236 protein-coding genes, 2 tRNA genes, 7 pseudogenes and 2 riboswitches (2 of these 247 cut by a window edge) are annotated in these 230,686 nt (G+C 28.5%); of the genes and pseudogenes, 129 read left to right on the forward strand and 116 right to left on the reverse strand.

Annotation, left to right across the window (positions count from 1 at the left end; translation table 11 throughout):
* From C1715_RS11715 to C1715_RS11865, 31 genes and pseudogenes are all read left to right on the forward strand, one after another.
* Positions 1–329: pseudogene (locus C1715_RS11715) on the forward strand (IS607 family transposase) (it extends 119 nt beyond the left edge of the window).
* Positions 301–1,180, forward strand: a pseudogene (locus C1715_RS11720) (RNA-guided endonuclease InsQ/TnpB family protein). Before C1715_RS11715 ends, C1715_RS11720 begins: the two co-directional pseudogenes overlap by 29 nt.
* A gap of 161 nt (positions 1,181–1,341) precedes the next feature.
* Entirely contained in the window at positions 1,342–2,391 is a 1,050-nt protein-coding gene (ispG, locus tag C1715_RS11725) for a flavodoxin-dependent (E)-4-hydroxy-3-methylbut-2-enyl-diphosphate synthase (RefSeq protein ID WP_102400672.1), read from the forward strand.
* Between the two features lie 83 nt (positions 2,392–2,474).
* A complete protein-coding gene (locus C1715_RS11730) occupies positions 2,475–6,809 on the forward strand; it encodes a PolC-type DNA polymerase III (RefSeq protein WP_102400673.1) in 4,335 nt (1,444 codons plus the stop codon).
* Positions 6,810–7,015: 206 nt separating this feature from the next.
* The gene (rimP, locus tag C1715_RS11735; protein ID WP_102400674.1) at positions 7,016–7,477 is read left to right on the forward strand and encodes a ribosome maturation factor RimP; all 462 of its coding nucleotides are present in this window, start codon (positions 7,016–7,018) and stop codon (positions 7,475–7,477) included.
* Positions 7,478–7,492: 15 nt separating this feature from the next.
* Positions 7,493–8,560, forward strand: coding sequence for a transcription termination factor NusA (nusA, locus tag C1715_RS11740; protein WP_102400675.1), 1,068 nt, complete (start codon positions 7,493–7,495; stop codon positions 8,558–8,560).
* 10 nt (positions 8,561–8,570) lie between these two features.
* Positions 8,571–8,840: an RNase P modulator RnpM gene (gene rnpM / locus C1715_RS11745; RefSeq protein ID WP_102400676.1), complete on the forward strand. Its 270-nt coding sequence runs from the start codon at positions 8,571–8,573 to the stop codon at positions 8,838–8,840.
* Positions 8,830–9,141 (forward strand): ribosomal L7Ae/L30e/S12e/Gadd45 family protein, encoded by a 312-nt coding sequence (locus C1715_RS11750; protein WP_102400677.1) that lies wholly within the window; start codon positions 8,830–8,832, stop codon positions 9,139–9,141. Before rnpM ends, C1715_RS11750 begins: the two co-directional genes overlap by 11 nt.
* Before the next feature lie 20 nt (positions 9,142–9,161).
* A complete protein-coding gene (infB, locus tag C1715_RS11755; RefSeq protein WP_102400678.1) occupies positions 9,162–11,228 on the forward strand; it encodes a translation initiation factor IF-2 in 2,067 nt (688 codons plus the stop codon).
* A gap of 28 nt (positions 11,229–11,256) precedes the next feature.
* The gene (rbfA, locus tag C1715_RS11760) at positions 11,257–11,622 is read left to right on the forward strand and encodes a 30S ribosome-binding factor RbfA (RefSeq protein WP_102400679.1); all 366 of its coding nucleotides are present in this window, start codon (positions 11,257–11,259) and stop codon (positions 11,620–11,622) included.
* Positions 11,609–12,571 carry a DHH family phosphoesterase gene (locus C1715_RS11765; RefSeq protein ID WP_102400680.1) on the forward strand — a complete coding sequence of 321 codons (963 nt, stop codon included), beginning with the start codon at positions 11,609–11,611 and terminating at the stop codon, positions 12,569–12,571. The genes rbfA and C1715_RS11765 overlap by 14 nt, the downstream gene beginning before the upstream one ends.
* Before the next feature lie 2 nt (positions 12,572–12,573).
* On the forward strand, positions 12,574–13,443 hold the full coding sequence (gene truB / locus C1715_RS11770; protein WP_102400681.1) for a tRNA pseudouridine(55) synthase TruB: 870 nt from the start codon (positions 12,574–12,576) through the stop codon (positions 13,441–13,443).
* Between the two features lie 30 nt (positions 13,444–13,473).
* Positions 13,474–14,385, forward strand: a complete 912-nt coding sequence (locus C1715_RS11775; protein WP_102400682.1) for a bifunctional riboflavin kinase/FAD synthetase — start codon at positions 13,474–13,476, stop codon at positions 14,383–14,385.
* A gap of 141 nt (positions 14,386–14,526) precedes the next feature.
* A complete protein-coding gene (gene rpsO, locus C1715_RS11780; protein WP_035290605.1) occupies positions 14,527–14,790 on the forward strand; it encodes a 30S ribosomal protein S15 in 264 nt (87 codons plus the stop codon).
* A 93-nt stretch (positions 14,791–14,883) separates the two neighbouring features.
* Positions 14,884–16,992 (forward strand): polyribonucleotide nucleotidyltransferase, encoded by a 2,109-nt coding sequence (locus C1715_RS11785; RefSeq protein WP_102400683.1) that lies wholly within the window; start codon positions 14,884–14,886, stop codon positions 16,990–16,992.
* Positions 16,993–17,047: 55 nt separating this feature from the next.
* Entirely contained in the window at positions 17,048–18,307 is a 1,260-nt protein-coding gene (locus C1715_RS11790) for a M16 family metallopeptidase (protein WP_102400684.1), read from the forward strand.
* 57 nt (positions 18,308–18,364) lie between these two features.
* Positions 18,365–18,640: a YlmC/YmxH family sporulation protein gene (locus C1715_RS11795; RefSeq protein ID WP_102400685.1), complete on the forward strand. Its 276-nt coding sequence runs from the start codon at positions 18,365–18,367 to the stop codon at positions 18,638–18,640.
* A gap of 12 nt (positions 18,641–18,652) precedes the next feature.
* Complete coding sequence (gene dapG, locus C1715_RS11800) at positions 18,653–19,843, forward strand: aspartate kinase (protein WP_102400686.1); 1,191 nt, start codon at positions 18,653–18,655, stop codon at positions 19,841–19,843.
* A 54-nt stretch (positions 19,844–19,897) separates the two neighbouring features.
* Complete coding sequence (locus C1715_RS11805) at positions 19,898–20,596, forward strand: ClpP family protease (RefSeq protein WP_102400687.1); 699 nt, start codon at positions 19,898–19,900, stop codon at positions 20,594–20,596.
* A gap of 85 nt (positions 20,597–20,681) precedes the next feature.
* Positions 20,682–22,904: an FtsK/SpoIIIE family DNA translocase gene (locus C1715_RS11810; protein WP_102400688.1), complete on the forward strand. Its 2,223-nt coding sequence runs from the start codon at positions 20,682–20,684 to the stop codon at positions 22,902–22,904.
* A 44-nt stretch (positions 22,905–22,948) separates the two neighbouring features.
* Positions 22,949–24,283 (forward strand): 30S ribosomal protein S12 methylthiotransferase RimO, encoded by a 1,335-nt coding sequence (rimO, locus tag C1715_RS11815; RefSeq protein ID WP_102400689.1) that lies wholly within the window; start codon positions 22,949–22,951, stop codon positions 24,281–24,283.
* The gene (gene pgsA / locus C1715_RS11820) at positions 24,267–24,812 is read left to right on the forward strand and encodes a CDP-diacylglycerol--glycerol-3-phosphate 3-phosphatidyltransferase (protein ID WP_102400690.1); all 546 of its coding nucleotides are present in this window, start codon (positions 24,267–24,269) and stop codon (positions 24,810–24,812) included. The genes rimO and pgsA overlap by 17 nt, the downstream gene beginning before the upstream one ends.
* Before the next feature lie 171 nt (positions 24,813–24,983).
* The gene (recA, locus tag C1715_RS11825; RefSeq protein WP_102400691.1) at positions 24,984–26,039 is read left to right on the forward strand and encodes a recombinase RecA; all 1,056 of its coding nucleotides are present in this window, start codon (positions 24,984–24,986) and stop codon (positions 26,037–26,039) included.
* 192 nt (positions 26,040–26,231) lie between these two features.
* The gene (gene rny, locus C1715_RS11830; protein WP_423240838.1) at positions 26,232–27,752 is read left to right on the forward strand and encodes a ribonuclease Y; all 1,521 of its coding nucleotides are present in this window, start codon (positions 26,232–26,234) and stop codon (positions 27,750–27,752) included.
* Between the two features lie 123 nt (positions 27,753–27,875).
* Positions 27,876–28,136: a stage V sporulation protein S gene (locus C1715_RS11835; RefSeq protein ID WP_102400693.1), complete on the forward strand. Its 261-nt coding sequence runs from the start codon at positions 27,876–27,878 to the stop codon at positions 28,134–28,136.
* Between the two features lie 134 nt (positions 28,137–28,270).
* Positions 28,271–29,140: a decaprenyl-phosphate phosphoribosyltransferase gene (locus C1715_RS11840; RefSeq protein ID WP_423240831.1), complete on the forward strand. Its 870-nt coding sequence runs from the start codon at positions 28,271–28,273 to the stop codon at positions 29,138–29,140.
* 42 nt (positions 29,141–29,182) lie between these two features.
* Positions 29,183–30,442, forward strand: a complete 1,260-nt coding sequence (locus C1715_RS11845; protein WP_102400694.1) for a glycosyltransferase family 39 protein — start codon at positions 29,183–29,185, stop codon at positions 30,440–30,442.
* Positions 30,443–30,455: 13 nt separating this feature from the next.
* Positions 30,456–30,812: an SMR family transporter gene (locus C1715_RS11850; RefSeq protein ID WP_102400695.1), complete on the forward strand. Its 357-nt coding sequence runs from the start codon at positions 30,456–30,458 to the stop codon at positions 30,810–30,812.
* 191 nt (positions 30,813–31,003) lie between these two features.
* Complete coding sequence (locus tag C1715_RS11855; protein WP_102400696.1) at positions 31,004–32,194, forward strand: pyridoxal phosphate-dependent aminotransferase; 1,191 nt, start codon at positions 31,004–31,006, stop codon at positions 32,192–32,194.
* Between the two features lie 80 nt (positions 32,195–32,274).
* Positions 32,275–32,733 carry a PTS sugar transporter subunit IIA gene (locus tag C1715_RS11860; protein WP_102400697.1) on the forward strand — a complete coding sequence of 153 codons (459 nt, stop codon included), beginning with the start codon at positions 32,275–32,277 and terminating at the stop codon, positions 32,731–32,733.
* Positions 32,734–32,892: 159 nt separating this feature from the next.
* Complete coding sequence (locus C1715_RS11865) at positions 32,893–33,153, forward strand: HPr family phosphocarrier protein (RefSeq protein ID WP_102400698.1); 261 nt, start codon at positions 32,893–32,895, stop codon at positions 33,151–33,153.
* Between the two features lie 42 nt (positions 33,154–33,195).
* On the opposite strand, the gene C1715_RS11870 is transcribed toward C1715_RS11865, so the two are convergent.
* Positions 33,196–34,476 carry an alpha-L-fucosidase gene (locus C1715_RS11870; protein WP_102400699.1) on the reverse strand — a complete coding sequence of 427 codons (1,281 nt, stop codon included), beginning with the start codon at positions 34,474–34,476 and terminating at the stop codon, positions 33,196–33,198.
* A 741-nt stretch (positions 34,477–35,217) separates the two neighbouring features.
* Between C1715_RS11870 and C1715_RS20315 the strand changes: the two are divergent.
* The 5 genes and pseudogenes from C1715_RS20315 (at position 35,218) to C1715_RS11895 (ending at position 43,114) form a co-directional block, all read left to right on the forward strand.
* Positions 35,218–36,115, forward strand: a pseudogene (locus C1715_RS20315) (HD domain-containing protein).
* 188 nt (positions 36,116–36,303) lie between these two features.
* The gene (gene purB / locus C1715_RS11880; protein ID WP_102400700.1) at positions 36,304–37,734 is read left to right on the forward strand and encodes an adenylosuccinate lyase; all 1,431 of its coding nucleotides are present in this window, start codon (positions 36,304–36,306) and stop codon (positions 37,732–37,734) included.
* Between the two features lie 184 nt (positions 37,735–37,918).
* Positions 37,919–39,526: an RNA polymerase sigma factor gene (locus C1715_RS11885; RefSeq protein WP_102400701.1), complete on the forward strand. Its 1,608-nt coding sequence runs from the start codon at positions 37,919–37,921 to the stop codon at positions 39,524–39,526.
* A gap of 5 nt (positions 39,527–39,531) precedes the next feature.
* A complete protein-coding gene (locus C1715_RS11890) occupies positions 39,532–41,343 on the forward strand; it encodes an ABC transporter ATP-binding protein (RefSeq protein WP_102400702.1) in 1,812 nt (603 codons plus the stop codon).
* The gene (locus tag C1715_RS11895; protein ID WP_102400703.1) at positions 41,336–43,114 is read left to right on the forward strand and encodes an ABC transporter ATP-binding protein; all 1,779 of its coding nucleotides are present in this window, start codon (positions 41,336–41,338) and stop codon (positions 43,112–43,114) included. The genes C1715_RS11890 and C1715_RS11895 overlap by 8 nt, the downstream gene beginning before the upstream one ends.
* Before the next feature lie 105 nt (positions 43,115–43,219).
* Here C1715_RS11895 and C1715_RS11900 read toward each other — a convergent pair whose 3' ends face one another.
* The 3 genes from C1715_RS11900 to C1715_RS11910 are packed head-to-tail and all read right to left on the reverse strand — an operon-like array spanning position 43,220 to position 44,537.
* Positions 43,220–43,570, reverse strand: a complete 351-nt coding sequence (locus C1715_RS11900; RefSeq protein WP_102400704.1) for a DJ-1/PfpI family protein — start codon at positions 43,568–43,570, stop codon at positions 43,220–43,222.
* 22 nt (positions 43,571–43,592) lie between these two features.
* The gene (locus tag C1715_RS11905) at positions 43,593–44,144 is read right to left on the reverse strand and encodes a DUF2087 domain-containing protein (protein ID WP_102400705.1); all 552 of its coding nucleotides are present in this window, start codon (positions 44,142–44,144) and stop codon (positions 43,593–43,595) included.
* A gap of 12 nt (positions 44,145–44,156) precedes the next feature.
* Positions 44,157–44,537 carry a hypothetical protein gene (locus C1715_RS11910; RefSeq protein WP_102400706.1) on the reverse strand — a complete coding sequence of 127 codons (381 nt, stop codon included), beginning with the start codon at positions 44,535–44,537 and terminating at the stop codon, positions 44,157–44,159.
* 545 nt (positions 44,538–45,082) lie between these two features.
* On the opposite strand from C1715_RS11910, the gene C1715_RS11915 reads away from it, so the two are divergent.
* From C1715_RS11915 to C1715_RS11975, 13 genes are all read left to right on the forward strand, one after another.
* Positions 45,083–45,898: a DUF1835 domain-containing protein gene (locus C1715_RS11915; RefSeq protein WP_102400707.1), complete on the forward strand. Its 816-nt coding sequence runs from the start codon at positions 45,083–45,085 to the stop codon at positions 45,896–45,898.
* A gap of 189 nt (positions 45,899–46,087) precedes the next feature.
* On the forward strand, positions 46,088–46,774 hold the full coding sequence (locus C1715_RS11920; RefSeq protein ID WP_102400708.1) for a response regulator transcription factor: 687 nt from the start codon (positions 46,088–46,090) through the stop codon (positions 46,772–46,774).
* Position 46,775: 1 nt separating this feature from the next.
* Positions 46,776–47,717 (forward strand): sensor histidine kinase, encoded by a 942-nt coding sequence (locus tag C1715_RS11925; RefSeq protein WP_102400709.1) that lies wholly within the window; start codon positions 46,776–46,778, stop codon positions 47,715–47,717.
* A 295-nt stretch (positions 47,718–48,012) separates the two neighbouring features.
* Entirely contained in the window at positions 48,013–48,918 is a 906-nt protein-coding gene (locus C1715_RS11930; RefSeq protein ID WP_102400710.1) for an ABC transporter ATP-binding protein, read from the forward strand.
* A complete protein-coding gene (locus tag C1715_RS11935) occupies positions 48,919–49,668 on the forward strand; it encodes an ABC transporter permease (protein WP_102400711.1) in 750 nt (249 codons plus the stop codon).
* Positions 49,669–49,685: 17 nt separating this feature from the next.
* A complete protein-coding gene (locus C1715_RS11940) occupies positions 49,686–50,411 on the forward strand; it encodes an ABC transporter permease (protein ID WP_102400712.1) in 726 nt (241 codons plus the stop codon).
* Between the two features lie 31 nt (positions 50,412–50,442).
* Positions 50,443–51,717, forward strand: coding sequence for a S41 family peptidase (locus tag C1715_RS11945; protein WP_102400713.1), 1,275 nt, complete (start codon positions 50,443–50,445; stop codon positions 51,715–51,717).
* Between the two features lie 291 nt (positions 51,718–52,008).
* On the forward strand, positions 52,009–54,072 hold the full coding sequence (locus C1715_RS11950; RefSeq protein WP_102400714.1) for a penicillin-binding transpeptidase domain-containing protein: 2,064 nt from the start codon (positions 52,009–52,011) through the stop codon (positions 54,070–54,072).
* 236 nt (positions 54,073–54,308) lie between these two features.
* Entirely contained in the window at positions 54,309–55,142 is an 834-nt protein-coding gene (locus tag C1715_RS11955) for a class I SAM-dependent methyltransferase (RefSeq protein ID WP_102400715.1), read from the forward strand.
* 257 nt (positions 55,143–55,399) lie between these two features.
* Positions 55,400–55,741 carry a PadR family transcriptional regulator gene (locus C1715_RS11960; protein WP_102400716.1) on the forward strand — a complete coding sequence of 114 codons (342 nt, stop codon included), beginning with the start codon at positions 55,400–55,402 and terminating at the stop codon, positions 55,739–55,741.
* Positions 55,734–56,255 (forward strand): DUF2812 domain-containing protein, encoded by a 522-nt coding sequence (locus tag C1715_RS11965; RefSeq protein ID WP_102400717.1) that lies wholly within the window; start codon positions 55,734–55,736, stop codon positions 56,253–56,255. Before C1715_RS11960 ends, C1715_RS11965 begins: the two co-directional genes overlap by 8 nt.
* Positions 56,256–56,344: 89 nt before the next feature.
* On the forward strand, positions 56,345–57,166 hold the full coding sequence (locus tag C1715_RS11970; RefSeq protein WP_102400718.1) for a methyltransferase domain-containing protein: 822 nt from the start codon (positions 56,345–56,347) through the stop codon (positions 57,164–57,166).
* 37 nt (positions 57,167–57,203) lie between these two features.
* Positions 57,204–57,707, forward strand: a complete 504-nt coding sequence (locus C1715_RS11975; protein ID WP_102400719.1) for a GNAT family N-acetyltransferase — start codon at positions 57,204–57,206, stop codon at positions 57,705–57,707.
* A gap of 233 nt (positions 57,708–57,940) precedes the next feature.
* On the opposite strand, the gene C1715_RS11980 is transcribed toward C1715_RS11975, so the two are convergent.
* The gene (locus C1715_RS11980) at positions 57,941–59,185 is read right to left on the reverse strand and encodes a helix-turn-helix transcriptional regulator (RefSeq protein WP_102400720.1); all 1,245 of its coding nucleotides are present in this window, start codon (positions 59,183–59,185) and stop codon (positions 57,941–57,943) included.
* A 473-nt stretch (positions 59,186–59,658) separates the two neighbouring features.
* Here C1715_RS11980 and C1715_RS11985 point away from each other — a divergent pair, with 473 nt between their 5' ends.
* The 11 genes from C1715_RS11985 (at position 59,659) to C1715_RS12040 (ending at position 70,272) form a co-directional block, all read left to right on the forward strand.
* Positions 59,659–60,897, forward strand: coding sequence for an MFS transporter (locus C1715_RS11985; RefSeq protein WP_102400721.1), 1,239 nt, complete (start codon positions 59,659–59,661; stop codon positions 60,895–60,897).
* Between the two features lie 311 nt (positions 60,898–61,208).
* On the forward strand, positions 61,209–61,763 hold the full coding sequence (locus C1715_RS11995) for a WHG domain-containing protein (protein WP_102400722.1): 555 nt from the start codon (positions 61,209–61,211) through the stop codon (positions 61,761–61,763).
* Between the two features lie 19 nt (positions 61,764–61,782).
* Positions 61,783–62,496: a class I SAM-dependent methyltransferase gene (locus C1715_RS12000; protein ID WP_242971947.1), complete on the forward strand. Its 714-nt coding sequence runs from the start codon at positions 61,783–61,785 to the stop codon at positions 62,494–62,496.
* A 226-nt stretch (positions 62,497–62,722) separates the two neighbouring features.
* Positions 62,723–63,229 (forward strand): NUDIX hydrolase, encoded by a 507-nt coding sequence (locus tag C1715_RS12005; protein ID WP_102400723.1) that lies wholly within the window; start codon positions 62,723–62,725, stop codon positions 63,227–63,229.
* A 23-nt stretch (positions 63,230–63,252) separates the two neighbouring features.
* Complete coding sequence (locus tag C1715_RS12010) at positions 63,253–63,510, forward strand: hypothetical protein (protein WP_146005393.1); 258 nt, start codon at positions 63,253–63,255, stop codon at positions 63,508–63,510.
* Positions 63,473–64,042, forward strand: coding sequence for a flavodoxin family protein (locus C1715_RS12015; RefSeq protein ID WP_102400725.1), 570 nt, complete (start codon positions 63,473–63,475; stop codon positions 64,040–64,042). Before C1715_RS12010 ends, C1715_RS12015 begins: the two co-directional genes overlap by 38 nt.
* A 250-nt stretch (positions 64,043–64,292) precedes the next feature.
* A complete protein-coding gene (locus C1715_RS12020) occupies positions 64,293–64,760 on the forward strand; it encodes a DUF6323 family protein (RefSeq protein ID WP_102400726.1) in 468 nt (155 codons plus the stop codon).
* A 6-nt stretch (positions 64,761–64,766) separates the two neighbouring features.
* Positions 64,767–66,122 carry a DUF6179 domain-containing protein gene (locus C1715_RS12025; RefSeq protein ID WP_102400727.1) on the forward strand — a complete coding sequence of 452 codons (1,356 nt, stop codon included), beginning with the start codon at positions 64,767–64,769 and terminating at the stop codon, positions 66,120–66,122.
* 256 nt (positions 66,123–66,378) lie between these two features.
* A complete protein-coding gene (locus tag C1715_RS12030) occupies positions 66,379–68,823 on the forward strand; it encodes a PEP/pyruvate-binding domain-containing protein (protein WP_180964070.1) in 2,445 nt (814 codons plus the stop codon).
* Positions 68,824–69,075: 252 nt separating this feature from the next.
* On the forward strand, positions 69,076–69,639 hold the full coding sequence (locus tag C1715_RS12035) for a YdcF family protein (RefSeq protein WP_102400729.1): 564 nt from the start codon (positions 69,076–69,078) through the stop codon (positions 69,637–69,639).
* A gap of 51 nt (positions 69,640–69,690) precedes the next feature.
* Positions 69,691–70,272 (forward strand): GNAT family N-acetyltransferase, encoded by a 582-nt coding sequence (locus tag C1715_RS12040; protein ID WP_102400730.1) that lies wholly within the window; start codon positions 69,691–69,693, stop codon positions 70,270–70,272.
* Between the two features lie 407 nt (positions 70,273–70,679).
* Here the strand turns inward: C1715_RS12040 and def are convergent, their stop codons facing one another.
* The 3 genes from def to C1715_RS12055 form a co-directional block, all read right to left on the reverse strand.
* Positions 70,680–71,132, reverse strand: coding sequence for a peptide deformylase (gene def, locus C1715_RS12045; RefSeq protein ID WP_102400731.1), 453 nt, complete (start codon positions 71,130–71,132; stop codon positions 70,680–70,682).
* The gene (locus C1715_RS12050) at positions 71,133–71,369 is read right to left on the reverse strand and encodes a helix-turn-helix transcriptional regulator (RefSeq protein WP_102400732.1); all 237 of its coding nucleotides are present in this window, start codon (positions 71,367–71,369) and stop codon (positions 71,133–71,135) included.
* A gap of 231 nt (positions 71,370–71,600) precedes the next feature.
* Positions 71,601–73,034: an ISLre2 family transposase gene (locus C1715_RS12055; protein ID WP_102398661.1), complete on the reverse strand. Its 1,434-nt coding sequence runs from the start codon at positions 73,032–73,034 to the stop codon at positions 71,601–71,603.
* A gap of 347 nt (positions 73,035–73,381) precedes the next feature.
* On the opposite strand from C1715_RS12055, the gene C1715_RS12060 reads away from it, so the two are divergent.
* Positions 73,382–74,290: a DUF2268 domain-containing putative Zn-dependent protease gene (locus tag C1715_RS12060; protein ID WP_102400733.1), complete on the forward strand. Its 909-nt coding sequence runs from the start codon at positions 73,382–73,384 to the stop codon at positions 74,288–74,290.
* Positions 74,281–75,018: a MerR family transcriptional regulator gene (locus tag C1715_RS12065; protein ID WP_341457749.1), complete on the forward strand. Its 738-nt coding sequence runs from the start codon at positions 74,281–74,283 to the stop codon at positions 75,016–75,018. Before C1715_RS12060 ends, C1715_RS12065 begins: the two co-directional genes overlap by 10 nt.
* A 211-nt stretch (positions 75,019–75,229) precedes the next feature.
* Here C1715_RS12065 and C1715_RS12070 read toward each other — a convergent pair whose 3' ends face one another.
* Entirely contained in the window at positions 75,230–75,859 is a 630-nt protein-coding gene (locus C1715_RS12070) for a VanZ family protein (RefSeq protein ID WP_102400735.1), read from the reverse strand.
* Between the two features lie 161 nt (positions 75,860–76,020).
* Between C1715_RS12070 and C1715_RS12075 the strand changes: the two genes are divergently transcribed.
* The 4 genes from C1715_RS12075 (at position 76,021) to C1715_RS12090 (ending at position 79,914) form a co-directional block, all read left to right on the forward strand.
* Complete coding sequence (locus C1715_RS12075) at positions 76,021–77,409, forward strand: IS4 family transposase (protein WP_102398663.1); 1,389 nt, start codon at positions 76,021–76,023, stop codon at positions 77,407–77,409.
* A 294-nt stretch (positions 77,410–77,703) separates the two neighbouring features.
* Positions 77,704–78,387: a hypothetical protein gene (locus C1715_RS12080; protein WP_102400736.1), complete on the forward strand. Its 684-nt coding sequence runs from the start codon at positions 77,704–77,706 to the stop codon at positions 78,385–78,387.
* Positions 78,388–78,615: 228 nt separating this feature from the next.
* Complete coding sequence (locus tag C1715_RS12085; RefSeq protein WP_102400737.1) at positions 78,616–78,915, forward strand: SDR family NAD(P)-dependent oxidoreductase; 300 nt, start codon at positions 78,616–78,618, stop codon at positions 78,913–78,915.
* A 180-nt stretch (positions 78,916–79,095) separates the two neighbouring features.
* Positions 79,096–79,914, forward strand: a complete 819-nt coding sequence (locus C1715_RS12090) for a CPBP family intramembrane glutamic endopeptidase (RefSeq protein ID WP_102400738.1) — start codon at positions 79,096–79,098, stop codon at positions 79,912–79,914.
* Between the two features lie 78 nt (positions 79,915–79,992).
* Here the strand turns inward: C1715_RS12090 and C1715_RS12095 are convergent, their stop codons facing one another.
* Positions 79,993–80,400 (reverse strand): hypothetical protein, encoded by a 408-nt coding sequence (locus C1715_RS12095; protein WP_102400739.1) that lies wholly within the window; start codon positions 80,398–80,400, stop codon positions 79,993–79,995.
* A 643-nt stretch (positions 80,401–81,043) separates the two neighbouring features.
* On the opposite strand from C1715_RS12095, the gene C1715_RS12100 reads away from it, so the two are divergent.
* Both C1715_RS12100 and C1715_RS12105 read left to right on the forward strand, forming a co-directional pair.
* Positions 81,044–81,406 carry a DUF6483 family protein gene (locus C1715_RS12100; RefSeq protein ID WP_102400740.1) on the forward strand — a complete coding sequence of 121 codons (363 nt, stop codon included), beginning with the start codon at positions 81,044–81,046 and terminating at the stop codon, positions 81,404–81,406.
* A 429-nt stretch (positions 81,407–81,835) separates the two neighbouring features.
* Positions 81,836–82,690 (forward strand): GNAT family N-acetyltransferase, encoded by an 855-nt coding sequence (locus C1715_RS12105; RefSeq protein WP_102400741.1) that lies wholly within the window; start codon positions 81,836–81,838, stop codon positions 82,688–82,690.
* Between the two features lie 211 nt (positions 82,691–82,901).
* On the opposite strand, the gene C1715_RS12110 is transcribed toward C1715_RS12105, so the two are convergent.
* Positions 82,902–83,276: a GNAT family N-acetyltransferase gene (locus C1715_RS12110; RefSeq protein WP_102400742.1), complete on the reverse strand. Its 375-nt coding sequence runs from the start codon at positions 83,274–83,276 to the stop codon at positions 82,902–82,904.
* Between the two features lie 318 nt (positions 83,277–83,594).
* Here C1715_RS12110 and murD point away from each other — a divergent pair, with 318 nt between their 5' ends.
* The 4 genes from murD to C1715_RS12140 all read left to right on the forward strand — a co-directional run bounded on the left by murD (position 83,595) and on the right by C1715_RS12140 (position 89,223).
* Positions 83,595–84,947, forward strand: coding sequence for a UDP-N-acetylmuramoyl-L-alanine--D-glutamate ligase (murD, locus tag C1715_RS12115; protein ID WP_102400743.1), 1,353 nt, complete (start codon positions 83,595–83,597; stop codon positions 84,945–84,947).
* Between the two features lie 484 nt (positions 84,948–85,431).
* Complete coding sequence (gene abc-f / locus C1715_RS12120) at positions 85,432–87,078, forward strand: ribosomal protection-like ABC-F family protein (RefSeq protein ID WP_102400744.1); 1,647 nt, start codon at positions 85,432–85,434, stop codon at positions 87,076–87,078.
* Between the two features lie 159 nt (positions 87,079–87,237).
* Positions 87,238–88,038, forward strand: a complete 801-nt coding sequence (locus C1715_RS12125; protein WP_102400745.1) for a class I SAM-dependent methyltransferase — start codon at positions 87,238–87,240, stop codon at positions 88,036–88,038.
* Positions 88,039–88,656: 618 nt separating this feature from the next.
* On the forward strand, positions 88,657–89,223 hold the full coding sequence (locus C1715_RS12140) for a DJ-1 family glyoxalase III (protein WP_102400747.1): 567 nt from the start codon (positions 88,657–88,659) through the stop codon (positions 89,221–89,223).
* A gap of 257 nt (positions 89,224–89,480) precedes the next feature.
* On the opposite strand, the pseudogene C1715_RS12145 reads toward C1715_RS12140, so the two are convergent.
* Both C1715_RS12145 and C1715_RS12150 read right to left on the reverse strand, forming a co-directional pair.
* Positions 89,481–90,424, reverse strand: a pseudogene (locus C1715_RS12145) (IS982 family transposase).
* A 109-nt stretch (positions 90,425–90,533) separates the two neighbouring features.
* Entirely contained in the window at positions 90,534–91,658 is a 1,125-nt protein-coding gene (locus tag C1715_RS12150; protein ID WP_102400748.1) for an alpha/beta hydrolase family protein, read from the reverse strand.
* Between the two features lie 245 nt (positions 91,659–91,903).
* On the opposite strand from C1715_RS12150, the gene C1715_RS12155 reads away from it, so the two are divergent.
* The 14 genes and pseudogenes from C1715_RS12155 (at position 91,904) to C1715_RS12230 (ending at position 103,904) form a co-directional block, all read left to right on the forward strand.
* Positions 91,904–92,803, forward strand: a complete 900-nt coding sequence (locus tag C1715_RS12155) for a 4Fe-4S double cluster binding domain-containing protein (protein WP_102400749.1) — start codon at positions 91,904–91,906, stop codon at positions 92,801–92,803.
* Between the two features lie 37 nt (positions 92,804–92,840).
* The gene (locus C1715_RS12160; protein ID WP_102400750.1) at positions 92,841–93,206 is read left to right on the forward strand and encodes a hypothetical protein; all 366 of its coding nucleotides are present in this window, start codon (positions 92,841–92,843) and stop codon (positions 93,204–93,206) included.
* Between the two features lie 107 nt (positions 93,207–93,313).
* Complete coding sequence (locus C1715_RS12165; protein WP_102400751.1) at positions 93,314–94,189, forward strand: aminoglycoside 6-adenylyltransferase; 876 nt, start codon at positions 93,314–93,316, stop codon at positions 94,187–94,189.
* A 778-nt stretch (positions 94,190–94,967) separates the two neighbouring features.
* Positions 94,968–95,777: a class I SAM-dependent methyltransferase gene (locus C1715_RS12170; RefSeq protein ID WP_102400752.1), complete on the forward strand. Its 810-nt coding sequence runs from the start codon at positions 94,968–94,970 to the stop codon at positions 95,775–95,777.
* A gap of 50 nt (positions 95,778–95,827) precedes the next feature.
* Entirely contained in the window at positions 95,828–96,391 is a 564-nt protein-coding gene (locus C1715_RS12175) for an NUDIX hydrolase (RefSeq protein WP_102400753.1), read from the forward strand.
* Positions 96,392–96,554: 163 nt separating this feature from the next.
* On the forward strand, positions 96,555–96,992 hold the full coding sequence (locus C1715_RS12180) for a GNAT family N-acetyltransferase (RefSeq protein ID WP_102400754.1): 438 nt from the start codon (positions 96,555–96,557) through the stop codon (positions 96,990–96,992).
* Between the two features lie 421 nt (positions 96,993–97,413).
* A complete protein-coding gene (locus C1715_RS12185; protein ID WP_242971948.1) occupies positions 97,414–98,169 on the forward strand; it encodes a phosphotransferase in 756 nt (251 codons plus the stop codon).
* Positions 98,170–98,229: 60 nt separating this feature from the next.
* A pseudogene (locus tag C1715_RS19805) lies at positions 98,230–99,198 on the forward strand (ADP-ribosylglycohydrolase family protein).
* 76 nt (positions 99,199–99,274) lie between these two features.
* Complete coding sequence (locus C1715_RS12200) at positions 99,275–99,793, forward strand: GNAT family N-acetyltransferase (protein ID WP_102400757.1); 519 nt, start codon at positions 99,275–99,277, stop codon at positions 99,791–99,793.
* A gap of 153 nt (positions 99,794–99,946) precedes the next feature.
* Positions 99,947–100,510 carry a nitroreductase family protein gene (locus tag C1715_RS12205; RefSeq protein WP_102400758.1) on the forward strand — a complete coding sequence of 188 codons (564 nt, stop codon included), beginning with the start codon at positions 99,947–99,949 and terminating at the stop codon, positions 100,508–100,510.
* A gap of 60 nt (positions 100,511–100,570) precedes the next feature.
* Positions 100,571–101,365, forward strand: coding sequence for a sugar nucleotide-binding protein (locus tag C1715_RS12210; RefSeq protein WP_180964071.1), 795 nt, complete (start codon positions 100,571–100,573; stop codon positions 101,363–101,365).
* 178 nt (positions 101,366–101,543) lie between these two features.
* Complete coding sequence (locus tag C1715_RS12215) at positions 101,544–102,401, forward strand: GNAT family N-acetyltransferase (protein ID WP_102400760.1); 858 nt, start codon at positions 101,544–101,546, stop codon at positions 102,399–102,401.
* A gap of 507 nt (positions 102,402–102,908) precedes the next feature.
* On the forward strand, positions 102,909–103,424 hold the full coding sequence (locus C1715_RS12220) for a GNAT family N-acetyltransferase (RefSeq protein ID WP_278320137.1): 516 nt from the start codon (positions 102,909–102,911) through the stop codon (positions 103,422–103,424).
* Between the two features lie 246 nt (positions 103,425–103,670).
* Positions 103,671–103,904 (forward strand): zinc dependent phospholipase C family protein, encoded by a 234-nt coding sequence (locus C1715_RS12230; RefSeq protein WP_102400762.1) that lies wholly within the window; start codon positions 103,671–103,673, stop codon positions 103,902–103,904.
* A gap of 171 nt (positions 103,905–104,075) precedes the next feature.
* On the opposite strand, the gene C1715_RS12235 is transcribed toward C1715_RS12230, so the two are convergent.
* On the reverse strand, positions 104,076–104,723 hold the full coding sequence (locus tag C1715_RS12235; RefSeq protein ID WP_102400763.1) for a FusB/FusC family EF-G-binding protein: 648 nt from the start codon (positions 104,721–104,723) through the stop codon (positions 104,076–104,078).
* 470 nt (positions 104,724–105,193) lie between these two features.
* Positions 105,194–105,523: a CD3324 family protein gene (locus tag C1715_RS12240; protein ID WP_278320106.1), complete on the reverse strand. Its 330-nt coding sequence runs from the start codon at positions 105,521–105,523 to the stop codon at positions 105,194–105,196.
* A gap of 497 nt (positions 105,524–106,020) precedes the next feature.
* Here C1715_RS12240 and C1715_RS12245 point away from each other — a divergent pair, with 497 nt between their 5' ends.
* From C1715_RS12245 to C1715_RS12310, 16 genes are all read left to right on the forward strand, one after another.
* The gene (locus C1715_RS12245; RefSeq protein WP_102400765.1) at positions 106,021–106,506 is read left to right on the forward strand and encodes a hypothetical protein; all 486 of its coding nucleotides are present in this window, start codon (positions 106,021–106,023) and stop codon (positions 106,504–106,506) included.
* Positions 106,507–106,738: 232 nt separating this feature from the next.
* The gene (locus C1715_RS20225; protein ID WP_341457750.1) at positions 106,739–106,870 is read left to right on the forward strand and encodes a hypothetical protein; all 132 of its coding nucleotides are present in this window, start codon (positions 106,739–106,741) and stop codon (positions 106,868–106,870) included.
* 9 nt (positions 106,871–106,879) lie between these two features.
* Positions 106,880–107,185, forward strand: coding sequence for an aminoglycoside 6'-N-acetyltransferase (gene aac(6') / locus C1715_RS12250; RefSeq protein ID WP_341457760.1), 306 nt, complete (start codon positions 106,880–106,882; stop codon positions 107,183–107,185).
* A 173-nt stretch (positions 107,186–107,358) separates the two neighbouring features.
* Complete coding sequence (locus tag C1715_RS12255; protein WP_102400767.1) at positions 107,359–107,565, forward strand: hypothetical protein; 207 nt, start codon at positions 107,359–107,361, stop codon at positions 107,563–107,565.
* Positions 107,566–107,941: 376 nt separating this feature from the next.
* Positions 107,942–108,172, forward strand: coding sequence for a Fic family protein (locus C1715_RS19630; RefSeq protein WP_207654974.1), 231 nt, complete (start codon positions 107,942–107,944; stop codon positions 108,170–108,172).
* Positions 108,173–108,716: 544 nt separating this feature from the next.
* Complete coding sequence (locus tag C1715_RS12265) at positions 108,717–108,986, forward strand: hypothetical protein (protein ID WP_102400768.1); 270 nt, start codon at positions 108,717–108,719, stop codon at positions 108,984–108,986.
* Positions 108,961–109,251 carry a GNAT family N-acetyltransferase gene (locus tag C1715_RS12270; RefSeq protein WP_102400769.1) on the forward strand — a complete coding sequence of 97 codons (291 nt, stop codon included), beginning with the start codon at positions 108,961–108,963 and terminating at the stop codon, positions 109,249–109,251. The genes C1715_RS12265 and C1715_RS12270 overlap by 26 nt, the downstream gene beginning before the upstream one ends.
* Before the next feature lie 122 nt (positions 109,252–109,373).
* Positions 109,374–110,270 carry an alpha/beta fold hydrolase gene (locus tag C1715_RS12275; protein WP_102400770.1) on the forward strand — a complete coding sequence of 299 codons (897 nt, stop codon included), beginning with the start codon at positions 109,374–109,376 and terminating at the stop codon, positions 110,268–110,270.
* Positions 110,271–110,274: 4 nt separating this feature from the next.
* A complete protein-coding gene (locus C1715_RS12280; protein ID WP_102400771.1) occupies positions 110,275–110,853 on the forward strand; it encodes a M1 family aminopeptidase in 579 nt (192 codons plus the stop codon).
* Between the two features lie 120 nt (positions 110,854–110,973).
* Positions 110,974–112,782 (forward strand): hypothetical protein, encoded by a 1,809-nt coding sequence (locus C1715_RS12285; protein ID WP_102400772.1) that lies wholly within the window; start codon positions 110,974–110,976, stop codon positions 112,780–112,782.
* Positions 112,783–112,813: 31 nt separating this feature from the next.
* Entirely contained in the window at positions 112,814–112,936 is a 123-nt protein-coding gene (locus C1715_RS20060; RefSeq protein WP_278320107.1) for a hypothetical protein, read from the forward strand.
* A 158-nt stretch (positions 112,937–113,094) separates the two neighbouring features.
* Positions 113,095–113,514, forward strand: coding sequence for a hypothetical protein (locus C1715_RS12290; RefSeq protein WP_207654975.1), 420 nt, complete (start codon positions 113,095–113,097; stop codon positions 113,512–113,514).
* 18 nt (positions 113,515–113,532) lie between these two features.
* Positions 113,533–113,808: a GNAT family N-acetyltransferase gene (locus tag C1715_RS12295; RefSeq protein WP_102400774.1), complete on the forward strand. Its 276-nt coding sequence runs from the start codon at positions 113,533–113,535 to the stop codon at positions 113,806–113,808.
* A 103-nt stretch (positions 113,809–113,911) separates the two neighbouring features.
* Positions 113,912–114,739, forward strand: coding sequence for a response regulator transcription factor (locus C1715_RS12300; RefSeq protein WP_180964074.1), 828 nt, complete (start codon positions 113,912–113,914; stop codon positions 114,737–114,739).
* A gap of 4 nt (positions 114,740–114,743) precedes the next feature.
* On the forward strand, positions 114,744–114,965 hold the full coding sequence (locus tag C1715_RS12305; RefSeq protein WP_102400776.1) for a hypothetical protein: 222 nt from the start codon (positions 114,744–114,746) through the stop codon (positions 114,963–114,965).
* Between the two features lie 32 nt (positions 114,966–114,997).
* Positions 114,998–115,582: a sensor histidine kinase gene (locus tag C1715_RS12310; RefSeq protein ID WP_207654976.1), complete on the forward strand. Its 585-nt coding sequence runs from the start codon at positions 114,998–115,000 to the stop codon at positions 115,580–115,582.
* Positions 115,583–115,763: 181 nt separating this feature from the next.
* Here the strand turns inward: C1715_RS12310 and C1715_RS12315 are convergent, their stop codons facing one another.
* Positions 115,764–117,071 (reverse strand): IS110 family RNA-guided transposase, encoded by a 1,308-nt coding sequence (locus C1715_RS12315; RefSeq protein ID WP_035287686.1) that lies wholly within the window; start codon positions 117,069–117,071, stop codon positions 115,764–115,766.
* A 373-nt stretch (positions 117,072–117,444) separates the two neighbouring features.
* Here C1715_RS12315 and C1715_RS12320 point away from each other — a divergent pair, with 373 nt between their 5' ends.
* The 15 genes from C1715_RS12320 to C1715_RS12390 all read left to right on the forward strand — a co-directional run bounded on the left by C1715_RS12320 (position 117,445) and on the right by C1715_RS12390 (position 132,897).
* Positions 117,445–118,209, forward strand: a complete 765-nt coding sequence (locus tag C1715_RS12320; protein WP_102400778.1) for an ABC transporter ATP-binding protein — start codon at positions 117,445–117,447, stop codon at positions 118,207–118,209.
* Entirely contained in the window at positions 118,199–120,142 is a 1,944-nt protein-coding gene (locus C1715_RS12325) for an ABC transporter permease (RefSeq protein ID WP_102400779.1), read from the forward strand. Before C1715_RS12320 ends, C1715_RS12325 begins: the two co-directional genes overlap by 11 nt.
* 382 nt (positions 120,143–120,524) lie before the next feature.
* Entirely contained in the window at positions 120,525–122,390 is a 1,866-nt protein-coding gene (locus C1715_RS12330) for a BglG family transcription antiterminator (RefSeq protein ID WP_102400780.1), read from the forward strand.
* Between the two features lie 9 nt (positions 122,391–122,399).
* Complete coding sequence (ypdE, locus tag C1715_RS12335) at positions 122,400–123,425, forward strand: aminopeptidase (RefSeq protein ID WP_102400781.1); 1,026 nt, start codon at positions 122,400–122,402, stop codon at positions 123,423–123,425.
* A gap of 11 nt (positions 123,426–123,436) precedes the next feature.
* Positions 123,437–123,757, forward strand: a complete 321-nt coding sequence (locus tag C1715_RS12340; protein ID WP_102400782.1) for a PTS lactose/cellobiose transporter subunit IIA — start codon at positions 123,437–123,439, stop codon at positions 123,755–123,757.
* 2 nt (positions 123,758–123,759) lie between these two features.
* A complete protein-coding gene (locus C1715_RS12345) occupies positions 123,760–124,095 on the forward strand; it encodes a PTS sugar transporter subunit IIB (protein ID WP_102400783.1) in 336 nt (111 codons plus the stop codon).
* Positions 124,096–124,138: 43 nt separating this feature from the next.
* A complete protein-coding gene (locus C1715_RS12350) occupies positions 124,139–125,449 on the forward strand; it encodes a PTS sugar transporter subunit IIC (RefSeq protein WP_102400784.1) in 1,311 nt (436 codons plus the stop codon).
* A gap of 50 nt (positions 125,450–125,499) precedes the next feature.
* The gene (locus tag C1715_RS12355) at positions 125,500–126,585 is read left to right on the forward strand and encodes a M24 family metallopeptidase (protein WP_102400785.1); all 1,086 of its coding nucleotides are present in this window, start codon (positions 125,500–125,502) and stop codon (positions 126,583–126,585) included.
* Positions 126,586–126,587: 2 nt separating this feature from the next.
* On the forward strand, positions 126,588–127,775 hold the full coding sequence (locus C1715_RS12360) for a MalY/PatB family protein (RefSeq protein WP_102400786.1): 1,188 nt from the start codon (positions 126,588–126,590) through the stop codon (positions 127,773–127,775).
* Positions 127,776–128,070: 295 nt separating this feature from the next.
* Positions 128,071–128,592, forward strand: coding sequence for an NUDIX hydrolase (locus C1715_RS12365; protein WP_242971950.1), 522 nt, complete (start codon positions 128,071–128,073; stop codon positions 128,590–128,592).
* A 304-nt stretch (positions 128,593–128,896) separates the two neighbouring features.
* Positions 128,897–129,271, forward strand: coding sequence for a GntR family transcriptional regulator (locus C1715_RS12370; RefSeq protein WP_102400788.1), 375 nt, complete (start codon positions 128,897–128,899; stop codon positions 129,269–129,271).
* Between the two features lie 2 nt (positions 129,272–129,273).
* Positions 129,274–130,128 carry an ABC transporter ATP-binding protein gene (locus C1715_RS12375; protein WP_102400789.1) on the forward strand — a complete coding sequence of 285 codons (855 nt, stop codon included), beginning with the start codon at positions 129,274–129,276 and terminating at the stop codon, positions 130,126–130,128.
* Position 130,129: 1 nt separating this feature from the next.
* On the forward strand, positions 130,130–130,786 hold the full coding sequence (locus C1715_RS12380) for an ABC-2 transporter permease (RefSeq protein ID WP_102400790.1): 657 nt from the start codon (positions 130,130–130,132) through the stop codon (positions 130,784–130,786).
* A gap of 12 nt (positions 130,787–130,798) precedes the next feature.
* On the forward strand, positions 130,799–131,185 hold the full coding sequence (locus C1715_RS12385; protein WP_102400791.1) for a hypothetical protein: 387 nt from the start codon (positions 130,799–130,801) through the stop codon (positions 131,183–131,185).
* Between the two features lie 713 nt (positions 131,186–131,898).
* On the forward strand, positions 131,899–132,897 hold the full coding sequence (locus C1715_RS12390; RefSeq protein ID WP_102400792.1) for a tyrosine recombinase XerC: 999 nt from the start codon (positions 131,899–131,901) through the stop codon (positions 132,895–132,897).
* 206 nt (positions 132,898–133,103) lie between these two features.
* Here the strand turns inward: C1715_RS12390 and C1715_RS12395 are convergent, their stop codons facing one another.
* Together C1715_RS12395 and C1715_RS12400 are read right to left on the reverse strand one after the other, a co-directional pair.
* Positions 133,104–133,505 (reverse strand): hypothetical protein, encoded by a 402-nt coding sequence (locus tag C1715_RS12395; protein WP_102400793.1) that lies wholly within the window; start codon positions 133,503–133,505, stop codon positions 133,104–133,106.
* A gap of 409 nt (positions 133,506–133,914) precedes the next feature.
* On the reverse strand, positions 133,915–134,373 hold the full coding sequence (locus C1715_RS12400) for a hypothetical protein (protein ID WP_102400794.1): 459 nt from the start codon (positions 134,371–134,373) through the stop codon (positions 133,915–133,917).
* Between the two features lie 258 nt (positions 134,374–134,631).
* Here C1715_RS12400 and lexA point away from each other — a divergent pair, with 258 nt between their 5' ends.
* Positions 134,632–135,246, forward strand: a complete 615-nt coding sequence (gene lexA / locus C1715_RS12405; protein ID WP_102400795.1) for a transcriptional repressor LexA — start codon at positions 134,632–134,634, stop codon at positions 135,244–135,246.
* A 260-nt stretch (positions 135,247–135,506) separates the two neighbouring features.
* Here lexA and C1715_RS12410 read toward each other — a convergent pair whose 3' ends face one another.
* From C1715_RS12410 to miaB, 6 genes are all read right to left on the reverse strand, one after another.
* Positions 135,507–136,796 (reverse strand): methionine gamma-lyase family protein, encoded by a 1,290-nt coding sequence (locus tag C1715_RS12410; RefSeq protein ID WP_102400796.1) that lies wholly within the window; start codon positions 136,794–136,796, stop codon positions 135,507–135,509.
* 149 nt (positions 136,797–136,945) lie between these two features.
* Positions 136,946–137,188: an RNA chaperone Hfq gene (hfq, locus tag C1715_RS12415; RefSeq protein WP_102400797.1), complete on the reverse strand. Its 243-nt coding sequence runs from the start codon at positions 137,186–137,188 to the stop codon at positions 136,946–136,948.
* 70 nt (positions 137,189–137,258) lie between these two features.
* Complete coding sequence (miaA, locus tag C1715_RS12420; protein WP_102400798.1) at positions 137,259–138,191, reverse strand: tRNA (adenosine(37)-N6)-dimethylallyltransferase MiaA; 933 nt, start codon at positions 138,189–138,191, stop codon at positions 137,259–137,261.
* 15 nt (positions 138,192–138,206) lie between these two features.
* Positions 138,207–140,183, reverse strand: a complete 1,977-nt coding sequence (gene mutL / locus C1715_RS12425; protein WP_102400799.1) for a DNA mismatch repair endonuclease MutL — start codon at positions 140,181–140,183, stop codon at positions 138,207–138,209.
* A gap of 80 nt (positions 140,184–140,263) precedes the next feature.
* Entirely contained in the window at positions 140,264–143,008 is a 2,745-nt protein-coding gene (gene mutS, locus C1715_RS12430) for a DNA mismatch repair protein MutS (protein WP_102400800.1), read from the reverse strand.
* A gap of 79 nt (positions 143,009–143,087) precedes the next feature.
* Complete coding sequence (gene miaB / locus C1715_RS12435) at positions 143,088–144,422, reverse strand: tRNA (N6-isopentenyl adenosine(37)-C2)-methylthiotransferase MiaB (RefSeq protein ID WP_102400801.1); 1,335 nt, start codon at positions 144,420–144,422, stop codon at positions 143,088–143,090.
* Between the two features lie 287 nt (positions 144,423–144,709).
* On the opposite strand from miaB, the gene C1715_RS12440 reads away from it, so the two are divergent.
* The 3 genes from C1715_RS12440 (at position 144,710) to C1715_RS12445 (ending at position 147,348) form a co-directional block, all read left to right on the forward strand.
* The gene (locus C1715_RS12440; protein WP_102400802.1) at positions 144,710–145,894 is read left to right on the forward strand and encodes an aminotransferase-like domain-containing protein; all 1,185 of its coding nucleotides are present in this window, start codon (positions 144,710–144,712) and stop codon (positions 145,892–145,894) included.
* Positions 145,895–145,960: 66 nt separating this feature from the next.
* Complete coding sequence (locus C1715_RS19475; RefSeq protein WP_180964075.1) at positions 145,961–146,110, forward strand: hypothetical protein; 150 nt, start codon at positions 145,961–145,963, stop codon at positions 146,108–146,110.
* Between the two features lie 41 nt (positions 146,111–146,151).
* Positions 146,152–147,348 (forward strand): pyridoxal phosphate-dependent aminotransferase, encoded by a 1,197-nt coding sequence (locus C1715_RS12445; protein ID WP_102400803.1) that lies wholly within the window; start codon positions 146,152–146,154, stop codon positions 147,346–147,348.
* Between the two features lie 43 nt (positions 147,349–147,391).
* Here C1715_RS12445 and C1715_RS12450 read toward each other — a convergent pair whose 3' ends face one another.
* Positions 147,392–148,273 carry a GNAT family N-acetyltransferase gene (locus tag C1715_RS12450; protein WP_102400804.1) on the reverse strand — a complete coding sequence of 294 codons (882 nt, stop codon included), beginning with the start codon at positions 148,271–148,273 and terminating at the stop codon, positions 147,392–147,394.
* A 50-nt stretch (positions 148,274–148,323) separates the two neighbouring features.
* Complete coding sequence (locus C1715_RS12455) at positions 148,324–149,370, reverse strand: CotS family spore coat protein (RefSeq protein WP_102400805.1); 1,047 nt, start codon at positions 149,368–149,370, stop codon at positions 148,324–148,326.
* A gap of 114 nt (positions 149,371–149,484) precedes the next feature.
* Between C1715_RS12455 and C1715_RS12460 the strand changes: the two genes are divergently transcribed.
* Positions 149,485–149,561 (forward strand) — tRNA-Ile (locus C1715_RS12460).
* A 14-nt stretch (positions 149,562–149,575) separates the two neighbouring features.
* Positions 149,576–149,660: transfer RNA gene (locus C1715_RS12465), tRNA-Tyr, on the forward strand.
* Positions 149,661–149,760: 100 nt separating this feature from the next.
* Here C1715_RS12465 and C1715_RS12470 read toward each other — a convergent pair.
* The 8 genes and pseudogenes from C1715_RS12470 to C1715_RS12505 form a co-directional block, all read right to left on the reverse strand.
* A pseudogene (locus C1715_RS12470) lies at positions 149,761–150,597 on the reverse strand (4-hydroxy-3-methylbut-2-enyl diphosphate reductase); the annotation flags it as partial.
* A gap of 27 nt (positions 150,598–150,624) precedes the next feature.
* Positions 150,625–151,281, reverse strand: coding sequence for a (d)CMP kinase (gene cmk, locus C1715_RS12475; protein WP_423240832.1), 657 nt, complete (start codon positions 151,279–151,281; stop codon positions 150,625–150,627).
* A gap of 41 nt (positions 151,282–151,322) precedes the next feature.
* Complete coding sequence (locus C1715_RS12480; protein ID WP_102400808.1) at positions 151,323–152,546, reverse strand: BaiN/RdsA family NAD(P)/FAD-dependent oxidoreductase; 1,224 nt, start codon at positions 152,544–152,546, stop codon at positions 151,323–151,325.
* 212 nt (positions 152,547–152,758) lie between these two features.
* On the reverse strand, positions 152,759–154,024 hold the full coding sequence (locus tag C1715_RS12485) for a Glu/Leu/Phe/Val family dehydrogenase (RefSeq protein ID WP_102400809.1): 1,266 nt from the start codon (positions 154,022–154,024) through the stop codon (positions 152,759–152,761).
* A gap of 223 nt (positions 154,025–154,247) precedes the next feature.
* Positions 154,248–155,126, reverse strand: coding sequence for a MurR/RpiR family transcriptional regulator (locus C1715_RS12490; RefSeq protein ID WP_102400810.1), 879 nt, complete (start codon positions 155,124–155,126; stop codon positions 154,248–154,250).
* Between the two features lie 287 nt (positions 155,127–155,413).
* The gene (gene mnmM, locus C1715_RS12495; RefSeq protein WP_102400811.1) at positions 155,414–155,956 is read right to left on the reverse strand and encodes a tRNA 5-(aminomethyl)-2-thiouridylate-methyltransferase MnmM; all 543 of its coding nucleotides are present in this window, start codon (positions 155,954–155,956) and stop codon (positions 155,414–155,416) included.
* Positions 155,957–156,011: 55 nt separating this feature from the next.
* On the reverse strand, positions 156,012–156,722 hold the full coding sequence (locus tag C1715_RS12500; protein WP_102400812.1) for a pseudouridine synthase: 711 nt from the start codon (positions 156,720–156,722) through the stop codon (positions 156,012–156,014).
* Positions 156,723–156,940: 218 nt separating this feature from the next.
* A complete protein-coding gene (locus C1715_RS12505) occupies positions 156,941–157,177 on the reverse strand; it encodes a hypothetical protein (protein ID WP_102400813.1) in 237 nt (78 codons plus the stop codon).
* Positions 157,178–157,389: 212 nt separating this feature from the next.
* On the opposite strand from C1715_RS12505, the gene C1715_RS12510 reads away from it, so the two are divergent.
* Positions 157,390–157,584: an alpha/beta-type small acid-soluble spore protein gene (locus C1715_RS12510; RefSeq protein ID WP_035290345.1), complete on the forward strand. Its 195-nt coding sequence runs from the start codon at positions 157,390–157,392 to the stop codon at positions 157,582–157,584.
* An 81-nt stretch (positions 157,585–157,665) separates the two neighbouring features.
* On the opposite strand, the gene C1715_RS12515 is transcribed toward C1715_RS12510, so the two are convergent.
* On the reverse strand, positions 157,666–157,986 hold the full coding sequence (locus C1715_RS12515) for a LapA family protein (protein ID WP_102400814.1): 321 nt from the start codon (positions 157,984–157,986) through the stop codon (positions 157,666–157,668).
* A 280-nt stretch (positions 157,987–158,266) separates the two neighbouring features.
* Here C1715_RS12515 and C1715_RS12520 point away from each other — a divergent pair, with 280 nt between their 5' ends.
* On the forward strand, positions 158,267–159,148 hold the full coding sequence (locus tag C1715_RS12520) for a pyridoxamine kinase (RefSeq protein ID WP_102400815.1): 882 nt from the start codon (positions 158,267–158,269) through the stop codon (positions 159,146–159,148).
* Between the two features lie 249 nt (positions 159,149–159,397).
* Here C1715_RS12520 and C1715_RS12525 read toward each other — a convergent pair whose 3' ends face one another.
* The 10 genes and pseudogenes from C1715_RS12525 to C1715_RS12565 form a co-directional block, all read right to left on the reverse strand.
* Positions 159,398–160,297 (reverse strand): glycosylasparaginase, encoded by a 900-nt coding sequence (locus tag C1715_RS12525; RefSeq protein WP_102400816.1) that lies wholly within the window; start codon positions 160,295–160,297, stop codon positions 159,398–159,400.
* Between the two features lie 36 nt (positions 160,298–160,333).
* Positions 160,334–161,428: an AI-2E family transporter gene (locus tag C1715_RS12530; RefSeq protein WP_102400817.1), complete on the reverse strand. Its 1,095-nt coding sequence runs from the start codon at positions 161,426–161,428 to the stop codon at positions 160,334–160,336.
* Positions 161,429–161,639: 211 nt separating this feature from the next.
* Positions 161,640–161,774 (reverse strand): aspartyl-phosphate phosphatase Spo0E family protein, encoded by a 135-nt coding sequence (locus C1715_RS12535; protein WP_102400818.1) that lies wholly within the window; start codon positions 161,772–161,774, stop codon positions 161,640–161,642.
* Positions 161,775–162,127: 353 nt separating this feature from the next.
* The gene (locus C1715_RS12540; protein WP_102400819.1) at positions 162,128–162,739 is read right to left on the reverse strand and encodes a DUF3793 family protein; all 612 of its coding nucleotides are present in this window, start codon (positions 162,737–162,739) and stop codon (positions 162,128–162,130) included.
* Between the two features lie 15 nt (positions 162,740–162,754).
* Positions 162,755–163,183: a flavodoxin gene (locus tag C1715_RS12545; protein WP_102400820.1), complete on the reverse strand. Its 429-nt coding sequence runs from the start codon at positions 163,181–163,183 to the stop codon at positions 162,755–162,757.
* Positions 163,184–163,712: 529 nt separating this feature from the next.
* Positions 163,713–163,886, reverse strand: coding sequence for a hypothetical protein (locus tag C1715_RS19480; protein ID WP_180964076.1), 174 nt, complete (start codon positions 163,884–163,886; stop codon positions 163,713–163,715).
* Positions 163,887–164,024: 138 nt separating this feature from the next.
* The gene (locus tag C1715_RS12550; RefSeq protein ID WP_102400821.1) at positions 164,025–164,660 is read right to left on the reverse strand and encodes a DUF1048 domain-containing protein; all 636 of its coding nucleotides are present in this window, start codon (positions 164,658–164,660) and stop codon (positions 164,025–164,027) included.
* A gap of 12 nt (positions 164,661–164,672) precedes the next feature.
* Positions 164,673–165,080 carry a PadR family transcriptional regulator gene (locus tag C1715_RS12555; RefSeq protein ID WP_242971951.1) on the reverse strand — a complete coding sequence of 136 codons (408 nt, stop codon included), beginning with the start codon at positions 165,078–165,080 and terminating at the stop codon, positions 164,673–164,675.
* 279 nt (positions 165,081–165,359) lie between these two features.
* Positions 165,360–165,548: pseudogene (locus C1715_RS19810) on the reverse strand (YdbC family protein); the annotation flags it as partial.
* Positions 165,549–165,632: 84 nt separating this feature from the next.
* Positions 165,633–166,115, reverse strand: a complete 483-nt coding sequence (locus tag C1715_RS12565) for a GNAT family N-acetyltransferase (RefSeq protein WP_180964077.1) — start codon at positions 166,113–166,115, stop codon at positions 165,633–165,635.
* 328 nt (positions 166,116–166,443) lie between these two features.
* Here C1715_RS12565 and C1715_RS12570 point away from each other — a divergent pair, with 328 nt between their 5' ends.
* The gene (locus tag C1715_RS12570; RefSeq protein WP_102400824.1) at positions 166,444–166,830 is read left to right on the forward strand and encodes a hypothetical protein; all 387 of its coding nucleotides are present in this window, start codon (positions 166,444–166,446) and stop codon (positions 166,828–166,830) included.
* A gap of 57 nt (positions 166,831–166,887) precedes the next feature.
* Here the strand turns inward: C1715_RS12570 and C1715_RS12575 are convergent, their stop codons facing one another.
* The 14 genes from C1715_RS12575 to C1715_RS12635 form a co-directional block, all read right to left on the reverse strand.
* On the reverse strand, positions 166,888–167,364 hold the full coding sequence (locus C1715_RS12575) for a GNAT family N-acetyltransferase (protein ID WP_102400825.1): 477 nt from the start codon (positions 167,362–167,364) through the stop codon (positions 166,888–166,890).
* A 461-nt stretch (positions 167,365–167,825) separates the two neighbouring features.
* On the reverse strand, positions 167,826–168,131 hold the full coding sequence (locus C1715_RS12580; RefSeq protein WP_102400826.1) for an HIRAN domain-containing protein: 306 nt from the start codon (positions 168,129–168,131) through the stop codon (positions 167,826–167,828).
* 293 nt (positions 168,132–168,424) lie between these two features.
* Positions 168,425–168,700, reverse strand: a complete 276-nt coding sequence (locus tag C1715_RS12585; protein WP_102400827.1) for a DUF1294 domain-containing protein — start codon at positions 168,698–168,700, stop codon at positions 168,425–168,427.
* Between the two features lie 417 nt (positions 168,701–169,117).
* Positions 169,118–170,092: a 2-hydroxyacid dehydrogenase gene (locus C1715_RS12590; protein WP_102400828.1), complete on the reverse strand. Its 975-nt coding sequence runs from the start codon at positions 170,090–170,092 to the stop codon at positions 169,118–169,120.
* Between the two features lie 43 nt (positions 170,093–170,135).
* Positions 170,136–171,494, reverse strand: coding sequence for an MATE family efflux transporter (locus C1715_RS12595; RefSeq protein ID WP_102400829.1), 1,359 nt, complete (start codon positions 171,492–171,494; stop codon positions 170,136–170,138).
* Between the two features lie 343 nt (positions 171,495–171,837).
* Positions 171,838–172,635, reverse strand: a complete 798-nt coding sequence (gene thiM / locus C1715_RS12600) for a hydroxyethylthiazole kinase (RefSeq protein ID WP_102401940.1) — start codon at positions 172,633–172,635, stop codon at positions 171,838–171,840.
* Positions 172,613–173,182 carry an energy coupling factor transporter S component ThiW gene (gene thiW / locus C1715_RS12605; protein WP_102400830.1) on the reverse strand — a complete coding sequence of 190 codons (570 nt, stop codon included), beginning with the start codon at positions 173,180–173,182 and terminating at the stop codon, positions 172,613–172,615. The genes thiM and thiW overlap by 23 nt, the downstream gene beginning before the upstream one ends.
* Positions 173,183–173,491: 309 nt before the next feature.
* A riboswitch (TPP riboswitch) is annotated at positions 173,492–173,597 on the reverse strand.
* Between the two features lie 110 nt (positions 173,598–173,707).
* Positions 173,708–174,067 carry a DUF4064 domain-containing protein gene (locus C1715_RS12610; protein WP_102400831.1) on the reverse strand — a complete coding sequence of 120 codons (360 nt, stop codon included), beginning with the start codon at positions 174,065–174,067 and terminating at the stop codon, positions 173,708–173,710.
* 246 nt (positions 174,068–174,313) lie between these two features.
* A complete protein-coding gene (locus tag C1715_RS12615) occupies positions 174,314–174,964 on the reverse strand; it encodes an ECF transporter S component (protein ID WP_102400832.1) in 651 nt (216 codons plus the stop codon).
* A gap of 129 nt (positions 174,965–175,093) precedes the next feature.
* Positions 175,094–175,233: riboswitch (FMN riboswitch) on the reverse strand.
* A gap of 177 nt (positions 175,234–175,410) precedes the next feature.
* Entirely contained in the window at positions 175,411–175,557 is a 147-nt protein-coding gene (locus tag C1715_RS19485) for a hypothetical protein (RefSeq protein ID WP_180964078.1), read from the reverse strand.
* Positions 175,558–175,815: 258 nt separating this feature from the next.
* Complete coding sequence (locus tag C1715_RS12620; protein ID WP_102400833.1) at positions 175,816–176,562, reverse strand: DUF5694 domain-containing protein; 747 nt, start codon at positions 176,560–176,562, stop codon at positions 175,816–175,818.
* Between the two features lie 481 nt (positions 176,563–177,043).
* The gene (locus tag C1715_RS12625; RefSeq protein WP_102400834.1) at positions 177,044–178,321 is read right to left on the reverse strand and encodes an FAD-dependent oxidoreductase; all 1,278 of its coding nucleotides are present in this window, start codon (positions 178,319–178,321) and stop codon (positions 177,044–177,046) included.
* Positions 178,318–179,304, reverse strand: a complete 987-nt coding sequence (locus tag C1715_RS12630; protein ID WP_102400835.1) for a sulfide/dihydroorotate dehydrogenase-like FAD/NAD-binding protein — start codon at positions 179,302–179,304, stop codon at positions 178,318–178,320. The genes C1715_RS12625 and C1715_RS12630 overlap by 4 nt, the downstream gene beginning before the upstream one ends.
* A 309-nt stretch (positions 179,305–179,613) precedes the next feature.
* Complete coding sequence (locus C1715_RS12635) at positions 179,614–180,705, reverse strand: D-alanyl-D-alanine carboxypeptidase family protein (RefSeq protein ID WP_102401941.1); 1,092 nt, start codon at positions 180,703–180,705, stop codon at positions 179,614–179,616.
* Positions 180,706–181,175: 470 nt separating this feature from the next.
* Here C1715_RS12635 and C1715_RS12640 point away from each other — a divergent pair, with 470 nt between their 5' ends.
* The gene (locus C1715_RS12640; protein ID WP_102400836.1) at positions 181,176–181,781 is read left to right on the forward strand and encodes a DUF2953 domain-containing protein; all 606 of its coding nucleotides are present in this window, start codon (positions 181,176–181,178) and stop codon (positions 181,779–181,781) included.
* On the forward strand, positions 181,782–182,210 hold the full coding sequence (ytfJ, locus tag C1715_RS12645) for a GerW family sporulation protein (RefSeq protein ID WP_102400837.1): 429 nt from the start codon (positions 181,782–181,784) through the stop codon (positions 182,208–182,210).
* 15 nt (positions 182,211–182,225) lie between these two features.
* On the opposite strand, the gene scpB is transcribed toward ytfJ, so the two are convergent.
* From scpB to dapF, 44 genes are all read right to left on the reverse strand, one after another.
* A complete protein-coding gene (gene scpB, locus C1715_RS12650; protein WP_102400838.1) occupies positions 182,226–182,861 on the reverse strand; it encodes an SMC-Scp complex subunit ScpB in 636 nt (211 codons plus the stop codon).
* Entirely contained in the window at positions 182,812–183,603 is a 792-nt protein-coding gene (locus C1715_RS12655; RefSeq protein ID WP_102400839.1) for a segregation/condensation protein A, read from the reverse strand. The genes scpB and C1715_RS12655 overlap by 50 nt, the downstream gene beginning before the upstream one ends.
* Positions 183,578–184,765: a tRNA nucleotidyltransferase/poly(A) polymerase family protein gene (locus C1715_RS12660; protein ID WP_102400840.1), complete on the reverse strand. Its 1,188-nt coding sequence runs from the start codon at positions 184,763–184,765 to the stop codon at positions 183,578–183,580. The genes C1715_RS12655 and C1715_RS12660 overlap by 26 nt, the downstream gene beginning before the upstream one ends.
* Positions 184,766–184,851: 86 nt before the next feature.
* Complete coding sequence (locus tag C1715_RS12665; protein WP_102400841.1) at positions 184,852–186,033, reverse strand: D-alanyl-D-alanine carboxypeptidase family protein; 1,182 nt, start codon at positions 186,031–186,033, stop codon at positions 184,852–184,854.
* Positions 186,034–186,228: 195 nt separating this feature from the next.
* Entirely contained in the window at positions 186,229–187,044 is an 816-nt protein-coding gene (locus C1715_RS12670; RefSeq protein ID WP_102400842.1) for a purine-nucleoside phosphorylase, read from the reverse strand.
* 138 nt (positions 187,045–187,182) lie between these two features.
* The gene (gene xerD / locus C1715_RS12675) at positions 187,183–188,064 is read right to left on the reverse strand and encodes a site-specific tyrosine recombinase XerD (RefSeq protein ID WP_102400843.1); all 882 of its coding nucleotides are present in this window, start codon (positions 188,062–188,064) and stop codon (positions 187,183–187,185) included.
* A 77-nt stretch (positions 188,065–188,141) separates the two neighbouring features.
* Positions 188,142–188,765: a stage II sporulation protein M gene (gene spoIIM, locus C1715_RS12680; RefSeq protein ID WP_102400844.1), complete on the reverse strand. Its 624-nt coding sequence runs from the start codon at positions 188,763–188,765 to the stop codon at positions 188,142–188,144.
* 75 nt (positions 188,766–188,840) lie between these two features.
* Positions 188,841–189,725: an N-acetylmuramoyl-L-alanine amidase gene (locus C1715_RS12685; RefSeq protein ID WP_102400845.1), complete on the reverse strand. Its 885-nt coding sequence runs from the start codon at positions 189,723–189,725 to the stop codon at positions 188,841–188,843.
* A gap of 397 nt (positions 189,726–190,122) precedes the next feature.
* Complete coding sequence (locus tag C1715_RS20065; protein WP_278320110.1) at positions 190,123–190,251, reverse strand: hypothetical protein; 129 nt, start codon at positions 190,249–190,251, stop codon at positions 190,123–190,125.
* Positions 190,252–190,410: 159 nt separating this feature from the next.
* Positions 190,411–191,229: a sporulation transcription factor Spo0A gene (gene spo0A / locus C1715_RS12690; protein ID WP_102400846.1), complete on the reverse strand. Its 819-nt coding sequence runs from the start codon at positions 191,227–191,229 to the stop codon at positions 190,411–190,413.
* 167 nt (positions 191,230–191,396) lie between these two features.
* Positions 191,397–192,473, reverse strand: a complete 1,077-nt coding sequence (gene spoIVB / locus C1715_RS12695) for a SpoIVB peptidase (RefSeq protein WP_102400847.1) — start codon at positions 192,471–192,473, stop codon at positions 191,397–191,399.
* A 226-nt stretch (positions 192,474–192,699) separates the two neighbouring features.
* Positions 192,700–194,403 (reverse strand): DNA repair protein RecN, encoded by a 1,704-nt coding sequence (gene recN / locus C1715_RS12700; protein ID WP_102400848.1) that lies wholly within the window; start codon positions 194,401–194,403, stop codon positions 192,700–192,702.
* 11 nt (positions 194,404–194,414) lie between these two features.
* The gene (locus C1715_RS12705) at positions 194,415–194,867 is read right to left on the reverse strand and encodes an arginine repressor (protein ID WP_102400849.1); all 453 of its coding nucleotides are present in this window, start codon (positions 194,865–194,867) and stop codon (positions 194,415–194,417) included.
* A gap of 13 nt (positions 194,868–194,880) precedes the next feature.
* Positions 194,881–195,705, reverse strand: coding sequence for an NAD(+)/NADH kinase (locus C1715_RS12710; RefSeq protein WP_102400850.1), 825 nt, complete (start codon positions 195,703–195,705; stop codon positions 194,881–194,883).
* Positions 195,706–195,713: 8 nt separating this feature from the next.
* Entirely contained in the window at positions 195,714–196,526 is an 813-nt protein-coding gene (locus C1715_RS12715; protein ID WP_102400851.1) for a TlyA family RNA methyltransferase, read from the reverse strand.
* Between the two features lie 12 nt (positions 196,527–196,538).
* A complete protein-coding gene (dxs, locus tag C1715_RS12720; protein ID WP_180964080.1) occupies positions 196,539–198,404 on the reverse strand; it encodes a 1-deoxy-D-xylulose-5-phosphate synthase in 1,866 nt (621 codons plus the stop codon).
* The gene (locus C1715_RS12725) at positions 198,373–198,969 is read right to left on the reverse strand and encodes a hypothetical protein (protein WP_102400852.1); all 597 of its coding nucleotides are present in this window, start codon (positions 198,967–198,969) and stop codon (positions 198,373–198,375) included. Before C1715_RS12725 ends, dxs begins: the two co-directional genes overlap by 32 nt.
* Positions 198,970–199,956: 987 nt before the next feature.
* Positions 199,957–200,823, reverse strand: a complete 867-nt coding sequence (locus C1715_RS12735; RefSeq protein WP_102400853.1) for a polyprenyl synthetase family protein — start codon at positions 200,821–200,823, stop codon at positions 199,957–199,959.
* A gap of 2 nt (positions 200,824–200,825) precedes the next feature.
* Positions 200,826–201,044, reverse strand: coding sequence for an exodeoxyribonuclease VII small subunit (locus tag C1715_RS12740; protein ID WP_102400854.1), 219 nt, complete (start codon positions 201,042–201,044; stop codon positions 200,826–200,828).
* Positions 201,037–202,248 carry an exodeoxyribonuclease VII large subunit gene (gene xseA / locus C1715_RS12745; RefSeq protein ID WP_102400855.1) on the reverse strand — a complete coding sequence of 404 codons (1,212 nt, stop codon included), beginning with the start codon at positions 202,246–202,248 and terminating at the stop codon, positions 201,037–201,039. Before xseA ends, C1715_RS12740 begins: the two co-directional genes overlap by 8 nt.
* 31 nt (positions 202,249–202,279) lie before the next feature.
* Complete coding sequence (gene nusB, locus C1715_RS12750) at positions 202,280–202,678, reverse strand: transcription antitermination factor NusB (RefSeq protein ID WP_102400856.1); 399 nt, start codon at positions 202,676–202,678, stop codon at positions 202,280–202,282.
* A 126-nt stretch (positions 202,679–202,804) separates the two neighbouring features.
* Positions 202,805–203,203 carry an Asp23/Gls24 family envelope stress response protein gene (locus C1715_RS12755; protein WP_102400857.1) on the reverse strand — a complete coding sequence of 133 codons (399 nt, stop codon included), beginning with the start codon at positions 203,201–203,203 and terminating at the stop codon, positions 202,805–202,807.
* A gap of 81 nt (positions 203,204–203,284) precedes the next feature.
* On the reverse strand, positions 203,285–203,797 hold the full coding sequence (locus C1715_RS12760) for a SpoIIIAH-like family protein (RefSeq protein ID WP_102400858.1): 513 nt from the start codon (positions 203,795–203,797) through the stop codon (positions 203,285–203,287).
* 38 nt (positions 203,798–203,835) lie between these two features.
* Positions 203,836–204,447, reverse strand: coding sequence for a stage III sporulation protein AG (gene spoIIIAG / locus C1715_RS12765; RefSeq protein ID WP_102400859.1), 612 nt, complete (start codon positions 204,445–204,447; stop codon positions 203,836–203,838).
* A gap of 10 nt (positions 204,448–204,457) precedes the next feature.
* Positions 204,458–205,033, reverse strand: coding sequence for a stage III sporulation protein AF (spoIIIAF, locus tag C1715_RS12770; RefSeq protein WP_180964081.1), 576 nt, complete (start codon positions 205,031–205,033; stop codon positions 204,458–204,460).
* A gap of 2 nt (positions 205,034–205,035) precedes the next feature.
* A complete protein-coding gene (gene spoIIIAE, locus C1715_RS12775; protein ID WP_102400861.1) occupies positions 205,036–206,199 on the reverse strand; it encodes a stage III sporulation protein AE in 1,164 nt (387 codons plus the stop codon).
* A 19-nt stretch (positions 206,200–206,218) separates the two neighbouring features.
* Entirely contained in the window at positions 206,219–206,602 is a 384-nt protein-coding gene (gene spoIIIAD, locus C1715_RS12780) for a stage III sporulation protein AD (RefSeq protein WP_102400862.1), read from the reverse strand.
* Positions 206,603–206,767: 165 nt separating this feature from the next.
* Positions 206,768–206,965 carry a stage III sporulation protein AC gene (spoIIIAC, locus tag C1715_RS12785; RefSeq protein WP_102400863.1) on the reverse strand — a complete coding sequence of 66 codons (198 nt, stop codon included), beginning with the start codon at positions 206,963–206,965 and terminating at the stop codon, positions 206,768–206,770.
* A gap of 9 nt (positions 206,966–206,974) precedes the next feature.
* On the reverse strand, positions 206,975–207,490 hold the full coding sequence (gene spoIIIAB / locus C1715_RS12790) for a stage III sporulation protein SpoIIIAB (RefSeq protein ID WP_102400864.1): 516 nt from the start codon (positions 207,488–207,490) through the stop codon (positions 206,975–206,977).
* 11 nt (positions 207,491–207,501) lie between these two features.
* Entirely contained in the window at positions 207,502–208,407 is a 906-nt protein-coding gene (gene spoIIIAA, locus C1715_RS12795) for a stage III sporulation protein AA (protein ID WP_102400865.1), read from the reverse strand.
* Positions 208,408–208,574: 167 nt separating this feature from the next.
* Complete coding sequence (locus C1715_RS12800; RefSeq protein WP_102400866.1) at positions 208,575–208,985, reverse strand: CD1247 N-terminal domain-containing protein; 411 nt, start codon at positions 208,983–208,985, stop codon at positions 208,575–208,577.
* Positions 208,986–209,029: 44 nt separating this feature from the next.
* Positions 209,030–209,587, reverse strand: a complete 558-nt coding sequence (gene efp / locus C1715_RS12805) for an elongation factor P (RefSeq protein WP_102400867.1) — start codon at positions 209,585–209,587, stop codon at positions 209,030–209,032.
* A gap of 200 nt (positions 209,588–209,787) precedes the next feature.
* Positions 209,788–210,201, reverse strand: a complete 414-nt coding sequence (locus C1715_RS12810; RefSeq protein WP_102400868.1) for a hypothetical protein — start codon at positions 210,199–210,201, stop codon at positions 209,788–209,790.
* On the reverse strand, positions 210,201–210,401 hold the full coding sequence (locus C1715_RS19165; protein WP_146005397.1) for a hypothetical protein: 201 nt from the start codon (positions 210,399–210,401) through the stop codon (positions 210,201–210,203). The genes C1715_RS12810 and C1715_RS19165 overlap by 1 nt, the downstream gene beginning before the upstream one ends.
* A gap of 236 nt (positions 210,402–210,637) precedes the next feature.
* Positions 210,638–211,369, reverse strand: a complete 732-nt coding sequence (locus tag C1715_RS12820; protein ID WP_102400870.1) for a type IV pilus biogenesis protein PilM — start codon at positions 211,367–211,369, stop codon at positions 210,638–210,640.
* A 62-nt stretch (positions 211,370–211,431) separates the two neighbouring features.
* Entirely contained in the window at positions 211,432–211,905 is a 474-nt protein-coding gene (locus C1715_RS12825; protein WP_102400871.1) for a hypothetical protein, read from the reverse strand.
* Complete coding sequence (locus C1715_RS12830; protein ID WP_180964082.1) at positions 211,875–212,321, reverse strand: type II secretion system protein; 447 nt, start codon at positions 212,319–212,321, stop codon at positions 211,875–211,877. Before C1715_RS12830 ends, C1715_RS12825 begins: the two co-directional genes overlap by 31 nt.
* Positions 212,318–212,761 carry a hypothetical protein gene (locus tag C1715_RS12835; RefSeq protein ID WP_102400873.1) on the reverse strand — a complete coding sequence of 148 codons (444 nt, stop codon included), beginning with the start codon at positions 212,759–212,761 and terminating at the stop codon, positions 212,318–212,320. Before C1715_RS12835 ends, C1715_RS12830 begins: the two co-directional genes overlap by 4 nt.
* Positions 212,762–212,765: 4 nt before the next feature.
* Positions 212,766–213,203, reverse strand: a complete 438-nt coding sequence (locus C1715_RS12840; protein ID WP_102400874.1) for a pilus assembly FimT family protein — start codon at positions 213,201–213,203, stop codon at positions 212,766–212,768.
* Between the two features lie 16 nt (positions 213,204–213,219).
* The gene (locus C1715_RS12845; RefSeq protein WP_102400875.1) at positions 213,220–213,645 is read right to left on the reverse strand and encodes a prepilin-type N-terminal cleavage/methylation domain-containing protein; all 426 of its coding nucleotides are present in this window, start codon (positions 213,643–213,645) and stop codon (positions 213,220–213,222) included.
* 20 nt (positions 213,646–213,665) lie between these two features.
* Positions 213,666–214,838 (reverse strand): type II secretion system F family protein, encoded by a 1,173-nt coding sequence (locus tag C1715_RS12850; protein WP_102400876.1) that lies wholly within the window; start codon positions 214,836–214,838, stop codon positions 213,666–213,668.
* Positions 214,839–214,914: 76 nt separating this feature from the next.
* Complete coding sequence (locus C1715_RS12855; RefSeq protein WP_207654977.1) at positions 214,915–216,471, reverse strand: GspE/PulE family protein; 1,557 nt, start codon at positions 216,469–216,471, stop codon at positions 214,915–214,917.
* A gap of 163 nt (positions 216,472–216,634) precedes the next feature.
* Positions 216,635–217,738 carry a TolB-like translocation protein gene (locus C1715_RS12860; protein ID WP_102400878.1) on the reverse strand — a complete coding sequence of 368 codons (1,104 nt, stop codon included), beginning with the start codon at positions 217,736–217,738 and terminating at the stop codon, positions 216,635–216,637.
* A complete protein-coding gene (gene dapF, locus C1715_RS12865) occupies positions 217,739–218,557 on the reverse strand; it encodes a diaminopimelate epimerase (RefSeq protein WP_102401943.1) in 819 nt (272 codons plus the stop codon).
* Between the two features lie 186 nt (positions 218,558–218,743).
* Between dapF and C1715_RS12870 the strand changes: the two genes are divergently transcribed.
* Positions 218,744–220,483, forward strand: a complete 1,740-nt coding sequence (locus C1715_RS12870; protein ID WP_102400879.1) for an Rqc2 family fibronectin-binding protein — start codon at positions 218,744–218,746, stop codon at positions 220,481–220,483.
* 1,093 nt (positions 220,484–221,576) lie between these two features.
* Here the strand turns inward: C1715_RS12870 and C1715_RS12875 are convergent.
* From C1715_RS12875 to C1715_RS12935, 13 genes are all read right to left on the reverse strand, one after another.
* Positions 221,577–222,686 carry a THUMP domain-containing class I SAM-dependent RNA methyltransferase gene (locus C1715_RS12875; protein WP_102400880.1) on the reverse strand — a complete coding sequence of 370 codons (1,110 nt, stop codon included), beginning with the start codon at positions 222,684–222,686 and terminating at the stop codon, positions 221,577–221,579.
* 30 nt (positions 222,687–222,716) lie between these two features.
* Positions 222,717–223,250, reverse strand: coding sequence for a bifunctional pyr operon transcriptional regulator/uracil phosphoribosyltransferase PyrR (pyrR, locus tag C1715_RS12880; protein ID WP_102400881.1), 534 nt, complete (start codon positions 223,248–223,250; stop codon positions 222,717–222,719).
* Between the two features lie 79 nt (positions 223,251–223,329).
* Positions 223,330–224,253, reverse strand: coding sequence for an RluA family pseudouridine synthase (locus C1715_RS12885; RefSeq protein ID WP_102400882.1), 924 nt, complete (start codon positions 224,251–224,253; stop codon positions 223,330–223,332).
* The gene (gene lspA, locus C1715_RS12890; RefSeq protein ID WP_102400883.1) at positions 224,237–224,698 is read right to left on the reverse strand and encodes a signal peptidase II; all 462 of its coding nucleotides are present in this window, start codon (positions 224,696–224,698) and stop codon (positions 224,237–224,239) included. Before lspA ends, C1715_RS12885 begins: the two co-directional genes overlap by 17 nt.
* A 70-nt stretch (positions 224,699–224,768) precedes the next feature.
* Positions 224,769–225,401 (reverse strand): TraR/DksA C4-type zinc finger protein, encoded by a 633-nt coding sequence (locus tag C1715_RS12895; protein ID WP_102400884.1) that lies wholly within the window; start codon positions 225,399–225,401, stop codon positions 224,769–224,771.
* A gap of 78 nt (positions 225,402–225,479) precedes the next feature.
* Positions 225,480–226,283, reverse strand: coding sequence for a 3-deoxy-7-phosphoheptulonate synthase (gene aroF / locus C1715_RS12900; protein WP_102400885.1), 804 nt, complete (start codon positions 226,281–226,283; stop codon positions 225,480–225,482).
* A gap of 13 nt (positions 226,284–226,296) precedes the next feature.
* Positions 226,297–226,989 (reverse strand): 5'-methylthioadenosine/adenosylhomocysteine nucleosidase, encoded by a 693-nt coding sequence (locus tag C1715_RS12905; RefSeq protein WP_102400886.1) that lies wholly within the window; start codon positions 226,987–226,989, stop codon positions 226,297–226,299.
* A complete protein-coding gene (aroB, locus tag C1715_RS12910; RefSeq protein WP_102400887.1) occupies positions 226,990–228,081 on the reverse strand; it encodes a 3-dehydroquinate synthase in 1,092 nt (363 codons plus the stop codon). It lies immediately after the preceding gene.
* Between the two features lie 106 nt (positions 228,082–228,187).
* A complete protein-coding gene (locus C1715_RS12915; protein WP_102400888.1) occupies positions 228,188–228,811 on the reverse strand; it encodes a DivIVA domain-containing protein in 624 nt (207 codons plus the stop codon).
* A gap of 9 nt (positions 228,812–228,820) precedes the next feature.
* Positions 228,821–229,561 (reverse strand): YlmH family RNA-binding protein, encoded by a 741-nt coding sequence (locus C1715_RS12920; RefSeq protein WP_102400889.1) that lies wholly within the window; start codon positions 229,559–229,561, stop codon positions 228,821–228,823.
* 10 nt (positions 229,562–229,571) lie between these two features.
* Positions 229,572–229,835, reverse strand: coding sequence for a YggT family protein (locus C1715_RS12925; RefSeq protein WP_242971952.1), 264 nt, complete (start codon positions 229,833–229,835; stop codon positions 229,572–229,574).
* A gap of 34 nt (positions 229,836–229,869) precedes the next feature.
* The gene (locus tag C1715_RS12930) at positions 229,870–230,322 is read right to left on the reverse strand and encodes a cell division protein SepF (protein ID WP_102400891.1); all 453 of its coding nucleotides are present in this window, start codon (positions 230,320–230,322) and stop codon (positions 229,870–229,872) included.
* A gap of 12 nt (positions 230,323–230,334) precedes the next feature.
* Positions 230,335–230,686 carry the 3' portion of a YggS family pyridoxal phosphate-dependent enzyme gene (locus tag C1715_RS12935; RefSeq protein WP_102400892.1) on the reverse strand. Its footprint extends 308 nt past the window's final position, so the window shows 352 of its 660 coding nt (coding positions 309–660); its start codon lies off the right edge, out of view; its stop codon occupies positions 230,335–230,337.

Here is a 230,686-nt window from a genome sequence, read left to right on the forward strand (position 1 = left end):
AAGATATTATACTTACGAACAATATAAAGAGTTTAAAGGAATAGCATCTTCTGAAAAAAGAACAATTATATATACAAGGTTTTCAACTTCTAATGAAAAAGATGATCTAAAAAATCAAGTTGAGTTTCTTAAACAATATGCTAATGCAAAAGGAATTATTGTAGATGAAATTATGGAGGATTATGGAAATTATATCTTGAACTATATTAGTTCAAGATATAATTTCCATACTGCATATTTTTAGTTGCAGAATTTGTGGCTTAAGAAAATATAAGAAAAAGATAAAGGAAGATGAAGAAGTTGAAAAAAGCATACAAAATAGAAATTAAACCAACAGAAGAACAGATAACTAAAATTCATAAAACTATTGGTGTAAGAAGGTTCATATACAATTTTTATATTGCTCATAATAAAAAAGTTTACGAAAAAGAAAAATCAAGATGTTAAAGCTTACATTCCAGTTAACTCTATAGTTAAAAGTGGTACAGTAAGTCAAAAAGCAGATAGATATTTTGTTTCAATTTTAGTTGAAGAAGCTATTAATTTAGACAATAAACCTTATTCAGAAGGAATAGGCGTAGACCTTGGACTAAAGAATTTTGCAATTTGTAATAATGGTTTATCTAAAAAGAATATTAACAAAACTAAAACAGTTAAAAAAGCAGAAAAGAAACTAAAACGTGAGCAAAGAAAGCTTTCAAGAAAATATGAAAGTTTAAAATTAAGAAATAAAAAAGAGAAAGGAGAAGCTACTCGTCAAAATATCCAAAAACAAATAGTCAAGGTACAAAAACTTCATCAAAGACTTACAAATATAAGAACTGATTATATAAATAAAACAGTGAATGAGTTAATAAAACAAAAACCAAGTTTTATAACTATTGAAGATTTAAATGTAAGTGGAATGATGAAGAATAGACATTTAGCTAAAGCGGTTGCTGGGCAAAAGTTTTATGAATTTAGAATTAAACTTATTTCAAAAGCTAAACAAAATGGCATTGAGATAAGAATAGTTGATAGATTCTATCCAAGTAGTAAAATGTGTAGCTGTTGTGGAGCATATAAGAAAGATTTAAAACTATCTGATAGAGTTTACAAATGCAGTTGTGGGCTTTCTATTGATAGAGATTTAAATGCTTCAATCAATTTAGTCAATGCTAAAGAATATAAGATAGCTTAATTAAACAAGCACTTATATGTGTACCCAAGGCTATTTGGGGAATTAACGACTGTGGAGTACTATACAGACTGTAGTAGCTTAGGCAAGACAGAGTACGTTGAAGCAGTAAGAATCTCAATATGGATACATTTGACCATATTTTGAGTAGCAGATGAAATTAAATGATTAGAAGAAATACTAAAAAGATAAAACTTGGAGATATATATGTAGGGGGTGATTCTAAAATCACCGTACAATCAATGACCAATACAGATACAAGGGATGCGAAAAAAACTGTTAAACAAATAATAGCATTAGAAGATGTTGGTTGTGATATAATAAGATGTGCTGTGCCAGATGAAGAAGCTAGTGAAGCTATAAAACATATAGTGTCTGAAATTAAAATTCCGTTGGTAGCAGATATACATTTTGACTATAGATTAGCTCTTAAGTCTATAGAAAATGGAGTTCAAGGCCTTAGAATTAATCCTGGTAATATAGGAAGCATAGATAGAGTTAAATTAGTAGCTAAAGCAGCTAATGAAAAAGGAATTCCTATTAGGATAGGTGTTAATTCTGGATCTTTAGATAAAAAACTATTGGATAAATATAAAAAAGTTTGCCCAGAGGCGCTAGTAGAGAGTGCTTTAGAGCATGTAAATATACTAGAAGGTGTAGGATTTGATAATATAGCTATATCTATAAAGTCGTCAGATGTTATGCAAATGATAGAAAGTTATAAACTTGTATCAAAAGCAGTAGATTATCCGCTTCATTTAGGGGTAACGGAGGCTGGAACAAGTTGGCGAGGCACTATAAAATCCAGTGTTGGTATAGGAGCACTTCTATCTCAGGGTATAGGTGATACCATAAGAGTATCGTTAACTGGTGAGCCAGTAGAAGAAGTAAAAGTAGGTAGAGAAATTTTAAAATCTTTAGGATATTTAAAATCAGGAATAGAATTTGTATCCTGTCCTACTTGTGGAAGAACTCAAATTAACTTAATAAATATTGCAAAGGAAATAGAGGATAAACTTGCTACTTGCCAAAAGGATATTAAGGTGGCTATAATGGGTTGTGTAGTTAATGGCCCTGGAGAAGCTAGAGAAGCTGATATAGGTATAGCAGGAGGAAAGGGTGAAGGTTTAATTTTCAAAAAAGGAGAAATAATAAAGAAAGTAAAAGAAAAAGATTTGGTAGAAGAACTTATTAAAGAAATAGAAAAATTATAGTATAATATAATGCAGGATTTTACATTAACTAAATCCTGCATTATTAATTACAGTACTTTAAATTTTTGCTAGGAGGAATTTAAATGGAAAGCAGCCTAGTAGAGCTATTGAAAGATGATATTGAAAAAGAAGAACTAGCAGTAAAAGATATAAAATTAGTTAGGATACAGTATTTTAAGAAAAGTGGCAAATTAAACGTAATAATAAAAACTCCTAATAATATAAGTGAACAGTGTAAAGAAACCTTGGGTGGAATAATAGGTAAAAGATTGAAATATTTTAATGACATCCACATTATATGTTATAAAGATATTAGTAATATTACTTTAAAAGAGGTATGTGAGAAGCATTGGGAAGAATTGTGTGCTGCAGTAATAAATTACATGCCTATTGCAAAACAATGCTTAAATGATTGCAAAAGAGAAGTAAAAGAAGATTTGCTAAATATTCAATGGGGAAATGAATTCATGTGTTTACTTCTAAAAAACAGAAAAGTAGAAACTTTAATTCAAAATTGTATATTAGATATGTTTTCTCTAAAATGTAGAGTAAAGATTTTATTTAATAAAAATTTAGTTCAAAACAATTATGTTAAAGATAAAGAAAAGGAAGAAGAAAGTTTAATTAAAGAGGTTCTAAAAGAAATAAAAGAAGTAAGAAACAGTAGTAGTGAGAAAAAAGAAAATAGCAAAAATGGTAATTCTAAATATCACTATAATAGTGAATATAGAAAGAATTCTAAGGGGATTGTAGATGAAAATGTAATAATAGGAAAGAAAATTAATAGTGAAGATATTGTTAAAATATCAGAGCTCACGGAAACCTCTGGTTATGTAGCTATTGAAGGTGATATATTTAAACTTAAAGTTACAGAAGCGAGAAATGGAAAGAAAATAGTTCTATTTTATATTACAGATTACACCAGTTCTATTGCCGTAAAAATGTTTTTAAAACCTAAAGAGGCTGAAACTGCACTTGAAGAAATTAAAGAGGGATTGCATTGCAAAGTTTTCGGAGAGGTAATATTTGATACCTATTATAAAGAAGTTTTAGTGTTAGGAAGAAGTGTAAACAAAGCCCTTAAAATAAATAAGATGGATACTTGTGAAGAAAAAAGGGTTGAACTACATTTACATACTGTAATGAGTTCTATGGATGGTATTTCATCTGCATCAAAATTAATACAAAGGGCTGCAAAATGGGGGCATGAAGCTATTGCTATCACTGACCATGGAGTGGTTCAAGCTTATCCAGAAGCTATGGACGCTTCTAAAAAGTACGGCATAAAAGTAATTTATGGGGTGGAAGCTTATCTAGTAGACGATGGTGTGCCTATAGTTATAGGAGCTAAAGGTAATGAAAATATAGAGGATGAATTTGTAGTTTTTGATATTGAAACTACAGGATTTTCTAGTAATAATGACAAGATTATTGAAATAGGTGCTGTTAAAATAAGAAATGGTAAGCTTATTGACTCTTTTAATGAATTTGTAAATCCTCAGATGGATATACCATCCAAAATAATGGAATTAACTGGAATAACTAATGGGGATGTTAAAAATGCAGAAACCATAGAGGTTATTTTGCCTAAATTTATGGAGTTTATTGGAGATTCAATAATAGTAGCCCACAATGCAGGTTTTGATACTAGCTTTATAAAGAAAAATTGCAATGATTTAAATATAAATTTTAATAATGCAGTAATGGATACAATTCCATTATGTAAATACTTATTTCCACAGCTAAAGAGATACAAATTAGATACTGTAGCAAAACATTTGAATATTTCTTTAGAAAATCATCACAGAGCAGTGGATGATGCAAAAGCAACAGGTGATATATTATTAGAGTGCTTTAGAATATTAAAAGATAAAGAAATTTATTCATTAGAAAAATTGAATAAAGAATATATAGGTAACTTTGATATAAAAAAGGCACCTACATATCACTTAATAATTTTAGCTAAAAATCAAATTGGAATTAAAAATCTGTATAAATTAATATCATATTCACACTTAGAGCATTTTCATAGAAGGCCTAGAATGCCTAAAAGTTTAATAGAACAGTACAAAGAGGGATTAATAATAGGCTCTGCATGTGAAGCAGGACAAATATATAAGGCAATACTTCAGGGGAATTCTGATGCAGAACTAGAAGAACTTATAAAGTTCTACGATTATCTAGAGATTCAGCCTGTAGGAAACAATATGTTCATGGTTAGAAATGGAACAGTAAAAAATACAGACGAATTAAAATCTATAAATGAAAAGATATATAATTTAGGTAAAAAATATAATAAACCAGTAGTAGCTACTTGTGATGTGCATTTTATGGATCCTAAGGATGAAGTTTTTAGAAGAATACTTATGGCAGGTCAGGGTTTTGATGATGCGGATGATCAAGCACCACTGTATTTTAGAACTACACAGGATATGTTAGAGGAATTTAGTTATTTAGGGGAAGAAGTGGCTAAAGAAGTTGTCATTTATAATACTAAAAAAGTTGCAAATGAAATTGAACAGGTAAAACCTATACCAGATGAAACTTTTCCTCCTAAAATAGAAGGTTCTGAAGAAGAGATAAGACAAATGACTATTAAAAAGGCTCATGAAATATATGGAGAGTCTCTTCCAGAAGTAGTTGAAGAAAGGCTGCATAAGGAGTTGAGTTCAATAATTAATAATGGATATGCGGTTTTATATCTAATAGCTCAAAAACTTGTAGCTAAATCTCTAAGTGATGGATATTTGGTTGGTTCTAGAGGATCTGTTGGCTCTTCATTTGTTGCAACCATGAGTGGTATAACAGAAGTAAATGGTCTTCCACCACACTATGTATGTCCTAAGTGCAAATATAGTCATTTCTTTAGAGATGGAAGTGTAAGTTCTGGATTTGACTTACCAGATGAGGTATGTCCTAAGTGTGGAGAAAAACTTATAAAAGATGGTCATGACATACCATTTGAAACATTTTTAGGATTTAATGGAGATAAAGAACCGGACATAGATTTAAACTTCTCTGGAGATAATCAAGGAGATATTCATAAATACACAGAAGTATTATTTGGTAAAGGACATACTTTTAAAGCGGGTACCATAGGTACTATAGCTGACAAAACTGCTTATGGATTTGTTAAAAAATATGTAAGTGAAAGAAATATGCGAGTTCCTAATGCAGAAGTAGAAAGACTAACTCAAGGGTGCACTGGAATTAAAAGAACATCAGGGCAGCATCCTGGTGGAATAATGGTTGTGCCGGCAGATAATGAAATATATAATTTTTGTCCTATACAGCACCCAGCAGATGATCCAAATTCAGATATAATAACTACTCACTTTGATTATCATTCTATAAGTGGTAGACTTTTAAAGCTAGATATACTGGGGCATGATGATCCTACCGTACTCAGAATGCTTAAGGATTTAACAGGAATAGATCCAAGAACTGTACCTTTAGGTGATCCTAAAGTAATGAGTTTATTTACTTCTCCTGAAGCTCTTGGATTAACAGAAGAAGAGCTGGGATGTGAAGTTGGAAGTTATGGTTTACCTGAGTTTGGAACAAAGTTTGTAAGACAAATGCTTGTAGATACACAACCTAAAACATTTTCTGATTTAGTTAGAATATCTGGTTTATCCCACGGAACCGATGTATGGATAAACAATGCTCAGTATTATATAAAAGAAGGATATACTACACTAAAAGATTGTATAGCTACAAGAGATGACATTATGGTTTACTTATTGCATAAAGGCTTACCACCAAAAGAGGCCTTTACCATAATGGAAAAGGTAAGAAAGGGAAAAGGACTTATAGAAGAACATGAAAATTTAATGAGAGAACATGATGTACCAGATTGGTATATAGATTCTTGTAAAAAAATAAAATACATGTTTCCTAAGGGTCACGCAGTGGCTTATGTTATGATGGCTGTAAGAATAGCATATTTTAAGGTATACTATCCTACTGCCTATTATGCAACGTATTTTACAGTTAGAGCAGATGATTTTGATGCGGATTTAATAGTAAAAGGTGAAGATATAATAAAATTAAAAATTGAGGAATTGAACAAATTAGGAAATGATATGACTCAAAAGGATAAAGGACTCCTTACCATTTTAGAAATTTCTTATGAGATGTATAAGAGAGGTATAAAATTTTTAAGAGTACATCTATATAAGTCGCATGCTACAAAATTTTTAATTGAAGATGAAGGTATACGTCCTCCTATTAGTGCTTTGGCAGGAGTAGGTGAAAATGCAGCTAAAAATATAGTCTCTTGTAGAGAAGAAGGGGAGTTTATTTCTAAGGAAGACTTGAGAATTAGAGCAAAAGTATCAAAAACTGTTATAGAAACTTTAGACAATCATGGTTGTCTTGGAGGAATGCCAGATACTAATCAATTGTCACTATTTTAAATAATATTCAATCCTTTACTTGAAATGCACAAATTAATATGATAAAATGAAAATAGTGTAATTATTTATTATAATTTCTAAACGAAAGGAGTGGGCAATAAGCCCGCTCTTTCTATTTAATCAAAACGCAGCAATTGTTGCGTTTTAATAATATTTTATTTAAAAATAGATAAAATATTAATAAAGCAGATAAGGAGGTATGCCTAATGAAAAATAGTGAGTTAATAATTAAGATGAACGAGCTTATAGAACCAATAGTATCAAGATGTGGATACCAATTATATCATATAGAATTCGTAAAAGAACAAGGTGAGAACTTTCTTAGGATATATATAGATCATGAAGATGGTATAGGATTAAATGATTGCGAAAAAGTTAGTAGACAAATTAGTGATATGTTGGATTTAGAAGACCCAATACCCTATAGTTATTATTTAGAGGTATCATCACCAGGAATAGAAAGAGAATTATATACTGAAGAACATTTAAATAAATATATAGGGAATTCTATTACTATAAGATTAAATAAATTATTTAATGGTAACAAAAAAATTATTGGAGCTTTGAAGGATTTTAATGATTCCGAAATTATAATTACAAAGGAAGGGGAAGAAATTTCTATTCCTAGAGAAAGAATAAAGGCTATAAATTTAAATGGGGAGATATAAGGAGGGTAAAAAGAAATGAATGAGGAATTTATAGAATCATTAAAAGAAATAGTGAAGGAAAAAGGAATAGACCAAAATTTAATCTTTTCAACAATAGAGGATGCATTGGTATTGGCTTACAAGAAGAATTATGGAAGTAATAATTCAAATGTTAGGGTTGAAATGAATAGAGTTACAGGAGATATACATGTGTATTCTCAAAGAGATGTAGCTGAGGAGGTAGAAGATCCTGTATGTGAAATATCACTAGAGGAAGCAAAAGAAATAGATCCAAAATATCAACTAGGAGATATAGTAGAATTAGAAGTTACTCCTAAGAAATTTGGAAGAGTGGCAGCTCAATCAGCAAAACAAGTAGTTATACAAAGAATTAAGGAAGCAGAAAGAAATATAATATACAATGAGTTTATAACTAAGGAATTTGACATAATGACTGGAACTGTCATAAGAAAAGATAGAGGAAATGTTTTTGTTAATCTTGGAAAAATTGAAGCTATATTAACTCCAAATGAACAAATTTCAGGCGAACAGTATAATTTTAATGAAAAATTAAAATTATACATAGTAGAAGTAAAAAATACAACTAAAGGAGCTCAAGTAGTAGTTTCTAGAACACACCCAGGACTTATCAAAAGATTATTTGAACTGGAAGTTCCTGAGATTTATGATGGTACTGTTGAGATAAAGAGTATTTCAAGAGAAGCTGGTTCAAGAACAAAAATAGCTGTATATTCTAATGATGATAATATAGATGCTATGGGAGCTTGTGTTGGACCTAAGGGAATAAGAGTTCAAAATATAGTAAATGAACTTAATAATGAAAAAATTGATATAATAAAATGGAGCAAATTACCTGAAGAATATATATGTAACTCTTTAAGTCCTGCTAAGGTAATAAGTGTTGAAGTAGATGAGGATAATAAATCAGCAAAAGTAGTAGTAAAAGATGATCAACTTTCTCTAGCTATAGGCAAGGAAGGTCAAAATGTTAGATTAGCTGCTAAATTAACTGGTTGGAAAATAGACATCAAGAGTCAGTCACAGGCAAAAGAACAAGAGGAAACAAATGTAAGCGAGGAGTAGGTGGTTACTTATGAAGGTTAAAAAAATACCACAAAGAATGTGCACAGGATGCACGGAGATGAAATCTAAAAAAGAATTAATAAGAATTGTAAAAAATAATGAAGGTGAGATATCTGTAGATTTAACTGGTAAAAAACCAGGCAGAGGAGCTTATATCTGTAAAGATGTTGCTTGCTTAGAAAAAGCCTTTAAAACAAAAAGGTTAGAAAAAAATCTTAATTCTAAGATAGCAGAAGAAATTTATGATAAACTAAAAGAAGAGGTAGCTAATGGTAAATAGATTTTTTCAGTTTTTAGGCATAGTTAAGAAATCTGGTAATTTGATTATAGGATATAATAAATGTGAAGATGCTATAAAAAAAGCTAAAGTATGCCTAATAGTATTATCTAGAGAATGCTCGGATAATACTAAAAATAAGTTTAAAAATTATTGCACAAGATATAATGTGCCTTTAATAGAAGGTATCTCTAGTGAAGGTTTAAGTACAGTACTTGGAAAAGAAGGATTGAATGTACTTGGAATTGCAAACGAAAAAATGACCGAAAAATTAATTTCTTTACACAAAGAATTTAATAATTAATAATACGGGGGTGAACATTTATGACAAAAGTTAGAATATATGAATTAGCAAAGGAACTAGGAGTTTCTAGCAAAGAGTTAATTAGCGTTTTATTCGAAGAATTTGGAATAAAAGCTAAAAATCATATGAGTGTTATTGAATCGGAAGATGCGGATTTAATCAAAGAACTTTATGAAGAAAAAAATGATACGGAAGAAGAAAAAGTTGTAAGTTCAAATGAGAGTAAAAAAGTAAATACTTCTTCTAAGGGTACAAAAAAGGCAAATAAACCACAAACTGAAAAAAAACAAACTGGTGCATCTAAAGAAGAATCAAATGATGAAGAAATAATAATTGAGATGGAAGAAACTATCACAGTTAAAGATCTTTCAGATCAACTTAAAAAACCTTATGCAGAAGTTATAAAACAATTAATGCTTTTAGGTGTTATGGCTTCAGTTAACCAAGAAATAGATGTAAACACTGCAGAGAAACTTGCAGAAAAATATAATGCATTAGTTGCTCAAAAAGAAGAGGGCATTAATGAAGAAGAGTTAGAAGAAACAGAAATGGAAGAGGAAGATAATGAAGGTCAAGAAAAAAGACCTCCAATAGTTACAGTAATGGGTCACGTGGACCATGGTAAGACTTCATTATTAGATGCTATAAGAAAGAGTAAAGTAACAACTACTGAAGCAGGCGGAATTACCCAACACATAGGTGCTTATACAGTTCAAATAAATGATGAAAAAATTACTTTCTTAGATACACCAGGCCATGAAGCTTTTACTTCTATGAGAGCTAGAGGAGCTCAAGTTACTGATATAGTAATATTAGTAGTAGCGGCAGATGATGGAATAATGCCTCAAACTAAAGAAGCTATAAGTCACTGTAAGGCAGCTAATGTTCCAATAATTGTAGCTATCAACAAAATGGATAAGGTTTCAGCAAACCCAGATAGAGTAAAACAGGAATTAACTGAATATGATCTTATACCAGAAGACTGGGGCGGAAATACTATTTGTGTTCCAGTATCAGCTCATACTAAAGATGGTATAGATGAACTTTTAGAAATGGTAGTTTTAACATCAGAAATGCTAGAATTAAAAGCAGATGCAAAAAGAAGTGGTAAAGGAACTGTTGTAGAAGCAAAATTAGATAAAGGCAGAGGTCCTGTAGCTACACTATTAGTTCAAAATGGTACTTTAGAAACAGGTGATTCTATAATAGTTGGTTCTACTTATGGAAGAATAAGAGCTATGTTTGATGATAAAGGTAAAAAAATAAAATCAGCAGGTCCATCTATACCAGTAGAAATATTAGGATTATCTGAAGTTCCTGAAGCAGGAGACAAATTCAACGTGGTTAAAGATGAAAAAACTGCTAGAATTATGGCTGATAAGAGAAAAGAAAAATTAAGAGAACAAAGACTTCATTCTTCACATAAAGTTTCACTAGAAGATTTGTATAACCAAATACAAGAAGGAACTGTTAGAGAACTTGATATAATAGTTAAGGCTGATGTTCAAGGTTCCGTTGAGGCAGTAAAACAGTCTTTTGAAAAATTATCTACAGAGTCCGTAAAAGTTAGGGTAATACATGGCGGTGTAGGTGCTATAAATGAAACAGATGTTATATTAGCCACAGCATCTACAGCTATAATAATAGGATTTAATGTAAGACCAGATGCTAAAACTTCAGAATTAGCTGAAAAAGAAAATGTAGACATTAAAACATACAGAGTTATATATGATGCAATAGAAGATATTAAGAAGGCAATGGTAGGTCTTTTAGAACCAGAATATAAAGAAGTGGTTTTAGGAACTGCAGAAGTTAGGCAGACTTATAAAGTATCAAATGTAGGAACTGTAGCAGGATGTTATGTTCAAAACGGAAAAATAACTAGAAATAGTAAATTAAGAATTATAAGGGATGGTATTGTAATATTTGAGTCAGAAATTGCCTCTTTAAAGAGATTCAAGGACGATGTAAAAGAAGCGGCAACAGGATATGAATGTGGTATAATGGTAGAAAACTTCAATGATATTAAAGAAGGAGATTTACTAGAAGCTTATATAATTGAAGAGATTAAACCTCAAACCTTATAATGTCCCTTACTAAAAAGGAGTGATATTAATGGGAAAATATAGAGGCGGAAGAATAAATGAGGAATTAAAAAGAGAAATTAGCTCCATAATTCAAAATGATATAAAAGATCCTAGAGTAAATACTATGATAAGTGTTACGGATGTAAATGTTACTAAAGATTTACACTATGCTAAAGTGTATGTAAGTATATTTGGAAATCACTCTGAAAAAGAAGAAACACTAGAAATATTAAAAAATTCCTCAGGATTTATAAGAAGAGAAATAGGTAGAAGAGTTAATTTAAGACATACTCCTGAAATAATATTAGAGATGGATAATAGCATAGAACATGGAATGCATATAGACTCTCTTTTAGAAAAAATAAAGGAGAAGGGTCAAAATGATAATGAATGAAATATTGAAAAAAATTAGTGAAAGTGAAAATATAGTTATAACTTTTCATGAGTCACCTGATGGTGATTCTATTGGAACTTCTTTAGCTCTTATGCAAGGACTAAAGAAGCTCCATAAACATGTAAAAATAATTTCTAAGGATAGTACACCTAAGTATCTCCAATTTTTGCCTTATTCAAAGGAAATAAATGGTGAAAATAGAATTATACCCAAAAATACTGATTGTGTATTGGTGGTTGATTGTGGAGATGTTAAGAGAATAAATGTTGAAAATCTAAACTTAGAAAATAAAGATTATATATTAGTAAATATAGATCACCATCTATCAAATGAGATGTATGGAGATTATAACTATGTGAACACGGATGCTATAGCTGTGGCCGAAATTATATATGAAATTATGAACAAAATGGATATATCTATAGATATGGATATTGCAACATGTCTATATACTTCACTAATAACTGACAGTGGTTCTTTTAAACATTCAGGTACCACTTCAACTACTCATGCTATTGCTGGAGAACTTATTGATATAGGTATAGATTTTAGTGAAATCCATAGAAAGGTTTTTGAAAATAAGCCTTTGAATAAAATTAAATTATATGGAAAAATCATTGAAAATATGAATGTGATTTCCAATGGTAAGTTGTGCATAATGAAAGTAACAAAAGATATGTTAGATTCCATAGGTGTAGAATCTGATGATACAGGTGATGCTATATCCTTTGGCACCAATATAGACACTGTTGAAGTGGTCGCACTTTTAAAGGAATGGAATAATGGTACTAAAATAAGTTTAAGATCTAAAAATAAAGTGGATGTTAGAAGAATAGCTGAAATGTACAAGGGTGGAGGACATACAAGGGCTGCAGGGATGTTTTTAGAATTACCTATGGATAAAGCTGAAGAAACTATTATAAAAGTAATAGAAAAAGAGTTGAGATAAGTATGAATGGTGTATTAAATATATATAAACCAGAGGGTATTACTTCTTTTGATGTTGTAAAGTCTATAAGAAAAATAACTGGCGAAAAAAAAGTTGGTCATGCAGGAACATTAGACCCTATGGCCTCTGGCATACTTCCAGTATGTCTAGGCAAGGGTACTAAAATTATAGAGTATATAATGGAAAATCATAAAGTATATATAACTAAATTAAAATTAGGTGTAATTACAGATACTTATGATAGAGAAGGAAGAATTATAGAAGAAAAAAACATAGAGAACATAAGTGAGGAAAGAGTAAGAGAAGTAATAAACTCTTTTGTAGGCGAAATAGATCAAATACCACCTATGTACTCTGCATTAAAGGTTGGTGGCAAAAGACTTTATGAATTAGCGCGTGAAGGTATCGAGATAGAAAGAAATGCTAGAAAAATAAATATTGATAGTATAGAGATTTTAGATATTGATATACCTTATGTAAAATTTAAAGTTGCATGTTCCAAGGGAACTTATATAAGAAGTCTTTGCTATGATATAGGTAAATCCTTAAGTTTAGGAGCTACTATGTGGGAGCTTGAAAGGACAGAAAATGGACCTTTTAAAAAGGAAAATTCTCAACTTCTTTCAACGTTAGATTCAAATAATGTAGAAGATTACTGTATTTCAATAGAAGATGCTTTGAATAAGTATCCTAAGTTAGTGGTAAAAGAAAATACAGCTACTTTATTAAGAAACGGCGTTCAAGTAAAAAATAAATATCTCATAGGAGATATTCCTTTAGATCAGATGTACAGAATATATGATGAGAAAACTTTTATGGGGATTGGAATTAGGACAGTTAATGGTTTGAAAATATCCAAATTATTGTCTTAACCTATATATAATAAAATAGAGGTAATTTTTATGATAGTTATGGAAGATAAGTTCGAAATTGTTTTACCATACAAAACATATGTGGCACTAGGTAATTTTGACGGTTTGCATATAGGACATATGGAATTAATAAATAAAACTATAAACAGTGCAAAAAAGAATAATATTAAATCTATGGTTTATACTTTTAAAAAACATCCATTAAGTATAATAAATAAAGATTTAACACCCAAAATTATAATTGATAATGATACAAAAATTAGTTATCTTGATGAAATAGGTGTAGATTTAGTAAATTTTGTTCCATTTGATGAAGAATGTATGAATATGGAGCCAGAAAAATTTATTGAATTGCTTATAAATCACTATAACGTTAAGGGAGTTACTGTAGGTTTTAATTTTAGATTTGGAAAAAAGAATTCAGGTAATATAGAGATACTAAAGAAATTAAGCACTGAAATGGGATTTGAATTAAATGTAATTGAGCCTATAAAAATAGATGAACATGTAGTAAGTAGTACATATATAAGAAATTTAATATTTAATGGTGATATAGAAAAAGCTAATAAGCTACTTTATTCTAATTTAACTTTAGCAGGTAAAGTGGTTAAAGGTAAAAGATTAGGAAATAAAATAGGATTTCCTACTGCAAATATAAGTTTTAATGAAAACTTGATAGTTCCTAAGGTAGGAGTTTATTATACAAAAGTACAGTATCAAAATGAAAGTTATAAAGGTATAACCAATGTAGGATATAGTCCTACTGTAGATGGTGAAAATTTTACCATTGAAACTCATATACTTGACTTCAAAGAAAATATATATGGAAAAGAAATAAAAATTAGTTTCATAAAAAGAATCAGAGATGAAGTTAAATTTAACAGTGTATATGGACTTATGGAGCAATTAAATAGAGACAAAATATTTGCATATAAACAGTAATTTAAATGAAAAATTTAGAAAAATTAATTTACAATATAAAATATATTTGTTATAATTACATAGTGAACCATAACCTATGAATAATGCATTGCCGACGTTATTCATGGATTAGTGGGGATTAACAATTGGAGGTGTACAATAATGGATAAGGCTAAAAAATTAGAAATAATCGAAAAATTTGCTGCTCATGAAGGAGATACTGGTTCTCCAGAAGTGCAAATAGCATTACTAACTGAAAGAATCAACCACTTAAATGAACACTTAAAGTCTCATAAAAAAGACCACCACTCAAGAAGAGGTCTTTTAATGATGGTTGGTAAAAGAAAAGGTCTTTTAAGCTACTTAAAAGAACGTGATATTGAAAGATATCGTAAGATTTTAGCAGAATTACATTTAAGAAAGTAAAATAGAGCGGTTTATCCGCTCTATTTATATAGTGAAAAATAAAATTCAATACATGGGATATAATATTATTAGTATTGAAAGGAGGTACATATTATGAATAATGTATGTGAAACAACAGTTGCAGGTAGAAAATTATCAGTAGAATTTGGCAAAATTGGTATGTTATCTAATGCAGCAGTTTTGGTTAAATATGGTGATACAGCTATTTTAGTTAATGCAAATGCATCAAGTAAGCCTAGAGAGGGAATTGACTTTCTGCCTTTCAGCGTAGAATATCAAGAGAGGCTTTATTCCGTTGGTAAAATACCTGGAGGATTTATTAAGAGAGAAGGTAAACCATCAGATAAGGCTATACTTACAGCTCGTGCTATAGATAGACCTCTTAGACCACTATTCCCAAAAGGGTATAGAAATGATGTTCAAGTTGTCTGTACAGTTTTATCAGTAGAACAGGATAATTTGCCAGAAATACTAGCTGCTAACAGTGCATCCATTGCTTTATGTTTATCTAGTATTCCTTATTCAGAACCTGTAGGAACTGTGTCAGTTGGAATAGTAGATGATAAATTTGTAATAAATCCTACAGTGGAAGAAAGAGAAAAAAGTCCTTTGAATTTAACAGTTTCAGCCACAAGAAACAGGGTTATGATGATAGAAGCTGGTGGAGATGAAATATCAGAAAGCACTATGTATGATGCCATAATGTTTGGATTTGAAGAGTGTAAGAAGATAGCAGATTTTCAAGTAAAATTAATGGAAGTAATGGGTAAAGAAAAGAAAGAGCCTATATGTTTTAAAGCTGATGAAAATATTGAAAAAGAAGTTAGAGACTTTGCTTTTGATATGGTAAAAGAAACAATGTACATTACTGATAAAGATGAAAGAAATGAAAAATTAGATATAATCAAAGAAAAAATAAGTGATGAATTTAATGAAAAATATCCAGATAATCTAGTAGATATAGCAGATGTTGTATATAGAATGCAAAAAGAAGTAGTTAGAAACATGCTTTTAAATGAAAACAGAAGACCTGATGGAAGAGCATTTGATGAAATAAGGCCTATTAGTTGTGAAGTAGGATTACTTCCTAGAACACATGGTACGGGATTATTTACAAGAGGATTGACTCAAGTTTTAACAGTGGCTACATTGGGTGCTTTAGGTGATGTTCAAATTATAGATGGTTTAGGTGCAGAAGAATCCAAAAGATATATGCATCATTACAATTTTCCATCTTACAGTGTAGGAGAAGTTGGTCCAATGAGGGGACCAGGAAGAAGAGAGATAGGTCACGGTGCTTTAGCTGAAAAAGCATTAGAGCCATTGATTCCGTCAGAAGAAAAGTTTCCTTATACAATAAGATTAGTTTCTGAGGTATTAAGTTCTAATGGTTCTACATCACAAGCTAGTGTTTGTGGAAGTACCCTAGCACTTTTAGATGCGGGTGTTCCAATAAAAAGACCAGCGGCAGGAATTGCAATGGGCTTAATTACTAGTGAAGATTTATCTCATGAAGAAATTTTAACAGACATACAGGGCATGGAAGATTTCTTTGGAGATATGGATTTCAAGGTTGCTGGAACTGAAAAAGGTATAACAGCTATACAAGTAGATACAAAAATATCAGGACTTTCAAGTAACTGTATTCAAAAGGCTATAGAAGATGCTAAAAAAGCAAGACTTTATATATTAGGTAAAATAAATGAGTGTATTCCATCACCAAGAGAAGAATTATCTGAGTATGCACCTAGAGCTTATACTATGACAATAAATCCAGAAAAAATAAGAGACGTAATTGGTAGAGGTGGAGAAAACATCAATAAGATTATAGGTGAAACTGGAGTAAAGATAGATATTAAAGAAGATGGAACTATATTCATACTTTCTAGTGATAAGGTAAGTGCTGATGCAGCTATTCAAATGATTGAAAACGTAACTAGAGAAGTTGTTATTGGAGAAATATATCTAGGAAAAGTAACAAAAACAACTAACTTTGGAGCTTTTGTTGAAATACTTCCAGGAAAAGAAGGATTAGTTCATATTTCTCAACTAGACTTTAAACGTATAAACAAGGTTGAAGATATTGTATCTATTGGAGATGAAATATTAGTAAAAGTTACTGAAATAGATAAACAAGGACGAATAAATTTATCTAGAAAAGATGCTATAAAGGAATCTGAAAATAAAGAGGATCAAAAATAGAAGGGCATTAATGCCTTTTTATTTTTTTATTATATGGCATAGAAGGGTGAAATAGATGTATAAACTTATTAAATTGCATAATGGTTTAAGAATAGTGCTAGAACATATTTCATATGTAAGTTCCGTAAGTGTAGGAGTCTTTATTGAAACTGGTTCAAGAAACGAACAGGAACAAACTAATGGAATTTCTCATTTTATAGAACACATGTTGTTTAAAGGTACATATAAAAGGGATGCTAAGAAAATTGCTGAAACTATAGAAAATGTTGGTGCACAAATTAATGCTTTTACCAGCAAAGAAATGACTTGCTTTTATACTAAGAGTTTAAATACTCATTTAGATTTATGTTTAGACATATTATCAGATATGCTACTAAATTCTAAATTATCTGAGAAAGACATTGAAAAAGAAAAAAATGTAATATATGAAGAAATAAATATGAGTGAAGATTCACCAGAAGATGTTCTGATAGATTTACACAGCAAAGCTATTTGGGGTGATGATTCTTTATCTCTTCCTATATTAGGTACTAAGGAAAGTTTGGAGCAGTTTAACAGTGAAAAATTAAAAGAGTATATGTGTAAATATTATATACCTGAGAATTCTGTAATATCTATATGCGGCAATTTTAATGTAGATATTATTGAAAGCTTAGTAGGGGAATATTTCGGCCATTGGCATGTTAATGAAAGTAAAAAAGTAATAACTAGTTACTCTAACCCATTAATTTTAAAAAATAATTTATATAAGAAGAAACAAATTGAGCAATTACATATAAGCTTAGGTATACCGGGAATAGAAATGGGCAACGATAAAATATACCCTTTAATAATCCTAAGTAATATATTTGGTGGTGGAGCCTCTTCTATACTATTTCAAAAATTGAGAGAAGAAATGGGAATTTGCTACTCTGTATATTGTGGTATGTCTTCTATGAAAAATACTGGAATTATAAACATATATGTTGGATTAAATCCTTCTGGAGCTGTAAAAGCAATAAATGCTATAAAGGAAGAAATAAAAAACTTTATAGAAAAAGGTATAAATGAAGAACAACTTTATAATGCCAAGGAACAATTGAAAGGAAGCTATATACTGGGCTTAGAAAGCACTAGCAGTAGAATGTTTTCTAATGGTAAATCTGCATTGTTCCAAAATAAAATTAAAACTCCTGAGGAAATTTTAAGCAAAATAGATAAAATATCTATGGAACAGATAAGTAATACTATGAATTGTACTTTTAAAAAGAGTATTGTAAACTCATCATTTGTAGGCGATGTTTCTAGCATAGATGAAATAATTAAGAATCTGTAATATTCCAATAAGCCTTTTCATAGTATTTTTATGAAAGGTATTTTGGGAGGGATTTTTATGGAAGATAACATAAGGTTATTTAGTTCAATGGATCATTTTGAAATAATAAATATAAATGATGGTGACAAGCATGGATATTTATGTGATAATGATATTGTAATTGATGAAAAAGGCGAATTTAAATGTTTAATTTTAAATGAACCTAAGAATAGATTCTCTTTTTTTAGTAACAATACGTTTAGTGAAGTGCCTTGGGAATATATAAAAAAAATAGGTTCTAAAACTATTATAATAGATATAGACGATAGACTAATGAAAAAAACTGGTGTGTAGTGGAGGATGAAAATGAAAATAATTGTTCAAAAATTTGGAGGAACTTCTGTATCAACACATGAAAAAAGATTATTAGTTATTGATAAGGTTATGCAGGCTAAAAGTTTAGGGTATAGTCCAGTTGTTGTTGTATCTGCTATGGGAAGAAAAGGCGAACCTTATGCTACAGATACATTATTATCTTTAATTGACAGTGATTTTAAGATAAACAATCCTTTAGGGACAGATTTACTTATGAGTTGTGGCGAAGTTATAAGTACTGTTGTCATGAGTTATGAATTTAATAAGAAAAACATTTTCTCTGTACCATTAACTGGCGGTCAGGCAGGAATAATAACTGATGAAAAACATGGAAATGCAGAAGTACAAGAAACAAACATAGAAAACATAATAAATGTATTACAAGAAGGAAAAATACCAATTATAGCAGGATTTCAAGGAAAAACAAGAGATGGATATGTAACTACTCTTGGAAGAGGTGCTAGCGATTTTACTGCTGCTATTCTTGGAGTTGCTTTAAAAGCTGAAAAAATAGAAATTTATAAGGATGTAGATGGAATTATGACCGCAGATCCAAGAGTGGTTTCAGACGCCGCTTTAATAAAAGAGATAAGTTATAATGAAGTTTTTCAATTTGCGGATCAAGGAGCAAAAGTAATACATCCTAGGGCTGTAGATGTGGCTATGAAGGGAAATATTCCTTTAGTTATAAAAAATACTTTAAATGATAGCGAAGGTACTGTGATAAATGTTTTTGGAAATTCAAACTCCAATAATATTATTACAGGAATTACATCTATGGATAACAGAATTCAAGTAAGAGTTAAATTTAATGAAGAAAAAGACTATAATAACATTTTTGATATACTATCAAATAATTCTATAAGTATAGATCTTATAAACATATTCCCAAAGGAAACGGTATTTACTATAAATGAAGAAGACATGGGTAAATTTAATAGCTTAATGGAAAAGTTACATTTATCCTATTCAAGTATCGAAAATTGTAGCAAAATTTCTATTATAGGTTCTAGAATGAGGGGAATACCTGGTGTTATGGCTAGAATATTGAAGGTTTTAACAAAGGAAAATATAGAAGTTCTTCAAACTGCAGATTCCCATACTACTATTTGGTGTCTAGTGGAATCTAAAAACTGTAAAAATGCAATAAATGCTCTTCATAAAGAATTTAAACTAGGTTAATGTATATATATATCCTTTCTAACACAAAATATGGTTGTTAGGAGGAATGTATATATGGATACTAATGAACAACAACTACAAAATGAAAAAGAAAGCATTAGAGAGAACATAAAGGAATTGGGAATATCAAATATGCCTGTACCTACTACAGACCCCATAAAAATTTTACCTATAATAGGTCAAGTAGAAGGGCATATGATGTTACCACCTCAAACTAAAGCTACTAAATATGAGCATGTTATACCTCAATTAATAGATGCAGAAAGAGATGAAAATACAAAGGGAATATTGATAATATTAAATACTGTAGGTGGTGATGTGGAAGCAGGGCTTGCCATTGCGGAAATGATAAGAAGTCTTTCGAAACCTACAGTATCATTAGTTATAGGTGGAGGTCATTCTATAGGGGTTCCTTTAGCTACTTCAGCTCAATATTCATTTATATCACCTTCTGCTACTATGATAATACATCCTATAAGAATGAATGGACTAGTTATAGGAGTGCCTCAAACTTTTGAGTATTTCAACAAAATGCAAGAAAGAATATCTGAATTTATCGTGAGAACTTCTAATATTAATAAAGAGACTCTAAGAAATATGATGTTAGCAACTGATGAACTTTTAAATGATATGGGAACCATATTAATAGGAGAAAAGGCTGTGGAATATGGTCTTATAGATGAGGTAGGTGGAATCAGTAAAGCACTGACAAAACTAAATTCTATGATAAAAAGCTCCGAAAACCATAGGTAAATCCTATGGTTATATTTTATTTATATTCTATTTATAAGAGGATATTTGTAGGTTATGTAGAAATATTTTTTTGGAGGTGATTTTGTTGGGGAAAAAAAGGAGTAGGACTAAAAAAAGTGTAAATCGCCATAATGAAATAAAAGGATTAGGTTTAGTGACTTTTGGTTTGTTATCCATATTTAGTATATACATGACAAAATCTTCAGGGATTTTTGGTGGGTTTATAAAAAGTACGTTTATTTTATTTTGCGGAATAGGAACTTATGTTTTGCCATTTCTTATTATATTTTTAGGGATAATGTACATATACAGTGGTGGTAAAATAAAAGTAAATAGTAAATTTTATGGAATAATTTTATTTTTTATTAATACACTTCTTTTTGTTGGAATGTTAACCATAGATAACTATTATTCAGTAGGATATATGCTAGAAGGTATAAAAAAAATATGGAATTCATCTAGTGCATTACATGGTGGTGTTATAGCTTATATAATAGACGTGCAACTATATAGACTCTTTGGTAAAATTGGAAGCTATATTATATTTTTATGCATATATATAATATCCTCTATAATAATACTAAATTTGTCTCTAAGTAATATTATTTATAATATAAAAGCTAATTTAAAAGAAATGAAAAAAAATAGTGATGAATACAGTAATAAGGATATACGAGAAAGTGCTACAGCAGAATATACCGAACCAAAGCTTTTAAAGGATAAAAATGATAAAATAAAAATTATCGATTTCTTAAAAAATGGTTTTCAAGATGAAGAAAATAATGAGCAAAATAAAGAGGAGAATAAATCCGCTCCATATGTAGAGGATTGTAATGAAAATATAAATGATCAGCTTTCAAGAGAAATACAAAAGAGCTCCTCATTATCAGAAGAGATAAATTATACATATCCTTCTACAGAACTTTTAAATATAAATGATTTATCTAAAATGAAAAAAGGAGATAAGCGAGATTTAATTAACAGCGCTAATAAATTAGAAGAAACTTTAAGTAGTTTTGGTGTGGAGGCAAAGGTACTTCAAGTAACTAAAGGTCCTTCAGTAACTAGATACGAGCTTCAACCAGAAGCCGGAGTTAAAGTGAGTAAAATTGTTAATTTATCAGATGATATAGCCCTTAGTCTGGCTGCATCTGCTGTAAGAATAGAAGCACCTATACCTGGAAAATCAGCAGTGGGAATAGAGATTCCAAACAAAGAATTAACTTCAGTTTATATAAGAGAAGTTATAGAAAGTGAGGAATTCATAGGTTCCAACAAATCTGTAACTTTTTGCCTTGGAAAAGATATATCAGGTAAGTGTGTAGTGGCGGACTTGAGTAAAATGCCACATCTTCTAGTAGCTGGAGCTACGGGTTCAGGTAAAAGTGTTTGTATAAATACTTTAATTATAAGTTTACTATATAAATATTCTCCAAAAGATGTAAAACTACTTTTAATTGATCCAAAAGTGGTTGAATTAAGTATATATAATGGAATACCACATCTTTTAATACCAGTAGTAACTGATCCTAAAAAGTCTGCTGGAGCACTTAATTGGGCAGTTAATGAAATGACTAGAAGATACAAACTTTTTGCGGACAATAGTGTTAGAAATATAGATGGATATAATGAGTTATATAGTAAAAATATAGTGGATGAAAAATTACCTTTTATTGTTATAATAATAGATGAATTAGCTGACTTGATGATGGTATGCCCTGGGGAAGTTGAGGAATATATAGGTAGATTAGCTCAAATGGCTAGAGCTGCTGGAATGCATTTAGTAATTGCCACTCAAAGGCCATCTGTGGATGTTATAACTGGAGTTATAAAAGCCAATATTCCATCTAGAATTTCCTTTGCGGTTTCAAGTCAAATAGATTCTAGAACTATACTAGATTCTTCAGGGGCAGAAAAACTTTTAGGAAAAGGTGATATGCTTTTTTATCCAGTAGGCGAATCTAAACCTATAAGAATACAAGGAGCGTTTATATCTGAGGAAGAGGTAGAAAATGTAGTTCAATTCATAAAGGATAAACATGAGGACATAGACTATAAAGAGGAAATAATAGAGCAAATTAATTCCTCTGTATCAAAAAAAAATAATGATGAGGATGAATTATTAGATACTGCTATAGATATAGTTGTACAAGAAGGACAAGCATCCACATCACTATTGCAAAGAAAATTAAAAATAGGATATAATAGAGCTGCTAGAATAATAGAGCAGTTAGAAGATAAAGGAATAATTTCCGGAAGAAATGGAAGTAAACCAAGACAAGTATTATTAGATAGAGAAAATGAATAAGAAATTATTACCAAGGAAATAAATGTTAATAAGGGGGAAATAAATTGAATAAATACAAAGTTGGTCTTGTTAGTTTAGGTTGCGACAAAAACAGAATTGATTCAGAAATAATTTTAGGTAAGCTACATGAAAGATATGAAATAATTAATGAACCAAAAGCTGCTGATATATTAATAGTTAATACTTGTGGGTTTATAGAAGAAGCAAAGCAAGAGGCAATAAATACAATATTAGAAATGGCTCAGTACAAGGATAATAATTGTAAATTGTTAATAGCTACTGGATGTCTTACACAAAGATATGGCAAAGAACTTTTGAAACTTATTCCAGAATTGGATTTGATTTATGGTGTAAATGATTATGAGGATTTATTAAAAGGTATTGATGAGTTTTTATGTACAAAGGAAAAAAAGGATTATTGTAATTATAGTAACTCATGCATAAATGAAGGAGAGAGAATATTAACTACACCATCATATGTAGCTTATTTGAGAATTGCAGAAGGTTGCAGTAACTATTGTTCTTATTGTGCAATACCGTATATCCGTGGGCAATATAGAAGTAGAAAGTTAGAAGATGTTATAGATGAAGCTCATGTACTTGCAAAAAGAGGAGTTAAGGAAATTATTTTAGTAGCTCAGGACACTACTAAATATGGTGTAGATATATATGGTCATAATAAAATACATCAATTAATAAAAGAAATATCTAATATAGAATCTATTAAGTGGATAAGAATTTTATATTGTTATCCAGAAGAGATAACAGTAGATTTGATAGATGAAATGTCTAGTAACCCTAAGGTATGTCACTATATAGATTTACCTCTTCAGCACATTAGCAACAATGTACTTAAAAACATGAGAAGAAAAAGTAATAAAGAAGATATATTGAAAACAATAGAGTATATAAGAACTAAAATGCCTAATGTGGTTTTGAGAACTTCTATTATCGTAGGATTTCCTGGAGAAACAGAAGAGGATTTTTGTGAATTAAAAGAATTTGTTAAGTCTGTGAAAATAGATAAGTTAGGTGTGTTTAAATATTCCCAGGAAGAAGGAACAAAAGCAGCCTTAATGGAAAAACAAATATCAGAAAAAGTTAAAGAGGAGAGATATAAAGAAATAATGCTTCATCAACAAGAGATTTCTAAGGAAAAAAATCATAATAAAATAGGCAAAATATATGAAGTACTTATAGAAGGTAAAAAAAATGGATATTGGTATGGAAGAAGTTATGAAATGGCTCCGGAAATTGATGGTGCAATTTGGTTTAAATGTGATAAAATATTAGATGTAGGAAACTTTATAGAAATAAAAGTTACCGAAGCATTAGAATATGATTTAATAGGAGTTGTATGTGATGAATCTTGCAAATAAGTTAACACTCATAAGAATTTTTTTAGTACCTATATTTTTGGTTTTTATTACTATAACAGAGATACCTTATGGTACCACTATTGCAACTATTATATTTATTGGAGCTTCTCTAACAGATAAACTCGATGGTTATATTGCTAGAAGTAGAAATCAAATAACTCGTTTTGGTAAATTTATGGATCCTTTAGCTGACAAATTACTGGTAACAGCAGCTTTAATTGCATTAGTTGAATTTCATATAATAGGAACTTGGGCAGCAGTAGTAATAATAGCTAGAGAATTTGCTGTAACAGGACTTAGAACTATAGCAGCCTCAGAAGGAATAGTTATTGCGGCTAGTTGGTGGGGAAAAATTAAAACCGTAACTCAAATGGTAGCTATAATAATTTCTTTAATAAGTAAAACATATCCTGAACATTGGATTATATCCTTATCTAAAATAACTATACTATTAGCAGTAATAATTACTATAATTTCTGGTGTAGATTATTTTGTGAAAAATAAGGAAGTTTTAAAATTAGATAAGTAAGTAATGTAGATTAGATAAGTGATTAAAATTTGTATATAAGGTTAATAATTAAAATAAAAGTTCCTACAAAAATGTAGTAGGGGCTTTTTACATATGTTGACCTATATAAATATATATTGTATAATAAGAACAACTGTTCGAAAGGAAGGTGAATCCCTTTAGGGAAATAATATGAATAATGAAAAATTAAAAGCATTAGATGCTGCTTTAAGTCAAATCCAAAAACAATTTGGTAAAGGTTCAGTAATGAAATTAGGAGAACATGAAATTCCTAAGTTAGATTGTATTTCTACAGGATGTTTAAGTTTAGATATTGCATTAGGTATAGGGGGAGTACCAAAAGGAAGAGTAGTAGAGATATATGGACCAGAGTCCTCAGGAAAAACTACAGTAGCACTTCATATAATAGCTGAAGCTCAAAAAAGTGGTGGAACAGCTGCGTTTATAGATGCTGAACATGCATTAGACCCTAATTATGCGCATGATTTAGGAGTAGATGTAGAAAATTTAATAGTTTCACAACCAGACACAGGAGAACAGGCACTTGAGATTGCAGAGGCATTAGTTAGATCAGGAGCGGTAGATGTAATAGTTGTTGACTCAGTAGCAGCTCTTGTTCCAAGAGCTGAGATAGAAGGAGAAATGGGTGATTCTCATGTAGGACTTCAAGCAAGATTAATGTCACAAGCATTAAGAAAATTAGCTGGTTCTATAAATAAGTCAAATTGTATAGCTGTGTTTATAAATCAGTTAAGAGAAAAAGTTGGTATAATGTTTGGAAATCCTGAAACTACTCCAGGTGGAAGAGCATTAAAATTCTATTCTTCTGTAAGACTAGACGTAAGAAAAATAGATAATATAAAGCAGGGTGAAGATATTTTAGGTAATAGAACAAGAGTAAAAGTAGTTAAAAATAAAGTAGCTCCTCCTTTTAAACAAGCTGAATTTGACATAATGTACGGTGAAGGCATATCTAGAGAGGGCAATGTTTTAGATATGGGAGTAAAAGAGGATATAGTAAATAAAAGTGGTGCGTGGTTCTCTTATGGAGATACTCGTTTAGGTCAAGGAAGAGAAAATTCTAAAAAGTTTTTAAAAGATAATCCATCATTACTTTTAGAAATAGAAAATAGAGTAAGAGAGAAAAATGGATTAAAATCTATTTCTGATAAAGCAAATAATTCTGAAAAAGAAGCAGAAAAGGAAACAAAAAAGAAAAATGAATAGCAATTAAAAATTCTTATTCTTTTCAAATCTTGACATCCATATAAAAGTAATATAAAATAAATACAAATACTGGTTTAGTAATTACCCATTATTTTAGTAAATGAAACACCTTTTCAAAGCTTTCGTTTTGCTCCTTTTGACGGAAACCGAATAAGCAAGGGAGGTGTTGAAATGCCTATACAGTATACGATAATGGCAGTTATAGCTTTTTTACTTATAGCTTTTACTACTATAGTATATATTAGAAAAAATATTTCCAGTGCTAATATATCTAAGGCAGAGGAAGAGGGAAAACATATTATAGAAGAAGCTAAAAAACAAGCTGAATCTGCTAAGAAAGAGTCCATTTTAGAGGCTAAAGAGGAAGTACACAAATTAAGAAATGATCTTGAGAAAGAATCCAGAGAAAGACGTAATGAAATTCAAAGGCTAGAAAGAAGAAATCTTCAAAGAGAAGAATCTTTGGATAAGAAAAGTGAAGTTTTAGAGAAAAAAGAAGAGACTATTAATAAAAAGCAACAAGAGCTTGAAAAAACAGAGCAAGAAGTGAAAAATTTATATTTAAGCCAAAAACAAGAATTAGAAAGAATTTCTAATTTAACTTCTGAAGAAGCTAAGCAATTATTATTAGAACAAACTAGAAAAGAAGTTAGACATGATCTTGCAATGCTAATTAAAGAGGAAGAAACAAGAATAAAAGAAGAAGCCAACAAAAAAGCATGTGAAATAATATCTTATGCTATTCAAAGATGTGCTGCTGATCATGTGGCTGAAACTACAGTGCACGTAGTTGCTCTTCCTAATGACGAAATGAAAGGAAGAATTATTGGTAGAGAGGGAAGAAATATAAGAACTTTAGAAACTCTCACTGGTGTAGATCTTATAATAGATGATACTCCAGAAGCTGTTATTCTTTCTGCTTTTGATCCTATAAGAAGAGAAGTGGCTAGAATTGCTCTTGAAAAATTAATAGTCGACGGAAGAATTCATCCTGCAAGAATAGAAGAAATGGTGGAAAAAGCCAAAAAAGAAGTTGAAAACATAATTAGAGAAGAAGGAGAACAAGCTACATTTGAAACCGGTATACATGGACTTCACTCAGAACTTATTAAACTTTTAGGAAGATTGAAGTACAGAACAAGCTATGGGCAAAATGTGTTAAAGCACTCAATGGAAGTAGCACATCTTGCTGGACTTATGGCATCAGAACTTGGAATAGACCCTGCTCTTGCTAAGAGGGCTGGACTATTACATGATATAGGTAAAGCTGTTGACCATGAAATAGAAGGTCCACACGCTGCTATAGGAGCAGAAATAGCTAAGAAATACAAAGAATCTTCTGTAATAGTTAATGCAATAGAAGCCCATCATGGTGATGTAGAACCTCAATCTTTAGAGGCTGTACTTGTTCAAGCTGCTGACGCTATATCAGCTGCTAGACCTGGAGCAAGGAGAGAAACTTTAGAAGCTTATATTAAGAGATTGGAAAAATTAGAAGAAATAGCTAACGATTTTGAAGGCGTAGAAAAATCATTTGCAATACAAGCTGGTAGAGAAATTAGAATAATGGTAAAACCGGATAGTGTAGACGATTTTGCTACTGTTGAAATGGCTAGAAATTTAGCTAAGAGAATTGAAAACGAGTTAGAGTATCCAGGACAAATAAAGATTAATGTTATAAGAGAAACAAGAGCTATAGAATACGCTAAATAATTTACAACCAAAATCCTTTTGAATTTTGTACCTTTAAAAGCAAAATTTAAAAGGGTTTTTGTATTTTTTGTAGAAATAGTATGGTATGAGTTATACTATAAGATTTACTATAGGAGGTTTAAGATGGAAGTATTAAAGGTTTCAGCTAAATCAATACCAAACAAAGTAGCAGGCGCGTTAGCAGGGGTAATAAGAGAACACGGTATTGCGGAAATTCAAGCTATAGGAGCAGGTGCTATAAATCAAGCTATTAAAGCTATAGCTATAGCAAGAGGGTTTGTTGCACCAAGTGGTGTGGATCTTGTTTGTATACCAGCTTTTACAGATATCAAAATTGGAAGTGAAGAAAGAACAGCTATAAAGCTTATAGTTGAACCAAGATAATTTAGGTTATTGTTAATGAAAATGTTTTCTTAGGACTTGTTTTTATAATGTTTAAAAACAAGCCCTTTTAATTTAATAGAAAATGTATTAAAATCTTATAGAGTGCTATTTATACATTTTGAAAGGAGAACAATATGAATTTGAATTTTAAAGAAATGCTCAAACTAACTAGACCAAAACAATGGATAAAGAATTCATTTGTGTTTGCAGCTATAGTTTTCTCTGGTAATTTCTTAAATATGGACTTGCTGAAGAAAAACCTAACGACTTTTGTAATATTTTGTTTAACATCATCTTGTATCTATGTATTAAATGACATTATAGATATAGAAAAAGATAAATGTCACCCTGAAAAGAAAAATAGACCTTTAGCTAGTGGAAAGGTAACTAAGACTCAAGGTATAATATTAGATATTTTATTATTGGCGGGGGTAATTGTCTTAGGGATAAATGTAGATTATAAAATATTCATAATAAGTTTATCTTATATAATTTTAAACATATTATATACATTTAAACTAAAGAATATAGTAATAATTGATGTTATGGTAATTACATTAGGCTTTGTTTTAAGAGTAGAAAGCGGTAGCGTAGCTACTAATGTAATTTTATCGCCATGGCTTATTTTATGTACTATTTTACTATCTTTATTTTTAGCCCTAAATAAAAGGAAGAGTGAAATAAAAATGCTAAAAGATAGTAGTTCAAAACATAGGGCAATCCTAAAAGATTATTCTATAGAATTTATTGATAATATGCTTAGCATAATAACACCATCTATTTTCATTGCTTACTGCTTATATACATTTAATTCTGTACAGAGTAGAACAATGATGATTACTATAGCCTTTGTTTTATATGGAGTATTTAGATATCAATATCTTATGGAAAAAGCTAATATAGGATCAAAACCAGAAGATGTATTTACAAAAGACATGCCGTTTTTAGTAAATATATTATTATGGGGAATCAGTATACTTACAATAATATATTTTAAGTTATAAAGTAAGTAAAAGAATTACAGAAAAATTATGAGGAGTTATGTTATGTTAGAAAAAAACTATAAGAAAAATTATTATTTTGCAATAGGGATATTTTTAATTATTAATATATTATGGATATGTAAAATTAATACTCAACCTTTTTCAGATTTTCAATATTATCATGAACTAGCAATCCAAATAGCTCATGGAGGGATTTGGGGAGATACCTATACTTCTGTAGGCTATCCAATATTTTTAGCTGCTTTTTATAAGGTATTTGGAGCTAATATATTTGTTGGTAAAATAGTAAATTTAGTATTAAGTCTATTATCAATAATTTTATTTAAAAAAATATTGGATTTTACCTCTATGGGAGAGAAGAATAAATTTATAATTTTTATATTATTTGCTTTCTTTCCAAGTACAATATTCTACAATACTATTTTAGGAAGTGAAATACTATTTACATTTTTAATGTTACTGATAACATATTTATTTTTTAAAGAAAATTTCAAATTTAAGTATATTTATATAGGTATACTAGTAGGAATAAACACAATGGTTAAACCTTTTTTCATTGTATATTTCTTTGCTATATTTTTATATAAGATAATATTTAAAGAAAATATATTAAAAACTATAAAAGATTCTCTTGTAATCCTAGTGGTTGCCCTTTTAGTTTTAGCCCCTTGGGTATACAGAAACACAAAATATAATGGAGAATTTACCTTTGTATCAAATAATGGCGGAATTGTTCTTTATATAAATAATAATTCTCAAAATAACATTGGAAGATGGATGCCTGCAAAAGAAGTAGAAAATTCTATAGTAAATAAAGAAGAATATAAAAATGCAAATATGACTACAAAAAGTAAAATGCTTAAAAAAGCAGCTAAAGAATGGATAAAGACTCATCCAAAGGAATTTACTATTTTAGGTTTTAAGAGACTAGGAAACACTTATTTTGTTGGAGATGATCTAGCTTATAGTCTTCAAGGAGTTAATATAAATGAAAGTACTAAATTTAAAATGTATTACGTTTATGGAACATTTAGAGCGACTTTTTTACTTATAGCAATATGCTATATATTATATTATAGTATCTATATTATATTTTGCTTGATAAAGAGAAGTGTAGATAAATTAGATAAATTTACTGTATATCTTTGTATTTTGTTTTACATGTTTACCTGTGTTTATTTTGTAACAGAAGGACAAGCTAGATATGCATTTCCTATGATATTTATTTTCTGTTACACTTTTTATAACTTCATAGTCATGGTAAAAAATAAAAGAAATTTTAAAAAGATTAAACTTAAATAAGGAGAAATATAAAATGATAGGTCTTATATTAGTTTCTGTATTCTTAGGAGCAATTGGCCAAATACTTGTTAAAGTAGGAGCTCCTAATCTTCAACTTAACTTTTCAGGTATAAATATTTTTTATAGCATTTTAGATATTATTAAGAATCTACCTGTAATGATGGGAATTATATCTTATGGTGTTAGTTTTTTATTATGGATTAAGGTTTTAAGTAAAGTAGAACTTAGTTATGCTTATCCCATGGTAAGCTTAGGCTATGTAATAGTTATGATATTTTCTTATTTTATATTTAAAGAAAATATCACATTGCCTAGGGTATTTGGAACTGCATTAATAATTATTGGAGTAATATTTATAGCAAGAAGTTAAATATAACAATGTAATTTGGGGTAGCATTTAGTATTAAATGAAGGTTACGTTTACATTGCTCGTTATCATTATATAAATTAAATGTTTACATTGAAGGAATAAAGTGATATATTAGTATATATGAATGATAACTTTCAATTGTTAAAATATTTTGGAACAAATTGTTTGTAAAGTAACTTGGAGGGATTGAAATGATTTTATCAAGAAAAGCAGAAGAAATAGCACCATCTTTGACATTAGAAATAACAGCAAAAGCAAAAAAAATGAAGGCTGACGGAATAGATGTAGTTGGATTTGGTGCTGGAGAACCAGATTTTAATACACCTGTGAATATTCAAGAAGCAGCTATTAAAGCAATTAGAGAGGGAAAAACTAAATATACTGCAACACCTGGTATTGCAGAATTAAAAGATGCTATAGTTAATAAATTCAAAAATGATAATGAGTTAACTTATGATGTATCACAAGTTATTGTTTCAACAGGAGCTAAACAATGCTTAGCTAATGTTTTTGGAGCTATATTAAACCCAGGTGATGAAGTTTTAATACCTGTACCTTATTGGGTAAGTTATCCTGAACTTGTTAAGCTTGCAGATGGTAAACCAGTATTTGTACAAACTAAAGAAGAAAATAGTTTTAAATATACTATAGAAAACCTTGAAAAATCAGTTACAGACAAAACGAAAGCTCTTATATTAAATAGTCCTAACAATCCAACAGGAACTGTTTATAATAAAGAGGAATTACAAACTATTGCAGATTTTGCTAAAAAGCATGATTTGATAATTGTTTCTGATGAAATATATGAAAAATTAATATATAGTAATGATAAACATGTAAGCATAGCTAGTCTATCAGAAGATGCTTATAAGAGAACAATTGTTATAAATGGTGTTTCAAAAGCTTATGCTATGACTGGATGGAGAATAGGATATGCTGCTGGAGATAAGAAAATAATAAAGCTTATGACTAATATACAAAGTCATATGACGTCAAACCCTAATTCAATAGCTCAGCATGCATCAGTAGAAGCTCTAGTAGGTGATCAAAAAGATGTAGAAGCTATGATAGTAGAGTTTAAAAAGAGAAGAGATTTTATGGTAGAAAGAGTTAATAAAATAAATGGTTTAAGCTGTATTAAACCAGAAGGTGCTTTCTATGTTATGGTAAACATATCAAAAATATTAGGAAAAGAAGTAGATGGAAAAGTTATTAAATCTTCTTTAGAATTTTCTAGTCTTTTATTAGAAAAAGAAAAAGTGGCAGTAGTACCAGGAGTGGCTTTTGGAGTAGATGAATTTGTAAGACTTTCATATGCTACATCTATGGAAAATATCATTAAAGGATTAGATAGAATAGATACTTTCGTTAAAAGTCTTTAAAATAGTTTGAAAAATTTCACTTAATAATAAGTATTACTAGAAGAATTTTGGCTCTAATGATTTTGGGTAGGTGATACTGTATGTTTAAAGAAGTAGAAATATTTTTGCCTATAAAAGGCAAAGTATTACCATTAACTGAAGTAGAAGATTATCTTTTTAATAGAAAAATTTTGGGCGAAGGAATAGCTATAGAACCTGAAGATAATTATATATATTCACCAGTAAATGGAACAGTGGAATTAGTCTACGAAAAAAAACATGTTATTTTAATAAGCACCGAAGAAGGAATTAAAATACTAATCCACCTTGGATTAGATAGCAATAACTTTGGTGGAAAGGGAATCGCTTGTTACATAAATCCAGGGGAAAAAGTTAGTAGGGGAGATAAACTCATTTGGTTTGACAAAGAGTATTTAGCACCCCAAATTTCCTTAACTACTCCTGTTATAATTGTAAATACTGAGTTAATAAAGACCCTTGCTATAAATTATAACGCTTATAATACAGAGGATATAATTATGAAAGCAGTGGTATATTAATATTCTCTAGGATTCATAAGTTCTACAATTTGTAACATACAAAATTATAAATTGCCAATTCATAGGTTATATTATTGTAATAATATTTCTTCTATGATATAATGAGGTAGTTATATATATATAAATAAATAACTAAATTTATACTAGGGGTGAATTTACATGGTAACTAAAGAAGTAGTAGTTAAAAGTTCAACAGGGTTACACGCTAGACCTGCAACCTTGTTAGTAAAAAAAGCATCTTCATTTAAATCAGATGTAAGTATTGAATTTAATGGAAAAAAAGCTAATGTTAAAAGCTTAATAGGAGTTTTATCCTTAGGAGTTACAAGTGGAGCTACAGTTAAAGTAATCGTTTCTGGTGATGATGAAACTTTAGCGTTGGAAGAAATTTCTAGCTTAATAGAATCTATAGAAGAGTAATGATTAACTCCTAAAAAAGGGGCTACTGATGTTTCAGTAGCCTTATTTTAGTTCTAATAAAATAACTGTATCATTTTCATCAGGAAGTGAAGCACTTTTAAAATTCAAAAAAGCATCTTCTTTGTAATCTTCTGCATTCCATGGAGTTTCTATGGAAATTTCTGAACCATCACACAAAAGTCTAGCTCTCTTAATATTTTCAGCTAGTCCTCTTAAATTAATTGGTCCCACACCTCTTTGTAATACATGTGCATATAGGTAACAATCATTTTGAGTATAACGACCCCATTCAGGCTTAGCATTTATACTATTAGTACATCCATATATACTTTGACCATTTTGTTTAATCCAATGTCCCACTTTTTTTAAGATATCTATAGATTCCTGAGGAATTTCTCCTTTAGCATTTGGTCCTACATTTAATATTAGATTCCCGTTTTTACTAACACATTCTACTAAAGCTCTTATTATTTCTTTTGAAGACTTATAATTTTTATCTTGGGAACAATACCCCCAGTGATCATTTAATGTAACACAAGCTTCCCAAGGTATTAAATCACCTTTTTCATTAACTAAGGCTTCAGGAGGTACTATTTGCTCAGGAGTTGTAAAATCGCCTGCATAATCCTCAGGAATATTCTTTTTTAAATTTCCTCCCAGTCTATTGTTTATTATTATATGAGGTTGAAGTTCTTTTACTCTCTTAATAAGTTTAGAAGCTTCCCATTTTTCCCCTGTCATATCATCATAGGAAAAATCAAACCATATAATATCTATTTTTCCATAGTTAGTCAGAAGCTCTTCTACTTGATTATGAAAATATTTTATGTATCTATTAAAGTCTATCTTTTTATTTTTAAAATCTTCATTATTTCTCATAGGGTGATGTCTGTCTTTATAAGCAGGGAAGTCTTCGTGGTGCCAATCTAAGAGAGAATAATAAAATCCTACTGCTAAACCTTCTTGTCTAAAAGCTTCCACATACTCTTTTATAAGGTCTCTTTTAGCTAGAGTATTAGTAGCTTTATAATCTGTATATTTACTGTCAAATAGACAAAATCCATCATGATGTTTTGTAGTCATAACTGCATATTTCATTCCAGCTTCTTTAGCTAATTTAGCCCATTTTCTAGGATTATAATTTACAGGATTAAATTCATAAAAAAACTTTTCATAATCATCTATGGTAATTCTTTCATTAGATCTAACCCATTCACCTCTAGCTGGGATAGAATACAAGCCCCAGTGAATAAACATGCCAAATCGCGCATCTGTAAATGCTTTTACTTTACCATTTCTATTTTCTAAATTATAGTTGTCCATAAAAATACCCCCCTTGTTAGTACTTATTCAATTTTTGTATAGTGATTTCACTTAGTTTTACCGCTTAAATACATTATACTATAATTTTACCAAGCGTAGCACTTATTAATATGCAATTGCTAATGTGAAGCCATATATTAATACTGAACTTTCACACATAATTTTTATGTTCTACATTAGATTAATAAATAAGATACAAATATAATTTTAATGAATATGGTTCATTATAAATTATATTAATTGAAATCATCAATTGAGTTATTAATTCAACTTTCGCAGTTATAAAATAAAAAGATAAAATTTAAAATGAAGAATGAAGCTCTTTTAGAAACTAACTATAATTTGAAATTTACAAGTAAGTAATAAGTAATAGCTAAGAAGTAAGAGTTAAGGATAAAACTCAAAGAGTTTTTTATAATTAATTTATAAGTAGCAGGTAATAAGTAATAGTTATGATGAAAATTTAGCTTTGCTGAATTTTTTAAAGAAACTCTTACCTTTTACCTATTAGTTCTTACCTTTTCACTCTTACTTCTTACTTTTTACCTCTTGCCTACTCTACAAATTCCTATCTTACATTCTAAATTTTAAATTAAAACCACTTATTAATCTAATGTAGAGCTTGAACTTTATGTGCAAAAGTTGAGTTATTAATAAATGTACCTTTATTCAATGCCAAAGGATAAAAAAAATCTTATAGTTAATAATATTTATATACTTTGTACGAAAGGATGGATTTAGTTGGAAAGATTTTTTATAAAAGATTTACGTAAAGGAACTGAAGTTTTAGGTGAATTTATGATATTAAAAAATTTATTTAAAGAAATAGGATATATTGGAGTAATATTAGGGGATAAAACCGGAGATATAAAAGCTAAGCTTAAATATACAGGGGTTGATTTAAATGTAGGAGATGTAATTAGAGTAAAAGGGATTTCTCTAGATAATTTATTGCAAATAGATGAATATACAAAAGTGGAACGCTTTGATCTCTATGAATTTCTCCCTTCTATAAATAGGCCTATAGAAGATATAATAAAGGAGATGACTGATTTATCAAATGAAGAATTTAAAGATATACAGGTAAAAACACTAAATGATTACTTCTTTAAAGATAAGGATTTTGTAGATAAATTTAAGAAAGGTATAGGGGGAGTGAGCCAACATCACAACTATTTAGGGGGATTAGCAGAACACACTTTAAACTCTATGTATATAGCTAAAAATCTAAGTTATAGATATAATTTAGCTCATAAGGAAATAGCTATTTTAGGTGCTAAGCTTCACGATATAGGTAAAGTATATGAATAATTACATAGATGGTCCTTTTTCTGTTACTACACAAGGAGATATGGAAGGACATATTGTAATTGGAACAGGCTTATTAGAGAAAGCTTTCCAGAAAACAGATATTTATAGTGAAGAGTTTAAGATGAGAATTAAAAGCTGCATAATACAGCATCATGGAAAAGTTGAATTTGGCTCTCCTAAAGTACCAAAAACTGAAGAAGCTTATGTGGTTCACTTTGCAGATTATGTAGATGCTATGATGAATAAAATTCAACAAGTTAGAGAGAATACTCAATTACCTGGATGGTCTGAATTTGACAGAAGACTTGGAACTAGATTATATTTATAATATAATTCATAAAATCGTATACCTTTATGGTATGGACATTTTTAACTATAATTAAAAAGTGATATACTTTTAAATTTAAAAATATGATATAAACACGAACATTTTTATTACATTTTTGAAAATAGTATGTTATAATATGAATTATAATAAAATTACAATATTTTTTGTACATATTGGAGGTTTTTAGCATGAGAGATAGTTACACATCACCATTAGGGGAAAGATATGCTTCTAAAGAAATGTCATATTTATTTTCACAGGATAAAAAATTTAAAACTTGGAGAAAATTATGGGTTGCTCTAGCAGAAAGTGAAAAAGAACTAGGATTAAATATAACTGAAGAGCAAATAAAACAGTTAAAATCACACGTAGAAGATATAAATTATGAAATAGCTGTAGCTAAAGAAAAAGAAATAAGACATGATGTAATGAGTCATGTATATGCTTATGGAGTTCAATGTCCAGATGCTAAAGGAATAATACATTTGGGAGCTACTAGCTGCTATGTAGGAGACAATACAGATCTAATAATTATGAAGGAAGCTTTAAATTTAGTAAGAATTAAACTTATAAATGTTATAAACTCATTAAGCAAGTTTGCTTTAGAGTATAAGGATTTACCTACTTTAGGTTTTACACACTTGCAGCCAGCTCAATTAACTACAGTGGGTAAAAGAACTACTTTATGGATAGAAGAACTATTGATGGATGTTCAAAGTATAGATTTTGCATTAGAACAATGTAGATTTAGAGGGGTAAAAGGTACCACTGGAACTCAAGCAAGTTTTATGAAATTATTTGAAGGTGACGGAGAAAAAGTTAAAAGACTAGATATAACCGTAGCAAATAAGATGGGTTTTGAAAAAGTATTTCCTGTAACTGGACAAACATATACAAGAAAATTAGATTATATAGTTTTAAGTGCCTTAGCGCAGGTAGCTCAAAGTGCATATAAGTTCAGCAATGATTTAAGAATACTTCAAAACATGAAAGAAATGGAAGAACCTTTTGAAAAGAATCAAGTAGGATCTTCAGCTATGGCTTATAAGAGAAATCCTATGCGTTCAGAAAGAATAGGTGCTTTAGCTAGATATATAATTGTAAATTCATTAAATCCAGCAATAACTGCATCAACTCAATGGTTTGAAAGAACGTTAGATGATTCTGCTAATAAGAGAATAGCTGTATCTGAAAGTTTCTTAGCTTTAGATGGAGTACTAAACCTATACTTAAATGTAGCTAGTAATTTAGTAGTATATCCTAAGGTTATATCATCTCACGTAAATAGGGAACTTCCTTTTATGGCTACAGAAAACATTCTCATGGAAGCTGTTAAACGTGGGGGAGATAGACAAGAGCTTCATGAAAAAATAAGAGTTTATTCTATGGAAGCAGCTAAAAGAGTTAAAGCAGAAGGTATGGAAAATAATCTAATTGAATTAATAGTTAAGGATGAAGCTTTTAATATGACAGAAAAAGAAATAATGGATACCATAGATCCAGTTAAATTTACTGGAAGAGCACCTATGCAAGTAGTTGAATTTATTGAAGAATATGTTAAGCCTTTACTTGAAAACAATAAAAAAGCTTTAGGTGTAGAAGCTGAAATAACTGTATAGTAGCATATAAAAAAAGACCAAGATTTTTAAAATCTTGGTCTTTTTTAGTAAAAATGAAAAATCTTTTATAAACATATGGTAGGATGTATAGTATAAATAATGCTAATTTTTTCACTTATTTACCAACCTTTTTTAAAAGTTAGACAGTATATAAGTGTAATGGGAAAGGGGATGAAATTTAGTATTGAAAAAGAATAAAGCCGATAGAATAATAAAAGAATATATAAAACCCTTGTATGGTTTTTCTATGAATAAAACTAGAAATATTAATGAAGCTGATGAACTTGCAAGTAGAATTATACTTCAGGTATATGATGTGCTTATAAAAAGAGATAGCTTTATTGATTTAAATAGCTATATTTTTAAAATCGCTTATAATGTTTGGACAAAATATATTGATGGTAAAACAAAAAGTATTAATAATATATCAATTGATAAAATAGTTATTTCCTCAGACTTAGAAATTGACAAGGATATTTTTAAAAGTGAAATGGCAGGAAAACTCAGGTTAGAAATATCATTTTTGTCAAAACAGCAAAGGGAAATAGTAATACTTCACTATTACAAAGGATTAAAAATAAAAGAAATTGCTAAAAAATTAAATCTACCAGAAGGCACTGTAAAATGGCACCTTTATGAAAGTAAAAAGGAGATGAAAAAAGGTATGGAAGTAATGAGAACTGTTGGGAACTTGGGAATTAGTCCTATTAAATTTTCAAGTATGACACATAATGGGGAACCAGGAAAAAGAGGAGACACTAAGGATTTTTTTAGAAGAACTATAACTCAAAATATAGCTTATGCAGCTTATGGTGAGCCATTAACAATAAATAAAATTGCAGAGGAACTAGGTATATCTCCTATATTTGTAGAAGATGAAGTTAGTGAGCTTGAAGAGTATGGTTTTATGGACAAACTACCTGGTGGAAAGTATCAAACTAATATGTTGATTTCAGAAGAGTCGGAAGAAAAATGGGAAGCACTACAGGAAATATATAAAAAGTATGCTGACATAGTTGTAGATGAGTATTTTCTCCAGTTTTTTAATATGGAAGAGCAGTTTAGAAGTCTCAATATTTATTATCCCAATAATGATTTTAACTTGCTTTTATGGAGTGTAATTCCTTATGCCATGAAAAAATTAAATTTCTCTCAATTGGAGAAAATACCTTATAAGGAAGTTACTACACTGCGTAAAGATGGTGGAAATTATATTGCACTTGCTTCTATCTATAAAGAAATAAAGAAAAGTGATGAATTTAATTATAACTCTTGTGGAGATATGTATAGAAGTAATGACGAATTTCCAATTCTAGGATGGCAATTTAATACAGGGTGGAGTAATAGAGCATTTGATTGGAGAGACAATATTATGTCGGATTATATAGGACTTTATCATTTTATAAATGGCAACTTAAGAGAAAACAATGTAAATATGGATATATACAGAAGACTAATAGATAAGGGCTATTTAATAAGAATTGAAAATGGTTATAAAGTAAATGTGGTTTATTGTAAGAATAAAGAAATAAAAGATAAGTTTATTAAAATATTGCCCTCAGCTTCAGAGAAACTTTTAAAGTTAGGAAATAAGCTAGATAGAGTTGTATATGAAATTGAAAAAGCCTCTCAACCTATTCACATGCATAAAGCTATAAGATATAGCTGTCAGAACAAATTAACAGCCTTAAAAACCTATGTGCTGAAAAATTTATTAGACAGAGGATTATTAAAGGAACCAACTTCTGAAGAAGCAAAAGGTATATCAACAATTCTCTTTATTGAGGAGTGAATTAAGTGTTTAAAAGAATACTAAATTTTTGTAAAATAAGTGTTGCTTCAGCACCAGGATTTTTTATTATAAATATTAGTGTACTGCTTATTATGGCACTGGCTGGAATTGGGATTAGCTACTCTTTTAAATTAGCAACAGATACAATATTATACTACCAAAAGGCTGGAGTGTATAGTATTAAAGTGATGATGCCTATACTATTTTTCTTTTTAATGATATGTATAGGTGGAAATACAAGAAATTTTGAGAATATGATGATAACTGCCTATACCAAAAGGTCTAAAAAACTTTTCTCTAAATTCTTTTTATATAAAAGTTATAAGTCTAAACAAGATGATTTTTATAATAATAGCTTTTATGATAATTATGAGTTTGTAAGAAAAAACATGGATAATACTACTGAAATAACAGTAACGGTATTTAATAAATTTGCTATGTCCAGCTTTAAGCTCATTTTATCAGCTTTGGCTATTTCATATTTTGACCCAATTATATTAGTATGTATATTCTTTTTATCTTTAGCTTTAATTTTTATAAATAAATATATTGTAAAAAGACGAATGGCGTTAAATGAATCATATATTAATGCTGAACGACAGGGCAACTATTATAGAGATTTACTTTCTTCAAGAAAACATGCAAAAGAGCTTAGAATATTCAAATTACAAAATAAATTTTTTCAGAAGTGGGATAAATGGTATAAAGAGTACACCATTTCTAAGTATAAATTTGAAGTAAAAGCTACAATACTATCGAACATTTCCACTATTATTCAGCAATTTATGACTTTTGGATTAACAATTTATTTTTTATATCTCGTTTACACTGGAAAATTAGCTGTAGGAGAGTTTGTATTCTTGAACTCAATAATGTGGTCTCTTACCTATAGTGTAGGTAATATAGTGAATATCCTATCAAAGGACTTAGCTGAAAACTATCAGTATGTAGAAAGATACGAAAACTTTACAGGAAAAACAAGCTTATCAATGTTAAAAAATATATGCGAATCTAATTCAAAAATAAATAGTAATATTGAGGATTTTAAAAGTTTAACCTTTGAAAATGTATGTTATAAATATCCTCATGGAGATAAAAATGCAATTAATAATTTAAATTTCACCTTAAAAAAGGGCGAAGTTATAAGTATTCTTGGATATAACGGAAGTGGAAAGAGTACTTTTTCAAAGCTAATGTGTGGACTTTTAGAGGATTATACAGGAACTATAAAGTTAAACGACAGGAACATAAAAACCTATGATAAGGAAAGCTTATATAGATATTTTGGCATAGGCTTTCAGGATTTTACTAGATACAGTATCTCTTTGAAAGAAAATGTAGCTGTTGGAATGATTGAAAGCTTTAATGATGAGAAACACATCAATAAGGCTATAGAAAAGGGGAATTTACAAGAGGTAATAAAGAAGCTACCCGGTGGAGTGGATACAATATTAGGTAAAGAGTATGATAAGGCTGGTGAGGACTTAAGTGGAGGGCAATGGCAGAGGGTAATTCTATCTAGGGCATATATGGGGGAACCTGATGTGCTTATACTAGATGAACCCACAGCAGCTATAGATCCCATTGAAGAAATGAGAATGTTAAATCAATTTAAGGACATAGTAAAGGACAAAACTGCTCTTTTAATTTCACATCGTATTGGATTTGCTAGGATGTCAAGCCGTATTTGCATAATGGAGGGAGGACAAATAATTGAAAGTGGCACCCATGAGGAGCTTTTAAAACTGAGAGGTAAATACTATGAATTATTTACTTCACAACAAGAGCTTTATAAGGAAGGTGATGTAAGTGCGTAAAAAGAAAAAAGTCTATACACTAAAGGCGTTAAAAGAGGTAAATGCACTAGCATATAAAAGTAGCCCCTTAGCATATGTATTTTTAGTACTAACAACATCGCTTTCAGCTATTAATACATTTATACTACTAAAAGCTACAGAATACACTATAAATTCAGCCTATAGGCTTTTTGATAAAACTATTTATTTTAAATCTGTAGTTATGGGCATCACTCTTTTTACATTGTCAAAAATAATTTTCAAGATAATAGATATTATAAAAACTTTACTTATAAATAAATTGAATCTAAGCCTATCCTATGCCTTTGAAAAGGAGCTTAATACTAAACTTTCAAATATTAAAATAGATTATTATGAAAGCAATAAGACTTATGTAAAGATACATGAAGTTAGAACTAAAACATTAGAAACTATGAAAAACTTTATTGAAAGCACTATGTTTTATATAGAATCAGTTTTTCATGCCATTGTATATGGATATTTTCTTATACAGATTAACATATTAGTGGTAGTAATATATTTAGCATTAGTAGTTATATTCAATAAGGTTGCAGGTAACATGTACAATAGTATAATGAATATTTGGGAGGAAATACAACCTTATAGTCAAAAGCAGAATTACTTTTTTAGTCTTAGTGGAGACAAGGTTACTCATCAAGAGTTTAAGTTCAATAGACTTTTTGGATTTGTAAGCAGTCGATGGGATAAATTATATGATAAAGAATATAAATATAGAATGAAGATATTTAAAAAATTTGAAATTACACTTCAAATAGCAAGAATCGTTTTTAATCTTCCCTATATAGCTATGTTAATATATGTAGCCTTTGAAATAGTTGTAGGTAAACATGAGATAGGTTTTCTAATGTTATGCAATCAGCTTTTTAATGGAATAATAGATACTTTTGCAGGAGTACAAAATACAATTATGACTAATAGTGTTGATTGTAAGTTTATTAAAAGTTACGACGAAATAATGGACTATGAAGAGGATAATAATATATATACTGAAGAAAAAGTAGACAATATTTCCTTTGAAAATGTTATCTACACTTATCCGCAAGCTAAAAGATACGCCTTGAAGAATCTTAAGCTTAATATAAAATTAGGAGAGAAGATTGCAGTAGTAGGGCATAATGGAAGTGGAAAGACCACCTTCACTAATCTTTTAATGGCACTTATGAGTTCAACTAATGGAAAAATTGTAGTGGACGGATACAAAGGCTTAAAGGCAGAATCCATTCTTAGAAGCAGTGTTTCATGTATATTACAGGATTTTGCTCAATATCAAATGACTATAAGAGAGAACATTGAAGTAGGCTATGAAAATCATAAATTTTCAGAGAAAGAAATATGGAGTCTACTGGATACGGTGGGGTTAAAAAAGAGGGTTTTAAAACTACCACAGGGCATTGACACACCACTAGGACAACTACAAAAAGGTATAGAATTATCAAAAGGTCAGTGGCAAAGGCTTGCCATTGCAAGGCTAATGGCTAACCCACAGGCTACTTTATGGATATTAGACGAGCCTACAGCTTATTTAGATCCAATTTCTGAAATTGAAATCTATGACATGATATATAATCTGGCAGGAGACAGAACCGTTCTATTTATCTCCCATAGACTTGGATTTGCAAAGAGAGCTGATAGAATAGTAGTTTTTAATGAGGGGCAAATTACAGAAGAAGGAGTCCATAGGGATTTACTAAATAAAGATGGAATATATGCAAAGATGTACAAAAACCAAGAATCTTGGTATGTGGCATAGCAATTAACAATATGGGCTCACTTTGGATTATTCTAAGGATTTTGTGCAAACACTCATAAAAATTTTAAGATTAATATATTTAAGAATAACTAGGTGCGAGTATTTTTAATACCTAATTATTCTTAAATATTTGTAATTATATACCTTTAAAAGCTTTTGTAAAACTATTTCTATCTTCTTGATTCTCAAAATAACCAAACCAATCACATACTTCAATATTTCGCCATTCCATCCACCTGGAATTATTAAACCTTCTATATCGTCATCTAAATCATCTAAAATATTTTTAATAAGTTTTGAAGGTTTATAAATAATGCCCGATTTGCTTCTTATTAATTTATCATCATATCCAGCAGTAATTATTTCTTTATCTAAATCTGCTCCTAAAAGATGAGTAATAAAGGTTACTTCAAAATCTGCCATTTCATCATAAATAAATACTAAGATTTTTCCCATTTTAAAATCCTCCGTGTTATATTTATAAATTAACTAATTTATAAATGCCATTATTTCTTTCAATTATATTAAATCCAACCATTTCTCTTCTTATTGTGCAGAAATCGTCATGAAAATCAGCTATAATAATATTAACCTCTCTTTCCGTATAATCTCTGCCAGATTCAAAGCTCTTTGCAATTTCTTCTAAAACTATTTTTCTTTTCTTTCGTTGAACAGGGATGGATTTAAGCTTTCCATATTCAAAGAATGCATTTATAACATTTATTCTGTACTGTTCTTCTCTTTCCTTTTGAATATCTTTTTCTGATTCTACTCCATTAATTAAATCATTCAATTTCAATGAAAGTATATCTTTATTTAAATGATAAACCACATAATATTGTTCTTTAGTGGAATAGACTAATTTTACATCTTCTAATTTTTTTAAATGAAAGGATATGGTAGATGGTGCTAAGTTTAATCTTTGTGATAATAGTTCAACATACATGGGACTTTCCATTAGGTTATTTATTATTTGTAACCTAGATTTATCAGCTAAGCACTTAAAAATGTTTATAATTAACTTATCCATTTAATCCTCCTTTTAATATTTATTATAATATTTTTCAAATAAATCTTTAATTTTATTAACTGTTTCTAACTTAATTTGTTCTTTATAATATTCTTCCATCATGCCATATTCCATATCTTTAGCCATCTTTTCAATCCAAGGAGCTGGTATTTTATTAAAGAAGCTGATATAGAAATTATAGAGATTTTTGTAACATTCATCAGTATTTTTAGAACTTTTAAATGCTTTATTATAGCTTACATTAAATACTTTGCAAAATATATCGCAAATATTTGCTTTTATAGTTTCTAAAATAGCCTCATCATTTGAACCCTCTTCTTTTAATATAATAGATTGTTTTCTAAACTCATTTGTTAATTCTGTAAGTTCTTTTAAATATGCATCTTTCAACATTATTTTGATTACCTCCAATCATACTATAAAATTACTAATTTGATCCATAATATATATAATATATATAAAAACATTTATTGTGAATCTATTTCTATAGATATAAAAATAGATTTTGAAATTGGTTTAAATAATTACACTTTTATGTTTTAGAGCAATGTTTAGATAAAATTAAATATGTTAAAATATATATTATAATTAAACCACAAAAAGGTATAATGTGATAGAATTATGAAATTTCTCCTCCATGACTTGCATAAGAGCTCGGAACAATAAATTTAATTTAAGAAATTCTAATCTTTTAGCCATATAAAATTATCTAACACTCACATTCAGCGTCCTGCTTCAGGTTCGCTAGCCTGGCGTCCTTGCCAGGCTTACGATAATTTTATATGTCTAAAAGAAGAATTTCTAAAATTAAATTTAAACAGTTCCTTTGCTTCTTATGTAAGTCATTCCAGAGAAATTTCATAATTCAGGTAATGTAATGCTTTTGTGGGATAATAATATTATGTTGATAAGTCATTTAAAAGAATTGGAGGAATACTATGAAAAAAATAATTCACGTATGTTTTTCTGAAAGTACAAGAGCAAGTTTAAAGTATGCCCTAAGCACTAAGATTATACAGGGAAATAAAGTTATAGGATTTTTTGATGATTTATCTAGTGGACCTATTTATGGGGAAGTGAAGTTGGGATATAGAATTAATTGGTGGAAGAAAATCATTAAAGAGCATGACATTGATTATATAGAATACTTAAAAGGAAACTATTATGAATTCAATAAAAATATTTCTAAAATGACCTCTACAGATACTATTTATTTTTGGATTGGAAATAATGCACTGGATTTATTATCTTTAATGTTTACCTTAGAAAAAATAAATATAACGTTAGATAACATGTACATTGTTAATGTATCAGAAATTACTTTTAATAAAGGGTTAGTTAATGAATTTACTCCAAGATGCCCAGGTGAAATAGATCCTAAAAGATTTTCAGATTTTTTAAGTATTAAAAGGAAAATGGAAAATAAGCCATATAAATTTATATTAAATAATTGGAATAGAATAAAAGAAGAGGAAGGAAATCTAAGAGTTTATCAAGACGGAGAAATTGTAACAGTAGATGAAGATTATTTTGATGCTCTAATACTTAAGTACACTTCCAATGAATTTACAAAATCCGCTAGAGTTGTGGGAAGTACTTTAGGCTTTAGTAAGGATTTTATATCTGACTCCTATATCTTTTGGAGAATACAGGAACTTATTAAAAAGGGAACTATAGAGTATAGAGGAAATTTTAATATTATGAGAGAAATGGAAGTTAGAATTTCAAAAAATTATAAAATTAGGCTCTGTTAAAGGATAAGTGTGAATTAATATAACTTCAAAATACATTATCGTCAACGCTATGTTCTTATTTTTAATAAAGAATGCAAAAAATTAGAATATAATGAATATATTATTAGATAGATTAACCATTGTTAGTATATTTGTTTAGGATTATGATATAATTAATTGGCGTATAAAAAGATAAAGTAGGTGTTGAATTTGAAAAAATCAAAGATTTTAGTGGTAGAAGATGATGAAGAAATAAATGATTTAATATATCGTGCTTTAAAAAATGAGGGCTATGATATAGTCCAATGTTTTAATGGAAAAGAAGCTATAGAAAAATATAACAATACCTTTAATTTAGTAATACTTGATTTAATGCTTCCTTATATTGATGGAATAGAAGTACTTAGGCAAATTAGAACTGTTAATAACGCACCTGTTATTATTCTTTCAGCTAAAGCAGAAGAAACAGATAGAATAATTGGATTAGGTATGGGAGCCGATGATTATATGGTAAAACCATTTTCAGTAAGAGAGTTAATTGCAAGGGTTAAAGCTCAACTTAGAAGATATGTTTATTATAATGAAAGTAAAAAAAGACCTATTTTAGAACATGATGAATTAAAATTAGATACTTTAAATTATAAGGTATATAAACAAACTAAAGAGCTAAGTTTAACTCCAAAAGAATTTAAACTTTTAAAATTATTTCTTTCAAGCCCAGATAGAGTATTTACAAAAGCTCAGATATTTAATAATGTATGGAAAGATGAATATGTAAATGATGATAATACTGTAATGGTTCATATAAAAAGATTAAGAAATAAGATTGAGGACAACCCCAATAATCCTAGATATATAGTAACCGTATGGGGAATTGGATATAAACTTGGTGATTAAAATGAATGTATTTGTGTATATTTTAATAATTATAATAATTATTCTTATGATTTTAATAGTTTTGTTAAATAGAAAATTAAATTATATAAGTAAAATACTAGAGGAAGTTATACAAGGAAACTTTAATCAAAGAATAAGACTTCAAAATCATATAAAATCAATAAATACTATAACTATTAACATAAATAAGTTAATAGAAAAACTTCAAAGGATATTTGAAAAAAATAAAATCAATGAAGATTCTATAAAAAAAATGATATCTAATATATCTCATGACTTGAGAACACCGTTAACTTCAATGCTTGGATATATAGAACTTATTCTTAGTGATACCAATTTAAGTGAAGAGGAAAAAAGAAAATATATTGAGATAGTTTACGGTAAAGGTAATCATTTACATAGTCTTATGGAGGAGTTTTTTCAGGTTTCTAAAATTGAATCTAATGATGTTAAATTGGAAATAAAACAATTAAATATTTCAGAAATTGTGAGACAAAATGTACTATTATTTTTTAATGAATTTAAGGAATATAATAAGAAGATACAAATAAATATTCCGGAAAAGGATATATACGCCTTTGGGGATGAAAAATCATTAAATAGAATTTTAAATAACCTTGTAAACAATGCTTTGAAATATGGTTCAGAAGGTACTCTTGTGGGAATTAATTTAAAAGAAGATGAAAGCTATGTTTTTGTAGATGTATGGGATAATGGTGCTGGAATTCCAAAAGAAGAAATAGATTATGTTTTCGATAGATTATATACCGTCGAAAAGTCTAGAAAATTAAATTTAAAGAGTAGCGGTTTAGGGCTTACTATAGTCAAAAAATTAGTGGAAGCTCAAAATGGGACTATTTCTCTAAAAAGTATTCCCTTTGAAAAGACTGAATTTACATTTGCACTTCCTAAAACATTAATAGAAAATGAGATAAAACATTAGTTTTATCTCATTTTTACGTGCGCTCAGTATGAAGCATAATTAAGATTCTAGTGTTAAATCTAAAAAGTTACTATTATATTGGTAATATTTTACTAAATAAAAAAACAAGGTACGTAGAAATATTGATTTAAGAAAATTGTAAGAACTGTGTAAAAGCAGTGTAAGATATATATTGTATATTATATATATGGTTAACTTTATATGAGTTATATAAAATTTTCAAATAATCTATGTTAAAAAGCTATTATATGACTAGTTGTGTAATTATAATGAAACAGTATAAGGAGGCATAAAAATGGAGTATATTCTTAAGACTTACAATTTAACTAAGGAATTTAAAAGTTTTTCTGCAGTTAAAAATTTAAATATGAGTATTGAAAAAGGACAGATATATGGTTTCCTTGGACAAAATGGTGCAGGTAAAACAACTACCATAAGAATGATTATGGGGCTTATAAAAGCAACTTCTGGAGAGATAGAACTCTTCTCTCAAAAGGCTTCAAATAAAAAGCTTCTTCAAAGAATAGGTTCTATGATAGAATATCCTGGATTTTATCTTAACTTAACAGCAAAAGAAAATCTAGAGATACATAGAAGAATGATGGGGGTTCAAGATAAAAAATGTATAGCAGATTCATTAAAAATAGTGGGTATAGAAAATGTAGCAAATAAAAAAGTGAGAGATTTTTCCTTAGGTATGAAACAAAGATTAGGAATAGCTAGAGCTATTTTACATCATCCTGAATTTTTAATATTGGATGAGCCTACAAATGGTCTAGATCCACTAGGAATAAAAGAAATTAGAGAATTAATTATAGACTTATGTAAAAAGCAAGGAATTACTTTCTTAGTATCCAGCCATATATTAAGTGAAATTCAGCAAATGGCAAGTAAAATAGGAATAATTCATAAGGGTGAGCTTTTAGAAGAAATAGCTTATGATGAATTACAAAAAAGAAACAGGCATTATATTAATATTAGAGTAAACGATGATAAAAAAGCTTCTTTCATTCTAGAGCAAAAGCTAAATATTAAAGATTATGTTATATGGGAAAAAAATATTTTAAGAGTTTACGAAAATTTACAGCAAGTAGCTAATATAAACAAAATATTAGTTTCAAATGACATATTTATAGATGAGATTTGCTTGAAGGTAGATAGTCTAGAGGATCACTTTATAAAACTTACGGGAGGCCAATAAATGTTTAATATAGTTTACTCAGAATTTTTAAAAATAAAAAAATCATATTTATTTATTATAACTTTAATTGCGTCAATTTTTATTCCCGTTATTCAATGCATTCAATCACTTTCAAATAATTATGATGGAGTCTCAGAGGTATTAAGATACGCACTTATGAAAGGTTACCGAGTGAATATAGAAGTAGTTTCCTTTCAGTTTTTATATACAGTTTTTTTATCTTTAATAGCTGGCTATATTTATTCCAGAGAATTCACTGATAAAACAGCTAATATAATATATTCATATCCAATTAGTAGAACAAAAATATTTATAGGTAAACTAATAACTCTATATATAATAATTATATTTATATATGTAATTCAGTTTTTAGCCGTATATTTAACAGTATACATAGCGTGGAATCAGTTACCTCCTAAGAATATTATTATTACAGATTTGAAAGTTAATATATATTCTGCACTATTACAATTTTTAATAATGCCCATACCTATATTAATAGGAAGTATATCTAAAAATATTATTTTCCCTGTAGTATATGGAATACTTGGTGCTGTGTCTTCTTCATTTATGATGTTTACGGGTATATATATGCAGTGTTCTCCTTTTATGTTACCTGCACTACCAATATATTATTTTCATATTGGAGATCCTATTGATTTTATATTAACTATTACTAATGCTGTACTTACTTTTACTATATCTATGTTTTTATGCATTTATTATTACAATAAGTTAGATATAAATTAAGCTGAGGAGGGATTAAAATGATGAATATAATATACTCTGAATTTTTAAAATTGAAAAAATCGAATATTATGCTTATAGTTTTAATTGGCGGAATAAGTATGTCATTACTTATGTTTACAGCACGACTTGTAACTGAAACACATATGTCTTTTGAAAATTACGCATATAATATTGAGCAAATAAATTATTTATTACTTTATGTAGTTTTATTTTCATTAATATCAGCCTATGTTTTTTCTAGAGAGTTTACAGAGAAAACAGCTAATGTCTTATATTGTTATCCAGTGAGTAGGATAAAAATTTTTATAGCAAAAATTTTTATAATATATATACTAATTTCTTTAGTTTATGTCATTGAGGTTGCGTCTATACTTTTAAGTTATTATTTTTTAAATGGAAATTTTCCAGCGGGGCACCTTATAATTAAGGATATAAAAGCTAATTTGTGTTCTCTTATTTTTCAATTTTTACTAGTGCCTATCCCAATTCTAATTGCAAACATAAGTAAAAATATTATGATACCAACAGTATTTGGTATATTAGCTTTCATTATATCAGGTGTTTTTTCTTCCTATTCCGGATATATCAAGTATATGCCTTTATTGACACCTTTTACTTCAGTTAAGTATTTTTACTTGTCTGAATATATTAACTTTAATTATATTATAATTTCTGGTAGTTTATGTTTTCTTTTTTTTATGACTATTTCTATATATGAATTTAACAAAAAAGATATAGATTAAGTTGTTTATACTAAGCTTAATGGAGGTTAAAATGGATAAATTTATAAAGAATACTATTTGCTTTAGTTTAATTTTTTTTACACTATTTTTTACAGGTTGCGGATCACAATATTTAGGAGGAGATAGAAACATTAAGTGGAAAAAAGATTTAAGCTATCTACAAAAGGCCCTTCCTAAGAAACATGTAAACTTATTTTTTAAAATCAGTGAAGAAAAATTTAATGAAGAAATAAATACTTTAAAAAATTCTGTGGATAATTTAAATGATGATGAAATAGTTAACGGTATATATAAAATAATTGCTTCTGTAGGTGATACCCATACATCAGCTTATAAAAAATCTTTAGATATGTACCCTTTACAATTTTATTACTTTAAAGAAGGAATTTATGTAACTAATACTATAAGTAAATATAAGGACGTGCTTTATTCAAAACTAATAAGAATAAATGGAACAGATGTGAAAAAAGTTGAACAAGCTATTCTACCTTTAGTTGCTAAGGACAATAAAGCTATGCTAAAGAAGAGTATTCCAAAATATTTAATGAATGCTGAGGTTCTCCATGGCCTTAAAATTGTATCTAACACAAAAGAGGCAACTTTCACTTTTAAAAATGAAAAGGGCAGGACCTTTGATATAAATATAGATACCATAGATATGGAAACATTTAAAGGGAAATTTATTATTGATAAATATAATGATACATATCCATTATATATGCAGAAATCAAATTTAAACTATTGGTATAAATATATTTCAAGTGAAAAAACTCTATACTTTAAATATAATAAGTGCCTTGGAGTTCAAGAGTCTAATAATGAAAAAGCTAAAAACATGGAAGAATTTACAAATGAACTTTTAAAATTTATGAACAATCATCCTATTCATAAGTTTATAATTGACATGAGAGATAATTCTGGTGGTAGTGATAAATATATAAAGCCTTTTATAACTTGGCTAAAAAATAAAAAAATAAATAACAAAAACAATCTTTTTATTATAGTAGGAAGAAAGACTTTTTCTTCAGCCATAGTTAATGCTGTTATGTTAAAAAAAGAAACTAATGCTACTTTTGTTGGAGAGCCTACTAGTGGCAGACCTAATCATTATGGAGCTGTAAAAAAATTCATACTTCCTAATTCAAAAATAGCAGTACAATATTCAACACAATTTAATAAATTATCAGAAGATAACTCTAATACTTTTATGCCTGATAAGATGATTGAAATATCTATAAAAGATTATTTAAATAAAAAAGATCCTGTTTTGGATTATATACTAAATTATAGTGTAGAAGAAAACTAAATAAAAAACTAAAATAAACATATGAAGTATAATTAAACAACTTTCAAGGACTATATTCTACAGAATGCAGTCCTTGAAAGTTGTTATTTCGTTTTAAATTTAATTTTATAGTTGTAAGTGCAAATTCTAATTTAAAGTTTCTAACATTGTCACACACGTAATATTAATTATCAATCACAATATTGTATATTATGGTATAATTATATTATGTTTAAATCTATTATAGGGAGGAAAGTAATAAAATAGGCATACAAAATCTTTTACTAAAAACGTTATAAGAGGTGTTACTATATGTTAAAGCTAAATTTTAAAAGACTTTTTACTGTATTAACTACAGTAGTATTGCTATTTTCAACAACCTTTATTTTAGCTGGTTGTTCCTTAAAAGAAAAAAATGCTATAGAAACCTTTAATGAGTATAAAGGTTATTGGCAAAAAAAAGATTATAAAAGCATGTATGGAATGTTATCTAAGGAAGCAAAATCTAAAATTACGGAAAAAAACTTTGTAGATAGATATTCTAATATTTATAATGGCATAGAGGCAAAGAATATTTCTATCGATGTAGAAACTACTGATAAAAAAGCGGAAAAGATACCTTTTTCACTAACTATGACAACTGTAGCCGGAAAGATAAATATTAAGGGCTATGAAGCAACTATGATTAAAGAGAAAACAGATAATAAAAAAGTTTGGACTATTAATTGGAGTGAAAAAATGATATTCCCTCAAATGGAGGCTAAAGACAAAGTTAGAGTTGAGACTATTCCAGCTAAAAGAGGAGAAATTCATGATAGAAATGGCTATGGACTTGCTACAAATGGAACTATCGTGTCTATTGGCGTTAAACCTAAAGATTTTAATGTAAATAAAGAAGATAATATCACAAAATTAGCTAAAATTTTAGATATAAAACCTTCAGTGATAGAAAATAAATTAAAAGCTAACAGTAATCCTGAGTACTTTGTACCTATTGTTAATATATCTCCTGATAAAAAAGATATAATTGCAGAAGCTATGAAAATTAATGGAGTAATACATCAGAAACCAGAAAGTAGAATCTATCAAGGTGGGGAAGCTATGGGTTCATTAGTAGGATACGTTGGATCTATAACAGCGGAGGAACTTAAAAAGTTGGATGGCCAAGGATACAGTGCTACTAGTATTATAGGTAAAAGAGGATTAGAGCAGGTTTATGAAAATAAATTAAGAGCTAAAGATGGTAAATTTATTTATATATCAAAACAAAAAGATGGAACTGAAACAAAAAAAATAAAAATTGCAAAAACAGAACCTAAAAATGGAGAAAACATAACTCTTTCTATAGATGCAGAACTTCAAAAGAAAATATACGAGAGTATGAATGGAGAGAAGGGGGCTTCTACAGCTATAAACCCTAAAACTGGAGAAGTTCTTGCAATGGTAAGTTCCCCATCTTTTGATCCTAATTTGTTTACAACCTATGCCCCTGAAAGCACTAAAGCACAATGGGAAAAGGATAAAAATATACAATTTGATAATAGATTCAAAGCTGCATACGCTCCTGGCTCAACATTTAAGTTATTTACTGCAGCAGCAGGATTAGAAAAAGGGAGTATAAACCCAGCAGAAGCCATTAACATACAAGGAAAGCAGTGGCAACCTGATAGTAGTTGGGGAGCATATAAGGTTACAAGAGTAGCAGACCCAGGAAAGTCAGTTAATTTAAAAGATGCCTTTATATATTCTGATAATATATATTTTGCTCAAGCGGGTCTTAAAATGGGTAAGGAGGCTTTTTTAGAAAAAGCTAAATCTTTTGGTATAGGAGAAAAAATGCCTATAGATTATCCAATTGTAAAATCTCAAATTTCTTCTGATAATAACATAAAAAACGATATTCAACTAGCAGATAGTTCTTACGGACAAGGTCAAGTATTGATGAGTCCACTACATGTAGCTTTAATGTATAGTTCCGTGGTGAATCAAGGTAATATGATGGTGCCTAGTCTACATCTTCAAAGTGATAAGAATGCTCCAAAGATATGGAAGAAAAATGTTATTTCTGAGAAAAATGCAAATATACTTTTAGAAGATCTTAAACAGGTTATAGATAATCCATCTGGTACAGGACGTGGAGTTAAAATAGATGGAGTAGCTTTGGCTGGTAAAACAGGTACAGCAGAATTGAAAAAAAGTGTTGATGATACTACTGGCGAAGAATATGGATGGCTTGTTACTATGAATACTGATAATCCTAAAATGGTACTCGCTACTATAATTGAAGATGTTAAGTCTAAAGGTGGAAGCCATTATGTTATACCTATGCAAAAGAAAGTTTTGCAATATTACTTTATTCAAAAGGGTAAAAACTAACAAATTATACCTATATCATTCATTGACTTTGGAAAATAAACCATATATAATAAATTTAGATTGAACTACGAAAGTTCGATTAATGCCTTATAATTTATATAGGTAATATATAAGTATATTAACCACGAAGGTTATAATCATGGAAGTTTTATGATTTAATTTTCGTGGCTTTTTTATTCTCTAGACAGATGAGAGATATGTTTTAGTTTTCATAAAGGATTAAGGGGGAATTGATTATGGATAATGGTATTTTTGAAGAAATGTGGAAAGGTTCGTTTTCAGAGGATCTATCTGAAATACAAAACTTTTGGGATTTACGTGCGGAGGATTTTAATGAAAACTCTACAAAAAAAGAAACACAAATGAGAAAATTAGATTTAATAGAGTTCCTTTTTTCAAAAGGGGCTTTAAATAAAGAAAATAATATTTTAGATATTGGCTGTGGGCCTGGTAAATATTCAATGGAATTTGCAAAGATTGCAGAAAGTGTAATGGGTGTTGATATATCTCCTAAAATGATTGAATATGCTGAAAAAAATGTAAAAAGCCAAGGATTAAACAATGTAAGTTTTAAACTTATTCCATGGCAAAATTTAAATATAGAAGAATTAGGATGGAATAAAAAATTTGATCTTTCCTTTGCTTCTATGAGCCCTGCTATAAATAGTAAAGAGACCCTTCTTAAGATGATTGAAACCTCTAAAAATTACTGTTTTATTAGCGGTTTTGTACATAGAAATAATAATATTTATGATGAGTTATCAAAAAAACTTTTTGGACAAGAACAAAAAAATAAGAAAAAAGTTGGCAATAGCATTTATTGTGCTTTTAATATCCTTTGGAACCTTGGTTTTCATCCCGAAATAACTTATAAAGATGTAGTATGGAGAAAAGAATGTACCGTTGAAAAAGCAACCGAATCTTATATTTTACAATTTAGTAAGCAAGGTTCAGATGATAAGCATTTAAAAGAAAAAATTAAAGATTATTTAGAAACTATAAGTAAGAATGATAAGATAAAGGAAACAACTAAAGCTAAAATTGCTTGGATGTTTTGGAAAGTATCGTAGAATCTATAATTACAATTTCACTATTTCAAAGATAGAAAAGACATTAAAAATCACGGCTACATTCACCGGATTTTTAATGTCTTTTCTATCTTTTCTTCCCACCACCCAAAGGCAACCTTGCCTTTAGCAGGCTCATTTGGCGATTTTGGATTTGATAAAAACCCCTTATATCTTATTGACATTTTATTTACAGCATGATACTATATCATTAAATGATATATCTTTTAATGATATAGTATAAGAATTGGAGTGATTACATGGCAAGACGTAATACACTGGAAGAAGGATACTTAACAGATGCTTATTATTATTTATTATTATGTATGCTAAAACCTATTCATGGATATGCCATGATGGAGCGAGTTAAAGAAATCTCAGATAATAGTTTTGAAATTGGTCCTGCTAATTTGTATACTTCACTTAAAAAGCTTTTAGATGCGAGATTAATTAGGTTAGTTTCAGAAGAGCAAGGTGAGAGAAAAACATATGAGATTCAAAAAAAAGGTAAAACACTTTTAATGAAGGACTATTTAAGACGTAAAGAAATGGTTTCTCATGCAGAAAAAGTTATAAAAGGAATGGGGGATTATTATGAATAAAAATATACGGAAAATGAGTAATAATGGATGGGATATATCAAAAAATACTATGCTAGATAAAATGTCTCAATGGGCAAAAGAGGGGTGGCTGCTTCATTCAAGCTCAATTTTTTCCTTTGAGTTTATAAAGGGTGAACCTCAGGATTTAATATATACTATGGATTTTCAGGAACATATTGATGATTTAGATGAATATTTGATGATTTTTAAGCATGCTGGCTGGGAATTTGTTTGTGAATCTTATGGTTATCGAATTTTCAAAGCATCACCAGGAACGCTGCCAATATATACAGATCCAACACCATTAGAAGAGGCTAGAAAAAAGCGTGTTAATATAAATATATTCTTACTGGTTTTCAGCATTGCACTGATGGCTGTATTTAGTTTCATTGGACATCGTATAGAAGGTGGCGCTGGAGAAATTTTTTTCATAATTTTAGTTGGAATAGCTGCAGCATCATTTGGATGGAACATTACATGGTTCTATGGATTGCATTTTAGAAAAAATAAATAGATAAGGATATTTTTAATACAAAACCTTAATGGACACGTAATTAATAAATTATTTCAATAACTTATTTTAATATATGGGGGGCAAATATAATGCATTCAATAAAATCAATTCTAGAAGAGTTCGGCTTAGATCCAAAGAAAGAAATATCGGAATCACTAAAAGGTGTTGATTATCCAAAAGATTATGACCCTATTAATGACTTTCATAAAGAAATAATTGAAAAAAGTAAATTTATTAATAATCTTATTCAAAATGGTTTTTTAGAAGACGACATTTCAAAATTTAATGTCTTAGAAATTGGAGGGGGAATTTGTAGTACTGCAGCATCATTTGCAAATAAGTGCAATACTGTAATTTCATTTGAATTAGAGAAAGTACATTGTTTATATGCTAAAAGGTGCAAAGAACATTTTAACATAGAAAATTTAGCTGTGTATTTAGGGAGTATTACCGATATAGAAGGAAATGAGCATTATACAATAAAAAATAATTCAGTAGATATAATAATTTCTTATTCAGGAATGTTTAGATATACTGTTTTAGATAGTTTAGACATAATACATAAAATGTTAAAACCTAATGGAAAATTTATTTGTGTATATCCAAGATTCTGGACAAACTCTACTGAAATAAATAGCATTGATAAAAAGCTTTTAACTAGAGCATTATCTAAAAATGAAAATTGGAATGAATTTCAAAATAAGTTTAAAGAAAAACTTAAAAATTTAAATTTTGTAATAGAGCATCATGGAGTATTAAAAAACCAAGAAATGATGCCAATAGGTGGTGATGTGATAATTGGATCGAATATTGCTTCTTCAAGGAAAGAGTATTCAAATAATCCTATTAATGGACTTGCTTTTGGGAAAACACTTATAACATGTAATACTCTAATATGTCATAAATTATAAAAGAAGTTATTTTTATTACGTGAGGAGATATAGGGGAATGAACATAGAGCTTAGAAGAGTAACTGTTGAAGATAAAGAAATACTTAAAAATTTACTAGAGAAATATGATTATGAATTTTCGCAATGGGATAATAGAGATGTAAACAAACTTGGTTTATATGGATATGATTATCTTGATTGTTATTGGACAGAAGAAAATAGATGGGCTTTTTTCATTGTTGTAGATGAAAACTTGGCGGGATTTGTAATGGTAAATGATTATCCTGAAGTAGATGAAAAAACTGATTATTCTTTGGCAGAATTCTTTGTAATGTATAAATATCGTCGTAGTGGTATAGGAAAATTTGTTGCTATGAAAGTGTTTGATATGTTTCATGGAAAATGGCAATTGAAAAGACATCCTAAAAATATAGCATCTGTACACTTTTGGAATAAAGTTATTTCGGAATATACAAAAGATAACTATAAACTTATTGAGTCATACCCTAATTCAGAATATGATGATGGAACTTTAGGGGATATATTTTTATTTGAAAATTAATCTTTAGAAAATCGAATATAGTCCCATAAGAGGGATTTGGAGTAAATGGATTAATTTATTACTATATAGAAAAAGGCAATGATGTGATTTGGTTTGGAAATCAAGATTTCTGCACCGGCTCAGTAGAGTGAGATATACACGCTTTAATAGTTTGCAAGATACAACATAAAAGACTTGGACAATTGTCCAAGTCTTTTGCGTATAGTTTTATTTTATATTTGTTGGACATATTATTAGGTTAAAAGCTCCTTATAGATTTTATTTGCTTCCTTATATTTTCGTCTTTTCTCAAGATATTCAATTAATTTAATTTTAATTGATTTCCAAAATTCTATATAATTTATACCTTGATAATAAGGTAAAATTTTCTGAGTTACTTCTTCATAAAATAGTTCTTCTTCAATGTGAAAGATACTTAAATTTAAAAAATACAACCAATAATAATATTTGGAATTTTTATGTTCTTCTACTAAATAAGTAGAGAATATTTTTTTACATTCTTCAAGCTTGTTTAGCTTTATGCATGCCTCTACATAATTGGATGCTGGTAAAAGTGGATCATGTGGTGTATGAAGAGCTTTTTTTGACCAAAGAACACTTTCATTATATTTTTTTAGGTGCAAGTATAAATCAGATAGATTGGTATATACATGCCATAATATATCATCAATATTAAAATATTCTCCACCTGTTAATGCTGCTTTAAAATGTTTTTCTGACTCATCGTGTATGTTTAAAAAATTATAGCATATTCCTAAGTAATTATGACACCACAAAGCATTTAGGTATCTTCCATTTCTTTCATAGCTTTCTAATGACTTTTCAAGATAATAAACTCCCTTTAAGGGCTTATCATCAAAACAATAAGAAAAGCCTAAATGATAGTTAATCCAAGGTGTGTCTTTTATTTTATTAGCCGCTAGTAGCCTTTGAATTCCTTCATCATGATCTTTATATTTAAATATAAGTTTTCCTGACATAAACATATAAAGATACTTAAGTTCTTCACTTAAAGATGAATAAATTTTATCTAAAGTTAGTACATCCTGTTTCAAATCTGTATAGCTTTTTTTATCCAAAAGAAAATTGTAAATAAATTTATATATTGTATATTCAATATTATAGGGAGATAAAATTATCAAATACTCCATGCTGGAGATTTCTTGATATATGGCCCTAGCATTATCATAATTTAAGTTTTCTATTTCAAACATCATGTTATAAAATTTCTGCCTTATTGCACCCATATCATAAATTTCCTTTATCTCGTGAATATTCATTTTTTTAAGAAGTGCTTCTATTATTTCTCCACGAAGAAGTTTTTTACCACTTTCGAAATAGCTTAAGTGGCTTGTAGAGCATACTCCGTGTGCCAGTGCTTCTTGAGTGTACTGATTTTGCAGCCTGTTGTATTTTATCCAAGCAGATAAGAAATCATATTCAAATTCTTTGTTAAAAATTTTTACTGTACCTTTCATAACATACTCTCCTTGTACCAATTAGCTAAGTAATAAGTCAATACGCTAGTCTATTTTGCGTCATACTGCATCAGCAGAACCCGACGCTAGTCCTACCAAAGGCGGAAACTGCTTCCTTGTCTGACACAAAATATACTAGCATCTTTGACTTGTTATTTCTTTTCATTCACTTAATGCCGAGTTTTAAATAAACTAATAGTTCATTTAAATAAAATATAAAGGTATATTTCACTATAATTAGTCAACTTTACATACAATTATAGCATTAAAGATAACTTTTAAGTAAGAATTTTTCAAGATATATTCTTTGACTTTAATAATTCAGTCTCTTAAAATTTAAATAAGGATAGATTTACAATATAAAAAATTTATTAATGAGGAATTTATAATATTAAAAAATATTATAAATATAAGTTTATAACTTAATTGAAAATATTTAATTATTTCATTGTATATGATTGGGGGATAAGTTAATGGAAAAAATAAAGAATTATTTTAAACCCTATAGGGGGCTGCCTAGAAGTATATATGTAATTTTTTTTGCTTCTATCGTTAATAGTATGGGCAATTTAGTAGGTCCTTTCTTAACATTGTTCTTAACGTATAAGATAGGCATAAGCGTTTCGGTAGTTGGAATTATAGTTGCTGTAAATTCAGCTTTGGGAATGATTGGAGCAATGATAGGTGGTAAACTAGTTGATACCCTAGGTAGGAAAAAGATACTTATGATATTTAGAACGGCATCGGGTGTAGGATATGTTATATGTGCCTTTGCAAAGATGCCAGTTATTATTACTTTATTATTAATGCTTTCAAGTTTTCTAGGAGGATTTTCTCAGCCTGTGTACAGTACTATAATTACAGATTTAACAGAAGGGGAGGAAAGAAAAGCTGCCTTTTCACTAGAATACATGGCTATTAATATAGGCTTTTCAGTAGGACCACTTTTAGCAGGATTTCTATATGAAAATTATTTGACATGGCTCTTCTTGGGTGATGCGATTACTACCATTATATCTGTATTCCTTATATTGATGTTTGTACCTGAGACTATGCCAACTAAGAAAGAACTTGAAAAATTAAAGGGAAAAACTTTTGAAAGTGCAGAAGAGGGAGGCTTATTATCAGCACTTATAAAAAGGCCAGTATTATTGATATTTTCCTTTATTATAGTTATATACTTTATAGTATTTTCACAGTTTAACTTTGGACTTTCACTTCAGGTTGGAGATATTTTTAATGCTAGAGGAGCTAAGATTTTTGGAATGCTTATGACTATAAATGCAGTACTGTGCAGTACTGTTACCATATTTATAACTTCAGCAATAAAAAATATAAAAGCTTCACTTAGTATAGCCATTGGAGGACTACTATATGCTGTTGGTTTTGGCATGATATTCTTTATAGATAAATTCTATATGTTTATTATTTCTACAATCATTTGGACTATAGGTGAAATACTGGTTTCAACTAATACAAGTGTATATATTGCAGAGCATACTCCTATTACCCATAGAGGAAGATTTAATTCTGTTTTCCCTATTATAAGAAAATTGGGATTTATGATTGGTCCAATTATGGCAGGAACCTACATTAAACATAGTAATATAAGAAATTTATGGCTCTTAATAGGTGTTTTATCTCTAGTAGCTTCCTTATTGATGTATATATTATACACAAAGGATAACGTTTATTTAGAGAAACAAAAATAAGAAAAATTTAGAGAAAGCACTTAAATGGCTTTCAAATAATATATTAAAATGTACTTCGGAAGAAAATATATTTATTACAGCAAATTTCCCAAGAGTTTTATATAAGGTAGCTGCAGAAATGGGATGGAGACAGGCTATTAAAGAAAATGGACTAAAGAGAAAAGATTTATTTTTAAGAAAATAATAATGGCAAATAGGAAGTTTGTGAATTATCCATTTTTTGCTTTACATCCCTTAATATGTATAATATAATAAATACATACATTAAGCAACATGTGTTGCGCAACGTATGTTACTAGAAAGGAGTCAATATGCCACCAAATATAAAAATAAATAAAGATATGGTAGTTCATGCAGGCTTTGAACTGGTTAGAAAACAGGGATTTAACTGTTTAAATGCAAGAAGTCTTGCAGCTAAATTAAACTGCTCAGCAAAACCATTATTTAGATTATATGAAAATATGGATGCTTGTAAAGCTGATATCCTGACAGAAGTTTGTAATTTTTATAATACTTTTATAGAGCAGCATATAAAACAGGATGACCAATTATTAACTATCAGTGTAGCATATGCAGAACTGGCGCGGGCCGAACATAATATATTTGAAGCGATGTTTGTATCAAATGTAAATTCACCTTGGAGTATTACAGATGTATTGGAAGCTGAATGGAATCAAGGAGTTATTAAACAAACAATGAATAAATATAACATTTCTAGAATAAGGGCAAAAAACTTATTTCGTGATACATGGCTGTATACACATGGAGTTGCAACACAAATATATGGGAATGCTATAATTTTATCTACTGAGGAGATAAAAGAATTAATTACACATGCAATTAAGTGTTTTTTAAAAGGGGATTAGTAAAATGGATGAAAAAGATATGGAATTTTTAGACGGTCTTAAGGCATGGCTTGAAGAAACAAAAGATATAAAACTAGAAGCAATGGATAAGTTTTTTGAAGTACGGGTTGATGGCTATGAAGAACATATGTCTTCGTGGAAAGAATATTATGAATGGATGGCACAACTCATTCCAGAAGATGCAAAGGAGCTGTTAGATATTGGGTGTGGAACTGGACTAGAGCTAGACAATATTTTTAAAAGATTTCCTGACATAAAAGTAACAGGTATTGATTTGGCAAAGTCTATGTTACATGAACTTAAAAAAAAGCATAAAGATAGGAATCTTTCACTAATCTGTGAAGATTATTTTGCTGTACCTTTTGGAAAGGAATGTTTCGATGTAGCAGTGTCTTTTCAAACATTACATCACTTTGAACCAGAAAAGAAAATTGTTATTTTTAAAAAGTTATACGATAGCTTGAGAGATGGCGGCTGTTATATTGAATGCGATTATATTGCAAGAACCCAAGAACAAGAGGAATTATTGTTTGCTGAATGTAACCGCAGAAGAAAGCGAGATAATATTTCGGAAGATATGTTTGTACATTTTGATACACCTTTAACGCTAGAACATGAATTTAGTTTAATGAAACAAGCAGGATTTGAAAAAGTTGAATTACTGGGATACAAGGGAGACAATGATACCCCAATGATTGTTGCAACTAAGAATTCGGAAACTATTAATGAATAAGCAAATTTATAGTTGTGTTAAGCCCACTATTCATATTTAACATATCTATTGAAAAAATGAATAGTATTTTAAAACACTGTATTATTCAAAAATGAATTCTACGGTGCTTTTTATCACAATAAAAAGATATTATTATTGTAAAAATTTATATGTAGATATAAAATATAGGTAATAGTTACGATATATTAGTTATATAAATCTATTTTAAACTACGGTAGGTGAGAATATGAAAGAAAAATTAAAAAAAATAATTAAACCATATAAACAAAACTATATTAGAGAAATAAGAAAAAATATAGGACATGCCCCGTTAATGACTACTGCTTGTGGAGTAATAATTGAAAATTCAAAAGGGGAGATTTTGCTACAGCAAAGAAAAGATAATAAAAAATGGGGTATTCCTGGTGGTGCCATGGAAATAGGGGAGAAATATATTGATGTTGCTAAAAGAGAAGTATTTGAAGAAGTAGGTATTGAAATAGAAAATCTATGTCTTTTGGGGATATATTCTGGTGAAGACAGGATAATAGTATATCCCAATAATGATATTTGTTGTGTTACAAGTATAGTATTTAAAACTACAGAGTATAAAGGTGAAATTTTGCAAGAAACAGATGAAACTTTAAGACATATTTTCTTTAATAAAGATAATTTACCAGATGAAATAAATGAGTTTGATAAGAATTATATTGAGGATTGGAAAAGAAATATTAATGAAGTCATAGTAAATTAAACAGATCTAGTACTAAAAATGTTATGTGGAACCAAGATAATCCCATTATCATTGATTGGGAAGTAGCTGGATATGTAAATCCCATGCAACAATTAACGGAAACGGCTATTTATTGGGCTGAAGATGAAAAAGGAAACATTAATAAAGAAAAATTTTTATCATTTATAAGTGGATATAAAGCGAGATGCGGAAAACTAGAGGCAAAGGGGATACATGTAATAATTATTAAAGGGGAGATTTATTATGAAGGCAATATGTATTATAGGAAGTCCAAAACCTAATGGTAGCACAGCATGTGTAACAGATAAAATTATAGAAGGAATGAAAAGAAACAACATTAATGTTAAGAAATACGTACTTGGAGAAATGAACATAAATTATTGTAAAGGGTGCATGAAGTGCTATAAGACAAAAAAATGTATTCAAAATGATGATATGAATATAATAATTAATGATTTAATCCAGGCGGATATTGTGGTAATTGCTTCACCCTCATATTGGGGAGATGTTACTGGACAATTGAAAGTGTTCTTTGATAGATCAACGCCATTATCTGATACAAATGGTGACACAATCATTCCTAAGGGCAAGATTGGAGTTTCTGTAGCTGTTAGAACAGGCAGTAGAATTGAAGAAAACATGCACTTAATTCACACCATAGAGCATTACTATGGCCATTTAGGAATAAAACCAGTAAAAAGATTTACCGTAGAAGGTGTACAAGTCAAAGAAGATTTTGAACAAAAAGAACAAAAAGTTAAAGAAGCTTTTGAACTAGGAATGAATATTTTGGAAAACATAACCCAAAAGTAAACTACTTACCACTTGATTACGCTAAGATGAAAATTTTTAGTATCTAGCACTAGATTTTTTCCTGTTTCATAGAATATTTATATTAAAATCCAAAAGAGTATCTTCGATTTTGAAGATACTCTTTTAACGTTATAAAATACATTGACAACAATATATGCCAATGGTATAATAAACAATTATACTCATATATTTTATATCATAACACATTTAAAACTGGATGTCAATACTTTTTTGAAAGGAAGTTTTAAAATTGAAAAATTCTATTGATTTATTTAAAAACAATTTACTAGAAAAGCAGTTTTTTAATGCTGTGCTTAAGTGTAATGAATTTACAAGTGAATATGGACTAAAGCTCAAAGAGGAGGATGTAAAAGAAATTATTAAAACAAGAAATATGTCTCTTAAAAATAGTGCAAGAATAGAATTCAATGGGCAAATTATAACTAAAATTATTATAGCTTTTTGTGATTCACCATATATATCACAATATAATTACAGTGACACAATAAATGAACTTGTAGAAATTTTTTATAATTATAAGAATGAAACTTTAGATTATATAAGTGATGATGAATTAATAGATATTATGAAAGAATATTTTAACAACTATTGCCAAGGATCGTTAGAACTTTTAGAAGGAAAAGTATTATACAAAATTGCTGATAATATAAGACATGGTGTAAAAGACTATACAAATCTTGATAATGAAAAGGATTGATATGTTATGGGTAAAGAAAATAAGCTTCAAAAATATAGACATTGTATAGATGAAAATTTCAGAGAAGAGTGTTTCTTTGAGGATGTTTTGATAAACTGTTATGAAAATAATTTAATAGATAATGAGACTTTATCTAGGATATATTATGAAAGAATGGAGATTTTAAAAGTTAAATTAAAATATTATACAAAAGATGAGAGTAGCTCAGTTATGGTGGAAGTAGCTGAAAGTCTTTTACAGTGTATTGATTATACCATAGGAATTTATTTAAAAACTTTTGATAATATAGAATTGGTAATAGAAGAATTAAAAAATAAAAGTTTAGATTATATTGTAAAAATGGGACATGATTTAATTAAGGAAAAAGTATTAGAAGGAAAGAAGTTATTGCAAGAAATCAACAAGAATAAGCTTAAAGTTGATAATTATTCATATAACGATACTATAGATTATGGTATTCCTCTATTTTTTAAAGAATATGAAGACTTTTTTGCAGCACACGAAACTCCAGGATCAATAGATTATCAACTTTGTATGGATAATATGAACTATGTGGGTATTGAATATATATATAATTACTTAAAAATATTATTCTTAGAAAATGAGTTTTGTAAGAATTTTGATATTTGTGAAATTATTAATTTGCTAAAAGGGTACGATAGGAAATGTGAACTATTATTAATAAACATATTTGAGCTAGTATTAATTAATTCCCTAGGTATAATTATATGTGATAAATCTTTGATAAATCTTGATATTAATAGCATGGATAGGGCACATATAAAAACTAAGTTAGGCAAATTATCTTTAGAGGAATTACAAAAAAAGTTATTAAAATATGCAAAAATATGTTGTGAAATTTTAGATATTAAAGATATAGCATTAATAGATTATATTACAAAGTCTACACTAAAAATAAGCTTATTTATAAATGAAAGCATTAAAATAGATAAATTAGAAACAGTCTTTATCTCCTTCAACAAAGATTGCGGAAATGAATTTATTAAATATATAGATGGGGAAAAAATAAGTAACTCAGTGTTTAAAAAATTAAGTGAAGAAATTCGAGAGTGTTCTTCTGTTCAAGATAAAATTACATTAATTAAAAATAACATAAAAAGCTTAGAAGATTTAGTGGATATGTTAAGTGCCGAATGTTTATTTGGAGATGAATATAATATGTATTTTAAAAGTTTATCTCAAACGGAAATTGTACTTTTATCAAAGTACATATCTGATTTAAGTTTTGAAGGAGAGTATGAAAAAGAATGGTATTTTCAATTTAATAATTACCTTGCCAGTTTTAGCGAAAAAGAACGTTTGGCTATAAGGAAGTTTAAGGAAAGAATAGAGTTAATTTAGCAAATATAGCCTTTGGAAAAGCTATATTTATAATTTAACTTATATTATAACTCTCTTAATGAGTCAATATATTATATTGCAAAAACGTGAAGTTGTCAATGTTTTTTTCAAAAAAGCATGAAAAATCTTATTCATATTAGTTAATATGTCTTAGTCTCATTTCAAAGCTTTTCGTTCGTTTGTAAAGTCTCAAGTAAATACATATAATTAGTTTTATTAATTACAAGATTTACAAAATGAAATGGGCGATTTAATTATGTTATCAATGTTAATAGATTTATCATTAAGTGACAAAAATCAATATGGCACTAAGGCAAGTTCATTAGGTGAGCTAATGAACAATGGAGAAGAAGTTCCAAATGGATTTGCACTATCTTCAGAGTTTTTTATTGAGTTTCTTAAGTATAATAATTTTCATTATAGCATTCAAGACTACGTAGCTTGTAATGAAGAAATCTACAATTTTATATTAAATGGGCAGTTTTCTTGTAAAATGGAGACAAGCCTTCTTAGATTTTTCAACAACATACAAACTAAAGAAGTCCAAGAAAAATTTGTAGTAAGATCCTCTGCATTAAGTGAAGATAATGACACATATAGTATGGCAGGTATGTTTTCTTCATACATAAACTTAAATTCTTTTGAAGAAGTTAAAAATTGTATAAAAAAGTGTTATGCTTCACTGTTTAATGATAAAGTCATAGAATATTTTGTAAATAATAATTTAATTTTTGAAGATTTGAAAATGTGTATAATAGTCCAGAATTTTATTTTAGGAGATTATTCTGGAGTTAATTTTTCAGTTGATACTATTGATATGAATGAAGACATAATGCATATTAATGCAGTAAATGGCTTATGTGATAATTATGTTAGTGGTAAAGCTAGTTCAGCTTTTTATAAAATCAACAAAAAAAATGGTGAAATACTTGATAAAAAAATTCCAGAAAACTTTCTTTCTCCATCAAAGAATATAATAAAAAGGTTATATGAAATCACATTGAAAATAGAAAGAATTTTTGGTAAATATCAAGATGTGGAATGGACCATTACCAATGATAAGATTTATATACTACAAGCTAGAGCTATTACCACCTTTAAAATTAAGAATTTCCAATTTAATTGGCAAAAAGAAGAGGATGATAACTATACTTGGTATAGAGAAAGTGATATACCTTATAAACCTTTAATTAATGAATTAAACCTAATACAGGGAGATGCATTAAATTCAGGCTTTTATGCAACAGGTTTTCAAGACTTTTATACTGAATATTGTGTACAAAATGGTTACTTCTTTTATAGAGATAAAAAAATGCTAAATAGGGAGTATCAAGAACAAAACTTTTTAGCTATGATAGATGAGCTACATAATAAATATAAGAATATATTTCAAGATGTTGTGCTACCAGAATTATTGTGTATTAAAAAAGATTTAGATAATTATATACGAAAAGAGTTATCACCACAAGAAGTGTTAATATTCTTGGAGAAATCCATTAGCTACATGAATTTTCTATCCGCAAATCATCAGCCAGTTACCCATGGATGCGATTACCTAGACACTTTCATGGAATATTACAAAAGTATAAATGATGATTATACTGTAGAGGATTTTTATGATTTAGTATTTAATGTTAGTATACTAAATAAAGAAAGAGAATTTTATATTGCTATGGCTAATGAAGTAAATTCAAATGCAATTTTAAATAAAATGTTTAAAAATTGCCAGTATAATGAACTTCTATATTCAAGACTCACTAGAATTTCTGAAAGTAAAAATCTACTGAAATTAATAAAAGATTACATAGCTTTATTTGGAATTTGTAACTTAGATATTGATGTTAATAGCCCTTATTTAGAGCCTTTATTAATGGAAGCCCCTTCTAAAGTAATAGGACATATCCGTGGATTTTTAGACCTTAATATTAAAAATTTTAAAGCTTCAATAGAAAATTCTTTAAAAAATAAAAAAAGAATTAAAGCGAATATATTGAGAAATTTAGATAAAAAAGAAGTTGAAGAATTTTTAAATAAACTTACTTTAGCAGAAAAAGCATATTTGGCAAGAGATGACCATCATTATTACTTTGAACGTATGACAAAGTCATACTTACGTCTAGCATTAGGAGAGACTACAAAGATATTAATGAAAAATAAGCAGATACAAAATAAATCAGACATATATTTTCTTACTCTTAATGAAATTAAAATGGGGTTATTAAATAGTACTGATTTTAGGGAGCTTATAAATGAAAGAAAAAAGCTATACAATTATCAAAAGAAATTATTTGCACCACCTACTATTGGAAGAAATCATACTGAAAATACGGATTGCATAAACGAAAATAACGAACAAGATAAAGAAGGCTTCTGTGAAGATGCTATAGTTTTAAAGGGACTTTCAGGGTTAAGAAAAAAAGTTAATGGAAAGGTTAAAATTGGAATGCCTGCTTATTTAGAAGAAAATAGTATATTAGTAGTTCCTTTTACACGCTGTGGAGAGCTTGAGCCTATAGTGAATTTCGTAAAAGGCATTATTGTAGAGGTAGGTTCACCATTTGAGCATTTAGGAATTCTTGCCAGAGAAATGAATATACCAGTTATATATAATGTTAGAAATATAATGACCTATGTTAGGGATGGGGATGAAGCTACATTAGATGGTTTTACTGGAGAAATTAAAATAATAAGAAAGAACTAATAAATATAAATAATACATTATATAAATATATACCAAGCCCTCCCATATTATAATTTTTATAAAAGGAACTTTTTTATACTCACTTTATCGTCACATAGATAGTTTATAAGTTGTATTGTGTTAATTTAAAATATGTACAATTATAGCATATAATGGTATGATGCTTTTAGATACCATTATATAATAATGCAATTAAATAGTTGAAAAATCAAAGAGTTTACTGAATTTTATATATTAAGGGGAGATATAAAAATGAACTATCCATTTGATTGTATAAGTAAACTGGTTTTTGTCCATACGGAAATTCAGAGTGCAGATATAATTTTGGTACCAGGAGGAAGCCATCCTCAATTGATGGAAAAGGCAGCAGAACTATATAAGAAGGGATTAGCACCATATATATTACCAAGTGGCTCAGTTAATCCTAAAATACCAGAATATAACTCAGAATGGGAATTTTTAAAATGTCTGGGAGTAAAATCAGGTGTACCAGAAGAAAAAATACTAAAGGAAAATCGAGCAAGAAATACTTTTGAAAATGCAGAATTTTCATGGAAAGTAATAAAAGAAAGTAATTTGCCAATAAAAAAAGCTATCTTAGTTTGTAAGGCTTATCATTCAAGACGTGCATTATTAACATATCAATTATTATTTCCAAAGGATATAGAATTTTTTGTTGCAACTGTTCCTGACAAAAGAAGAATTGAAAAAGATAATTGGTTTTTAGATGAAGAAAAAATAAAAATCGTTATGGGTGAAGTTGTAAAAATAGGTAAATACTTTGAGGATTATATAAAAAAGTTTCATGCTAAATAAGAGCTAAATAGTAATTCATTATACGAAAATATATTTTAAAGAGGTATGCTTATGATAATAAGAGAGTATAGAGATAATGATAATTTAGCATGGGTAAGATGCAGAGTTTTATCCTTTTTAGATAGCGCATATTTTGATAATGTATTAAGAGAAAAGGAACATTACCAAAACCCATCAATTGAATTAGTAGCGGAGGCAGATGGAAAAATAATAGGTTTAATTGATATAGAATATGAGATAGAAAAAGGCTCAGTATGCTATTATACAAGTGAATTAGGTGGAGTTATATGGCACCTAGCAGTATTACCTGAATATAGAGGCCAAGGAATAGCAACTTCCTTATTATATAAAGCAATAAGGAAATTAAAGACTAAAAACATAAAAAAGATTGAAGCATGGACACGGGACGACAAATGGGTGAATGATTGGTATAAAAGAAGGGGATTTATCCTTAAGGAATCATATTTACATGTTTATACCGAAGGAAAAGAATGTGGTGAGATTGCTGAATCAAAAATAGAAAATTTATTTATATGTAATTGTTTTGCTCACTATGTAGGGAAAAATACAGATGAAATAAAGAAAGAATTTAAAAGAGTACATGAATGTAACTTTTATGAACTAATATTTTAAAAGAGGCTGTCGCATTAAAGAATTCACATACAATAAGTTTAAAGTTAACACAATATATAGTAGGATTTATTCTTAGTGCGACAGCTCCTTTTAAAATAATTAACTAGATTATATAAAATATGAAGTAACAGAGGAATTTTATGAGTAAAAAACTAAAATTATTACTATACATACTCATTTAACTTTATTTTCATATTTAATATGCATAGGCAATACTCCATAATGATTTCCTATTACAAAACCTTTCTTTATAGCATAAATTACGTCTTCTTAATGCTTTGCAATATTTTCACCAATACAGAAGAAAAGAGCTTGTATATTTCTTTTTCAAAGAAAAATCCATCTTTTATTAAAATTCTTAATTGATGTATCGTCAATGGTTAAATAAACTTATAATATAAATAATATTATCTTATGTATTCAGTTACTAAATCAGTAAAAAGAACACCTTCTAAATGGTCTATTTCATGGCAGAAACATTTTGCTAAATCTCCTGCGCCTGTTAATGTGATTTTTTCTCCATTTTCATTTAATGCTTCTACCGTTACTTTATATGGTCTTTTTAATTTTCCCCATGTATTAGGAATGCTTAAACATCCCTCTATAACTTCCTGAACTCCTTCTTGTTTAATTATCTTTGGATTTACTAATTTTATAAGTCCTTGCCCCATATCTATTACAACCAATCGCTTTAATATACCTACTTGTGGTGCAGCTAATCCACCACCATTTTCTGTACTATACATAGTATCTGCCATGTCAGCTAATATTTGTCTTACTTTATCGTCTACAACTTCAACTACCTTACTCTTTTTTCTTAATATTTCATCGTCAAACAATCTAATTTGTCTTAATGCCATCTAAATTACACCTCTACTTTTTTCTGCTCTTGATTTTCTTTCACTTTCCTCAAAAAGAAAAATTTCTTCTATAGTACCATTGAATACCTTAGCAATATCGTAAGCTAACCAAATAGATGGTTCAAATTTTCCTGTTTCAATAGCATTAATTGCTTGCCTTGATACTCCTACCAGTTCACCTAATTGCTCCTGAGTTAACCCTAGTTCTTCAAGGAATTGCTTCAATTTATTTTTCATTAAATATCACTCCTGTAATGTTGACCTTACATTATAAATATAATATTATTTAATTTCCATGTCAAGTTAACATTACATTTAGATAGAGTTAATTTACTGTAGGAAAATGAACGATAGAAATCACCCTGAATAAAATAAAGATTTGAATTAATAAAAATATATAACTATTCTATCTCATATTATACCATGATTTCATATTTATGTATCAAATAATGACCATATTATTTAGTTTCACATGCCTATTATTGACCTTAATGCATTGTATAATCCAGTCTTTTGACCTCTGTCAATAGCCGTCAGGCTGATATCATACGGACTCTTAGATTTATTTGCTGAACATCTTAATTCGCTGATTAATTTATCCTGTATATGCTCTTTGTTTTCTCTCTTTTTCTTAATTTTTTGAGCCATCACAAGATCATATATTTTGCCGCCATTTTTCTTATATATTAATAATTTAGACATCTGAGATACTCCTATTTTACTCCAGCCTCTTGGTCTACTACTTAATCGTTCAGAAAATATATGGCTAATATGGCCTTCGGCACTGCATCCTATTATTTCATAACCTTTATCAGCTTTTATTTCTATACCATCCCAGTTATTTAGGATGTAACGTTGAGCTTCTTTTACTGCTTGTATTTTTGTTTCATTTTCAGTTAAACTTATTATTTTTTTGAACACTTTTCGTGTTTCTTCTCTATCGGGCCAATCTATAGCATCCTTTAATTCTTGTGCAATTAATTCATTATTTAAGTGTGCTGTTGCAGTTCTTAAGTATTTACTTAAATGATAAGAATCCAGTACAAATTTACTCTTTGGAATCCAATTTACTCCTTCACGTATCCATGAAGCACCATCACCAGATAAATATATTGTTTCGATAAAATCAGTATTATATTGATCATAAATATAATTTGCTACTTCAAGCCATAAATCTTCCGATTTTTTATACATGCCACCAAAATAACGTAAATTTTTCAATACTTTTCTTGCTTTGCTGCTTTTATCTTGATCAATGCCTTCATGTACATATACTAATTTAGGCATAGCTATATTTCGCATATTTTGCTTATTATTGTTATTATTTTTACTTTGAAGATGTACATGATCTTCATCCGCTTCTACATACAATATTCTAATATTTCTTTTTTTAGATTCCTTAATTTTAGGTTGAACTACATCAACATTATGTATTTTATCCATAACAGCTTGTTTGCTTATTTTATCAGTGTAAGATGCCTTCTCACCTGCTTTTCTATAACTACTTTCTAACGCTTCTTCAATTGCATTAATAACAACATCTGAACTCACTCTATCGTGAGGTTCTATTCCACTAACGCTATCAACAAGATACTGTCTTTTTCCATCTTGTTTAGATTTAAAATACGTTCTCTTATAATTTATCATTCCAAAACTAGTCAATAAACTTGTTTTGTCTTTTCTGATTATCTCATAATATTGTTTCCTTATCCCGCTGCTACGCAGATAATCATCCATATCCTTCAAAACCTCTATCAGTATATTTCTACCTAGTTCAAATAGATTTTCTTTTAAATCTATAATCAAATCAGCAATATCCTTTCTTTCACAAACAAAACTTTTTATCTCTTTTTTAATTTCTTTTACCCCAAATTCATTAAAATGTTGTATACTATTATACATAGAAGATATCAATCCTTTCTAATTTTTATTTGTTTCTCAACTTATATTTTAGTAGGATGATATCTTCTTTTCAACTCTATATGGAAATATATTCTATTTCTAATTCCCTACAATAACTTTACGCTAACTTACATTTACATTTTAAGGAATTGACTTTGCGGTTTATAGTAGCTACCCAAGTATTACCCCTACATACAAATAATCATCATTGGAATATCAAATCCAGCTAACTGGTCAAAATAACATTTTGAATATTTTTTTCAATTCACTTCATTTTTTTATTCTTGACTCTAACGTAGCGTGATAGTGTATTTTATAACTATACTAAAAAGAAGAGAGGGAAAAAAATGAAAATTACAGCAATTAGATCAGATGTTATCTATAACAAAATGATTTCTGCAAAACCTGATGAACGTGATGACATATACCGTTATGAACTGATGAAACCATTTGAATTCAAATGGTCATGTATTGGTGTTCCAATTAAAGCGGATCAGCCAGGTAGTTATGATGTTGTTATGGCAAGCAGTATGGGTGGTGGATTTAAACCAAGGCAAATTAATAGTGAACGAATTAATGACGTTGAAAAAATTAGCGATGAAAAATTTTGGGATGATTGTGAGAAAAGTATTACAAAAGCGCTTAATAAATTCGAGGATAATGGTATTTCACTTCCTACAAAAGATTATATTTTTACTGTTTTACTGAATGATCCACTAAACCCAATGTCAAAAATGACTGGTGATTATTGTGGGGATGGTGGAATACCTGGTTATATCATAGGAACAATTATACCTAATAATCATTCTCTTAAAATGTTGCCTGTTGCACTTGCACACGAAACCAATCATAATGTAAGATGGCAGTTTATGCAGTGGAGTAATAAAATTACACTAGGAGATATGATTATTAGCGAAGGTTTAGCAGAAAACTTTGCCGCATTTATGTTTGGAGAGGACAAAGTAGGTATGTGGGTTAAAAATACAACAGCAGAAATACTTTCAAATGTTATTAAACCTGCAATTAAGCATAATTTAAACTGTAGTGACTTCAATAAACTTTCAACATTTTTATATGGCGATGAAATTGCTACCATGCGCGGCATGACTCCGGTTGGTATGCCTTATTGTGCAGGATATGCTTGTGGTTATGAGCTAATCAAACATTATCTTAAAAAGACAGGCAAAACAATATTTGAAGCTACTATTATACCAACCGATATTATTTTAAAGGAAACAGAGGAGTTTTGGAATTGAAAATTAACGAAGTTGCGAAATTAACAGGAGTTACTGTAAGAACACTACATTATTATGATGAAATAGGATTACTCAAGCCTAGTAAAATTACTGAAGCTGGTTATCGTATATATGAAGAAAATGACCTTTTTACACTTCAGCAAATATTATTTTTCAAAGAGTTGGATTTTCCTCTTACTGAAATAAAAAATATCATGCAAATTCCTTCCTTTGATAAACTAAAAGCACTAAAGGCTCATAAAGAGTTACTTACTAAAAAGCGTGAACGAATTGATAAATTAATAACCCTTGTAGATAATACTATAAAAGGAGAATGTGATATGAGTTTTAAAGAGTTTAATATGACTGAAATTGAAAATATGAAAAAAAAATATGCAAAAGAAGCTAAAGAACGTTGGGGTAATACCAGTGCCTACAAAGAAAGTGAGAAAAAAACTAAGAATTATAGTAAAGAGCAATGGCAAAAAGTAGATGAAAAAAGCAAAGATATTTTTAAAACCTTTGCTGCCAATATGGATAAACATCCCCACAGCAAAGAAGTTCAAGCACTTGTTAAAGAGTGGCAGAATTTCATAACAGCAAATTTTTATAATTGTACAAATGAAATTTTGAAGTGCCTTGGTATGATGTACGTTGAAGATGAACGTTTTAAGAAGAATATTGACCAAAATGGCCATGGAACAGCAGAATTTATTTCAAAAGCAATTTCAATTTACTGTAAAAAATAAGTGGAGTTTTTCAAAATAAACTTCTATGAAGAGAATCAACCTACATTAAAAAACTTCTAAAATGTAATAATATTTTTATGGATCAAAAACTTATTTGTATCCTAATGAAAAAACACTGTAAAATTCAAATTTGAATTTTACAGTGTTTTTGTAAATCATTTGTTTTTCAATTGTTTTGTTAAAATAAGATATGATTAATAAAACATTTAAATTATATTTTTAGCGTAAAACGTAAAAGTGAACTTATAATTGCAATTATAATATATAGATAAGGTTCTAATTTTGTGATTAGTCCATCCTTCGGGATTGTTTGGATTACTGTTTTATTGACAAGTTTATGAAAGATTTTACTCATAATATTAAAAATAATCCACCCACAAATAGTCCCTATTGTATTCATTATTAAATCATCAATATCCGTTGCACGATATGGGATAAACATTTGACCAATTTCAATAATAAGTGAAAATAACATTCCTTGATACAATGTTGGCCAAAATGTTCTATATTTTCTCCATAATGTTGGCAGTAAAAATCCAAAAGGCATAAAAAATATTATATTGAGTATTGATGATATTTCAATTCCATCTTTAAAAGGTATTAAATTTATATTAGGATTGAATATAGGCCTATTAAGCCTTGAAAGCCTTTGCCATTCCCCTAAAGAAGGAAATCCTACTACTTGTGTTAATGCAATTACAAGATACAATATAAACATGTATCCAAAGAAGTAATGCTGCCAGCTCACTTTGTTTTCAAATTTTTTACTTCTCATAGATAAAAAAATATTTAAAATAGCTATTAAAACAAATGATATTATAAAACTTAGTAATTCACTCATCACTTTTCTCCTCTCTTTTTTAACTTAATATTAACTACCTCAACTTTCGCACATAAAATTTAAGGCGGAAGCCTTTAAAATAAACATATAAAGCAAAGAAACATTCCTTTTGGTATAATAGAATCATGACAAACATCACACCAAGGAAAGGAATGTTTCTTATGAATACTATTATATCAAATGATACTACTGATAAACAACTTAATTTTACTATAAATAGATTTTTTAAGGATAACAAAATTGGATACATACTTAAACAATGTAATTTTTCTAAAGAAAAAGGATTTTCCTGTATAAAAATATTTAAATATATCTTTATGCTTGTTTTTACTGGAAAAAACTTATTTAGAAACTTGGAATTTGGAAAAAATAATCAATTTTCAAAGGATACTATATATAGATTCCTTAACTCACCAAACTTCAATTGGAGAAAATTTCTGTTTTTACTTTCTTCATCAATCATAAAAAACATTATTGTGCCTCTTACTTCTGAAGATAGAGTTAATGTACTTGTAGTTGATGATTCTTTATACAGTAGATCTAGAAGTAAATCTGTTGAACTTCTTGCAAGAGTTCGTGATCATGTTGATCATAAATATATCAAGGGCTTTCGCCTTCTTACTCTTGGCTGGTCAGATGGCAACACTTTTTTACCACTTGCGTTCACTCTACTTTCTTCCGAAAAGGAGAAAAACAGACTTTGCTCAGAAAATCACAATATTGATAAAAGAACTAATGGATCTAAACTCCGTAAGGAGGCTATTTTAAAGTCACCCGAAGTTATGATTAGTTTACTTAAACAAGTTTCAAAATATGCTATTCCTGCTTCATATGTTCTTTTTGACAGCTGGTTTACGTACCCAAAAACTCTTATACAGATTTTAGAACTCAAACTTAATACTATTGCCATGGTTAAAGCAATGCCAAGGGTTTACTACAATTACAATGGTAAATTATTGAACCTTAAAGATCTTTACGCTGCTTTAAGAAAAAGGCGTGGTAAGGCCAAAATTCTCTCTTCTGCTATTGTAGGTATTGGCTCTGACAAAAATGGTAATGAAGTAAAAGCAAAAATTGTATTTGTAAGGGACAGAAACAGAAGTAGAAAATGGCTTGCTTTAATTTCAACCAATATATCCTTAGATGATAACGAGATAGTAAGAATTTATGGAAAACGTTGGGATATAGAGGTTTTCTTTAAAATGAACAAGTCCTTTCTAAAACTCGCTAAAGAGTTTCAAGGGCGTTCTTATGATTCCATGGTTTCACATACTTCTATAGTTTTTACTAGGTATATTATGCTTACTTTAGAAAGTCGTAAGAATAATGATGTCAGAACTATCGGTGGATTTTTTTATCAATGTTGTGATGAACTTCAAGATGTTAAGTTTTGTGAAGTAATGAATCTTATTATAGATATTTTAAAAAATGTATTAACTGAAAAACTTCTTCTTTCAAAAGACATTATTGACTCAATAATAGATAGTTTTATTGCTGCTTTACCTTGTTATATCAAGGAGAAGTTAGTCTTTTTGTCCTGCGAAAGTTGAGTAACTACCTAATTAAAATTTCACTTTAAAATTAAACAAAAATGCCTTTTAAAATTTTTTATTGCCAAATACAAGTACATTGTACAATTAATTATTTAAAATTTATTTAAAAATATCTTAAAACTTTCTTAATATAATAATTTAACAAAACAAATATAAACATATTTTTAGATTGATTAGGTTGAGTTAATATTGTTTAAAATATGTACAGTTATGGACAATAATGGTATTATATTCATAAGAAGTTGTAAATAATAGTGAAATATTATAGATTGATACAAGGGGGAATATTAAATGGATTTAAAATCATGGAATAATGAAATTAAGCAGTTAAGGAAGATAATTTTAAAACCAGATAGAATTGAAGAAAGTAAAACCTTGTCTTTAAACTTACACTCTATGGTTCATTCCTCACTTATGTCGGGAATAGATAAAAAAACTTTTGAAGATGAACTATGGGAAGGATTAGCTGAAAATACATTCAGGACTTCACAAAATAAAAAAGGTCGTACTATTGCATACGGTATTTGGCACTCCACTAGGATAGAGGACATAACAATGAATTTATTGGTCGCAGGGGATAAACAGATATTTAATAAAGAAAATTGGCAGAAAAGAATAAACTCAAAAATTATAGATACTGGTAATGCAATGTCTCAAAATGAAATATTAGAATTTAGTAAAGACATAAATATGCAAGAATTAAAAAATTATAGAATAGAAGTAGGAAGAATGACAAGGGACATAATAAAAAATCTCTCCACTGGAGATATGAAAAGAAAATTTGATAAAGATAGATTACAGCGTATATTAGATGAGGGAGCAGTATTAAATGTAGAAGCATCAAATTGGCTTATAGATTTTTGGGGAAGAAAAAATGTGGCGGGAATTATATTAATGCCAGTGACAAGGCATCATGTGGTTCATATAAATGAATCTTTAAGTGCAAAAAACAAATCTAAAATAAATAAGTCGTAATTTTATTATGATCCTCATAATAAGCATTTTAAAGAAGTAGTTAATTTTACTGCAAATGTACTATAAAGGATCTTATTTTTATCTATACTGAAACCTTTAATAGAGAATTTCATTCCAATATTATAATTGTTTTATATAAGTGTGTTAATGATTATCAAAATATATGCAATTATTTAAAACGATGGTGCTATATTTATAAGGTAAAATAATAGATAAAGGGAAATTTCTATGGGAAAAGTTTTAATTACTGGTGGAAATAGAGGATTAGGATATGAATTAGTTAGAGTTTTCTATGATAATAATTATGAAATATTCACTGTTGTAAGAACTAATGAAGTAGCAAAAAAAATGAAAAATGATTTTAAACAAAAGTTCTACCCTATTGTTGCAGATTTAAGATTTGATGATTCAAAAAAAAAGATAAGCTCAATTTTAGGTATGGTTACAAATGAAATTGATATAGTTATTAATAATGCAGGGATTCCTGGACGTGAGTATGAAATTGAAAAAGAATATTCAATTGGATAGTAAATTTAAAATTAACTGAATCGGGTTCTTTTACTCAACCTTTTGTAGAAGAGTGGTCATGGTAAAGTAAAACTACCAAACATCATTGATTCTACCATGTAAATGTAAAAAAAATATTTTGTGCAACGGTAAAAGAGCTATTCGAAATTAAAAATTAATATAAAAGGGAAGTATATAAAAATGAAAGATAAGATTGATTGTTTAAAAGAAAAATACACATTAATATTATGTATATTAATACCTACTGTTTACCTTACTATACTTAAATGTACAAAATGGATAATTCCATTTTCAATAAAGTTTAAGGGGTATGGATTTCAACTAACAGCGGAATGTATTGGGATTATTGTAGCATTAATAATTATGCATTTAGTAGGAAAAAAATATATTCTTAAAGAAAAAGGTATAGGTATATTGAAAGGACTTTTTGTAGGAGGATTTTTAGTTGTTATTTGTTTATTAGGAGTTATTTTTAGTTTGATAAACGTGCTGCACAGTGGAAAGGCTAATCAATTATTGCCCTTATCACAAATTACAGTATTTATTGCTACTATGGTTGGAATAGGAATATCAGAAGAATTTATCTTTAGAGGAACTATATTAAATCTGCTTATAGATAAATTCAATAAAACACCAAAAGGAATTTATGCTTCAATTGCTATATCTAGTGTTATATTTGGTGCTGCACATATGACAAATATTTTTTCTGGAGTTTCTATTAAAAGTTCATTCATACAAGCAGTGGGAGCTACAGTGATAGGAGCATTACTTGCTGCTATTTACCTGAGAACAAGAAATATATGGGTAGTCGTTATTCTTCATGCTTTTATGGATTTTAGTTCCTTGATAGGCTCTGGATTATTTGGAACTAATTCAATTACCAATCAAATAAACAGATATAGCTACATAAATTTTATTAGTTATATTATATACTTAATACCAATATTGGTTCTGTTAAGAAAGAAAAAGTTATTAGAAATAATAGAGAGTGAAAACTGAATAATTTAATTAAGCCCCAAAATTCAACTCATGAATAATGGGGCTTAATTAAATTATTCGTTTTTTTAAGTTGTTATACTAAATGATATGATTGTTCATCTTTTTTATAAAAATCTTTTTAAAAATATATTCTATAGTAATAAATACTCCAACTAATATTAAGCATTCAAGTTCTAATAAGATAACGCTTATATTATAAACAGTAGATTTATTTAATATTAGAAACATTATAGTAAGTAATAATGTACATATTCCTGATATACTCCATATTAAGCTAAATTTTCTATTAGCCAAAGCCAATGTATTTGTATCTTTAGAATAAGCTACGCTCTTATCATCTGAAAATCCAGTAAAAATCATTGCTACAGGTATAATTAAATTTAATGTTCTGTCTATATTTTTATATAAATTACATTTATATAAAATGCCTATGAAAATCATTATTATAGGAATCCCTATATTACAAGTCAATGTTAATATATTCATATTAAACCTCCGTATTATCTTATAATAATATAACTATTCTTAATACTCTTTTTTATGCAAGTATTATTTATCAACAATATTTTACTATTTTTACTTCACTAATAGTAATTATACCATAATTATCATTATAAAAACCAACTTAATTTCCAACAAATATGAAGTAATTCTTCTTTTTAGTCGCATTATTCATTGTCTAAAGAGCATTATTTGTATTTATATTTTTAGTAGTTACATCGTATTATTTATTTAAAATTATTAAGAAACACTAATCTAAGGCACATTCAAATAATAACAAGTCAGTATACTAGTCTATTTTGCGTCAGCAGAACCCGCCGATAGTTCTACCAAAGGCGGAACCTGCTTTCTTGTCTGACACAAAATATACCAGCATCTTTGACTTGTTATTTATTTTCATGTACCTAAATCAAAGAGAAGTTGCCTTAGATATGTATTTTATTGATTGAGTTGTATTAATAACACTTAAAATATGTACAGTTATTAGTAATAATGGTATTATATTTACAAAGAGTAGCACACAACAATAAAATAAAACGAAATAAGGTGGCGAAACACAAAAATATAGAATTATCTTTCCAATTATCCATTAGAGTTTTGAAAAACTAATGAAAGGACTTAATAATAAATGTTTGAAGATGAATATATTATTAGACTTATAAAAGCAGGAGTAAAAACAGCAGTGGCTCTTTTTGCAGGAAAAGATGCTGTGGAAAGTGATATTGATAATTATAATATGAATCTTTCAGAAGATGAATTATTGGAATTTATGATAAAAAAATATATAAGTGAAGGCAAAATTAACGAAGCCGAAAATATTTTATTTGAAGCTATAGAATTTAGAAAAACTAAAAAAAATTTAGAAACTGCACTATTCTTTTATAAAGATCTTAGTAAGTGGGATGAGGCTAAACTTCGCAAATGTAATTTTTCAAAACTTGAGATTCAACAAGGACTAAAAGATGTAAGAAAGTTATATGAAAAAAATTAGTTATTTATAAATTGTATAAAAAGAAAAATTAGACAAAATAGGATGGCATTGTTTCGAAGACAACATTGCATCACAAAAAACAGCTGAAAAAATTGGTTTTAAATTAAGGAAAAAGTATGCGCCAATTTTTGGGTGGTTTAATTATTTTGATAACTATTTAATGCAAACATATGGATGTTACAATAATAAGAATTATATCCAAGCCTCTAAATTATATGAAAATGCATTTCTATTAATATAATATGGAAGTGATGATGTAAAACTTTCAAGAATTTGTAGCTAAAATAACAAATATTGGTTTTATTACAATGCAGCAAGATGCCTTTAAAGCATTTGAAAAAACAAAAGAATATAACAAATTATTAGAGAAAATTACGAAAATATTCCAAAAGCAATTTAATATAAACTAAGGTTGGGGGGGAGATAAATATGTTTACTTATAAAACGCTTGAAAATACAAATATTAAAATAATACACCAAGCATTCTTAAGTGCGTTTTCTAATTATCAAGTTAAAATTGATTTACCCCTTTGGAAGTTTCAACAAATGCTTCAAAGAAGAGGTTATGTTTCATGTATTTCCATAGGTGCATTTAAAAATGACGAGTTAGTAGGATTTGTTTTAAATGGATTTAGAAACTGGAATGGGTATCCAACTATATATGACATAGGGACTGGGGTTATAGGTGAATATAGGAAACAAGGGATAACAAGTACTATGCTTTTAAGTATTAGGGAGTTGATTAAAGAAAAAAAAGTAGACAAATATTTACTTGAAGTAATTCAATCTAACACATCTGCAATTGAACTTTACAAAAAACAAGGTTTTGAGATTATAAGAAATTTCACATGCTTTCAGTTAGATAAGAATAAATATAATCCAATGACAACTTACAAAGTTAAACATATTGATAGAATTAATTCAACTGATTGGAAACAATTAATGGATTTTTGGGATTTTACACCATCTTGGCAAAATTCTATCGATTCAATCAACAATGTATCAGATACATTTATATATTCCATTATACGTTTTGATGATACTATTGTAGGCTATGGAATTATTGACAAGAAAACAGGAGATATTCCCCAAATAGCAGTAAATAAGAATTATAGACGTAAAGGAATTGCAAGAAGTATAGTTACAGATTTACTAAAAAATACAGAATCATCTAGGGTGGCTGTTCTTAATGTAGACGACGAGTATAAATCTACGAAAGAATTTTTACTACATTTAGGATTTGAATATGTTATTGGCCAATATGAAATGATTTTAAAATTATAAATTTTTTCGTGAAATGGATTATAACTTATAAAATATTTTGACGTAATGTTCTTTTAAAGCTAATCAAAAGATATTAACCACTAAAAAATGTATAAAAGAAAAGGAGTATAAATTTAGTGAGAGTTTGATATTAACAATACTACTCTCACTAAAGATAATTACTCATATGTTCTAATTCTATGGTTATGAAATAATTCTAGTTTTTGAAGTTTCATATTGGAATATTCCTTTGGGGAAGCCTCCAGCCTAATTTTTTATAGAATGATTCTGAGGATTTCAGAACATCTGCAATGATTAATTCGCATCCATTTTCTTCTAACATATTTTTCACATGTTCAACAAGATTTTTGCCTATACCTTTATTGCGCATTTCTTCTGATACTACAAGTCCTGCAATATAACCTCTAAAACCAAAATCATAAGCAAAAATACATCCTATAATTTTATTTTCTTGTTCATAAACAAATGAAGAATTTCCTGAAAAATTAAAAGCTTTCTCTAACGTATTATCAGTCCAACAATCATGCCAAAAACAAGGAACTGATTGCATAAGAGATTTCACAAAAGATAAATCTTCTCTTCTCATTTCTCGAATCACATATAACACATTCTTTTATAATATTACTATGAATTTTGCAATTCACACTTAGCTAATAACAATTATATCATATTATGTAATTGCTATTAGTTTTTCAATATAGAAACATATTAATTTTTACACCATATTATTCAATTTATAATACTGATAAAAAAGAATTTAAGACACTCCATGATGTACTTCAATATTTTAAACTAATGTGTATTAAAATATGTACAAGTATAGGATATAATGGTAATATAGCTGTAGGAAAAATTTATTAAAGGAAAAACTGTGCTATACAGGTTTGAAAAAGGAGTTGATAGAATGAATAATAATAGGAAAGTTTTTGTCCTAGGTATGGCTAGAAGTGGTTATGAAGCTGCAAAATTACTGGTAAGCAAAGGCTATAAAGTTATTGTAAATGATGCTAACACTGAACAAAATTTAAAACAAATGAAAGAACTACAATCCTTGGGTATAAAGATTATTTTAGGACGTCATCCTCAGGATTTGATTGATAATACTTTTGAAATGATAGTTAAAAATCCTGGTATTTCAAATAATCATAAATATATAAAAAAGGCTCGTGAACTTAACATCCCTGTTATAAATGAGTTAGAGTTAGCGTTTCGCTATTTCCCGGCAGGGGTTACAATTATTGGAGTTACGGGAACTAACGGCAAGACAACTACGACAAAAATAATTTACGAGATTTTAAAAAATAGCTCAAAAAGTGTATATTTGATGGGTAATATTGGATATCCTGTATGCTCTTTTGTGTCTAAATTAAAAGATAATGACATAGCGGTTATGGAAGTATCAGACCATCAGCTATGTAATGTCACAGATTTTAAAACAAACATATCTGTTTTAACTAATTTATCAGAAGCTCATCTTGACTTTCATGGGTCATATGATATTTACAAAAATATGAAAAAGAAAATTTTCAATCATCACACCAAAAGTAATATAGCAATTCTCAATTTTGATAACAAAGAAGTTCTTGATTTGACAAATGACATTGAATCTACTAAAAAATATTTTTCATCTAATTCACCAAATAAATTGGGTTGTTCAATAGCTAATGAATATATTTATTATAATAACAATAAAATAATAGCTTTAAATGAAGTAAAACTTAAAGGCAAGCATAATTACGAAAATGTTATGGCAGCAATTGCCGTTGCTAAAGAACTAGGGGTAGCCAATAATGCCATTGTTAATGTTTTAAAAACTTTTGGCGGTGTAGAACATAGAATGGAATATGTTAAAACTATAAATAATATAGATTTTTATAATGATTCTAAGTCCACTAATATAACGTCAACACAAATTGGTTTAGCCTCATTTACAAGACCAACAGTACTATTGCTGGGTGGACTAGATAGAGGTCATAATTTTGATGAATTGAAGGACTACTTATTGAATGTAAAACTAATTGTAGCATATGGTGAAGCAAAAATGAGAATAGAGGCTTTTGCTATGGAATGTGGTATTCCTTGTAAAGTTGTCAATACATTAGAAGAGGCTACTGAGTTAGCATATAATTCGTCTAGTGAAGGCTATGTTGTTCTTCTAAGTCCTGCATGTGCTTCATGGGATCAATTTAAGGATTTTGAGGTTCGTGGAAATTTGTTTAAAGAGTGTGTTAAAAAACTAGAATTTAAATGTTACTAAAATCATTAATTTGTATTAAAGTATTTACATACTAGTTGAAAATATTATAAAAATAAGTTAAAATAAATACATAAAACATAGAATATGGAAAATTAGAATTTTATATAAAGAAAGGGCAAGGTACTTAAGCGTGAATATTTAATCCACTTTTAAAAGATTTACAAATCATAAATATTTATAAAATGTAATAATATTTTTCTAAAAATCTTCTCAGTGGAGGTTTTTTAATGATGCATTTTATTCGTGAGTGGATGGTATTTAAGTTTAAACTGAAAGCTTTTTCTTATTTTAAATAATAATTTTATTTTAAGCATTAATAACGTAATTTTTTATATTAAACAAAGATTTTATTCTAAACTATTAGTTTAAGATTTTCCGTATATAAATATGTAAAAAGTTATGTGCTTGCTAAAAATTAAAATATATTGTTATTTATATAGACCCGAATACTATCCTCTCCGGTTTACTAAGGAGGGTTTTTTTTATGATGTTAATTGAGTGTGCAAATATAAAAAAATATTATGGTGATAGGCTAATACTAGATATAGAAAATCTAAAAATATATTCTGAAGATCGTATAGGAGTAGTGGGAATCAATGGTGTAGGTAAGACTACTCTTATGAATATACTATGTGAAAAATTACAGCCGGATGAAGGTTTTATCAAAAGTTATGGTAATATTAGCTATATCTCTCAGCTGGAAGCTTCAGATCAGGAAGAAATTAATCAAGAACTGGCTAGTAAATTTGGAATAACAGCTAGCTGGAAAGAATATATGAGTGGAGGAGAAAAGACTAAATTTAAACTAGCTCAAAGCCTAGACAGCAATAGTGAAATAATTTTTGCTGATGAACCTACATCAAACCTTGACATAGAATCTATAAAGCTTTTGGAAGAAAAATTTAAGTCCTACCATGGGGCTCTATTCATAATATCTCATGATAGAGAATTTCTTGATAGAATTTGTAATAAAATTTTAGAGATTGACAGAGGAAAAGTAAAGTTTTATAACGGTAATTATACAGAATATAAACATAAAAAAGAAATTGAAGTTAAAAGGTGTCAATTTGAATATGAAAAATACCAAAATGAAAAGCAAAGATTAGAAGATTTAATAGAAAAAACTGAAGGTAGGGTTAAATCTATAAAAAAGGCACCCAAAAGAATGGGAAATTCTGAAGCAAGACTTCATAAGATGGGAAATCAAAAATCTAAGGCAAATTTAGATAGAGCTATAAAAAACATGAAGTCTAGACTAGAACATTTAGAAATTAAAGAAAGACCAAAAGATGTTCAGAAAATAAAAATAGATGCCTTAAGTACAAATAAACTCCACAGTAAAATTCTTATAAGTGGAAGAAATATAAACAAAGCCTTTGGTGAAAAAACTATTTTTAGGGATGGGGATCTTAACATATGTAATGGTTCCAAGACAGTACTAATAGGACCAAATGGAAGTGGTAAAAGTACACTTATAAATATGATAATGAGAAATGATACATACTTTAAAATATCACCTGGAGTTAAAATAGGATATTTTAGTCAATCTCTTGATGTATTATATGATAAACTTAGTATAATTGAAAATATTATGGAAGAGTGCATTTACAGTGAAACCTTTGCAAGAACACTTTTAGCAAGACTTCTATTTAAAAGAGAAGATATCTATAAAAAAGTAGGAGTACTTAGCGGAGGTGAACGAGTTAAAGTTTCCTTTGCAAAAATATTCTTACAAGATATAAATCTTCTTATATTAGATGAGCCTACAAACTATTTGGATATCTATTCTATGGAAGCTTTAGAAGAAGCTTTAAAGGATTATTCAAGAACCATACTATTTGTCTCTCATGATAGAAGATTTGTAAGTGATCTAGCTGATCATATAATTTCAATAGAAAATAAAAAGCTTGTTTCTTTTGAAGGAACCTATAAAGAATATATTCAAAATAAAACTAGAAAAGTTAAATCTTTTGATAAAGAAAGAGAGCAGAAAATTTTATTGCTTCAAAATAAAGTTTCCTACCTTATAGGCAAATTATCTATGCCAGATAAAAAAGAGGATATTGAGAAACTTGATAAGGAATATAAGAAGACTATTAAGGAACTTACTATGATAACTAAAAATTCTTAGATAATTGATAGCTTTCTTTAGTCACTTACTAAAAATACTATTTAAAGATTTAATCTTTAGAGAAAAGGAAGCGAAATATATTGATAATTTTAGAAACTTAGCGTTTATTCCTAAGGATTTTTAAATCCAGTAATTTAAATTTTATGTGAGGGGGATTTTATGTTTAATTGGATTAATTCAAAAGAATTTTCATTTAACAGTTTTTTATTAATGGATAGATGGTTAATTAGTCAGATTTTAAGTAACCATCAAGATGAATTTTGTACAAATATGGGAATTGCACTAGCTAATAATCCATCTGTAGCTTGGTATTTTATTAACCGCTGTCCTGAATGTAAAGAAGTAGTGGATAAGCTTATCGATAAATCACCGAAACAACTTTCGCATCAGGAAATAAGAAAAGCGGAGGAATATGTTATTGATTACGCTGATTGGGCAATAGTTTATGTTTATCCTGAAATAATGAATAAAAACTGCCCCTATATTAAATATTGGGATTCTGAGCGTCTACTATCAATGACTGATTTTACTGATAAAATAGTTCTTGATGTAGGGAGTGGCACCGGAAGACTGGCCTTTACAGCAGCTACTAAAGCAAAAATGGTTTACGCCAGCGAACCAGTTGATCGCATGCGTGAATATATGCGTGACAAAATTAAAAAGCAAAACATTTCTAATATAGTTGTTATTGACGGATTTGTAGAAAATATTCCATATCCAGATAATTTATTTGATATTGTTATGTCGGGACATGGTGTGGGGGATAATTATAGCAAAGAACTCTCAGAACTTGAGAGAGTTACCAAACCTAATGGATATATAATTGACTGCATGGGTGAGGATGACAGAAAAAGAACTAAGCCTAATGAGGAACTTTTAAAAGCAGGTTTTGAATATTTTTATTATACAAGTAAAACAGGTGGAGATGTTTATAGGTATATAAAAAAGGTACTAAAGTAATCACTTCAACTGTATTTCTCAATTCTAAATTCAGTAAAAATGATTATTTTGGGTGTTGTGACATATGTATATACTATTATACTTCTTAAAAATAATATATTACAATTGCAGTATTAGCTAATTTACAGTACTTTAATTTAGCTATACTAGCACAGTTAGGGATGGTAATTAAATGAAAACTAATAAAATCAAATTTATTTTCCTTTTAAATTGTAGTGTGTATTTCTATATTTTAATGAAAATATGGTCTTATATTTTTAATGAAGTCATACCTAGTAATATTAGATTTACATTATTAGGTATCATAGGCATATTCGTAATAGTTGCTCCAATTTCTTTATTAATTAACTATTTTTTATTTAAATGTATTAAGGAAAATATAAAGTGAAGTACCACCGAGATAAACAACGGTGACTTCTATGTACTTACCGTAATAAAAAAGTTTATTATACTCGCTTATCTTTCTTTCAATAAATTTTTTATAATAATACTCTAAAATAGGATATGATGTTTTAAATCTTATTGAAATAAGAAAGCCTTGGGAAAATGAAATATTAACTCAAAAAATATGTGCTGGAAATCATGAATATAACTACTAATTTAAAAGAGGTGTTCAATATGAAAAAAGCTATAGTACTATTAGCTAAGGGTTTTGAAGAAATTGAAGCTTTAACTGTATTGGATGTTTTGAGAAGAGGAGAAATCCATTGCATAACCTGTTCTATAAATGATGATGAAGAAGTGGTAGGAACCCACAACATTCATGTAAAAGTCGATAATCTATTAGAAAAGACAGATGTAGATAAATATGATGCTTTAATAATTCCAGGTGGTATGCCTGGTGCCACAAACTTAAGAGATGATGATAGAGTTATAGAATTTGTAAAAAAATTCAACAAAGAAGATAAAATAGTAGCTGCTATATGTGCAGGACCTATGGTTTTTGGTAAGGCCGGGATTTTAGATGGGAAAAAAGTAACTTCTTATCCTGGTTTTGAAAAGGAATTAGGGAAAAGTATATGTGTTGAAGAAATTGTAGTCCAAGATGGTAACATTATAACAAGCAGAGGACCTGCTACAGCTCTGTATTTTTCATTTAAAATTTTACAAAATTTAGTAGATAAGGTCACAGTAGAAAACTTAAAAGAGGATATGCTAGTAAAGTTTGTAGAAAAAAATTTATAAAAAAGAACAACGGCTTCTGTTTTGAAGTGCAAAACGGAAGCCGTTGAAAAAAGAAGTACCTCCTCTATTAGTGGATTGAGGCCTCTAAACCTACTTTCATTTTTCTTTAATTTAATAATCATTAAATATACTAAGCCTAAATTAATCTCTTATGCTATTTAAAAATTAAATCATATATTTTCATTATTTAGATTACTAATCCAAGTAATTAGAGTATAAAATTCTCATCACTTCAACACTCTAATTTTAAGGATATATTATCCAAATATTAGTTCTTTTATTTTACGCATATTCTCTACATTACCTTGGATTATATTTATAAAATAGCATAGGTTATGAGCTAAAATTTTAGTTTCCAACCTAGCAATAACTCCTAATAGAGATTTAGCTAATATTTTTGAAATGTTTAATTGTTCGGTGAGCTGTGGTTCACAGTTTCAATTAATCTTCTTTTCTTAAATATTAATTGTCTAAATTCCTTTGGGAACTGAAGTTTTACCTTGTTTCTTTTTATTGTTATTAGAGTTATTTTTCGCTCATTAAACAATGCGTTAGCATACTGTTTACCTATATATCCTTTGTCAGCTATTAGTGTGAGTAAGTTTTTATTGTCAACTAGGTCCCATAAGGCTACTCTATCATCTATATTTGCAGGGGTTAGTATATAATCAGTTAAATATCCATCAAGTGTATTTAGTGTATGAAGTTTAAATCCATAGTAAGTTTCTTTTTTTGATGCACATCTGCCGTAGGCGGCTACGCCTCTAAAGGTCTTATGAAAATGTGCTCTTCCAAACTTACATGCATAAATAGGCATACTGTCTACAATAAGATGGTTATCATACTGTATGCAAAGAATTTCGCTAAGTTTTTTTCTAATACTTTCTATAACTTTGAAAAGCGCTCTTCGAGTTCTATTAAATCGAGTACGACATGAGAAATTAGGGAATAACTCCCTAAGATTCTTTTTACAATAGCCAATCCAAGCATTTTCTGAGTCTATTGTTAAAAGTTCTCCAACTAATGCTATAGTAATTATTTCACTATCATGCATTATTGCAGTATTAACATTTTTTCTGTTCTTTACAGAGTCAGGTGTTATTTCTTGATAAATATCATCAATAATGACAAAACTTACAGTAATAAAGTCTTTTAAACTTTCAATATTTATGGTAATGTTGTGTTTAGAAAGCTCTAACATATATGTTACCTCCATTGATTATTTGGTCATTTTTAATGAAAGGTTAACATATTATGTTGGGGCTTTTCTATATGTAAATTATGTTAAAATAATTTACTAGAACAAGAGATTAAATTAGTGTTATATAATCATTATTTTTAATAAAACCACTATATTTTTCTTGTTTTCCACGTAAAAACTCATCAAAAAATCTTATTGTTACATCATTTATTACTTCATGTGCTTTTTCTACAGATAAAGTTTCACTTTCCTTTTTTTGACCTATTATTGTTGAATAATCTGAAAAAATCATATGTTTTGAACCATTAAGTTTTATAAAAGATTTATACCCACACAAATAATTAAAAAGTTTCTTTTGCTCCTTATGAGAATCTCTTAATATATTATCATAGAGAATAATTTCCTTTTTGAATTTTTCACCATCTAATTTATTTTTAAAATAATCAATAAATTCCTTAATGGATGTTTCATAATCAAAAGTACCTCTTCTAAAATTCAAAAGGGGTGTATTTAATTTTTGTTCTTCTTCTATGTTGAAAAATTGTAAAGAGGCATCAAAAAGCACTGTGGCTTTAATTCTAGAATCACATTGTGAAGCTTTAAAAACAGATGCTCCTCCTAGTGAATGTCCTATCACTCCAATTCGCTTTAAATCGAGTTTATCTTTAATAACATCATCTTCATTATTTAATTGTTCAAGTTTATTTAATACAAATAAAATGTCATTTTTCCTAATATCTATAAGGTTTTTCTTGTCATTTTGATTTAATTCTTTCTTTGGTGGTTTAAGCATTTCCCCATTTGGCAAAATAGTGAGCATGCTATCATAAGTATGTCCTATTGTAAACACCACATACCCCTCACTTACTAATTTTTCAACATTAAAAGTCATATAATCTCTTGGAGCTCCAAGTCCTGTTGAATGTATAATTACTGGATATTTAACCTCATTTTTACTTATAGGAGCATCATTATATATGTTAGTTTCTATTCTTTCAAGAAATTTTTTCTTTTCTGCATCATCTTCCAAAAGTACAAAATTTCTAAATGTATTAATAAACTCATCTTCTCTTGGACTATATAAGTCCGCATAAAGTGCCTGTCTATTTTCTTTCCATGTTTCATCAATAGGATAATAAAAACTTATAATTACTTTTTTATTGTCATTACATTCCATTAATTTTTCTTTTCTTTCTTTATCTTCTAAAATTCTTACTATTCTTCCTATTTTCATTATACTTCACTCCATTAATTTTATTTGCTATATTCAATTACTGCAATACATTATTTTACAATATATGATATAATTTATATTATACTACAAATAAATAAAAAAGAAACTTTGTATTATAGTACCAGCTAAAATTTAGTAGATAAATTATATGTAAAATGCTATAAAAGATTATACTTTATGGAGGATTTAATACTAATGAAAGATTTTATGAATAATGAGTGGAATTATGAAAGAAGGTAGCTAATATGCAAAGTAAATTTGAAAAGATTGCTATTGAACATGGGGATAGGCTAAAGGTCATATCAATAGAACATCTAAAAGAACTACGGCGGATCATTGAGAACTTCAAGGATCAAGAAGAACTTAATGATTTTCAAAAATGGATTATAAATGAACTGTATCAGTTTCAGATACCTACAGAAGATTTCAAAGTTAATTCGATTATACTTATTGCAATTCACCATCCATTTTATGCCAAAGTCGACTTTGTTAAAGAAGGAAAAAAGAAAACCTTTCTTAGTTTGGTGAATTGTGATTTTAATAGAACAGAAGAATATTTAAGAAAATTTGTAGAAGAAAATGGTTATTCTATTAAGTTAGCAAAGAATTTACCAATGAAAAGATTAGGTGCACATAGTGGACTAGCGAAGTATGGGCGAAATAATATTACGTATATTAATGGTTTAGGAAGTAATTTTACATATGCAGCATATTTTTCAGATATGATGTGTGAAGAAGACACTTGGGTTAAAGTAGAAAATGCAGCCAACTGTAGTAATTGTAACTTATGTATTAAGCATTGTCCCACAGGCGCTATTCTTAAAAATAGATTTTTAATAGATAATCAAAAATGTCTATCATGTATTAATGAGGTTCCTGGTGAATTTCCAGATTGGCTTTCTAAAACAGCACACCATACATTATATGATTGTTTAATATGTCAGCGTATCTGTCCTATGAATTATAAGCAAATGGATACTGTTATTGAAAATATATCATTTACAGAAGAAGAAACTAATATGTTGTTAGCTGGAAAGGCCACTGATACCTTTTCTAATGAATTTAAAAGAAAAATTTACAGGCTTGGAATAAATAAATGGTATGATGCAATTCCAAGAAATTTAAAAACTTTATTCGAACTATAAAATCAATTAAAAATAAAAGATTGGAGGTTAATCTAAAATGTATCGTTTAGGCATAATTGAAGAAAGTTTAGATAATAAAAATATATTAGGTATGATTAAAAAATTCTTTTATTCACAAAGAATTGAAAAGGTTCCCGAAGATGATGTACCCATATGGCATACTAATGAGTATCATATACCTGATAGGGAAATTATAAAACTACTTACGATTCTAGAGAAACATATTAAGCCTACTTGGTATATCCATGCATTTAACGAAGAAAAACTTTATGTTGTCTTACAAGATAAATGGTTTGAAATTTCTCAAGAAAAAGACAGTAGTTGGAATGATATGATTGAATATGGAGTAGAAGTTGCAGAAGTAGAAAGAAATTTTCTTGAAAATATTCCATTACATGTTTAACTATAGTTAACAAAATTAATGGTCACATAATTGAATATTCCTCATGATAAATTTGACTTTAAGAAAATTTAAGTAAAAAATTACCAATATTTTTTAGAGGTGATAATATGCGTAGCGAAAAAGAAATGATGGATTTAATACTTAGAGTTGCTAAAAATGACGAGCGTATTAGGGCCGTTTATATGTGTGGCTCACGTGCCAATCCTAATATAAAAAAAGATATTTATCAAGATTATGACATCACTTATGTTGTAACTGAAACTAAATCATTTTTGCATAATAAAAATTGGATTTCTGTATTTGGGGATATTTCTATGGTTCAAGAACCTGATTTAGTTGATATTACCTTTGGTATAAAACACGATTTTAGCCGCTCTTATACATGGTTGATGCTTTTTAAAGATGGGACTCGAATTGATTTAGGAATAGAAACTAAAGAAAAAATGATAGTAGAATATGCTGATGAAAAACTGACAATCCCACTTTTAGATAAGGATAAATGTTTACCTAAAATACCTCCTTCAACTGATGAGAATTACTGGGTAAAAAAACCTACAGAATTGCAATATGCAAGTTGTTGCAATGAATTTTGGTGGTGCTTAAATAATGTTGCAAAGGGTATTGCAAGGGACGAATTACCTTATGCCATGTGGATGTTTAATGTACCTGTGCGGGATATGCTTGTAAAAATGATAGAATGGTATATTGGCATCAATACAAATTTCTCTTTATCTGCTGGAAAGCTAGGCAAGTTTTTTAAAAAGTATTTACCAAATGAATTTTATGAAATGTATTCAAAAACCTATTGTGATAGTGATTATAATAACTTTTGGACAGCAGTATTTAAAGCTTGTGAACTGTTTAGAACTATTGCCAAAATTGTTTCTGAGAATTTTGGATACACCTACAATCAAAATGAAGATATCAATATGACAGGGTATCTAACTAAAATAAAAAACAATTATTTTAAACCTAAATTATAAGAATAATGCATTGATTTATTAAATATTATGTAAAAAATGTTATGATAATCATTACATAAGACTATAATTTAGGAACAAATATTAGAGAAATTTAATGGATTATATTATAAAAATTATCAAGCTTCAGCACAAGGTGGGAGTAATGCTCTATTTAATTTTTCCACTGTATTTGTAAATGATATAAAAGATTCAAATAAGGAAAAATGTTTTACTATAGTATATGGTTATAATAAAGATTATCAGGTAGTTAGTTATGAAATGAAACCGCTGGTCAAGAAAAGGGTATAGTCTCAAAAGTATCTAATAAAGAATATTTTATTGATATATTTAAGGGTAATTTTAAGAATATAATAAAAGCATAGATAAAGATGGAAATAACAAGATCAATATTTTTTATGATTAGTTAAGGCACATTCAAATAACAAGCCAGTATACTAGTCTATTTTGCGTCAGCAGAACCCGCGGATAGTTCTACTAGCCACGGAACCTGCTTCCTTGTCTGACACAAAATATACCAACATCTTTGACTTGTTATTTCTTTTCATGCACCTAAAAAAATAAATAGCTGTGAATCTTCCTTCATACTATGACAATATTCTAATCACATATAAATATCCCCAAAGGATCTCTTTATTTTATATAGGTACTTTATGTAATAAATTATGTTAGTAATGCTTAAAATATGTACAGTTATAATGAATAATGATACTATGTCTATAACCAGTGCTTGAGAATAATAAATTTTAAAATCAAATTGTAATTTTATGGGGGGATAAGCATGCTTAATAACTATTTATATAATAACAGTGATGAGAAAACAGATTTACGATTAAAATTTAATGAGGATGAATTAAACTATGACAGATTTCGTCCAACTTACGTAGCAGAAATGTTTAATGATATTATCAATTATTCTGAATTAAATAGTTTGAAAAAAGCACTTGAAATAGGAATAGGAACTGGTCAGGCAACCCTGCCAATTTTGAAAACAGACTGTAAAGTCACCGCTGTTGAGCTTGGCAAAAACTTGGCTGAATATGTAAAACATAAGTTTTCAAAATTCAGTAATTTTGAAGTAAAGAACCTTGAATTTGAAAGATTTATTACTAAAAACAATCAATATGACATTATATATTCTGCAACTGCCTTTCATTGGATACCACAGGATTTGGGTTTAACTAAAGTTCATAGTTTATTAAAACCTGGTGGAACCATAGCTTTATTCTGGAATCATCCATTTGTTAATCGTGAAGATGATGTGGTTCATAGAGAAATTAGGAAGGCATATTCTAAATATAGACCATCAGGTAAATCACCTACTGAATTTGATGGAAGTACATGCAAACAGTATGCAGATATTTTGTCAGCATATCATTTCACAGATGTTAGAACTAAGCTTTATCACAATAGGCGAGAATTAAATTCACATGATTATATTTCTTTGTTGAATACATATTCAGACCATAGAGCCTTGCAGAGCGATGTTAAAAATGAATTGGAGAATGAAATTGTACAGGCAATAGATACGTTTGGAGGCAAGATTATCATTTATGATACGATTGATTTATATTTAGCAAAAAAACTTTAAGTTTTAAATTTTATTATATAACAAATTATATTTAGAAAGTAGATGAGAATATGAGTTGGGTTGAGCCAATAGAAGAATTTGTCCCTTCTAATGAGCAAGAGAAAAAAGACAAGAAAATAATATTGAAATACATAAATATGTTTGATGATATTTTAAAAAGAGATAATGAAATTATTCATATAACAAGCTCTGGGTTTGTAATAAATAAGGATAAAGACAAAGTATTAATGGTACATCATAATATATTCAATGCATGGTCTTTGCCAGGAGGACATGCAGACGGTGAGAAAAATTTATTAGATGTTGCTATATCAGAAATTAAAGAAGAAACAGGAGTAAAAGATATTATTCCTATCACTAATAAGATTGTTTCATTAGATATTTTACCTTTGTTTGGACATTTTAGAAAAGGAAAGTATGTTTCATCACACTTACATATATCAATAGTATATTTAGTTCAGGCTGATGAGAATGATCAAGTTATTATTAAGCCAGATGAAAATAGTGCTGTAAAATGGATTCCGATCAATGAGATAGATATACACTCAAATGAATCCCATATGAAGAAAATTTATAATAAAATAATATCCAAAATTAAAAATTTATCAGTATAAATAAAAAATTATATATGATAGTCAAGTCACATTTTTCTTAAGTTATATCTTTATTTTCCAATCCAAAAATTACAATTTTGTCTACGTAATATAATTAACCATAAATTCTTAAAGAGTATTTAGTATATGTTGAAAATTTAAGAAATTAAAGGGGGCAATTTACATGATCAAATTAGAAAAAATTACAGAGGATAATTATAAAGAATGTTTGGAATTGAAGGTTGCAGAAGATCAAACTAAATTTGTATCATCAACTACACTTTCTTTAGCAAAGGCTTATGTATTTCGTGATATAGTTACACCTTTTGCAATTTATAATGATGGCATTATGGTAGGATTTATAATGATGCGTTTTAACAAAGAATATAGCAACTACTTCATTTGGCAATTTATGATTGATGAGAAATATCAGTTTAAAGGATATGGGAAGCATGCACTAAAACTTGCCATAGAATGGATGAAAAAAGATAATAGATGTCATGATATCGTTACCACATATATATTAGGAAATGAAACTGCTAAAAACTTATATACTAAATTGGGTTTTGAACAAATGGGAGAAGCTCTAGATGGTGAAATTGATATGATATTACATTTATAAAATACATGTGTTCATATTACGGAATAGTAAAAAATTTTAAACTATAAATATTTGTAATATTTGATAAAATTAATACATTAATTGAATATATTATGATATAATTGTATAGAGAAATTTGTTAAAAATAGTAATTATTTAGGATAGTTGCATAGTTACAAGATTTTTACGATAGGTGGGATGTTGCTATATGTTAGATGACTTTTTTCCATTGGAAGTATCTGTCCTGTCATCAAACGCTCTTTGTAATTATATTGCACAAGAATATTTTCCTCAGGCATCACTGAGATGTCGACTATTTTATAGGGGTTTGCATGACATATATAAGATTAATTCAGACAATAAAACGTATTTTTTCAAGGTATATCGTCAATGAATAAGACGCATAGAAGAAATTCAATCTGAGATTGATTTACTTAATCATTTGAAGAATTTGGATATTAAAGTATCATATCCTGTCATTAAACAGGATGGAACATTCATTGGACAATTTAAGACTATAAATGGAATAAGGTATGGCGTATTGTACACGTCTGTTGGAATGCGTGAATTTGACCAAATAGATGAAACGGCTGAATTAAACGAAAATCTAGGAAGTTATGTTGCTTCCATTCATAACGCTTGGGACAAATGTAATTTTGTTATTAATCGCCCAAATTTAGACTTGCATTCATTTATAGATGAGTCTATGAGTAATATAAGAGAATTTTATAATATCCATAATTTCGACATAGACTTTTTAGAGGAAGTTGCAAAAGAAGTAAAGAAAAAATTGACAAGTCTAGCTACTAAAAAACCACAATATGGAATATGTCACGGTGACATTTATGGTGGAAATATACGGATTGATGCTGATAACAATCCTGTACTATTTGATTTTGATTTCTGTGGGAATGGATGGAGGGCGTATGATATATCATTGTATGCTTTTCCCTTTGGTATGGGATGTGATTTAGCAAAGTTCAAAAGAAGAGAACAGCGTAAAAATCAATTTCTAAATGGATATAACAAGGTTAGAGCTATGAACGAAAATGAAATTAAGTCAATTGAAATCTTTATTCCATTCCGAAGGATTTTTAATATTGGTACTCTTTACATTTCTTTTTTACAAAATACTTGGGGAGACTCGCTTGTTATTAGAAACGTTGATGATGATATTTTAAACTTAAAAAATGGTTAGATCTAAATTCCATATTTTAATTTTATATAGAATTAAAAATAACTTTTTAGGAGGGGTATTATGTCTGAACCGACTAAATCTAGGATATTAAGTTGCTTAAAAGGCCTGGCAGTTGGAGATGCCATAGGAAAACAAACAGAAACTTTATCCTTTGAAAAAATCAAAGAATGGTATCCTAATTGTATAAACGGGTTTGAAGGTAAACTCGGCACTATAATGCCAAGATACATAGACAGGCATTATGAATGGAAGTTCGGAGAAACTACAGATGATACTGAACAAACTATTGCTGTTGCTGAATCAATAATAGAAGAAGGGACAGTATCTCATAGTAAAATTGGTGAGAAACTAATGTTATGTAAAAAATCTAATAGGCCTACTCTTCAGCTTGGAAAATTTTAACAGATTCGAGATGTAAATAGAGTTGTGTATGATGGTGATGGGTGTGGTGCTGCAATGAGAGTAGCTCCTATAGGCATTATTCATTCAAGTGATAAATTACATGAAATTGTTTCTGATGTTTTTGAATGCTGCATTCCTACTCATGGGTCCCAATTGGCCATATGTGCAGCTGCATCTATTGCTGGAGCGGTTTCAGCAGCTATTGATGGTAAATCAATAGAGAACATTTTTGAAATTGCACTTAAGGCTAGCATAGAATCTCAAAAGTACAGAAAATCAAATGAAGATCTTAAATACTATGAAGCATTAATGCATATGTACCAAGACTTATCGTTACGAAGTGAAATAGATATTAACTATCTAAATGAAAATTACTTTCCTAAAACTACAATTAATATAGTCCCACTTTCTATAGTTATTGCTCTCATTACTAAATCAGCAAAAAAGTCAACATTACTAGCAGCTAATTTAGGTGGGGATAGTGATTCTGTTGCCTCAATGAGTTCAGCCATTGCAGGAGCAATTTCGCCAGATACAGTTAATAATAAATGGTATGATGATGTCCAAGCTGTTAATAAAAATAACTTAATAGAATTAGGAGAGAGGTTATATTTACTTAGACATTAATTGGATGTGGGTATATAGAAATGAAAAAATATGAATATTTAAATGACAATATAAATTAGTTAGAAAGGATATACTTATGAAAAATTTATTTTTAGTTGAACCTAATAAAAAGTATCAAAAGAGTTTTGAAAATTACGCTCTAGCATACAGAAAAATAAATGATGAACATTATTTTAATAAATATAAAAAAGCACTACGGAATTTCCAAGATTATTTAAATGACTTACATAATTATTCCAAGGGAAATAACTTAACTAAAGGAGAGGTTATAACCTCAACATTCTGGTTAATTGATAAAAAAGAAGTAGTAGGTGTAGTGAGAATTAGACATCAAGAGGTAGAATGTGCTGGTCATATAGGGTATGATATATCCCCAGATCATAGAAATAACGGTTATGGTTTTCAAATTTTAAAACTAGCATTGATAATGGCTATAAAGATAGGAATGGAAGAAGTAATTTTAACTTGTAATATAGATAATATAGCCTCAAAGAAAATTATAGAAAAGAACAACGGAAAATTATTAGAAACTATTTTCGATGAAGACGAAAATGAATATCTGTACAAATATAGTATTACATTAGCAACTGATTGATTTCCTTCCACCTTAATTAAATATAGTGAGCAAATATATAAATACCAAATCAAAATGATGCTTATTAATAAATATAAACTAAATTTAAATAAGTAAAAGTTATATATTTAATTTTACAAATTCAAGTATTTAAGGTTTGAAAGGAGTTTTAATTTGGACATAATTGAAGCTATTTATAAAAGAAGGAGTATACGAAACTATTTAGATAAAAAAGTTGAAAAAGATACGATTATGACTTTATTAAAAGCTGCTACAGCAGCACCAACAGCAGCAAATTGTCAGCCGTGGGAATTCATAGTTGTTGATGATACAAAGAAACTTTCAGAACTAAAAGACAAATTAAATTTTGCAAGGTACAATGCACCTGCTGTTATTGTCGTATGTGGTAATATGAAATTAGCATTTAAAGGTCCTGGTAAAGATATGTGGGTTCAAGATTGTAGTGCCGCAATAGAAAATATTTTAATTGCAGCAACAAGTATGGGACTTGGTTCAGTTTGGATAGGTGTATATCCTATTGAAAGTAATATAAAGCCAGTAAAAAAGCTACTCAATATACCAGAGCATGTTACCCCTCTTGGTATTGTATACCTTGGATATCCTGCTGAGAGAAAAGAAGCGAGAACGCGATTGGATGAAAAAAGAGTGTATTGGCAGGAATATGAACCTAGTCGTAAACATAGGACAAAAGATAAGCCTATTATAGGACATTATTAGTGAAATAAAAGATATATAATTAATAATATGATAAAGACATTAATAAGAAGGAGGACATCTATGAAATTATTGATAATAGGAGCAAGTGGTTATTTGGGAAACACAGTATATAAAAAACTTAAGGAGTTCAGAAGTGATGATATCTATGGAACTTGTTGCAACTTCAATAATCAGGAGCTTTTACAAGTTAATGTATTAGATAAATTGGATATAAAGAAATTACTTTCATTTGAACCAGATGTAATTATTTGGAGTATTTATAATGTAGATGAAGAAATTTCCTTATCAAAAATAGGTTTAAGTAGCATAGTAAATAGTATTTCTAAAGATGTACGCTTGATTTATGTTTCTACCACCGTTGGGAGAGGAAAGGATCAGACTGAAAATGTAACTCCACATAAACGTATGCCTAATGAATATTTGCCCCAATATATTAATGGCAAAATTGAAGGTGAAAGTATAGCAAAAAAACATCCTAACCATGTAATTATAAGACCTGGAAGTATCTATGGCTATGACTATGATGGTAAAATGGATTCTAGAATGAAAAAACTTCTTGAGATTTCAAAAACAGGTGAAAATTATTCAAGAACAGCAAATATGTACGCTAGTTTTGTTAATGTTCAAGACCTTGCAGATGCAATAATTGAACTTGCATACAATAATTTTACAGGAATAATAAATATATCTGGTGAAAAACCAGTAAGTCATTACGATTTTAATATATATTTAGCAAAATTAATGAATATTGATGCAAGTTTTATAATACCTGACTATAAGCCAAAAGAAATCTATCGTAATTTAAATAACAACAAAAGAAAACTTTTACTTAAAACTTTAATACGAGATATTTGAATATTTATAAAATTTAGTTCATAATTGTAGTCTTTTATGAAGTATTAATAAGTTATATACAGCAATTTTTCTATGTACAACTACATCGACATAGGTTATATGCAATATATGTATAAAATAAATAAAATCAAATGATGTATAGAGATATACACTAGATATGAGGCGTGAGGTGTTAAAATTGATAAAAACAATTTGTAATATTGAGGAAGTAATTGATTTCGCATGGGAATTGAGTCAGGATAACCTAAATGCGAGCTATCCAAGAAAGGAATCAATTATAGAGCTTAAAGAATATATTGAAAAATTTGTAAGTGATGACAGCAAAAATGTACTAGCTTGCTATCATCAAGGTGTATTGTGTGGAATTTGTCTTTATTTTTGGATAACTGATGAAAAGTATGCTCAAACAAAGGTATTTTTAATTAGAGATGATTATGAGCAAATTGCAGAAGAATTTATTAATTATATAAGTAATCAATTAGCTGGATATCAATTTCTTATAACTGGAATACCTTTTACCAATAAAAATGCAAATGAATATTTTAAGAAAAAAAATATTGAGTGTATTGAAGCAAGCATTGTTACAAGAATATGTAATTTGGAATTCCATACGAATCAAAGGAATGATTGTGTAGAGGAAATTAACAAAAACATTTTTGAGGAATACGCTAGGTTCCATGATGAACACGCTATTCCTTTAGAAATGTATTATAATGCCAAAAATTTAAAAATAGATATAGATCGCTTTCGAATATTTGCTTTTAGGCACGATGAAGAGATACACGGGAGCATTTTTGCTAAAATAGTTAAAGAAGATGCAGAAGTATTTGGATTGTTTATAGATGAGAAATACAAAAATAAGGGCATTGAAAGTATATTAATTAATAAAATGCTTACACAATTATATAATGAATTTGGTGCAATAAAAGAAATTGTATATTTTATTGATGAAAATTCTACTGATGAATTAAATTCAGCATTAGCTGCAGGTTTTGAAGTTCAAGCTAAATATAGGTGTTACAAATGTACACTTTAGCTTGCCAAATTGTTATTTAGTAAAGGTTAGTATTTTTTTATATCACGAATTGTTAACTAAGTTATTAATATGTTATACACAAAAATAGTCTAAAAAGAAAAGAGAGGAGTTTTAGTGAAGGGTTGGTACTTACCATACACTTTCTAAAGATAAAGAAAGGGTATTGACTCAAAGCTTTTAAAACTTGTTCTTAAAAAATATGAAAATGCATATCAGAAAGTATTACTGACAGACAATCAGATAGAAACTGTTAATTTCTATAAACATTGTGGCTTTTTAAAAGTGAAGAGGTTGGATGCATAGCTTTTGTAAACTTTAAAAATTAGTATTTATAGATATTATCAATGTTAATTTTGTCTAAAACATCAAGTATATAATAGTAAGTATGAATATTTAGATGAAGCATGTGTTTATTTAATAAAAAAACTTATACAACATGAAAGTGGGATAACGATGGAGAAGGAATATATATAAAAACAAATTGGTCATGTATTAAAAGGTAAAGCTATTGAACTTGTTCCTGTAACAAAGGAACATATGGATTTTATATGTGATGAAGAAAGTAATTCAAAATTATGGTGTTATGAAGAATATGTTGAAATTAGCAAGGAACATATTCAAGAAAGATTTACTAAAAGAATTGAAGAAAACGATGTTTTTGATTTTATTGTTAAACGAAGTTCAGATGGTGCACAGATGGGAGTAGTTTATATATGGCAATGTAGTTCCACACGTAAAAGCTGGGAAATTGGATATGTTATCTTACCAGAGTTTCAAGGTAATGGATATTGTTTAGAAAGTGCTAAGCTTTTATTATCCTTTGCGTTTAATGAATTAAATGCTCATAAAGTTATAGGTATGTGCCATTGTGATAATCTCAAATCAACATCTGTAATGCAAAAAGCAGGAATGTCAAAACAAGGTGTGTTTAGAGAAGAATATAAATGTAGAGGTAAATGGGTAGACCAATTTTATTTTAGCATTTTAGAGCGGGAATATCATAGAATTTATAAAGAAAGCTAGTTTAGAATCAATAATTTTATTTAAGTTATTCTTAGATTGGGATAAAAAAGTATTAATTACGAATTACCAGGAGGTAAAACTATGATTATACGACGGACAGAATTTTCAGATGAAGAAAAAATATCAAAGCTAATAGCACAATTTAGAGTAGAATTAAAAGAACTTAAAGGAATTAAAGGAAAGGAAAATTAATAGCAGAAAAACAATTTCTATCAGATGTAATTAAGATTGGAACGGAGGGATAATATGCCCGGTACTATAACACATTTGACAATTGCCAATAGAATAATAAATACATTACCCGATGGAGTAATTACAAATAAAGGACTGTTTTATGCAGGTTCAATAGCTCCTGATTCAATTCATAGAAGAGAAGGATTTGTAAGAGCAGATAAGAAACACTCACACATGAGAGATACTATTGCAGATGTAGATTTTGGTAATAGAGAAAACCTTGCAATGTTGCCAAGAATGTTTTAAATTTGTAATAGGGATCATTGTCTAAAAAAATTGATACTTACTCTAAGCCATTTTATGGATGTTTTTCTTAGAGTAGTAGCTTACATATAAAAATAGACTTAATCACTGATATTACTTAGTTAAGTCGATTTTTATATGTAAATGTACCGTATTATAAAATGTATGTCACTGTTATTTTATATTGTTAACATCTTTTAAGATTTTCTCAAGCTTTTCTATAGATACAATTCGCTCATTACACTTCTGACTATCTAAACATATATTAAATCCTAGTGACTTGTAGTTACCTTTTGTTTTACAAATAGCTGAGACAAAAGCCACCTCATTTTCAGAACCTACATGATTACAAAGGGAACACATATTAGTATTGTTAGAATTATGACTTGGAATTTTACATACCATACCTACAAATTTACCATCCATATTGTAAATTAAAAATAATTTTCTATTGGTTTCATCAATCCAGCCTAAATACACATTTTTTGAATCCTGTAGACTTGGCTTTGGCAATTTTAAATTTTTTTCCTTTCTAAACAATTTAATAATTTTAGGTTTTGTAATACTTGGCATTCCATATACATATTCGTTTAACTCGTCTAAATACTTGTCAATCTGTGTGGGATCATTTATCTTACTAATATCAAGCAGCTCTCTTTCTTCATCAGATAAATTTGTAAAAAGGCTTAGTATTTTATCATGTATGTATGCTTTACTTACTTCAATAACATTAGTATCTACACAATTTCTGAAAGCACTATTTAAATCCCGTAAACATTTCTTTATATAGTTATATTCATATTTTTTTATAAAAGCCTCCATAAAGGCTATCACCTCTTTTCTAACATATGTAATTTTATATCCATTTAAATAACCTGATTAACCCACAAAAAACATTACATTACTTGAATTATGAAATTTCTCTGGAATGACTTGCATAAGAAGCGAAAGAACTGTTTAAATTTATTGTTCCGAGCTCTTATGCAAGTCACGGAGGAGAAATTTCATAATTCCACCGCATTCATTGTACCTTTTTGTGGTTTAATCATAATATCTTACTTACAGTTACATTTTATTACATGCCCATTAAAAAAAGATGATTATTATTACTCCTCCAACTGAAAGTAATAGTAATCATCTTGATTTAAAACATGCTATATTCACAATCATTTTATTTCTTATCTTTTGAATATTGTCTTAAATTAAAAATAATAACTTTCATTGGAATGCCACAATGAAATCATAACATGTTTTAAAATAAGTATTCAATCCAATAAATAATTCTGTAATAATTATGAGTATAAATCTTTCTCTTGAGTTATTATTCTTCTTATACTCTTTTCTGACAGGTAATATTCTTTAGTTAATGCATTAATAGTAGCACCATTAATGTATTTTTTATAAATTTCACTATTTCTAGCCTTAAGACTATTCTTTATACCACTTTTTTCTCCCCAGGCTTTATGGTTTTCATTTTTCCTGGGTACATAAAGATATTTTCCGTCTACATATTCTTGTATTATTTTAACAATTTTCTCAGGTAACACATCTTGCGCTTTTGCATACTTCATTTCCTTACTCCTCTGCTTTTTTATCATAGTGTTAAAGCAAAGAATACTCAAAAAGCTATGTGTTACAGAGCCTAAAACATATTTGCATTTCAGCTAAATTAAAAGCTTAGGCTCCAAACAAAGCATAGCTTACTTTGTTGTAGTCTTTGCACGGAGCAAGCTGATTTAGAGCTGAATGTATCACAGACTTTCATAAAAACACCCCCAATGCATTACAGTTAATTATATCATAATTAACTTAATTTTTAATATATGGATTGTTTGATGATTTAAATATAGGTAGAAAACTCTATAAAATATTGTTTTCATACAACTTTACCACAAAAATATGAACAGGAAAACTTTAAACTGGTAGCTGTATATGCTGATAAAACATTAGTGAAAGTGATAGTGATAGGGTAATAGGTTAAGTGTGCATTAGGTACAATAAATTGTAAACCAAAAGATATTGAAATTTTTTATGGGTTATCCAGTGGGCATTTTCCATAGAATATATGCTATAATTATATAAGATGAAATTATTGGAATATGTAAAAGGAGATGAGAGTATGGAGTTTAGAATTGTTTCATTACCACCGTTTAAAGCTGCTTCATCAGGTGTTGATAAAAATTTTGATTTTTCTGCAGAAGGAATATTAGGAAAGTTTGATGCATATTTTTCTGCTATTAAGCCATTGCCACGAGATGACTTTATGCCGCGAGATTTTTTATTTTTTGATCCTGTGGAACAAGGTATGGTTTGGTGGTGGGCGTTAACTGAGGACATGGATAGCGGTAGTAACGATGTAGTTGACTTTGATGGCGGATATTATCTTACTTACACATATAGAGACGGCGATGAAGAAATGGGTAATAAATTGTATAATGAGGCTATAGCCTACATTAATAAATCGGAGTTATTTGAACTAGATGAACGTACTAACCATTATAGTATGGGACATATTATTACTCCTAAGGATATTATCAAGGCACAGGGATGGGCACAGATGGAAACATTTATACCAATTAAACTAAGAACAGAACTTGATAGATAAGTACTAATTTTAGGATAGTATGCAGGTATCGGCGCTAAGAATGATGAGGGTATCGGAACTTATGGTTGTGTTTTGCATTTTCCATGAGAGCTAGTGCATATGAAAATAATATTAAGAAGATTGAGCTATTAACAGGTAATCAAAATTTTAATGCTCAAAGGTTTTATGAAAACTTAAGCTATATAAAGACTAATGAGATACAATATAAAAAAAAGGATGGGTGAATTAAATAATGATTAATATTTGTAAAGCAAAACCAGAAGATAGTAAAAGAGTAGCAGAATTATTTCATAATATGTGGAGTGACTCGGATATAAATGATTTACAAGCAGAGTTGTTTGAAAAGATTACATCTAACGAATGAGAAATATTTATAGCCTATAGTGATAATATTTCAGTAGGTGTTGCTCAATGTGGATTAAGAAAAGACTATGTTGAGGGGACAGACAGTACTCCGGTGGGATATTTAGAAGGTATTTATGTAATTGAGGAGTTTCGTAACAAGAGTATAGCCAGTATGTTATGCCAATCGTGTGAAAAGTGGGCAATGGAAATAGGATGTACAGAATTTGCTAGTGATTGTGAATTGACTAATAGAGAAAGCCTAGAATTTCACTTGGCTATAGGTTTTGCTGAAGCTAATAGAATTATTTGTTTCACAAAAAAATTAATCAAATAAATTCTTAATTTATATTAGCGATAAATAAGTTTTTAGAAAAATTATTTATGTTTATTTTTTATGAAAATTTGATATACACTTTATAAATGTATCAAACAAATTCAATACCACCCCCTAGCTATAGTGAAATAGTTCACCAATATAAACCCTCTATATTTGAATGGAGGATTTATATGAGAATTTTTGATTTTGAAATGAAACATGTGGAGGATGCAAAGTTAATTGCTATTGCTAATTATAATGAGGAGCGTGAGTATGTACCAATACTTCCTTCTATAGATATTCTTCCAGACTTAGACCATTTTGCAAGTAATGGATTAGGTGTTGTAGCCTTTGATAAAGGCAGAATGGCTGGATTTCTTTTGAAAATAATAAATTGAATAACTTATCATTACCTATGAGCATAGTGAGAATGTTAACTACTATAAATGAATATAAAGGGAAGCAAGATTTGTATAAAAAGCAATCACCTCAAATATTAAACACACTTAAAGATGTGCAATTATACAAAGTATAGAATCATCTAATAGAATAGAAGGTATTTATACTTCGAGTAAAAGCTTGGGTGAAATAATGGATAATAAAATAGAAACAAGCGATAGAAGTGAAAGTGAGATAGCTGTTATAGATATGTATTAAATACTATTCATAGTGCTTTTGATGCTATACCTATAAAATCATCTGTGTTATTACAATTACATAGAGATTTATACAAATTTTCATCAGCTAAGGGGGGAAACTATAAAAATACTGATAATGTTTTTGTACCAAAGTGGCTTTGAAGTTGGAAGATTTATTAGTTTAGAAAAAATTATCGAGGATAGCAAAGAAACTTATTGTGATACATTGAATAAGTCATCTATGCTATGGCATGATGGAAAAAATAATCTGCAAACATGGCTTGAGTATTTTCTTGGAGTTATCATAAAAGCATATAAGGAATTAGAGGCTATGGTAGGTTGTATTAAAAATACTAAGAGAAGATAGTTCCATGCGATTTTATTGAAGTTAGGGGAGAGTTTTCTAAGAATCCTTTAATTGATTTTATGGATTCAATGTATATATTAGGTGAATTGGTCACAGCATTTGATAAAGATAAAGCTAATAATCCTAAAGTTAATAAAAATAAAGCTTGAGAAAATAAAAAGATATTAGATCAAATAGAAACTTAAAGTAATAGTTTGAAAAATGGAAATATTACCAGATCGGCAGTTCAGTTAATACCAATATCGATATTTATGTAATAATAATTTCCACTAGTAAAATACTCAACTTAACTTTGTATAACAAGTTACAAAACACATCTGCAAAACCAATTATAGTGGTGCTAAGTTTAGAGGTGCTTTGAAAACGAAAAGTTATAATTTTTAATACTCAAGCTCACCATTAGGCTAATAACCAGATGTTAAAGCATATAAAGATTTTATTTAAAAGGTGTAGTCAATGTAAAAGGGTGCTAAGTCATCAAGTATTGTAATTTTAATAACCTAAATTCAAACGGGGTATTAAAATTTATTGTGGAGGTGCATAAGTGAATAAAGTTATATTTATAGAAAATAATGAAATATCATTAGTTAAATATACCCATGATGATGATAAGGAAATGTATAAGTGTTGGTTAGACATTAGGACTCAAAAAGGATATAATTTTGCCTTTGACCTTAGTTTTGAAGAGTTCCATGAAACCGATATTTCACAATTTCATTTCTTTAGTTCAATTGTTGATAAAAAAAATAAGAGTGTAATTGGTGCTATAAGGCTGTCTCCTCCAAAAGATGAGCCTGACCTTGCTATCATATAGAAGAAAATGTTATGGGTATAAGGCGTTTCTATTAGGACTTAACTATTGCTATAGAGAGTTAAAACTTCGAAAAGTTTGGGCTGGATGCTATGAAAGTAATTTAGCAAGTCAAAGGATACTTGAAAAAATAGGATTTGTCAGAGATAGAAGTGAAGATACATCTGAAGTAGATGCATTCAATGGTGCTGAAATTAAACAGTTAACTTATGTTTTAAGTTATAAAAACTTTCTAAAGATATATAAAAGTTTAAGTGGTGATTCGTAACCTTCTTAATTAAAAACTATTTAAAATTCAATTATATCTTTCAATTGCTATAACATATAGTAAACTTATTACCTCTTACTATAACAAACCAAATTTATACCAAAAGAAAGCTGGTGCAATTCATGATTAAACTATCAACCATTAAAGGAAGAAAAATAGAATATTTAATTACTGGGAGTGGAGAGAACACTGTAGTTATTATGCTTGGAATGGGATGCAGCATGTATGCTTGGTTAGATATTGCAGATGAAATATCTAAATATGCAAAGGTTATCATAATACACAGACCTGGTGTTGGAAATAGCGAACTACACCATGAAGGTAGTAATACATTGATAGCTGCCAAGGATTTATATTCATTATTAACTGAACTGAATATAAATGAAAAAGTTATATTAGTAGGGCATTCCTATGGAGGACTATGTGTTCAGCATTTTGCAAGATTGTATCCAGAAAAAGTAGAAAGTGTATTACTTGTTGAATCAGCATCAATGTATAGAGAAGATAAATTTGATAAATTAGAATGCCCTATATCAAATAAAACCGATTCAGATGAAATTTATTTAAAATTGTGGACAAGGTATTCTAAATATACTAAAGATAAATTAATAGAAGAAATAAAGCCAGAGCTATCAAAGGAAGAATTAAAGCAGCCTTTGGATATTCAAAATGAGCTTTTAGACTTTTACGTAAGACCTGAAATATATGTAAATCAACTTTCTGAATTAATTGATTTAAGAAGTACTGCAGGGAATATGAATACTTCAGGAAATTTTCCTAATTGTCCATTAATAATATTAATTCAAGATCCAGCGTACTCCATTAAAGAAATGGTGGAAGAAGGAGTACCTAAAATAGAGGCTGAAAGAATTGTGGAATTATCTCAAAAGTTATCTTACGGATTAAAAGAGCTATCTAATAATAGCAAATGCACAATTGTTAAAGATAGTAATCATTGTATAAACGAAACTAGGCCTGATGCAGTTATTGATTCCATAAAAGAATTATTATTTATTTAAAGTATTGAATTTATTTAATCATAACTTTAGAAGATTCACCTGTGAAGAAAATGACACAATATTTATACAAGAATCTACTTTTTCTTCAAAAAAGAACATGAATCAAATTATACATGAATTTACTCATCTTGGATGGAATGCAAAAGCTGAAGGAACTGTTAGCCGTTCACGCTTTTTCGATGAAGCTTTTACAAGTTATTATGAAATGCCAATTATGAATACACTAGAGAGAAATGAACATTATTTAGATTTATATTCTAAAACTTGGAATGAACAAATGAACTCTGGCAAATATAAAGAAATTCCAATTCATAAGTTTGGTGAATATGAATATGGTGATTTAAGCTATACTGCAGGAGCTATATGTTTATATGAATTAACTAATATCATTAGTGAAAACATCTTTGATAATATAACCACGCAATTCTTAAACGAGTTTAAAAATAAGCCTACAACTTTTGAGGATTTCTGCAATTTTTATATTGATAAGGCTACAAATGATAAAAAACAAAGTGTAAAAAAACTATTTGATGATTGGATATACTCATGTGAAGGATTTAAAAAGTATATAAAGAATACTTAATAGTAATGATAAACTTTGAAATTGTTGTCCATGGACATAGATGCCATTATCCCACACTTTTTCGGAGAGTGGAGTATTACGATATAGCCATCAGATAAAAGATGGAAGGAGAGCGATGATATGGATAATATAATTTATTATATGAATGGGCACGAAGAAAATGAAATTTTAAGTGGTAATTGGACAATCTTTGATAGATATGAAAAAAATAAACTTAATGCAATTAATGATAAAAATAATGATTTAAAAGTTCGAACATTAGTTCTGTATTCTGTGAAAAATTTATATGTTTTAGTTGTAAGTAACCAAGACAAAATTATAAATAACGATAGAGCTTATCAAAATGGTGATGGATTTCATTTTGTCATAGCAAAACCTAACGAAGATGGTATACCAACTGATGAATTTTATGTAATAGGAGTCAGTCCATTAAGCAACAATAAGCGAAGAATTTTTCAATGGTATAAAAATGTGGAGTGTACTGGAAAACAAATTACTAATGGTGATATAAAGTATAAATATATTGATGGAAACATGTATTTTTTAGCTTCAATATCCTGGGAAGAATTGAATCCTTATAAACCATATATTTGTGAAAAATTAGGTTTTAATATAAGTTTTGTAAGGGATATTAATGATGAGAAGAAAACATTTATTTTAAAAGAAGATGACTATATTCAATCAGAAAATAGTCTTAGAAAATATGAATTATTTAAATTTGAAAATCCAACAAGCAATGATACGCCAGATATATTAATTGATTTAGATAAAATTAATTGTAAGACCTATGAAAATGTGATGTTAAGAATAGCAATAAATAGTAATAATGAATCTACAGCAAATATTCATCTTAAAATAAATAATAAGAAATGTATAAATAAAGTTAAAAAGGTAACTAAAGGGTTAAACCTAATAAGGATTGTACTAAATAACTATAATCTTGAAGAATATAATAATATTATAAATTTAAAAGTAAATCTAGATACATATACTATGGAAAAGAACTTTCAGCTTTACATTTATAATGAAGAAAAATTCAATATGCTAGAAAATAAGATAAACACTTTTAATAAAGCAGAAAATATGTTTTTAAAAGAAAGTATTGATTCATTAAAATTCTATTGTAAAGATTTTAATAACTACTTAAGTCAATTAAAAGAATATGAGTCTTTTGAAACTTTAGATAACTACATAAAAGATATAGAATATAAATTAGATTTAGTAAAGAATGGTGAAGATTTATTCAAAGCAGGACAAGTATTAAGATTAGGCTTTAAATCTCGTGAAGATGCTTCTATTCAACCATATTCACTATATATACCTAAATCAGTAGAAAATAATGATTTCCAAGGCTTAATGGTATGTTTACATGGTAGTGGAAGTGATGATAGACATGGGATTAATATTTTTCATAAAAGATTAGCCGAGGAATTAGGATTAATTATGTTGGCACCTTTCGCAAGGGGAACATCTCATTGCTATTGTACTACTGAGGCTTTATCAGAAATAATAGAGATAACACAAAAGATTAAATCTATATTTAAATTAGATAACAAAAAGACAATTTTACAAGGCTTCTCAATGGGTGGATACGGTGTCTTAAGAACTTTTGATTATTGTAAAAAAGAATTTCAAGCATTAGCCATATTTTCAGGCCACCATAACCTTGCAAATATATTTGAAATCGAAAATCAACCTAATTATTTAGACGATCATAATATAAGTAAATTTAAAAATGCAGATATGATAATATATCATGGAACAAAAGATGGGAACTGTGATTTTAAGGAAGTTAAAGAATTTTTAGATAAAATTAGTTTAGTTAATAATAAAGCTACAGTGTTTACATCAGAATGTGGACATGAAGGTCTAAAAAAGGAATGGTATGAGAGCTTTAAGGAATGGGTTAATAAAATTATATTATCATGACTATTTAATAAAAATGGGGAAGTGAATTTTTGTGATAAAAAAGAAAACAATAATTGAAGATGAACTATCAAATGAAAAGAGTCTAGTAAAATTATATGGAAAGTTACAGATTTTAAAGGCAATGCTTTATCAGGCACTGACATTAAGATTTTAAGTAGAGAATTTGAGCCAATATATAAAACTATCACTAATGAAGAAGGATTATATGAATTAAATGTAAAACCTAATATATATGCTTCTTTTTTTGCTTGCAAAGATTATGCAGTAAATAATTTAGAATATTGGGCTTGGAATCTTCCATTATTAGGCCACATGGAATTGAATGTGAAAATAGATGGTCTAGAAGTATATGCTATCAATGCTTTTCAGGTTCAGGGAGCTACTCCAAATAGGATTATGTTATTCTTTAGACCTATGAGCTTAAAAAAAAGCAAACCCTTAAAAGAATCAGGAGAAATAGATGCATTGGAAATTGCACCTATATCTCCAAATCTCACTAAGGACCATATTCATGTAATTATAAATGAAGAAAAAGTAAAAATTTATGAAATAAATAAAGTCTTTGAAGATAGAGGAGATAACAAAAAACTTATTTCTTATCTAATACATGTAGGATTGCCTAAAAACTTAAATAAATATGAGTATAATAAGATTACCATTACATTGTATGACAGTGAAACCCATGAGAGAGGGGAAGGAAGTTTATTCTGGAAAGCAGATGAAGTAATATAAAATTCACAAAATAATCATATTTCAGGAGTTGTTTGCGTAACAATCTATGGGCATGAAAGTGAAAAAGGTGCAGTATTATGGGTACGTGAAATAGCTGTACGTCCAGAATATCAGCGAAGGGGAATAGCAAAAAAATTATTAAATCAAGCATTATCTTATGGAAAATATTACGGAGCTAAAAGGGCATTCCTTATGGCAGATGAGTGTAATGAGGGCGCAATAAAATTATACGAAAGCATGGGCTTTATGGCAAACAAAAATGAAGCTGAAAATGATATGATACTGGGAAACTAAGCCAAATAGGCTTAGTTTTTTAATAATAAAAATACTGCCTATATAGTAAAAAATAGGACATAATGTTATTATGTTTATAGAGTTTATCTACGAGGTGATAATATTGAAAAAGATTATGATTATTGAAGATGATTTGGATTTAGCAAAATCACTAAAAGAATATTTGATTAATCAAAGTTTCAAAGTCATATATTTGGATAATTTAGAAAACTATATGGAAGAAATAGTTGAATTCAAACCTAATTTAATTTTGTTAGATATAAACTTAAGAAATATGAATGGTTTTTCTATTTGCCAAAAAGTAAGAAAACAAAATAAAATTCCTATAGTTTTTGTTACAGGTAGAGATAGTGATATAGATGAGATAAAGGGAATTACTGCTGGTGGAGATGATTATATTCGAAAGCCTTTCTCAAAAGATGTTCTTTTAGCTCGCATAAATAGAATATTAAGTTATCAATCCTATGAATATATTAACGAGATGATTATCTGCAATGTTGTTTTAAACATTAGCAAGAATGCTGTCATCCATAGAGAAACAAAAGAAGAAGTAGAATTATCAAAAAATGAATTTAGGATTTTATATTATTTAGGACTCCATCAAAATCAAGTCATTGATAAAAATAGATTGATCAATTATTTGTGGGATAATAATCTGTATATTGACGAAAATGCCTTATATGTTAATATGTCAAGATTAAGAAAAAAACTAAAGTCCATTGGTGCCGATGATCTTATCACTACTATACCCTCTAAGGGGTTTTCTATATGTAACAAGATATTTATCTTTTCAAAAATCAAGAATTACAAAAAACTGTTTATATTTTATTCTTGTAATATTGTTTTTATATTTTACAGGTACAAACAAGAGTGTTCTTATACTAGTTTCTTTAATTTCTTTAATCTTTTTTATCATAAATCTTGGCTTTGAATACTTGAAATATAGAAAAACATGTTTAAAAATAAATCAGCTTATTTCAGAATTAGATAAAAGATATTTAATTAAGGAGCTTTTAAATGAACCTAAAGATTTATATGGAAGCTTATACTATAGAGTTCTAGAGAAAGCATTATATGATATGGTTACAGATATGGCAAAACAAAAGAAGAATACCAGGATTATAAGGAGTATATTGAAGAGTGGATTCATGAAATGAAAACACCTCTTACCACAATTTATATGTTGGACATGACACAAAAGGATAGCTCAAATAAAATTAGTAGAGAACTTTCCAAATTATCCAATTTAATGGAAACCAGCTTGTTTTATATAAGAGCTAATACGTTAGAAAAAGATTATCATGTAAGAGAGATATATCTTTTTAAAATAATACATGAAGTATTATTAAAAGAAAAAGCTGCAATACAAGAAAAGAGAATAGAAATAGAAATTATTCATGACAATGTTGATGTTTCGGTTTATACCGATAAGAAATGGATAGAGTTTATTTTGTATCAAACGCTATTAAATTCAATAAAATATGTTAAGCCACTAGGAAAAATATCTTTCAAAATTATCAAAGAAGTTGGGATAATAAAGCTTATTATGGAAGACAATGGATGCGGTATATCTTCAAGCGATCTTCCACGGGTATTTGAAAAAGGATTTACAGGAAGTAATAAAAGAAGGGGAGAGGCAACCGGAATTGGACTTTATCTATGTAAAAAAAGTGCAGACAAAATGCGAATAGACTTATCTATAGAATCAAGGGAAAATGAATATACAAGGGTAATCATAGGTTTTCCAGTAGGGGATTACTATAAATTAAAATGACCTTACAACTCTGTAAGATGTATTTTATCATCTCGTATCGTACAATAAAAGCATAGTCCAGCTAAGAAATGTCAATAAGAATTAAAAAAATAATTAATATTTTTATTATCTTAAAAAAGGGTAACCTTAATAAACTTTTGTTAGACTAACAAAAAACGGAAATTATATTTATGGAATTATACTACGCAGCGAAGCCGCATTTCGCTTTGAGATAATTCTTTTGGTGTTCTTCTGGTGTAATTATTTCAAATTCTTTCCCATCACGAAGAATGGCAAATAATATGTTACAAACTTTATGCATAACTGCCCCAAGAGCAATCATTTTAGGCTTACTTTGGCACTTTAAAAGATAGTATTCTCGAAGTACTTGATTTTTGGCGGAGCCATCTTTGTTTTTGCTTATGCTGATTAATGCCATAGTGTGAATTACTCTTCTGGCAATTCGAGAGCCTCGCTTTGACATACTGATTTTTGTGCCATTAAAGTTGCCAGATTGCTTTACTGCTGGATCTAAACCAAAATAAGCAAAAAGCTGTTTTGGTGAGTTGAACGCAGAGAAATCTCCGATTTCTCCCATGAGGCTTACAGCAGAAAGAAAACCTGCACCTTTAAATGTTTCAATCAAGTGAATTTGCTTTACAAAATCAGTATTTTCATTTTCATCAACAAGCTTATGCATTTCAGAGAGTATAGAAGAAATCTCTTCATCATACTTTCGAATAAAGCTTATGTATAATCTAATACGCTTAAAATTACTACTTACAGAATAACCGAAGGTCTTTGCATCATTGGCAGCCTTTATAATGGCATTATACTTATTATTAGCATATGTAAGCCCAAAACGAGCTGTAGATCTTATAGAATCAATAATCTCTTCTTTGGAAGCATTTAAAAATGCATCTGGAGATGTGTATGTTTCTAATAAGGTTAATGATGTATTAGTAGTTATTTTTGAAAAAATTTTAAGGTATTCTGGAAATACCATCCGAAGTTCACTTTGAAGTTTGTTCACATAAGCAGAACGGTTGTCCATCAAATCATAATACTCTCTTGAAAGATTTCTTAAATCAAGAGCAAGATCTGATGGCATAAGAGATACTTTTAAATCTGGCTTTAAGCCTATTAAGGCAGCTTTTTTTGAATCAAATCTGTCATTATGCACTTTTCTAATGTTAATGTTTGTGCTATTCTTAGTGATGATAGGATTAATTAGGTTAACATTAAATCCAGTATCACGAAGATAGCAGAAGAGTGGGTAATGATAAATTCCCGTGGATTCTAGGAAAATGCGACTTTCCAAAGAATACAACTCTTCTGCTTCTTTTATTTTAGAAACAGCGAGTTCAAGGGAATCAATGTTTGAATGTAGTATTTTAAAAGGCTTTCCAACAAAGGTCTGGTTAGGAAGTGCGATAGACATCCAACTGAAATCTGCACCAACATCAATACCGACCGAGATAAATAAATTTTTAAATAAAATGTTTGACATGAGCAAAAGCTCCTTTCCGATAGGAATCCATTTCCATCTAATGAGTACACAACCTTGCGAGTTATACAGGTATAGCCTGAGGCTCCCAACCAGCCGAATCATAAAACCTCATTGAATGGACTAATTGACTAAATCACGGGTATGAGTCAGCAGATACTGACTTCCCAAGGAGGAAAACATTATTTGTCCTATCCTTGAAGATTATACTTTATGAAAAGTCTGGAGTCTATATAGGAACCGTCAAGCATGATAATTAACTAAGATAACATCTGATGAAGGAAGAAATCCTTCTTCTGTTATCTATTATAGAAACAATTAAATTGAGATGAGTAGTCTTAATGACTACATCATTATTATACAAGGAGGGATGAACATGAAACAAATATTAAGAATCAATCATTTAGAGAAATATTATGGAAAGGGAAGTATTCTTACAAAAGCTATAGATGATATTTCTTTTGAAGTATGCAAGGGAGAATTTGTTGGAATTATGGGAGCTTCTGGTTCTGGAAAAAGCACTTTACTTAATTGTATTTCTACTATAGATACTCCTACAGGAGGAGAAATATTTTTAAATAAAAATAACATTTCAAAAATACCAGAATCGGGGTTAGCACAATTCAGAAGAGAAAATTTAGGATTTGTATTTCAAGATTTTAATTTATTAGATACTTTAACTGTAGAAGAAAACATAGGTTTATCCTTAATTATCAATCATGAAAATGAAGATGATATAAAAAATAGAATTGACAATATTTCTGCAAAATTAGGAATTCATGATATCTTAAAAAAATTTCCCTATGAAATATCAGGAGGACAAAAACAAAGATGTGCTTGTGGACGTGCTTTAGTAAATGAGCCTACATTATTATTAGCAGATGAGCCTACAGGAGCATTGGATTCAAATGCATCTATGATGCTAATGAATACTTTTCAAAAGATTAATGAAAGGGATCATGCAACAATATTAATGGTAACTCATGATGTATTTTCTGCAAGCTTTTGTAGTAGGATTCTATTTTTAAAGGATGGAAAAATATTTAGTGAATTAGTTCGTGGGGATAGAGATAGAAAAGAGTTGTTCTCTGAAATTATGGATATTACGGCTCTTTTGGGAGGTGAATCCAATGTTGTTTAAATTGGCACTTCGAAACTCTAAAAGGTCTATAAAAAAATACCTTCTTTATATTGTCACCATTACTTTGGCCATTTCATTTATTTATGCAATAAATGGATTGATTGCATCAGAGGATATTCGCACGCTAGGGGAACATTTACCTAATTTTCTTGAAAAATTATATTATGTTACTGTAGGAATTATATTAATTGTAGCGTGGCTAGTGAACTATATGAGTGCCTTCATTTTAGAATCACGAAGCAAAGAGCTTGGAACCTATATGCTTCTTGGAATAGAGAGCAATGAAATATCAAAAATGTTTGTATATGAACAATTTATACTTGGAGGAGTTTCCTTTGTATTTGGAATTCTAGTAGGTACTATTTTTTTAGAAATGATAAAAGCTATAGTTTATCGTTTCTTTGAAATTCCATTTCAATTGAATATTGTATTTTCTTGGAAGGTGGTTGGTATTACCGCTTTGGCTGTTATTTTAATCTATATTTTCTCTCTTATAAGAAATCTTTTTACTTTTAAGAAATTTAAAATATATGATTTTATGTACATGGAAAAGAAAAATGAAAGCGGAAGATTTCACAGACGTAAAGATAATATATTTAGTTTTCTTTTATTTTCAGTTATGCTGGTAATAGGAATGGTGGGAATTATAAAAATGTTCTATTATAAAAACATAACAGGAAAAGGTCTATTATTTTTATTGTTAGTTATTATTTCTATTTATGGATTGACAGGGTGTATATCTTCCATGATAAACCTAGTTTTCTTAAAGGGGAAGAAACGATTTAAGGAAAAAATGATTTTATTAAGATTTTTTAATTCACGAATCAACACTATGACAAAAACCCTTGGAACTATAACAATTCTTCTCATTGCATCATTATCCTGTTTTACTATAGCAATGTTTATGGGAGATTTTTATAAAATTCAAACAAAAGAATATTATACCTTTGATTTTAATATGTATTGGGATAAAGATAGGGAATTTGTAGATGGTATTAGAAACTTAATTTCCCCATATGACATTAAAGGTGAGGTCGCCATTGAAAATTATGAAATCCACAATACTGATGTATATAACAATATACTATCCTCAACACTAGTATCCAAAAAACAGAAATACGAAACTGTCATTAAATTATCTGATTATAATAAAATAAGAAAATTAGCAGGTTTTGAAGCTGAAAAACTTAATAAGAATGAGTTTTTAATTCAGACTACAGCATCAACAGGATTCATCTTTGAAGAAAGACTAAAAAAAGAAGAATACAATATTGCAGGGAATAAGCTAAATTTGAAAGAAATAAAATCAGATCCTATGCAAACAGAAGATATAGGATTTTTTAAAAACTATTATCTTGTGGTACCAGATGAATTTACTAAAGAATTTAAATATTTGCGAACTCAATATATTTGGAATACAAAAAAAGAAACGGATAAAAAATTAAGCGATAATATATTAAAGTATTATAATCAATATGAAAATATGGAATCTAAAAACCTTCCTATAAACTTTAAAATCAAAGGAACTTTTTTAGAAGAAGGTAAATCTAGTATGGTTTTGATTATATTAGCTTTACTTTATATTGCTCTTATTTTTTCTATAATTTTAGCAACAGTATTGGCAGTTTCTCAAATTACAGAAGGTACAAAATATAAATACCGATATAAATTGTTAAATGATATTGGAATGGATAAAAGAAAGATACAAAGGTTAGTTTTAAAGCAAACCACCATTCAATTTTCATCTCCATTAGTGTTAGGATTGCCAATATCTATACTTTTTGTATGGGCATTTTCCTTTCTAATGGAAGGCTATACTAGTCAAAATTTTTTCCTTAATAGCATTATTAGTGCTATGGGAATGTTTTTATTTATATATGTTATCTACTATGTAGCCACTTATGTAACCTATAAACAATCGGTATTGGAATAAAATTAACAAAACACTAAAAACCCTAAACCAATTACGGTTTAGGGTTTTTTTACAATGATAAAAAAGTAGCTTATGTAAATAAGCATCTAAGGGTATTGATTGCACAATAGTATGCAATTAATACTCTTTTATATACTATTACAATACCGTATTATAATAGTATATAAATGAAAACGATAACTAAAGGATTGAGTTCAAAAAAATTTATGTTAGCTTACTTTGTTTACCACTGACTATAAAACATTTAATATATTATTTTATAAAATTTTTAGGTTTTGTTCAAAATCTTAGAGCTAGTAATAAAAAATACTCTCTAGGATCAAGATAAATAGAAACCTAATGGTTTCTTCAATAGATTTTAAAACAGTTAGGAAGTGCGTTTATGAGGGAGTTAAATATCATTAATGATCTAATTGAAACTAATGATTATTTGTCTATAGAGTATTTTATGAATAAATACTCTGTTTCAAAAAGAACATTGCAAAATGATTTTTCGTATTTGACTAATGCTGGCAAAGCAAACGGATTTCATTTAATGCAAAAAAGGGGGCGAGGATATTTATTAGAAGTACTAGATATAGAAAAGTTAAATAATTTTATTAGTAAATTAGATAAAATTTCTAATAAACCAAAAGTAAGTATTGAAAATATTGTTGCTTATATAGCATTACATGATAATTATATAAAAACTGATGAGTTAGTTGACATATTAGAAACAAGTAAATCACTAATAAAAAAATCTAAAAATGAAATTGATTGCTATATTAGTAAATATAATCTTGTAATGGATAGAAAAGCTCATTATGGTATTAAAATAAATAATCCTTTAATAGAACATAGAAAATTACTTATAGAGCTTTATTTAAAGGATAATGAAATGGTAAAAAAATATATTGATAATAAAATAGGTGATAATTTTATTTATGTAAAAAAAACATTAATTAATAAACTAAAAAGAAGGAATTTAGATATTTATTATGTTGAATTAAATGAAATAATTGCTTGGTTAAAAGTTACTATATATATTCATCTAAAGATTAATACACCAATAAATTTGCATGAAAATAGTGAGCTATTAAATATTATTGCACAAAAATTCAATATAGGTATTCCAGAAGGTGACATTAAAGAATTTACTCAATTACTTAAAACTAAAACAAAAAGCAATGAAGATTATATAAAAGATTTAGAAGAACTACCTTCAGATATTTGTGCTTTTTTTATTGATGTTGATAAAAAAAATAATACATCATTCAATTCAGATGATGATTTTAAGCAACTATTAACAATGCATATAGCATCATTAGTTAATAGAGGGAAGTTTAAAGTATCTTATACTAACCCTATTATAGATGAATTATCAATTAAGTATCCAACATTATTTAATATTGCAATATCGTTGAGTCAAATGCTTGAAGATAAATATGGAATTAAAATAACCCGTGATGAAATAGGATTTATCGCTACACATTTTGCAGTGCATATGGAGAAAGAATTTGCTAATAAATTTAAAAAATATTATAAAATTGCAATTGTTTGTTCAACAGGTGGTGGTAGTGCATATTTAACTAAACTTAAAATTGCTAGTTTGTTTGAAACTTCAAATATAGAGACATTTTCTATATTACAAATAAAAGAACTTGAAGAATTCAATCCAGATATTGTATTTTCTACTATTGATTTTAATATAAATTTAAAAGTTCCTTTGATTTATATTAAAGAGCTTCTAGACGATTATGATATTTTAAAAATAAAACAGCTGGTTAGTCTTGATAAAATTCATGGTGCTTCTATAAGTGAAACAAAAGATTATTATATTAAACGGTTTTTTGATCCAAATTACTTCTTAATTGAAAAGCGTGAAGATGATTATATTAAGTGTATATCAAATATGTCTAAAATCGTTGAAAAAGCCGGTATTGGTGGTGAAGATTATTCAAAGCTTCTTTTAAAAAGAGAATCTTTTTCCTCAACTATATATTTAAATGGAGTGGCTATTCCTCACCCTATAGAAATGAAGGCAAATAAAGACTTAGTTTTTGTAAAGATATTCAAAAACCCAATTATATTTAACAATAAAAAGGTTAGCATAATTTTCATGATAGCACTTAAAAAAGATAATCTAGAATTGCATAAACAAATTACACAAGATTTATTTGAAATTATGAATGATATTCAAATGATACAAAGGTTAATTAAAGTAAACAGCTTTAAAGAATTTATAGCATTAATTAATAAGAAAGTCTAGGTGATATCTATGGATATAGAATTATTAAAAAAGTTATGTAATTTAAATGCTATTGCATCCAATGAACAAGAAGTTCGTAATGCATTAATTGAAGATATTACTGGGGAAATTATATTTGATGGTCTTGGAAGTGTTATTAGTCATCATAATGGAAAAGGTCCTAAATTAATGATTTGCGCTCATATGGATGAGGTAGGATTCATGGTTCGATATATCAGTGATATTGGAATGCTATACTTAATGCCAGTAGGTGGGGTAAAGGACTCTGCTAAATCCTTTCAATCTGTTGTTATTACGACAGTAGATGGTGACAAAATAAAAGGATTAATGAATTGTTCCTATGATGAAAAGCATAAAGTAAAAGATATTTATGTAGACATAGGACTCAGTTCAGCACAAGAGGTTATTAATAAGGGAATAAGTGTTGGAGACATGGTTTGCTTTGACAGCAAAAGTCAAATGATTAATGAAAATGTATTGATGGCAAAAGCCTTAGATGATAGGGTAGGATGTTATATTTTAAAAGAAATTGATAGAAAAATGAAAAAAATCAAACATGAAAATGATGTATATCTTTGTTTTACAAGTTCAGAGGAAGTAGGGACGCGAGGAGGAAAATGCACAGCTAATATTATTAATCCAGACCTGATAATCGCAGTTGATGTGGCTTGTGCACCAGATTTAACACGAAACTATACTAACCAGCGTCAAATTTCTAAAGGATGCATGATAGTTCATTATGATAAAACAATGATTCCCAATAGAAAAATGCTTAATTGGACTAAGAAAAAAGCTATAGAAAACAATATCAAATTTCAATGTGATATGTTTTCAGGTGGAGGAACGGATGCAGCTTTATCTCATTTGACAAATGGAGGTAAACTCTCTATTGTCTTAGGAATACCTTTAAGGTATTGTCATGGAAATTATTCAATGACGGATTTAAGAGATATTGAAGCCTTAACAGAATTACTTATCCATATTATTAAATCGTTTACTAAAGAAGAATATAGTATTATATCAAACTATATATAGGAGGCAAAAAAATGAATAAATTAGAAATGGAAATTTTACAAATTATATCATCTGCAGGTGAAAGTAAAGCTAAGGCATTTGAAGCATTAAGAAAAGTAAAAGAAAGCGATTATGATGGAGCAAGGGCTTTGCTTAAAGAATCTAAAGCAATTGATATTGAGGCCCATAAAGCTCAAACAAACCTAATTCAAGCAGAACTCTCACAAGGAAATGAGGACAAACAACCTATAACTTTACTAATGGTTCATGCACAGGATCACTATATGTCTTCACAACTTGCAAGAGATCTAATAGAAGAAATAATTAATATATTTGAGTCTAAGGAGGATTAAAAATGAGAATAGTATTATGTTGTGCAGGAGGTTTTTCAACCACAATGCTAATGGACAGTATGAAAAAAGTAGTAAGAGAAAGTAAAAAATTAAATAATGATGATTTTGAATTTGCAGCCATTCCAGTTGATTTGTTAGAACAGGAGGTTAATAATTGTAGCGTTCTTGTAGTAGGTCCACAAATTGCACACAAATTAGATTATATTAAGAGCATTATTGGACCTAAGAATATTCCTTATACCGTAATTGATCAAGATACATATGGGAAAATGGATGGAGCTACTTCCTTAAAAATGGCCTTGATTGCTTATAAAAAAGCTCAATTAAATAAAAAATAATATTAATAATTTAAAAAATTCATTTATACTAGGAGGCAATACTATGTTTAAGAAATTTGAGGCATTTATGAATAAATATTTAACTCCCCTTGCCAGTAAAATGGATAAGCAGCCACATTTAAGTGCAATCAAAAAATCAATGGTTGCAATGACTCCAATTCTTATTATTGGAAGTTTATGTTTAATACCAGAAGCTATTGCAAATATGCTGGGAAAAAATAATAGTATATCACAATTTATTTTAGCTAATATGGATAGTTTTTATTTACCTTTTTATTTAACAATTGGTATGATGGGTTTATATGTTTGTCTATGTATAACATATTTCTTAGGGGAACACCATAAGTTATACGTACCAGGCTGTATGGTTTTAGGTGCAGTAGGATTCCTCTTGATGACATTCAGTTTCACAAAAGATGGTGGAATGAATATTAAATATTTAGGAACCAAAGGACTGTTTATAGCAATGATTTCAGGTATTATTGCCGTTGAATTATATAGATGGTGTAAAAAGAAGAACTTTACAATACGTATGCCTGAAAGTGTACCAGATTTTGTTTCAAGATCTTTTGAGTTAATTCCTACAACAGTTATTATTGTTGGATTATTTGCAGCAATCCGTTTTACTAGTTTAGCAATTTTTAATGTATTACCACCAGAAATATTAACTAAATTTTTACAGCCACTAGTTGGTTCATTGGATAATCCATTTGTATTTGTATTTATTACTTTCCTTAGTTGCTTATTATTCTTTTTCGGAATACATCCTTCAGTATTATCACCAATTACAGCACCTATTGCAGCTCAATTCTTAGCAGAAAATATAGAAGCTATGGCCAATGGACAAGTATTACCACATTTCTATACAGGTGGTATGGTAAGTGCATTTGCTAATTTCACTGGAACAGGTATTACATTTGGTTTAGTATTCTGGTTTTTCTTATCAAAGAATAAAGCTTATAAACGTGTAGGACAAGTTTCAATCGTACCAGCTTTATTTGGAATTAATGAACCTATATTATTTGGAGCACCAATAGTTTTAAATCCTACTTTCTTTTTACCATATGTTATTGGTGGAACTATCCTAGGAACTTTCCCAGCATTTTTAATGTGGGCTGGAATTTTAAGAAAACCATTCTTTAATCCACCATATGTAGGAGTATTCTTAGAGGGATTTTTAGTAAATGGTCATTGGCTAACTATTGTAGTTAATGCTTTACAAATGATAGGATCAATTATAATTTGGTACCCATTCTTCAAACTATATGAAAAACAAAACAATTTACAAAATAAAGAAGGAGAATCTAAAATTTCTGAAGAAGATGCTGCTCTATTAGGAGATTTGGATTTTTAAAAAATAAGGGTAGGCTTAAAAGGCTTACCCTTTTAAATAAAGGAGATATTATGGCTATTCATGTTAATAAAATTAAAGAGTTAATTAAATCATTAGATATTGATGCGGTTTTAATAAAGTCAAAAACAACTAAAAAGTATTTAAATACTATAACAGGAAGTGGAGTTCATATTCTTATAACCAAAGATCAATCATATATGATTTTAGATGGAAGATATGTTGAAGAAGCAAATGATATAGAAAAAGATTTTGAAATAATTGAAAATACTCCGGCTCAGTCTAAAAGAGAACATTTTGATATTATAAATGATATTTTAAAAAAATATCATTATTCTAGATTAGGAATAGAAGCCAGTGCCTATTCAATTACAGATTATGAAAAACTTAAACAGTATAATTTTAAGATTTCATTAATTAAAGATGAGATTAATAAATTAAGAATAATAAAAGATGACTTTGAAATTAATATATTAAAGGAAGCATGTAAAATAACAGATAGCATATTTAATGAAGTTATAAAACATATCAAAGTTGGAATAACTGAAAGAGAAATTAATGCATGGCTCCATTATTACTCTTTGAAGGCAGGAGCAACTAAATTGTCTTTTGATCCTATAATTTCTTCTGGCCCTAGAACAGCTTTACCACACGGTCGTCCTACTGATAGAAAAATAAAAGCACATGAACCCATAATGATTGATTTTGGAATTGAATATAAAAATTATCAATCAGACATGACTAGAATGGTTTTCATAGGAAGGCCTAATGAAGAAATTTTAAACATCTATAACATTGTAAAGGATGCACAGCAAACTGGAATATATGCAATTAAATCAAATATACAAGCAAAAGAAGTTGATGCAATAGTAAGGCATGTGATTTGTAATGCGGGATATGGAGATTATTTTAATCACGGCCTTGGACACGGAATCGGTATTGGTGATGGAGTTGAGTATCCATTTTTAAATCAAACTTCATCTACAATTTTACAAAACAATATGATAATGTCATGTGAACCTGGAATATATGTTCCTAATATAGGTGGAATTAGAATAGAAGATGATGTTTTGGTATCAAATGGAATAGGTGTTCCTTTAAACAAAACAACTAAAGAAATGATAATTTTGGAGGAATAATTATGAAGCATAATTTTGACCAAGTTAATAATAGATTAAATACATATTGTACCCAATGGGATTATATTCAAGATCGCTTTAACAAAGAAGACTTAATCCCTTTTTCTATATCTGATACAGATTTTAAGGTGCCTTTACCTGTTTACGAAAGATTAAAAAACGTTTTAGAACATCAAATATACGGATACTCTAGATGGAACCATCATGATTTTAAAGGCTCTATTTCAAAGCATTTTATGAAAAAATTTAATTGTAATATTGATGAAGAATGGATACTTTATAGCCCTTCAGTTATGTATTCAGTATCACTTTTATTGAAATTGTTATGCAGTGATCATGATAAAGTAGCTACTTTTAATCCTATGTACGATGCATTTTTTAATGTAATAAGAGAAAATAATCGTGAATTAGTAAAGATTTTATTACATGAAAAGAGTGGAAAGTTTACTATTAATTTTGAAGAATTTGAGGAAAAGGTAAAACAGTGTAAGGTATTATTATTATGTTCACCACACAATCCTACTGGAAGAGTATGGAATGAAAGTGAATTGCAATCAATTATAGAAATTTGCCAAAAATATAGTGTAAAAATAATAAGCGATGAAATTCACAGCGACATAGTTTTTCCAGGACATAAACATACTCCTATTCTTTCTTATTATTCAAAGTACAATGAAGTCTATTTAGTATCATCTGGAAGCAAAACTTTTAATTATCCAGGTTTAATAGGATCTTATGCAATTATTCCTAATGATACTATAAATAAATTATTTATACATACAACTAGAACTAAAGATTTCTTAAATTCTGTTAGTATTTTAGGCATGCATGCTACAATGGTTTCTTATAATGAATGTAATTACTATGTAGATGAACTTGTTGAATATATAGATAAAAATATGGACTATATAGAGAAATTTATTAATGATAATTTTCACCATATAAATTTTAAAAAACCCGATGGCACATATTTAGCATGGATTGATTGTAGGGAAATGCCTTTTTCTTCTGAAGAGATTCAAGATGCGCTAGTAAATATAGGTGGTATAGGAATTATGAAAGGTGAAGTGTATGGTAGTGAAAAATATTTACGTTTAAATTGTGGTTGTCCTTTATCAAAGTTAAAAACTGGAATGAATAGATTTAAAAAGAGTATTGATTATTTATACAAAAAATCTTCCTTATATTAATAGCTTGGAGCATAGATATATTATTCTATGCATGAAAAGATAACTTAGGCACATTCAAAGAAATAACAAGTCAGTATTCTAGTATATTTGACTTGTTATTTCTTTTCATGTACCTTTTATGTACATTATTGATATTAATAATATAATAAATCAATTAAATAATAATCTAAAATTATAAGTAGACTATTAACTAAAACTTGTTAATAGTCTACTTTATATATTCTTAATTTTAATAGTAATGTTGTAATTGGATTTATATGGTATAATTAATTAATGTTACATATTTTTTAAGAAAGTGAGTGATCTTGCCATGGAAAATAATTCTACAATTTTACCAACACATATCGTTGCGGCAGGTGGAATAATTACAAATAATAAAAATGAAATTTTACTTGTAAAAAATCCTCGTAAAGGATGGGAGTACCCAGGCGGTATTGTTGAACCAGGTGAAACCGTACCTCAAGGCTTAATTAGAGAAATAAAAGAAGAAACTGGTATTAATGCAGAGATAATAAACATTGTAGGAATATATTCAAATACCAAGAAGAAAAAGGGATACAATGGAGTTAAAGAAGTACCTACAATTGTCACCATAGATTTTATTTGTAAGTATGCATCAGGTAATTTGACAACCAGCGATGAAAGTATAGAAGTAAAATGGTTTACTAAAAAAGAAGCCTTGCAGATGGTAAATCAAAAACAACAGTTAAGATTTAAAAAAGCTCTCGACTTCCAATCATCATTTTCTTGCGTAGGATACCAAGTAAATTCATCTAATGAACTTGAAGTGCATGAAGAATATTTGTTCGAAAGATAATTTCATATCAAAATAAGCAATCTTCAACTCGATATTTGGTATAATTAAAATTCATATTGGTAATCTTTAAACAAAATTATTAACAGAGACTTATATAAACTACCAACAAAACAAACAAAAAAGTTTTGAGGTATTTATAAGTCTCTGTTTTTTTATGTATGAAATGCTAGTAATATTTAATATTAAGTTAGGTCAATGGGTAAGTATATGTTTTCAAATTAAATAGAGTTGCTTTTTTTCTTGACACAGCTGTGCCTGATGTATATAATGTGATGTATATAGATACACAGTTAGGAGGGATATTTTGAACATTGTTCTTTCAAATACTTCAGAAAAACCTTTATATCAACAAATTAAAGAGCAAATAAAATCAGCAATATTAAAAGGTGAACTTAAGAATGGTGAATTGCTGCCATCCATACGTAATTTTTCTACGGATCTTAGGGTCAGTGTTTTAACAATTCGTAGAGTGTATGATGAATTAGAAAAAGAAGGTTTTGTTGCAAGCCAGGCAGGTAAGGGGACTTTTGTATTGGCTGGAAATACAGATTTAATCAGAGATACAAAAAGATTAATGGTTGAGGAAAAAATGTTCGACATGGTGTCTACAGCAAAAGCCATGGGAATAAATAAAAAAGAACTTATGGATATGATGGACATCATTTATGAGGAGGGATAACAATGAATAATGTATTAAATGTTTGCCAGATTTCAAAAAAATTTCAAAATTTCAGCCTGAGGGATGTATCTTTTGATATTAAAGAAAATTGTATTACAGGATTTCTTGGAAAGAATGGCGCAGGTAAAACCACACTAATAAAAATTTTATTAGGTTTATTAAAAAATGATAGTGGTGAAATCTCGTTCTTTTCAAATAAATATAAGGGAAAGAATTCTTTGATAAAGAATAAAATAGGTGTTGTACTAGATGATGGTTTTTTTTATGAAAATCTAACTCTAAGTGAAATGAAAAATTTAATTGCTTCCTGCTATAACCAATGGGACGAGGGGATATATAAGGAATATTTAAAAAAATTTCGATTAAATCCAAAGCAATCTATATCAACCTTGTCAAAAGGCATGAAACTTAAATACTCTTTAGCATTAGCTTTATCACACGGTGCTGATTTACTTATTATGGATGAACCTACTTCCGGACTTGATCCAGAAATACGAAAAGAACTTATGGAAATATTAAATGAATTTGTTCAAAAAGAGGGGAAGAGTGCTTTTTTCTCAACGCACATTACTAGCGATTTAGAACGATGTGCCGATGAAATCATAATTATTAATAACGGAAGAATTGTAAAACAAGCAGGAAAAGAAGATTTAATGGAGTCATATCGCTTAATAAAAGGTACATTAGATGATTTAGAAAGAATAAAAAAAGTTCCTTTTAAAATACTTGCTCAGTCAAGATATGGTTTTACAGGTATTACTAAAGAATTTCAAACAATACAATCTCTAAGTTCAAGTATTATTACAGAAAAGGCAACTCTAGAAGATATATTTTTGACAATGGTGGAGGAGGGATAATATGAATATGATCTACAATTTATTTAAAAAAGACTTTTTACTAATAAAGAAGTATTTACTACCTATTTTTATGTTCATTGTACTAGCTCCCATATTTATTTCCTATAGAACTGTTGCTTTTCAACAAAAGGGAGATATCCTTTATAGTATGTTAGTATTAATGATAACTTTTATGGTGTATCACGCAATATCTATGGAGGAAATGAAAGAAAAAGGTGAACTTTATCTTAGAATAACACCTATATCAATTAACAAAATTGTTATGGCAAAGTATATTGTAGTTACCTTTACTTTTATAGTAACCACAGGTTTATTTCTAGTGCTGTCACATGTACCAGTGTCTTCTGTAGGTAAAATAGATACAAAAACTATACTATTGATTTTTGTAGTGATAGAAATATTTTTTGGAATTTACATCCCTATGACATTTAAATTTGGTTATGTTAAATTGCAAATGATTAGTGCCGGGTTCATTTTTATATGCCCATTTCTAATGCCTCTTATTATAAATCATTTAGGTAATAATCTCTCATTGATAGATAATATTAAAAACAGTTCCAACTGGCTCATTATTATTATATCATTATTGATAATATGTGTATCCATTAGCCTTGGAACCGTAGCATCAAATAAGATTATTGAAAATAAAGAGTATTAGGATGGTGATATAATGGAACAAAATGCACATTCTATTATATTTTTCGGAATTGCAGCCACATTTTGTATAGTGTATTCTGCATATCAATATATTAGCTTTATGATGAATAAAGAACTAATAAGCTATGCAATAGCAACAATAATTGATACAAAAACCATCGTACCAGAAACCATGAAGAAAAATAACTCCAAATGGGCTACTGTAAGCTTCAGAGTAAATAGAAAAGAGTATGTACCTTCAAATCGAATTCAAGTTTCAATGAATGCTTCTGTAGGAGATCAAATTAAAATTGCTTATTATAAAGAAAATCCTAGTGAACTTTTCACATCAAGTTTAAAAAAAGCAAGTATATTTTTTATGATTGGCGTTTTATGTATAGCTATTATATTTTACTTTTAGCACTACTAAAGTTATTAAATCCCAGGAATTTTATAAACTACCTCTGAAACAAGCAAGAACATTTTCGGAACTTTATAAAATTCCTGTTTTTTTATAACTAAAAATACAAGCAAAGCACAAATAAGAACTATGGTTAACTTAATTTATATTGAGTTAACTTAGTTAACCATGATTGATAATTAAAAAAGCATTAAGTAAAACGCAAATATTGTTTATCTAGTTTACATAATATATAATCTGTAAACCATAAATCAGTTGCCTATCGAGTTCTTGGGAAATATCCGCGAAAACAAGGCAATGTAACGTTTGCTTGTTTTGTATTTATTTTATATATATTAATAACCAAGTACGTTGTTCTTCATAAGCTTATATTTATATAACTAACTATAAAAATTCATTAAGTAGCGCATCGATTTGTATAAAATATTCGAAAAAACTTTTCTTAGCAAGTATATTTATAAGCGCGTAATAAAACTTTATTTGATTTTTAAGATAAATTAAGCCCCTATTCTCTTATTTTTACCCAACTTCGCTAAATGTATATTTAGCGAAGTTATTTTATTGAATGAAAGACAAGGTTATAGTATAATAAAATCAACGGTTACAGCAAATAACCCCTCGTATTTTAACTCAAATCCTTTTTCAGATTGGATTTTTCAAATTCTATAGTTGCAATAGAACAAACTATTAATAAACAATTTCAGGAGGTTTTTATGGAATTAGATTTTGAAAAGATAAAAAACAAAAACAATGGTTTGCCTCAATGCTTAACAGATTTTTTAAACTACCTAGAAGTAATCAAAGCCAAATCTTTCAATACCATAAATGGTTACAGAATAGATTTAACCATGTTTTTCAGATTTTTAAAAGTTTATAAAGATTACGGCAATATATCAAGCTCCATGAAATTTAACGAAATTCCTATAAACGACATACAAAATTCGTTTTTAAAACAAATAAGTTTATCTGATCTTTATGCCTTTTTATCTTTTACTGAAAAACATAGAAATAACAGTGCTTATGCAAGAGCGCGAAAGGTAGCCACTTTAAAATCTTTCTTTAAGTATTTGCATGGAAAAGCTAAAATTTTAGATGAAAATATTGCTCTAGAACTAGAATCCCCTAAAATAGATAAGAGAAATCCTGTTTATTTAACACTGGATGAAAGCAAAAAATTATTAGAAGCTATAGACGGCCCAAGTAAGGAAAGAGATTATTGCATAATCACTTTATTTTTAAACTGTGGTCTTAGAATATCAGAGCTTTGCAGTATAGATATTTCTCGAATAAAAGATGATGTATTGACGGTTATAGGTAAAGGAAATAAAGAAAGGACAGTTTATTTAAATAAAGCTTGTTTAGAGGCCATAGAGGCTCATTTAAGAGCAAGAAGCAAAACAATAGATAAGATACCAGTGAAACACAAAGATGCTCTATTTCTTAGCAAAAACCATACGAGAATAAGCAAACGCGCCATAGAAATGATGGTTAAAAAATATGTAGGTAAAGCTAATTTAGATACAGAAAAATACACTCCGCATAAATTAAGACACACCGCAGCCACTTTAATGTACAAGCACGGCGGCGTAGATATAAGGAGCTTACAAGAAATATTAGGTCATGAAAATATATCCACTACTCAGATTTACACCCATGTAGATGATGAAAAATTACGTGAAGCAGTTAAATCCAATCCACTTTCTAATGAATAATAGTCATAACTATTATCTCTGCCCACTGAAATTTCAAATTACTAGATTAACCGTAAAGCCATTAAATTAACCAGTTAACTTTAGTTAACTGGTTAATTTAATGGCTTTACTTCAATTTTAATAAAACATTTTATTTTTTAAATATATAATGTTCTGTTATGGTACATATATAATAGTTATAACACATAAAAAAAAGCTAGAAGAACTTATTTCTTTCTAGCTATTTTTATAAGGCCTGGAAATACTTCATCAGCCATTTTATTAAATTCATTTTCGTTTTCTAAAATTCCCTTAATTTCTTCATGATCTTCAATATACTCAAAATCAATTTCTTCTGAAGAATCATTATCAAAAGTTTCATTTTGCAAATCCGTCAAATCTACATATTTATCATCTCTGCAAAATTCTTCGTCTAAATTTTCGTATTCAGTAATTTCTTCTGGCATTTCTAAAACTTCATCAATTTTTATCTCTCTAAGGTCAAAACCTTCTTTTTCCATGCACTTACCACAATTATTACACTTCTTTTTAGAATCTAATTCACATATGTAACATTCGCCACAATCATTGCAATCTTTACTTTTGTCGAATATACATTTTTTAGTCATTCAAACACCTCACTATTTTATATTTAGGTACATGAAAACAAATAGCAAGTCAAAGACGCTGGTATATTTTGTGTCAGACAAGGAAGCAGGTTCCGTCGCTAGTAGAACTATCGGTGGGTTCTGCTGACGCAGTATGACGCAAAATAGACTAGCATACTGACTTGTTATTTATTTGAATGTGCCTTAATCAGTTTATTATAGCAAACAACATTAATTTAATCAATATACTTCGATTAGAGTGTTTGTGTCAAGTTCTAGTGGGCAATTTTATTTTCTAAAATTTTATCCATTATAATATAGTTTTTGAATTTACTTTTACACTTTTTTAAATTTAATATTTCTAGCCTATATAAGGGGCTACGCCCCAGCCCGAAAGGGCGCACTTCACCTACATAATTTTATACTTTTATTAAATAAATCCTAAGTCATTAAACCCTTTATTTTCAACTAAGGCTCTTATTGCCTTGCGACCATTTGTATTGGCGCAGCCTGTAAATGGCATCTTCCCTTGGTGTATTGGGTATACTTTGCCTTTACCAACTTTCTTATTTACATCAGCTGCTGTTAATGTAATCATTTCTGTTATTTTTTCTAGCTCATCATCTGAAATAACACTAGAACACATTTCATTTACTACATTGTATATTCTTTTACTTGCCTTTTCAGCTAGTATTTTAGCTAAATTATTAGCACCTCTAATTGACCAACTCATTTTTCTTCCTTTCATTCTTTGAGCTAATACATCACAGATATTATGCTCCATTGTGCCTAAATTTCTGTATTCTAATCCTTCCGGCGCCTTCGGCATTTTAATTTCTTTCCTTAGCTTATATGGCTTTAATCCTATCTTGTTATCAAAAAAATACATGTATAGCTTTTCTAATTTCTTAAATTTNCGATTAGAGTAAGTAATTGGATATATTTAGAGATAAGCCTATATATATTAGAACACTTAAGGTAATGGCTATTTTTTTCAATCAATTGGCAGTTATTTTCCAAGAACGCTAGTTTGATGTTTTTACGGTAATATGCTATAATTTCATAAAGATGGAGTTATTACACCAATTAATTATAGCAAAGTATTATCGCTCTTAATTATTAATAAATAATCCACTAGGATGAGGAGATGATTAAAATGGGTAGAGTATCTACTAAACAAAGTGAAATATATCAATATATAAAAGATATAACTATGGAAAGAGGTTATCCCCCTTCAGTAAGAGAAATATGCAAAGCTGTTGGTTTAAGTTCTACTTCTACTGTCCATAGTCATTTATCAAAGCTAGAAAAAAAAGGCCTTATAATAAGGGATCACACTAAACCAAGAGCTATAGAAATAGTAGAAAATACAATGAAAAGAAAAGAATTAGTTAACATCCCCATAGTAGGCAACGTAACTGCTGGTCAGCCAATTTTAGCCGTAGAAAATATTGAAGATTACTTTTCCCTACCTATTAATTTTGTTAAAAGTAATAATGAGCTCTTCATATTGACAATCCAAGGCGAAAGCATGATTGAAGCTGGTATACAAGATGGTGACTTTGCAGTTATTGAAAAAGTTAATACTGCAGAAAATGGCGATATAGTAGTTGCTTTAATAGATAAAGAAGCTACCATAAAGAGATTTTTCAAAGAAAAAGATCACATAAGACTACAACCAGAAAATAAAACAATGGATCCTATTATAGTAGATTCTTGTGAAATCATAGGTAAACTAGTAGCTATATACAGAAAATACTAATATATCTTATTTAATCTAGCATACTATTTTCTAATATAATATCTATTGATATATTATATATAAATAGATATTTCAACCTATATTTATTTTCATTAATTTTATATAAATAAACGATATATAAGTATATAATAAATAAAGGCACCTTTTTAATAAACTGATACCTATATACTAAACTTTACAAAACATTTAGCCTATAGGTATCAGTTTAAATAAAAGTGCCTTTTATCCATCTAATAAAAACTTTGTATTAAGTTTTATAACTATGAAGTTGCTAATACTTTTGACAATGCTATTAATATAGCAATTTTAGCATGCTCAAAAGTAAGTCCACCCTGTAAGTATGCAATATAAGGTTCTCTTATTGGAGCATCAGCAGATAATTCTATGGAAGCTCCTTGAACAAAAGCGCCTGCAGCCATTATAACTTGATCGTCATATCCCGGCATATCCCAAGGTTCACATTCAACAAAGGAATCTATCGGAGAACCCTTTTGAATTCCCTTGCAGAAATTAATAAGTTTATCTTTATCATTAAATTTTATAGCTTGTATTATATCACTTCTTTTATCGTCAAATTTAGGTAAAACTTCAAAACCAGATAACTCCATAATTCTTGCGCAGAGTATAGCTCCTTTTAATGCTTCTATAGATATGTGTGGTGCTAAGAATAATCCTTGATAAAATAATCTCACTACACCAAAAGTAGAACCACATTCCCCTCCAATACCTGGAGTAGTTAATCTAAAAGCAGCTTGCTGTACGTATTCACTTTTGCCTGCCACATATCCTCCTGTTGGAGCTATGCCACCACCAATATTTTTAATTAAAGATCCTGCCACTAAATCAGCACCCACATCTGTAGGTTCTTTTGTATCTATAAATTCCCCATAGCAGTTGTCTACAAAACATATAGCATCTTCTTTTATACTTTTAACACATTTAATTATCTCTTCTATATCTTCTATAGAAAGAGCTTTTCTCCATCCATAACCTGTAGATCTTTGAATATGTACTAATTTTATACTTTTATCTTCTTTTAATATTTTTTCTATTTCTTTTAGATTAACTCTACCATCTTCCATTAAATCTATTTGTTTATACTTAACTCCATAGTTTCTAAGAGATCCAATGTTTTCTTCTTTGTTAATTCCTATTATACTATGAAGAGTATCATAAGGTGTACCACAAACAGAAATCATAGTATCATCAGGTCTTAAATTTCCAAAAAGAGCTGTAGCTATAGCATGAGTTCCATTTACAAAATGAGGTCTCACTAAAGCAGCTTCCGTGTTAAATATTCTAGCATAAACTTTATCTAAGCTATCCCTTCCCATATCACCGTACCCATATCCAGTGCTATTGGTAAAATGACTTTCACTTATTCTCTCTTCTTGAAGAGCATTCAATACTTTAAGTTGATTAAATTCTCGTATAGAATCTAATTCTTTAAATATATTCTCCACATCTTTAAGAGATTTTTCATATAATTCTATTACCTTGTCACTTATATTATAATGTTTTCTTAAAACATCTTTAGTTAAATCTATCATACTTACTAATCCTCCTTAAAAACAAATACCTAATTATATTAGCATATTAAAAAAGAATAGGCAATTATTCACCTATTCTTTTTATATCACAGCTGTATGTTATAATATGCATATCTAATTAAGTTCTAGGATTAATAAATAATTTTCTTTTATGCTTCGCTATCATTGTCTCCAGAAAATAATATAGGTCTTAAAGGAGTTATAGTAGACATAGCATGTTTATATATCATCATCTGTTTTCCTTCACAATTAAGAATAACTATAAAATTATCAAAACCTTTTACAATACCTCTTAATTGAAACCCGTTGGTTAAGTGTATAGTAACTGGTATTTTGTTTTTTCTAGCATTATTTAAGAATACATCTTGTAAGTTATTAATAGTTTTGCTCATAGATTCTCACCCTCCATATGTTTTAATTAATATGATTCTATAAAAATATTAAAATTCCTCTATTTTTAACTTATTTTTTAGAATGCTCTGCTATAAAATTAATAATCTCTTCTTCATCTTTAAAGTCCTCTTTGTTAATCCAAACTACTCTTGGATCTTTTCGAAACCAGGTTAATTGCCTTTTAGCATAGTTTCTACTTCCTTTTTTAATTAAATATATAGCCTCTTCTAAACTTATATTTCCCTCTAAATAATATAATATTTCCTTATATCCTATACCTTTCATTGACTGCATATTTGAATTATAACCCATATTGCGTAATTTTATAACCTCTTCTATCAATCCTTTTTCTAACATTATATCTACTCTTCTATTAATTCTATCATATAATTTTTCCCTATTCATATTTAAAACATAATATTTTAAATTATAAGGTATGTTATACAGATTTTTTTCTTGTTCTTTAGTAAATTCCCCTATGGTTTTTCCTGTACTTTTAAACACTTCTAGAGCTCTTACTACTCTCTTTAAATCATTAGGGAATAATCTTTCATAGGATTCCATATCCACTTCCTTTAGCATGGAATGTATATATTCCTTCCCTTTTTCCTCCGCTAAACAGTGAAGATATTGCCTATACTCCTCATCCTTATCTGTATTGGTAAAATTATAATTATATATTATTGAATTTATATAAAGACCTGTGCCACCTACAATCATGGGAGTCTTATTTTTATTATATATTTCATTTATATAATTCTCTCCCCTATTTTTAAACTCTGCCACACTAAATTCTTCACTTGGCTCCACTTCATCGATCATATAATGTGGTATGCCCTGCATTTCCTCAGGAGTTATTTTAGCAGAACCAATATCCATATACTTATATATTTGCATTGAGTCAGCAGATATAATTTCTCCATTTATTTTTTCAGCTACTTTTATAGATATATTTGTCTTTCCCACCGCTGTAGGACCTGCTATTATAACTAATTTATTCATGTTTGTCTCCTTAATTTATTGTATTCTTTTAAAACGTTTTTCAAGTTCTGTTAAGGTCACTTTTATAATAGTTGGTCGCCCATGAGGACAGTTAAAAGGTTCTCTTGTAGATTTTAAATCCTCTATAAGTTTTTGCATCTCTATAACAGAAAGTTTATCATTAGCTTTTACAGCTGCTTTACATGCCATAGATGCTATTTTATTATACTTTACTTGTGTTATTTGCCCAGAACCCATATTCTTTAAATTATTAAGTATATCAAAGAATAAGTTTTTTATATTCGATTCATTTAATATAATAGGCACTTCCCTTATATATATTGAATTAATACCAAATTCCTCTATTACAAAACCTAATTCTTTAAAAGTTTTTTCATTTTCCTTATAATATGCAAAATCTTCATGAGTTAATTCTATTATTAAGGGAGATAATAATCCTTGTACAACTACATCTCTTTTAGATATCTCATCTAAATATCTCTCAAACAATATCTTTTCATGGGCAGCATGTTGATCTATTATGTACAGCTCCTTGTTATATTCTCCTAATATATATGAATTATTGAATTGTCCTATTATATTTATGTCCGGGAAAAATGAAGTTTCTTTACTACAAAAATTTTCTTTAATAACATCACAGTTTTCTCCCCTATTCCTCTCATTACTTATGTTTTCATATTTAATATCAAATTTTTCACTTTCTACATAGTCTTTTTCTTTTATTTTATTATTGCCCCTATCCTGACACCAATATTTTTCTTCTAATTGAGTTTTATTATTTTCATCATGTTTATCTATAAACTTAGCGTTAATATCATTTAATTTAGGCTCAGTAACCCCTTCATCAGTTATATCATGTTTTACAATATTATTTATATTACCATCTAAGTTTTTGCGTCCATCACTATTAGAAGCTTTTAAATCAATAGGGATAGCTACTTGGGTAATTCCCTCTCTAGTCTCTTCCTTTTCTTCATCTTCATTTATAAAAAATGTTTCTCTTAAATTTTCACTTATGGCCTTGTGAACTGAATTAAAAACTAGCTTAAATATATGTCTATCATCACTGAACTTTATTTCTGATTTGGTAGGGTGTACATTTACATCTATAAATTCAGGATACACATCTAAAAACAATACGAAAAATGGAAACTTGTTTACTGTAAGAAAGGACTTAAAAGCATTTTCTACTGCTGCGGTAATTAAGCCACTTTTTATGTATCGCTTATTTACAAATATACTTTGTTTATTTCTACTTTTTCTGCTTATAGCTTCATTTCCTACATATCCATATACAGATGCAATATCACTGTGTCCTTCAAAATACCATATATTATCCACCACTTCTTTTCCAAATATAGCTCTTATGGCATCTTTCATATTGTCATTGCCGTAGGTAGTTATAACTTTTCTTCCGTTACTTTCTAATTTAAAAGCTATATTTGTATTCACAAGAGCTAATCTAGATACAATATCTGATATAAGAGCTGATTCCCTTGCACTGGATTTTAAAAATTTTTGTCTAGCTGGTACGTTATAAAATAAATCATTTACATCTATTGAAGTACCAGTATTAAATCCTATATCTTTAATATATCTTTTTACTCCACCCTCTATACATATTTCTTTTCCATAATCAAATTCTTTACTTTTAGATTTCATTATAGTTTGGGATACAGAGGCAATACTAGCTAAAGCCTCTCCTCTAAATCCCAAAGTACTTATTTTAAAAATATCATCTGCACCTTTAATCTTACTAGTAGCATGAGGTAAAAATGCTCTCTCTATATCTTCAGGATGAATTCCTATTCCATCATCAACTATCTTTATACTTTTCTGTCCGCCCTCTTCTATATATACAGATATATTTTTAGCCTTTGCATCTATACTATTTTCAATCAATTCTTTCACCACAGAGAAAGGTCTTTCTATAACTTCTCCTGCTGCTATTTTATTACAGGTTTGTTCATCCAATAAATTAATTCTCTTCAAATGATCACCTCTGTATAAATATATAATCTTGATTATCAATAAATGTACTCATATACCAATCACAAAATATGAATTTTTATCTAAATAGATTTTGCCTTTTCGATTATTTCATACAATTTATTAAAACCCTCCATAGGATTTAACTTTAACACATCTATACTTTTAATATAGTTTATCAAATTTTCTTTCTCTATATCTGAAAAATTCAGTTGCGTTACTATACTATTATCTTCTTTTATTATATCATTGTTTGCCATGTTTTCCTTACTTTTAATACTTTCCTTTTGTAAATCTAAAGCTGCTTCATCTACTTCTAAACAACTCTTTGGCCTCTCATTTATTTCTTTATAATTTGTAGTAGTTTCTGTATTAGAATATATATAATCATCCACTTCCAACACTACATCTTTATTATTATTTCCTTCTAAATCCTTTAATATTTCATCTGCTCTCTTTAGCACTTCTTCAGGTAAACCAGCCAATTTAGCTACTTGAATACCATAGGACTGATCCGCTCCCCCCTGTACAATTTTACGAAGAAACACTATATCTTTTCCATCTTCTTTTACAGAAACAGAATAATTTTTAAGTCCTTCAATTTTTCCTTCTAATTTTGTAAGTTCATGATAATGAGTGGCAAATAATGTTTTGCTTTTTAAATGTGGTGTAGAACAAATGTACTCTATAACTGCCCAAGCTATACTAAGTCCATCATAAGTACTGGTTCCACGACCTACTTCATCTAGTAAAATTAAACTTTTGCTTGTAGCATTTTTAAGTATATTAGCTACTTCCCACATTTCTACCATAAATGTACTTTTACCAGAGGCTAAATCATCAGAAGCCCCTATTCGTGTAAATATTTTATCACATATACTTATATCAGCAGATTTAGCTGGAACAAAACTTCCTATTTGAGCTAGTATTGTTATTAAAGCTATCTGTCTCATATAGGTTGATTTTCCTGCCATATTAGGACCAGTAATTAGTAAAAATCTATTACTCTTTTGATCTAAAAAAACATCATTTTCTATAAAATTTCCTGTGGCTATAACCTTCTCAACTACCGGATGTCTTCCACCTACTATATTTATATTTTCTTTTTCATTTATATTAGGTTTACAGTAGTTATTTTCTAATGCCACGGTAGCTAAAGAACATAAACAATCTACAGCGGATATTATTTTTGCTGAATTTTTCAGTCTTCCTATTTCTCTTTCTATTTTTTCTCTTATTTCTACAAATATGCTATATTCTAAGTCTATTAATTTTCCTTCTGCTCCTAAAAGTTTTTCTTCTACTTCTTTTAATTCCTCTGTTATATATCTCTCTGCATTAGCAAGAGTTTGCTTTCTTATATATCTATCCTTAGGAACTAATTCTAAATTTGTCTTTCTAATTTCAATAAAGTATCCGAAAACTTTATTAAATCCTACTTTTAACGACTTTATACCTGTAACTTCTTTTTCACTATTTTCAAGCCTCGCAATCCACTCTTTACCATGAGTTTTAGCACCTCTGAGCTCATCCACTGATGAATTGAAGCCATCCTTTATTATATCTCCTTCTTTTAAAGACAGTGATGGATTTTCATTTATAGATTCATTAATTAGCTTGTGTATATCCTCTAATTCATCTAGATTGCTGTACATTTTTTTAAATAAACTACTTTCAAACTTAGATAAAATTTCTTTTACCCTTGGTATATTACCTATAGAGTTTTTTAAAGCTATCATCTCTTTGGCATTTATGCTTTGAGAAGATATCTTTCCTGCCAATCTCTCTATATCATATATTTCCTTTAAAGCAATTTTTAAATCATCTGTTAAAGATAAATTCTCAACTAATTCCTCAACACTATTCAGTCTTTCATCTATTTCACACTTTCTAACTAAAGGCTGGTCTATCCATCTTCTTAACTCTCTAGCTCCCATGGCAGTACTAGTTTTATCTAGAACCCAAAGGAGAGATCCTTTTTTAGTTTTATCTCTAAGGGTTTCTGTCAGTTCTAAATTTCTTCTAGAATTAGAGTCTATTGCTAAATAGTCTACTATATTATATATATTTATTAAATCTATATTAGACAAGGTTATCTTTTGAGTGTCTTTTATATAATTTAATAACCCATTACAAGAGTACAATATACAATCATCTACATCTTTAGTATCTAAAGTTTTAAAATGATTATTTATATTTTTCAAACTATCTGTACAAAAATACTCATTATCATATTTAGAAAAAGATATATTATATTTCTCCCTTATAGCTTTTACTAATTTTTCATCTAAATCTTGTTGTATAAGAATTTCTTTTGGATGAAATTTAGATATTTCGTCTAATATAATACTTATATTATTTGGGCATAAAGTACAATTAAATTCTCCTGTGGAAATATCAGAGAAACTCATACCACATAATCCTCTAACCTGGTTACTAAACAAACTCATTATATAGTTGTTTTCTCCTTCATTTAAGAAAGATGAATCTGTAAGTGTTCCAGGAGTTATGATTTTAATTATATCCCTTTTGACTATTCCTTTTGCCAAAGAAGGATCTTCCAATTGTTCACATATAGCAACTTTATAACCCTTTTGCACTAATCTACTTATATAATTACTAGCTGCATGATATGGTATTCCGCACATTGGAGCCCTTTCTTCAAGCCCACAGTCTCGTCCCGTCAATACTAGTTCCAACTCTCTAGATGCAGTCTCAGCATCCTGAAAAAACATCTCATAAAAGTCTCCTAATCTAAAAAACAATATGCAATCGCCGCAACGTTCTTTAACCTCTAAATATTGCTTCATCATAGGTGTTAAACTCATATTTTTACCTCCTAAAATGGATTAAAACTCCATTTAAATCTTAATGTAAGCTTTGAAAAAAAGCTCTTAAAAGAGCTTTTTATATAACCTTTTCCCCTAGTAATGAAAAACCTTGAGATCTTGTTATTTTAATATTTATAAGTTTACCTATATCCTGCTTATTTCCTTCAAAATTAACAAGTCTTCCATCTCTTGTTCTTCCCATAAGTCTTTCTTCATTATTCTTGCTAAAGCCCTCAACTAAAACTTCTACTACTTTACCTTCAAAGGCTTTATTTTTACTGATTACTATATCATTAACCACTTCTACTAGTCTATTAAATCTTTCATGTTTTGTCTTTTCATCAATTTGTTCTTCATATTCAGCTGCTGGGGTACCTTTTCTTATAGAATACAAGAATGTAAATGCTGAATCATAACCAACCTCTTTAACTAAATCTATAGTTTCCTCAAAATCCTCTTCTGTTTCTCCAGGAAAACCTACTATTATATCTGTAGTTAACGCTACATTTGGAATCTTTTCTTTAATCATTTTAACTAGCTTTAAATACTGTTCCTTTGAATAATGTCTATTCATATTTTTAAGTATTTTACTAGAACCAGACTGTACCGGTAAGTGTATGTGTTCACAAAGAGCTCTTCCACTTGCTATAACATCTATAACCTCTTCTGATAAATCCTTAGGATGAGATGTCATAAACTTAATTCTTTCTAGTCCTTCTATTTTATCAATTCTTCTCAATAACTCTGCAAAATTAATGGATGGTTCCAATCCCTTTCCATAAGAATTAACATTTTGACCAAGTAAAGTTATCTCTTTATATCCCTTAGCTATTAATTCTTTAATTTCATTTTCTATATCTTCAGGTTTTCTACTTCTTTCTCTTCCTCTTACATATGGAACTATGCAATAAGTACAGAAATTATTGCAACCATACATAATAGTTACAAAAGCCTTTACAGAACTTTTTCTATCTACAGGAAGACCTTCTATTATTTCTCCTTCTTGCTTCCATATATCAATAATTTGTTTTTCTCCATTTTTAAGTCTATTTAAATACTCAGGAAATTTATAAGCATTATGTGTTCCTATTAATAAACTAACAAAAGGAAATTTTTTAGCTATCTCCTCTGCCATACTTTCTTGCTGAATCATACATCCTGAAACAACTATTATAAGGTTTGGATTTTTTCTTTTTAAAGCTTTTATAGCCCCTAAATTTCCAAATACCTTTTGTTCTGCATTTTCTCTAACACAACAGGTATTAAATATAATTATATCTGCATCTTCTCTATTTAATGTTCTTTTATAATCCATATTTTTTAACATTCCAGATATTTTCTCGGAATCTTCTTCATTCATTTGACAACCCCAAGTCTCAATGAAATAGGTTTGTTTTAATTTATCTTTCATTCTGTTTCTCCTTTTGAATAAATTTTAGTTTACTAATCTATTATATATAATTTATAATGTTTTTAAAAGTTTTTTATCCATATTACTATATTACCATTGATTAATTCCTTAAAAATATACTTATAAATTTAATAATGTATAATTATTTTGAATATATTTTCAATTCAATAAATTTATTAAATTTGAAATTTTTTATTCATTTCATTGTTTACATGAAGGAATATAAAAAAATTTATAGAATATAGTTAATATGAACATATAATGATAAAGTATGGGGGTGTTTTTTCATGGAAATAAAATTTTCTGATAGAGCAAATGGACTAAAGGCTTCTGAAATAAGAGAGCTTTTGAAATTAACTCAACGTCCAGAGGTTATATCTTTTGCAGGTGGACTTCCTGCACCAGAATTATTTCCAATTGAACAATTAAAAGAAGTAACAGCTAAAGTTTTAGAAGAGCAAGGTGCTCAATCTCTTCAATACAGCACCACTGAGGGATATCTTCCTTTAAGAGAAATAATAGTAAATGAAAGAATGGCTAAAAATGGGGTTAAGACAACAGTGGACAATATCCTTGTAGTTAGTGGTTCACAACAAGCATTGGAATTTTCTGCAAAGCTTTTTGTAAACAAAGGTGATATAATTATCTGTGAAAGTCCTAGTTATTTAGGTGCATTAAATGCTTTTAAAGCATATGAACCTAATTTTGTAGAAATTTCTATGGATGACGATGGAATGGAAGTAGACAAACTAGAAGAAGCTTTAAAAAATAATGACAATGTAAAAATGATATACACAATTCCTGATTTCCAAAATCCTAGCGGAAAAACTATGTCTATAGAAAGAAGAAAAAGAATTGCTGAATTAGCTGCAGAGTACAAAGTTCCTGTTATAGAAGATAGTCCTTACGGAGAATTAATTTTTGAAGGTAAACCATATCCTTGTATAAAAAGCTTTGATAAAGCTGGATATGTAGTTACTTTAGGAACTTTTTCAAAAACTTTCTGTCCTGGACTTAGATTAGGTTGGATTTGTGCTGAAGAAGAAATACTTAAAAAATATGTAATGATAAAACAAGGGGCAGATTTACAATCTAATACATTTACTCAAATGATAGCAGCTAGATTTATGCAAGAACATAATTTAGACGAACATATAAATAAAATAATAGAAGTTTATAGAAGACGTAGGGATTTAATGCTAGAAAGCATGAAAAAATATTTCCCTAAAGAAGTTACTTTCACATATCCAAAGGGTGGTTTATTCACTTGGGTTAATCTAAAAGAAGGCATAGATGCAGCTGAAGTTAATAAAGAAGCTTTAAAACAAAATGTTGCCTTTGTTCCTGGCGGATCTTTCTATCCAAATGGAGGAAATAAAAACCACTTTAGATTAAACTACTCTAATATGAGTGAAGAAAAAATAGTTGAAGGTATTAAGAGACTTGGTGATGTATTAAAGAAATATTATTAATTTAGTTTAAATCATGCATAATTTAAATCACTTCTAAGCAATATAAATTTAAGAGGTGATTTAATTATGTATGATGCTAAAAAAGAGGCTTCAAAAAAAAATCAAAAATTAACTTATGATTGCATTGCTACTACTGGATATTTTAGACAACAGCAAAACTATAATATGTTAAATACTAAAACTTCTTATATACCAATAGATAATATATTTTATTAAACTATAATAATCTAAAGAAACTATAAAGTGGGGGGAACAAAATGAAATTATCAAATCGTGTTCAAAAAATGCAATTTTCACCTATTCGTAAATTAGCTCCATATGCGGATGTAGCAAAGAAAAACGGCATGAAGGTGTATCACCTAAATATTGGACAACCCGATATAGAAACACCTGATACCTTTTTTCAAGGCATGAATAATTTTAAAGAGTCAGTTTTAAAGTATACTAACTCTCAAGGCATGGAAGAATTAATTAATAGCTTTATTAAATATTACAAACAATGGAACATTGAATTCGAAAAGGATGAAATAATGATAACTAACGGTGGAAGTGAAGCTATAATGTTTGCACTTATGGCCATATGTGATGTAGGAGATGAAGTGGTTATTCCTGAACCTTTCTATACAAATTACAATGGTTTTTCTGATGTAGCTGGTGTAAACGTATCCTCATTTACTACCAAGGCAGAAGATGGTTTTCATTTACCAAGCAAAGAAGAAATTTTAAGTAAAATAACTAATAAAACTAGAGCTATTTTAATATCAAATCCTGGAAATCCAACTGGTGTTGTATATACTGAAGAAGAAATAAGAACACTTGCTGATATAGTTAAAGAAGAAGATTTATACCTTATAGCAGATGAGGTTTATAGGGAATTTGTTTATGATAACCTAAAATACACTTCCGCCCTTTATATGAAAGATGTATTGGATAGAATAATATTAATAGACAGTATTTCTAAGCGTTACAGTGCATGTGGAGCAAGAATAGGATTAGTAGCATCCAAAAATAAAGATTTGATGAAACAAATTCTAAAATTTGGACAAACTAGACTTTGTGTTCCTACTATAGAACAATTAGCAGCCACTAATTTAATTAATACGCCTAAGGAATATTTTAAAAAAGTAAAAGAAGAATATGAAGGAAGAAGAAATATACTATTTGAAAAATTAAGTAGTATACCAGGAGTAGTATGTAAAAAACCTACTGGAGCATTCTACGTAGTTGCTAAATTACCTGTTAAAAATGCTGAAAACTTTGCGAAATGGCTTTTAACAGATTTCTCTTATGAAAATAAAACTGTTATGGTTGCCCCAGCACAAGGTTTCTATGCAAACGAAGGTTTAGGAGTAGATGAAATAAGAATATCCTACTGCTTAAATAAAGATTCATTAAAAGATGCTATGAATTTATTAAAAATTGCCATTGAAGAGTATAAGAAAACAGAAAAATAAAATATAAAATAAAACCTCCAGATTATTGTGAAATCTGGAGGTTTTATTTTATAAGTTGCCATTTACAAGTCTCCTCTTCTATATAAAATCCCATAGAAGTATAAAGATTTATAGCTACTTTATTTTCTGAACTCACCTTTATATTTACCAATTTATAATTTGCTTTATAAATTCTGTTTAGAATAAAACTTAAAAAATATTTACTGTACCCAAGTCCTCTGTATTTAGATATTATGCCGAAGTTTACAATGCAAGGTATGTCCTCCTCTTCAAATATAACTTGGCCATACCCTATATATTCATTCTTTAGCTTTAATAAAAAACAACCATCATTATAATAGTATTTTTGCTTTTTTTCAAAAAATATATCATCTAAAGTTAATGGAATCCTATTATTACTTTCAAAAATAGAGTTTTGAATTTTACATCTTAAACTATCCCCTTTTTCATCATAAACATTACAGATTTCTACTGAACTAGGTTTATTTATACACATGTAACAATTTAGGTTTTTCTTCATTTTCAATGTACCATTGTTTTTTTTAAATCCTAATGAATACAAAATATTAAAATTGTAGTCATTTTTATTGCAAACATAATTTACAGAAAAAGTATCTTTAAAAGCATAATTTACAAGTTTACTATAAGCCTCTAAGTTATATTTATATTTATCCCCCACATTAAAAGCTCTTATCTTATAATTATAGCGATTTAACTTATAGAGCCATATATATCCTATATAATTTAAAGACTCTTCATGCTGCAGTAAAATCACTTTTTTCATCATAATAAATCTATCCATAGAAGTAATTTTATCATACAGATAAAAAAAGTCTTCATTTAAATCATTAAAAGTATTTCTCTCACTATTAAGCTCCCTAAAAATACTTATATTTGTGTTTCTTAATCTTTTACATGTAAACATATCTACCTCTTTAAAATAAAATTTATATTAATAATAACTATTTTTCATATTTAATAATTCTGTATATACTCTGAAAAATCCTCTATAAATTTATCTTCTAATTCATTACAATTTATTAATTTTTCTAATCTTTTAGAGTATTTTAATTCACTCCAGTTTTTATGTCTCACATATTTCTTTCTACCAAGTTTCCAAAACTTATGTGGAAATATAATTAATGCCAACATTATTTCTAATTCTTCCTTAGACAGTTTGTTAATAGAGCTATACGCTTCTATTATTAATTTGGCTTTTTGGAAATCCCATCTATAATTTTTTTTATACATAATACGCCTTATAAATTTTCCTATATCCATTACAGCTAAATCAAATACAATACTATTCAAATCAATTAAGTAATAATCTTCATCCTTCTTTATTATGTTTTGATAATAAAAACTGTTATGACATATGGTTTTATACTCCTTATCATTTCTACATAAATTATAATAGTTTGATGAATTTAATAAACTTAATGCCATGAGCCCTTTTTTATAAAACATATCTATGCAGTTATAGTATTCATTATCAAAGCTACTTTTAATTCTTTTGTTTTTAATAAAATTTCTGAACTTATCTAAATCATGAAGTTTTTTATTAAAACTTTCAGGCCATTTACCTAAATTATTTTTTAGCTTTATTTCTTTAGTATTTATTTTTCTAGAACATTTATGAAATCTAGCTAACAACTTTACACTACTTAATAGTTCATCTATATTATCTATATTACATTCTCTACCATCTATCCATTTTGTAGCATAAAAATTTATATTTTTATATTTAACCATTAAGTTATCTCTAGTAGTTTTTAAATACTCCGCTGTGTTATTAAAATGATTGTTTTTAAGTTCATTAACTAGATTCATACCATTCCTAACTTTATACTTTTTACTTCTTATTTTCTTTAAACATATAGTTTCCTTGTCCGTTTTAACTTTATACACACTTCTGTTTTTAGAGATATTCTCTACTTGTAAATCATACTTATTTAATATTCTAACTATAGTATTCCTTTCCTTCCTGTTCAAGTCTTGTTTATAACTAGAACGAGTTTCCATAAGATTTCCTCCTAATACTAGTGCTAATAGATTATATTAGACTTATAAAAAAATATTACTTATTTTGTTGACAAAAATTTATTTTTAATATATAATAATCCTTGTCGCCAACATGGATCTTTAGCTCAGTTGGTTAGAGCAACCGGCTCATAACCGGTTGGTCCGGGGTTCGAGTCCCTGAAGGTCCACCATTAATTTAATATTTGGAGGAGTTCCCGAGTGGCCAAAGGGGGCAGACTGTAAATCTGTTGCGTTTCGCTTCGATGGTTCGAATCCATCTTCCTCCACCAAAAATAGCTTAACTATAGGTTAAGTTATTTTTTATTCTCTATAAATATATATAAAGTTAATAAAGTCATCTTATTTTATCTAAGATGACTTTATCATTTTTATTTTATTCACAGTTTCCTCTATTATCCAGTCTGGGGTAGATGCACCAGCTGTAATTCCTATATTAATTATATCTTTATTTTCAAGAATTTCCATAGGTATTTCTTCAGCTCTTTCTATATGTATGGTGTTTTTGCAATTCTTGATACATATCTCATATAACTTAGTAGTATTAGAACTATGTTTACCCCCAATTACTATCATAGCATCTACATCCTTAGATAACTCCTCTGCACATTTCTGCCTAACTTCTGTAGCACTACATATAGTATTAAAAGCAACTATTTCTTTAGAATTCCTTATTACAGAATTCAATACATTTTGCCAATTTTTTTCTTTTTCGGTAGTTTGTGATACAACACAAACTCTCTTACCAATAGAAGATGAAATATCCCCTTCATTTTTAGCTACTAAAGCAGTGTTTTTGCACCATCCGTTTATTCCTTGAACTTCAGGATGATTTTTATCTCCCACAATTAGAATATTATATCCTAAATTATAATATTCTTTTACTCTCTTCTGAATACTTGCCACATAAGGACAAGTAGCATCGATTACTTCAAACCCTGCTTTTTTTAACTTTTCTAAAATTTCTAGTGATACGCCATGAGATCTTATAACAATTACATCATCAGCATTTAATTTATCTATTTCATTAATTTCTATTGGATATATATTTTTTCCTTTTAAATAATTTATAACATCATTATTGTGTATAAGAGGTCCTAAAGTATAAATCTTTTTTCCTTTTTCTCTTTGGCACTTAATAACCAAATCTACAGCTCTTTTAACTCCAAAGCAAAATCCAGACTTATCCCCTACAATTACATTTTTCATAATTAACCTCCAAATATATACTAAACTCTATTTTTTAATATTATCAATATAATAAGATATTTTATCTACTACACCATTTATATCTAAATTAGATGAATCTATTTCTATAGCATCTTTAGCTTTAGCTAAAGGACTTATTTCTCTAGTGGAATCTATATGATCTCTTCTTTTAATATCCTTTAAAATTTCTTCATAGTTTACTTCAATACCTTTTTCCACTAATTCTTTATATCTTCTATTTGCTCTAGTTTCTGCACTGGCAGTTAAGAATATCTTCAATTTTGCATCTTTTAAAACTACAGTTCCTATGTCTCTTCCATCCATTACCACACTATATTTTTCGGACATTTTTCTCTGAAGCTCTACAAGCTTTTCTCTCACTTCCTTAATGGTGGAATAATAAGAAACATTTTTGCTTATTAAAGGCATGTATATACCATCCGTTATATCCTTTCCATTTACTATAAGTCTTTCCCCTTGAAAATGCATATCTAAATTATTCATAAGTTCTACTAATTCTTGTGTATCTTCAGGTTTTATATTTTTCTCCATAGCCTTTAATGTAACTGCTCTATACATAGCACCAGTATTTATATACATTAAAGAATATCTGTCTCCTACTAATTTTGCTATGGTACTTTTACCTGCTCCTGCAGGACCGTCTATTGCTATTGATATATTCAATTTTATGCCCGCCTTTCTTTTAACTATATAAAACATGTAATTTAAAAATCCATACCTGCCAAATATCCAGTGGATAAAGCAATTTGTATATTAAAACCACCAGTTTCCGCATCTAAATCTAACACTTCTCCAGCAAAATATAAATTAGAAACCTTTTTAGAACCCATAGTAGAAGGATCCACTTCCTTTACATCTACTCCCCCAGAAGTTACAATTGCCTCTGCAATAGGTCTTGTACCCTTAATATTAAAGGTTAAATTTTGAAGTAAATGTACCAGTTCTTTTCTCTCTTCTCTAGTTATTAAATTTACTTTTTTAATTGGGTCAATACCACTTAATTTAACAATCACATCTATAAGTTTTTTAGGTAATAAATCATCCAATGAATTTTTAAAATCCTTATTGCAGTACTTTTTAAAATCATTTCGAATTCTCTTATCCAACTGTTCTTGTGTAAGAGCTGGTTTTAAATTTATGCTTATCTTTACATTATCATTTCGATTTACTACATTGCTTCCAGTTAAAATTATAGGACCTGATAGTCCAAAATGAGTAAATAACATTTCTCCAAAATCCTTGTATAATACCTTCTTACTATTTTCACTATAAATTTTAACTTCAACATTTTTTAAAGAAAGTCCTTGTAACTCTTTTACCCAGCTTTCCTGAACTTCTATTGGCACTAAAGCTCCTTTAGGCTTTACAATACTATGCCCTACTAACCTAGCAAGTTCATAACCATATCCATCTGAACCTGTTTGAGGATAAGAGCACCCTCCTGTACAGAGTACAAATTTATCTCCATAAATAATTTCTCCAGAGGACAGTTTAACTCCTTTTATCTCATTATCTTCTGTTATAAATTTTCTAACATCACAATTAAATTTTAATTTTACATTATTTTTAATTAATGTATCTTCAAATGCCCTTATTATGTCTGAAGATTTATCAGACACTGGAAAAACTCTGTCTCCCCTCTCAACTTTAAGTTTAACTCCATTTTCTTCGAGAAAATTCATAGTATCTATATTTGTGAAACTATAAAGTGCACTGTATAGAAAACTAGAATTAGTAGGAATATATTGAAAAAACTCACTTATATCCTTATAGCTAGTTACATTACACCTTCCTTTACCTGTGATAAAAAGTTTTTTTCCTAGCTTCTCATTTTTTTCTAACAATATAACCTGATTTTTATTTTTAGAGGCAGTTACCGCTACCATCATTCCTCCTGGGCCACCACCTATTACAACAACCTTTGCCAATATATCACCGCCTTATTATACTTACTATTATAATTTAATATAATAACAATAATTATTCAATAGAATTAGCTTAATATATTCAAAGGTTTTTTATATTGAACAGTATTTTATAATAATAATGTGAACTACACTTAATGTATTAAAAAGTTTTTTTGCATTATAAAAGAGGGTTAATTTTTAACCCTCTTTTACCTCAGTACTTTATATAAGGATTAGTACCATCCTCTTAATTTCATAGCAGTAGCAACTTTCTTAATTGAATGCATGTAAGCTGCTTTTCTCATTGGAACTGAGTATTCCTCTTTTATTGACCAAATAGCATTGAATGCGTTTATCATAGCTACTTCTTCTTTTTCTTCTACTTCTTTTTCTCCCCAATAGTATCCGTATAGGTTTTGTACCCATTCAAAGTAAGAAACAGTAACTCCACCAGCATTAGTTAATATATCTGGAGTAACAGTTATTCCTTTTTCATTTAATATTGCATCTGCTTCTGGAGTTATTGGTCCATTAGCTGCTTCACAAACTAATTTAGTATTTATTAATTTAGCAACATCAGCTGTAACAGCATTTTCAAGAGCTGCTGGAATTAATATATCTACTTTTGATCCCCAGAATTCTTCCATTGATATTTTCTTAGCATCTGGGAAGTTTACTAAGTTATGATGTTCTCCCATGTATGCATTCATATCTTCAAAGCTTAAACCATTCTCATTGTATATTACATATGTTCCTTCTTCTTTACACCATTCTGCAACTGCTACAACTTTAGCACCTAGTTTAATACAATTTTTAACTGTAAATCTTCCTACGTTACCAAAACCTTGAACAGCTATTTTAGCTCCATTCATATTAATACCTAATTTTTTAGCAGCTTCTCTTGCAGTTACTGCAACGCCAAATCCTGTAGCTTCATTTCTTCCTTTTGAACCACCAAATTCAACTGGTTTACCAGTGAATGTTCCCATTGCACTATGTCCAACTAATTTATTGTATTCATCAACAAACCAAGACATTATTTGTCCATTTGTGTTAACATCTGGTGCTGGAACATCTACTTTTTCGCCGATTAATTTATATATACCATCAACATATCCTCTACATAATCTTTCAAGTTCTCCTTCAGATAATTCTCTAGGATCAACGATTATTCCACCTTTTCCTCCACCGTATGGAATTCCAGTTACAGAACATTTGAAAGTCATCCAGATTGATAGAGCTTTAACTTCGTCTAAACTTACATTTGGATGGAATCTTACTCCACCTTTTGTTGGGCCTACAGCATCATTGTGTTGAGCTCTGAATCCTTTGAATACCTTTACAGAACCATCGTCCATTTTTACTGGAATAGATACTTCAATAACTCTTAAAGGTTCTTTTAATAATTCATAAACTGAAGCCTCCATACCTAGTTTTTCACAAGCATCTTTAACTTGCTTTTGAGCATTTACTAATGGATTTAAAGTTTCTTTTGCCATAATTATTACCCCCTAATAAAATTTGCATTTTATATTTCATTGTGTTTAATTATTGCATTTCATCTTTCTCACATAATACTATATTCGATATCTTTCATAGTAATCCTTCTTTTTTTTTAAAAATTTAAAAAATTTTATTTTTATTTTAAAAAGTTTTTATTTTACAAATTTTGACGGTACAAATGTAATTAATTTTACATTTGTACCGTCTACTAAAAATATATTATTCTTCTTCCTTACTCTTATAAGAATATACTTGATATTCTTGCCAGATACTTTCTAAATCTGTAAATGTAGATGAAATTTTTTCCTTTTCTCTTAATCCAGCTGCAATTATAAGGGCATTAATAACACTTAACGGTGCTACTAAAGAGTCAACAAAAGAAGCCATATTGCTTTGAGCAATTAGTGAATAATCTGAACTAGCAGCTAAAGGTGATAGTAAACTATCAGTAATAGCAACCACTTTCGCATTTCTGCTTTGTGCAAAATTTAAAGCTTCTATAGTTCTAGTAGCGTATCTTGGGAAGCCAATACCTATTACCAAATCTTTCTCTGTTAATCCTAGCATTTGCTCAAATATATCACTCATGCCATATCCTACAACTTTAACGTTGTCCAATATTAAGTTTAAATAGAATCCTAAAAACTCTGCTAAAGCTGTAGAACTTCTAAGTCCTATAATATATATCTTTTCAGATTTAAAAAGAAGATCTACTACGTCTTCAAAAGTCTTATGATTAATCTTTTCTAAAGTTGATCTAATATTTTCTATATCAGATTTTAATACACCCTTCAAGGCATTATGTTCTGTAATTAAATCATTAGAAAGTTCTATCCTCTGAACTGTAGTTAATTTATTTTTTATAAGTTCTTGAAGTGCCTTTTGAAGCTTTGGATATCCTGAAAATCCAAGTTCATTGGCAAATCTTACTACAGTAGATTCACTTACTCCTACACTAATCCCTAACTTTGCTGCTGTCATAAAAGCAGCCTTATCATAATGTTTTAATATATATTCTGCAATTAATTTTTGTCCTTTGCTTAATCGTGGAAATTTTATTTGAATGGTTCTCATTAAATCTTGTCTAGTATCTTCCATAGCTATTCAATCCTTTCTTCAATATTATCATTGAAATGAATTATATGATTCATTTTATCATCTATTGAAGAAGTTTTCAAGATTTCTTTCATTTTTTTGTTAATTTTCTCTATAAATATTTACTATATTTCTATCATTTTTAGTTTAAATCAAATCACATATTTAATTATACTAGACTTTTATTGAAAAGCTTCACTATTTTGTACATGAGATTCTATTATTAAAACTCTTTTATATCTACAATTTCAAGTTTTTATTTTTTATAATTCATATGTATATAATATAAATCATCTCTTTTCTATAATTAAAAGTATTGGAGGTTCATTACTTCTATTTAAATAGCTGTGCATCATTACGCTAAAATCTTTTTTTGAAAGCTTTTCTACAAAATTTAAAATAGATTCTTTTTCTTTCTTTCCCTCTTGGTGTCCCCAATATATACATAAAGTTATTATGCCACCACTATTTAAGAGCTTTAATGAAGATTCTAAGCTCTCTAGTGTACTATCTACTTTAGTAGTTATACTCTTATCCCCACCAGGTAAATAACCTAAATTATACATTACGCAATCCACATTCTCCTGAACATATTTATCTATATGTGCATGAGAACTATTTATAGCAATTACATTATGGTTTTCTCTGCTTTTATAATTTTCTACAGCACACTTTTGGATGTCAAAAGAATATACTTTATTAAAAATAGAACTTAAAAAATCTGTATCATGTCCATTGCCCAAAGTAGCATCTATAGCTACTTTAAAATTACTACAATAATTTTTTATTATATCTTGAGCTAATTTACTTATACTATTACCATAATTAAACATTGGCACTCTCCTTATTTTTGTATTTTCTTACAATATAAACTTAAAACAAATTTTGTTATAAATTTTTTATATACTTAAGCTCTTCTTCAGTTAAGTACCTCCATTTGCCTTCTTGTAAATCTCCAAGTCCTAATTTTCCTATAGACTTTCTCTTAAGGTTCATTACTGGATGACCTATTACATCACACATTTTTCTAACCTGCCTATTCTTACCTTCATGTATAATAATATGAACCTTTGATTTTCCTGTTTTTTTATCTAGTATAGTTATTTTTGCTTCTGATGTTATATATCCACCAATATCAACACCATTACAAAATTTATCTATTTCCATTTTGTTTGGAATTCCTTTTATAATAGCTTCATATAATTTATCTATTTCCTCTCTTGGATGTATCAGTTTGTTGTATACATCACCATCATTTGTAAGCAGTATTAATCCCGAAGTATCATAATCTAATCTTCCAATAGGATATATTCTTTCTTTAGTTTTAACTAAATCCAAAACAGTCTTTCTGCCTTTTTCATCTTTAACTGACGTAATATATCCTGCAGGTTTATTTAACATTATATATATTTTTTCTTCTTCTGGTTTTAAAATTTCCCCTTTATAAATAACTTTATCTGTACAATCATCTACTTTAAAACCTAATTCAGTTACTACCTGATCATTTACTTTAACTTCTCCATTAGTTATGAATTCCTCACATTTTCTTCTTGATGCCACTCCACACCTAGCCATATATTTTTGCAATCTCTCTTTCATTTTAAACCATCCTTTATCTATTTTAAATTTTTTAGTTCTCTGTATTACTTTTTATTGACTCTTAAACAATAATTTAAAAACGAATTTCATTCTTAATACTAATTTATTTTATTATACTTATATTTATTTATAAAGACTTATATAAGACTTTAATAAAAAAATAAAGAACCAAAATATTTTTTAAGGTTCTTTACATAATTATATATATTATATTTATATTATCTATTTAAATTAATCAAATAATTTATAAGCACTATTGCACCTATAGGAGCAGCTATAAGAGCCACAGCAATTATAATAGAAAAGATTTTTTCCTTCAATGTTTTATTAGATTCAATTTTATTTATTCCCTTAGAAGCCTTGGAAGGTTTTAACACATTACCTGTCATAGAAACAATATTAGAATGTGAGCGAGTAGTTTCTTCACTTACTATTTTATCTTTATTATTATCCATAAACATCACTTCCTTAAATCCTTTTATAATATTATACTAAGTTTGCACATATTTGTAAATACATATAGCGTTTTTATTCTCTTTAAACGTTTATTTAGTAAAATTCTAATTTTATTCTATAATATGGATTACAAACCATAGAGTTACTAACATATTCACCTTTAATTTGCACAATATATATATACAACCTAAAAAAAAAGGAGGTAATAAATATGGCAAGAAATAATAATAGAACTTTAGTTCCAGAAGCTAAAACTGGTTTAAACAAATTTAAAATGGAGGTAGCAAATGAATTAAACGTACCTCTAAGCGATTACAACGGAGACCTTACTTCTAGACAAAACGGTTCTGTTGGTGGCGAAATGGTAAAGAGAATGGTTGAATCTTACGAAAGAAATATAAAATAATCAATAAACAATTAAATAGCTAACTTAAATTTCTAAAGGGGACCATATTATTAATGGTCCCTTTTAATTTTAATTTTCATTTTATTCATCTATATTACAGTTTTCAAACTTATCACTGTCAGTTGCAATTTCCTTATTATATTTTGTATCATTAATTTTTCCTTTTAAATTAGTAATTTCATTTACCAATTTTTTATTTTCTTTTTTCAAATTCATCTCTTTTTTCAATCCCAATAATGTTCCTACCACAGCGCCTATAATTATACATAATAAAATTATCACTGCAAGAGAAATATTAAATTGCCACATAAATAACTTCACAGTTATAACTGCAGCATTTTGAATTGTAAAAATAGTTATAAGCAATGCAAAAACTAACCAAACAATAAAAGTATTTCTCATATCTTCGTCTGAAATGGTTCTTCCCAGACTCTCACCTGCCTTTTCTATTTATTTATAAAATACATATCTTACTTTTTTGTATATATTAATTATTCAATAATGATATTATTTTTCCTTCTTACATGGTATATTATTTATTGTATAACGTATTTTTCAAAATTGTATCCATACATTTGAAAAATATGCATCTTTATGAAATAATAAAATATAACTCTGTAGGAGCATTAAAGTACAAAGAGACTATAATTATAAGTTCTCGTAAAATAAGGAGGAGTTTTATATGATCAAACCAGTAAAACGAGTTGCAGCTATACATGATTTATCAGGCTTTGGAAGATCTTCTTTGACAGCCATAATACCAATACTCTCCACAATGGGAATACAGGTTTGTCCATTACCTACAGCTATACTTTCTACTCAAACTGATGGTTTTGAGGACTATAGTTTTTTAGATCTTACAGATTCTATGGAAGGTTATATAAATCACTGGCATAAACTAAAAATAGATTTTGACTGCATATATAGCGGTTTTTTAGGTTCTCCTAGACAAATAAGCATAATATCTAATTTTATAGATTTATTTAAAAGGGAACATACTTTAGTTGTAATAGATCCAGTTATGGGTGACAATGGAGAGCTATATAATACAATGGATATATCAATGATTGAAAATATGAGGAATCTAATAAAAAAAGCTGATATAATAACTCCTAATATTACAGAAGCTGCTTATCTTATAGGCGAAAATCTAAATAAAGATTCAGATGTCACTGAAGATTTAATTAAAAATTGTTGTATTAGATTATCTGATTTAGGACCTAATATAGTAATAATAACTAGCGTTCCAGATTTATCTAATGATAAAAATACCAGTGTAGTTGCCTACAATAAAGAAGATAATGTCTTTTGGAAAGTTAGTTGTAAATACATTCCTACTTTTTATCCTGGAACTGGTGATTCTTTTACTAGCGTGCTCATAGGAAGTCTTCTTCAAGGAGACAGTTTACCCATAGCATTGGATAGAGGTGTGCAATTTATAAGCACAAGCATTAAAGCTAGTTATGGATTTAAATATCCTAATAGAGAGGGAGTGCTTTTAGAAAGGGTTCTAGATACATTAAAATTACCCGTAATAGTTAGTAGTTATGAAATTTTAAAGTAATTGATTTAATAATATACTATATAATTTCCAATGGGAGCAAGAACAGAAGCAGAAGCCCCAAAATAGGCTCCTTAATAATACACTATATAATTCCTAATGCCCAGGAACTAATCCCAAAAATGGAGTTGAAATTCGAAAAAGTTATAGAATCTAAATAAATTACAATTACCAATATATTATATAAGAAAATGGTAATTGCAATTTATCTTTTAACGAGTGATGTTATTAAAGCCAAAAAGTTTTTTGGTTTTAAATCAACTCTTTATATACAGTTTTATTATTTTTAAAATTAGCCATATAGACCTTCGTTCCCTCTATCTCTGTGGACACCACAAATGGAAACTCTACATTAGTTCCAACTCCCCATTGCCCTTGTTTATTCATACAAACTATAGAAAAAGCACCTGCAACGCCTCTTCTATCCATAAGTTTTCTATTAAATTTTTCTGTAATTATACGAGCAGCTTCCTGAGGAGTGTATCCTTCTTCCATAAGTCGGACAGTTTCGTAAGAAATACAACCCTTCATGATATCCTCACCTAACCCAGTTGCAGTTGCACCACCAATTTTGCTGTCTACATAAATACCAGATCCAGGCATAGGAGAGTCTCCTACTCTACCTTCTTTTTTCATAAAAAGTCCACTAGTGGATGTAGCAGCTGTCATATTTTTATATTTGTCTAAACATACCATTCCTACAGTATCGTGGCCAGCATATGGACTTAAATTTTTTTCTTTAATATCCTTTAATCTTTTTTCCCAAACTTTTTTTGCTTTTAAGGTTAACATATGTTTTTTCTCAAAACCACTTTTTTCTGCAAAACTTTCTGCACCTTTTCCCACTAGAAAAATATTAAATCTAGATTTACTAAGTTCTTTAGCTATATTTATAGGATTTTTAAAATTTTTTATACCTGCCACTGCACCAAAAGATAAATTACTTCCATCCATAAAAGCTGCATCTAGTTCTACTTCACCATTTTCATTTGGAAGGCCACCATAACCTACAGACGTGTAGCTTGGATTATCCTCCACATTCTTTATCGCTTCAATAATAGCTATACCAGCACTATCTCCATTCTCCAACAAACTAGAAGCCTTCTTTATACCTTCTAATGCCATTTCCCAAGTACCTATAATTCCCCACATAGAAACCCCTCCTTGTATGAAATTATTTACTATAAATTATGTATTCTTATATTTTTCTACTTTTCTTGTAAACCATCCACCTATATATATTTTAAGTACGGCCATTATAGGTGATGCTAATAACATTCCCCATATACCAAATAAACTTCCAAACACGGTTATACCTAATATAATTAAGAATGGACTTAATCCAACCTTATCCCCTACTAATTTTGGTTCTAAATACCAAGCATCAAACTGTTGAAGCAAAATTAAAAATATTAGAAGAAATACTGCCTTTTTAGGAGAATAAAAAATATTTATTATGAATGGTGGTATCATCCCTACAAAAGGTCCAAAATAAGGTATCATATTTGTAACCGCCACTATTAAACCAAAAATTAGGGCATATGGAGATTTAAATAGTATGAAACCCGCTAAAGCTATAGCTCCTATTATTAAAGAGTCTAAGGCCTTTATTCCTATATATAAACTTACCATTCTGTTTACATTTTTTATAAACTCAATTATTTTATTTCCCCATTTATCTTTAAAAATTACATATACAAAGTCCTCAGAAATTTCTTTGTATTTCTCCTTGCTTGCTAAAATATATATGGCTATTATTAATCCAAAAACTAAATTTATTAATGAATTAGTAAAATTAAATAACTTTGATAATCCTACATTCAGCCAAGATGATGATAGTTCACTTAACTTTTTCAACAATCCACTAGCATTATTATTAAAAAATTCTCCTAAATCTCCTATCTTGCCTGCTAAATTTACATCTATCCATTGACTAATTTCTGATACAAAATTAGGGATGTTATGCAACATATCCATACCACTGTAAAATATTTTAGGAACTAATATTGTTGAAAATAGAACTATAATTCCTATTAAAAAAACATATGTTATTAGTATATTATAGCTTCTTTTAAAATTAAATTTCTTTTCTAAAAATTTAATTACAGGATTTAAAGCATAGGCTATTATAAATGCTACAATAAAAGGCTTTAAAATTTTAACCACTTTACTTAATAAATAAAATGCAGTTTTATAATTTAAAACTAATTCAATACCTATAAAAATTATAAAAACTGCTACTATTAAATCAAAATACTTAATTTTATTCTTATCAAATTTCAATTTATGCCCTCCTTTATACTTTTGTTTGTATGCAGTATAATTAAAAGTATAAAGTTAATAGTATCACGCAAATAAGAAATTTACAATATGAATATAAACTTTCTCATATGTACCCATAATATAATAAAGTTTGCAAAAGAAACACCTCTTACAAACTTTATACCACTCTTAAATTTAAATTTTTCTTTTTCACTTTAAATTTAAGTTTTCCTCATTCATTTTGCTCTAAATAAAACTTTAAAATAAGCTTGTCCAACTGTTGACTAATAGTTACCACTTCTTCACTACTTAAAGCTAAATTGGTATCATTTATTATCTTATGTAATAAAGTTCTAACTTCTTCCATAGTTTCTCCCTCTCCTATATATCAAATCGTTAATCCCAACATTTTCTATTATATTTCAATAACAAAATAAAGTAAAGGCAAAAATACAAAAAACATACTATAATATGAAAATTTTACAAGTTAAATTTTATTTCATCGTTGTTATTTACATAATTTGTAAATAAATGTTTGTACAATGCCTTATATTTGTAAAACTAAAAATCAACACATATAATCATATTACGTATCTATTACTTTAGAAAAAAGGAGATTAAAATGAAAAAAAGTCGTAAAACTCACCAAAGCATGAAATAGAAATAAGGAAAGGAAAGTCTAGCATGCAAAAACTATTCTTTCCTTAATCCAAAGAAAATTTATATTTTACCCATTAATATATTTTTAGGGTTTTCCCCCTTATATAAAAGATTTAATACTTTACTTTTTATAGAATCATATATATCAAATTTATCTTTAGCAAACTTTTCATTATTATATACCTTCCAATACCCCCTTAAAAGGCACTGCTTATTTGGACACTCAATAAAATCAACTACATCTTCTAGGGGATATCCAAGAAATATTCCCATTTCATGAGGACATGCATATTCATATCTCTCTCTTAATAGTTCCAAACAACTTAATAGTGAATTAAAATTACAATAATTAAACCTTTTTAAAAATTTTTGTGTCTTATTATCTTGAAGAATGTTATTTAGCATCTCTTCATTATAGAATAAAACTACACAAGTATCATGAGTGTTTTTTAAATGAAAGTATTTTAATTTTAAAGTATTTCTAATTTCTTCTTTATTCTCTAACCATAATTTATATAGATTTCTTCCATTTTTTCTAAATACCAAAAGAGAAGATGCTTTTTTTCCAGCTATTGTTGGGGATACATTATACACTATAGTAAAAAGTAAATACTCTAATTCATTAACATTATTCATAATTTTAATATATTTTTTTGACTCTAATTCACTCATAAAACAAACTTTCCCCTAAATATCAGCTAATTTTTTTCCAAGCTGGTTGCATTTTTTTAGCCCTTCTTCATCTGGTTCCTCATTTATTATTAATCCTGTTTCTAATAACTGGGCACCTAAACTTTCCATTCTATTCTCCCAATTCCTCATCCATTCTCCATCGCCCCAACCATAAGATCCAAACAATGCTAGTTTCTTTCCAGTTAATTTTGACTCAATACTTTCTATAAATGGTTCCATTTCACCTTCTTCTAGTTCCTCAGCACCCATAGCTGGGCAACCTAATGCAATAGCATCTGCGCCTGTTATATCTTCAATTTCTGTCTGAGTTACATTTAATAAATTTACTTCTACATCATTTAAGGATGCTCCATCCCTAATTGCTTCTGCCATTTTTTCCGTATTACCTGTACCACTCCAGTATATTATATTAATTTTCTTCATAAATTACTCCTCCCTTTTATGAATGATAATGATTTTCAATATCAATTTTATTTTAGCATTTATTTTATTTTTTTGCAATATATACACAAAAATTTGAAAGGTACACTAATTTTATTTAGTGTACCTTTGTAAAATTATTATATTTTTTGCTTTAAAATAACTCCAACTGTTCCACAGCTACTTCTTGCAATATAAATCTAATTTCTACAAGAATTTCTGTAATTTTTTCTCCCTTTACATGCTCAAATCTTAAATATTTTAATACACTATTTAATTTTGATGTAATTAAATTTAAAACATACTTCTTCCTATCTCTATCACCTTTACTTCTTACACTTTATTATATTTACTACTAATTGTAAAATAAATACCTAACACTATTATATACAATAGAATTAGGTATTTATATAGTTATCATTTATTTTTGTAACATCTTTTAAACAAAAGCCCTAGCTTCTAATAGCTAGCTCTTTCAGCTATTTATCTAAAACTTCTGTTTTTTCAACAAAATTCGGTAGGTGCCTGTCACCTAAGATAAGCTTCTAATTTGTAACATTTCTGAATAACTATATTGATATGTTCCCTTCCACTCATGCACCCAATGCACATGAGTAAATCCAGCATCTGCAATTTGCTTAAGCATGCCTTTTGTATGTGATGTAGATGGATACGTTTGCATATAATCAGTATTAATAGCTACCACTTTATCCCCTCCTTATAATTTCACAACTAACTACCCAATCAATTTGTGTTTGTGCCTATATTATACTAAAAAACGCATGAAACTTCAACGTAACCACATAAAACTACATGTAATTTCATAAAACTACTATAAACATTATTAAATATCCTTAACAACATTTTTTTTATTCTTATTTCTTATATAAAAATAACTAGACCATATTATGGCTAATATTAATATTAAAATCCATAAATTTAATTTTAAAACTACAGCTCCAAAATATCTTGCTCCAAATATAGGTATTAAAAATGCACTAGGTATTAGTATAAATGTTATAATTAAAGCTGAAACTATAGGTTCTACACCTTTCTTAATCATCTTCAAAGAAGCAGCAGATAACATTACTACCAATAGTAGTAAAACAAAATGATACTGATAAAATACAAATTCGCCTTTTTCTACAGCTGATGGCAATGATAAAACAGTTAAAAATATACCTATCATATAAAATATATTTTCAATTTTAAGCATAAATTTTTGTGATTTACTTAAATTAGAATTAGAGGCTTCTATTATTCGACGGCAATATTCTTCTGTATCATTTCCTATTATATTATTTGGATTTTCATTTCTAATCTGCATATCTAAAAATACATCTAACTGATCTGTTAAAATATCTTCCATGTGTTCTTCTTTTAAACTAGATGACCTTATATAGTTATATATCCTATCATATTTTGTATAATATTCTCCCCCTAGCTTATTTGCTTCTTCGTAAATTTCATATACTGTCATTACATCATCCTCCTAGACTCTAGTATCTTTCCAAACCTTTTTCATATTTAAAACAACTGTATCCCACTGCTTTTCAAATTCACTTAACAAATCTTGACCTTTTAATGTTAAGTTGTAGTATTTCCTTTCGGGACCTAATGGAGATCTTTTCTTATTTGCAACAATAAAACTATTTCGCTCAAGTCTTAATAAAATAGGATACAAGGACCCTTCTGCAAATTCACTAAATCCATACTCTTTAAGTTTCTGATATATTTCATAACCATAAGTTTCAGAAGTAGAAATTATTTTAAGTATAGCTCCCTCAATTACCCCTCTATATAATTGCGTATTATAACTCATATTCTCACCTACCTTGTGGTACAATCTAGTAGCTACATTGTACCACAAGGTAGACTTTCTATCAATTATAAAATACATTTTTTTAATATGAAAAAACGTATAAAAACTATATCTATATAGTTCTCATACGTTCCAGTTAAACATTTTTTATAGACATATCATATTCATTTTCATAATCTTTAATACGCCTTACTATTTGTATTACTTTCAGTATCTTAAATAGCACTTTCCTTCCAAAGAATGCACCTACCTCTACCTTTTCTTTATTATGTTACTATTTTACCCTTAAATCTAAATTATTAGAAGTATTTATAGAAAAAACAGAACCCTAAGATATATTGAATATTATATTATTTTCTATAGCTCCATGCCATTTAAAATTTCTTTTAGCTTCTTCAATTTCTCAACTGTCAATGTTACACCCTTAGCCATTTTCTTATGCTCAGGATCCCAATCTCTTAAATCATATTTGGGATTTTTATCATTCCAGAAAATTAAGTTTAACTCTTTCTTCCAGCCTTTTGGGGATTCTGAGAGTGCTCCTAATGATTCTTCTACTCTCTCTTCTCTATAATGTTTTAATTATATACTCGTCAATCATTATGTTTTCCACATGTATTTATACACTTTTTACAACCTCAATAATTCATAATAACATGAAAACACACCATCTTCTTCCACTTCCTCAATCTTTTTAAATCCTACACTTTCCAAAGCACCTATGGATCTTTTATTATCTTTATAAGTAAATGCACATAATTTATTGATAGCATATCTTTCAAAAACAAGTTGACAAAATTGTTTTAATACATGTTTGCCAATTCCCTTCCCCCAGCATGTTTTATCAAATATGACTATACTTACGAATGCCTGCTTCTCATCATCCTCATCTATTCCATAGCACCAAACATCACCTATATATTTACCATTTATATCGATAACTTTTCCAAAGCTCCTTGCACCAGGCTTTAATGATTCTTTATATAATTTGATTGCGTCGCTTAATGTACCCCTGTTAAATGGAAATAGCCTCTCTATCTCTTCATCTTGAGACTTTTTCCAAAAGATTTTTACATGTTCAAGTGTTCGTAGTTTCAATAATAAATTTTCCAAAGTTATATATCCTCCTTGATAATCTAAATAATCTTTAATTCGTTTTATTTTACATTTTAAAGCGTTTAAGTATCTTCTATTAAATGTAATATATATTCTTATTTACCATTTTATTCATATGTGGTACAATATTATATATAATTAATCTACAGTATCATTTAGAAAGGAAGTACTTAAATGAAAAAACACGAAAAAAATAATTATTATAGTAATGATTATTTTTTGTGTATTCATTACTTATATCCTATATAAACACATTCATAAAGAAACTGGAACCTTATATTCATTAAATGTAAGTAAATATTATAATGATTTTACTTATAGTACCATGGTAGTTACCAGAACTATAAAAACTGAAAATCAAGAAAATCCACAAATATATACGAATTACAAAGAAAAAAGTAAAAAAATTTTAGATTACCTAAATCAGTTTCAACTTACTGAACTAAGTGATAAAGGAGCTTTTAAAAATACTAATACTAAATCTGCAAATATAAATATGATTTCAACCATTATTTTTAATCAAAATTTACAAGAAGGTAGAAATAATATTTTTAGCATGATAACAATAAATTTTCTTGACAACTCCATTATTGAAATTATTCCTTATTTTAAAGATTCTCAAAAAGATTACAAAAAATCTACAACTAAATATTATAAGATAAATAACAACAAAATTGATTTTAACTATATCGAGAAACTTTTAGCTAATTAAAAAGGGGCTATCGCACTAAAAAATGAATGTGCATTACTAAACTTACTTATTACCTTTTTATACTTCTTTAAAACCAAATTTTTTGTATAAATTATAGGCAGGTTTATTATCAATATGAACATCTAAAATTATTCCTTTTATATTATTAAAATACGCATCATTTATACACTTAGATAATAGCGCTGACCCAACACCTTTATTTCGATAGTTTGGAGAGACATGTAGAGAATAAATATGTAATAATTTCTCCTCTTTTGGTATACCTATTAAAATACCTATTGTATCATTTTGGTCCTGTGCAGTTATGATATATTTTTTTGAAAAATCACCCAAAAGTCCCCTTTGAAGATTAGAAATAAATTTATTAGGACTTTTCCCTGCAATATCTGGGTCTAATATTCCCTCCGTAAATTTTGAAAGGCAATAATTTAAGTTATCATTCAATTCTTTTCCTACTGTAGTTAATTCCTTTACTTGAAATTCAGTTGAAATTTTTATCTGCTCAATTAAGTCCCTTTTTAGTTGTATCTTCATCCATCTTCCCCCTATTTAATAAATCATATTTACAATTGATGGCACTTTTTAAATAAAATCTTTATATACTTTAAATTCTCGTTATTGCCTAATTATAATAGATGTATTTAGTCTAGTTTTAGATATTACTTTCATTATACTTGCCATATAATAATTAAAGCCAACATATATTTTGTATTTAATACAAATCAAACCCCCAATGATATTATAATACAAAATAATACAACTCTTTAAGTCATTATTAACTTATAATCTAATTATCAAAATCTTCACACAACATAAAATATGATTAGATTTAATAAGCATACTCACTGTAGCAGAGCCTCAGGGATTCCTTTCGGGTTTCTAGCCTTCAAAGCTGTTCTCTGAATATCCTTCAGGTCTTAATAAAATAGGATACAAGGATTTCAAAAGAAATTCAGTAAAGCCTAAGTGAAAGGAAAATTTCTTCGTTAAACTTCCTACACATTTGAATTATCATGTATCTCTGCAATAGCTACTCCCTTTACAATAAACTTAATGCTTGCTGTAATTTTTTCCTCAAAGCTGTCGTATATTCTTCCAGCACTTTTACAACCTCTAGCTACAGTATAAGGACTATTAGCCACATAACCTACTTTACCAATACTAGATATCTCTACTTTTATAGCCTCATCATCGTATTCATTTTCATAGTCCTTAATAAGATTTACTATTTGTCCTACTCTCAGTATCTTATCTCCAAAATAGTGTTCACATCCAACTATTGTTATATATCCCTTGCTCATATTATTCCTCTCCTATCTAATTCATGTTACTTATATAATATAACAACACTAAGAAATAATATTTCCTTTTGCAAGTTATTATTTTATTTTTCTAATAATTATATGATTATCCCACTCCCACAAAAGTATTACATTACTTGAATTATGAAATTTCTCTGAAATGACTTGCACAAGAAGCAAAGGAACTGTTTAAATTAAATTTATTGTTCCCAGCTCTTATGCAAGTCATGGAGGAGAAATTTAATAATTCTACTCTATTGTACTTTTTTTGGCTGAATCATTGTATTGATTTTTTATTTATATATTTTATTGTTCCAATATAAAAGTACTAATAGTTGAATTAATATTATAATGGGAATACCATATTTAAATTTAGTATGTTTAGTTTTGTGTCTAAATATTTTCATACCTAAATAAGCTCCTATACTTCCTCCAAATGCTGCTATTGCCAACAAAGTACTTTCTTTTATTCTCCATTTATTTCTTTTAGCTTTCTCTTTATCAATATACATACATATAAATCCTAATAAATTTAAAAAAATAAAATAATACTTTAAGTATATGTTCATAAATTCCCGTTGCCAATAATCTATAAATATTTTTTAATTTTCTATTTACTATATATTTAACTTTTCTATGTTATATAGATTTATAGCCCCAGTTCACCTCCTTACCGCTGTCTTAATAATAAATGCATCTACTTATATTTTTTTCATTATACTACTATTTTAATCTTATATGTCTGAACGTTAAATGAACTCTATGTTCGCTTACATAGGTTAAGCGATTTCTTGTTTAAAATTATTTATAAAAAGAAGCTGTCGCATTAAGAAATTTACATACAATATACTGTTTTGCAAGTTTAAACTTAACACAGTATATTGTAGTATTTATTTTTAGTGCGACAACCCTAAAACATTATTCTACTTCATACTATTTTCTCTTAAGACCAAATATTTATATACTAAATTATTTTCAAAGAACTTTTAAGCAAGTTCCTCTACTAAATTTTTAGGTATATTTCCTTGTAATGCTGAAACCATGTTTTCTGCTGCCATCATACTCATATCATTTCTTGTTTTCCATGTACCTGATCCTATATGTGGCAGAGTTACTACATTATCCATTCTTAAAAGAGGATTATTTTTATCTGTAGGTTCTTTTTCAAACACATCTAATCCTGCCCCTGCTATTTTGCCAGTTTTTAGAGCATCAATTAGAGCTAGCTCATTAATCGTTTGCCCTCTAGACACATTAATAATTATTGCTGACTTTTTCATTAAGTTAAATTCTCTAGCATCAATGAAATGATATGTTTCTTCAGTAAGGGGAGTTAAAATCACAATAAAATCAGAATTTTTTATAAGCTTATCTTTAGAGGAATATTTTACTCCCAGCTTATTTTCTATCTCTTCTTTTCTGTGCCTATTATAATATAATACATCCATATCAAATCCTAATTTAGCTCTTTTAGCTACAGCCTCACCTATCCTTCCCATACCTATTATGCCTAAAGTTTTATGATGTACTTCTGTACCTACATATTCTTCTGGATAAACTTTTTCCCACATTCCAGCTTTTGTTATTCTATCAAGTTCTGGTATTCTTCTTGCCAATGATAATATAAGTCCAAAAGTTAAATCTGCCACTGTATCATTTAGTATATCTGGAGTATTAGTACCTACTATTTTTTTCTTTTTCATATCTTTAATTACAAAATTATCATATCCTACAGATATATTACTTACTACTTTTAAATTAGGCATAGAATCTAAAAATTCTTCATCTATTTTTGTTCCAATGGTTATCAAGCCATCAATATAATTATAATTTTTTATTATTCCTTCTCTGGAGAGTATTTCATCACCTTCATTCATTTCAAGATCACAAAAATTTGAAATATATTCCTGAACTTCTTTTGAAACTCTTCGAGCAATATATACTTTAGGCTTCACAATCATCCCTCCTATAGTTAATCTTTATAAATTTTATTAATGATATCTATCATTTTATTATTCTTTTTTGCCATTGATTTTTCCTGTAAATTAAATATCCATATATACAAATTATAAGATTGCTAAAACTCATAGAAAACCAAATACCAGTAGATCCTATATTTGTTAAATACTTAAATGCAAGTATCATAGGCAATCTTACAAACCAAAGTCTACCTATTTCCATAGCCATGGAATACTTTGTATGTCCAGAGCCTTGGAATATTCCTTGAAGTACACTAAAAATCCCCATCAAAGGCATAGAATAAGCTATGTATTGAAGATATGTAATACCTTGAGATATTACACTACTATCATCTTTAGACTGTATGAAAAATTCTATGATTTGCTTGTCCCAAATTAACATAATTATGCATCCTAATAGTGAAAATGCTATTGTAAGTTTTAAAGATTTTCTAAAAGCCTCTTTAACTCTTTTCATCTGATCATTTCCTAAGTTTTGTCCTACAATAGAAGTTAAAGCAGCTCCAATACCCATTGCAGGCTGCATTACAAGTCCCGTAATTCTGTTAACCATACCAAAGGCGGCTATAGTAGCTGTACCATAAGAGGCAATAAAACTATTTAAGACCATAAAACCTAATGCAGAACCAGATTGTCCAATAGAAGATGGCACAGCAATTTTTATAATTTTATATAATATATCCTTATTAAATTTGAAATTTTTAAAACTTATTTTTATAGTTCCCGGCTTTAACTTTAACATAGAAAATCCAGCTACACTAAGTAATGCTTTTGTTAATAAAGTAGCAATAGCAGCACCCTTTATGCCCATATTAAAATTAAATATAAAAATAGGATCTAATACTATATTCAAAATTGCACTAATTGCACTAAGTATTGTAGGTTGTAAAGTATTACCTTGGGCATTCATTATAGAATTATAATTAAAAAATAAAAACATAAATGGCATATCTAAAAAAGTTATTTTCAAATATATACTACTATATTTTAACAATTCTCCTGAACCACCCATAAGTTTTATTACTAATGGACTTATTATGTATCCAATTGCTGAAAAAACTACAGAAATAAAAAAAGAAATGGCAACTAATTGACTGGCATATTTATTAGCTTTGTCATATTTAGATGCTCCTATTAATTGGGATAAAATCGATGTACCTGCTATGGACAATCCTATTCCAATAGAAACAAATAAAAAATTAATAGGCCAAACAAAAGATGTAGCTGCAAAATGTACTGAACCTATTTTACTAACCCATACTCCATCTGCTAAATTATATAAAGTCTGTATTAAATTATTTATCATAATTGGTAAAGCTAATGTGATTATAACTTTGTACATATTTCCTTCCAATATTAAATTTCTTCTTTCCTTCGAATCCATATTATGCGTTACTGAAAATTTATAAAAGTTTATTTTTTCCTTCTACAATGCTACTTATTTTGCAGTAACTCCCTCCTTTCTTATTTTTAAGATTCTCTCCATATTTAATTCTGTAAGCTGTATTTTGTCTTTTCTAATTTTATTTCTCTTCAAAATTTTCTTATTATTAAACTTCTATATTAAATATATCACATTTTATTATTTCTTTGATTAATTTTTAAATTTTAACCATAATAAAAAGCATCTACTTATAATGAATTACAACTCTAAATGTTATGCATATAATATATCATATGCATAACATTTAATCTGCACTTCACTAAGCAGATGCTACTCTCTATTTTTATTCTACTCTATATTTTATTTTTTCTGTTATCATATCATCAGAAATACTAAACATATTATCTATAAGTTCAGTTTTAAAACTTCCAGTCCCCTTAACATGCTGAGAAAGTTCACCACATATTCCCATAAGAGCTATAGCAAGAACAGTACCTCCAAATATATTTTTAGAAGAAATACAACTTGCTATAAGTGTATTAAGCATACAACCTGTACCAGTTACCATTGAAAGCATTTCACAGCCATTGGTTATTAAATATGTATCAATACCATTTGTTATTATATCTACCACTCCTGTTGCTGCAATAACAGCCCCGGTTTGCAAAGACAATTTTTTTAACATTTCGATACTTCTTTCGGAATTTTTTTCTGTTACCATGTCAAATTCACCCACATCAATACCCTTTGAATTACTCTCTATACCATAAATTGCTTTTATTTCAGACATGTTGCCCTTAATAACATTTGGATGACACTGGAAAATAAATTTCTTTGCATAATTTAATCGAAGTTTACTGCAAGCCACACCTACCAAATCAATTACTTGTGGAATTTTATTTTCAAAGGCAATTTTACCTGAAATCAACATAGATTTCATTCTTGTGTCTGTTATATTCCCAAGATTAACTCCCAAAGCTTTAGAAGTAGCAGTAATTTCAGCAACCTCCAAAGGGTGCTCCGCCATAATAGGTTTGGCACCAACCGCAAGCACCATATTTGCGCAATCATTTATTGAAATAGGATTTGTAATACAATGAATTAGTGGTTTTTTTAATTTAACATTCTGTCTTATTTGCAATAGATCGTTTATTGTTGCATTTTGATTTGTCATAAACTTTCGCCCCCAAAGTCCTCTGAATTTTTGCAAGCATCCCTATTCTGCTTAATGCCGCTAGAAAAATAAATGCAATGGTTCCACCGATAAGTGTACCCATAATAAATGAAGGAACGTAGAACATCCATGTAAGTCCTGTTCTACCCCAAATAAATGTCATAACAGGATATGAAACTATAGCTCCTATAATGCCAGTTCCTATAATCTCACCTATAATGGCACAAATCAAGTTTCCTTTAGATACTCTGTATAAAATTCCAGATAAAGCAGCACCAAAAACTGCTCCAGTTAAAGCTAAAGGTGGAATTCCCAAAAAAAACATTCTTATGACACCAATAAGTGTAGCACAAAGCAGTGAATACCAAGGTCCAAGAATAACAGAACATACTATGTTAATAAAATGTGCCATAGGACACATGCCTTCAATACGAAGAATCGGTGAAATCACAACTCCCATTGCCACCAACATTGCAAGCATAAGTTTTTTTAATAATTTTGAGTTTTTTTCCATAATAAAATACCTCCCTAATAATATTCATTTTCCCAATATGTTATATAGGGAATAAACACCATTATCGAGGTATAGTTTTATCGTAACTAAATAGCAATTCCCTATATGACATAAGCCATACTGGTCGGTCGAAGCTCAAAAGCCTCCTCTCACCTTGAAACACAAGTTCCCTCGCTATTTAGTTGTATTTTGCAATATTAGCTCAGGGCGCTCCTCCTTCACTAATCAAAAATATTCTCTTTGCAGCATAAAAAATGAGATACACCAAATAAGGCACATCTCATTTACACTCATAAGATATATAAACAAATAGTATAAACTAAATATTTCCTTACGTCGGCATTATCCGAATCAAGTTATGGGTCGAAGCATAAACTTCCTCTCAGCCTGCAACCAAGCTCCCCTTTTTAGAAATTGTATCATATAAATTTTTTAAATGCAACACAAAGGTAAAAATATAGAAAAATATGAAACTGCAAGAACTAAAAAGAACCGCATTAGCGCTTCTCTAGTTTTGTTAATAAACTATTGTATTATCTGCTCATTTTTAGATTCCACTTTTCTAGTAAGACACATTATTCCAGCTATCAAAAATAATATCAATGAGGCAACATTAAGGAGATTACATAAAAAAACTCCAACTCCTGCAATTATCATCATTATGCCAGAAACTTTACTATTTTTATTTACTCTACAAGCAAAAACTAAACCAACTATTGATAATATTAAACCTATAATATATATTACTGTGAATACAGTCTCAGTACTCTCTACTGGTTCATTTCCTAACAACAAAGAAATAGCTCCAACCAAAGTTATAAATGTTATTATTATACCTAAAATTCCCCCTATAAGTCCTAGTACAAATTCAGCTGTTCTTTTCATAACGATTCCCCCTAATATATCATATAATAAAATTATATATTATTTATTCCAATATTAGAAGTATTAACCAATTAAAAATTTTAAATATAAGTTTTAGTATTCCTTTTTAGTTGATTTAGTTTTCTATATTCAATTAATACTACTGAATTTTATATAACAACTAACTTATATGGGTATATGGAATCATCCAGTTTAATTGTTTCATTTAACTTTTTGAACACTATAATAGCTACTACAATAAAATAATTATATTGTTCCATTTAATACTAATACTAAAAGAATACATGTAACTAGTATTAAACCGGAAATAAGTGTCACCCCAAGGTTAATTTTTTTAACTGGATTAGATTTCGATGACTCAGGAATAAGGTTACTTCTTCTCAAGGAATTTACTAAAGGTTTATATAAAAGCATAGTTAAGGCTGCATTTAATCCACCCTTTAAAAGATTAAAAGGTAAAAATGCTGGAATCAATAGTTTTGCCACAGCTTCTCTAGGATACCCTAAATAAATTGGAGCAATAAGATAATTCCAAAGAAGCATAACTATTGTCATTAAAATACTTCCAGTAATAAGTCCATATACAGCTCCCTTAAGTGTATGATTTCGTTTATAAATATAACCTGCTGTACATGCAAAAGCACATGTAGAAATGATATTCATAATAAAACCTATAAAACCAGTATCACTAACAGTGAACATTTCCACAAAAGAAACTAGCACTGAAATAATAAATGCTGATAACGGACCAAAAATAAATCCTCCAATAGTAATAATAACATCTTTAGGATCATACTTTAAAAACATTACTATAGGAATACGTCCTAAAACCATAATAATATAGGCAATAGCACTTAACATTGCCAATGTTGTGAGTTTTTTAGTGTTTGTTTTCATTTTACATTCCCCCTAAAAATAGTAACACCTGAAAGAAATGTCTTTCAGGTGTTAATTGCAATTAGGTGGACAATTAGAATTGTAAAAAAATGAAACACAAAAAAAGTAATCATTTATTACAATCAATTAACACGCCTTCTTTTATCCAGACTATACTGTCGGTCTTGGAATTTCACCAAGTCCTAACTTGGACACATGCCAAGTTCTGCATTCTCATGCTCGCGGACTATACCGCCGATCGGGAATTTCACCCTGCCCTGAAGACATTATATTCAAATGTTCTAGAAACATTATACCATTAATAATAATATTTTCAAGTACCCTCTTAAAACTAAACCACTTACTTGTATTAATTTTCATATGTATAATTAAAACTGAAATTAGTATTTAGTATAATTAAAAAGTACAATATTGGTATAAAGTACTTGGATTAAGCAGTCGCTTATTTATACTCTATCTTTGCATATATTTTTCTTTAAAATTTCTAAAAATGATATCTCTTTCTTATTGCTATTTTCCCTTTTAGGTTTAGGCTCAACTCTTAGTCTTTGTTCATAATATTCATTAGTTTCTATTATTTTATTAACTCGCATCTTGAATCCCTCCATATATATATACGTAAGGATTTTAATATTTAATGGGGTGCTAAATAACTCTTTAATCCTAATAATACTTTTTAACAAATAATCTTCAAGATAATTCCAGATATTTAGAAAGCACTTAGGAGTATCCATTTTCCCGAGTGCTTCCTAAGGGGCACGTTATTGCTATAACGCTATTTTTATGCAACTTAATAATTTATTGCACTTTATTTTATACACATTATCTATTATTGTGACTTAACTATTATCTTAATCATTAGATAGAAGCAGTTTATTAACATCTACTAACTCAACCATATTACTCTCTCTCAAAAATTGATTTAATAAATAGATATGACTGCTTCCTATAATTACTAGTATTCTGTCATCAGCTGATTCTACCAAACGACAAATGTTTGAAAAAAGCGTTAAGTTGCGTTGATACCACCATGTTAACCAACTAATGCCAACATACTCTCTCACATAGCCAATACGAGCCATATTGATATACAGTTCATGACTTTTTTTAATTTTATCTGGTTCATTATAACTTTGATACATCTCTAATATACTTTTATTTGCATTATTATTAAAAACTTCTTTTTGAAAAATTTCATTAAATAATTCCGGCTGATTTGTTTTTGTCCATTCATATACTTCACCAAAAGGTCTAGTAGCAACGCCTACATCCATCCAATCAATAGGATATATTCTTTCGTGGCCTAATTCTGAAGCTATTCGGAATCCCAACTGATGTTGTTCTCTTCCTTCTAATTGAAACTGTCCATTGACATATGCCTTATATTTATTATTTATAACTTTATCATCTTCTGTGACAATTTCTAATGCCACTTTGGTTGGATTAAAACGTTTTAGCCTATCTACAACATCACGTATTTCTTGCTGTCTTGTTTTTGAAAAAAGATTGCCTACTTCTGTATGATACATATCTGGCGTTTTCCCCATATGAAACGTTCCAAGAAGAAGCACCTTAGGTTTTGAAAAGCCGTTTATCATCTTTGAATACCTCCTTAATTATTGAGAGATGCTTGTTAGCAATGTAATACAAATCACAAATGTAATTAATTTTACATTTATATCATATCTTATTGTACCATTTATATTATTTAATTCAATTTTTTTACTTTTAAATTGTTATTTTCATAAAAACAGGAGTGCAATCACTAACTTTATTAGTGGTGGCAACTTACTTATAAAAGCTACATATCCCTATTCTTTATATTAGCAAAAATAATCAACAACTAATTTTAAGATATAATCAGCATAATTCAATATTTTTTGCTAATTGGAGCAAAAGATTACTATAGAATCTTTATATTGTTTAAATATATTCTTTTACATTATCTTTTCTATATTTTCGTCCATAGCAGAGGTACTTTCATCTAGGACTGACATATCTCCTATTTTATTTAGTAAAATACTACCTATAAAAATAATATAAAAAAGAGAGCCTTTCAGCTCTCTAAACTATTTTTTATTAAATTAATTTATCACTCATTATGCCACTTAAATTTAACTTACTTATTCTTTTTCTGATTTCCTCTACATCTATAGTATAAAGTCCTAATTCCTTCATTCTGCTAAAATATTCCGCACCAGCAAAGGTGTATCTCTTTCTTCTTCCTTCTTTAGTGGTCATTTTATAGTTAGCATAGGATATTATATCTCCTATAGCCGTGGCTTTTGGAAGAATTAAAGGTGGCATGCCGAGAGCCCATCTTACCACGTTGTGTCCAGCTAGGCTTCCTGTGCAGATAGCTTCTGTATGCCCTACAAAAAGCCCAGATTTCTCTCCAGCACAGAACAGATTATCTATTCCTTTTACCTTCATGTCATCTGTCCTTGGTGCAACAGAAAGATATCTTATGGAATTACCTTTACCTCCAGCATATGGATCAATGTATTTTGCATTTTCTAACCCTTTTATTTTTCTTAATTTTTCTAATGGGTAGTAGGAAGTCATAAGTTTAACGTGTCCTGTATCCAGTAAAATTACATTTTCTGCAAATTCTTTTAATGCATACTGTTGACATACTTTTATCTTTAATTTGTCTAGGTTTACATCTTCGTTAGGAACTTTTAAAACTACTACTCCCGTTTCTTCTAACTCCTCTAATATTTCATTTGATATGCTCTCCTTGCAAAGTTTACAGGAGCCACTAAATGCACCTAGAACATCATCTTCTCTTTCTCCTTGTAAATCTTCAACTCCAGCTCTTGAGCTTAGACTTACTCTAGGGCCAAAAGCAGGACATCTTAAAACACACATGGAGCAGCCATTTCCATATCTTAAACAGTTACCCATGGGTCCTGTAGAACCTGTAGTTTCTATAAATGCATCTCCCTCTACATAATCTCCATTAGATAAATAAATACCTTCAATTTTATCATTACCTTTTTTTACATCAATAACTCTAGAAATTAAATTTAAATTAATTCCCATATCTAATAGATGATTTTTTACGGCTGGTTCTATTTTATTGACATTGTATAGCCATGCATGATCATGTCCAGGGAACTCTATGTTTCTATGAGTTGAATTCTCGTCTGTTAAATCTATGAGATCGCCAGCTCCTAAAGCTATTATTTCTTCTGCTGCCGTAAATCTTCCGTTATTTCTCATGATGCCGCCTATATTTCCAAGTCCTAGAAGCATATCTGTTTTTTCATATAAATAAACTTCTGCACCAGCTTTTTTAGCAGTTATAGCTGCAGCACAACCAGCCCAACCGCCCCCTATAATGATTACCTTCATATAAATCTTCTCCCTTCAAATAAATTTCTAGGATCTGTTTGAACTTTGCAAAGTCTTTTTATCTTATGCCCTTTATATCTAGCAGTACAGCAACCACATACCCCTTCTCCACAGCACATTTTGGCGTTATTACAGCAAGAAAGCTTTATATTCTCATCATGTATATAATTTACTATTAAATATATAAGTATATCCTGAGCTGCTATATGAACTAAATTTACATCTTTATCTATTAAAATATCTTGTATTAACCCTTTCACTTCCTCTGTAAGTTCCCCATTTTTAAGAGTATCCACATAATAAACTTTACAGTTATACATTTGAAGGTAATCCTTTATATATATATCTTCATATCCTCCCTTATCCGCAATACAAATTATATTATTGCCATTGGAATAAAGTTTTTTAATAACTGGAACTGCCGGAGCCTGACCTATTCCTCTAAATATAACTAGAGAAGTTTTTTCTTTACTGGCGTAAATATTCTTAATACCTTGAACTCCATTCCAATAAGGTCCCTTAATAGAAATATCTTCTCCCTCTCCAATTTCATCTATTTTTTTAGTTTTTACACCCTTTATTTCTATCATGATTTTTATTAAATTTTCCTGAGTATCCACATCCATTATGGATATTGGTGTATTGTAGAATTCTTTTGTATTAGGTGTTTTAAGAAATATAAAGCTGCCAGGATGGCATAAATTCACTGCCAATTTATGAGGTACCACTATGCCTAACTCTATTACACACTGCTGTAAATTTTTTTTACTAATTACTTTGCAAATATATTCTTTTCTTTCTTCTTTAGCCTTATTTCCATTCCAAAAATATTCTTGATATATGCATACTCCCTTCCAATTTATGCAATCACAAAACTTTTTACCACTCATTTGGGAGCAGAGTATGCATTCATTGCTCTCGGCTAATTTACAAGGGCAAAATTCACTACCAGCATCTATACAGTCGATTATTTCATAATCCATAGTCTATCCTCCAAAAAACGTTCTAATAATAGAATATCCATTGAGGGATTAAATTGTTACATTTAGGTTTACATTTTATTTAGTTTACATAATTTTAATTATGTAATAATATACATTATTCAACTCTATTATATTACACTATGGCGCTATTTAATTATAAATTATTTAATAGGATTAACCTAATAAATTAGTTGTATACATAGCTAATTTATTAAAAAGATTTCTTTATTTTGTAAATTATAGTATTTTAAATATAAAATAAAAAAGAAGCTACTGAATTGCATAATAGCTTCCTAAAGTTCACTGAAATCATTTAAAAAATTCCTTTAATTTTTTAAATCTTCCTTCCGTTTTATTTGATGAATTTATGGTTTTATTTGATATTAATGGTTTTTGATATATTAAATTTCCCTTTTCATCTTCTATTGTTATTTTTCCTATTTCTTCACCTTTTTTAATTTGTACATTATTTATGTCTTCTTTTACTACTATATTTTTTACATAATTTTCGCCTTTTTTAAGAGGTAATACAATATCCTCACTACAAAGTAAATGAACTTTATTTCTCTTATTTATATTCATAGAAGCCATTATTTCATCTTTTTTGACCACTTCTTTAAATTCATAATTTTCTTTTATGTTATTGTATATTTTCTTTGTTTCATTCCATCTAGTTGGAGAATTTAAAACCACTATTATTATATCATTACCATCCATATCTACCGATGTTACAAGACATTTTCCCGCTCCTCCTGTATACCCTGTTTTAACTCCATTGGCCTCAGGTATTTGCCAAAGTATTTTATTTATATTGTTATATGATCTAGTAAATCCTTTTTCTTCTGCAGTTACTTCTTTATCTCCTACTATTTCATTAAACTTATCTATTTCTTTAGCCTTAGCTGTTATAAGAGCTAAATCATAAGCTGTAGAATAATGGTTCTCACTGTCTAATCCATGAGGACTTTCAAAATGAGAATCTAACGCTCCTATGGAATAGGCATATTCATCCATAAGATTGCAAAAATTTTCTACTGAGCCTGCAGTACCTTCTGCTATAGCTATAGCAGCATCATTTCCTGAACGAAACATAAGACCATATAGCAGCTCCTCTATAGAAATTTCTTCACCTTCCTTATATCCTACTTGTGATCCATTAATAGTAGCTGCTTTTTTAGATATAACTATTTTATCTTTTAAGTTTCCATAATTTAAAGCCACTAAAGAAGTCATTATTTTTGTGGTACTAGCTATAGGAACTAAATCATATGAATTTTTTTCAAATAAAACTCTTCTAGTTTTAGCATCCATTGCAATGGCATACCTAGCATTTATATAAATACTTTTTCCATTTTTATCTTTTATAGGTTCACCCTTAACTGAAATTATCCACGAAAACATAAAAATTAAAGTTAAAACACTTATAATTCTATATTTAAAAGTCTTTTTATATATTTTTTTTAAATTCAGCACATTTTCCACTTCCTTTCTTAAACCGTTCTTATATATAATTACTAACTTTTTACTAGTATGTTAATTATAATTTACTCTTTATGTTTAGCTACTTTAATATATCATTTAATACCAATTAATAAATTAGTTGTTAGTTTACTTTTAATTTTGTATACATAATTTTATTTATGTATACAACCCTATGAAATAAAATTCTATATACCCAAATTCATTATGAAGTAATTACAATTTAATATATTTACATCATCTCAATCTAATACAATGTTTATATTTGAAATTTATGGTTAAAATACTAAATAGAACTACTATCTTTTAAAGTTATTAAAATTTAATACTACTTTATACATTTATATGAATACCATAGACTCTAGCACGGAAATACTTTGGAGGAATTATATATGTTTTATATCTTTTTAATAGCCTTAATAATAATATTATTTCCCATACCTTTAAAATTTAAATTAGTATTTAATAACAAAGAATTAAAAATTTTCATTTATAAAAAAGAAATAAAATCTTTTAATGAATTTGATTTAAATAAAACTTTAGATAATCTAAAAAATAAAAAAGCTAAAAAGCAGGATACTGAAGATGAAGAGAATATTAAAAACAAGAAACAAAAAAATAAAGCTTTTTCAAAAGTATTTTTTCATATTTGCTTAAATAACTTTTTTAAACCTACACTAAAAATAAATTTTAATATAAATTTTGGATTTAATGATGCTTCCATAACTGCCATGACTTATGGATTTATAAATACTATTCCTGGATTTATATATAACATGCTATGTAAGCTTTTTAAAATTAAATGGTTTAAATTTAATGTAAAACCAATATTTAATAACCAAATCATATATATAGAAATTAGTAGTATAATTTTTGTAAATTTAGTTAAAGTTATATATATATCATTGAAGTTTACTTTTTTATATTTTAAAGAAAAAAAATTTATGAAAAAATCTAAAAATAAAAAAGCTAAAGTTAAATTTGGAGGAGGAATATAAATGGAAAACAATCCTATAGAAACTTTTATGAAAACTACCATGGAAAATATTAAGGATATGGTAGATGTAAATACCATAGTGGGTACACCTATAGAATCCAAAGATGGCTCTTTAGTACTTCCAATTTCCAGAGTATCTTTTGGTTTTGTAGCTGGAGGCAGTGAGTTTGCAAATTGTAAAGCCTCTGGAGATAACCCCGATTTTCCTTTTGGAGGTGGCTCTGGAGCTGGTGTCACTGTAAAACCTGTAGCATTTTTAGTAATTAAACCAGATTCTTTAAGACTTCTTTCCCTAGATCAAAAGAACACTTATGACAAAGTAATAGACACTATGCCTCAAATCATAGATACAATAAAAGATATGCCTATATTTAAAGATAAAAAAAATAGTAAAAAAGATAAAAAAGAACAATGTAAAGAAGAGGAATAAAAGGCTGTAGTCCTTTTATTCCTCTTCTATTTCTTTTATATTAGTTATATTTTCTATATTAGCTGAATCTTCATTAAATTTCTCTTCTTCCACTATATGTTCTTCAAATTCACTTAAATCCGGCATATCTCCTAAACTTTCTAAACCAAAGTGCTTTAAAAATGTATCACTTGTTGCATATAATATAGGTCTTCCTGGTACTTCTTTCCTTCCACACTCCTTTACAAGACCTTTTTCTACTAAATTTACCACAGCTTTATCACATTTAACCCCTCTTATTTCCTCTATCTCTATCCTAGTTATAGGCTGTTTATAAGCTATTATAGCTAAAGTCTCAAGTGCTGCTTGAGATAGAGATTGTCTTACATTTACATTTAATAATTTTTGTATATATACACTATTTTCTGGCTTTGTAACTATTTGATATGAATCATCTATCTTAATTATTTTGATTCCCCTAGAATCATCACCATAACTCTCTATCATTTCCTGCATGAAATCTTCTATTTTCTCTTTAGAATACTCCAATATAGAAGCTATATATTTAGATTTCATAGGCTCTCCACTTACAAATAGAAGCGATTCTACTATAGAAAAAAGTCTATTCTTTTGAGACGCTGTCTCTATCTCCATCTGGCTCATATATTCCATCTTTTTCTTCTATCCTTTCTATAAATATTTCATTAAAATTATCCTGTTGATATGCTTTTACAACTCTTAACCTCACCAACTCTAAAAGAGCTAAAAATGTCACTATAACCTCCATTTTTTTTCTGCACTCTTTCATTACATCTGAAAATTTCAACTTTTGGCTTTCTTGTATTTTATATTTTAACACGGCCATTTTATCTTCTACTTTAAAATTGTCAATTAAAAGTTCCTTTTCTATTGAACTATTCTTATTTAATTTATTAAGATAATTACTCATAAGTTCGCTATATATATTAAATAATTTAAGCATAGTTACATTCTTTAAAAAGTCTTCTTCATTATTATTCTTTTTCTCTTCAATGATTTCTGGTTTCTTTCCAAAAGTTGCTCCTGTTACTATTTCTTTTTCCTTAAAAAATTCTGCAGCTTTTTTAAATTTATTATACTCTATAAGTTTTTTCAATAAAAATTCTTCTGGATCTTCTTCTGATTCTTGATCCTTGTCCACAGTGACCTTAGGCAAAAGCATTCTTGATTTTATTTCCAAAAGAGTTGCAGCTATAACTATAAATTCTGATGTAATCTCTAAATCCATTTCCTTCATACTATTTATATAATTCATATATTGCTTTGTAATTTCATGGATTCTAATATGATATATATCCATTTGATTTTTTTTAATCAGGTGCAATAAAAGATCAAAGGGCCCCTCAAAATTATGTATTTTTATGTTCAATGCCATTTAATATCTCTCCTATATTATTTCTTAGATAATTTTCATCTATTTCTAAAAAGGTGTTTAATCTTACCCTTTTTACCTCTTCTATTATATCATGAATTAGCCTTCCTTTTTCTATTCCTAACTCTAATATATACTTAGCTTTTATTTCTTTATAATTATATTTTAAATTCATATAATTAAGTAATTTATAAGTAAGGTTTTTATTATATCCTAAAAGTATTAAATGATAAACATTGCATTTATCTAATAAATTAAATATACAACTATTATCCCTGCACTTTAATAATTCTATTTCCACCCTATCATATTCCCGAAAAGCTTTTTTTAAACTTTTCTCTAACATTGAGTTATTTTTAAATATATTCTTTACATTAGAATCATTAAGAATTCTATATATGCTACAAAGCCTAATGTTCAAACAATCTTTTAAGAACAATTTATTTTCAATTAAAAAATTCTCTGATGACTTCATTATATTTAATCGAAAACACTCATATATATTTTGCTTCCATCTTTCCTCTCCTGCCATGAGTACTATTTCTTTCATTATCCTATCATAACTTATGCTAGAGAATGTATTTTCTTCTATACACCTCAATATTTCTTCCTCATCTTCTAATGAAAATCCATATCTTACTGAATATCTTACCGCTCTAAAAATTCTTGTAGGATCTTCTCTATAGGAATCCTTTTTAATTTTTTTTATATTTTTTTGTTTAATATGCTCTATTCCATTGTACGGATCTATTAAACAATTATTTATTATGTCATAAGCCACTGCATTAACAGTGAAATCTCTTCTAGCTAAATCTTCAACTATGGTTGCTGGATAAACTTCAGGCAATGAACCATATTTGGCATAAGTTTCTTCCCTACATGTTATCATATCAAACTGAACTCCATTTTTAAAATATACACTAGAAGTTTTAAATCTTTCATGATAAATAACCTTATCAATTAATGGAAGCTTTTTAATAATAAATTGAACATCCCCTTCTACTGCTATATCAACATCTTTAGGTGGTGTTCTTAATAAAGTATCTCTAACTGATCCTCCTACCACATAAGCTCTTATATTATTTCTTTTAAAATACTTCACTAAAATATTAAAAATATACTTTTCATCTTCATTTAAAAAATCCGTTATAGAAAAATCCACCATTTTTATATGTTCCCTTCAAACTTATTAAAATAAGTCGACAAAAGAATCCGTCTTCCTTGTCGACTATATCTTAATAATACAATACTTTACACAGCATTATCAAATATTTTTTGCATATTTTCTTTTATATTATCTAGTATTGTATTGGCTTTTATATCTCTATCACTATAAATAGGTATTTTAGTATACAATTTACCTCCTACATATACTTCACAGTATCCTACTTTTTCACCTTTTTTATATTCCTTTTTACCTTTATCTATTACAAATTTTTTGTCTATTTTAGCTTTTTCACCTTTTGGAACTACTATATTTAAATCATCATTAGACCTTACCATAAAAAACCTGTCACCTTTTTTGTTTAAATCTATTTTCCCTAAATCTTTTCCCTTTGTAATTATTTTCTCTACTCCAAACTTGGAAAATCCATAATTCATAAGGGTAGAGGCTTCTTTATTACGTATTTTATATGTAGGGGCCCCCATAACTACTGTAAGCATTCTCACACCATCTCTAACTGCTGTAGCAGATATGCAATACTTAGCTTCACTAGTATACCCTGTTTTTAATCCATCACAACCTTTAAAGAATCTAACTAACTTATTGTGATTTACTAGTCCTATAGGGCTTTTTCTTCCCTCAGATATAGTTTCCATATAAGTTCCTGTGTACTTAAGTATTTTAGGATGTTTTAAAAGTTCCCTAGACATTATAGATATATCATATGCTGTGGTTAAATGTCCATCTACTGATATTCCATGACAATTTTTAAAAGTAGTATCTTTCATCCCTAGCTCATTAGCTCTTTTGTTCATGATATTTACAAAATTTTCTTCACTTCCTGCTAAATATTCAGCCATGGCAACAGAGGCGTCATTACCTGATGCTATAGCAATACCTTTTAACAGTTCCTCTACTGTTCTTATTTCACCAGTTTCTAGAAGCATACTACTATTGCCACCTTGACCCATTTTCTTAGCATTTTCACTTACAGTCACCTTATCTGAAAGTTTTATTTTACCACTATCTATGGCCTCAATAGTTATAAGCATTGTCATTACTTTAGTAACAGAAGCTGGAGCAAATTTTTCCTTAGAATTTTTTTCATATATTATTTCTCCTGTGGTAGGTTCCATAAGTAATGCCGCTTTAGCTTCAACATCTATTCCAGATGCATCAGGCTCTTGTGCTAATGTTACTATAGCGTTTTGAACTGAAAAGCATAAAAGTAAAAATAAACTTATAGCAAATTTATTAAACCTTTTCACATATATCCTTCCTTTCATATAATTTTCTAATTTTATTTTTACCAATAGTTCAAAATATTATCACAGAAAAATAAAATAAAACCTATAATTAAATATAGGTTTTATTTAGCAATATTTATTATAACGCTTTTAAGTAAGCGCTTTCACAACTTTCAATAAAAACACTTCACTTTAAAAATATTTATGTGAAGAAACTTACATGTTTTTCATTATTTCTTTTACTAAATTTATAAAACTACTTTTTACTTTATTAGATGTTTCTATAACTTCAGCATGGTTTAATGGTTGATCTAATATTCCAGCTGCCATATTTGTTATACAAGATATTCCTAAAACTTTCATTCCACAATGATTTGCAGCTATAACTTCTGGAACTGTTGACATTCCCACTGCATCTCCACCTAAAAGTCTAGTCATTCTTATTTCTGCTGGAGTTTCATAAGTTGGTCCTGTCATCATTACATAAACTCCTTCTTTAACATCTATGTTCAAATTTTCTGCTGTTTCTTTAGCTAAATTTCTTAAACCTTTATTATATGCTTCTGACATATCTGGAAATCTTGGTCCTATATCCTCTTGATTTTTTCCTATTAATGGATTATTACCTGCAAAATTTATATGGTCTGTTATTATCATTAAATCTCCTGGATTAAAGCTTGTATTTACTCCACCAGCTGCATTAGTAACTATTAGATTTTTAACACCTAAATATTTCATTATATAAACTGGCAACGATAAAAGTGACATAGGATTTCCTTCATAATAATGAAATCTTCCCTGCATCATTATAACTTTCTTTCCATTTAAGCTTCCAAATACAAATTGTCCAGCGTGACCTTTAACAGTTGATGCAGGCATATTAGGAACTTCTGAATATTTTATTGTAATTTTATCTTCTACTTCTTCTGCTATATCTCCTAGCCCTGAACCTAATATAATTCCTATTTCAGGTTCATCATTAATTTTGCTTTTTACATATTCTACACTTTCCATTAACTTTGACAGCTCCATATGTAATCCTCCTTTATCTTTTATATATAATTTATATTATGATTAGGCAAAAAATTTAAACATATAATTTAAATTTTGTTACATAATCAAATTATCATATATTAATATTGTACACCTAATTTCAATATATTATTATAATTATGCCCTAGGATGAGTCTTATTATATACTTCAGCAATCCTACTTTTTTTAGTAATACTACTATATATTTGAGTTGCAGCTATGCTTGTATGTCCTAGAAGCTCCTGAACTATTCTTATATCTGCTCCATTTTCAAGTAGATGTACAGCAAAGGAATGTCTTAAAGTATATAGGTTTATATTTTTCTCTATCTCAGCATCCTTGGCATATTCCTTTATTATTTTCCAAAATCCCTGCCTAGTTAATCTATTTCCTTGAGAATTAAAAAATAAGTAATCTAAATTATTTATATTAAGTTCATACCTTATTTTCAAATATTCCTCAATACAATTTACTGCATAAGAACCTATGGGAATTATTCTTTCTTTACCCTTAGTTCCTTTGCATTTTATATAGCCTAGTTTTAAATTCAAACTATAAATGTTTAAATTTAAAAGTTCTGTTACCCTTATACCAGTAGCATACATAACTTCAAGCATTGCTTTATCTCTTATGCCTTTATGGCTATTTAAATCTGGCATATTTAAAAGTTTATCTACTTCCTCTATCGTAAGTATTTTAGGTATATCCCTTTTAATTTTAGGCACCTCATATTTATAAGTGGGATCATCTTCCACTAGTCCTTTACTTATTAAAAATATATAAAACCCTCTTATAGAAATTATGCTTCTCACTATAGAACTATTTGCCATTTTACTCTTCTGCAATTCCTGTACATATGCCATTATGGTAATAGTATCTGATTCCTGTATACTTTCATTTCTAGAATTTAAAAATTCTAGAAATCTTTTTACGTCTCTCTCATAAGCTTCTATAGTATTTTCACTTAATTTCTTTTTTCTCAAATTTTCTACATATTCTTTTAAATTTAATTCATTCATATGTAATCACCTGATCTCTCATAGATTATATTAAACTAATTTTATTGTTTTTTCAATAGAATTTAAATAGTTCAAATTTAAACTACTATTTTTATAATAATTGGCACTATATATCCTTCTATAAAAAAACCCATAAAACATATAAGTGTGCATATTAATATTATAAGAGAATATGAAGCTATTTTACCAATAACATTTGTAGTCCACTGCTTATTTAATCTATTTTTAACCATGGATAAGGAAAACTGCATAGCTAGTACAGATACAAATACAATACAAGGTATATATATTATGTTTTGAGGTATAAGTCCGAGTACGCTTACCCATATACCTTTTACACCTAACGCATTTATTAATGAACTTATAGAAAATCCCAATGTAAATCCCTTTATAAGGTCTATTATTAATATTATAGGTATTCCTATTACTGTTAAACCTAAAAACCATATACCTAAAATCATTGGCAACATATTTTTTATGGACTGAATAAAAATAATTTTAGGTTCCGTACTAGTTGAAGACATGTTTTCTACAAATTTATTCAAATACTCATATAAAGTATTTTTTTCAGCTTGTCCCATGTATTTAACGCAGTACACTCCCAAAAACATTCCTATAAAAATACAAGCTATACTGAGTAAATATAATGAAGTATTATCCTTTATGTGTTTATTTAAATTATTTCCCACATTACTTGTCATATATAAAATCCTCCTCAGTTTATCATCATATTATATTTATGACAAACTGAGGAGTAATATTACTTCTATTTGACTTTAATAAAGTAGTGCTCTCCAAGTGTTTATGCCTACTATACCATCTACTACTAAATTCTTATCCCTTTGAAAAGCTTTTAGTGCATTTTCAGTAAATTGTCCAAACACACCATCTACACCTGAGACTCCTATATTATATCCCCTTTTCTGCAATATCTCCTGTATTATTTTAGTTATTTCACCTTTAGCGCCTTTTTTCACATTAACTAAAGCAGATGATGTCTTAGGACCTAATATACCATCTTCCACAAGTTTTGAATTAAACTGAATATTTAGCTGTCTTTGAAGCCTTAAAATCATATTACTTTTTCTGTACTCTGGTTTAGGCGTAATTTGTGCTGTATCCTCATCTTTTTTTGAATTTAAATCTTCTAATTCTAATCCTTGTACAATTGCTTCTGCAATTGCATTTTTGCCTAATTTCTTATAAAGTTCCATATCTCTTTTGTTATCTAAAAAACAAATCTCAATTAGCATAGCTGGACATTTAGTTCTTCTTATAACATATATCCAAGCTCCATCTTTTATCCCTCTATTTCTAAAGCCTAATTTACTCATATTATTCAATATATTTCTAGTATTTTTAAGCTTTCGTCCTTTATAAGTGTATATTTCTGTGCCAGTGCCTCCTCCAGCGTTAAAGTGTATACTTATAAATAATTCTGCATTGTTTTCATTAGCTTTATTGGCCCTATAAGAAAGAGATTCACTTACACTATAAGAGGTTTCTTTTGTACAATCTACAACAGTATGACCCATAGCCTGCAACTTTTTAACTATTTCTCTGCCAACTTCTCTAGTTAAATTTTCTTCTTTAATTCCTAGGCTTCGTGCTCCCAAATCATAACCGGACACACAATGCCCCATATCAATGGCTATTTTCATATACATATCACCCCTAATATATATACTATGTAATTAGTATACTTAAAGGGACTGATATATTTTACTAAACTATTCACATTAAGATGGCAACACTTTAGCATCTGCAAATTTAAATAACTTATTTAAATAACTTTTCCTTCTGTAGTTCTTTTTGAGAACAAAAGTAACTAGTTATTTTTCATTTACATAAGCATAAAAATAACCTCATTATCTTGATATTTGACAATGAAGTTTATACTCCAAGAATTTCTACATAAAATAATTAAAAAATCAAAACAGAATGCCAAAAAATATTTATACTTTGGCTAAATTTCTTCAATATACTTTTATTATTTCTTAATTTTATTAAAGTAAGTAATTCTATTTAGTGTGAGAATTACCAAGCCACATAAACTTTTTAATTAACAGTTGTATTATCAATATTACTATTTACATCAGTATTAACTTGTTTTACATTTTTTTGCATAAAACTAAATATAGAAGCTAATATCAATAATACAAGTGTTGGGATACTTATTATAGCCACGAATAAAACACCTTTTGTATATTAGCCTTAAACCAATATACAAAAGGTGTTGTTATGCAATTTAATTTTAAATTTATTGATATAGAATGTTAAAATCCATAGCGATTTTTATGTAGTTAATCCATATGAACTCTTTAACAACTCCATCAATCATGAGCCTTAACTAACTTTATTTTTTAGTCTAAGTTTATCAGCAACCATTGCGATAAATTCACTATTTGTTGGCTTGCCTTTATCATTGTGTATAGTATACCCAAACAACTTATTAATTGTTTCAACTTGTCCTCTACTCCAAGCCACTTCAATAGCATGTCTTATAGCTCTTTCAACTCTACTAGCCGTAGTATTATACTTTTTAGCAATAGATGGATATAATTCCTTTGTAACCGCTGATAGTAGTTCTATATCATTTACTACCATAGTTATAGCTTCTCTTAAATACATGTATCCTTTTATATGTGCTGGAACACCTATTTCATGAATTATGTTTGTTATTTCTGTTTCTAAATCCACCGGCTTCTTTTCATTATTAGAAGCACAATCATTATCGTTAGAATAATGATTAGTAGTCTTCTTAATATCGGAATTAGATATAGTATTATTGAACATTTGCCTTATTCTTTTTATAAATACGTCCATATCAAAAGGTTTAACTACATAATAGTCTGCTCCTAAGTTTATAGCTCTTTGTGTTATTTTATCTTGTCCTACAGCAGATAATACTATAATCCTAGGCACTTTTTTCATATCCATGCTGTTAATTCTTTCCAATACACCTAGACCATCTAAATGAGGCATTATTATATCTAATATGACTAAATCCGGTTCTCTTTCTTCAATTAATCTTAGCGCTTCCAATCCATCTTTTGCTATTCCTGATACCATTATGTCTCTTTGGCTCATTAAATAATCATTTAGTATATTGCAGAATTCTTTATTATCATCCGCAATTACCACATTAATTCTTGAATCCTCCATTTCACACGCTCCCTTATAATTAATTCCCATATCTTAACAATAGTATTCGACAAATAAACTTTGATTCCTTCTTAATAAAAAAAAAATATATAAAAAAAAGAGTAAAAGAATTAATCTTAAACATCTTCTACTCTTATTTTACTATTTTTAATATATTTTTTCTACTTTTATTTTCCTATTATACCTGCATCCTTTAACATCCACTCAATATATATCCCATATCCTACATCAGGCTTGTTCACAAGAACATGAGTTACAGCTCCAACAACCTTATTATTTTGTATAATGGGACTTCCACTCATACCTTGAATTATTCCTCCAGTAGTATTTAATAATCTTTTATCTGTAATTTTTATAACCATACTCTTTGGTCCTGGATCCTTTTGTTCTAATGTTTCTTGGATTTCTATATCGTATAGTTTTGGTTCTTCTCCTTCTATAGTAGTTAATACTTGTGCTTTTCCACTTTTTACCTCATTTCTGTACGCTATATTTAAAGGCTTATTGAAACTTTTATTTATCAATTCCTTTTTACTTTCTCCAAATATTCCACAATTTGTATTACTTTTTATGTTCCCCAAAGGTTCATTTTCATCAGTGAATATACCTCTCAATTCACCTGGTTCTCCTCTAATACCTTTTCTAACTGATACTATAGATGATGGTACTATTTTTCCTTCTCTTACTTTCATTATATCTCCTGTGTCCATATCTGTTATTGCATGCCCTAAGGCACCAAAACTTCCTGTTTCGGAGTGATAAAAGGTTAATGTTCCTATTCCCGCAGTAGAATCTCTTATCCACAATCCTATTTTATATATTTTATCTTCTGAAGTCTTAATAGGTTCTACCATTTTATTTATTTTAGATTCTTTTCTTTGTAGAGTTAAATCTAAAGTTTTACCATTTGATTCTCTTATTTTATTTGAAACTTCTTCACATGTATTTACTTCTACACCATTTATAGCTATTATTGTATCCCCAACTTTTACTCCTTTTTCATTGGCAGGATTATATATCTTTCCATCCGTTCCTTTTAAATTAGATAATCCAACAATTAAAACTCCCTTAGTATTAAGTTTGACTCCTATTGGTTGCCCTCCAGGATAAACTTGAATATTAGGTTTGGCATTAACAGCAGAAGTGTTTAAATATCCAGGGTATATTTTATATTGGATACTTAAAATCAAAAAGAAGAGAGGAGCTATTAAAAATATAATGGATTTCTGTATTTTTTTGTCCATTCTTTCGCCTCCTATCTCTTTATTTAATTTTAAGTTACCCTTTTAATAGTCCTCTTATGCTATAATTTTAATGCTTTAAAAGTCAATGATTTATTTATAAACTAAATTATTATATATACTAAAACTTTATAATATTTTTGTTTTAATTTTCTTTAGAATATTATTGAGTAGTTTATAATATTTATATTTTTTAATAAAAAAATAAGACCACTATATTATTGTAGTCTTATTTTTTACACAAACAACGTTTTTTATTGTAGCCATTTTTTATAAGTTCTTTAGAATTTTTAAAAGCTATCTCTGTTAAATTACTGCCACTGATCATTTTTGCTATTTCTCTTATTTTATCTTCTTCAGATATTTTTACTATTTTAGTATATGTTTCATCTCTTTCCACATTTTTCTGAACCAAGTAATGATTATCAGACATAATAGCTATTTGAGGTAAATGTGTTATACAAAATACTTGATGTTTTGTAGACACCATATACATTTTTTCTCCTACTCTTTCAGCTATTCTACCACTTATACCAGTATCAATTTCATCAAAAATTATAGATGGTATATCATCTTTATCTATAAATACTGTTTTCAATGATAGCATTATTCTTGATAATTCTCCACCAGACACTACCTTTGCTAATTCTTTAAGCGGCTGTCCTGGATTAGTAGATATTAAAAACTGTACAATGTCTTTTCCTTTTTCATTAAAATCCTTAGCATATTGTACATTAATCTTAAAATTAGCCTTATCCAATCCTACATAACTTAATTCACTTTTTAACTTTTCTTCTAATTCTTTTGCTAAAATACTTCTAATGCTATGAATTTGTTCACTTTTTTCTTCCATAACAATTATTATATTTTTCTTTTCTCTATTTAATTTATCTACTATATCTTTATAATTAGCCATTTCATCATATTTAGAATTTATTTTTTCTCTATATTCCAATATTTCTTTTATAGAATTACCATATTTTCTTTTATAGTTGTCTATTTCATACATTCTTTTATTTATTAATTCTAATTCCTCTTGATCATAATATAAATTATCCACTATATCTCTTAAGTCTTCTGCTGCCTCTTGAATATTATAGTAGGTTTCTTCAAAAAAATTATATATCTTACCTAATTTATCAGAAAAATTCTCTACTTCTTTTATATTTTTCAAAACTAAATTTATAGCATCACAAACAGCTAGATTGCTACCATCGCCACTATTTAATAAAGTATATGCACTTCCTAAAGATTTATTCAATTTCTCATAATTAGATAAGTTGGTAAACTTTTCTTCTAATTCTTCTTCTTCTCCTATGTTAAGATTTGCCTTGTCAATTTCATCTATTTGATACTTTAAAAAATCTACTAATTTTTCCTTTTCGCCTGTATCACCTATTAGTTCATTTATTTTATAATCTATTTCTTTTAATCTATTGTAGTAAGTAGTATATTGTTCTAATATATTTTGTATTTTTTCTCTTCCATAAGAGTCCAAATAATCTATGTAATTGCTACTATCTAATAAATTTTGATTTTTATGCTGGCCATGTATATCTAGCAATGTAGCTGTGATTTCTTTTAAGTCTGATAAAATCATGCTTTTACCATTAACTTTAGCTACATTCTTACCAGATTGAAAAGTTTCTCTACTTATTATAAGGATGCCTTCTTCGTATTCTATACCTTTTCTGTCCAAAATTTCTTTTGTAATTTCATTATCTACAGAAAAAATAGCTTCTACATAAGTCTTATTTTCTCCTATCCTTATTAAACTTTTTTCAAACTTTCCACCTAATACATAATCTATAGCATCTATTAATATAGATTTACCTGCACCGGTTTCACCAAGAAGTACATTGAATCCCTTTTCAAAAGATACACTTATGTCTCGTATTAAAGCAAAATTCCTTATATTTAATTGTAGGAGCATGCTTATACCTCCTATTCGCTTATCATTTTTTTAAGCTTTTGAACTATTTCTTTGGCCTTTTCCTCACTTCTAATTAATAAAAATATTGTATTATCTCCTGCTATAGTTCCTGCTATACCCTCAAAATTCATTGAATCTATTGCTTCAGCAGCACCTGGAGCAGATCCCGAAATAGTCTTTACTACCACAAAATTCGAAACGTTTTCTACATAAAGTACCGTTTGAGAGAATATAGATATTAATTTATCAGATAAAAAACTTTCTGTAGGAGATATTGTAGCATATTTGTACCTTCCTGTAGTTCCTAAAACCTTTATTAGCTTAAGTTCCTTTATATCCCTTGAAACTGTAGCTTGTGTTATTTCTATACCACTTTTTCTTAATTCGTCAGCTAACTCTTCTTGTGTCTCAATTTCTTTTGAATTTATTATTTCTATTATCTTTGCATGACGAGCTATTTTCACAATAATCACCTTCTCATTCTTTAATTCTTGATATTATTTTTTTTCTTAATACATTAAAGTAATCATAATTATGAATCTTTATTAATTTAGTCTTATTTTTAGATTTTTTAATTATAATTTCACTACTGTCATTAAGTTCAAAAGCTTCCTGTCCATCCACAGTCAAAAATGCACTTTCCTTATTTTCATGTAAATTTATGTTTATTTCGCTATTTGCATCCAGCACAAAATTTCTTGCACTTAAGGATATAGGACATATAGGAGTTATAGTAACTAATTCCAAAGTTGGATATATTATTGGACCTCCTGCTGATAAAGAATATGCTGTGGAGCCTGTAGGTGTTGATATAATAATACCATCTGCTACTATGCTATTATAATGCATACCATCTATATTTACATTGTAATTAATAACTCTAGATAAGGTTCCTTTAGAAACAACTACATCATTTAAAGCTAACAATTTTCTTTCTATTTGACCATCTCGTACAATACATTCTAGCATCATTCTTTCTTCTATAGAATACTGATCTTCACATACTTTTTCTAAGGTATTTTCTAATTCCTTCCCTTCTGCAGTAGTTAAAAAACCTAAATTTCCAAAATTTACACCAAGTATAGGTATTTCTCTATGTCCTATTGCTCTAGCAGTTCTCAATATGGTTCCGTCTCCGCCAACAGAAATTACAAAATCAAATTCATCACAACTTTCCTTTAATTCCCTAGCATCACTAAACACTACTGTATTGCAAATATTATCTAATTTTTTCAATATTCTATTTAAAATTTTATTTTCTGGATCCTTTTGGCTATTTATATTAATTCCTACACTTTTCATTTTCAACCCTACCTTAAACAATTGTGTGCTAATTTTACTGTCATTTCTATATTTTCATCTGTTATAGTATCCACATACGAAACATCTTTAGTAAAATAAATTAAGTATTCAATATTACCTTCTGGCCCCTTAATAGGAGAATAGTCTACACCTTTAACTTTTAAATTTTCTGCCCTTAAGAAATTTACAACTCTTTTTATAACTTCTAAATGCACAGAAGTTTTTTTTACCACTCCATGCTTTCCTACTTTTCCTTTTCCAGCTTCAAATTGAGGTTTTATCAGTGCAACCACTTCTCCGCTACTGCACAAAAGATTAACAACCGTTGGTACTACCTTTTCTAAAGATATAAAAGAAACATCTATACTAGCAAAATGAACATCTTCATTGATTTTTTCTCTAGTTAAGTATCTAATATTAGTCTTTTCCAAATTTACAACTCTTTCATCCTCTTGTAACCTTCTGTCTAATTGTCCTGTTCCTACATCCACAGCCCAAACTTTAACTGCACAATTTTGAAGCATACAGTCTGTAAATCCTCCTGTAGATGCTCCTATATCCAAACATATTTTACCAGTCAAATCTACTTCAAAGTTTTCTAAAGCCTTTTTTAGTTTTAGTCCACCCCTACTTACAAAAGGCATTTTTTCGCCTATAAACTCTATATTATCTTCTGAAGAAACCCTTTGGGAACCTTTAGTAATCTTCTTTCCATTAACATAGATTTCGCCCTTTATTATACTCTCTCTTCCTTTTTCTCTGGAAGGAAATAAATTTCTCTTTACTAATTCTACATCTAGTCTTTCTTTTTCTATACACATAATATCTCACCTTTATTTAACAGTTGTTAAAATAGTTTGCACTATTCCATCTACGTCCATATTATTTACCTTATAAAGGGTTTTAGTATCACCGTGAGGAATGAATTTATCTTCATACCCAATATTAACAATATTAACTTTTTTATTTATTTTATTCAAGTAATTTAGTATGTTACTTCCGAAACCACCATTTATTACATTATCTTCTATGGTAAATATGTACTCTTTCTCTTCGCCTAAACTTTCTAAAAGTTTTTCATCTAAAGGTTTTATAAAGTATCCATTTATAACAGATGATTTTATTCCAAAACTACTTAGTTTTTCTCTAACCCTTAGTGCTCTTTCTACCATATTTCCTGTAGCTATTATAGCTATATTTCCTTCATTACTTAATACTTCCCATTTCCCAAGTTTAATTTTTTCCACTGACTTTAGCGTTTGCCCCTCATCACCACCTCTTGGGTATCTTATTGCTATAGGAAAGTTTTGTTCTACTGACCAGTTCAATATAGTCCTTAATTCCTCAGTACTTTTAGGACTCATAATAGTTAAATTAGGAATATGTGATAAAAAGGATATATCAAACACTCCTTGATGAGTTTCTCCATCATTTCCAACAATTCCAGCTCTATCTATGGCAAAAATAACTGGTAGATTTTGTAGACAAACATCATGCAATACTTGATCATATGCTCTCTGTAAAAAAGTAGAGTAAACTGCAAAAACAGGCTTAAAACCTGATGAAGCAATTCCTGCTGCCATAGTAACTGCATGTTGTTCTGCTATACCCACATCAAAGAATCTTTTAGGATACTTTAAAGAAAATTCTTTAAGTCCCGTTCCATCTGGCATAGCTGCAGTTATAGCTACCAGCTTTTTATTTTTCTCTGCAATTTTAACTATTTCATCTCCAAATACTTTGGAATATGAAATTTTCCCCTTAGAAACTGTTTTCCCTGTTTTCCAGTCAAAAGGTCCTATACCATGAAATTTATTAGGATTACACTCTGCATAAGTATATCCTTTACCCTTTTTAGTTATAACATGTATAAGCACTGGTCCATTTATATTCTTACACATAGATAAAATCTTAACCATTTGTTTTATATTATGGCCATCCACTGGACCTAGGTATTTAATACCCATATCTTCAAATAACATTCCAGGAACCACTAACTGTTTTATTCCATCTTTAACCTTTTGTATTGAATTAGCTAATCCTTCTCCTAAAGGCATTTTCCTAATGGTACTATTAAAGTCATTTTTAAATTTATTGTATTTAGGATCTGTTCTTATGGTACTTAAGTATGTAGATAATCCTCCAACATTTTTATCTATAGACATTTGATTGTCATTTAATATTATTATAGCTTTATTTTTTGAATATCCCAAGTCATTTAGAGCTTCTAGGGCCATGCCCCCTGTTAAAGCACCATCACCTATTACAGATATAACTTCGTAATTTTCACTATTTAAGTCCCTAGCTCTTGCCATACCAAGTGCTGCTGAAATAGATGTACTACTATGTCCTACTTCAAATACATCCTGTGGACTCTCTTTCTTTTTAGGGAATCCACTCATGCCATCATATTGTCGTAAGGATTTAAATTGTTCTTTTCGTCCTGTAAGTATTTTATGTACATAGGATTGGTGTCCCACATCCCAAATGAGTTTATCCCTATTAAAATTGAAAACTTTATATAAACTTAAAGTAAGTTCCACCACACCTAGATTTGATGCTAAATGTCCTCCTGTTTTTGATACTTCTTCTATCAAAAATTCTCGTATTTCTTTTGCAAATACATCTAAATCTTTAAAGGACATTTTTTTAATTTCCTGCATGTCCTTATAATTTTCCAATAAATTTCCCATTATCATCTTTCCTTCTTAAACTCAATTTTTTGAACCCTTTAATGACTTTTGCTACATTATATATTATATCATTGCTTTTATTTATAGCTACACCTTTTCCCATGGCTTTTCCCCCTATGGTTGCAGAAGCTATAATTGCACCTATAAAAGCGCTGGTTATGGGCGTATCAAGTTTTGGAAAAACACCAACTAATTTTTGTAATATTAAAATTCCAACAGAACCACTGACTATACCGCAAATATCACCTACCACATCATTGCATACATTGGACACTTTATCAGCATTTCTTATTAAATTGACTGCAATCTTTCCTTCTGGAATTTTTTTAGAAGACATAGAATGAAAAGGTGATTCATCTGCTGCAGTTACTGCTACTCCTATAGCATCAAATGCAATTCCAACAAAAATTATAAAAACTAATATAACAAAAGCTACTAAAATGTCCACTCCTCTTAGTAGCGTATCTGATAATAGGGTAACACTTCCGCCAATTAATATACTCCAAATGACAATTGTAATTACCCATTTTTTATTACTTTTTTTACCATCCTTTTTACTCCGACTTCCCAACTAATCATTCCCCCATTTTATTTAGTAAAACTATATATTCAAGCTTTTGACCCATGTTTATCTTTTATAATACTTTCATTCTATGTAAAATAGAATGTATCAACCGATAACAATTTTTAAATTTAATTTTAATTTATAAAAAGGATCAAATCCCTAAAGCTATTAGTCATAGGATTAAGAGGTGGTAATATATTAAGTAAATCTTACGGCTTAGGTCCAGTAGGATTTCCCATAGAGTAATCGAAGTGTCGCCACTTTGACGGTTTCCCTTTAATGCTCTATCTGCTTTGTTACCAAAAACAGGACTGGATTGCCACTTAGTCCGTACTTTAATCCTTAATATATTTCTTATGGAACAGTCTAGGAGTTTTCCTCGACAGTTAGGTATTTCTCTATCCTCTTTTGCAGCATAGGTTTCAGCATGCAATAATTAAACGACTTCGGCCAAAGTCATCTAATCTGTTCATACCTCTCCCTACACCACTTCAAGGCAGGCTACACTGCACATAGCTAATTACCACAATGCAGGTTTAATCCACTGTCGTAAATTAGGCGACTAGCCTAACCCACAAGCAGTGGTCTCCACGAAGGTAGGGTCAGTGTCGCATGCCATTGCGATTGCCCCATCCCCCTTACTCCCAGCACCAACCCATAACTGGGCGTCATAAGCCAGCACCAGGAACTTCATCGATGTGCCCTTTGACGGATTTTTAGCCCCGTCTTCGAAAAATACTTACCCGACTAGAATACTGCACCACCTCGCAGAATAATTATATCATATGAATATTAATTATTCAAAAACTTTAAGCCACATGAAAAAAATAACAAGTCAAAGATGCTAGTATATTTTGTGTCAGACAAGGAAGCAGGTTCCGCCTTTGGTAAGATTATCAGCGGGTTCTGCTGACGCAGTATGGCTCAAAATAGACTAGCATACTGACTTATTATTTATTTGAATGTGCCTAAATTAAGTTTAAAATAAATTTACTAATTATTCCTATCCAAGAGGAATTTAGTTAGCTCCTGTAGTGGTGTTACATTTAAATTTAATTCTTTTAATATAGTGAGACACTCTTCAGTTAGCTGTACACATTTTCTTTTACACTCATCTAATCCATAAGTAGTTATAAAAGTGGTTTTGTGCATCTTATCATCACTATGTATGTTTTTGCCAAGCACATCCGCGTCTCCAGTTACATCTAAAATATCGTCTTTAATTTGAAAAGCCAATCCCAATTTTTCTCCATACATTCCGAGCTTTTCCACATGTTTCTTAGGTGCACCTGCTAATAGTGCTGCTGCTATTATAGGTGATTTAATAAGTTCTCCCGTTTTCTTTTTATGCATATATATAAGTTCTTCTTCTTCAACCCTTTTACCTTCACCTAATATATCTACCACTTGACCACCTATCATTCCCTCTACTCCTGAAGCTTTTGCAATGGTGTAGCAAGCATCAAATCCCTCTTTATTATCCACTATGTATTTAAACATTATGCTCATAGCTTCATTCAAAAGTCCATCACCTGCTAAAACTGCCATAGCCTCTCCATAAATCTTATGATTGGTAGGCTTTCCTCTTCTCAAATCGTCATTGTCCATGCAAGGTAAATCATCGTGTATAAGGGAATAAGTGTGTATCATCTCTACTGAACATGCTAAAGGAAGTATTTTTTTATAGTCTTCCTTATACATTTTATAGGTGAGAAGCATTAATGTTGGTCTCACCCTTTTACCACCTACAGTTAAGCTATATTTCATCGCATCGTATATTATCTTATTATAGTTTCCCTTATTTTCAAAATAATCCTCAATCCACTTTTCTATTTCCTCTTTTATACGTATATCTAACATAACTAATCCCTCTCATCTAAGAAATCTTTCTCTTCATTATCCTTAATTATCTTTATTTTACCCTCTGCTGTACTAAGTATGGAACTTAACTTATTATATAACTTTATTCCTTTTTCATAGTTTTTTATGGCATCATCCAAAGATAATTCTTCACTGTCCATAAGTTTAACAATGCCTTCCAATTCTTTTATCATCTCTTCATAAGATACCTTTTTAGCCATTGCTCTCCTCCAGAACTTGTATTTTTAATTTTACTTCTCCATTTTTTAATCTTACCCTAACTATATCACTATCTACTATTTCCTCTTTAGTTTTTATTATATTGTAATCTTCATCATATATAATTGAAAACCCTTTCTCTAAAGAGTTTAAAGGATTGTTTCCTTCTAATACTATTTTATATTCGTTTAATTTATCTTTTTCCAAATATATTTTATTTTTAATAATACTTTCAAGACTGTTCTTATAATTATCCAGTACTCTGTATCCATTGACAATGTCATTTAGTGGACTATTTAACTCTAGCTTGCTCTTTAAAGAATTAATTTTATTATATGACAAATCCATAAATCTTTCCATGTATGAGTATAAATATTGTCCATAATCATATACTTCCTTATACATATCCTCTAGCTTTGGAATCATTATCTCTGCGGCTGCAGAAGGCGTTGGTGCTCTTCTATCTGATACAAAATCCACTATAGTAAAATCTGTTTCATGCCCAACTCCAGATACCACTGGAGTTTTACACTTATAAATTGCATTAGCTAAATTTTCATCATTAAAAGCCCAAAGTTCCTCTAGCGCTCCTCCGCCTCTAGCTACTATTATACCTTCAATGTCTTCTTTTTTATCTAAGTATTTTAGGGCATTTATAATTTCTACGCTAGCAGTATCTCCTTGTACCAGCGTAGGATAAATTAATATTTCTATTTTAGGATTTCTTCTTTTACACACATTTATTATATCTCTTACTGCTGCACCAGTAGCAGAAGTTATTACCCCTATTTTTTTGGGGTATTTAGGCAAGGATTTTTTATGTTCATCTTCAAATAACCCTTTTTCATATAGCTTTTTCTTTAAGTTTTCAAATGCTATATGTAATTCTCCCACTCCTTCTATCTGCATTTCACTACAGTATAATTGATAATTTCCTTCTTTTATGTATACAGATACCCTTCCAGTAGCTAAAACCTTCATTCCATTCTCTGGCTGAAAACTAAGATTTTTAGCTGCATCTCTAAACATAATACAACTTATCTTACCATCCGAATCTTTTAAAGAAAAATATATATGTCCACTGCTGTGTAACTTTAAATTAGATATTTCACCTTTTACGTAAATATTTTTAAGTATAAAGTCGTTGTCCATTATTTTTTTTATATAATTGTTTAATTTACCAACAGTTAAAGTTTTAATAAACATATCTAGGTGACTAACCTCCCCTATTTTATGATTATTTTGTCATATTACCTAATATACCATTTATAAATGCTGGTGACTTGTCATCTGAATATTTTTTTGCAAGTTCAATAGCTTCATTCACAGATACTCTATAAGGTATTTCTTCTGTAAATTTTATCTCATAAACAGCTAACCTTAATATTGAAAGGTTAACCTTTGAAATTCTATTAAGTTTCCAATTATTTAAGTATTTTTCTATTTCCTCATCTATTTCTACTAATTTATCTTCAATTCCTTTTAAAGTCTTTATTACATATGAAAAATCAACATCTTCTGTACTCTCTTCAGAATTTTCTTTAAAATCCTCTATTAGATCTTCATATTCACCTTTGTTTATAATTCTACCGTATAATAACTTCATTGCAACTTCTCTTGATTTTCTTCTATTCATAAAAAATTCTCCCTTCAGTAGTGTTCTTATCTCTATTATTTAAGTATTATCAAAAAAAATGTAAATATACTAAATTTATTCATAATAATAAACATGGAAAAACCCTCTGATTTCAGAGGGTGATATTTAGTCTTCCTTTTCTTCTTTACTATTTTTCTCTTCAATCTTAGGAATTGATATATTCTGGACATATACGTTAACTGCTGAAACATTTAAGCCTGTGATGGTTTCCACTGTTTTCATAACATTTTTTTGAACTTTTTCACAAACTTCAGGTATTCTAATGCCGTACCTTACCACTACGTATAAATCTATAGCAGCACTTCCTTCATTCACATTTACTTTAACACCTTTAGATATATTCTTCTTACCGCTAAGTATTTGTGATATTCCTCCAGCTAAACCAGCGTTTATTTCTTCTATACCTTCTATTTCATCCGCAGCTAATGCAGCGATGACACTAACAACTTCGTCAGAAATTTTTACAACTCCCACTGCTTCTGATTTTTTTAAACCTTCGTCCATCTCTTTACCTCCTTATGTCTCTTAAATAAATCTCTTTACCCTTAGATACATTATATCAAATACATTTTATATTTACAATTATTATTCTTTATTTTCGATTTCTACATTGTTTAATCCTGCAATACTCATAACTACATCTTGTATTTCTTTAGCTTGTTTGTCTGATAATTTTTTATCTGATTTTACTATTATTCTAACTTTATTATTATTTTCTATCATGCATATAACATCTTCGAAGCCTTTTCCTTTAAGTGCTATTTCTATTCTATTTTCCTTATCTGCATTAGTAGATATGTTACTGAATTCTTCTATAACCTTAGATTTTTGTTCCTTTTCAACACTCTCATCATCAATTATAGATTTTAAATTTTGAAGTGTCTTTATAGTTTCTTCTTCTTTTAACATCTTTGACTCTGTAAAGTAATTATTCTTGGTTTCTCCTTTTTGGCTGTCAGTAAAGGATATGGCACTCTTATCCTTAGTTTTTCCACCATTTTTAGATATTAATGAACTATTTACCTTAGTTGCCACCATACCTAAACAAACAATCAACACCAATAATGTCACAATAATAATAGCTTGTTTCTTATTCATTACAAAACCCCCCATTTCTTCTTACATAGAATTATATGCTATTTTTTCATAGGATATACATTCACTTTAACATTTGGTACATTGAATAATGCACATACTGCCTTACTTATCCTTAGTTCCGTAACTTTACTTTCAGCCCCTTCTGCCACTACTAGTACACCTGTAATTCTAGGCTTATTTTTTTTAACTATCAGTGGTTTATTACTTCCATTTTCATTGGTAACTACTACATTTTTATCATTGTTGTTCTGAGAAATTTTTCTCTTACCTCCTGCAGTATCTTCTTCATTAGTAACGTTATCAGAATTACTGATATTCACTGCAGGAACCTTTTCTTCCCCACTTTCAAAATAAATCATCACCTCTACTCTTCCAACTCCCTGGATCTTCTCTAATTTTGTCTTTAGTTCATTTTGAAGAAATATCTCATATTCTTTATCATTATCTCCGGTATATTCTATATCTTCTTTAGTATTTTGAGTATTTGCAGTAGCTATCTTTGTGTTTTTATTTCCTTTAAAACTACTGCCTGCTATCATCAATATGCATCCAATTAGTATTATTACTATTAAATTAAAAATTTTTTTATTACTATCCTTGTCCTTATTTAATTGATTTTTAAATTTTAAAATTTTATCTTTGAAGTCCATTTTAACCTCCTTAGATCTTATATATACTTATAATATTAAATGGAATTTTAAATTCACTATTAATATAGTTTTTCATGTCATTACTTAACTGACTTTCCAGCTTCTCTTTATTTTCACTAGGCTTTTTAGTATTTATTTCCACCTTTCTTACTAGTTTTTCTTTTCCTACCCCTATACTCATATTTACTATTTTAAAGCTATTAGCATCCTCTTGATATTTTACTTTCACATCCACCTTGAAATTATTGTCTTTATATTTTTCTTTAAGTTTATTTTTACATTCTTTTTCTAAATTGTACTCAAAATTTTCACAGGTGTTTTCGATATTTTTATATTTATATTCTTCATAAGTATTTTTATACAACTTATCTTCAGTATATTTTTCCAAATTTATAGCACTAGTTATATTTAAATCTTTGTTAATAAATTTTATAACAGGATTTATTATTGTAATTATTAATATCAACCCTAATACAAATTTTGCATACTTTTTTAAATTATTAGATGGCAGTATAGCCTCCACTGCAATTATAAAAAATACACAAACACTTATGGTTATTACCCAGTTTTTCATAAACTCAATCATTTTTATCCTCCTAAAACTCCACTTCCAGCTGCTGCTATAATGCATAGCATTATAAAAAACATAAATGAAACACTAATTAAAGTGGACATAAGTAAAATTAAAGAATCACCAGAATTACTGATGCACTTTACCATATTTTTATCACATATAGGTTCTATAAGTGCCGCGCTTACTTTATACATTGATGCTATGATAAATATTTTTATTATAGGTATTACAATTATAGCTAAAATTATTACAAGTCCTAAACTACTTAAAGCGTTCTTAGCTAAAAGCGAATATCCTGCTACTGTAGAAATTGCATCCGAAAGACATTTACCTATAACTGGTACGAAATTATCCACTGCATATTTTGCTGTTTTTGATGTAACTGCATCTAAAGTTTTAGAAGTAATGCCCCTTATACTTACTACTCCTACAAAAACAGTCATAATTATACCCTGTGTCCATAGTGCTACCTTACTAAATATCTTTGTTAAATTACTTATTTTATAATCATCCGATATGTTGTTCACGAAATTTAAAACAAAACTCATAAGTATCATAGGAATAATAAAACTTACATAAATTCTGGAACATATATTTATAGCTACAATTATTATTGGGTTCATAACCGCGGCCTCTACAACACCTCCTACACTAGCAAGCATTACTAAAAGCACTGGTATCAATGCCGTCATAAAGTCTACCATAGTATTTATAGTGCTAGTTACCAGTGACACCCCTATTTTAAAGCTTTTAGCCACCACTATTATCACCAGTGAATAGCAAGCAAAATAAGCTACCTTTGTCATCTTTTCGTTACTGAAAGCATTTTCCAAATTTTTAAGTAGTGAGCTTACAATTCCTAGGATGAGAATGCTTATCATTATTTTCAAAGCAGCTAGTACTTCCCTAAAAGTATAGGACCATAGAGCATTTCCAAATTTTTTAATAGAAAATTTACCATCACCAGTTTTCATAAACTCCATTACATATTCTTTAGGATTTAATTCTTGTATTATCTCATATTTATTTTTCATATTAGATATATAGTTATATAAACTTTCCATTTGTTCTCCATTGGCAATTTCGTTTATTTTTTTGTGATCTACTGATGATGCTTGTACATTAAAGTTTGTAAAAAACAGGGTAAATATTATTATTAAACCCACTATTTTCTTCATATCTACCTCACTTTTTTATCTATAAAATTTTTGTAATAGTATCTAACACTGCCATCAATATGGGTATTGATAATACTAAAATAAGTATTTTGCCACTAAATTCTACTTTAGATGCTATAGTAGCTTCCCCAGCATCTTTACAGATTTCACTACAAAAAGTAGCTAAAAAAGCAATAGCTAGCACCTTAAACACTATATTCAAATAAACAACATCAATATTAGCTTTAGTGGCCAAACTTTGAAGAAATTTAATTATTACAGATAATTTATCTATCATAAATACGAATATAGAGCATCCACAAAATATGCTAATGAGCAAAGCTACATCGTCTCTTCTTTTTTTAAATATGGATATTATAAATAAGGCTATAAAGGCAAATGATACTATTTTAACAATTTCCATACTTTCCTCCTATAGTTTAATTTGTTTATTGTTTTACTACCAACCAAAAATTAAAACATTAATATCAAATTGAAAAATATAATTAATAAGCAATATACAAATGATCATTGATCACTTAACAATAAAGCCTCAATTTTTAAATTAAAAAACTAAGGATTTAATATACTACAGCTGAAATAGTGTTTTAACTGTATTAAACAGTTTATTTATTAAATTAATAACCATCAAAAGTATTATAACTACTCCTGCTAGATTGGTTATAACTGCATATTCATCCTTTCCACCACTTTTAAGAACCTTGTCCAATATGATTATAAGTATACCAACGGCTCCAATTTTGAATAGTAAACTTACGTCTAACATACTTACCTCCTATAACAACATAATTACCAACATGGCACCTATAGAAAATCCTAAGTATCTATACATTTTAGTGTTCTTTTCCATTATTTTTTCTGCAACACTAATTTGCTTTTTCAAGCTTTCTATAGTAAATAATATTATTGCCTTTTGCCCTTCCAAATCGGATTTGCCTAAATTTTTACTCAAATTTAAAATTATGTCTATATCCTCCTCCTTTAACTTTAAGCTTTTACTTTCGTCAATGCTTATTTTAAATCCCTCATATACATCTTCCACTTCATTATTATTTAAAAGCTGCCATATACGTTTAAAAATGCTTTTCACTTCTCCTTTTGACTTAGAGCTTATGGATTTAAAAGCTTCTGGTAGAGATGTGTATGTGTAAAACATTTCATTTTTCAATAAATATATTCCCTTTTCAAACTCTTTTAAGTGTTCTACTCGCTTTTTAAGCTCTTCGCCATATGCAAATCCCATGTAAGTGGAAGATAAAATTATAACTAAACTTCCTATAATTTTAATCACGGCCACATCTCCTAAACTTTGGTATTATTGTTAAAATCGTATATATACTCAACAGTGCCAACACCTCTAGTATTGCTAAGTATGATAGCTCTAGTGAAAACTTTATTATCTATTATTTCTTTAAATACTGGTCTTCTGTAAAGATCCGTTTCATCGTACCCATGTATGGTTGTAATAACCTTCACACCAGAGTTTAATGCAAGTATTATGTTCTCCATATCCTTGTATGTTCCTATTTCATCAGAAACTATAACTTCTGGCGCCATACTTCTTATGGCCATGGATATACCATAACTTTTAGGACAGCTATCTAAAACATCAGTCCTTATTCCTACATCCATTTGGGGAACTCCTAAATAACATCCTGCTATTTCGCTTCTTTCATCTATTACAGAAACCTTTTTCCCAGCAATTATTCCTTCTATACCATTAGATACATTTCTAGTTACATCTCTTATCAAAGTGGTTTTCCCACATTTTGGTGGTGAAATTATTATTGTATTCATTATTTCTCCTTGTTCAATTAAAGAAGGCATTATATTATCTGCACAACCTTTTATTTGTCTACAAATTCTAATATTTATGGAACTTATATTTTTTATTGTTTTTATTCTGTCTTTTTCTACCACACAACTTCCACATATACCAATTCTATGTCCGCCTTTTATAGTTATATATCCCTGTCTTATTTCTTCATCAAAGGCATATAGGGAATAGCTGCTAAATCTTTGAACAATGCTTTTTAGCTCCTCTTCTTTAGGAATATACTCTTTTAAAATTTCATTATTATTTATGCCCAAAATTATTGGTTTTCCTATTCTTATGCGTATTTCTTGAAGTTTGTCCAATTCTTCTGTGTTTTTTATTAGTTTAATTAAAGGCTCACTTAGAAATTTTTCTAAACCATACAAGTACATCAAATATTCCTCCTCTCTTAATTAATTTCTATTTATTATGTGTGAAATTTATTACTTAATTTTAAAATATTTCTATGTAATAAAATGATTAAATCACAAAAAATATAAAAAAGGCAGTAATGCTATAATGCATACTCCCTTTTCGTTCAAAGCCTCTTGGTTACATTTTATTCAGTTTTTTCTTCCTCTTTGCCACATAAAATTATATTATATCTGCAGTTAGGACATTCTAAATGTTCATTGCTTTGGAATAGTGTTTTATCTATAAATATAGATTCATTACAACTAGGACATTTCATCTCCCTAAAATCATCCTCATTATACTCACAACCTTCATCAATAAGATCTTCACTTAATCCATATATTTCATCTTCAACATTTATTAAATCATTATCAATTTGTTCTATGTATTCTTTTATTTCACCATTAGAATTTTTAAGAGAACAAATTTCATCAGCTATACATTCTAGTATATCTGTAATTTCTTTAATTACTTTTCCTTCTTTTGTTTCAGAATCTATGTGCAATCCATCTATGTATCCTTTAAGGTAGGATACTTTTTGCTTAACCGAATTCATATAACCACTTCCTTATAAACAATTTAAGTTATAATTAGTATAACCTAAACTCTTTCCATATATTCTCCAGTTCTTGTATCTATTCTCACCATTTGTCCTTCTTCTACAAATAGAGGAACTTGAATCATTGCTCCAGTTTCCATTTTAGCTGCTTTTGTAACGTTAGTAGCTGTATTACCTTTAACACTTGGTTCTGTTTCAACTATTTGAAGTTCTACAAAGTTTGGAGCTTCTACTGAAAAAGCCTCTCCTTTAAAGAATTTTATAACTGCAAACATATTTTCCTTTAAGAATTTTATAGCATCTTCAACTTTTTCATAGTTTAAAGGAATTTGCTCATAAGTTTCTTGATCCATGAAGTAATATAATTCTCCATCAGAGTATAAGTATTGCATTTCTTTTCTTTCAATAACAGCTTCTTGTAACTTTTCAGTTGGGTTAAATGTTCTTTCTACAACTCCCCCAGATATAACATTCTTTATCTTCGTTCTTACGAAAGCTGCTCCTTTACCTGGTTTTACATGTAAAAAATCTACTACTGTAAAAACTTGTCCATCTAATTCAAAAGTTGTTCCTTTTCTTAACTCTCCTGCTGAAATCATTCGGTATCCCTCCAAAAAAATAAATTTCATTTATTATTATAACCTTTAGTAGGCAATCAATACAAATATATTGTATCTATATCCATCATATGCATACTCAATGCAACTTCATATGTTGAACAATGATATTTTATCAAAAGTAATTGATATTTGCAAATATTTCTTTTATCATATGATATTTACATATATATTTTACTTCTTCAGCCCAAAACACATTTCATACTTATTATTACCTTATTTTCTTTTAAAATCACACTTTCAATAATAAAATTTTTATTTTTGCCAAAAAAATTTTTTATTTCCTCGTCTCTTATAAACTCTTCTAAAGGTTTAATATACCTCAGTTTAAATTTTACACTATGGTTTGTATTATTTTTTTCTACTGACATTTCATCTATTTCTACAGTTTTTAATCTATGAATTTCCTTTAAAACATAACTACACTCTATTTTTTCTCTTTTTTCTATACTTTTATTTTCTCTCTTATGCTGTTTAACAACCTTAAAATCATTTTTTTTAATTTTCAATTCTTTATTTAATCTACAATCATATAAAACTAATGATATAAAAATCATAATCATTATTATTAAACTAAAAACTTTTCTTCTACTCATTATTTCACTTCCATTTTTACACTAAAGTTTATACCTTTTCCTTGGTTATTTATATTATTAAAATCTTTAATATTATATTTTTTGTCTTTTTCTACTTTTTCTAAAAAATCTATATACTCCTTTATGTTGTTACTACTTCCTTCAAATTGAATTTCCTTTTCATTTGAAGTTATATGACTAAAGACAATATCATTTTTCATAAAATTGTATAAATAAATAAAGTTATTTATAGTACTAATATTTTTGTTTTTATTATTGATTTGCTTTTCCGAAGCACATGTTTTATTACTTTCCAACAATTTTGTTATGTCCTTTATTTGCCTTCTATAAAAGAAAATGTTTATTAATAAAAGTGTATTTATTATAAAAAAAATTATAAAATTCATATAAAAAACTTTATTTTTATTTTTTTCTCTATATTTAGTAGGTAAAAAATTTATTTTATGCAAATTTTGCACTTCCCGTCTTTTATAAAACTTTCCATTATAATCTCTTCACTATAATTCAATAGTGTCAATCTATAGTTTTTATCTAACTCCTCCAATATGTCCTTATAGGGGAACCATAGAGTATATATACTACATTTCTCATGATCTAGACATTGATTTTCTACTATAGGGTTAAACTCTAAAAAAAACTCTTCAGAGTCCCCATTAAAATCTTTAATTATAGAATTCTCTATTAGAATCTGATTTTTTATAACCATTATGTATAAATTATCTTTATTCATAAAAATTAATGTATATTGAGCATCATTTATATAGTTTTTAACGTGATCTAAAATAACAAATTGTATTAAATTCACTAATTTCAATTTATTTTTTTCTTTTATTAATCCCTGTAATCTATTAAGTTTCCTAGAATTAATACAAAAAACCAATACATCATAAGACTTTTTTAATTTTTTACATACATAATAATCGAACAATATTTCTTCCATATCCGTAAAATAATACTTTAGCTGATATTCTATAATTTTATATAATTTTTCTTTTGATACCTTAGGAATACTTAAGAGTTTAATATATACTCTTTCTCCTTCCACTACTAGATATAAATTTCTATTTTTCAAATCTATATTTATATTTTTAATATTTTCAAATTTACTTTTATTCCATAAAAAAGTATCTCTATCTTCTATTTTTATTAATGCACTTTTCTTAAACAAAAAAATTACTCTCCTTTCTTTTTTAAATTATCCATGATTATCTTCATTTTTAAATTTTATATTTAGTAGGTATCTGCTAAAACATATATAAATCTTAGTTTCTCATCTTCTATGGTGCACTTATATATCTCCTTTATCTTATATACTGGAGAAAATTCAGTAACTACTTGAAAATATATATCTGGTTCTAAATATGTATATTTTTCCTCCGGTTGCACATATTCTATAAATGACTGTTCATAACGTAAATCATTATTCAATTCACTCTTTAAGCATCTTTTTATTTCTTCATAATTCATTGATTTAGCTGTTTTATTTATAGAATTATATAGTCTCCCAAGTAAAACTTCCTTATTATCCTCTTTTATATCACTTTTTAATTGATAATTTTTGATATAATTATTTATGGTTATATTTGAAATATTTAAAGAAATAGTGTAGTTTATCAGTGTAATAAGTATAATTACTGCAAATATAGTATAAATAAATATATATGCTTTTTTCTTTAATTTTCTATGGGGATAAATCTTAAACACTCCCTCCCACTTTTGTCTGAAATTTTTATAAATAAAACTTTTCCATTTTTATATACTTGAAAATCTTTAATTTTTCTGCAGATATTGTTGGAAGTCTTTTTACCTGCATTACAATTTATATCTTCATATTCTATTTTCAATACACCATCTACTAATTTTATAAATTCTATTTGATTATTTTTTTTGTTAATTATTTTAATAGTATTATTGTTTACTTTCACCTGTCCATTGCCATATAAAACTTTATGAATAAAACTTAGTCCTTCATTTATAGACGAATAATTAACAGTATCTTCACATGTTCTTGAAAAGCTTCTTATTTCTCTAACTAAAACTCTAATCTCTAAAGAAAATAACACAGTGGCAATACTAACTGCTATTATCAATTCTATAAGTGTAAAAGCTCTTTTCTTCATTGATAGTTCCCCTTTAAAAACTCTGTAGTTGCTTCCTTTTGCTGTCCATTCACTAAGAAACATAACTTTAGTCTTATCTTTAATACACTTTCATTTTTGAAATTTTCTATTTCCATAGTTATCCTTGGGCAATCCTGATTTTTCTCTTTTTCAAAAATGTTTTCTAAATTTTCGCTACACAGTAAATCCACATTTATTTTTTCTCCTGATACGTTTAATTCATTATTTTCATTCAATTTTTCTATTTCTTGATAAGTGACATTTTTTAATAGATTGTATTTTAGCCCAGATAAAAAACAATAATAATTTTCAATAGTTTTTTGACGCTTAGCAATATTATTAATGGTTATCTTAAGTTTAAATATAGAAGCAACAACCATAAAAAATATACACGCACTGCACAAAACCTCTACAAATCCAAAACCTTTCTTTCTTTTCATGATTTTAATCCACCTTAACCTTTGTATATCCGGTACCTACTTCAACTGTCACCCTTTTATTATCAGGATAATTATTTAATTTTATAGTACAAGCGCTACTTGTAAAACCTAAACTACTTATTTCTATTTTTCCAGTTATAGCATTAATACTTTCTATTTTTACATTTGGCGGCAACTTTAAAGTATCTATATTTTGACGATTATGTGTGAAAAACAATCCGTTTTCATGCTCAAATTGCTGTATTGCTCCATTGACACCATTGCTTTTACAATAACTTTTACACTTATTTATAAATAAAACTATATTATTAGCATAAAAATTTATATCTAAATTTCTTTTTACTTTATTAAAACTTTTATAAGTAAATACTGTTCCACAGTAAATTGCTGAAATTAAAGCCATTACTATTAAAATTTCTATTAATGTATATGCTTTTTTCATCTGCTCCCTTCCAATCTCAATAATTTTGATAAATTAAGCTTTTACTACCATCTTTTATATAAAATATCTTGCATTTATTTCTACTTAAATCTACTTCACATTTATATGCCTTCTTCTTGTAATAGTAACTAATATCTAAAATATGCTCTACTGAAGATTTTGATTTGGATACGCTGCTTACGGGAAGCTCCACATCCTCTTGAATAAACTTCCTTATAGAGTCTATATCACCACTACCTTTAATATTATATTTGTTATTAATAAAACAGTAATCCACGACACTTAAATATATACCTTTTCCTATATTTAAAGCTTCCTCTCTAATAACATATTCCCTATACTTTAGATAATTTGGAGTAGCTATTAAAGTTATTATTGAAATTATAGATATAACTACAATAAGCTCTATTAATGTAAATCCTTTATTTATACCTCTCCTCAAATCACCATCTCCCTTCCATTCTAAAGGTTAATAGATGAAGTCATATTTATAATAGGCATTAAAGCAGCAATTATTATCATGCCTATAAATATAGATATAAATACTATTAATGCTGGTTCTATGGTTTGAGAAACTTTATTTAGCTTATATTTAAATTCCTCTTCTAGAATTTTCTCCACATTATTTAGACCTTCTTCCATATTCCCACTAGTTTCTGCTACAGAAATCATAGAGATAGTGAAGCTTTGAAATATCTCTATTTCCTCTAAGGTTCTGCAAATACTACTTCCATTTTTAATTTTATCTAAAGAACTCATATATTTTTCCTTAACATAAATGTTATCTGCAGCCTCTATAATAGCTTTCAGAGACCTCAATATATTGACACCACTTGTTAACAATATATTCAAGCTTTTTACAAACTTTATTTCTTCCCATCGTAAAACATATTTTGATATACAGGGAATTTTAAATTTCATCTTCCCGCTATAAACATTATTTAGCCTAAAACATAATAAAAATAATATTATCAATATACCTATAAGCATACATCCCTTATCAAATAAAAATATAAATACCTTTGTACTTATGGGAACAATGCCACCCATTTCTATAATCATATTAGTAAAAGTAGGTATTGCTTTTACTCTAAGTAATACCATAGCTACTGAAGAAATTCCTAATGTTATTAATGGATATGTCATAGATTTTTTAATCTTATTCTTCAATTCTTGAGAATAATAATAATGTTTACTCAATCTACAAAACACCTGTTCTAAATTTCCACTTTCTTCTCCTATTTTAATCATAGCCATCATAAATGAGGGATATACCCCTTTTAAATTTTCCATAGCACTATAGAGACTTTCTCCTTGAGAAACTAACTGAAAAAGCTCACAAGTTTTTTTTCTAATAAACTCATCTTTAAATGTCGACCCTAATAAACGCAAAGATTCTGGTATACTTATACCAGATTTAATCAAATGATAAAACTGTTGACAAAATATATAGGTTTCTTTTAGTGAAAATTTTCTTTTTATGTTCAGCTTACCATCTTTTATTTCCTTGCAATCAAGTAAAAATAATCTTTTACCATGTAACTCTTTTATTACTTCTTCTACATTGTTACAAACATGCATACCATTAATTTTGTTTCTATTTATATCTAAAGCTTTATATCTATACCTTTTCATTGTTTCACCCACATTTATTATTAACTCAACTTTCGCATATATTTTTAAATTCTACATTACATGAATATATGCATTTTCATATAATGTGTTTTATTATTTCTTCATAGGTAGTTATACCTTTTTTAACCAATTGAATTCCTCTATTTCTTAGAGATTTTCCTAAAGAAAGATTTTTTCCATAGGAAGCTTTATATACTGAACCTATACCTCTTATAAATTCTCTTTCCTTTTCTCCTATGACTAATATTTCATAAAGCACTGTTCTAGAAGAATACCCCGTCTTATTACAATAAGTGCATCCTCTTCCTCTGAAAAGTAACTGCCCTTCTTCTAAGTCTAACACCCTTATTTCTTCCTTAGAAGGTTTGTAACTTTCTTTACAGTGATTACATATCTTTCTTACAAGTCTTTGAGAAATTACAGTTAATAAAGTGTCTGCTAATAAATAGTTCTCTACGCCCATATCCATAAGTCTAAGTATAGTTCCTATGGAATCCTTGGTATGTAATGTTGAAAATACTAAATGCCCTGTCATAGCAGCTTTAACAGCTATTTTAGCTGTTTCACTATCCCTTATTTCTCCTATCATTATTATATCTGGGTCCTGTCGCAGGATACTTCTTAACCCCTGAGCAAAAGTCAATCCTACTTTATTATTTATATTTATTTGATTTACAAAAGGCATGTTGTATTCTACAGGATCTTCTATAGTAGTAATATTACATTCCTTCTCATTAAGTTCTTTTAAAAGTGAATAAAGAGTAGTACTTTTGCCACTTCCAGTAGGACCGGCAACTAAAATCATTCCATTAGGTTTCCCTATACACTTTTTTATTAAATTACAGCTTTCCTTTTGAAATCCTAAGGCATTTAATGAGAGTTTTTCTCCATCCTTGTGTAAAATCCTTATTACTACCTTTTCTCCATACACTGTTGGCACAGTAGATACTCTAAGGTCAAATTCTTTTTCCTCTAGTTTATAATAAATTTTCCCATCTGCTGGCATGAATTTTTTAGATATATCCATATCAGCCATAATCTTTATTCTAGAAAGTAAAAAAATATAGACCTCTTTAGACAACTCAGTGTAAATTATCAATGACCCATCTATTCTGAATCGTATTATTACTTTTTCTTCAAAGGGCTCTATATGAATATCACTAGCTCTCATAGCTATAGCTTCATTAATTATAGTATTGGCTATTTTAACTGCTGGAGCATTTTCTATATCTGTGAGATTTTTATTTGTATCCAAATTCTTATATAGCATATTGTTTTTTTCAATTTCTTTTATAGCTCCATGAAGAATCATTTTTTTATGATATTTTTTTACTGCCATAAGCACTTCTTTTTTATCTACTATGTATACTTTTAGATCTTTTTTGTATATAAACTTAATATAATCTATAGTGCTTTCTTTTATTTCCTTTGAAGCTAAAATACACACTTTATTCTCTTGTATATTAAACGGCAAAATAGAAAATTTATAAGCAATATTACCCGAAATTTTACTTAACACATCCATATTTAATTTTAAATTTAAAACGTCTATGTTATGTTCCTTTATTACAACCATATGAAATTCCTTTCTTTTTATATTATATTTATATCCTTTAATGTATTTTTTAAACAAAAGAGTACATAAAAAAAGATAGCCTATTTCAGTAAATAGACTACCTTAAAATTTTAATATATTTTAAACTAAACTTTTGCATATAAGGTACATGAAAAAAATACGAATATAGTTTTAATTTTTCAATTTTCAATTATAATTTATAACTAAGAAAGTTCAATTTTTAATTATTGCCATATATTTTATAATTGTTTGAGTTCTCCGTTATTAAATTAGTAGAATTATTTTTCACATCGTAAATATATATATCATTATTATTTTCGCTATCTTTCCCTCCAAATATTACATTTCCATTTGTGTCAATAGCTAATCCCGCTTTTTTATCTACATTCTTAGGCAAATCATAAGTTAATTGAGAACATTCAAAAGTATTTAAATCTATAGAGAACAAAGCAAAGTTATTGCTTTCAGAAGCCTCACCTATAAAATACAATAAATTTTTATCTTTATTCACAACTGCATTTGTCATATCAGTTATATTTTGAGATATAAGTTTCTTTTCTCCAGTATCCACGTTATAATAGACAAGCTTATATTGCTCTTCTTTATTGTCCAAAACCAAGATTTCATCCTTAGATATTGAGTACATTCTAGAGCAAAATCCTTCTAACTTACTAAAATAAACAGATTCTTCTCCTGACTTTATATTATACTTATATATATTCCCTGAATTAGGTTTATCAGATATAATGCCATAATAAATTATGTTTTCATTATCTAACCACTCATATACATCCCCAGATACTAAAACTTTCGTTTTAATTTGTATTTGCTTATTATTCTGTATATCATACACTTTAATTCCTTCAGGTTCATTCATATCTACATCCTTAAAACTTCTAAATAATATATTATTAGAATCTGGAGATATTCTAATATCTGAATAAACTGAAGATTCATTTAATACTTTTGTATGCTCATCCTTAATTATTTTTATCTGATTTTTAGATTTTCCGCTTTCATCTATTTTTTTTACAAGAAAGATATACAAGCCTTTTTCTTTGTGGTATATTAAATCTAAAATATCTTCCTTAGCTATCTTCCCTATTTTATCTAGAGTATCTTTATTTATACTAAATACCTGATTATATTCTTTTTTGTTACACATTATAGTTATATTAGGGAATTTTATATTTCTTATATCTATAGATGTTTCTGAAGTACTTTTACTAATATCTTTATTCATGTTAGGCTTACTACAGGCCGCAATATTTAAAGTAACTATTAATATTAATGTTGTTGAGACTAATCTACCAGTAAATTTCATTTATACTTCACATACTCCTTCAAAAGAAATTTCAGCACTACCTGTCATGAACACTTTATTATCTTCTAATTCTATTTGCAATACTCCTCCTGGGACATGAACTTTAACTTTATTATCTAATAAAGTTAATTCCCTTCCAGCCACTACAGAAGCTGAACATCCAGTACCACATGCCATAGTAGCTCCTGCTCCTCTCTCCCAAGTCATAACTTTTATTTCTTCTCTACTAACTACTTCTACAAAGTTCACATTAGTTCCTTTAGGAAAAATATTATGCTTCTCTATTAATTTACCTTCTTCTACATTAAAATCTTTTAATTTTCCAAAAACAACCGTATGGGGAACTCCCATTAATAAACTGGTTATTTTATAATTTTTTTGTCCTATATTTATAGTTTTATCTATTATTTTATCTGCACTTACTGTAGGTATTTTATCTGGATGAAATTCTGGACTTCCCATATTTATAGTAACAGTATCTACCTTATTCTTATTTATATTAAGATTAGCTATTTTTATGCCATCTCCTGTTTCTATATTTATCTTATCCTTCTTTACAATATCCTTTTCCCATACATATTTTGCAAAACATCTTATACCATTTCCGCACATAGCAGCATAGGAACCATCAGAATTTATTATTTCCATCTTAATATCCCCTACACTACTTTTTTTTACGCATAATATTCCATCTGCTCCAATTCCAAAATTCCTATGACACAACTTAGGAGCCAACTCATTTAAACTATTGAAATTATTATCTAAATCATTTATAACTATAAAATCATTTCCGCAACCATGCATTTTAGTAAAATACATTTTCACTTATATCACCTTCCATATTTATATAAATATATTGTATCATAAAAATTTAAATGTCTTAATGTTTTAATCATCTTTTATTAATGCTATACTAAAGTATACAATATTTAAATAAATAATCAATACAAGTTTGGTTACATTGTTTTATATTTTATAACTTTTTTTTAGAGAGGATGAAATAAATTGGCTTTAGATGGATTATTTTTACATAGCATAAAAGAAGAATTAAAACAATTAATAGGATGTAAAATAGATAAGGTTAATCAACCTGAAAAAGATGAAATAATATTAACCATAAGAGAAAATAGAAAAAACAAAAAACTTTTAATAAGCGCTAGTTCCAATTATCCAAGAATACATCTCACAAATATACAAAAACAAAACCCTCAAAAGGCACCTATGTTCTGCATGATTTTAAGAAAATACTTAAACAGTGCTAAAATTCTAAATATTAAGCAAATAAATTTCGATAGAATACTAGATATAACTTTCGAAAGTTCTGATGAAATGGGCTTTAATAGCAGATATCACCTAATAATAGAAATCATGGGAAGACATAGTAATATAACCCTTGTAAGGGAACGAGACAATATAATAATGGATAGTATAAAACATATTACCTCAGATATAAATAGCTATAGAAATCTTTATGCTGGCATAAAATATATATACCCTCCAAAATCAAATAAACTTAACCCTAGCGACTTTTCAATGGAGAATTTTATTAAATGGGTAAATCAAAATAACATAAATATTTCTGAAAAGCTGTTTTCTAAAACTTTTACTGGGGTAAGCTCTGATTTTTCAAAAGAACTTTTCTATAGATTAAACAATAATAAACATAATAATAAATTCACTTTAGAAGATTTATTTACTTTTTCAAAAGAGTTCTTTAATGAATTTTTAAATAACCACTTTAATTTTTCTTATTATATGGACAACAATGGTTTATTAAAAGACTTCCACTGCGTAGACTTGCTAAGATTAGAAGAAAACTGCATAAAAAAACAATATACTTCAGCATCTTTATTATTAGAGGATTTCTACTATCAAAAAGATAAGATTGACAGATTGAAATCTAAGAGTTCCGATTTACAAAAATTAATTCACACAAATATAGATAGATGTAAAAAGAAAATCAAAATTCTAAACGACACTTTAGAAAAATGTAAATCAAAAGATAAATTTAAACTCTATGGTGAATTACTAACCGCTAATATATACAGCTTAAAAAAAGGCGATTCTGAAGCAAGATTGCTGAACTATTACAGTGAAAATGAAGAATACATAACTGTAAGCTTAGATGAAAATAAAACTCCTTCAGAAAATATTCAATATTATTATAAGAAATATAATAAATTAAAAACCTCAGAAGAAATGGGAGGCCTTCAACTTAAAAATTCACAAGAAGAACTTCAGTATTTATCTTCAGTTTTGAGCAATATTGAAAATGTAGATAGCTATGATGAAATAGATGATATAAAAAAAGAATTAATGGAAACTGGATACATTAAATTTAAAAAATCATTAAAGAATAAAAATAAAAAAGAATCTTCACCTCTTCACTTCGTTTCTAGCGACAACTGTGATATTTATGTAGGAAAAAATAATTTACAAAATGATTATTTAACATTAAAATTTGCTAGAAAAAATGATATATGGATGCATACAAAGGATGTGCACGGATCTCATGTAATAATTAAAAATAACGGAAATATCACAGATAAAACTCTCGAAGAAGCTTCTTCACTTGCAGCGTATTATAGCAAGGGAAGAAATTCCTCGAAAGTAGCTGTAGACTATACAGAAATCCGCAATGTAAAAAAACCTTCTGGTGCTAAACCAGGCATGGTTATTTACTACACTAATAAAACCATATTGGCAGAACCCAAAATTTTAGTTTCAGAAGAAACCTCAAAATAAGAATAAATTACGAAGCAAGTGCTACAAGAAAAATCTGTCTTTAAGTCCACAATAAATATATTTTTTAAGACTGCTCGCAATACGCCAAGAAATTCTAATGTCTTCAAATATCAATACCCTAAAGCTTTCAAACTCGCTTCTAACGGCGCTCAAACATGAAAGCTTCTTAACGGGTATTGATATTTGAAAACAAAGAATTTCTAAGGCTAGCTCAATAGTCTAAAAAAATATATTTATTGTTACCTTAAAGACAGATTTTTCGGTTCATACGTACATTACTTATGGGCGAGACAGCCTACTGAAGGAGGATTTTCCTCCACTATGTTACGGAAAATCTTTAATTAAATAAATGGGATAGCAAAAAAGCTATAACTATTTCATTAAATGGAATAGTTATAGCTTTTTCTTTTAGCGCTTTAAAAATCTTTTATTGGCGATAGCCAACCTAAATACATAGAAATGATTAAGATTTATACAAACCAATGCCTCACGGCAAAATATATTAACTCTTACATATTAATGTATTTTCATAATCAATTATTCATTAGTATATAATCAAAGTTAATAATTCTATCTCACAATTAATAAAAATAATATTGTAGATTAAACGAAAGGCTACGCCTAAAAAATATTATGAGCGTTTTTTTATAAATTAAAGATTTTCTATAGCGAAGAGGAGGAAAATCATCCTTTAGTAGGCTTCTCCTCTCAAACCACATACATATTAAACTAAAAATATGATTTTAATGTAGTAATAAATGTGGAATTTGGGACTATTGAACTAGCCTTAGAACTTCTTATGTCTCACAGTTAAAGACCCGTTAAGAAGCTTTCATGTTTGAACGAGGAACGAGTGAGTTTGAAAGCTTTAGGGGCTTTAACTGTGAGACATTTAGAAGTTCTTGGCGTATCGTGAACAGTCCCAAATTACACATTTATTACGGAATTAAAATTAGATTTTTCTTAATGCGATAGACCCTATTTTTATATTTTAAAATTTTTCGTAATAAAATGGAGAAAAATTATCCTTTACTAGCCCTCTAGCACACTAGAACACTAGCCCACTGAAAATTATGACAAAGTCATAATTTTCTTATCTTATGTACTGATAATAATAGCACTTAATTCGGCCATTATAAAGTTTTCTGTTTTTATCTGCTTTTCTACCGAAGTTCTTTTGGAAGCATTCATTAGAGGTTATTATAAAAAATGACCAAGTATCATTTTCTTTATACAACTCTCCTAATCTTTTGTATATACTTTCAACCTCTTTAATCTCACCTATTCTCTCTCCATAAGGTGGATTAGATATGACGCATGCTCCTTTTTTCTTTGTAGTAAACTCTTGAACTGGTATTTGCTGAAAATGAATGTACTCCGAAATTCCTGCACCTTTAGCATTTTCTCTGGCAGTTCTTAAAACTCCTTTATTTATATCCAATGCCATTATCTTTAAATCTTCATTGTTTATTTTTCTTTTAGCGTAATCCCTAGTTTGTTCCCAAACTTCTTTAGGAATTTGAGGCCAATTTTCTGACACAAAATTTCTATTTAGTCCAGGAGCTATATTTTTACCTATTAAGGCAGCTTCTATTGCTATAGTTCCAGAACCACAACAAGGATCTATAAGAAGTTTTGAACTATTCCAGTTACTTAAAAGCACTAAAGCTGCTGCCAATGTTTCTTTCATAGGGGCTTCACCTGCTTTTTCCCTGTATCCTCTTTTATGTAAACCTGGGCCTGAAGTATCGATAGTTAATGTTACTATGTCCTTTAAAAGAGCTACCTCTATTTTATATTCTGGTCCGTCCTCTGAAAACCATTCTTTATTGTATTTTCTCTTCATGGATTCAACTACAGCTTTTTTAACTATACTTTGACAATCAGGAACACTAAATAGCTTTGATTTTACTGACTTTCCTGTAATATGCATAAAACCATCCTCAGGAATTATATCTCCCCAATTTACCTTTAATGTTCCTTGATATAACTCTTCAAAGCTTTCTGCTTTAAATTCTGTAACTTTTATAAGTACCCTATCTGCACATCTAAGCCAAATGTTACACAAAGCTATATCATATTCATCTCCCTCAAAAGTAACCTTACCATTTTCTACCTTCAAATCTTCATAACCCAATTGTTTTAATTCTTTTGCCACCACAGACTCTAAACCAAAAGTGGATGTTGCTATCAATTCATACATTTACTATTCAACTCCTAAACATTTATACTATCATTCGTAAATTTTTACCGAATCACTTCCATCTATTTCCTTAACTTCAACTGAAATATTTTCCTTTCGTGATGTAGGTATGTTCTTTCCAACAAAATCAGCTCTTATAGGAAGCTCACGATGACCCCTATCTACTAATACAGCTAGTTCTATTCTATCGGGTCTTCCATTGTCTATAATAGCTTCAAGAGCTGCTCTTGCAGTTCTTCCTGTGTATAATACGTCATCTACTAACACTGCTTTCTTTCCTTCTATTTTTACTTGCAAATTATTGTTATTTATTATTGGTTGCTCATTTAATGGGGACAAATCATCTCTATATAGAGTAATATCTACGCTTCCCACTTGAACCTTCTCTCCTTCTATGATTTCTATTAATTTAGCTATTCTTTCTGCAAGTGGATACCCTCTTCTCTTTATTCCTATTAAAACTACATCCTTTACACCTTTATTTTTCTCTATTATTTCATGGGCTATTCTTGTAAGTGTTCTCCCCATAGCTTTCTCGTCTAAAATAACTGCTTTAAGTTTCATATGAACCCCTCCAATTATATAAATAGAAAAACGTCTAGATCCCAATGATCTAAACGCACTTTAATACTTATATACTATTTTACAGGCAATTTTCCAATTTTTCAATAAGATTTTGAAAATAATCTGGAAGAGGCGTAGAGAATTCTACATATTTTCCTGTAGTAGGATGTATAAATCCAAGTTTATGCGCATGAAGCATTTGCCCTTCTAATTTATATTTTTGCTTTTTATATCCATATACCGGATCCCCCACCAGTGGATGACCAATATAAGCCATATGTACTCTTATTTGATGCGTTCTTCCCGTTTCTAATTTACATCTTATAAGTGTATTATTTCTATATAACTTTTCTACTTTAAAATGCGTAACAGCCTTCTTTCCACTTTGGATTACAGCCATCTTAATTCTTTCAGTTTTATGTCTTCCTATAGGTGCATCTACTTTGCCTTCATTTTCTTTTATAACGCCTTCTGTAAGGGCAATATACTCTCTATTCATAGAATGCTCTTTAAGCTGCAATGCCAAACAATTATGAGAATTATCATTTTTAGCTACTACTAAAACGCCTGAAGTATCCTTATCTATTCTGTGAACAATACCTGGACGTGTTATGCCATTTATACCAGATAAATCTTTGCAATGATATAATAGAGCATTTACCAGTGTTCCACTGTAAACTCCCGGAGCTGGATGTACCACCATTCCTTGCGGTTTATTAACTACTATAACATCACTATCCTCATATATTATATCTAATGTGATATCTTCTGGTTGTATATTTAATTCTATAGGTTCTGGTATGGATAATTCAACTATATCCTTTTCTTTCAATTTATAATTACTCTTTTTTATTTCCTTGTTTACTGTAGCATTCCCATCTTTTATTAATTTTTGTATATAAGATCTGGATTTGCCATCCATCGCTTCTGCAAGAAATAAATCTATTCTTAAACCTTCAAATTCCTCTTCTACTTTAAATAAATATTTATTTTCCTCTTTCATTCTTATCTTCCTTTATTAAAAAAATTATTAATAAAAAAGTACCTATACAAACTAATATGTCAGCCACATTAAATACTGGGAAATAATAAACATTTTTGTAATGAAGCATTATAAAGTCAATTACATACTTATATAAAATCCTATCTACCAAGTTTCCTATGGCTCCAGCAATTATTAGAGATAAACTTATTCTTAGTACTTTACTTTTTGGTTTTTTACATACTAAATAATAAATTACACCACTTAATACCAATACAGTTATTATACTTAAAAAATATATTTTGTTTTTCATTATACCAAATGCTGCACCAGTATTCTCTAAATAATAAAAACTAAAAAAACCATCTAATATTTTTATTTCTCCAATACTAGATAATATGTTTATGCTCCAAAACTTTGTAATCCTATCAAGTAATACACCAAGTATTATTATGATTATTTCCATTCCCATCCCCCAATTTCATATTAATGTTACAATATATTTCTATGTTTAATTTCACAATTCATTTCTATATTTAATCTGGTAACTGATTTTTGTATTGATCATTACTTATTCTTTCAATAGGTTCCACATAACCTATCTCATCCTCATTCTCATCAAAATCCCCATAATTATAATATTTTACTGAGCTATAACTATTATAAGGTTCATTAAATCTTTCTACGCTTTGATAACTGTCCTCTGCATCAAATTCTACTTTATCAGTTAAATCATTATAACCATATCCAAAGGGAGTTTTTAATACTTCCTCTTCTATAGGTCTTTGTTTTGCTACAGAAGCAGTATTAATTTCATTTTGACACTTAGTACAATACTGTGCATAAGGTATAAATTCCAATCTTTCCTTCAGTATTTCTTTTCCACAGCCTTTACATTTACCATAAGAACCACCTTCTATGTTTCTTAAAGCATCATCTATTTTCTTTATTATAGTTATTTCATGTTCCTTAAGTGCAATACCCTTTTCCTTTTCATAAAGATTGCCACCTAAATCTGCAGGATGGTTGTCATAATTAGATAACTCATCTTCTAATCCCATATTGCTATTTATAGTATCGTTATCTTCCATCTGTTGTAGCAGCATTTCTACATCTTTTTTTTGACTTAAAAGTTTATTTTTAAAATGTTCCCTATTTTTAAGGTCCATAATATCACTCCTTTAATAATACTTTCAAACTTAGTTTTTCTAAAGGAGATTTTTTTATTCTAAAATAAACTTATACAATCAATCTAATACTTCTTCCAGTTTATTTACTTTTTTTATTATTTTTTCTAACGTTTCTATAGAAATAGTCTGTTTACTATCTGAAATAGCTTTATCTGGACTTATATGGCTTTCTATAATAAGTCCATGAGCTCCTGCTGCTATAGCCGCTATAGACATATCCGATACTAACTCTCTAATACCCGTTCCATGGCTAGGATCTACAATTATTGGAAGTCTATACTTCTTTCTTACTACTGCTACAGCATTTAAGTCTAAAGTATTTCTTGTATATTGTTCAAAGGTTCTTATACCTCTCTCACATAAAATAATATTATTATTTCCTTCAGACATTATGTATTCAGCAGCATAAAGCCATTCAGATATTGTAGCACTCATACCTCTTTTTAAAAGTACAGGTACTTTTAATTTACCTACTTCCTTTAGCAAGCTATAATTATACATATTTCTAGAGCCTATTTGTATAAGATCCACATATTTCAAAGCTTCTTCTAAATCCCTAGTGTCCATTACTTCTGAAACCACTGGCATCGAAAGATCTTCTCCAACTTTCTTTAATATCTTTAATCCATCAAATTGTAATCCCTGAAAATCATATGGAGAAGTTCGAGGTTTAAAAGCCCCTCCTCTTAACATGTGTACTCCAACATTTTTTAATCTTTTAGCAATGTTTAACATAATTTCGTAGTTTTCCACTGAACAAGGCCCTGATATTATTATTTTCTTCTCATTGCCTATGCAAAAATCTCCTACTTTTACTTTTATATCTTCTCCACTATTTTTATCTACCAATAAGTTTTTCATCTTTTATTATCACCTACATACTGCTAAGCATATTTCTTAATATACTACAAGAATTTTTTACTGCTATATCCTTGAAAATTTCATAATCTATATGTGCACCATTATTAGCATTATCTGAAATAGATCTTATTACTACAAAAGGTATTTTATTCAAATAGCAAACTTGCGCAATACTAGCACCTTCCATTTCACAGGCATAGGCTCCAAATTCCTCATAAAACCATTTTATTTTTTCCACATCATTTATAAACTGATCACCTGAAACTATTGGTCCTACAAAACAATTGTGTTCTTCTATACTTTTGCATGCTTGCTTTGCATACTCTACAAGCTTACAACTGCTTTTAAAATCAAAGGTATCTAATCTTGGCACTTGACCTATTTTATCTCCAAATACAGAAGTATCCATATCATGCTGAATTAAACTTTCTCCGATAACCACATCTCCAGGATATATTTTCTCTCCCACTCCTCCAGCAATTCCTACATTTATTAGTGAATCCACCTTAAAATCATCTATAAGTATTTGTGCACATATAGCTGCATTTACCTTTCCTATGCCACTTCTCACAATTACTACATTTTTACCCCATAGTATTCCTCTATTAAATTCCATTGTAGCTTTTATTTTTTTTGTCTGCAAATCTAACTCTTTTAGTAATATCTCTATTTCTTCATCCATCGCTCCTATAATTCCTATAGCCATTTATTGATCCTCCTTGTTAATACTCAATTTTAATGCATTTAAAATATCTTCAGCCTTTACGATAACTTTTATCTTAAATTTACCTATATCTTCCAATAATACCATGTTAATATTTTCATTTATATTTTTCTTATCACGATTAATAGAATACATAAAGGATTTATAATTGTCAACCTTATAGCTAGTAGGCAATCCCAGTTTTCTATATAAATTTTGCAGTTTATCATAAATAGATTCGTTTAAACCTAATTTAATCTCAGAAAGCTTTATTGCTACTAATATACCTAATGCCACTGCTACTCCATGAGATACTTTATATCTTGAATCTACTTCCACTCCATGGCCTATGGTATGTCCAAAATTCAATACATTTCTTAAATTTAAATCCCTAGTATCCTGAACTACTATTTTATTTTTAATTTTTAAACACTCTAATATTACATGCACTAACTTGTCATGTTCTAAATTTAAAAGCTGTGCTGCATTTTCATTTAAAAAATTTAAGAGTTTCCCATCAGAAATTAGACCATATTTTATTATTTCTCCCAATCCATTTAAAACTTCTTTTTCATCCAGAGTTTTTAAAAAATTCAAAGAAATATAAACAAATTCTGGATCATAAAAATCTCCTATTACGTTTTTTATGCCTCCATAGTTAAAGGCAACCTTACCACCTATACAACTATCCACCTGTGATAATAGAGTGGTTGGTATATTTATATATCTTATTCCTCTCATGTACGTAGACGCTACAAATCCCACTAAGTCACCAACTACTCCTCCACCTAAAGCTATTAATATACTTTGTCTATGAGCCTTTTTTTCTATTAAAAAATCGTATATTTTTTTAACTGTATCTATATTTTTTCTATCTTCACCATTTTTAAAATAAAATATTTCGAAAGGAATTCTCTTTTTTAAATTATCAATACTATTTTTATATGTGGTGTATATTAAATCATCTGTTATTAGAAATATTTTATTTTCTCTATTTATTTTATACTCTTTAAGCGCTCCTAAAAATCTATCCATAGTATTTTCTAAGTATACTCTATACGCTTTATCATCTTTACCAACTATTATTTCATGCATAAGATTCCTCCTTGAAATTATTCTAAAAAATGTTTATTTATTAGATAATAAAAAATGTGACAATCATACTTCCTCTTGAAGCATCCTATTGTCACACTTTAATTCCTTAATCTTCTTTTGCAAAAAAGCTTTTTATTTGATTCAAATCATCTTCTTTTAACTCATTCTCTTCAAAATCCTTTATGTCCAATTCAGCATTTTTTTCATCATTAGCAAAATCTTCTATGTTTTTTTCCCCTATATCTTCAATAGGACTTCCTACATTATAATTCTTTACAAAGTCTTTTTCCAAACTTTCGAACATATCTAATTGACTCTTCATAAAGTTTCTAAATTTATTAGTAAATTTAAGGAATTCTTGTTTTATTGTATCATAATCATCATTTATTTTAACTACATCATTATGCGCTTTATCCAATATTCTTTGCGAAGAATCATTGGCATTTTTAATAATTAAATCTGCTTCCTGTTGAGCTGCCTTTTTGGCTTGTTCAGCTGCATTTTGTGCTAAAATCAATGTATTTTGTATAGTTTCTTCAATTTTTGAATAGTGTTCAACTTTCTCATTTTGAAGATGCAATTTTTCTTTTAAAGATATATTTTCTTTATATACCTTTTCGTAATCTTCTACTATAAGATCCAAAAATTCATCAACATCATCTACGTCGTATCCCCTAAAACATCTTTTAAATTCTTTATTGTTTATATCTACAGGAGTTATCACACCCATCACCTCAGTTTAAATAAATTTTTTTATTTCTATTTTAATTCTATCTTTTTGAGTATATCCTAAAATATCTCCTATTCTATATTTCCCATAACCTCTCACCGTTATAACTGAATTAGCTTTAACTCTATAATCTTTTTTACACACTGGCACATAATCTATTAATATGTTACCCATTTCAATCCACTCAATAGACTTACTTCTAGATACATTACATAAACTGCTAACCATAGAATCTAGTCTATTAGAAGTTGTTATTATTACCCTTTCTTCAAAACTATACTGTGGTATTTCATCATTTATGATATCTAAAAGGGATATTTTACACGGGCTTTTGTTTATATATTGTAAATTATATTTTATAAAATCTACCATATCTTTTGCAACTGGAAGGTAGCAACAATCATTCTTTAAAATTAAATCTCCTAGCTTTTCTCTTTTAATTCCCAATGCCATAATGGAACCTAAAAAGTCTCTATGCTTAAGATTTAAAAATTTGGTGTTAGCTTTTATTTTTAATAACTCTAATGGATAAAATAGTTTCTTTTCTTCTTCAGCTGAAAAGGCAACCATCTTTCTTTCTGCATCTTTAAAGACACCATAAGAATAAAAATTAACACCTCGCTTGTTGCTTATTACTTTAATTTCATTACACTCATCTGGTGTATAGAATTCACTAGAATAAAACACCATATTAGTTTTATAAGCTAACCAAATTTTATCATCTACGTTTGATAATTTAATTTTATCCATATAATCATTCCTAAAATCCCATAAATAAAGTAAGTACCACTCTTCTTAATATACCTATAATTAATAAAGCTATTATAGGAGAAAGATCAATCATTAAACCAGGAATTAATCTTTGTTGTAGCTCTCTTCCTGGACGCAATAAAGGCTCTGTAATAATATGAAGTATCCTTATAAATTCATTCTCTCTTCCAAATGGAACCCATGATAAAATAACATCTATAAATATTGCATATTCTAGAAAAGTTAATAATATATTAAAAAATCTAAAGACCATTTCTTCCTCCATATTTCCTATTTAATAGTTTTTTCTATTTAGTGAAGCTAAATATTCCTTTGGAAAGTTCATTTTTAAGCTCATTACTAACAGCTACATTTGATGGTGATAGTATGTATACATTTCTTTCCACTTCCTGCAAGCTACCATTTAAAACATAACTTGCACCACCAATAAAATCTAAAAGACGTTGTGCTAATTTACCCTCTAAATTTGATGTATTTACTACAACTATTTTTCTGTTTTTTAAATCATCACATATACCTGCTGCTTCATCAAAAGATTCAGGTTTCACTATTACTACCTTTGCCGAAGCATTAGTATGTATATTTACAACTTTGCTTTGTTTCTTATTATTTGATATATCATAACATTCTATCTCATCTTCTTTTTCTTCTTCCATTTCCATTTCATCTTCTTCTAATTCTTCATACTCATCTTCCAAACCAAATATACCCATAACTTTATTTAACATTTTACCTGACATTACACCAACCTCCTATTTATAATTTCTAGGTCCAAATATTCCTTGGCCTACCCTTATCATGTTCGAGCCCTCATCTAGTGCAACTTTATAGTCACCAGACATGCCCATAGATAGTATCTCCATACTTATGTTCTCATAACTTCTATTTTTTAACTCTTGAAAAATATTATTCATTTTTCTAAAGTACTTTCTATTTTCCTCTTCTGTCCCTTTAGGTATTATGCACATAAGGCCTCTTACATTCACATTACTACATTGCGCACATTCATCTATAAGTTCATCCATTTCACTTAAATAAATTCCTGTTTTACTCTCTTCTTCACCTATATTAATTTGTATTAATACATTTGCCACAGCCTCTTTA

It is taken from the genome of Haloimpatiens massiliensis (assembly GCF_900184255.1).
Classification (GTDB): domain Bacteria; phylum Bacillota; class Clostridia; order Clostridiales; family Clostridiaceae; genus Haloimpatiens; species Haloimpatiens massiliensis.

Coding starts and splice junctions, on each gene's coding strand:
- ispG (WP_102400672.1), top strand. CDS start 1,342: ATGATTAGAAGAAATACTAAAAAGATAAAACTTGGAGATATATATGTA.
- C1715_RS11730 (WP_102400673.1), top strand. CDS start 2,475: ATGGAAAGCAGCCTAGTAGAGCTATTGAAAGATGATATTGAAAAAGAA.
- rimP (WP_102400674.1), top strand. CDS start 7,016: ATGAAAAATAGTGAGTTAATAATTAAGATGAACGAGCTTATAGAACCA.
- nusA (WP_102400675.1), top strand. CDS start 7,493: ATGAATGAGGAATTTATAGAATCATTAAAAGAAATAGTGAAGGAAAAA.
- rnpM (WP_102400676.1), top strand. CDS start 8,571: ATGAAGGTTAAAAAAATACCACAAAGAATGTGCACAGGATGCACGGAG.
- C1715_RS11750 (WP_102400677.1), top strand. CDS start 8,830: ATGGTAAATAGATTTTTTCAGTTTTTAGGCATAGTTAAGAAATCTGGT.
- infB (WP_102400678.1), top strand. CDS start 9,162: ATGACAAAAGTTAGAATATATGAATTAGCAAAGGAACTAGGAGTTTCT.
- rbfA (WP_102400679.1), top strand. CDS start 11,257: ATGGGAAAATATAGAGGCGGAAGAATAAATGAGGAATTAAAAAGAGAA.
- C1715_RS11765 (WP_102400680.1), top strand. CDS start 11,609: ATGATAATGAATGAAATATTGAAAAAAATTAGTGAAAGTGAAAATATA.
- truB (WP_102400681.1), top strand. CDS start 12,574: ATGAATGGTGTATTAAATATATATAAACCAGAGGGTATTACTTCTTTT.
- C1715_RS11775 (WP_102400682.1), top strand. CDS start 13,474: ATGATAGTTATGGAAGATAAGTTCGAAATTGTTTTACCATACAAAACA.
- rpsO (WP_035290605.1), top strand. CDS start 14,527: ATGGATAAGGCTAAAAAATTAGAAATAATCGAAAAATTTGCTGCTCAT.
- C1715_RS11785 (WP_102400683.1), top strand. CDS start 14,884: ATGAATAATGTATGTGAAACAACAGTTGCAGGTAGAAAATTATCAGTA.
- C1715_RS11790 (WP_102400684.1), top strand. CDS start 17,048: ATGTATAAACTTATTAAATTGCATAATGGTTTAAGAATAGTGCTAGAA.
- C1715_RS11795 (WP_102400685.1), top strand. CDS start 18,365: ATGGAAGATAACATAAGGTTATTTAGTTCAATGGATCATTTTGAAATA.
- dapG (WP_102400686.1), top strand. CDS start 18,653: ATGAAAATAATTGTTCAAAAATTTGGAGGAACTTCTGTATCAACACAT.
- C1715_RS11805 (WP_102400687.1), top strand. CDS start 19,898: ATGGATACTAATGAACAACAACTACAAAATGAAAAAGAAAGCATTAGA.
- pgsA (WP_102400690.1), top strand. CDS start 24,267: ATGAATCTTGCAAATAAGTTAACACTCATAAGAATTTTTTTAGTACCT.
- recA (WP_102400691.1), top strand. CDS start 24,984: ATGAATAATGAAAAATTAAAAGCATTAGATGCTGCTTTAAGTCAAATC.
- rny (WP_423240838.1), top strand. CDS start 26,232: ATGGCAGTTATAGCTTTTTTACTTATAGCTTTTACTACTATAGTATAT.
- C1715_RS11835 (WP_102400693.1), top strand. CDS start 27,876: ATGGAAGTATTAAAGGTTTCAGCTAAATCAATACCAAACAAAGTAGCA.
- C1715_RS11840 (WP_423240831.1), top strand. CDS start 28,271: ATGAATTTGAATTTTAAAGAAATGCTCAAACTAACTAGACCAAAACAA.
- C1715_RS11845 (WP_102400694.1), top strand. CDS start 29,183: ATGTTAGAAAAAAACTATAAGAAAAATTATTATTTTGCAATAGGGATA.
- C1715_RS11850 (WP_102400695.1), top strand. CDS start 30,456: ATGATAGGTCTTATATTAGTTTCTGTATTCTTAGGAGCAATTGGCCAA.
- C1715_RS11855 (WP_102400696.1), top strand. CDS start 31,004: ATGATTTTATCAAGAAAAGCAGAAGAAATAGCACCATCTTTGACATTA.
- C1715_RS11860 (WP_102400697.1), top strand. CDS start 32,275: ATGTTTAAAGAAGTAGAAATATTTTTGCCTATAAAAGGCAAAGTATTA.
- C1715_RS11865 (WP_102400698.1), top strand. CDS start 32,893: ATGGTAACTAAAGAAGTAGTAGTTAAAAGTTCAACAGGGTTACACGCT.
- C1715_RS11870 (WP_102400699.1), bottom strand. CDS start 34,476: ATGGACAACTATAATTTAGAAAATAGAAATGGTAAAGTAAAAGCATTT.
- purB (WP_102400700.1), top strand. CDS start 36,304: ATGAGAGATAGTTACACATCACCATTAGGGGAAAGATATGCTTCTAAA.
- C1715_RS11900 (WP_102400704.1), bottom strand. CDS start 43,570: ATGGGAAAAATCTTAGTATTTATTTATGATGAAATGGCAGATTTTGAA.
- C1715_RS11905 (WP_102400705.1), bottom strand. CDS start 44,144: ATGGATAAGTTAATTATAAACATTTTTAAGTGCTTAGCTGATAAATCT.
- C1715_RS11910 (WP_102400706.1), bottom strand. CDS start 44,537: ATGTTGAAAGATGCATATTTAAAAGAACTTACAGAATTAACAAATGAG.
- C1715_RS11915 (WP_102400707.1), top strand. CDS start 45,083: ATGAAAAAAATAATTCACGTATGTTTTTCTGAAAGTACAAGAGCAAGT.
- C1715_RS11925 (WP_102400709.1), top strand. CDS start 46,776: ATGAATGTATTTGTGTATATTTTAATAATTATAATAATTATTCTTATG.
- C1715_RS11930 (WP_102400710.1), top strand. CDS start 48,013: ATGGAGTATATTCTTAAGACTTACAATTTAACTAAGGAATTTAAAAGT.
- C1715_RS11935 (WP_102400711.1), top strand. CDS start 48,919: ATGTTTAATATAGTTTACTCAGAATTTTTAAAAATAAAAAAATCATAT.
- C1715_RS11940 (WP_102400712.1), top strand. CDS start 49,686: ATGATGAATATAATATACTCTGAATTTTTAAAATTGAAAAAATCGAAT.
- C1715_RS11945 (WP_102400713.1), top strand. CDS start 50,443: ATGGATAAATTTATAAAGAATACTATTTGCTTTAGTTTAATTTTTTTT.
- C1715_RS11950 (WP_102400714.1), top strand. CDS start 52,009: ATGTTAAAGCTAAATTTTAAAAGACTTTTTACTGTATTAACTACAGTA.
- C1715_RS11955 (WP_102400715.1), top strand. CDS start 54,309: ATGGATAATGGTATTTTTGAAGAAATGTGGAAAGGTTCGTTTTCAGAG.
- C1715_RS11960 (WP_102400716.1), top strand. CDS start 55,400: ATGGCAAGACGTAATACACTGGAAGAAGGATACTTAACAGATGCTTAT.
- C1715_RS11965 (WP_102400717.1), top strand. CDS start 55,734: ATGAATAAAAATATACGGAAAATGAGTAATAATGGATGGGATATATCA.
- C1715_RS11970 (WP_102400718.1), top strand. CDS start 56,345: ATGCATTCAATAAAATCAATTCTAGAAGAGTTCGGCTTAGATCCAAAG.
- C1715_RS11975 (WP_102400719.1), top strand. CDS start 57,204: ATGAACATAGAGCTTAGAAGAGTAACTGTTGAAGATAAAGAAATACTT.
- C1715_RS11980 (WP_102400720.1), bottom strand. CDS start 59,185: ATGAAAGGTACAGTAAAAATTTTTAACAAAGAATTTGAATATGATTTC.
- C1715_RS11985 (WP_102400721.1), top strand. CDS start 59,659: ATGGAAAAAATAAAGAATTATTTTAAACCCTATAGGGGGCTGCCTAGA.
- C1715_RS11995 (WP_102400722.1), top strand. CDS start 61,209: ATGCCACCAAATATAAAAATAAATAAAGATATGGTAGTTCATGCAGGC.
- C1715_RS12000 (WP_242971947.1), top strand. CDS start 61,783: ATGGAATTTTTAGACGGTCTTAAGGCATGGCTTGAAGAAACAAAAGAT.
- C1715_RS12005 (WP_102400723.1), top strand. CDS start 62,723: ATGAAAGAAAAATTAAAAAAAATAATTAAACCATATAAACAAAACTAT.
- C1715_RS12010 (WP_146005393.1), top strand. CDS start 63,253: ATGTGGAACCAAGATAATCCCATTATCATTGATTGGGAAGTAGCTGGA.
- C1715_RS12015 (WP_102400725.1), top strand. CDS start 63,473: ATGAAGGCAATATGTATTATAGGAAGTCCAAAACCTAATGGTAGCACA.
- C1715_RS12025 (WP_102400727.1), top strand. CDS start 64,767: ATGGGTAAAGAAAATAAGCTTCAAAAATATAGACATTGTATAGATGAA.
- C1715_RS12030 (WP_180964070.1), top strand. CDS start 66,379: ATGTTATCAATGTTAATAGATTTATCATTAAGTGACAAAAATCAATAT.
- C1715_RS12035 (WP_102400729.1), top strand. CDS start 69,076: ATGAACTATCCATTTGATTGTATAAGTAAACTGGTTTTTGTCCATACG.
- C1715_RS12040 (WP_102400730.1), top strand. CDS start 69,691: ATGATAATAAGAGAGTATAGAGATAATGATAATTTAGCATGGGTAAGA.
- def (WP_102400731.1), bottom strand. CDS start 71,132: ATGGCATTAAGACAAATTAGATTGTTTGACGATGAAATATTAAGAAAA.
- C1715_RS12050 (WP_102400732.1), bottom strand. CDS start 71,369: ATGAAAAATAAATTGAAGCAATTCCTTGAAGAACTAGGGTTAACTCAG.
- C1715_RS12055 (WP_102398661.1), bottom strand. CDS start 73,034: ATGTATAATAGTATACAACATTTTAATGAATTTGGGGTAAAAGAAATT.
- C1715_RS12060 (WP_102400733.1), top strand. CDS start 73,382: ATGAAAATTACAGCAATTAGATCAGATGTTATCTATAACAAAATGATT.
- C1715_RS12070 (WP_102400735.1), bottom strand. CDS start 75,859: ATGAGTGAATTACTAAGTTTTATAATATCATTTGTTTTAATAGCTATT.
- C1715_RS12075 (WP_102398663.1), top strand. CDS start 76,021: ATGAATACTATTATATCAAATGATACTACTGATAAACAACTTAATTTT.
- C1715_RS12080 (WP_102400736.1), top strand. CDS start 77,704: ATGGATTTAAAATCATGGAATAATGAAATTAAGCAGTTAAGGAAGATA.
- C1715_RS12085 (WP_102400737.1), top strand. CDS start 78,616: ATGGGAAAAGTTTTAATTACTGGTGGAAATAGAGGATTAGGATATGAA.
- C1715_RS12090 (WP_102400738.1), top strand. CDS start 79,096: ATGAAAGATAAGATTGATTGTTTAAAAGAAAAATACACATTAATATTA.
- C1715_RS12095 (WP_102400739.1), bottom strand. CDS start 80,400: ATGAATATATTAACATTGACTTGTAATATAGGGATTCCTATAATAATG.
- C1715_RS12100 (WP_102400740.1), top strand. CDS start 81,044: ATGTTTGAAGATGAATATATTATTAGACTTATAAAAGCAGGAGTAAAA.
- C1715_RS12105 (WP_102400741.1), top strand. CDS start 81,836: ATGTTTACTTATAAAACGCTTGAAAATACAAATATTAAAATAATACAC.
- C1715_RS12110 (WP_102400742.1), bottom strand. CDS start 83,276: ATGAGAAGAGAAGATTTATCTTTTGTGAAATCTCTTATGCAATCAGTT.
- murD (WP_102400743.1), top strand. CDS start 83,595: ATGAATAATAATAGGAAAGTTTTTGTCCTAGGTATGGCTAGAAGTGGT.
- abc-f (WP_102400744.1), top strand. CDS start 85,432: ATGATGTTAATTGAGTGTGCAAATATAAAAAAATATTATGGTGATAGG.
- C1715_RS12125 (WP_102400745.1), top strand. CDS start 87,238: ATGTTTAATTGGATTAATTCAAAAGAATTTTCATTTAACAGTTTTTTA.
- C1715_RS12140 (WP_102400747.1), top strand. CDS start 88,657: ATGAAAAAAGCTATAGTACTATTAGCTAAGGGTTTTGAAGAAATTGAA.
- C1715_RS12150 (WP_102400748.1), bottom strand. CDS start 91,658: ATGAAAATAGGAAGAATAGTAAGAATTTTAGAAGATAAAGAAAGAAAA.
- C1715_RS12155 (WP_102400749.1), top strand. CDS start 91,904: ATGCAAAGTAAATTTGAAAAGATTGCTATTGAACATGGGGATAGGCTA.
- C1715_RS12160 (WP_102400750.1), top strand. CDS start 92,841: ATGTATCGTTTAGGCATAATTGAAGAAAGTTTAGATAATAAAAATATA.
- C1715_RS12165 (WP_102400751.1), top strand. CDS start 93,314: ATGCGTAGCGAAAAAGAAATGATGGATTTAATACTTAGAGTTGCTAAA.
- C1715_RS12170 (WP_102400752.1), top strand. CDS start 94,968: ATGCTTAATAACTATTTATATAATAACAGTGATGAGAAAACAGATTTA.
- C1715_RS12175 (WP_102400753.1), top strand. CDS start 95,828: ATGAGTTGGGTTGAGCCAATAGAAGAATTTGTCCCTTCTAATGAGCAA.
- C1715_RS12180 (WP_102400754.1), top strand. CDS start 96,555: ATGATCAAATTAGAAAAAATTACAGAGGATAATTATAAAGAATGTTTG.
- C1715_RS12200 (WP_102400757.1), top strand. CDS start 99,275: ATGAAAAATTTATTTTTAGTTGAACCTAATAAAAAGTATCAAAAGAGT.
- C1715_RS12210 (WP_180964071.1), top strand. CDS start 100,571: ATGAAATTATTGATAATAGGAGCAAGTGGTTATTTGGGAAACACAGTA.
- C1715_RS12230 (WP_102400762.1), top strand. CDS start 103,671: ATGCCCGGTACTATAACACATTTGACAATTGCCAATAGAATAATAAAT.
- C1715_RS12235 (WP_102400763.1), bottom strand. CDS start 104,723: ATGGAGGCTTTTATAAAAAAATATGAATATAACTATATAAAGAAATGT.
- C1715_RS12245 (WP_102400765.1), top strand. CDS start 106,021: ATGGAGTTTAGAATTGTTTCATTACCACCGTTTAAAGCTGCTTCATCA.
- C1715_RS20225 (WP_341457750.1), top strand. CDS start 106,739: ATGATTAATATTTGTAAAGCAAAACCAGAAGATAGTAAAAGAGTAGCA.
- C1715_RS12255 (WP_102400767.1), top strand. CDS start 107,359: ATGAGAATTTTTGATTTTGAAATGAAACATGTGGAGGATGCAAAGTTA.
- C1715_RS19630 (WP_207654974.1), top strand. CDS start 107,942: ATGTTTTTGTACCAAAGTGGCTTTGAAGTTGGAAGATTTATTAGTTTA.
- C1715_RS12270 (WP_102400769.1), top strand. CDS start 108,961: ATGAGCCTGACCTTGCTATCATATAGAAGAAAATGTTATGGGTATAAG.
- C1715_RS12275 (WP_102400770.1), top strand. CDS start 109,374: ATGATTAAACTATCAACCATTAAAGGAAGAAAAATAGAATATTTAATT.
- C1715_RS12285 (WP_102400772.1), top strand. CDS start 110,974: ATGGATAATATAATTTATTATATGAATGGGCACGAAGAAAATGAAATT.
- C1715_RS12290 (WP_207654975.1), top strand. CDS start 113,095: ATGGAATTGAATGTGAAAATAGATGGTCTAGAAGTATATGCTATCAAT.
- C1715_RS12310 (WP_207654976.1), top strand. CDS start 114,998: ATGACACAAAAGGATAGCTCAAATAAAATTAGTAGAGAACTTTCCAAA.
- C1715_RS12315 (WP_035287686.1), bottom strand. CDS start 117,071: ATGTCAAACATTTTATTTAAAAATTTATTTATCTCGGTCGGTATTGAT.
- C1715_RS12320 (WP_102400778.1), top strand. CDS start 117,445: ATGAAACAAATATTAAGAATCAATCATTTAGAGAAATATTATGGAAAG.
- C1715_RS12325 (WP_102400779.1), top strand. CDS start 118,199: ATGTTGTTTAAATTGGCACTTCGAAACTCTAAAAGGTCTATAAAAAAA.
- C1715_RS12330 (WP_102400780.1), top strand. CDS start 120,525: ATGAGGGAGTTAAATATCATTAATGATCTAATTGAAACTAATGATTAT.
- ypdE (WP_102400781.1), top strand. CDS start 122,400: ATGGATATAGAATTATTAAAAAAGTTATGTAATTTAAATGCTATTGCA.
- C1715_RS12340 (WP_102400782.1), top strand. CDS start 123,437: ATGAATAAATTAGAAATGGAAATTTTACAAATTATATCATCTGCAGGT.
- C1715_RS12345 (WP_102400783.1), top strand. CDS start 123,760: ATGAGAATAGTATTATGTTGTGCAGGAGGTTTTTCAACCACAATGCTA.
- C1715_RS12350 (WP_102400784.1), top strand. CDS start 124,139: ATGTTTAAGAAATTTGAGGCATTTATGAATAAATATTTAACTCCCCTT.
- C1715_RS12355 (WP_102400785.1), top strand. CDS start 125,500: ATGGCTATTCATGTTAATAAAATTAAAGAGTTAATTAAATCATTAGAT.
- C1715_RS12360 (WP_102400786.1), top strand. CDS start 126,588: ATGAAGCATAATTTTGACCAAGTTAATAATAGATTAAATACATATTGT.
- C1715_RS12375 (WP_102400789.1), top strand. CDS start 129,274: ATGAATAATGTATTAAATGTTTGCCAGATTTCAAAAAAATTTCAAAAT.
- C1715_RS12380 (WP_102400790.1), top strand. CDS start 130,130: ATGAATATGATCTACAATTTATTTAAAAAAGACTTTTTACTAATAAAG.
- C1715_RS12385 (WP_102400791.1), top strand. CDS start 130,799: ATGGAACAAAATGCACATTCTATTATATTTTTCGGAATTGCAGCCACA.
- C1715_RS12390 (WP_102400792.1), top strand. CDS start 131,899: ATGGAATTAGATTTTGAAAAGATAAAAAACAAAAACAATGGTTTGCCT.
- C1715_RS12395 (WP_102400793.1), bottom strand. CDS start 133,505: ATGACTAAAAAATGTATATTCGACAAAAGTAAAGATTGCAATGATTGT.
- C1715_RS12400 (WP_102400794.1), bottom strand. CDS start 134,373: ATGTATTTTTTTGATAACAAGATAGGATTAAAGCCATATAAGCTAAGG.
- lexA (WP_102400795.1), top strand. CDS start 134,632: ATGATTAAAATGGGTAGAGTATCTACTAAACAAAGTGAAATATATCAA.
- C1715_RS12410 (WP_102400796.1), bottom strand. CDS start 136,796: ATGATAGATTTAACTAAAGATGTTTTAAGAAAACATTATAATATAAGT.
- hfq (WP_102400797.1), bottom strand. CDS start 137,188: ATGAGCAAAACTATTAATAACTTACAAGATGTATTCTTAAATAATGCT.
- miaA (WP_102400798.1), bottom strand. CDS start 138,191: ATGAATAAATTAGTTATAATAGCAGGTCCTACAGCGGTGGGAAAGACA.
- mutS (WP_102400800.1), bottom strand. CDS start 143,008: ATGAGTTTAACACCTATGATGAAGCAATATTTAGAGGTTAAAGAACGT.
- miaB (WP_102400801.1), bottom strand. CDS start 144,422: ATGAAAGATAAATTAAAACAAACCTATTTCATTGAGACTTGGGGTTGT.
- C1715_RS12440 (WP_102400802.1), top strand. CDS start 144,710: ATGGAAATAAAATTTTCTGATAGAGCAAATGGACTAAAGGCTTCTGAA.
- C1715_RS19475 (WP_180964075.1), top strand. CDS start 145,961: ATGTATGATGCTAAAAAAGAGGCTTCAAAAAAAAATCAAAAATTAACT.
- C1715_RS12445 (WP_102400803.1), top strand. CDS start 146,152: ATGAAATTATCAAATCGTGTTCAAAAAATGCAATTTTCACCTATTCGT.
- C1715_RS12450 (WP_102400804.1), bottom strand. CDS start 148,273: ATGTTTACATGTAAAAGATTAAGAAACACAAATATAAGTATTTTTAGG.
- C1715_RS12455 (WP_102400805.1), bottom strand. CDS start 149,370: ATGGAAACTCGTTCTAGTTATAAACAAGACTTGAACAGGAAGGAAAGG.
- C1715_RS12485 (WP_102400809.1), bottom strand. CDS start 154,024: ATGGCAAAAGAAACTTTAAATCCATTAGTAAATGCTCAAAAGCAAGTT.
- C1715_RS12490 (WP_102400810.1), bottom strand. CDS start 155,126: ATGGAAGATACTAGACAAGATTTAATGAGAACCATTCAAATAAAATTT.
- mnmM (WP_102400811.1), bottom strand. CDS start 155,956: ATGTTTAATTATGGTAATAGTATAAGTAAATTAGCTCAAGATATAATA.
- C1715_RS12500 (WP_102400812.1), bottom strand. CDS start 156,722: ATGAAAGAGAGATTGCAAAAATATATGGCTAGGTGTGGAGTGGCATCA.
- C1715_RS12505 (WP_102400813.1), bottom strand. CDS start 157,177: ATGGATAATAATAAAGATAAAATAGTAAGTGAAGAAACTACTCGCTCA.
- C1715_RS12510 (WP_035290345.1), top strand. CDS start 157,390: ATGGCAAGAAATAATAATAGAACTTTAGTTCCAGAAGCTAAAACTGGT.
- C1715_RS12515 (WP_102400814.1), bottom strand. CDS start 157,986: ATGAGAAATACTTTTATTGTTTGGTTAGTTTTTGCATTGCTTATAACT.
- C1715_RS12520 (WP_102400815.1), top strand. CDS start 158,267: ATGATCAAACCAGTAAAACGAGTTGCAGCTATACATGATTTATCAGGC.
- C1715_RS12525 (WP_102400816.1), bottom strand. CDS start 160,297: ATGTGGGGAATTATAGGTACTTGGGAAATGGCATTAGAAGGTATAAAG.
- C1715_RS12535 (WP_102400818.1), bottom strand. CDS start 161,774: ATGGAAGAAGTTAGAACTTTATTACATAAGATAATAAATGATACCAAT.
- C1715_RS12540 (WP_102400819.1), bottom strand. CDS start 162,739: ATGAGTGAATTAGAGTCAAAAAAATATATTAAAATTATGAATAATGTT.
- C1715_RS12545 (WP_102400820.1), bottom strand. CDS start 163,183: ATGAAGAAAATTAATATAATATACTGGAGTGGTACAGGTAATACGGAA.
- C1715_RS12550 (WP_102400821.1), bottom strand. CDS start 164,660: ATGACAGTATATGAAATTTACGAAGAAGCAAATAAGCTAGGGGGAGAA.
- C1715_RS12555 (WP_242971951.1), bottom strand. CDS start 165,080: ATGTATTTTATAATTGATAGAAAGTCTACCTTGTGGTACAATGTAGCT.
- C1715_RS12570 (WP_102400824.1), top strand. CDS start 166,444: ATGGTAGTTACCAGAACTATAAAAACTGAAAATCAAGAAAATCCACAA.
- C1715_RS12575 (WP_102400825.1), bottom strand. CDS start 167,364: ATGAAGATACAACTAAAAAGGGACTTAATTGAGCAGATAAAAATTTCA.
- C1715_RS12580 (WP_102400826.1), bottom strand. CDS start 168,131: ATGAGCAAGGGATATATAACAATAGTTGGATGTGAACACTATTTTGGA.
- C1715_RS12585 (WP_102400827.1), bottom strand. CDS start 168,700: ATGAACATATACTTAAAGTATTATTTTATTTTTTTAAATTTATTAGGA.
- C1715_RS12590 (WP_102400828.1), bottom strand. CDS start 170,092: ATGATTGTGAAGCCTAAAGTATATATTGCTCGAAGAGTTTCAAAAGAA.
- C1715_RS12595 (WP_102400829.1), bottom strand. CDS start 171,494: ATGGATTCGAAGGAAAGAAGAAATTTAATATTGGAAGGAAATATGTAC.
- thiW (WP_102400830.1), bottom strand. CDS start 173,182: ATGGAAAAAAACTCAAAATTATTAAAAAAACTTATGCTTGCAATGTTG.
- C1715_RS12610 (WP_102400831.1), bottom strand. CDS start 174,067: ATGAAAAGAACAGCTGAATTTGTACTAGGACTTATAGGGGGAATTTTA.
- C1715_RS12615 (WP_102400832.1), bottom strand. CDS start 174,964: ATGAAAACAAACACTAAAAAACTCACAACATTGGCAATGTTAAGTGCT.
- C1715_RS19485 (WP_180964078.1), bottom strand. CDS start 175,557: ATGCGAGTTAATAAAATAATAGAAACTAATGAATATTATGAACAAAGA.
- C1715_RS12620 (WP_102400833.1), bottom strand. CDS start 176,562: ATGATAAACGGCTTTTCAAAACCTAAGGTGCTTCTTCTTGGAACGTTT.
- C1715_RS12625 (WP_102400834.1), bottom strand. CDS start 178,321: ATGAAGGTAATCATTATAGGGGGCGGTTGGGCTGGTTGTGCTGCAGCT.
- C1715_RS12630 (WP_102400835.1), bottom strand. CDS start 179,304: ATGGATTATGAAATAATCGACTGTATAGATGCTGGTAGTGAATTTTGC.
- C1715_RS12635 (WP_102401941.1), bottom strand. CDS start 180,705: ATGTTTTCGTGGATAATTTCAGTTAAGGGTGAACCTATAAAAGATAAA.
- C1715_RS12640 (WP_102400836.1), top strand. CDS start 181,176: ATGTTTTATATCTTTTTAATAGCCTTAATAATAATATTATTTCCCATA.
- ytfJ (WP_102400837.1), top strand. CDS start 181,782: ATGGAAAACAATCCTATAGAAACTTTTATGAAAACTACCATGGAAAAT.
- scpB (WP_102400838.1), bottom strand. CDS start 182,861: ATGGAATATATGAGCCAGATGGAGATAGAGACAGCGTCTCAAAAGAAT.
- C1715_RS12655 (WP_102400839.1), bottom strand. CDS start 183,603: ATGGCATTGAACATAAAAATACATAATTTTGAGGGGCCCTTTGATCTT.
- C1715_RS12660 (WP_102400840.1), bottom strand. CDS start 184,765: ATGGTGGATTTTTCTATAACGGATTTTTTAAATGAAGATGAAAAGTAT.
- C1715_RS12670 (WP_102400842.1), bottom strand. CDS start 187,044: ATGGAGCTGTCAAAGTTAATGGAAAGTGTAGAATATGTAAAAAGCAAA.
- xerD (WP_102400843.1), bottom strand. CDS start 188,064: ATGAATGAATTAAATTTAAAAGAATATGTAGAAAATTTGAGAAAAAAG.
- spoIIM (WP_102400844.1), bottom strand. CDS start 188,765: ATGACAAGTAATGTGGGAAATAATTTAAATAAACACATAAAGGATAAT.
- C1715_RS12685 (WP_102400845.1), bottom strand. CDS start 189,725: ATGAAAATAGCCATTGATATGGGGCATTGTGTGTCCGGTTATGATTTG.
- spo0A (WP_102400846.1), bottom strand. CDS start 191,229: ATGGAGGATTCAAGAATTAATGTGGTAATTGCGGATGATAATAAAGAA.
- spoIVB (WP_102400847.1), bottom strand. CDS start 192,473: ATGGACAAAAAAATACAGAAATCCATTATATTTTTAATAGCTCCTCTC.
- recN (WP_102400848.1), bottom strand. CDS start 194,403: ATGCTCCTACAATTAAATATAAGGAATTTTGCTTTAATACGAGACATA.
- C1715_RS12710 (WP_102400850.1), bottom strand. CDS start 195,705: ATGAAAAGTGTAGGAATTAATATAAATAGCCAAAAGGATCCAGAAAAT.
- C1715_RS12715 (WP_102400851.1), bottom strand. CDS start 196,526: ATGTGTATAGAAAAAGAAAGACTAGATGTAGAATTAGTAAAGAGAAAT.
- dxs (WP_180964080.1), bottom strand. CDS start 198,404: ATGATAATGGGAAATTTATTGGAAAATTATAAGGACATGCAGGAAATT.
- C1715_RS12735 (WP_102400853.1), bottom strand. CDS start 200,823: ATGTTAGATATACGTATAAAAGAGGAAATAGAAAAGTGGATTGAGGAT.
- C1715_RS12740 (WP_102400854.1), bottom strand. CDS start 201,044: ATGGCTAAAAAGGTATCTTATGAAGAGATGATAAAAGAATTGGAAGGC.
- xseA (WP_102400855.1), bottom strand. CDS start 202,248: ATGTTTATTAAAACTTTAACTGTTGGTAAATTAAACAATTATATAAAA.
- nusB (WP_102400856.1), bottom strand. CDS start 202,678: ATGAATAGAAGAAAATCAAGAGAAGTTGCAATGAAGTTATTATACGGT.
- C1715_RS12755 (WP_102400857.1), bottom strand. CDS start 203,203: ATGGACGAAGGTTTAAAAAAATCAGAAGCAGTGGGAGTTGTAAAAATT.
- C1715_RS12760 (WP_102400858.1), bottom strand. CDS start 203,797: ATGAATAAGAAACAAGCTATTATTATTGTGACATTATTGGTGTTGATT.
- spoIIIAG (WP_102400859.1), bottom strand. CDS start 204,447: ATGGACTTCAAAGATAAAATTTTAAAATTTAAAAATCAATTAAATAAG.
- spoIIIAF (WP_180964081.1), bottom strand. CDS start 205,033: ATGATTGAGTTTATGAAAAACTGGGTAATAACCATAAGTGTTTGTGTA.
- spoIIIAE (WP_102400861.1), bottom strand. CDS start 206,199: ATGAAGAAAATAGTGGGTTTAATAATAATATTTACCCTGTTTTTTACA.
- spoIIIAD (WP_102400862.1), bottom strand. CDS start 206,602: ATGGAAATTGTTAAAATAGTATCATTTGCCTTTATAGCCTTATTTATA.
- spoIIIAC (WP_102400863.1), bottom strand. CDS start 206,965: ATGTTAGACGTAAGTTTACTATTCAAAATTGGAGCCGTTGGTATACTT.
- spoIIIAA (WP_102400865.1), bottom strand. CDS start 208,407: ATGTACTTGTATGGTTTAGAAAAATTTCTAAGTGAGCCTTTAATTAAA.
- C1715_RS12800 (WP_102400866.1), bottom strand. CDS start 208,985: ATGAATTCGGTTAAGCAAAAAGTATCCTACCTTAAAGGATACATAGAT.
- efp (WP_102400867.1), bottom strand. CDS start 209,587: ATGATTTCAGCAGGAGAGTTAAGAAAAGGAACAACTTTTGAATTAGAT.
- C1715_RS12810 (WP_102400868.1), bottom strand. CDS start 210,201: ATGAGTAGAAGAAAAGTTTTTAGTTTAATAATAATGATTATGATTTTT.
- C1715_RS19165 (WP_146005397.1), bottom strand. CDS start 210,401: ATGAAAAATGATATTGTCTTTAGTCATATAACTTCAAATGAAAAGGAA.
- C1715_RS12830 (WP_180964082.1), bottom strand. CDS start 212,321: ATGAAGAAAAGAGCTTTTACACTTATAGAATTGATAATAGCAGTTAGT.
- C1715_RS12835 (WP_102400873.1), bottom strand. CDS start 212,761: ATGAAAAGAAAGAAAGGTTTTGGATTTGTAGAGGTTTTGTGCAGTGCG.
- C1715_RS12840 (WP_102400874.1), bottom strand. CDS start 213,203: ATGAAAAAAGCATATACATTAATAGAAATTTTAATAGTAATGGCTTTA.
- C1715_RS12850 (WP_102400876.1), bottom strand. CDS start 214,838: ATGAAAAGGTATAGATATAAAGCTTTAGATATAAATAGAAACAAAATT.
- C1715_RS12860 (WP_102400878.1), bottom strand. CDS start 217,738: ATGAAATTTACTGGTAGATTAGTCTCAACAACATTAATATTAATAGTT.
- dapF (WP_102401943.1), bottom strand. CDS start 218,557: ATGTATTTTACTAAAATGCATGGTTGCGGAAATGATTTTATAGTTATA.
- C1715_RS12875 (WP_102400880.1), bottom strand. CDS start 222,686: ATGTATGAATTGATAGCAACATCCACTTTTGGTTTAGAGTCTGTGGTG.
- pyrR (WP_102400881.1), bottom strand. CDS start 223,250: ATGAAACTTAAAGCAGTTATTTTAGACGAGAAAGCTATGGGGAGAACA.
- C1715_RS12885 (WP_102400882.1), bottom strand. CDS start 224,253: ATGAAAGAGGAAAATAAATATTTATTTAAAGTAGAAGAGGAATTTGAA.
- lspA (WP_102400883.1), bottom strand. CDS start 224,698: ATGGAAATAATCATAATAATACTTGGTGTATTACTTGATAGGATTACA.
- C1715_RS12895 (WP_102400884.1), bottom strand. CDS start 225,401: ATGGACCTTAAAAATAGGGAACATTTTAAAAATAAACTTTTAAGTCAA.
- aroF (WP_102400885.1), bottom strand. CDS start 226,283: ATGAAAAACTTATTGGTAGATAAAAATAGTGGAGAAGATATAAAAGTA.
- C1715_RS12905 (WP_102400886.1), bottom strand. CDS start 226,989: ATGGCTATAGGAATTATAGGAGCGATGGATGAAGAAATAGAGATATTA.
- aroB (WP_102400887.1), bottom strand. CDS start 228,081: ATGCATGAAATAATAGTTGGTAAAGATGATAAAGCGTATAGAGTATAC.
- C1715_RS12915 (WP_102400888.1), bottom strand. CDS start 228,811: ATGGGTGTGATAACTCCTGTAGATATAAACAATAAAGAATTTAAAAGA.
- C1715_RS12920 (WP_102400889.1), bottom strand. CDS start 229,561: ATGGATAAAATTAAATTATCAAACGTAGATGATAAAATTTGGTTAGCT.
- C1715_RS12925 (WP_242971952.1), bottom strand. CDS start 229,835: ATGGTCTTTAGATTTTTTAATATATTATTAACTTTTCTAGAATATGCA.
- C1715_RS12930 (WP_102400891.1), bottom strand. CDS start 230,322: ATGTCAGGTAAAATGTTAAATAAAGTTATGGGTATATTTGGTTTGGAA.